A 164,627-nucleotide genomic window follows, 5' to 3' on the forward strand; every position below is an offset into this window, starting at 1 on the left:
GCAAGCCCTTCCCCACCCTGCCGCTGGCGCTGGCCTCGGTCGTTCTGCCGCCGGTGGCGGTGTTCGTCGGCAGCGGTGCGCCCTTTGCCTTTGATGTGCCGGTGCTGACCGGGTTCAATTTCGAAGGCGGCGCGGCGGTGTCGCCGGAATTCACCGCGCTGCTGATCGGTCTGTCAGTCTACACCGCCGGGTTCATCGCCGAAATCGTCCGCTCCGGCATCCTCGCCGTGCCGCACGGCCAGACGGAGGCCGGGTTGGCGCTGGGCCTCAGCCCCGCCCACATCCTGCGCCTGATCATCCTGCCGCAGGCGCTGCGGGTGATCGTGCCGCCGCTGACCAGCCAATATCTGAACCTGACCAAGAACAGCTCGCTGGCGGTGGCCATCGGCTATCCCGATCTGGTCAGCGTCACCAACACCTCGGCCAACCAGACCGGTCAGGTGGTGGAAGCGGTGGCGATGATGATGGCCGTCTATCTCATCATCAGCCTGTGCATCGCTGGCTTCATGAACTGGTACAACCGCAAAGTGGCACTGGTGACGCGATGAGCAAGGACAGCATCCCGCAAAGCACCGCCGCCCTGGCCGCGTCTTTTGAAGAAGAACCGTCCCAGGCCTCGGTCACGAGCCTGCCCGGTGGCGTCACGGCGCTGAAACCGTTCGGCTGGGCCAGGAACAACCTGTTCAACACCAGGCTCAACACCGCGTTGACGCTGCTGTGCTGCGCCATTCTGTGGTTTTCCGTGCCGCCGATGATCAATTGGCTGGTGGTCAACGCCGTCTGGCTGGGCACCTCCGACGAATGCCGCGCGGCGGCCGGGGCCTGCTGGTCGATCATCGTCGTCAAGCACCGGCTGATCTTCTTCGGCACCTACCCGTTTGACGAGCAATGGCGGCCCTTCCTGGCCTGCGCCCTGTTCGTCGCCATGCTGGGGGTCAGCGGCGTGCGCGCCTTCTGGCGGGCCTGGCTGGCCGGGGCCTGGGCGCTGGTGCTGGTCGCCATGGGCGTTCTGATGTGGGGCGGCGTGTTCGGCCTGACCCATGTGCCGAACGACAAGTGGGGCGGCCTGCCGATCACGCTGATGCTGTCGGTCTTCGCCATCACGCTGGCCTTTCCGCTGTCGATCCTGCTGGCGCTGGGCCGTCAATCCTCGCTGCCCGCCATCCGGTCCCTGTGCGTCGGTTTCATCGAGCTGATGCGTGGCGTTCCCCTGGTCAGCGTGCTGTTCATGGCCTCGGTCATGTTCCCGCTGTTCCTGCCGGAAGGCGTGACGGTGGACAAGCTGCTGCGGGCGCTGGCCGGTCTGACCCTGTTCACCGCCGCCTATCTGGCCGAAGCCGTGCGCGGCGGGCTGCAGGCGATCCCCAAGGGCCAGTATGAGGCCGCCGACGCGCTGAGCCTGAGCTATTGGCAAAAGACCACGCTGATCATCCTGCCGCAGGCCCTGCGGATGGTGATCCCGCCCATCGTCAACCAGTTCATCTCCTGCTTCAAGGACACCTCGCTCGTCACCATCGTCGGCCTGTACGACCTGTTGACCGCCGCGACGGTGGCGACGACCGACCCGGAATGGCGTCCCTTCTTCGCCGAGGTCTATGTCTTCGCCGGGCTGATGTTCTGGATCTTCTGCTTCAGCATGTCCCGCTACAGCCAATGGCTGGAGCGCATGGCGAACCGCTACAACCGCCGCTGACCGGCCGTCTTCTGTGGAGACTTGTCACATGTCCGAGAACGCCGTCATCGAACTCCGCAAGGTCGGCAAGTGGTACAACAGCTACCACGCCCTGCGCGACGTCAGCCTGACCATCAAGAAGGGCGAGAAGGTCGTCGTCTGCGGCCCCTCCGGGTCGGGCAAATCGACCATGATCCGCTGCATCAACCGGCTTGAAGCCCACCAGACCGGCCACATCATCGTCAACGGCACCGAGCTGACCGACGATGTGAAGGCGGTCGAGAAGATCCGCCGCCAAGTCGGCATGGTGTTCCAGAACTTCAACCTGTTCCCGCACCTGACGGTGTTGCAGAACCTGACCCTGGCCCCGATCTGGGTGCGCGGCATGGCGAAGTCAGAGATCGAAGAGATCGCCATGATGTATCTGCGCCGGGTCCGCATCCCCGACCAGGCGCACAAGTTCCCCGGCCAACTCTCCGGTGGCCAGCAGCAGCGCGTGGCCATCGCCCGCGCGCTGTGCATGCGCCCGGAGATCATGCTGTTCGACGAACCGACCTCGGCGCTCGACCCCGAAATGGTCAAGGAGGTGCTGGACGTCATGATCGAACTGGCCGAGGAAGGGATGACCATGGTCTGCGTCACCCACGAAATGGGTTTCGCCCGGTCCGTCGCCGACTCTATCATCTTCATGGCGGAGGGCACGATCATCGAGAGCGGCAGCCCGGCGCAGTTCTTTGAAAACCCCAAAAGCGAGCGGACCCGCCAGTTCCTCGGCCAAATCCTGGAGCATTGAGGACGGCGGACGCGCACGGCGAAAGGAACGGAACGGCCATGGCGGCGACCATTGCCATCACCGACGACGATGCGGTGACACGCGAAACCCTGAAATCCTATCTGATGGACGAGGGGTTCTCCGTTCGGCTGGCCAAAAGTGCGGAGGAACTCAAGCAGCTTCTGGCCAGCGAAACCATCGATCTGGTGCTGCTGGACATCCGCCTGCCGCGCCAGGATGGCCTGACCCTGACCCGCGAACTGCGCGCGGTGTCGGAGATTGGCATCATCCTGGTGTCGAGCCGGGGCGAGAAGCTGGACCGGATCATCGGGCTGGAGATGGGGGCCGACGATTACATCGCCAAGCCCTTTGAACCGCGCGAGATTTTGGCCCGTGTGCGCAACCTGCTGCGGCGTCTGCAAGCGCCCGGCAGCCCGCGCGACGACCGCCGCCGCTGTTTTGCCGGATGGACGCTCTACCTCGACCGCATGCGCCTGACCGATCCGCAGGATCAGCCGGTGCGCCTGACCGGGGCGGAGTTCGAGCTGCTGTCCACCTTCGTCTGCAACGCCGGGCGGGTGATGAACCGCGACTATCTGTTGACGGCGACGACGCGGCGCAAGAGCGACGCCACCGACCGCACCATCGACAGTCTGGTTCGTCGCTTGCGCCGCCTGATCGAACCCGATCCGGCGGACCCGCGTTTCATCATCACCGTGCACGGGACCGGCTATCTCTTTGCCGGAGACGTCACCCAGGGCGCTTGAGCGCTTTTTGATTGTTTGTGTTTCGGGTACCCCGGGCCAACTCCCCCGTCGCAAGCGTTTCTCGCGGCGGCCTCGCGCTCGGCAGACTGCCACGGATGTTGCGGGTTTCTCCCCTGCCGACATCCGTGGCATTTTTTTGCGTGTTTTTTGTGCGGATGCACAATCACCGCACAGACATGAACTGCGAGTTGTCCAAGTGTTGTGGATTGTCCACTTGGAAACGACGATCAACCATTTGATGAGTGCGTCGCGAGCAGGTCTCTTCACTGGGCATGACGAATGTTTTTCTCATCTGTGGATGAAAATACACAACTCATTCACATTTCCCGCTCATGCTGTTCATAGACTGAAGCGATGATGTTCGTGTTGCAATCCAACAGCCGGTTGGCTGGCGGCCAGGGGAGCGGACATGATGGCGTTGGCGAAGGTGGATGACTCCGGGGCGCGGTACCGCTTCTGGACCTTGCGGCGGGCGATGATTTCGGTGGTCGGGGTGCTGGTGGCCGCATTGTTCGGCAGCCAGGCGTGGGTGTCCCAGCGCTACAGCGACTTCGCCGTCGCAACCTTCAACAGCAGCAGCGCCGCCACCCTCAGCGTTCTGGTCAACGACCGGGTCCGCAAGAATTACAGCGAATGGCTGCAAGGCCACGCCAACGAATGGAGCCGCGACGGCTTCCTGGTGGACAGCGTCAGCAAGCAGGAATACCCCAAGGTCGCCTTGGCGTTGAAAAGCATCTCCGCCCGTCCGGTGGTGGTGGACCGCGAGGTGAAACTGGTGGCGGTCAACGTGTTCGACGCCGAGATGAAGCGGGTGGCCGACATCGGCAACCGGGAAGAGGACTCCATCGCCACCGTTCCCAACCTGCTGGAAGGGCTGAAGGCCCGTGAACTGGCCGACAAACGCCGCCCGTCGGCCCAGCTGTGGCGCAACGACAAGGGCCAGCCGCTGTTCAGCATGATCATGCCGATCGGCGGTTTTCGCGTTCTGGGTTTTCTTGAAGTGGTGACGGACCCGTTGCCGATCCTGGGCAATCTGGGCGCGGTGCTGGGGGCCGACATCCGGTTCAAGGACAGCGCCGGGGGCGTGCTGTTTGAAACCTCCGGCAACAAGCATTCGGGCGAAACGGAGATGTCCACCACCACGGTCGCCATCGGCGGCGACGGCGGGTTGCCCTGGGCGACGGCGGAAATTTCGCGCGACAACAGCGACTTCATCGCCAACACCGAACGCCTGCGCAACGAGGCGATCCAGATGGTGGCGCTGTTTGCCGTGGCGGTGTCGCTGGCCGCCGCCGCGCTGCTGCGGGTGGCGGTGATCGCCAATCTGCGCAAATTCGCCCGCGCCATGGAACAGATCGCGGCGGGCGACCTGTCCATCGAAATTCCCCGCACCGGGCGCGACGAATTGGCGGTGATGGCGGCGGCGCTGCGCCGTCTGCGCGGCAGCGTCGAAGAGGTGCTGCTGATGAAGCGGATGGTCGATTCCAGCCCGGTCCCCACCGCCCTGCTGCGCACCGACGGGACGGTTGGATTCGTAAACCCGGCGGCGCGCGCCTTCTGCGCCGATCACGGCATCGACACCACATCGCCGGACCTGCTGGCGCAAGGCCCGACCTTCACCCAGCAATGCACCGACCCGTCGGCCCCGCCCAGCCTGCGCCGGTCCCTGCGGGTGGGCGACACCTCGGTCGAGGCGCATGTCGACACGGTGTGCGACGATCAAGGCAACGTGATCGGCAAAACCTTGTCCTGGACCGACGTGACCGAACAGGTCCGCTCCGCCGCGCTGTCCCGCCAGTTGATCGAGGACGTCCATCAGGTCGCTTCGGAGGTTGCCACCCAATCCAGCCAACTGCGCACCGTGGCCGACGCCCTGCGCCAGCAATCGGCCAGCACCATCGACCGCACGGTCAGCGCGGGCAGCTTCGTGTCGGAAAGCAACCGCAACGCCGCCACCTGCAACAACAGCGCGGTGGCCCTGATGGACACCATCAGCACCGTGTCGGGTCTGGCCCACGAGGCGGCGGACGTGGTCGGCACCACCATCAACGAATTGACCGCCGCGCGCGGCGTGGTGGAGCAGTTGGGCGAAAACACCGACCAGATCCGCAAGATCGTCGACGTCATCACCACCATCGCCCATCAGACCAAGCTGCTGGCCCTGAACGCCACCATCGAGGCGGCGGCGGCGGGCAGCGCCGGGCGCGGCTTCGCCGTGGTGGCGGCGGAGGTGAAGAAACTGGCGGAGGAAACCGCCAACGCCACGGTGCAGATCGCCAGCTCCGTCGGGGCCATCAACGGCAGCATCCAGGACACCGTCGGCACTTTTGCCCGCATCTCCGGTTCGGTCGAACGGATCAGCACGGTGCAGGATTTGATCGGCGACGCCGTGGCCCGGCAGAACGAGTCGTCCACCGACATTCTTCATCGGGTCGGCGAAATCGCCAGCAGCTCGGGCGAGGTGGCGGCGATCATCCAGGGAGTCAACGATCAGGCGGTGCGCACCGGCGACATCGCCGGAACCCTGACGCAGACCGCGAACACGCTGGCTGAAGAGGCGGGTTCGCTGCATAGTCTGCTCAGCACGCTGCGCGCCCAGCAGGCGGCCTGATACCGCCAGCCCCGGCGGCGCGCCGTGCCGGATCCCGGTTGGTGATGGGCGCTGGAAACGCAATGGCGGTGAACAGGTGGAGCATGAGGGGGATCGCCGGTGTGGCGCTCGCCCTCCTTGCGTGGGGATTGGGATCGGCGACGGCGACGGCGGCGGCGGGTGATGGTGAAACCCTGGAGCGCATCCGCAGCCGGGGGGTGGTGTCCTGTGGGGTGCGCAGCGGAGTCGGTGGCATCTCCTTCACCGATTCCCAAGGCCATCTGGACGGGTTCCTGGTCGATGTCTGCCGGGCCTATGCGGCGGCCACGCTGGGCAACGCCCAGGCGATCCGGGTGGTGCGCCTGCCCGACAAACCACAGGAGTTCGAACCGGTCGAAAAGCACGACGTCGACGTGGCGTTGACGACCACCACCTGGACCTTCAGCCGGGAGGTGTCTTTCGACGTCGAATTCCTGCTGCCACTGCTCTACGACGGCCAGGGCTTTGCCATGCTGACGGACGGGACGCCGCCGCCGCTGGATCGGCTGGGGCCGCAAACCGTGTGCGTGAAATCCTTCACCACCACGGTGCGAAATCTGGAAGACCACATCCGGCAAGCCGACCGCCCGTGGACCGTCCGCACCTTCAAGACCTTTGACGAGGCGCTGCAAGCCTTTCTGGCCCATGAATGCGGCCTCATCACCACCGACCGCATCGTGCTGCTGACCTCGTTGAGCGGATACCGAACGGCCGGACTGGGGGTTTACATCTACCCCGAGGTGATCTCGCGCGAGCCGCTGACCCCCTATGTCGCGCGGGGCGACCGGCAATGGTACGACATCGCCCGCTGGGTTCTGCACGCGATGATATTGGCCGAAGCCAAGGGCGTCACCGCCGCCGACATGCAGAGCGGACGCCTGCCCGACGACCCCGAACTGGACCAGATGCTGGGCCATGGCGGCGGTGTCAGCAAGGCGCTGGGCCTGCCGGAGGATTGGGCCGTGCAGGTGCTGGCCCAGGTTGGCAATTACGGGGAACTGTTCGAACGCAACCTTGCCAAACCCTATGGCATGGAGCGCGGCTTCAATCGGCCCTGGTCACAGGGGGGGCTGCTCTACGCCCCACCCTTCCGCTGACGCAAGGCCAACCCGGCCCGCCATTGGCGGGCCGGCGGGGAGCGTCGCCCTGATCACATCGCCTATTCACATCGCCCTGATCACGCGGCCAGGAAGGCTTTCAGCGTGTCGACCACGGTGCGCATTTCGGCTTCGGTGCCGATGGTGACGCGCAGGCAGCTCGGCAGACCATAGGCGGGCATCTGGCGGACGAGGATGCCGTGGGCCTTCAGGAACTGGCGGGCGGCTTCGGCGTCGTCCTTGCCGGGCTTCTGGCCCTTGAAGTCGATCAGCATGAAGTTGGTGACGCTGGGGTGCACGGTCAGGCCCAGGGCCTGGACCTGCGCGGCGAACCACTCCCGCCAAGTGGCGTTGTGGCTGCGCGAACGTTCGAGGAAATCGACATCCTCCAGCGCGGCGACACCGGCGACGTGGGCGGCGGTGGACACGTTGAAGGGACCGCGCACCCGGTTCAGCACGTCGGCGATGCCCGCCGGAGCGAAGGCCCAGCCGATGCGCAGCGAACCCAGCGCGAAAATCTTCGAGAAGGTGCGGGTCATCACCACGTTGGGGAATTGTTCCACCAGCTCCTCACCGGCGGTGTAATCCTCGTGGTTCATGTATTCGGCATAGGCCGCGTCGATCACCAGGATGGTGTTTGCGGGCAGTCCGGCGTGCAGGCGGGCCACCTCCGACGCGGGCAGATAGGTGCCGGTCGGGTTGTTCGGGTTGGCCAGGAAGACCAGACGGGTGCGCGGCGTGACGTGGGCCAGCAGCGAATCGACGCTGGCGGTCAGCCCGTCTTCGGGTGCCACCACCGGGGTGGCCCCAACCGACTTCGCCCCGATCGGGTACATCAGGAAGCCGTGTTGCGAATAGAGAACCTCATCCCCCGGCCCGGCGTAGGAGCGGATCAGCAGGCTGATGAGTTCGTCCGACCCGGCCCCGCAGACGATGCGGTCGGCGTCCAGGTTGAACCGCTTGGCGATCGCGCCGCGCAGGGCCGCCGATCCGCCATCGGGGTAGCGGTGCAGCGTGCCCGCCGCCGCTTGATAGGCCTCCATCGCGCGCGGGCTGGGGCCGAGCGCCCCCTCGTTCGACGCAAGCCGGATGTGCCCCTGATGCTCGCCGCCGACATAGGGGGCGATGTCCAGGATACCGGGGCGCGGAGTCGGGCCGTTCGGCTGGGTCATGGCGTGCGAACCTTGTTGCCAGATGAGGGTTGCCAGATGGGGTGATGGGGGGAAATCAGGGAAGGTTGAGCGGAACGGCGTAGCCGCCCACGACGCTGACCCGTACCGGAATCTCGCCGGACCGTTCGACCAGCGTGGTCAGGCGGGGGTCGGCGTGATCGACGAAATCGGCGATCTCCACCAGATGGATCGACGGGCCGGACATGCTGCCCACCCCCGGCGCGTACCAGGTGCAGAAGCTGACGGGCGGCAGGCCGCAGGCGTCGAGCATGTCCTTCAACCGCCCACGGCTGAGGTCGCCGCCGATTTCGATGCTGAGAAGGGTGCGGTCGTCGCCGGTCGGCTCGTGGCTGGCGATGGCGATGGCCAGAGCGTCGCGATTCTCGCCGCGCGCGTTGCCGCGCCCGCCAAAGGGCAGCCGGGCGACCACGCGCGGGCGGTTGGCGTCGGCGGACACCAGGAAACGCCACCACGGATCGCTGTCATCCTCCGCCGGATAGGGCACGACGCCGACGGTGGCGGTCCCGTCCGACACGGCGCGCAGGGCCGCCGCCGGGGTGTTGACGGCGGTCATCGGCACGACGGAGCCGTAATGGTCACGGGCAACGTCCCAGAAGCCGCGCTTGTCCTCCGGCGCGTAGACGGCGACGGCGAACGGCCCCTGAAGGCGGGTCAGCGCCGTGATCATCTCCCGCCAGATGCGGACGACGACCTTGGCCGGAAAGCTGCCGCTGTGCCGCGCCATCAGGCGGCGCAGAATCATCGCCTCCCGCCCCGGACGCAGGTAGACGGCCTGTCCGGGCGTGCCCTTGGCGGCACCGATGCGCTCCACCACCGCCGCGCGGCGCATCAGCAGGTCGTGAATCGCGTCGTCGATCTGGTCGATGTCGCGGCGCAAATCGTCAAGCGGGGTCCGGGCGGGCAGCATGAGTCCAAAAACCATTGAAGGCAAAGCCGGTTAGTAGTAGTCCGCATGCGCGGTGAAATCAAAGAAAACGTTGACACCCCGAAGCCCGGCTTCGTAGCTATACCGTCAACAATCCGCCCTCCGTTCCAAGGCTGCCCGCCATTACGCCCCCCGTGACTCCGCCCATGCCCGCGACTCCACCCTCCGTCGTCGCGCCCGCCGACGCGGGTTCCCTGCCCGGAAAACGCGTGACTCTGGGGGCCGATGTCCCGATGCGCCTGGACAGCGGGGCTGAATTGGGGCCGTTCGTGGTCGCCTATCAGACCTACGGCACGCTGAACGCCGACAAATCCAACGCGATCTACATCTGCCACGCGCTCACCGGCGATCATTTCGTCGCCGACCGTCACCCGATCACCGGCAAGCCCGGCTGGTGGGAGATGCTGGTGGGGCCGGGCCGGCCGGTGGACACCGACCGCTATTTCGTCATCTGCTCCAACGTGATCGGCGGCTGTCTGGGCAGCTCCGGCCCGACGGACATCGACCCGGCGACCGGCCAGCCCTATGGCCTCAACTTCCCCATCCTGACCATCGGCGACATGGTGCGGGCGCAAAAGCTGCTGGTCGAGCATTTGGGGATCGACAAGCTGTTCTGCGTCATCGGCGGCTCGATGGGCGGGATGCAAACGCTGCAATGGGCGGTTGCCTACCCCGAATCGGTGTTCGCGGCGATCCCCATCGCCACGGCGGCCCGCCATTCGGCGCAGAACATCGCCTTTCATGAGGTCGGGCGTCAGGCGATCATGGCCGATCCCGATTGGCGCAACGGGCAGTATCTGGTGGAAGGCACCCGGCCGGAACGCGGTTTGGCGGTGGCGCGCATGGCCGCGCACATCACCTATCTGTCGGAACCGGCGCTGCACCGGAAGTTCGGCCGCAATCTGCAGGACCGCAAGGCCGTGACCTACGGCTTTGACGCCGATTTCCAGGTGGAAAGCTATCTGCGCTACCAGGGGGCGGCGTTTGTCGAGCGGTTTGACGCCAACAGCTACCTCTACATCACCCGCGCGATGGATTATTTCGATCTGGCGGCGGACGCGGGCGGCTCGCTGGCCAACGCCTTCCGCCCCGGCGGCAAGACGACGCCCGTGCGCTTCTGTCTGGTCAGCTTTTCCAGTGACTGGCTGTTCCCGACCTCCGAATCGCGGGCCATCGTCCACGCGCTGAACTCGGTGGCGGGGAATGTCAGCTTCGTGGAAATCAACACCGACAAGGGGCATGACGCCTTCCTGCTGGACGAGCCGGAGTTCCATCAGGTCATCCACGGCTTTCTCGAAGGCTGCGCCGAGCATCGCGGCCTGACCGTGCGCCGTCGCGGCCGCTGACCGGCAAAGGCAATCCCCATGGACATTCGCGACGACCTGAAGCTGATCGCCGAAATGGTGGAGCCGAACAGCCGCGTGCTGGACGTCGGCTGCGGCGATGGCGCGCTGCTCGATTATCTGGCCCACACCCGCAACGTGGACGCGCGCGGCATCGAACTGAGCATGGACGGGGTGCGCCAATGCGTGGCGCATGGCCTGTCGGTGATCCAGGGCGACGCCGAAACCGACCTGAAGGATTACCCGGCGGACGCGTTCGATTACGTGATCCTCGGCCAGACGCTCCAGGCGATGCGCGACCCGCGCGGGATTTTGGATCTGATGTGCCGGATCGGGCGGCGGGCCATCGTGTCGGTGCCGAATTTCGGCTATTGGCGCATCCGCCTGCAATTGCTGACGACCGGGCGGATGCCGGTCACGGAAAAGCTGGGCTATCAGTGGTGGGAAACCCCCAACATCCATTTCTGCACGCTGCGCGACTTCGTCGTGCTGTGCGGCGAGATGAACATCCACATCGAGCAGACCCGCATCCTGAACAGCGCCGGGGCCGTCACCAGCCGTTCCCACAGCGGCCTTGCCAATCTGCTGGGCGAACAGGGCGTGTTCCTGCTGCGGCGGGCGTGACGGCTTCCGGGGACGGAGTGGCCTAGTTAGCGGCGGATGCGGCGGCGCAGGCTGCCGGTGACGCTGCCCAGCGCGCACAGCCCGGCGGCGATGGTCAGGGCGGTCTGCGCGCCCAGCGCCTTGCCGAACAGGGTGAACATCACGCCGACCAGCGCCGCTCCCAGCGTTTGCCCCAGCAAACGGGCGGTGGCCTGGATGCCGCTGGCCCCGCCGCTGCGCTCCTTGGGCGCGCTGCTGACCAACACCTTGTTGTTCGGGGTCTGGAACAGGCCGAAGCCGAAGCCCGCCAGCCCCATCCGCCACGCGATGTCAAAGCCGGTCGGGTCCGGCGGCAGAAAGGCCAGCGCGGCCAGACCGGCGGAAAACAGCGCCATGCCCAGGCCGCTCAACAGGCTGGGTTCGTAACGGTCGGCCAGCCAGCCGGAAATCGGCGCGATCACGGCGACGGCCAGCGGCCAGGGCGTCATCAGCAGGCCGGACTCGGTCAGGCTCCACCCCAGCACGTCTTCAAAGAAAAAGGGCATGGTGACAAAGGCGATGTTCTGCGAGGCGAAGGAGCAGAGCGACGTGACCACGCTGAGCGCGAAGATCGGGCGGCGCAGCAGATCGACCGGAAACAGCGGCGTTTCCTGCGCCAACTCGCGCCGGACCAGCACCACCCCGGCCAGAACCGCGCCCAGCAGTTCGGCGGCGGTGATCCATGTCGCTTCCGTCCCGCCCAACCCCTTCACTCCCAGGATCAGCAGGCCGAGCATGACCGCGTTCAACCCGGCGCTGAGGATGTCGAAGCGGTGGCCGGAAGCGGGGGACGCGGGCAGCGCGCGGGCGGCGACCACCAGCGCCATCAGCCCCAACGGCACGTTGATGGCGAACAGCCAGGGCCAGGAGGCGACCGACAGCACCGCCGCCGCCAAACTCGGCCCCGCCACCGTCGTCACCGCCACGATCATGGCGTTGTAGCCGACGCCGCGCCCCAGGCTGGCGCTGGGATAGATGTAGCGGACCAGCGCCATGTTCACGCTCATGATCCCGGCCCCGCCCAGCCCCTGGGCGACGCGGGCGGCGGTCAGCAGCGGCAGCGTGTCGGACAAGGCGCAAACCAGCGAGGCCAGGGTGAACAGCGCCAACCCGCCCCAATAGACCCGGCGGTAGCCGATGATGTCGCCCAGCGAGGCCAGCGGAAAGAGCGAGAGCGTCACCGCCATCTGATAGGCGTTGACCACCCAGATGGCTTGCGCGGCGTCCACCGAGAACTCGCGCTGGATCGTCGGCAGGGCGACGTTGGCCACCGTGCCGTCCAGCACCGCCATGATGAGGGCGACCGTCATCGTCGCCACCGCCCAATAGCGTTGCGGAACCGGCAACCCGTCAGCGGGGGGCTTGGTGCCGGTCTGGGGAGCGGTCTGGGCGGCGGTGGGGGGAACGGGGGCGTGCGGCATGGCGAGCAGCATAAAAGCCACGCCCCGCCCGGCGGGTGGTGATTCTGCGCATGGAAGCCCTGCGCCCGGCAAACCTCCTGTCCGCCATCAGCCGCCGGGCATCAGCCGCCGCGCGTCAGGCCCGCAGCCGCTCCGGGGAGGAGGAGGCCGCCGCCGCGATGGGGGCGGCGAACAGCTCCAGCGCCGGGGGGATCGCCGACGGGCGCAGCCCGGCCAGCGTTTCGCCCACCGTGCCGACGGCGTCGATCAGGGTCGCGGGCATCACCGGCTTGCGCAGCAGCCCGACGGCGAGGTCGCGCACCTCGTCGGCGTGGTGGTCGAAGCCGGTCATCAGCAGGGTGGGGATACGGTGTTCGGTCCACAGACGGCGGGCCAGGGTCAGGCCATCCACCCCGCCGGGCAGATGAACATCGACCAGGGCCAGATCGGGTTGCTCGCGTCCGGCGACCCGCGCGGCCTTCACCGCGTCGCGCAGGGGGCCGAAGATGGTGTAACCCGCCTGTTCCAGCACGGCTTTCGCCGCCGGGCCAACCAAGGGATCATCTTCCACCAACAACAGCTTCACAACGGGCGCTCCTCTTCCGCGTGCGCCGGCCTATCGTCCGGGTTGCACTGCACCGCCCATGTTTGTCGCGTGGAGGCTGCAGTCAAGGGGCAGGTGGGCGATTTTCGCCCAAACGCCCTGTGACATCCGAGTGTCAGGTGACATCCAAGGGTCAGGGGGCAAGGGATGGTCGGGTGACAGCGGACAGCCGGTTCAGCGCCTGCGCGGCCTCCGCCTCCAGCCGGGCGGCGATGGCGGCCAGCGGTTCGACCCGGTCGGCCAGCGCCACCGATTGCCCGACCGACAGCGCCCCGCGCGCCGTGTCCCCGGTTTCGTACGCCACCCGGCCCAGCTTGCCGGAGACGTGCGGCATCAGCGTGTCAAGGCTGCCCTGCCCCGCCGCCTCGATCGCCGCCACCGTGTCGCTGGTTTCGTTGCGCAGAACCCGCATGGTGTTGCGCAGGGAGGACAGGATCAGCGCCGTGTCGGTTTCGTCCGCCGCCAGCAGCCGGTCCTTGAATCCGGGATGCGCCCAAATCTCCTCCGCCACCAGGAAACGGGTGCCGATGGTCACGCCGTCCGCCCCCATCGCCAGCGCGGCAATGAGTTGCTCGCCGCTGCCGATGCCGCCGCCGACCGCCAGCGGGATCGACAGGCCGCGCGCCGCCAGCACGGTTTGCACCATGGTTCCGACCAGATCCAGGCCGGGATGACCGCCGCATTCGGCCCCGACCACGGTGACGGCGTCCACCCCGACCGCCTCGGCCTTGCGGGCGAAGCGGACGGCGGGGACCTTGTGCATCACCGTGATGCCCGCCGCGTGCAGGCGCGGGATGTAGGCCTCCGGGTTGCGGCCGGAGGTTTCGACGAAGCGCACCCCTTCGGCGATGATGGCGTCGAACACCGCGTCGGTGCGCTCCCCCTGCACCAGCTTGGGCAGCATCGACACGTTGACGCCGAACGGCTTGCCCGCCGCCAGATCGCGGCAGCGGCGGATTTCGTCGCGCAGGCCGTCGGTGTCGGGAAAGCTCGCCGCCGTGATGAAACCGATCATCCCGGCGCGGGCGGCGGCGGCCACATACTCGGCGTTCGCCAGCCAATGCAGCCCCCCGGCGATGATGGGCAGGCGGATGCCGAAGAGGTCGGTCAGCGGCGTGCGCCACGCCAGCGTATCAGCCGTCATCGGATCAGCCGCGCGGGTAGCTGGCCGGGCGCTTTTCAAAGAAGGCGGTGATGCCCTCGGCGGCTTCCGGGTGGTGCAGCGCCTCGACGAAGAAGGCGGCTTCGCGGTCAAGCTGCTCGTCGGGTTCGCCGAACCCGGCCTCGATCAGTTTTTTCGCCCGTCCGATGGCGACGGTCGGCCCCTCGGCCAGCCGGGCGGCCCAGGCGATGGCCTCCGTCACCGCCGAACCGGGGGCGACCACCCGGTTGACGATGGCGAGCTGCGCCAGCCGCAACGCGCCGATCCGCCCGCCTTCGAACATGATTTCGGCGGCAAGCTGCGGGGTGGCGGCGCGGGCGAGGAAGGCCGACGCCCCGCCGTCCGGGTTCAGCCCGACCTTGACGTAGGCGAGCGTGAAGCTGGCATCCTCCGCCGCGACGATCAGGTCGCAACCCAGCGCGATGGAGAAACCGGCCCCAGCGGCGGCCCCCTCGACGGCGGCGATCACCGGCTTGGGGCACCGGCGCATCGCCCGGACCCAGCCGTGGAAATGATCGAGGTTGGCGCGGGTGACGGACGGATCGGCCTTGGCGTTGCCCAGCAAGCGCCCGAGGTTGCCGCCGGAACAGAAGGTCCCGTTCGCCCCGGTCAGCACCACCGCCCCAATCGCCGGGTCGGTCGCCGCCGCGTTCAGCGCGTCGCGCGCCGCGCCCATCATCTCCGGTCCCAGGGCGTTCTTGGTCGCCGCATCGTCCAGTGTCAGCACCAGAACGCGCCCCTGGCGCTCCACCGTCACCTGACCCGTCATCGTTCCACCCCTTCCGGGTTTTCGCAGCCCGGTCTGTATTTGAACATGCCTTCGGAGGTGGCGAGCAGCGCACCCGTTCCGGCGTGGCGGATCTCCGCCGCGACGCCGACGATCTTGCGCCCGCCGCCGCGAAGCCGCCCGGTGGCGATCAACGTACCGTCGCGCGCCTGCCCGAGGAAGCTTGTGGACAGCGACAGCGTCACAACCCGTCTCACCCGCCCCTCATGGGGACAGTATGTTGCCGAAAATCCGGAAACCGTGTCCAAAAGCGACGTCAGCACCCCGCCATGCACCACCCCGGCCCGGTTCAGGTGGCGGGCGTCCACCAGCAGGGTGAGGTCAGCGCTCCCCTCCTCCCACCGACTCAGGCGGTAGCCCAACAGCTCCTGATAGCCGGAGGGCGGTTCGCCGTTCAAAAGCTCGTTCATCGGATTGTCCTGTTCAGGCCGCATCGTCATGCGCGAAGTAAAGCGCGTGCAGCCGCTCCAGGTCCACCGCCTCGCCCGGTTCGGACAGAACGACCCGGCCCGAGCGCATCAGATGCACATGGTCGGCGATCTTCAGGGCGCGGCTGGTGTTCTGCTCCACCAGCACGATGGTCAAGCCCTCCGCCCGCAGCTTGGCGAGGATGCGGAAAATCTCGTCCACCACCACCGGGGCCAACCCCAGCGACGGTTCGTCGATCAGGCAGACGCGCGGCTGTTCCATCAGGCCGCGCCCGATGGCCAGCATCTGCGCCTCCCCGCCCGACAGGGTTCCGGCGATCTGGTCGCGCCGTTCGGCCAAACGGGGGAACAGGTCGAACACCATCGCCTTGTTGCGTTTCCACCCGGCGCGGCAGGCGCGCGGGAAGGCCCCCATCATCAGATTGTCGTCGACGCTCATGTCGGGGAAGATCATCCGGCCTTCCGGGATCATCACCAGCCCGTCGGCCACGCTGTCCCAGGTCCTGGCCCCGGTCAGGCTGCGGCCGTTGACGCGGACATCGCCGCCGGTGATCGGGATCAGGCCCATGATGGCGCGCAGCAGCGTGGTCTTGCCCGCCCCGTTCGGCCCGACGATGACGGTGGTCTTGCCGGTCGGCGCGGTCAAGGACACGTCCCACAGCACGTTGATCGCGCCATACCCGGCGCGCAGCGATTGGACATCCAGCGCGGTGGTCATGCGGCATGGTCCTTCAAAGCGTGGTTTCGCCGGTGTAGCTGCGGATGACTTCCGGGTTGCGGAACACGGCGTCGGGCGCGCCATCGGCGATGATCTGGCCGAAATTCAGCACCAGCACGCGCGGGCACAGCGCCGCGATGGTCGGCAGATCATGTTCGATGATGACCAGGGCCAGCCGGTAGCGGTCGCGCACCGCCCCCAGCCGTTCCATGAAGGCGCGCTTGCTGTTGGTTTCCAGCCCGGCCAGCACCTCGTCCAACAGCAGAAGGCTGGGGTTGGTCGCCAACGCCTTGCCGACCTCCAACGCCTTGTGCTCGGTCAGGGCGAGCGCGCCGGTGGCGTCGGCGTCGGCCTTGTCGCGCAGGCCCAGCAGATCCAGGATCTCGTCGATCCGCTTGGGGTCGTTGATCCCGGCCCCGAAACGCTGGGCGACGATCAGGTTCTCCCGCACCGTGCAATGGCCCAGCGGGCGGGGAATCTGGAAGCTGCGGCCAATCCCCAGCCGCGCGCGTTTCCAATCCGGCAGCCCCAGCAGCGATTGGCCCCGGAAGGTCAGCCGCCCGCCGGTCGGCCGGATCACGCCGGAGATCACGTTGAACAGCGTGGTCTTGCCCGCCCCGTTGGGACCGACCAGACCGACGCTCTCCCCCTCCGCCACGGCGAAGCTGGCGTTTTTCAACGCCTGCACCCCGCCGAAATTCACCTGCACCCCGTCAAGCGTGAGCATGGCGTTCTCCCGTTGAGCGGCGGCGCAGGGCGGGCAGCAGCCCGCCGGGGCTGAGCAGGATCATGGCGCACAGCAGCACGCCCAACACCATCTGGTGCCCGTGTGGCAGGATCGGTTTGAACAGAAGCTGGTCGAGCAGATAGATCGCCAACGCCCCCAGAACCGGCCCCCAGACGGTGCGGTAGCCGCCGAAGATCGCCGCCGCGATGGGCAGGACGGTCCAGGTGCTGGAAAAGGCGTAATCCGGCTCCAGAAAGCTGATGAAATGGGCGTTGAAGGCCCCGACCACCCCGGTGATGAAGGCCGACAGCGCCAGCATCGCCGCCTTCAGATGGGTGCTGGGCACGCCGACCACACGGGTGGCGACCTCCGTGTCGTGCATCGCCTTCAGCGCCAGCCCCCAGGCGCTGCGCCGCACGGCATCATAGGCCAGCGCCGACAGCAGCACGATGGTCAGGATGATGACGTAACCGCCGGTTTTGCCGCCCAGATCCAGCCCGAACAGCACCGGGAAGCGCGGGATCGACAGCAGACCGCCCGCCCCGCCGGTGATCGGCGTCATCTCCGTCGCCAAAATCTGGAAGATGTGGGCGTAGGCGAGGATGGCGAGCGCGAAATAGGGGCCGCGCAGCCGCAACGCGGGCAGCATGGCGACCGAGGCCAGCGCCGCCGCCAGCCCGCCCAGCAGCACCGCCGGAAAAACCGGAACCCCCAGCTTCATCGACAGCACCGCCGACCCATAGGACCCCACCCCGAAAAAGGCGGCGTGCCCGAAGCTGACCATGCCGCCCAGATTGCCCAGCAGCGCCCAGGCCACGGCGATCCCGGCGATGGTCAGGGCGGCGACGATCAGGCCCAGGATGTAGGGCGTGCCGCCGAACAGCAGCGGAACCCCGGCATAGGCGACGACCAACGCCGCCAGGAGCAATATATGTCTCATCGCGCCAAGGCCCTCCGCCCGCCGAACAGGCCCGAGGGCGAAACGAACAGCACCACCAGGAACAGCAGCATCCCGGCCAACTCCTGCAAGGACGCCGACAGATAGGTGACGGTCAGGGATTCGATGATCCCGATCATCACCGCGCCGATCAGCACGCCATGGATCGACCCCATCCCCGCCAGCACCGTGATGATGAAGGCCTTGACCGTCAGCACATGGCCCAGCGCCGGAAACACCGTCTTGCCGGTGTAGATCGCCACCCCGGCGAAGGTCGCCAGCAGGGCGGCGATCAGGAAGGACAGGATTTCGGTCTGGCGCGGATTCACCCCCATCAGCGTGGCGGCGTTGCGGTTGGACGACAGCGCCCGCACCGCCCGCCCCTGCCAGGAGTGGTTCAGCCACCAATAGACCGCCGCCATCAAGGCCAGCCCGCCGACGAAGGCGACGATTTCGGCGTTCATCGCGAACAGCGTGTCGGCGATCACCAGCGAATCCTGGAACCACGGGTTGGTGGTGGAATGGATGTCGGCGGCCCAGATCGTCAGGATGCCGTTGGTCATGATGATGCCGATGCCGAAGGTCAGGATCAGCGAGTTGATCTCGCGGTCCTGCCGGATGCGGCTCAACAGGGCGTAGACGATCATCGACACCGTGCCGACCACCAGCAGCGCCAGCGGGATCGCCATCACCGGGTTGAGGCCGTAGCGGGATTCGGCGGCGTAGGCGATGTAGGCCGACAGCAACACCAGCTCGCCATGGGCCAGATTGATGATGCGCATGGTTCCGAAGACCAGCGCCAACCCCACCGCCACCGTGGCGTAATAGCCCCCGGCGAGCAGGCCGGAGAACAGGGCTTGCAACGTCAGTTCGATCATGGATGCGCCTTATCGGTGACACGGACGGGCGGAGGGCGGTGGAGGGCGTGGCCCCCCGGTTTCACCAGGGCGTGGCCGGGAAGCGCATCGCGCCGTTGGCGGCCTCCTTCGGCCAGACCAGAACCACCTTGCCGCCCTGGTGCTGGCCCATGCGGTGGGTGAAATGGGGGTTGTCGCCCTTGGCGTCGAAGGTGACGCGGCCGATCAGGGTTTGCGCGTCGGTCTTGCGCAATTCATCGGGCAGGCCGCCGCTGGCCAGCGTTCCGGCGGCGTCGGCGCGCAGGATGGCGTCGATCAGCAGGCGGGTTTGCACATAGCCGAACTGGCCCAGGTAATCGGGTTCCTTGTTGAACAGCTTCTTGTAGGTGGCGGCGAACTCCAGCGCCTCGGGCTGGGTGAACTCCACCGGGAAGGGCAGCATCGAGGTGCCGTGGACGTTCTCCATCAGGTCGGGGAATTCCTTGGCCATCTGCGCGGTGGCGAGCGACCAGACGCCGACCATCGCCTTGACGTCGGGCTTCAGCACCTTGGCGGCGCGCAGGATGCCGACATAGTCGTTCTCGTAACCGACCATGGCGATCACGTCGGGCCGGTCCTGAAGCTTCACCTTGTTGACCAGCGGCTTGAAATCGCTGGTCGAGCCGTCGAACTCGTGCATCGTCACGGCGACGCCCTTGGCCCCCAGCGTCTCCTTGACCTGCTTGGCGAGGTTGCTGGTCGCCTCCTTGTTCAGATAGACGACGGACACCTTCTTGGCCGCCATCTGCTGCACCAGCCCGATCATCGCCAGGGCGTAGCCGTCGGTGTTGTTGATGCGGAAAAAGGTCTTGTAGCCGCGTCCGGTCAGGTCGGGCGTGACCCCGCCGGAGGTGATGTAGACCACCCCCGCCTTTTGCGCGGCCTCCGACGCCGGGCCGATGATGTTGGAGCCATAGCCGCCGGTCAGCGCCACCACCCCCTCGCCGATCAGCTTTTCCACCGCCGCCACCGCCTTGGCGGGGGAGGTTTCATCGTCGATGGTGCTGACCTTGAAGCTGTGCGTTCCGGCGTGGGCCTTGTTGGCCATGTCGATGGCGACCGCGATCCCCTCATGCATCCCCTGGCCGACGCGGGCGAGGTTGCCGGTCAAGGGCAGCTCCGACCCCAGAAGGAAATCCTTCGCCTGCGCCACGGATCCGGCCAGCCCGACCATCAGGGCGGCGGCGGCGACGGTGGCGGCGAGTGTGGCAAGCGTCCGCGTCATTGGGTCGTGTCCTCCGGTGTGTGGCCTGTGCCGGTTCCGGCTTGCGGCCTTGATTTTGGGGGTGTGGGGCGGGATGCGGTCAGGCGGTGGTGATGGCGCCCATGATCTCGGCGGCCAGCGGGCGCAGGCCGTTTTTCAGCAATTTCCCGGTCGGGCTGGCGGGCAGCGCGTCGAGCGCCACGATGCGGGCCGGGCGTTTGTAGGGGGCCAGACGCGCGGCGGCGTACGCCTTCAACGCGTCCTCCGCCACCGTTTGGCCGGGGATGAACTGGACGAAGGCGACGACCTCCTCGTTGCCCGTCAGCGCCACGCCGACCACGGCGGCCAGCGTCACCGCCGGGTGGCTGGTCAGCACCGCTTCCACCTCTTCGGGGTAGACGTTGAAGCCGGAGCGGATGACGATCTCGCGGATGCGGCCGACCACGGACAGGCTGCCGTCCGCCTCGCGCCGGGCGACGTCGCCGGTCTTCAGCCACCCGTCATCGGTGATGACCTGGGCGGTCAGCGCCGGGTCGCGGTAATAGCCCAACATGACGTTCGGCGCGCGCACCCACAATTCCCCGGCCTCGCCGTCCGCCACGTCGCGCCCGCTGACGTGATCGACGAAGCGGGTGTCGACCAGCGGCAGCGGCGGACCGATGCTGACATCGGCGCGCGGCGCGTCCAGCCGGGTTTGCGTGATGGTGGGGGAGCATTCGGTCAGGCCATAGCCGTTGTGCAGCGGCAGGCCGAACGCGGCCTCGACCGACTGTTTCAGCTCCTGATCCAGCACCGACCCGCCGGAGGAGAGGTAGCGCAGCGCGGGCGACGCGGCGACGCTTCCGGTCAGGCTGCGGTGTTCGATGAGCTTGGCGTACATCGCCGGAACGCCCTGGAACACGGTGACGCCATCCTCGGCCAGCGCCCGCCACACCGCCGCCGGGGCAAAGCGCGGGACCGTGTGCAGGCAGCCCCCGGCGTAGAGCGTGCCCAGACAGGTGGAGGCCAGACCGAACACATGGCTGACCGGCAGCACGCCATAGGTGTGATCGGCGTTGGACAGCCCGCGCATCCAGCCCGAGACCGAGGCGACGAACAGCAGCCCGCGATGGGACAGCATCACCCCCTTGGGCTTGCCGGTGGTCCCGGAGGTGTAGATCAGCGCACCGACCTGCCGGTCGTTGCCGCGATGGACCGGCTCCGGCTCCGCCGCCAGCAGCGGCCCGACCGCCAGGGGGGGAAGGGCCGGGTCGGCCAGCGGGGTGGCCCCGTGGCGGGCGGCGTGGGCCGCCGCGTCGGGTGACACCGCGTCGGTGTAGAGCAGGCGGCGCGGCTGGCAATGGTCGCGGATGGCGTCGATTTCCCGGTCCGACAGGCGGGCGTTGACGATCACCGGCCAGGCATCGCGCTCGCTCGCCGCCAGGATCAGGATCACGGCAGCGGGGCTGTTTTCGCAGACGATCATCAGCCGGTCGCCGCCACGCACCCCCAGCCGGTCGAGCCGGGCGGCGGCGGCCTGAACCGCGTCGGACAGCCGCCGGTAACTCCAGCGTTCCACCCCGTCGAACAGGGCGGGTGCATCCGGGGTGGCCTGCCCCCAGGACAAGGCGGCGTGGCTGATCCGGGCGGGCAGATCGGCGACCATCTTTGCGAAGTCAGGGGCAGGCGCCGCCATGGTCAGGCGGCCTCGCGGATCATGTTGCGGGCGATGACCAGTTGCTGAATCTGCGTGGTTCCTTCGTAGATGCGGAACAGGCGAACGTCGCGGTAGAAGCGCTCCACCCCGTAATCGGCGATGTAACCCGCCCCGCCATGGATCTGCACGGCGCGGTCGGCCACCCGGCCCACCATTTCGGTGGCGAACAGCTTGCAACAGGCGGCGTCGGTGTTGACGTTCTGCCCGGCGTCGCGGCGGCGGGCGGTTTCCGTCACCATGCAGCGGGCGGCGTAGGCTTCGGCCCGGCTGTCAGCCAACATGGCCTGGATCAACTGGAATTCGGCGATGGGTTGGCCGAACTGCTTGCGCTGCATCGCGTAGGCCAGCGCGTCGCGGATCAGCCGTTCGGCCAGACCGACGCAGACCGCGCCGATGTGCAGACGGCCCCGGTCCAGCACCTTCATCGCCGTCTTGAAGCCCTGCCCTTCCTTGCCGCCCAGAATGGCGCTGGCGGGAACCCGGCAATCCTCGAAAATCACGTCGCAGGTGTGCGCGCCCTTCTGGCCCATCTTCTTGTCGATGGGGCCGAGCGACAGGCCCGGTGTCCCCGCGTCGACCAGGAAGGCCGAGACGCCGCGCGCGTCGCGGCTCTCCAGATCGGTGCGGGCGAAGACGGTGAACAGACCCGCTTGCGGGGCGTTGGTGATGAAACGCTTGGTCCCGTTCAGGATGAAATGGTCGCCGTCGCGCCTTGCGGTGGTGCGCAGGCTGCCCGCGTCCGACCCCGATTCCGGTTCGGTCAGGGCAAAGGCCCCGACGATCTCGCCCGCCGCCAGACGCGGCAGATAGGCGCGCTTCTGCTCCTCCGTCCCGTCGATGACGATGCCCTGGGAGCCGATGCCGTTGTTGGTGCCGATCAGCGAGCGGAAGGCCGGGGAGGTCTGGCCAAGCTGGAAGGCGACCTGCACCTCGTCGGCCATCGACAGGCCAAGACCGCCATACTCCTCCGGGATAGACAGGCCGAACAGGCCCATCTCGCGCATCGCGGCGATGACCTCCGCCGGGATGGCGTCGTCCTCCGCCACCTTGTGTTCCAGCGGAACCAGCCGTTCGCGGACAAAGCGCGCCAGCGTGTCCAGCAATTGGGTCAACACATCCGAATCCAAGGCCATGCGCGTGTGCTCCGTCCGGGGAGGGGGGCGTCGCGGGTCGTGCGCCGCGCCACCGCTGCTGTTTCGTTGGCGATGCTGACAGTTGGCGCACCCCCTGTCAACAAAATGAAATTCAATTTCGTATATCGGAATTAAAGGGGCGAAGGCGCGCGGCAGCCCCGCGCGGCGTCGCCCTTGTCAGGCCAATGGACGCGTCACAGATTGTGCGGACATCAACGGAGGAGCGGTGATGATCGACCTGTATTTCTGGCCGACGCCCAACGGCCACAAGATCACGATGTTTCTGGAAGAAGTCGGGCTGGATTACAGCTTCAAGCCGGTGAACATCGGGGCGGGCGACCAGTTCAAGCCGGAATTCCTGGCCTTTTCGCCCAACAACCGCATGCCCGCGATCATCGACCACGCCCCGGCGGACGGTGGCGAGCCGATCACCGTGTTCGAATCCGGGGCCATTCTGCTGTATCTGGCGGAAAAGACCGGCCGGTTCCTGCCCGCCGACGTCCGTGGCCGCAAGACGGTGACGGAGTGGCTGTTCTGGCAGATCGGTGGCCTTGGCCCGATGGCCGGACAGAACCACCATTTCGTCCAATACGCGCCCGAACGCATCCCCTACGCCATGGACCGCTACGTCAAGGAGACCAACCGGCTCTACGGCGTGATGGACAAGCGTCTGGCGGCGAACGAATTTCTGGGTGGAGCCGATTACTCCATCGCCGACATGGCGGCTTACCCGTGGGTGGTCCCGCACGAGCGCCAGCAACAGAATCTGGACGACTTCCCCAACCTGAAGCGCTGGTTCCACGCGATCAAGGCGCGTCCGGCGGTGATTTGCGCTTATGAAAAGGGATCAGCGGTCAACCCGTCCAATCAGGCGACCGTCAATGACGAAAGCAAGAAGATCCTCTTCGGCCAATCGGCCGAAACGCTCAAACGCTGAACCATTTCCCACAGCCCCTGTCGGGTAATTTGATCATGTCTTTCCCGAAAGGGCGCGCGCTCTGGCCCGCCTTTTCGGGTTTTTTGTTTGTATGACAATCCCGTAACGCGGCTTTGCTTCTCCCCAAGGGCGCAAACGCGCATAATCGGCCCGTCGCATCATTCGGGACTGCGGACAGGACTGCGGGCAGGGACGGGAACAGCATGAGGTCTGGCACAGCCGCGTTTTGGCTTTTGCGCCATGTCGTTGCTTTGGCCGTTGCGGTCCCCCTCGCCGTGGCATCGCGTGGCGTCCTCGCGGATCCCCACCGCTTCACCATACTGTACACCCAAGGCACCACGGAATTGGGGGAAACCCAGGGGCGTGGCGGCATGGCCCGGCTGGCGGCGATGATCCGCGCGGAGCGGGCGAAGCAAACCCCCGTTCTCGTTCTGCATGGCGGGCAGACGCTCGCGCCGTCGGTTTTGGCCTTCTACGACCAGGGCGCGCACATCATCGATCTGCTGAACGGCATCGGCGTTGACGCGATGGCCGCGCTGAACCGTGAATTCCACCATGGCGACGACCGCCTGATGGCCCGCGCGTTTGAGGCCGGCTTTCCGATCATCACCACCAACGCGGTGGATCGGGCAACCGGCAAGCCGCTGGATGGGTTGGAGGATTCGGCGGTCCTGAAGGCCGGTCCCTTTCGTGTCGGCGTGCTGGCGGCCACGCCGACCCTGACCCGGGAAACCGCCAGCGCCCCGCGCACGGACTTCCGCGAACCGGTGGCTGCCCTGACCGCCAAGGCCAAGGCGTTGCGGGCCAGCGGGGTGGATCTGATCGTGGCGATGACGGGCAGCGCCGGCAACACCCACAAGGTTCTGATGGCGGCGCGGGCCAGCGCTGGCAGCCCCAATTTCGCCGACATTCTGCTCTATCAGGACCGGGGCATCCAATCCGCCTATGTGCAGAACACGCCCGTTCTGGCGGGCACCGTCGCCCCGCAGGGCACCTGGGTGCTGGCGATCGACGTCACGATGGAGCGCAAGGCGGAGGAACTGGTGTGGTCGGCGCAAACGCGGACGCTGGACTCAATCGCGGTCGCGCCGGACCCGACGATCGACGTGCGGTCCCGTGCCTACGCCGCACGGCTCGACACCATGCTGAGCATCGAAGTGGGGCGGCTGGATGGCACGATCGACACGCGGCGCGAAGCCGTCCGCACAGGGGAAAACGCCTTCGCCAACGCTGTCACCGACACGCTGCGCGCCTCGCTGGACGCCGATGTCGCCCTCATCAACGGCGGCGGCATCCGGGGGGATCGCGAATACGCCGATGGCGTGCGTCTGACGCGCCGCGACATCTACACCGAATTGCCCTATCACGACGTCGGCGTGGTGTTGAACGTGACCGGGCAACAGCTCTGGGACGCGGTGGAAAGCGGCCTGTCGGCGGTGGAGCACACACAGGGGCGTTTTCCCCACCTGTCCAACGCGCGCGTCACCGCCGACCTGACCCGCCCGCCCGGTCAACGGGTTCAGGACATCCGCATCGGCGACCGTCCGCTCGACCGCAAGGCGCATTACCGGCTGGCGACGAGCAACTTCCTGGCCAACGGCGGCGACGGTTACAGCAGCCTGAGCGTGGCCCCCCGCCTGATGGAGGACCGAACCGCCGATTTCGTCTCCACCCAGCTCATCGCCCACATCGCGCGGTCCGGGGTCTTTGCGCCCCGTCTGGACGGGCGGATGGCCCTGAAGCGGTGATGAGGAACGGGTGGACCCGCACATGACCCTCGTCACGCCCACGTCTGCGCCAGCGCCCAACGCTTCCGCCGCGCCGCGCCCACCGCAACCTCGGCGACGGGTGGGCATCGCCCTGCGCATTTCGCTGGGCCTGTCGGTGATGGCCGCCCTTGTGCTCATCATTGGCGGTGTGTCGCTGTCCTCCTTCCGGCTCTTCCGGTCGGAGGTGACGACGCTGTCCTCCATCACCCTGCCGGAGGTCATCACCAGCGCGGAGCTGCACGCCTCGTTGCAGAGGCTGGTGGCACAGTTGCCCTTGTTGTCGGGAGCCAACTCCACCCCGCAACGCCGGTCCATCTATGACGGGCTGGTGGCCGAACTCGAATCAATGCAGCTTCTCGTGGCGCGGATGCGCGGTCTGCTGGCCGAGGAGCCGGACGGGCATGGCGAGGTCAGCAGCAACGTCCGGCTGCTGGAGCAGACGCGCTCGACGCTGCTCATCCTGGCGGCCACGGTCGCCGACCTGAACGCAGAGGTGGCCCGCCAACTCGCCCACGGCGAACGGCAGGCCGAGGCGGCGGTCGGGCTGGGCCGCCTGTCGAACGCGCTGGAAGGCATGTCCGGTCCGGACGTCGGGCCATGGGCGGTGCGGGTGGGGGCCTTGCTGGCGCGCGCCGCCGGATCGATCCAGCTTGAGCATCTGAACCGGCTGAAGGGGGAACAGCGCGCCGTCGAACGCACGCTGCTGGAGTTGGGACAGATCGCCAGCGTCGCCAACGGGGCGTCCGGCCCGGCGATGATGGCGATGCAGGAAGAGCTGTTCACCCTGCTGGTGGCCCCCGGCGGTCTGTTTGAAAGCGCGGCGGAACGGCTGCAGGCGCGCAACCGCGCCCAGGCGCTGACCAGTCAGGCCCGCGTGCTGGTGGAAACGGTGGACCGTTCGTCGCGCGCGCTGTTCGATTCCATCCGCGATCAGTCGGCGGACCGCACGGGTGATCTGGCGGCGCTGATGTCCGAACGCAGCCAAGTGGTGATGGTCCTGGCGGCCGCGTCGATCCTGCTGGTGGTGGCGGTCCACTTCATCTTCCGGCGCTTCCTGTCCTCGCGCCTTGTCGCCCTCAACCGGGCGGTTCTGGCCCGGCTGTCGGGAGCGGGGACACAGGTGGCGATCCCGGTGGACGGCGACGACGAGATCACCGACATCGGCGGTTCCATCCGCTATTTCATCGACGAGATCGATCACCGCCAGCGCGATCTGGCCGACAACGAGCGGCGCTTCCGCAGCCTGGTGGAAGGTTCGATCCAGGGAACCATCATCCACCGCGATTTTCGGGCGCTCTACGCCAACGAGGCGTTTGCCGCGATGTTCGGCGTCACCGTGGCCCAGGTGATGGCCCTGCCCTCCCTGCTGGCGCTGGTCGGGCCGGGCGAACAGGCCAAGATGCACGAAAACTACAACCACCTGCTGAACGGCGGCGCGCCCACCGGCCGCCGCCGCATCCGCGCCCGCCGCCCTGACGGCGGCGATCTGTGGGTGGAGTTGACCGGGCGGCGGGTGGATTGGACCGACGGCCCGGCGGTTCAGGCCGTGGTGGTCGATGTCACCCGTGAGGCGGAGGCCGAGGAGGCGCTGCGCCAGTCGCGCGACGCCGCCGAACGCGCGCTGAACGAGCTGAAGGCAACGCAAACCAGCCTGATCCAGTCGGAAAAGATGGCCTCGCTGGGTCAACTGGTCGCCGGGGTGGCGCACGAGGTCAACACCCCAATCGGCATCACCATCACCGGCGCGTCGCAGTTGCAGGCGCTGATCGAGGAGTTGGCCCACAGCCACAGCACCAACACGCTGAAGAAATCCGATTTCCAACGGTTTCTGAGCGACGGGCTGGAGATGGCCAACCTGATCCTGGCCAACAGCACCCGTGCCGCCAATCTGGTGCAAAGCTTCAAGCTGGTGGCCGTCGATCAATCCAGCGACGAACGCCGCGTCTTCCTGCTGAAGGATTACATCGAGGAACTGCTGCGCAGCCTGCACCCGACCTACAAGGCGCGGACCGGGTTGACCATCGCCGTCGATTGCCCGCCCGACATCGAACTGGACGGCTATCCGGGTGCTCTGTCGCAGATCTTGACCAACCTGATCATGAACGCCCTGATTCACGCCTTCGACCCCGGTCAGGCCGGGCGGATCGGGATCGACGCGCATCGGATTGACGACGAAACGGTGGAGCTGTCGGTGTCGGACACCGGCAAAGGCATTCCGGCGGATGTGCTGCCGAAAATCTTCGACCCCTTCTTCACCACACGGCGCGGCAGCGGCGGCAGTGGGCTGGGCCTGCACATCGTGTTCAACCTTGTCACCGGGCGGCTGCACGGCTCCATCGCCGTGTCCAGCCCGCCGGGCGAGGGGACCCGATTCACCCTGCGCTTTCCCAGCGTCATCCACAAACCATGAGGGATCAGCGGATGGTTCCCTCGAACCAGTGGCGACCCTGGCGGTCTTCGACCTCCAGCACCCAGACGTCCGGGTCATAACGGGTCTGGCGGGCGATGTAGGCGTCGGCGTCGGTCTCCGGCACCGGATCGGGACCGGTGCCGCGCGTCCAGAACAGCCGATCACCGTCGTTGGTCTGCACCAGCACGGAAAAGGTCCGATCCAGCCGGTTCAGCTTCAGGATCACCGTGCCCCGGCTGGGATCGCCCTTGCGCACCACCATCATCGACACGCCTTGCGCGTCGGCGGCCCGGATGTGGGCCATCACCCAAAGATGCGTTGGCAAACGGTCGTCCATGGTCATCCACACGGTCGGGGTCAAAGGGTGCTCGCCTAACCGGGGCGGGCCGGTGTACACAAGGGGTATGGCGACACTCCTGGACGCTCTCGACGCTGCCGTCAACCATCACATGGCCGGACGCACCGACGCGGCGGAGCGGAATTACCGGCTGATCTTGGGCGTCGATCCGGCCCAGCCCGACGCGCTGCATCTGCTTGGCGTTTTGCGGGCGCAGACAGGACAGCCCGACCCGGCGGTCGCGCTCCTCACCCGATCGGTGCGCGTGCGCCCTGGTGCCCCGCAACCCTGGGCGCATCTGGCCGGTGCCCTGCGCACCGCCGAACGGCCGGACGAAGCCGAACGGGTGGTGCGCCGCGCCCTGGCGCTCGATCCGGCCTCGGCGGACGCGCTCGACATCCTGGGGGCAACGCTGCACGCCCTGGCGCGCTACCCGCAGGCCGCTGACTGGCTGCACCGGGCCAACGCCCTGCGGCCCGGCCATCCCGAAACGCTGCTCAATCTGGGAACCGTGCTGCGCGACCAGCGGCGCTTCGACGAGGCGGACCGCGTGTTCGATGTGGCCCTGGCGCGCCACCCGTCCAACGCGGCCATCCATTTGGCCCGCGCGGTCGGGCGGCTGGTGCGCGGCGACCTGATCGGTGGGTGGGAGGGGTTCGAACACCGCTGGCGGCGGCTGCCTGCCCCCCCATGGGCGGGAGAGCCGTTGAACGGGGCCACCATCCTGCTGCACATGGAGCAGGGCTTTGGCGACGCCATGCAGTTCGTCCGCTACGCCCCGCTGGTGGCGCGGGCGGGCGGGCGGGTGGTGGTGGAGGCCAGCCCGGCGCTGTTCCGGCTGTTCCAGGCCAGCCTGGATCCGTCGATTGCCGTGCTGGTGCGCGGGCCGGAACCACCGCCGCACGATCATCATTGCCCGCTGATGAGCCTGCCGCGCGCCTTCGGGACCGATCTGGGCAGCGTTCCCGCCCCGATCCCCTACCTGATGCCCGAACGCGGCGACCGCAATCTGTGGCGTGACCGTCTGGCCGAGGGGCCGGAGGGCCTGCGCGTCGGGTTGGTCTGGGCGGGCAACCCGCGCCACCGCAACGACCGCAACCGCTCCCTGCCGGTGGCCGCGCTGCGCCCGTTGGTGAACGTGCCTGGCGTCCGCTTCATCAGTCTTCAGGTCGGGGAGGCGCGCAGCGCGCTGGCGACGCTGGCCCCGGACGCTGCGGTGGAAGACCCGATGGACCGCGTGCGGGATTTCGCCGACACGGCGGCGATCCTCGCCAACATCGACCTGCTCATCAGCGTCGACACCGCCGTCGTGCATCTGGCCGGCGCGATGGGGGTGCCGGTGTGGCTGCTGCTGCCCCACGCGCCCGATTGGCGGTGGCTGCTCAACCGCGATGACAGCCCGTGGTACCCAAGCCTGCGGCTGTTCCGGCAACCTCGGCCCGGTGATTGGGAGACCACGCTGGGACGTGTCGCCGCCACGCTGCGCGCCCACGCCCACCAACCGGCGGACCCGGCATGACCGACAGCGCGGAGTGGCTTCGGCAGGGGCTGGCCGCCCACCAGTCCGGCAATCTGCCGGGTGCCCTGGCGCTGTACCGGCAGGTGTTGGCGGTTGACCGCAGCAACGCCGACGCCACCCACCTGATCGGTGTGATCGCCTATCAGACCGGCGACCCGATGACCGCCATCAACGTCATCCGCCGCGCCATCGCACTGGACGACAGCAATCCGGCTTATCACAGCAATCTGGGCGAGGCGCTGCGCGTCACCGGTGCGCTCGACCAAGCCGCCGACGCCCACCGGGAGGCGTTGAAACGGGATTCGGGGTTTGTGGAGGCCCATCGCAATCTGGGCGTCGTCGATCTCGCGCGCGGGCGGGCGCAGGAGGCGGCGGACAGCTTCCGCCGGGCGCTGGCCCGCGATCCGGCCTCCGCCCCTTCCTGGCATGGCTTGGGTTTGGCGCTGGAGGCGCTGAACCGCAAGGTCGAGGCCGCGCACGCCTTCGACCAATGCCTGGCCCACGACCCGACCCACGCGGAGGCCCGGCAGCGGCGCGATGCCCTCACCCCGCATCTGCCGCTGCCCGTCGACGGCGCGGTCCCCAGCGCCCCGTCGGCGGTGGAGGCCTGGGCCGACGTTGCCTTGCAGGAGTTGCGGGCCTTGTGCAACGACCGCAGCAGTGGGGTGGAGCGGTTGGCCGCCATCGAACGGCTGTGCACCACCCTGGTGAGCGACAAGGCCAGCGCCCCGCGTGCGGTGCTGGAGGCGTTGGAGGAGGAACCGCTGTGCGGGGATCCGATCCTCGACGCGTCGGTGCAATTCCGTCTCAGCGGAGATCTGTACCATTACGAACGTCTGATCCACACGGTGATCGGCAACGGGGCCGATTGGCCGCTGGACGTCGCCCACGCCGTGTACTGGTCGATCAGCCGTCAGGTTTTCTTGGGCCGCCCGCTCAAGACCCGGCTGTCCGCTTTCACGGCGGGAGACCTGCCCCGTTTCTACCGCTGGATCCTGCGCGAGGTGCGCCGCCGCTGCGCGGTGTCCGTCGCGGCACCTCCGGTGCGGGCGGGCGGGCCGAAGAGGGTGGCGATCGTCACCAACCAGTTCACCCAACCGATGCACCAACCGTCGCGCGATGCCTTCGATTACGCGCGGCGGATGCAGGATGATTTTGGCTGTGCGGTTCTGCTGGTGAACGGCAACCTGCTGCCCAGCCAGATCATCACCGCCTTTGTTCCGGCCTTCCAGGCGATGGTCACGCCCAGCCTGCACGGGGCGATGCCGGTGACGGACGGAACGGCGACGGTCCCGAGCTGGTCCTCGATGGACCCCAGCCTGTCCGACGGGAAGATCCGCGATCTCGTCGCCACCATTGAGGAGTTCGATCCCGATCTGGTGGTGTCGTTCGGCGGTTCGGTGCTGGCCGCCGATCTGTTCGCCGGGAAGCGCCCGACGCTCTGCATCCCGACCACCAGCGGCCTGACCTGTTCGATGGCCGACATCCTGTTGAGCTTTGACGGCGGCGACCCGACGCGCGGCCTGCCCGAGGAGTACCGCACCCCGTTCGCCGAACGGTTCCGCCCCTTTGTCTTCGGCTATTCCGCCCCACCCCCGGCGCAGAACGCCAGCCGGGCCGCGTTTGGGCTGAAGGATGGCCCGTTCCTGTTCACCGTGGTCGGTGGACGGCTGGACGACGAGGTGACGCCCGTTTTTGTCGAGCGGCTGGAGCATCTGCTCGACCTGTGCCCGAACGCGCTGGTGGCCTTTGCCGGTCCGGTGGCGTCCCTGCCCGCCCGTCTCGCCCGATCCCGCCACGCCAACCGTCTGACCTGCCTGGGTTTCGTCAATGAAATCCGCGCGCTGTACCGCGTGGCCGACGCGTACCTCAACCCACCGCGCCAAGGCGGCGGCGGCAGCGCGGCCTACGCCCTGGCCGATGGGCTGCCGGTGGTGACGCTGAATCAGGGCGATGTCGCGGCGGTGGTCGGTGCCGCCCGCGCGCTGGACGATTGGGACGCCTACACCGAACGCGCAAAGCGGCTGTGCCAGGACCCCGCCTTTCGTCGGGACGAGGCGGACGAGGCGCGCCACCGCTTTGCCACCGTGGACGCGCGCCATGACGCGGTCGCCCGGCTCCTGGCCTATGGCCGCAGCCTGATGGATGGATGGGCCACGCGCTGACCGGGTGGTTCCGGCCCTTTCGGCCCCTTCAGGACCGGCGTTTTCTTCCCCGTCATCGCCCACCCTCACTAGGCGAAACTTTCCCACCTCCCGGCAAAAAGGTGCCTCTGGAGGGAGGGTAGAGGGAAAAATCAGGAAAAACAGACCATTAACAGCAGATCCCAGAGTTGGCATCCGTTTTGCTTAGAGACTGGCAACAACGTTCGCCTTCTTTTGGAGACCCCCGGCCATGAGCATCTTCGGTTCGATGACAACCGCCGTCCTCGGCTTGAGTGCACAGTCGAAGGCGCTTGGCCACATCTCGGACAACATCGCGAACTCGTCGACCATCGGTTACAAGCGGGTGGACTCGGCGTTTGAAACGATGGTCCTGCAATCGAGCCAGCGGCTGCATGCGCCGGGCGGCGTGACCGCCCAACCGGTCTTCATGAACAACATCCAGGGCAGCCTGACCCAGGTGCAAAGCCCGACCAACATCGCCATCCAGGGCCAGGGCTTCTTCAGCGTGTCGAAGCTGAGCACGCAAAGCACCACCTCCGGCACGGTGCAGACGCAGACCGGGACGCTCAGCGCCTCGGCCTCCTACTACACCCGTGCGGGTGACTTCGAACTGGACAAGAACCGCTATCTGGTCAACAGCGCGGGCTACGCGCTGAACGGCTGGGTGACGGACCCGGTGACGGGGCAGTTGAAGAAGGATCAGGTGGCCCCCATCCAGGTCAGCTCGCTGATCGACAAGCCGACCTCGACGTCGCAGATCGAACTGTCGGCCAACCTGCCCGCCACCCCGACCGCCGGGCAGAAAATTCCTGACTCCAGCATCCAGATCTTCGACACCCAGGGCAATCCCCGCACCGTCAATTTCAAATGGCGGCAGCAGGCGGGCAACGATTGGCGCATGGTGATCGACGCGCCCGGCTCCAACACGAAGCCGGTGGATGGGACCTTTGCCGGCTACCCGGCCACGGCAACGTTCGGCCAGAACATCGCCGGTGTGACGGCGATTTCCCAGGTCAACGCGGTGGTGATTTCCGGCCAGAACACCAACGGTCAGGACAATCTGCGCATCGGTGAAACCTACACGGTCACGGTGGACGGCACGAACTACAGCCTGAAGATCACATCGGACAACATCTCGTCGATCCGCACCTATTCGGGTCTGGCGGGTGCCCTGGCCAATCAGATCAACTCGGCCTCCCCGGCGGCCCCGGTGATGGCGACGGTCACGAACAACGTGATCCACGTCACCGCGCGCAACGCCGGCACGCCGTTCAAGATCAGCCAGAGCGTGAGCGGGGCCTCGCCGACCACCAACACCATCACCGGTCCGACCACCACGGCGGCGACCTCCACCGCCGGTCAGATCGACCGCTACTCCTTCCCGCAATCGCAGATCGACGTCGGCGACGTCTACCGGATCCGCGTGCAGGTTGGTGGTGCGGCCACCAGCACGACCCTGGCCGTCACCGTCACCGCGCAAACCTACTCCAACTACGCCAACATCACCGGCGTGGTGCAGGAGTTGGCCAACCGCATCAACGCGGCCGGGCTGGGCGTGACCGCGTCGGCCACCGGCGGTGTGTTGAGCGTCCAGAACAGCACGGCGGCGGGAACCATCACCGCGACGTCGAGCGGCGTCACCAACTCCAGCTCCGCCGCGAACACCATGACGGGCGTCTTTTCGACCGCCAACGTCGCCGGTGTGCGCCAGAGCCGCACGGTGACGCTGACCGGCACGCCGGGCGACGTCGGCACGCTGTATTCCCTGAGCGTCAACGGCACGCCCGTGACCTACAGCACCACCGGCGACGAGCTGTCGATGGAGGACATCACCGCCGCGCTGGCCAACAAGATCAACTCCAACACCTCGTTGCCGGTCACGGCCTCGGCGCAGGGTGGTGTCATCACCATCACCGCCAAAACCGCGACCGATCCGGCCTACACCCAAACGATGACCGGCACCGGGACCATCACCCTGGCGGGCGCGTCGGTGGTGGACATCGGCGACACCTACACCGTGACGGCGGGCGGCACCACCTATTCGCTGGCGATCACCGCCGCCAACCACGGGACCTATGGCACGCCGAACGCGGTCATGAACTACTTCGCCACGCAGATCAACGCGGCGGGCGGCACCGCCTCGGTGGCCGGCGGCGTGCTGACCGTGACCAGCGACGCGACCGCGACCGGCACGGTGACGAACACCACCGCGCAGCAATTCACCCTGGACCAGACCTGCGTGGCCGGGCAAACCCCCGCCCACATCGGCCTGACCTTCGGCAAGACCCCCGAGACGGTCGGCACGCTGACCAACATCTCCACGGCTCTGGTCGGCACCGGCACGGCGGTGAGCGCCGCCACCCAATCCGCCGGATCGGCCGCGAACGTCACCTTCACCGTGGATTACGGCTTTGGCGCGCAACAGGTCACGCTCAACATGGGCAAATACCAGAAGCCCGGCGGCCTGACCCAATACGCGGGTTCGGAAATCAACGTCACCCAACTGGTCCAGAACGGCGCGCCGCGTGGACAGTTCAAGGATGTGGTGTTCGGCGACAACGGCAACGTGCTGGTCAATTACGACAACGGCCGGTCGAAGGTGATCGCCAAGGTTCCGATCATCACCTTCAACAACCCGAACGCCTTGCAGCGTGAATCGGGCGGTGTGTTCCTGGAAAGCGAAGACGCGGGCAAGCCGAACTTCAACGATCCGGAAACCAACGGCGCCGGTGCGGTGATCGCCAACAGCACCGAAGGGTCTAACGTCGACATCGCCGATGAATTCACCAAGCTGATCGTGACCCAACGCTCCTACTCCGCGAACACCAAGATCGTGACGACGTCCGATGAAATGCTCCAGGAAGTCCTCAGCCTGAAGCGGTGATCGCGGTTTTTTGAACGCCTGAGGGGTGCAACTCAAAGAGTGCGTTTGATGGGAACGGCGGCCTTGCGCCGCCGAATCCCTCCCCCTGCCTGACGAAAGGTCAACGGCCATGTCCCTCTTCGGTGCCCTCAACAGCGCAACCGCCGGTCTGCGCACCGTCCAGACCAACGTCAAGCTGGTTTCGGACAACATCGCCCGGGCCGACGACGCCAACCGCACGCGCCACACCGCCCAACAGATGGTGGATGGCACCGGCCAGGTCGTCACCACCCAATACCGGCGCGAGGTGGACACCGCACTGCGTGGACAGGTCCAGGATCTGACGTCGCGCAACGGCGGGTCGGCGGTGCAATCGACCTACATGCAGCAGTTGGGCGACCTGCTGCGCACCACCAACGGCACCCCGCTCATCAACAGCTACGCCGACAAATTCCAAACGGCGTGGAGCACGCTGGCCGCCTCCCCCGAAAACGAAACGGCCCAATACCAGCTCGTCCAATCCGCCAACAACTTCGCGCGCGAAATCCAACGCGTGTCCGAAGGGGTGGAGCAGATGGACCGGGACATGAAAAAGGACATGGACAACTCCCTGTCCACGGTCAACGGCCTGCTGAAGCAGATCAACCAGATCAACAACGACATCGTGTCGCTGAAAAGCCAGGGGGCCGCCGGAAACGAGGTCGCCGACAAGCGCGACGGGTTGATCCGGGAGCTGAGCGCGTACATGAGCATCCGCACGGTGGACCGTCCGGATGGCCGCGTCGCCCTGTTCTCCCCGACCGGCCTGGCCCTGGTTGACGCCGAACCGGCAAGTCTTTCCTTCGATGGCGGCAATATCAACCTACAGGTCGGCAACAATGTCACCTCGATCAACGGCCACCTGAACGACGGCAAGCTGGGTGCCCTGCTGAAGATGCGGCAGGATGGGTCGCAATCCGATCCGCCCAAGCCCGCCAGCAGCGACCCGACCGCCGAGGTCATCCGCAAGCTGCGGTCCCAGCTGGATCAGTTCGCGTCCGCCTTCACCAGCGCGACCAAGGACGGGGAGCCGACCAGCTTCCGCGACGCCTACGACAACGCCACCGCCGCGTCGGGCGAACAGGCCAACCAGTTCTTCACCGGCACGGACCGCTTCACCATCGCGGTGAACGCTAAGCTGTTGGACGGAACGGCAAAAGTGAAGAAGCTGGCCATCGACGACGTGAACGACGCGATGAAGGCGACCGGGCGCAGCCTGACCGCCGACGGGCTGGCCCTGACCGACACGACCTATGCCGGGATGGCCAGCGCCATCACCGGCAACTGGATGGGCGCGGCCAAGGCGGTCAACGACAAGCAGGAGGGGGACAAATCGTCCCTCCAGCTTCTGACGGAGCGCTACCACTCCAACACCGGCGTGAACATCGACGAGGAAATCGCCAATCTCCAGCAGCTTCAAACATCGTATCAGGCTTCGGCACGAGTCATGCAAGTGGCCAATGCAATGTTTGATGCGCTGGAGGCTGTGGTCAGATGAGCTCGATAACGCAAGTAAGCAGCTACTCGCAGTATCTGAGTCTGGTCCGGAATCTGTCCAACGGCCAGAACAACGTGGATACGCTGTCGCAACAACTCACCACGGGCAAGAAGTCAACCGACCTCAACGCCTATGGCACCGACACGCAAAAGCTTCTGGACCTGCGCTCCGAAATGGCGCGGCGGGACAATTACATCCAGAACATCAACACCGCTGCCCCGCGTGTGCAGGCCACCGACAAGGTGCTGACCGCGCTGGAGAAGATGGCGTCGGACTGGCAGTCCAGCAACCTGATGCCCTTCCAGCCGGGTCCGGCCAGCATCACCTCGGCCTACAACGCCAACGCCGACGCCATGAAGGTCAGCGTCGACACCGCCAACTCGAAGTTGACCATTGGCGCGCGCTACACCGTGACGGCGATCCCCTCGCAGACCGGCAACAACGGCAGCTTCGACGTCACCGTCACCGACGGGTTGGGCGGCAAGACCACCCGCACGCTGAATCTGAAGACCACCCCGCCCAGCGACGGCAAGGGGTACAACTTCACCATGTCCGGCGGGCCGGGCGACGGCACGGTGCTGAATCTGAATTTCGACAAGCTGTCGGCGGCGTCCAACAGCAGCTTCACCGTGTCCTTTCCGCAGGCCGACCAGATGAAGGACCGGGCCGAGGGGGCCATGCGCGATATTCAGGAATACATGAACCAGCGCTTTGGCGACCGGTTCCTGTTTTCCGGCTCGCGCTATTCCCAGGAACCCGTCACCAACCTGATGGCGACCAAGCAGACCAGCAAGGTGACGTTCAACGGGGCCGTGACCAACACCGGCGACTATTACGAGGTGACGGTCAACGGCAAAACCTTCGGCTACCAGATCCAGTCGACCGATGCGAAAACCCTGACCTTCATCGCCCAGACGCTGAACACCCAGATCAACGCCGCCAGCCCGGCCCTGCCGATGACGGTGTCGACGGCCAACGGCATCATCACGCTGGTGGGCAACGATCCGGGGCAGACCTTCACCGTCTCGACCCGCGTGCAAAACGCGGCCACGGTCGAGAACTCGTCCGACACGGTGCAAACGACGCAGACCCCCACCGCCACCCTGCCGCAGATCCAGCGCTTCACCCTGAACGGGGCGAATGTGGACATCGGCGACACGTTCGAAATGGAAATCGCGGTCGGTGATCCCGACGATCCGTACAATCAGAAATACTACGCCCAATACCCGAACGAACCGAAGGATTTGCCCGCCTACCAGAGCTACAAGATCAGCTACACGGTGACGGACACGGATTTCGCGGCGGGAACCACGACGGTCAGCGCCGTGGCCGACAAGCTGCGCCAGCAGTTCGCCGCCGCGAAGCCCCAGCCACCCGTGACCATCGACGCCGTGGGCAGCGGTGCGGGCATCGGGCTGACCAGTACGGCCAATCTCGACCCCAACCACCCCAACCGGACGCAGCTGTTCTCCACCTCGGTCAAGGTGACGAACGGGTCGCTGGACAACACGGTCAGTGTTGCCACACTGCCGCCGGAAGCCGACGCCATCACCGATGTGCCGTACGTCGATCCACCGGACTTGCCCTTCTACGACTCCGAATATCTGACCAAGGGCAAGAACGCCGACGCCTACCGCAAATCCCAGGTCAGCATCGACGATGGTCTGAACCTCAGCTATGGCGTCAGCGCTGACGAAAAGGGGTTCCAGACCCTGGTCCAGGCGTTCCGCATGGCGCGTGTTGCGGCCACCCATCCCGGCAAATACGACGAGTACATCTCCAAGTCCCGTGAGCTGATGTCGCAGGCGAACGATCAGTTGCGCTCGATTCATTCAAAGGTCGCGTCGGACATGGCGACGTTGGAGGGCACCAAAACCACCCACACCGACGCCAACGCCACCCTGACCGAACGTGTGGCCAAGATCGAAGGCATCGACCAGACCGAAGTCGCCGCCCGGCTCAGCACATCAATGAACACGCTGCAAGCGGCCTACACCGTGGCAGGACAAACCAAACGTCTGTCGCTGCTGAACTATCTCTCCTGATGGGGTCTCCCCGTCAGGGTTGTTGGGCAAACCGCGCGACGACGACGGTGATGTTGTCGTGCCCACCGGCGGCGTTGGCCGCATCGACCAGGGCGGCGCAGGTCTCCGCCGGGTCTGTGGGTTGTTGCAGGATCCGGGCGATCATGCCATCCGGGACCATGCCATTCAGGCCATCGGAGCAAAGCAGAAGCACGTCATCGGGCAGCAGGGGGTGAACGACGACGTCCGGCTCCAAATCCTCCCCCGTGCCCAGCGCGCGCAGGATGATGTTGCGCTGCGGTGCCGTTCCGCGACCACCATTGTCGAGCCACGCCTGATAGAGGCTGTGATCCCGGGTCAACGCCTTCAACTCGCCATCCCGCAAGCGGTAGAGGCGGCTGTCGCCCGCGTGAAACACGACCATCTGCGGCAGGCCGGGAATCCGCCACACACCGACGGCGGTGGTTCCCATGCCCCGGCCATCGGCAAAACCGCGTTGACGGTTCAAGCCATGAATCCGTTGGTTGGCCAATTGGACGGCCGACCGCGCCACCACCACAGCGCTGCGCAAGGCCGGGTTGTGATCGGCGGGATTGGGCAAAGTCCTTTCGGAATCGGGCGGCGGCGGCGGCACCGCGTCGGGGGGAGGGGTAAAATCCTCCAAAAAGCGACCGATCACCTCGACCGCCGTCCGGCTGGCGATGTCGCCGCCCGCATGCCCCCCCATTCCGTCGCACACAACGGCAAAATCACCGGACGCGCCGATGCAAAAACTGTCTTCGTTCCGGGCGCGGGCGCGTCCGACATCGGTTTTTCCGGCGGCGATCAGGGAATAAGCGTCGCTGGGCATCGGCAAAAAAGAAGCTCCGGTACATCGCGCGAAGACGACCGCAGCCGTGCACACCGCCCGTTCACTGGCAACGTGTGGCCGCTTTGCCGATCATGGCGCATGGGTTGAAAAAGATACAGAGGCCTTTTTCGGCCACTCAGACGCTGATGTTGAGGTTTTGCCCACGCGTCGGCGTCACAGACCCACCGCCGGATGATCCGGCTTGCAACAGGGTCGTTGCAGCGGCGGCTTGCTGCTGGTTGTCTTGATTGAGGGTCTTCAGCCCAAAATCAAACTGGCTTTGCGCCTGACGAAGACTGATCGCCGCTCCTGCGGTGGAAGACGTCACATCGAACGCCATGATGGCCGCCATCCCCTTTTGGCATGATCTTCGTTCAGATCACCACATTGACCCGCGCCACGTTCGACCCAGCGGATGCGGGGTGTGTGGACACCGTGGTGAAGTGTGCCACATGGGCACCACCAGTGGAAGAGCCTGAAGCGCCTCCACCACCGGACGACCGGGGCGAAGCCCCCGGCTGCTCTTCGGTTCTGCCGACGGCGGCACCGCGCCCGCCCTGTTCGGTTCTGTTCGCATCCAAACCGATCGCTGTCGCGCGCTCCGCATCCTTTTCCTGCTGGCGCGCCTCTTTGTACTGCTTCAGCGCGGATTCCGTCGGGATTTGGGAGACGGTTTTGCCGTTTGCCGGATCGCGGTACTGCATGACCAGACGGGACGCGTCGGCGTCGTATGCGAAAGCAACCGTCGGGAAGCGGTTCACAAGCGGATCGGCCTGATCCTGTTGGGACAAAACCGGGGCCTCGGCCCCTTTCTCAGCGGCGTCACCGCTGCGGGCCGTCATGAAGGAAAACGACCGTGGGGCCGTTGATGTGGCGGATGCCACGTTCATGACGCGTTGATCCATCCCAGAAAAACCTAAGGGTCAATATACATAGAATGCAATGCAAAGTAAAGGCTTTGTTCACACTTATTCAGGATTGCACCCGAAACCCAACCACCCGCAATGGGTGGAGACGGTTGTTTTTCCATTGAAACAACAGGGATTCTTTCGGAAAGGCTTGCGTGGGCGAGGTGTCCCGCTTAACGCTATCCATCATGGCGACCATCACCGAAGCTTTGACCATCGCGCTTGATCTGCACCTTGCCGGGAAACTGGGGGAAGCGCAGGATCTCTACAGCCGCATCCTGGATGTGGACCCGGAACAGCCGGACGCGCTTCATTTTTTGGGCGTTCTGGCCGGTCAGATCGGCCAGCCGGAGGTTGGTCAACCGCTCATCGCGCGCGCCTTGGGGGTGCGTCCGGACGCGGCGGACATCCACGCCAACCATGCGAATCTGTTGCGGATGCTGAAGCGTCCGCAAGCGGCCATGACCGCCTACCGCCACGCCATTGCCCTGCGTCCCGATTTTGCCGAGGCCTGGGTGGATTTCGCCACCGTGTGCCGCGAAAACGGAAACGCCGATGGCGCGATCACGGCCTTGAACCGGGCGACTCGGTCCAACACCGGGTTGGCCGTGGCGCAGGAACGGTTGCTGTTGCAGCTGCACGAACGCGGCCGCCTTCGGCTTGAATCCGGAAACGCGTTGGCGGCGCTGCCGGACCTGTTTCGGGCGTCGGAACTGGCCCCCTTCAACGCCGATCTTGCCTTTCTGCTGGGCAACGCGCTGTACGCCACCGGTCTGCGCCGCGATTCGGTGAGCGCCTATCGTTTGGCCATCGCCCTGGTTCCGGATTTTCACTCTGCCGCGTTCAATCTTGGCATCGCGCTGGGAAAGATTGATCTTCTGGAACGCGCCGCGTCGGCCTTGCGAATGGCTGCCCGCATTGACCCGACGCATTTGGACGCGTTGGACAAGCTCACCATCACACTTTGTGCTCTGAACCAGGAGGATGAGGCCAACGTCTGGGCCGAAGCGCTGTTGGACCTGAAGAATCGGCTGGCTCTGGCCGACGCCCCCAAGAAGATCGCCCTGCCCGCGCAGCCGCAGGATCCGGAACGCCGCAACCGACAGGTGATTGCCTTCAGCCTGTGGGGAACCGATGAGCTTTACACCAAAGGCGCGGTTGCCAACGCCCATCTGACCCGCAGTCTGTTTCCTGGCTGGGAGTGCCGGATTTATCATGACAATTCGGTGCCGGTGCCGGTGCTGGATGAGTTGACCGCCGCCGGGGCTGATCTGGTGACCATGCCCCCGGACAGCGGCCCGACCATGGGACCCTATTGGCGATTTTTTGCCGCCAACGATCCGACCGTGACCCTCTTCCTGTGCCGGGATTGCGATTCGCGGTTGTCGGCAAAGGAGGTTCTGGCGGTGGAGGCCTGGATCCGATCCGGGTACCCGTTTCACATCATGCGGGATCATGTTCTGCACACGGAACTGATCATGGCGGGGATGTGGGGTGGCCGTGCCGGGCTGTTGCCCGACCTGTCGGCCTTGGCGGAGCGCTTTGCCCGCAGCACAGCGGACCGCTGGCAGGATCAACGTTTCTTGCGGCGCTGGGTCTGGCCGCTGATTCGCAATCACGCGCTGATCCACGACCGCACGCATCACCGCCACGGGATCGCCTTTCCCGATGGACCAAACGGCCCCCTGCCGGACCGGATCGGTTCCCGCATCGCCCCACCCTGATCGGTCAGGGCCTGGACGCGACCGCAATCACCCCCATCACCGGTTGACCGCTTTCCAACCGCAAACCGTCAACACGAAGGTCAAGCAGGGCAAATCCAACCTCGACCAACGCAGCGCGCAGATAGGACTCGCGATGGGCGTAGCGTCCATGGGTTCCAACGCGGTACGTCATGGCCGCGTCGTCGTCCTCCAGCCGCTCGACGGACAGAACCAACCGTCCCGATGGGCGAAGGGCCGCGAAGGCCGCCGCGAAGGCAGTGGCCAGATCCCCGAAGTAACAGAACACGTCCGCCGCGACGATCAGGTCATAGCGGTTGGGATTGGCCGCGAGGTGGGCCACCAACTCGCCCTCCTCCAAATGGTCATACAGCCCCCGCGCCCGGGCGCGCTCCAGCATGCCGCCTGACAGATCCACACCGGCAAGGCCGCGCGCGAAGGGTCGCAAGGCCGCCGCGCACAGGCCGGTTCCGCAACCGGCGTCCAGGATCTCCAACCCGGCAACCGGGGGTGGGCCGCTGGCGGCCACCGCTTCGGCCAGCAGGGCGGGCGCACGGTAGCCAAGCTCGTCCAGGCGGTTGTCGAACTCGGCGGCGAACAGATCGAAGGTCTGGCGGACATAGGCGTCCGGCGCGCGCGCTTCCATCGAATCGCCGACGATGGCCGATCCGATGTGGCGCGCCATCGGATTGTCGGGATGGTCAGACCGCCAATCGCGGGCCAGCCGGGCCGCCACCGGCGCGTCGCCCCGCTCGTGCAGCAGATACAGGGCGCTGGCGAAATTGTCGTGTCCATCGGCCCAATCGGGACGAATCGCCACCGCCCGGCGGTAGCCGAACGCGGCGTCGCGCAACCGGTCCTGATCCCGCCATAGATTGGCCTGGTTGTTCCAGGCTTCCGCATAGCCGGGATCGAGCGCCAGAGCCACGCGATAGCCGACCGCCGCCTCGGTCAATCCCCCCATCTGCCGCCAAACCGCCGCCAGATTGTAAAAGATCAGCGCCGCCTCCAACCCGGACCGCAGGGCCGCCCTGTACGCCGCCGCCGCCGCCGCCAAACCGCTGCGCGCGCGCAGAAGGTTGCCGAGGTTGTTGTGCGCGCTCGCCAGCGCCGGATCGACGGCCAGGGATGTTCGATACAGCGCCTCCGCCTCCGCCAGCCGTCCGGCCGAGGCCAAACGGTCGGCCTGGCGACACAGGCGCACGGCAACCGGTTCGATGGCGTTTCGGCGCATGGCCAGACGGGATGCGGCCATGGTGGTGTCTCCTGCAAACGGCAAAACAAATTCAATGGCATATTTACCGTGAACACCCGATGATGGCACTCCCTTTGGCGTCATGGGGCCGGAACGGGCAGAGCGGGGCATGAACACCAATTTTCTGACACAGGCCCTGACCCATCATCAGGCGGGTCGCTTTGGCGAGGCCGAGGATGGGTATCGCACGGTTCTGGCCACCGATCCGAAACAGCCCGACGCCCTGCATCTTCTGGGCGTGCTGTGCCTGCAGACCGCCCGGACCGAAGAGGCGACCGATCTGATCGAACGCGCCATCACCGAAAACCGCGACGTGGCGGATTATTGGGACAATTACGGCTCGGCGTTGGCCATGATGAAGCGCCCGGCCGACGCCGCGCGCGCGCACCACAACGCGGTGCTGCTGAACCCGATGGGGCCGCAGTTCCGGCACAATCTGGGCAACGCCGCCGCCGCCCTGGGCCGTCACGACGTGGCGCAACGGTCGTTCGCAACGGCGGTGGCCCTGCGACCGGACTACGCCAAGGCCTGGTACAATCTGGGGAACACCGAACGCGCGCTTGGCCGACTCGAGGCGTCGATCACCGCCCTGTCCAACGCCGTCCATCTGACACCCGGCATGGTGGAGGCGCACAACAATCTGGGCGACGCGCTGGCCTTGACCGGTCGACTGCGCGAAGCCGTCCACCAGCACCGGATCGTGGTGGCCCAACGCCCCAACGACGCCACCGCGCATTACAATCTCGGGGCCGCGCTCCAGCAGATGGGAGCCAACGAGGGGGCGGAGATCGCCTATCGGGAGGCGCTGAAGCGCCAACCGCGCCATGCCCCGGCCCTGAACAATCTGGGCACGGTGTTGCGGCGACTGGGGCGCGCCGACCAGGCCGAGATTTGCCACCGGCAGGCGTTGGAGTTGCACCCGGATTTTGTCGAGGCCCGTTACAACCTCGGCAACGCCTTGCAGGCTCTGGGGCGGTTCAAGGAAGCCGAAGCCTGCTTCGAGGACGCGCTGGCCCAGGAACCCGATCTGGCCACCGCCGCCTACAATCTGTCGCTTCTGGCCTTGCGCCATGGCGATCTGGCACGCGGATGGTCGGGCTACGGCCGACGCTTCGCGGCGGGCGAGGTGCGGCCAAACCGCAGCATCGCCGCGCCGCTGTGGACCGGGCAAGGGTTGCAGGGGCAGCGGCTGTTGGTGTGGCGGGAACAGGGGATCGGCGACGAGATCCTGTTTGCCTCCTGCTACCCCGATCTGCTGGCCTGGAGCGGTGGCAAGGTCACGATCGAGTGTGATCCACGGCTGGTCACGCTGTTTCAACGCTCATTCCCGCAAGCCACGGTGCGGGCGGAAAGCTGCACGCCGGACGCGCGGGAAACCATCGTTCCGCCCGATTGTGACCTTCAGGTTCCGGCGGGCAATCTGCCGGTGTTCCTGCGCCGCGATCTGTCATCCTTCGACTCCCCATCGCCATGGCTGAAGCCCGATCCGCAGCGTGTGGACCATTGGCGCGCCAGAGTGGACGCGCTGGGACCGGGCCTGAAGGTCGGCATCGGCTGGCGCAGCCAGTTGATGACAGCGGAGCGACGAAGCGCTTACACCCGCCTGGACCAATGGGGGCCATTGTTCGCGGTCCCCGGTCTTGTCTTCGTCAATCTGCAATATGATGAGTGCGCTGAGGAAATCCGCGACGCCGAACAACGGTTCGGCGTGCGGATCCATCAATGGTCCGATTTGGATTTGAAGGATGATTTCGAATCCGCAGCGGCGCTGACCGCCAATCTGGATTTGGTGATTTCCCCGGCGATGTCGGCGGGCGAATTGGCCGGCGCGCTGGGGGTGCCGGTCTGGCGCTTCGGCGGACGGGACTGGACCCAGTTGGGCACCGCTGTGCGGCCATGGTTCCCATCCATGACCCTGTTCCAACCCAAAGCGGGCGAAGGGTTGGATCATGTCCTGTCGGACATGGCGCGCACGCTGCGCCGCATGGTGGACCCTGCGCCCAATCCACCGTTCAATCCGGTGTCCATCGACGGCCTGTTGAACAGCGCGATCGGTTGGCACCGCCAAGGCCATGGCGACGAGGCCCAATCCGCCTACCGCCGGATTCTGGCGCTGGATCCGTCCCATGCAGACGCCTTGCATTTGTTGGGACTGATCGCGCATCAGACCAACGAGGTGGCGCAAGCCCGCCGCCTGATTGGAACCGCGTTGCGGGTCAGCGCGCATTTTCCGACCGCCTGGAATCATCTGGGTCTGGTGTTTGAAGCCGAAGCCAACCGGCACGCCGCCACACGCGCGTTCCAGACCGCCCTGGCGCTGTCCCCCAATTTTCCGGAAGCCTTGACCCATCTGGGGTTGGCCCGCCAGAACGCCCAACGCTTCGACGAGGCGCACCGTCTGCACGCGCGATCCATCCGGCTGTTGCCGGACAATCACGCCGCACACACCAACATCGGCCATTTGTGCGAGTTGAAGGGGCGCTTTGCCGAAGCGAACGCCCATTACCGACGCTCGGCGGCCCTGCGCCCCAACAGCCCGGATTCACAGAACAACCTCGCCACCATGGCGATGTTGGCCGGAACACCGGCACAAACCCGCCAATTCCTGGAACGCGCGCTGCGCCTTGCCCCTGGTTTTCCCCTGGCCTCCTGGAACCATGGGCTGCTGGCGCTGGCCGATGGCGACCTGTCCACCGGGTGGGCGGGCTACAAACAGCGCTTTTCCGCCCGCCAATTGCAACGCGCGCGCCGCATCCCGCGCCCGCAATGGACGGGCGAGGCGCTGGGCGGGCGTCGCCTGCTGGTGTGGAGCGAACAGGGCGTTGGCGACGAGATCCTGTTTTCCTCCTGCTTCAACCGCTTGGAGGGTCTCGACGGACCCGTCACCATCGAATGCGACCGACGTCTGGTTCCTCTGTTCACGCGCTCATTCCCATGGGCGACCGTCCGCGAGGAAAGCATCGATTCGACAGGGCAGGAAAGGATTGACCCGCCCGACTGCGATCTTCAGGCCCCCGCCGGGGATCTGCCCGCGCTGTGCCGCGCAGGTCTGGCGGATTTTCCGGATCGGATGGCGTGCCTCGTCGCCGACCCGGCGCTGATCGAGCGTTGGCGGGACCGGGTGGCTGCCCTGGGCGATGGGCTGAAGATCGGCCTGGGATGGCGCAGCCAGGTGATGACCGCGCAGCGGCAGGGGGCCTACACGGCCTTGGCCGATTGGTCCGCGCTGTTCGATGTGCCGGGGGTCCAGGTCATCAATCTTCAATATGGGGATTGCGCCGCCGAAGTGGATGCCCTGGAACGGCAAGGCCGTCGGTTGCACCAGTGGGCGGATTTGAATTTGAAGGATGATTTTGACGGTGTGGCGGCCCTGATGCGGAATCTGGATTTGGTGATCTCGCCCGCCATGGCGGTGGGGGAGTTGGCGGGGGCGCTGGGCGTGCCCGTGTGGCGGGTGGGCAACCGGGATTGGACGTGGTTGGGGACAGCGGTGCGCCCGTGGTTCCCGTCCATGCGGCTGTTTGCGGCGCGCAGCGGTGAAACGCTGGCCGACGTGGCAAACACGACCGTCCGCCATCTGGCCAAACTTGGCGCGGCGCAGGGCCGGATCTGATGGCGACCGTCGCCGAAGCCCTGTCCTACGCCCTTGATCTTCATCAGAGCGGGCGTTTCGACGAAGCCGAAGAGCTGTACGGCCGGATTTTGGCGGCCGACGGGGACAACGCCCAGGCCCTTCATCTCTTTGGCCTGCTCGTGGCCCAGCTTGGCCGGTTGGACGAGGCCGACGGTCTGTTGCGCCGCGCCACCGTCGCCGCGCCGCTGTCCGCCGAGCCGTTTGTCAACCACGGCAAGGTGTTGCGGGCGTTGGGGCGGCCGGATGACGCCTTGGCGCGCTTTCACCGCGCGATCGCCCTGACCCCGGCCCTGACGGACGCGTTGGAGGGGGCGGGACACGCGCAGCGCGAGCGGGGCGACCATGCCAAAGCGGCGGTTGGCTACGGTCGCGCCGCGCTGAGCGGCGGGTCCGCGTCCCTGTATTATCATTGGGGGGTGGCGCTGGATTGCGATGGGCAGCCCGAACGCGCGGCCCATCCCCTGCGCGAGGCGGCGGCGCGCGACCCGCTGTCCGGGATGGTGGCGGCGCGGTTGGCCTCACTTCTGCACCGTCTGAACGACAACGCCGGGGCGGCGCACTGGTATCGTTGGGCGGTGGCCCTGCGGCCCGACCACGCTGACGCGCTGCACAATCTTGCGGTTCTGGCGCGGGTAGCCGGGGCTTTGCCGGTGGCCGTCCGCCGTTTCGGCTGGGTCGCCCGTTTGATGACCGATCCAACAGAAGCGCTGCGGAGCGAAGCCGCCACCTGGCTGGAGCTGGGCTTGGCCCACCGCGCGGAAAAGCGCCTGGCCGAAGCGGTGGATGCGTTGAGCCGGGCGGTGGTCCTGGCTCCGCTCGATGTCGACGCACAGGACGCGTTGGCCCTGACGCTGTTCGAAATGGGGCGCTTTGCCGACGCCTGCGTGGCCTATCGGCGCGTGGTGATGCTGGATCCGGCTGCGCTGGGTGGTCATTACAACGCCGCCCTGGCCGCCAAGAATCTGGGACAGATCGCCGAGGCCATGGTCGGCATGCGCATCGCCAGCCGCATCAGCGATGCCCCGTGGATTCACAGCGCCCGGCTGGTGACGTCCCTGTTGCTGCCCGACCTGACGAACGGTCTGCTCGACGACGAGGTCGAATCCTGGCGCGAGCGGTTTGGCCGCAACGTCGGATCGGGCGACGATGCCCCGTCGCTGCCACGCCCGGCCATTCATGGCCGTCCGCTGCTGGTCGGCTATGTCTCCAACTATCTGCATCCGGGGAACCGGCTGCTCGATCAGGTGGCCCCGCTGCTGCACGCCCACGACCGCAACGCCGTGGTTCCCGTGATTTACGGCGACGTCCCGTTCGATTCGCCGGTGCTGGCCGACATGCGCAGCATGGCCGATGGTTGGCGCGACACGCGGGGGATGGACGACGACGCTCTGGCCGACCAGATCCGGGCCGACGGCATCGACGTGCTGGTCTGCCTGATCGGTCACACCAGCGGCCAGCGCATGGGGCTGTTCACCCGCCGCCCCGCCCCGCTTCAGGTCAGCTTTCACGGCATGACCGCCACCGGGGTGGATGGCATGGATGTCTGGTTGACCGATTCGGTCCTGCACCCGGACGACACCACCGAGCGTTTCCGGGAAAAGCTGGTCCGTCTGCCTCATTTCTTCCTGTTCCGCCCGCCGGGCCGGAAATTCCCGCTGATGCCGCCGCCGCGCGGCTGGAACGGGGTTGTCACCTTCGGCTCCTTCAATCTGGACGCCAAGATCAACCGCCGGGTCATCGCCCTGTGGTCGCGCGTGCTGCACGCGGTTCCCGACTCCCGCCTGATGCTGAAGTCGCGCGGCAGCGGGTTGGCCGATCATCTGGGACGGTCGCGCATCGCCGAGGCGTTTGCCGAGCATGGCATCACGGGCGAGCGGCTGATCCTGCTCGCCCCCGCCGTCAGCCACGAGGAGCATTTGCGCCAGCATGAAGGGGTGGACATCGCGCTGGATCCCTTCCCCTATGGTGGCTGTCTGACCAGCTACGACGCCTTGAGCATGGGGTTGCCGGTGGTGACGCTGGCCGGGGAGCGCTTCATCGGGCGGATGACCGCGTCGCTGCTGCACAGCCTGGGACGGCCCGAATGGGTGGCGCACAGCGAAGACGACTATGTCGAATTGGCGAAGTCACTGGCCGAGGATCATAAGACCTTGTCGAGCATTCGCATGAGCCTGCGTGACGAAATTGCGGCCTCGCCTTTGTGCGACGCAGCGTCGCACGCGCGCGCCATTGAAGACGTTTTTCGCATGGTTTGAGGGGGGCACACGAAAGATTGGGGTTGTTTGCCGCCCGCGATGGGTGAACACTGGTGTCATCGGCCTGCCACATTCGGGCACGCGCCGACTGGACCAGAGGGAGAGCAATTCCATGCACACCGATGCTCGTCTTACGTCCCTGCAAGAAAAACACATGCGCCTTGATCGCGCGATCCTTGACGAAGAAAAGCGCTCCAGGCCGGACGAGACCCAGGTGAAGCGCCTTAAGCTTGAAAAGTTGCACGTCAAAGAAGAAATGGACCGCCTGTCCAAGGTCCGCAACTTGAACTGATTCCCCCCAAACGCACAATCCCATCAACAATGAACGCCGGGTGGGCCATCGGTCCACCCGGTTTTTCATGTCTGAAAGGTCAGCAAAAGCGCCGGGGCGCGGTCACACCGGCGGGATGTAGTTCGGCATCAGCTTGGCCTGATCGCCGACATAGACCATGCAACGGGCGTCCTGGTTCAGGAAGAAATAGACCTTGCCCGGTTCCCGCTTTTTCTGCGGATCCTCCAGATTGGCCCCGCCGGAAAAGGCGACGCCAAAGCGCCGGTCGGGCGTGACCGCCCAATAATAGCCATCGCTGATCTGCCGGAAGGTGCCCGCCATGCAGGCCTGCGTCAGCGCCTTGTCGTAGGTCGCCAGCCCATCCAGGCCCTTGGGCAATTTGTAGACCGCCCGCGCCGGGGCGTATTGGATGCGCGGCGACAGCGTGCGCGGCGGCAGGGAGCGGTAGAGCATGTGGCGGTTGGTCGGCGGCCAATCGGTTTTGGGAATGTCATCGGCCAGCGCCCCGGCCAGGGGAATCCCCAAAGCCAGCAGCCCCACCATCGCCCCAACCAACGCCCGCCCCATGATGCCAACCCCGCATGATGATCGCCACAGAGCATAAAACTGTGACGGCCATCACACATTACCAGATCGACATACGCGACGCACCGGCCTCAACGCACTCCCTCAACGAACCGATGGGTTGTTGGCGACGAAGGCGAAATAGGGCAGACGGCGCACCGCGTCGGCCACCATCAGATAGGCGACGACGAAGGCCACCAGCGAGCTGAGGAAATAGCCGTAGCCGTACCAGGCAAAGCCCATGTCGCTGAACAGCAGGGTGAAGCCGCCGTTGCCCAGCAGATAGAGCGTCTGCACCGCCAGATTCCGCCGCCGCAGGTCGAAATAGGCCAGGATCACCGTGCAGAACAGGAACATCGCCTGGAAAAACGCGCCCAGCACGCCGAAGCGGAACATGCCGATCTGCTGGTAATGCAGCCCCAGCGCGCCGACGATGGCCGGGGCGGAGAAGATGGTCACGGCGCACATCGCCCCTTGCAGAATCACCAGATTGCGGCAGCTGTCCAGCAGCGCGCCGATGATGGAGCGGTGGTTGCGGGCGATCTGGTCGTAGGTCGCGTGTTGTTGGATGTCGCGGTAAAAGCCCTGGTAATGCTCGAAAAACCGGGTTTCGATGTTGACGGTGAACAGGGTCAGCGCGGGCAGGATGGTCAGATAGGCCACGAACATGGCGCTGTCGTAATCGGTGTAGATCACCATCGCGCCGGACACGATTTCCCGCTCCGGCACGAACCACATCACCCATTTGTCGGACCACACCGCCAGATTGGCGACCAACCCGATCAGGGCCAAATCCCAATAGCGGCGGAAATAGGCCAGAAAGGCGAACAGCCGCGCCACCTTGTAAGGGTATTCGGCGAAGACCCGCGCGATCAGGCCGAATTGGATGCTGGCCAACCCCAGGGAAAAGCCCCAGACCATCCCCGCCCCGCCAAAAAAGGCCCCGAGCAGCGCCGTCGTCACCACGCCGATGACCATGCCAACGCCAAAGGCGACGGTGACGGACAAATAATCTTTCAAGGCGGACAGGAAGATCGACACCACCCAGATGCCGCAGACCAGAAAGAAATTCACCAACCCGCCGACCATCACCGCCGTCGGCAACCCGCTGAACCAAATGTAAAAGGGACCGGCGGTCAGCGCGGCGATGGCGTATCCCAGACCCAGCGTCGCCAGCAGCATGCCGGGGGCGGCGTCCACCTCCTTGGAATAGATGGCATCGGCCAGATAGCGGGTGGCGACCAGCACCAGCGGCCCGGTGAACACCACCGAAAAGCAGAAATTGTAGATGACGACGACGCGGAAGAGCGCCAACTCCTCCGCCGCCACCAGATCACGGCCCAGCAGGTTGATCCCGGCCAGCGCCAGAATGGTGAACATCCAGGGGCCGGAGGTGATGAAGGCCGAATGGGCGTAGCCCTGCAACACCCCCAGCAGATCGTCGCGCCGCGCCAGTTTGCGCAGGGCAAAACCAATGCCCGCCATCAGGCCCCCTCCCCCAACCCGGCCGCGAACCCGGCAAAGCCCGCCTCGAACAGGGTTGGCCGGTCGGCCTTGGCGATGTGCTCGTCGTAGATGGCGCGGTAAATGCGGTCGATCTCCACCTTGTCGTAATAGCGGGCGACGCGCTTGGCGATGGCCTCGCCGCACTTCTCCCGCCAGGGGCGATCCAGCAGCAGGGCGCGCAGCTCCCGCGCGGTGTCGAGCGGGCTGGCCAATGGCGTGATCGCCCCGCCCGCCCCCAGCGGCGGATCCTCGTCCGGGCGGCCCAACAGCAGTTCCGAGCAGGATCCGACGTCGGTCGCCACGCTGGGCACGCCGGAGGCTCCGGCCTCCAGAATCACCAGCGGTTGGGCTTCGCTGACGCTGGTCAGGGCGATGGCGTCCACCCGCCCCAGCCAGTCGGTCAGCTTGACCCGCCCGGCAAAGATCACCGTGTCCTCCAACCCCAGATGCTTGACGATGGTCCGGCACTCCTCGACATAGCCGGGGTCCTCCTCCAGCGGGCCGAGGATCATCGCCTTCACGTCGGGGATGTCCTCGCGCAGGATGCCGGCGGCGCGGATGTAGGTCTTGACGTCCTTGATCGGCACGACGCGCCCGATCAGCGCGATGGTCGGCGGGCGCGCTGCGGTGTCGCGCGCGACCTTCGAATAGCCGTCGTAATCGATGCCGTTGGGAACGACCTTCAGCTTGGCCGGGTCGGCCCCCTGGCGCCGCTGGAACTCCTGGTTGCCGCCATACAGGGTGAAGATCTTGTCGCAGGCGTCGTAGCAGGCCTTGGAGTAGCTGGCGAAGGTGTCGAGCCACAAATCGCGCAAATCGCGCTTCTTCTTGTCGAGCGCCAGCGAGGTGTCGGCCCCCTCGAACAGCCATTCGGCCATCAGGATTTCGATGCGGCGTTCGTTGGTGTAGATCCCGTGTTCGGTCAGCACCGCCGGGCGGCCGGTTTCCAGCACCGCGCGCGCGGCGAACAACCCGGCGTAGCCGGTGGAAATGGCGTGGTAGACCTTGCAGCGCGGCATCGGGGCCAGCATGGTGGCGAACAGGCCGCTCATCAGCGCCCGCGATCCCCAGAAATACTCCAGAAAGGACGCGTCGGGCAGCGTGGCCCGGCACATCCGCACCGCCATGTGAAACGCCTCTTCGGAATTCAGCAGGACACGCCGCCCGGCCCGACCGCCCGCGCTGTTCAGCAGCCGCAGCACCTCGGCCACCTCGGGCAGGCCGCCGCCCTGCTGCAACTGGCGCAAGGGCTGCTCCAGCGTTGCCAGAAAGCGTTTGGTTCCCGGCATCCAGCGCCAGCCGGGGGCGGGGTCCTGCAAATAGACGTGGGTCAAACCGGTGACGTTCGACGGCAGGTCATAGGCCAGCTTGCGGGCGTTGCGGTCGGCCACCAACGCCACGACGTGAAAGGTCAGGTCGGCGTGCGATTTGATGAGGTCGTGCGTCCAGGTCGACACCCCGCCCGCGACGTAGGGGTAGGAGCCTTCCATCAGCAGGCAGACATCGGCGACCGGGGCCGCGCGCCCCTCCGGCAGCGGCGGCTTGACCGGCGTCTTGGCGTCGGCCTTTTTGGCGTGTGCCGCCATCAGGCCGCCTCCCGCACCGACAGATCGTCGGGCTGGTCGGCGCTGTCGCGCCACAGGGTGAAGACGTCGCGCAGGGTGTCGGGCATGGCCACCCCCTCCCCCAGCAGATCGGCGCGGCGCTGCGGCAGGGCGCGCAGATCGGCGTAGCGCTTCAGCCGGAACAGGCTTTCGGCGTACCAGAACAGGATGCGGCGGTCGGTGGCGCGGTCGATCAGGGGTTCCAGCCGCAGCGCCGCTTCCTCCGCCAAGCCGCAACGCAGCAGCAGACGGCCCAGATCGTGGCGGATCTCGTCGTCGTCGGGGGCAAGGTCCAGGCAGCGGCGGTAGCCGTCCAACGCCTTGTCCCGGATTTCCGCCTCGCGGTTGCTGTCGAGCAAGCCGCAGAAGGCGTAATTGTCCAGATGCCGGGCCAGCTCCGCCCGCGTCGCCACCGCGTCGGGGTTGGTGCGGACGGCGTTGTCCAGCGTCTGCCAACGCCCGTTGAACTCATGCTCCACCCGCGCGGTGGCGGTGGCGGCCTGGACGCGCACCGACGGGTCGGCGTCGCCCAATCCGGCTTTCAGCGCCGGGGTGAAGGCCGGGCGGAAATGGCGGGCGACGAGCGCGATCACCGCCTGTTTCTGCTGGGGCGTGCCGACCGACATCACGTCGGTGAAGGATTCCCCGGCGGCGAGGTGGGCGGTTTCGCGGCCCGAGACGATCAGCTCATACAATTCCTGCGCCGGTTCGATCTCGCTTTCCGGGAACAGCGACAGATACCAATCCTGGAAGCCGGTGGCGTAGCGGCGGAACAGCGCGTGCAGCCCGGTGGTCAGCAGGGTGAAGAGCGGCCCGAGCGGCCCCAGGACCGGCGTCGTCACCAGCATCAACCCGGCCAGCCGCAGATCCCGGCCCTTGCGGGCACGGGCGCGCACCCACAGGATCAGGGCGGCGCACAGCAGCGCATGGCCCAGCAACCCGCCCAACCGCGCCAGCGTTTCCGGGGCCAACTCCGCCCCGCCCAACGACAAGCCCAACGACAAGCCCATCAACAAGCCCATCGATGGATCCAGCGGCAACGCTTCGGGGGCCAGCACCAGGGCCGTCGTTGCCAATTCGCCGATCAGGGCCAAAATCCCGACCGCCACCAGCCCGCCGGTGCCGGGATCGGGCGCTTGGGCCAGCACATTGTCGCTCACGGGGCCGCCTCCCCGGTGTTGCGCTGCGCCGGTGCGGGGTGGTGGCGCGGCGTCATTCCCGCGCCTCCACCTTCTGCGTTGTGTAGGAGATCGGAATCCGGCGCAGCGCCAGCGGCAACGCCTCCCGCACCGCCTTTTCCAGCTTGGCCTCAACCAGCTTGGCCCCCTCCAGCGGCGTGCCGGTCAGCACCACGCCAAAGGAGGACCCCTGATGACCAAAGTCACAGGCCAGATCGGTGTCGCGCAAACTGTCGCGCACCGCGCTGCCGATGGCGCTGGCCAGTTCGGCGCGCTGGGCGGCGGACAGGCGCGACAGGCCGGACGGGCGGATGGTGATGGAGGTGGTTTCAAACCCCATGCGGCGGCCCAGCAGAGCCAGAAACTCCGCCTGACGCCCGATGAAGTGGGAGGAGTAGAGCGAATCGTCGGTCATGATCCGCTGTTCGTTGGCCAGGCTGTATTGGCGGGCCTTGGCCAGCGCCGTGCCAATCCATTCGCACAGGATGCGGAAATTCTCCACCGTGTTGACGCTGAGATCGGTGAAGCCCATGCTTTCGATCTTGATCATGCCAACCACCTCGCCGGTGTCGCTGCTGATGAGCGGCCCGGCCAGCACGCCTTCACCGTTCAGGATGCGCTCGTCCTCCGCCCGGTTGACGCAGAGCTGGCGTTGCCGCCCGACCACCCGCTCGAACAGCGCCGATCCGTGATCGAACCAGCGGGCGTAGCCGTCCTGCTCGTCGTCCCAGCCCTCGTTCGTCACCGATTCCAACACGTCGTTGTTCAGCAGGAACAGCGAGAATTTGTCCGGCTTCATGACGGTGCGGACCAGATCGGCCACGCCCAGCATCACCTCGCCCTCGTCCAGCTTGTCGATGGCCTTGGCCGCCTGATAGAGCGTGAAGACGGTGCGCAACTGCCCGGCCACGCGGGTTTCCAGATTCTCCTTGACCGATTTCAGGGCGCGGTAGGATCGGGTGATCGCCTCCGATTCCCTGCGGGCCATCGCCAGATGCAGGCGCAACTCGTCGCGTTCGCGGATTTGCCGCATCCGCAACTCGCCGATCAGCACCCCCGACACCAGCCACAGGATGGGATCCCGCGTCAGGACGTAGAGATGCTGGTACAGATCCTGGTTGAGCGTGGGGTCGGGCACATTGCCAAGGCGCAACGCCGCCGCCGCCGCCAGAGCCGCCAGCACGCCCTCGTTCGTCCCATACTGGACCGCCAGCAACAGCACCGGAATCCAGAAGGGATGCGGCTGGATTCCCTCATAGCGCAGACCGCTGCCAAAGGCCCAATCCCCGACCAGCATCACGGCAAAGAACAGGCCCAGTTCCAGCAGGGCGATCCGCCGGAAGCCCAACAAACGGCGCGGCGCGACCGACGGCGCGCTCTCCGGCATTGAGTCAGCGGCTGGTTGGTCGGCCGGTGCTGTGGTGGTGGCGTCGGTCATCGCCGCATCGGCCCCTTTCTCTCACTCACCCTTGGGCGCAAAATCGGGTTCCTCCCGACCGCCAAGGCTTGAGAGCGGAACAACCGGCTCGGACGGTGTGGGGAATGTGGCGGTCGGTTGCATCGGTACCGCCATGGGCACCACCGGTTCCGCTGCACCCGAACGACGCGCCTCCGCGTCGCTTTCCACCGCGTCGCGCAGCCCGTTCACCATGCGGGCGACCACCTGTTGGGCCACGTTGTTCACGCTGTCGCGGGTGAAATAGCCCCGACCCGCCGCCGATTGGCTGGAGGCCCACAGCACAACACCGTCGGCGGTGCGGACCAGACGGGCGTTCAGCCCGACCACCGGCTCCTCCCGCAGCCCGTGCTGATAGCCGTATTCCGACACGCTGCCGATGACCACGGCGTCGGCCCCCAAGGTCCGCCCCAGCGCCTGGGCGTGGGTGGCGTCGGTCAGCTTCTCGCTGTCGATCCTGGCGGCGGCCATCTGGTTGCGCACGCGGCTGGATTCCGCCACCCGGTACAGGTTCAGGCCATAGAGTTCGGTGGACAGCAGATCGGCGGCGATCTGCCCGGCGTTGGGGTGGTTGGTCAGATTTTCAAAGGGCAGCACCGCCACGCTGGCCCCGGGGGCCAAGCTGTCGCCCGCCCGCGCGAAATCCCGGCTGGTGGTGCGGCCAACGCTGCACCCCGCCAACCCAGCCGCCAGCAGCAGCGCCAGCCAAGGCCGCGCCCGCTTCATGGTCCATCGCTGCGTCATGGCGCTTTCCCCCCGCATCCGTTCCACATCCATGCTCATGTCCGCCCTCAATAGCGCCACATCAGATAACCGCCCGCCGCGTTGACCGCGCTGGCGGTCCCGCGCGCGGTGGATCGGGCGTGGCTGGCGCGCAGCCCGATTTCCAACGCGTCGAGCGGTTCCCACACCAGCGACACCGCCCCCTGCGGTCCGCTTTTTCCCCGCCGATCATAGGCGTACCCGATTTGCGCGCTGTAGCGCACATAATCGGCCAGCCAATCCTCCACCGAAAGCAGGACGGCGTGAACCTCGCGCGTCGCCACCGGCACCGGCGCGAAAAAACTCAAGGTCGGCAAGGGCGGAGGCACCGCGTCATCGGCCAACGCCTGCGGCGCGGGCAACGCCCGTGCCCGCTGCACCCGCCGCCCCACATATTCGGCGTCCAGGGCGTAGACCAGGCTGGTCAACGGCCCCTCGCGATTCAGAACATAGCGCAAGGATGCCTCCACACTGCCCGACCGCGCCAGATCGGCGTCACCGGCCAACCCATACCGGTTGTAACCGGCCCCCAACGTCAGATTCCAGCGGTCGGACAGCCGCGCCTCGTGCTGGACGAACAGGCGGTCGCGCCGCCCGGCGCTGACGATGCCCTCCAGAAAGGCGAAGGTCGGCTCGTTCCACGCCGCGCCGATGCGGGTTTCGGACTCGTCGCCCTTCCAACCGTGGGTCACGCCAACACCCAGCACGCGGCGGGCGGCGTAAAAGGTCAGATCGGTGCGCTCCAACTCCGGCCAATCGTGCGACAGGGTGAACTCCATGCGCTGACGCAGACCATGAAAGGGGGCCGGAGTTCCGTCGCGGCGTTGCACCGCGTCAACATCGACCAGACGGTTTTCCAGCGCGTAGCGGATGGTGCTGCGACCGGGCAAGGTCATCACCCCGGTCAGGCGCTGGATCCGCTGCACATCGGCTGCGCGAACATGCTGCCAATCGGTGTCCAGCCGTGCCCGGTCGCCGTTGTCGTACAGCAAACGCGCCTTGCCCAGCACCAGGGAGGGTTCGTTCGGCGTCAGATCAAGGGCGGCGTCGTACGCCGCCACCGCCTCGCGCCAGCGGCCCAGCCGCTCTTCGGCCTGGGCCAGCAGGGCGGTGGATTGAGCGTCGCGCGGGCCGCTTTGGGCCTTGTCGCGCAGCAGGGCGCGCGCCTGGCGCGTTTGCCCGCCTTCGAGCAGGGTCAGGGCCTTGAAGTAATCAAGACGTCGCTGCGCCACCCGGTCGGCCAACGCGGCCCCGGCGGCGCGCGTGGCGGTCATCTCCCGGGTGAAGGCGACGGTCACGCCGGACCGGTCGGCCACCACATCCGCGCTCACATCCGCCGACAGCAACAGCAGCACGCTGTCATACCCGTATTGGACGTTGTCAACCCAACCCTGCAAGCGCCCCGGCACCGCGTCGAGCGCCACCCCACCCAGCGGACGGCTGAAGCGCAAGGTCAGTTCCCGCCCGTGCCGCTCCACCTCCTCCGTCCTCACCGATCCCGGCCAGCGCAGAACGAAGCGGGCGCGGGATCCCTCCGCCACCGCCTCCACCTGCGCCATCGGCGGCGGGGTCTGCGACCGGCCCGGCAGGATCGGGGTGGCCGCGATCAACAGCAGCAACCCGATGACCACACGCTTACGGAAGGCCGAGAACACGGCGCGCCTCCGGCAAACGGCCATTTTCGACGAGCAGCGAGACGAAATCGGCGCGCAACTGCTTGTCGTCGGGCCGCTGACGGCGCAACCCCTCGAACAGCGCCACCGCATCGTCCACCTTGCCCAACCGGTTCAGCAGATTGGCCTCCGTTTGCGTCACCGCGTCGCTGCGGATCCGAGCCGCGCGCAATTGGGCGAGCGCGGTCTGGTAAAAGGGCGTGGCGGCGGCGGGCCGTTTCAACGCGGTCAGGGCCTCCCCCAGAAAATAATAGGCCTCGTAATCGTCGGGCGCACGCGCGACGAAGCGGCGCAACAGCCGTTCGGCGTCGAGCAGCCGGTTGTTGTCATAGGCGGCCATGCCCATCTGGCGCAACGCCTCGCCATCCTCGGGCCGCTGGGTCAGCAGAGCGCGCCACGCCTCGGCGGCCGCAAGACGCTCCCGCCCCTGGTCGGCCAGCCGGGCGAAACGGCGCAGGCGCTCGGGATTGCCATCGGTCGCGGCGGCGGCGCGCACCGCCTCTCCCAGTTCACGCGCCTTGCCCAGCGCGGCCAGCGCCTCGATGTGGGGGACGCGCAGATCAGGGTCGGTGGGGCCGCCCGCGCCGCCCAAACGGGCCAAGACCCGGTCGGCTCCCCCCGACTCGACCAACGCGCCGTACCACGCCGCCTGATCGGCGGGGGTGGTGGCGCGGCGGGCGCGCTCCTCCAGCCAATCGAGCGCGGCGGGCTTCGGGCGCGGTCCCCACAGAAAGGCCAGTTGGCGGGCGTCCTCGCTTTTCGGCCCCTGCCCGGCGGCGAGCGGGCGCAACACCTGCTCGGCCCCGGCCTTGTCCTGAAGGTCGAGCAGGGCGAACACCACGCCCCGGCGCTCGGCGATGGGCAGGCGGGCGTCGGTCCCGCGCGCCACCAGATAGCGCCGCAACTCCGCCTTGCGCCCCAGCTTGGTCAGCGCCTCGCGGTAGAGCGAATCCCAGGGGGCGGTCAGGCTGGTGTTGGCCAGTTGGCGCAGCACCGGCAGGGCGCGGTCCGGTCCGGCGGCCTCCAGCAGCAGAAAGGCGCGCTGTTCCCGCCCGGCGGGGTCGAGCGCGGCGTCGGCCAGTTGCCGTTCCAGCAGATCGGCGAGATCGCTGAGCGCCCCCGCCTGCCGCGCGGCGTCGGCGTAGGCGAACAGCCACTCGCCCCCCAACCGCTCCGCCCGCCGACGCAGCACCGGCAGGGCGGCCCGGTACGCCTTGCGGTCGAGCAGCGCGTAGACCAGCGCCTGCTCCTCGGCGTCGGACAACCCGCCCCGGTCGAGCTTGGCGGTCAGGAAGCGGGTCAATTCCTCCACCCGCCCGGTGGCGTCAAGCGCGCTGAGATAGGCGCTTTCCACCTCTGCACCCAGACCCGCCCCAAGGTCGGCCTGAAGCGGCAGAAGCGCCGTCAGATGCGGCAGCGCGTCGCCCGCCCGCCCGGCGGCCAGCAGGGCGGACGCCAGCGCCAGACGGGCGCGCGGCGACGGGGCCATGGCGTACAGCCGTTCCGCCGCCGTCAAGGCCAAGGCCGGTGCGCCGCGCTCCACCGCGCTGGCGGCGATGTCCTGCAACAGCGCGGCGTCGAGTTTCGGATGGGCGTCGAGCCACGCCGCCACCGCCCGAAGGTCGCCCACCTTCGCCGCCAGCCGGACCCAGGCCAAATCCGCCGCAGCGGATGGAACGGCGGCACGCCGGGCGGAAAACCACGCCACACCGGCGGCGGCGCGGTCGAGGTCGAGGAACAGCGCCCCCAGCTCGTCCAGCAGATCGTCGGCGACGCCGTCGGCCAGCGGCAGCCGATCAAAGGCCGCCGCTGCCGCGTCGCGCCGTCCGGCGCGGTCCAGGATGCGGATCGCCGCCAGCCGGTCGGGCACGGGTTGGTTGACGTCCTCCGCCCCGCGTTCGGCCCAGCGGATGGCGGCGGCGGAATCGCCGCGCCCCAGCGCGATGTTGGCGGCCAGGATCGGGCGGTCGTTGAGAAATCCGTCGCCCAGTTCCCGCACCATCCGGTCGAGAAAGGCGCGGTCCTTGTCGCGGTAGGCCAGTTCGGCCAACCCCGCCAGCACCCAATCGGGAACCAACCGCAGATCCCGCCCCTGGGCGGTGGCCGAGGCGGCGCGCTCCATCCCCGCGTTCATCTGCAAGGCAAGGAGGCGGCCCAACGACGCGTCGTCCACCGGGCCGCTCAGCGCCTTCAGCCGGGTCTGCGCGTCGCCGATCCGCTGGGCGGCGATCAACAAATCGATGGCGGTCAGCTCCAGCGCCAGCGGGCGGTCGGGACGGGCTGTCTGCGGTTCGACCAGGCGCAACCCCAGATCGGGGCGGGCGGCGGCGGCGAGTTGGCTCGCCAGACCGATCAGGTCGGGCACGCTGGGGTTTTCACCCAACCAGCGCTGCGCGCGCTGGAACGCGTCCTGTTCGCGGTCCAGGTCGATCAGCAGGCTCATCAGCAATTCGCGGCTGTCGGCCTCGATGGCCCCGTTGGCGCGGTCGTCGGCCTTGCTCAACCACGCGATCGCCCCGGCGTGATCGCCTTGCGAAGCCAGCAGGGCCGCCAACTCCTGCTGGGTCTGGGTGTCGTCGGGGCGCAGCTCGCAATAGCGGGTCAGCGCCTCGATCTGCACGTCAAGCCGCCCCTGGAAGCCCGCCAGATAGGCCAACTCACGGTGCGCGTCGTCCGTTCCGCGCAAGCGGGCCAGCGCGCGCAGATTGTCCAGATAGTCGCCCTGCCGCTGGGCGTCCTGATACAGGCGGCCCAGCAACTCCCGCCCCTCGATGGAATTCGGGTCCTTCTCGACCAGGCGCTCCATCAGGGCGATGGCCTGATCGATGGTCCCGTCGGCCAGATGCAGCCGGGTCAACGGCATCACCGTTCCCGCGCTGTGGTCGCCGCCGGCAAAGCGTTCCTCATAGACCGCGCGCGCGCTTTCGAAGTCGCTGTCGCGGAATTTCTGCAAGGCCAGTTCCGCTCCACGCGGAATCAGAAGCAGGCTGGCCCCGATCCCGACCAGCAACACCAGCACCGCCACCAGGAGGTTGATTGGCATGGCGGCCCCCCTCAGCGCGGCAATGGCCGGACGCGCAGCGTCACCGGCTCCACCGCCGCCACCGTCACGGACAGGCTGAGACGGTTCTCCGCATCGGTTTCCGCCTCCCCGGTCCACAGGATCCGGCCCGCGCGCTCCGCCGACAGGGTGTAACGGCCCGGTTGCGGCAGCCGCCACGTCATCGCCCCGTCGCCATAGCCCGACGCCGCCACGGCAAACCCCTCCCCCTCCACCGACAGGCCCCAGAAGGCCCACCGCCCCTCGATCAGATAGGGGCGCGGGGCAGCGGGCGGGACATCGCCGCGCTCCACCTCCATCAAGGCCAGGACCGGTTGAGCCACGGCGGGATCGAGCGCCACATACAGGCTGCCCTGATGGTGCCGTTGGCCCAGAACGCCGGTGGAGCGGGTGAAATCCACCGCCGTGACGCTGGCCCGGTCAAACCGCAGGGTGTTGAGCGCGCCACGGTCCCATACCCGCCAGCGCCGGTCCCCCAACGGTTCGAACCGGGTGGAGTAGAAACCCTCGGCGATCCGGGTGTAGGTGGAGGCGGCGACCGGGGCCACCTCCGCCGCGCGGGCGGCCTCCAGATTGCGGCGCAGGGCGTTGACGCTGGCCGTCTTCTGGCCGGAATACATGTGGTAGTAGATGTTGAACGGCTTCAGCCGGATCGGGCTGTCGGTGTTGCGCACCGTGTGGATCAGGTTCTGGAAGCCGTAAAAGCGGTTGGTCCACAGGTCGGTGTAGGTGTTTTCGTTGCTGCCCGCCGAATAGATCTGCCGCTCCGCCCCGACCGGCAGGCCGATGGCCGGAACCGTGGTGATGGATGGGTAATCGGCGTCCAAGCGGGCGTCGCCGCCGTTCATGTTGCGCCCACCCGCCCGCCGCACCGTCGCCAGCGCCGTTTCAAAGGGGGAGGTGTCGCCCGACCATTGCACCAGCGTCGCCACCTTGCCCGGCGGGGCCAGACGGGTGAGGTAGGTCAGCGCCCCGCCGATCTCCTGGTCCAGATCGAAAGGGCGCTGCAGATAGGCGCGGGGCACGGCGTAGCGGCCCAGATCGGCCCCCTCACCCCCGTCGGACGCCGCGTCGTACAGGCCGCGCCCGGTCATGCGCTCCAGCAGGCTGCGCTTCGGCCCTCCGCCCCCTTTCAGAAAGACCGCCTCCTTCTGCGGGGTGTAATCCTTGAAAAAGGCCCATTGAAAGGGATGGGTCCAGGTGTGGCTGGCCGGTTCGACCTGCGGCAGGGCGAACAGCCGCTCGGCAGCCGCCAGCGAGTCCGCCGTTCCTTTCCAATCGGCGTCCAGATCGGCGACGATGGGGGCAACCGACACCGGCAGATCGGGGAACGGCTCCACCGCCACCTTGCGCACCACATCCACCGACGACAGCTTGTCCTTGGCGAAGGGGGTGGCCTCCGTCACGTTGCGCCAGCCGTCGCCGTCGATGTGGCTGAAATACAGCCGCCGCCCCGACAGGGTGGTGACGTCGGGTTTGGGCAGGTCATCGGTGGCGAAGACGGCGCGGAAGAAGGCGAACGGGTCGATGATCCACAGGCGCCGATTGAGTTCGGCATCGTAGTGACGGCCATAGCCGTCCGTCACCAGGCCGCCGGTCGGGCCGGTCACGATCAGATGGCTGTCGCTCACCGGCTCGCCCCCCCGGCGCATCACCAGATGCGAGGTGAACCGGGCGTCGATCTTGCGGAACAGCGGGTAGCCGGGCAACACCCCGATCAAGGGACGTTCATAGCCAACCATCGGCCCCACCACCACCGGGCGGGATTTGTAGGTGAGATCGGAATAGCCATCGTCGTCGCGCAGGCCCAAGCGCGCGAAAAAGCGGTTGGTCAGGGCCAGCGGCACCGGCTTGCCAGCGGACTGGCGAACCCCAGGCTGGCCGAGCACGGCACAGCGCACGCCCTGGTCGATCACCCGGCCCATCCAGGCGATGTAGGCCCCCGCGTCGTCGAACGGCTCCCCGGCAAACCAGGTGATGACACCGCGCAGGCCGGGGTAGCGCGCCGGATCAGGCAGCCCATCGGCGATGTTCCAATAGACCACCGACAGCCCCAGATGGTTCAGCGGCATCTCGGCCATGCTGTGGATCCGGGTGAGGCGGATGGATTTTTCCTCGCGCAGGTCAACCAGGGCCAAAATGGTGCGGGACAGCGTCGGCCCGGGGCTGGCCGTGGTCTCGGCGGCGCGCACGGCTCCGGCGCTCAGCGCAATCAGCAGGCACAGCCAGCGGAGGGCAAACCTCACGGCGGCGGCTCCGCCACCAGCCGGTCCAGTTCGACCACGGAGACATAGGGAGAAAAGCCGTTCGCGCGCTGGCGGGCGTAGATGGCGCGCAGCCCGACAAGGTCCGTCGGATCCCAGTAATCCAACGTCATCACACCCAGGGCCGGGTTGAGCGCGCGGGCGGCGGTCAGCGCCTCCACCTGGAAACGGTAATCCTCCTCGCTTTGCAGATGGGGTTTCTTGGCGGCGAAATCCCACCCGGCGAAGACGCTTTCCCCCAGGGCATAGTCGATCATCCGCGCGGTCTGCGGCAGGATCTCATAGGCGCGGTTCTGCATGATCGGCACGCGCGGCCAGTTGGTGCGCAGCGTGGCGACCAACCGCGCCGCCGCCTCGGTCATGCCGGCCCAGCGCTTTGGGTCGGTGCGCTCCAGATGCGGCGGGTTGTCGAGCGTGTCGAGGAACACGCCGTCGAACCCGGCGTGCAGCAGGGCGGGAACCAACTCCTCCACCACCAGCTTGACCCAACGGCGGTCGCGCAGATCGACGTAGAAGCTGCCCGGCCAATTCGGGTTTTCCTGGTCCAGCAGGCCCCAACCCTTGACGCGGTCGTGCCACGGGCGGTGTGTTTCCACCTCCCCCACGCTGATGTAGCCGAGCAGGGTCTTGCCCCGGTCCTTCAGCGGTCGCAGCGGCGGGTGGTGGCGGCTGTCCAGCACCAGCAGGTCATAGGGATCAAAGGCGCGGGTCGGTTCCCGGTCGGCGTAATAGACCGCCCAACGCTTCGCCGATCCGCCGACGCGCGGCGCAGCACCGCCAGCGCTGGGCAAGGCCATGGCAACCCCCCCGGCCAACGCGCCGCCGACAACCGCGCGCCGCCCGATCACCCCAGCCACTCCAGCGTGTCGCGCAGACCGTCTTCCAGGCTGGTGCCGCAGGACAGTCCGAAGGCGGCGCGCAGGGCCGTGGGGTCGCCGATCGACACCCGGATGTCACCGGGGCGCGCCGGGCCATGGCTGCGGTCCAGCGCCCGCCCTGACAGGCTGGCCAGCACCTCCGCCAGCCGGTTGACCGTGGTCGGAACCCCGGTGCAGATGTTGTAGACAGGGGCACCGGCGCGCGGCGCGTCCATCGCGGCGGTGAGGCAACGCACCAGATCCTTCACATAAATGAAGTCCCGCACCTGCTCGCCGTCACCGTTGATGGTGATCGGCTGGCCGCGCGCAATCCGCCCGGCGAAGATGGAGATCACCCCGGAATAGGGCGATTTCGGATCCTGGCGCGGGCCGTACACGTTGAAGAAGCGGAAACCGGTGGTCGGGACCCCATGGACGCCGTCGGCGACGCGGGCGTGCAGCTCGCACCCCAGCTTGTCCGCGCCATAGGCCGACAGCGGTCGGGTGGCGGCGTCCTCGCGCAGCGGCATCGCCGGGTTGTCGCCATACACGGCGGCGGAGGAGGCGTAGACCACCGGAACCGGCCCGTTCGGGTTGGCGCGGCGGGCGGCGTCGAACACGGCGATGGTTCCCGAGAGGTTGGTGTGGTGCGTCTCCAGCCACGCTTCGCGCGAGCGGTCAACCGAGGCAACCGCCGCCAAATGAAAGCAACCATCCATCCCGGCCATCGCCGCGTCCACCACCGCCGGATCGGCGATGGTCCCGACCGTCACCGGTACGGAGTCGGGCAGATTCTCACGCTTGCCGGTGGACAGGTCGTCGAGCACCGTCACCGCGTGACCGGCGGCCAACAGCCGTTCGACCAGATGGGAACCGATGAAGCCACACCCGCCGGTCACAAGGTATCGAGCCATGATCGCGCTGTTCCTATCGCAAAAGAGACGCCTCGCCCACACCGTTCGGCCCAGGTCTTCCGGTCCCGGATGTTCCCTGTACGCGGCTCAGGCGGCGTTGGATTTCAGGAATTCGGCCACCACGGCCTGGAAGTCCTTCGGCTTGATCGGTTTGGACACATGCCCGTCAAACCCGGCATCGGCCAGACGCCGTTTGTCGGCGGGCGAGGCGAGGTTGGTGACGGCCACCACCGGCGTTGCCTTCAGTGCCGGTTCGGCGCGGATCTGCTTGATGAGCTCCACCCCGGACAGGTTGGGCATGACGATGTCCATCACCACCAGATCGGGGCGCAGATCCCGCATCATGTCCAGAACGGCGCGCGCGTCGGTCGCCTCGACCACGGTGTAGCCGCCCTCCTCCAGGCAGCGGACAAACAGCTTGCGCATCAGAATGTTGTCTTCGACCACCAGAATGGTCGGCGTTGTCTCGACCGTATCCATCATCCCGCCGTTCGGTGACTCTGGCCGAACACCCAAGCGAGTCTGGCCAAGGGATATACACAATCCGACCTAATTTGTACTCAATGCACCGCGCAGGGTCAAGAAGTGGAAGGCAACCAGGGCGCGCAACAATACTCAGAAACGATGATGCGAGGTCGTGAGACATTATTTCGCATCACGATTGCTTGATTGCGGTTTTTCCTGTGGCGGCGGTGGTGGTTTTCCCGCCATGATCCCGATCATTGCGACGCACAAGCGCAACTTTCCAAGGGAGAACCGAGACCGTGACCGCCCCCTTTGTTTTGCACGGGAATCTGAATTCGCAACCGGCCACCCGCATCGCGCTGTATTTCCGGCTGGCGGGCATTCCCTTTTCCTACCGCCACGTTGACCTGCGCAATGGCCAGCAGAAGACGCCGGAATACCTCGCCATCAACCGCTTCGGGCGTGTCCCGACCCTGGTGCATGGCGCGCAATCCCTGTCGGAATCCAGCGTCATCCTGACCTATCTGTCCGAACAGACCGGCAAATTCGGTGGGCACAGCGCGGTGGAAAAGCTGCGTCTGGCCGAATGGTTGAGCTGGCTGGCCGATGTGTTGCTGCCGGTGCAGCGCGCCCGCGCGGTGCGCAAGTTCAACGGCGACGCCAACGCGCTGCCCTGGATCGACGCCTCGGCGGCCACCGGTCTGGCGCTGTTCGACCAGCATCTTGCCGGACGGACCTTCATCGAGGGCGAACGGCTGACGATCGCCGACATCTTCGCCTTCCCCTGGATCGATTTGTTGACCGAATCGGCGGTGGATCCGAACAAGTACCCGAACATCCAGCTTTGGGCCGACCGCATCCGCGCCCAACCGGGTTACGTCCCGCAGTATGAGCTGTTGCCCGCCCACGACGCGGAGCTGTAAGGCGCGGCCTTGCCGTGGTCGGAGGGGAGACGCGCGCGTCTCCCCCTCCCCTTTGGTCTCTACCCGACCAGCGGCAAGGCAACCGTCATGCGGAAGCCGCCCCCGGCCCGGTTTTCAGCGCGCACCCGCCCACCGAACGCCTCCACATTGCGGCGGACGATCCACAGCCCGATGCCGAAATGCCCGGCTTCGGGTGCACCCTGTTCCGCCTGATCGGGCGTCGGCAGGCCGTGGCCGGGGTGGCGTTGGGAGAAATAGCGCTCGAAAATACGGTCGAGATGCTCCGGTGGCACGCCCGGCCCCTCATCCTCCACCACCAACTCCACCAACGCGCCATCGCCCGACAGCCGCAACGCCACGATTCCATCGGTGGGGGAGAAGCTGACAGCGTTCTCCACCAGATTTTCCACGATGGTTTCCAGCGTTTCGTCGCTGGCGCGCACGAACAGACCGGGATCGACGTGCGCCTGCCAGCGCAGGCGGCGCTCCGCCAACACCCTGGCGTAGTCGTCGGCCATCCGCCCGACCAGACCGGACAGATCGACGCGGCGGCGGGCGGGGGCCAGCAGGTCGGCGGCGGCCTCATCCATCCGGCGGGCGAAGGAGACCAGGGAATCCAGCTTGTCCAACGAGGTTTCGATCATCGCCAGCGCCCGCTGGCTGCGGGCGTTGTCGGGCGGCAGGGCGCGACGCAGCGGCTCCACCGACTGGCGGATCACCGCGATGGGGGTCTTGAAAGCGTGGGCGTTGTCCTCCGCCGCCCGGCGCAGGGATCGGGAGCTGTCGCGCAGGGTGTCCACCAGCCGGTCGAAATCCTCCGCCACCCCGGACAGCTCCGGCACACGGTTGCGCGCGGCGAAGGACGCACCTCGACGGGATCCGGAGGCGGAGTCGGTCGCTCCTTCCCCGCTGCCTCCCTCCCCTCCCACAATGTCGCGGGCGAGATCGCCAAAACGGCGCAGGCTGCGCCACACCCCGGCCAACACCGCCAGAACCAGCACGGCCATCACCAGATAGACCACTGCCGCCGCCTGCACCGCCGGGGTGCGCCAATAGGGCCGCCCCAGGGAGGAGGCGACATACCCCTCCGTCGCGTGGCTCGTCACCAGCGCCCAACAGCCGAACGGCGTGGTGATCGGGGTGATGGAAGACAGCACCTCCACCCCGCCGCTGGCGTTGGGCACACGCATGGCCAAGGTGGCGTTGTCGGCGCAACTCGCCCCCAACCGTTCCAGCACCCCCAGCGCCGCCAATTGCCGCCGTTCGGCGTCGAGGTCGGCGGTGGGCAGGCTGGGCGCGGTGGCGACATAATAGAAGCCATCCGCCGCGCCGCCACGCGGGCGCACCAGCAGGCGCAGCCGCGTGCGGTCGTCGGTGAAACGGGCCAAGGCCCCACTGAGCGTCGGCAGGGCGCTGCGATCAGCGACGGCCAGTTCCGGCTCCAGCGCGCGGGCCACCAACTCGCCCTGGCGCTGGGCGCTGGTCAGCAGCAGGCGTTGCGTCGCCTCGTCGGCCCGGCGGAACTGGTCGTAGAGCAGGACCGGAACGGTCAGGAACACCAGCACCAGCAGCAAAAGGCGGCTGGCCAGCGAATGCCACAGCCAGCGCCACAGGGCGGACCGGGCGGTCCGCCTGCCGCGGTTCCCGGTGGCCCGGCCCTCCCCCACCCGGACCTCAGTCGTCACAATCGTCGTGATCCGGCCCCGCCACCCCATCGGTTGACGCGGAGTCGATGCCCCAGCGATAGCCGAAACCGGGGTAGTTCTTGATGCGGTCAAATCCCGGATCGGCGGCGCGGAATTTCTGACGGATGCGCTTGATGAAGGCGCGGACGTTGGCGCGGTAGCCCGATGGCCCGAACCCGGCAACGAAATCCTTGCCGTGCACCAGATCGTAAATCTGGCGGTAGGACACATCCTGTTCCGGTTTGGTCGCCATCAGGCTGACGATGTTGAATTCAGTCAGGGTCAGGTCGATGCGGGTGTCGTTCCAGAAGGCGCGGCTGTGCTCCTGCCGCAACTCCAGGCTGCCCAGCCGCAAGGTGGCGGCACCGCCCGCCTCCTCCGCCCCACCCTTGGCACCACCCAAAATCAGGCTGATGCGTTTGAGCAGGATGGACAGGCTGCGCGACTTCTCAACGAAATCGAGCGCGCCACCCGCCAACGCGGCCTCCTCGTAAATCTGATCCGACAGCACGGTCAGGAAGATCACCGGCACGTCGATGCCGCGTTCGCGCATCTGGCGCAGCACGTCGATGCCGTCCATACCGGGCATGCGCCAATCCAGCAGGACGATGTCGGCGGTGCCGCCCGCCGCAAAATGGTCGAGCAGCGGGGCACCCCGGTTGAAACAATCCACCGCATAGCCTTCGTCGGCCAGATTGAGGCCGAGGGATTCGCGGAACAGGTCGTCGTCGTCCACCAAGGCGATGCGGATCGCCGTCGGCTCAGTCATGACGGACAGCCCGCGCGGGGCCGAGGCCGACGGCGGTGGATTGGGCGAGGAGCTGGGCAAAGCACTGACGATCGGAGTCGGGGCCATTGGGGTTGCTCTTCATGTCATAGGAAAGGGCGCGGAAGTCTTGGGACTGGGTCATGTCCATGAAGAAAAAGACGTCCAGGCGACAGCCGCCCTTGGCATACCGCCAAACGCGGCCCGGTGAGGCCTCCTCCCGCGAAACGGGGGTGCCGAGCAGTTTCGCCATCTCCCCCTCGCTCAACCCGACGAGCGCCTCCGGTGTGGTCGAAGGGGATGGATGCGGAACGGTGGGGGAAGCGGCCAAGGGAGAGGCTGGAGATGTCAGGGGGGCCGCGACCGCCCCCTCGGGCAAGGGGCCGGGTGTCGGCACACCCATGTCCGGCAGCGCTGCGGTTTGCACCGGGGCAGCCGCAACGTTGGGCGGCAGAGGCTTCACCTTCGGCACCGGGGTCACGCCACGGCTGGCCGCCGCTGTCAGACGGGCTTCCGGTAAGGCGGCGTTGGTCGGTGCGGTGGTGCTGGGGCACCCCGCCAGCAGCGGGACCGCAGCCAGAACCAGCACCAGCGACCGGAAACGCCCATGGGGTCCGGTTCTGGCCACCTTGCGGAGGGCGCCCGTTGCGGTCATGCGGTCGAACCTTTCGGAACACAGAGGATCGGACGGATAGATTGGTGCGATGCAAGGTCATTGCAACCGCCCCGGCCAAATCAAGGTCACGAAAATGACCGATTTTTTCCACGACTCTGCGCTCGACGATGGATGATCGTTGGTTAATTGTCAATTAACTTGGCAAAGTAAGGCAAAAATTTGGCAGTCCCCAAAACATGTCATAAATTTAATGTTTAATGTCGATTGTCCCTCATCAGACCCGGTTCTTGTCGGCCATCCGTCGAATTTGGATTGCCCGTCATTCGAACAGGCTATGGCGAAAGACCAGGGCAACCGGCGGGGAGGGATCGGGCGTTGCGGTGGGGACTCTAAAAAACAATCGGCGGCAGGCCCAACACCGAGGGCCTGCCGCCGGTCAGCCGGACGGGCAACGTGTCGCTGCGCCTGGCGCGTGTGGAACGGCCTACAGACGTTGCCGCTCGAACTCCAGCCGTCGTTCCGGCCCGTCGGTCCGGCGGGTCGGTGGCGCGGAGGTGATGACTGGGCCGACATCATCCCCCGCGTGGAACAGAGAGTGCGCCTGTCTGTTTCGTCCGTCAAGTTCGCATGGCTGACAATCCGCATCCTTGATGGACTTGCGGTGGCCATCCGGTCTTTGCTGTTGGCGTTCGCACCACAGAAACGGACATCGGACCCGGTGACAGACCACATCCCCACCTCATCGCTTCCCCTCCATACCATCACCCCGCTGCGACGGATTCTGGTTGTCTTTCTGCCCTTTGCCCTGGGTTACTTCCTGTCTTTCCTCTACCGCACCGTCAACGCGGTGATCGCCGACGAGCTGACGACCGCACTGGGGGTGACGGCGGCGGGGTTGGGCTTCCTGACCAGCGCCTATTTCATCGCCTTTGGTCTGTTCCAACCCCCCTTGGGCCTTCTTCTCGACCGGTACGGACCACGGCGGGTGGAATCGGCGTTGCTGCTGGTGGCCGCCGCCGGAGCGGCGCTGTTCGCTCTGGGCGAAGATCTGCCGACCCTGGCCCTGGCGCGTGCCCTGATCGGGCTGGGCGTGTCGGCCTGCCTGATGGCGGCGCTGACCGCGACGGCGGCCTGGTGGCCGCGCGACCGGCTTCCGATGGTCAACGGCTTGTTCCTGGCCTGCGGCGGCCTGGGCGCGGTGTTCGCCACCACACCGGTGCGCGCGCTGCTGGGCGTCACCGATTGGCGCGGCCTGTTTTTGGGCCTTGCGGTGGCGACCGTGGTGGTGGCGGTTCTGCTGTTTCTGATCGTGCCTGAACGCCGCAACGCGGGCGGCGGACGCCTGACCGTTGGCGCGCTGCTGAGCGGAACGGTTGCGGTGTTCCGCAGCCGTCGCTTCTGGGTGCTCGCCCCGTGCTGCGCAGGGGTTCAAGGGGCCTTTCTGAGCTACATCAGCCTGTGGGCCGGGCCATGGTTGCGCGACGTTGACGGGTTGGATCGGTTGGCCGTGGCCAGCCATCTGCAACACGCGGCGGTGGCGATGGTGGCAGGCTTTGCCTTGTTCGGCATGATCGCCGACGTCGCCCGGCGCGTCGGCCTGACTCCGCCCGCCGTGCAGACCATCGGCGTGTCCATCGCCCTGGTGACACAAACGGCGATGGCGCTGGATGTGGGGGTGCCGCCGTGGCTGGGTTGGCCAGCCTACGCCTTTTTTGCCAGCGCGTCGGTGATGGGCTATTCGCTGCTGACCCAACGCTTTCCGCCGGAATTGGCGGGACGGGTCAACACGGCGGTCAATCTGCTGATGTTCGTCGTCGCCTTCACCCTGCAACCGGCCATGGGCTGGGCGCTGGGTCCTTTTGCCACCGGCAATGGCGGCTACGGGGCCGACGGCCATCGGCTGGTGATGCTGGCGGTGGTGGTGTTCCAGGTGGTGTGCGTCTTTGCGCCGCTGGCGCTGAGGCGGAACGCCGATCCGGAAACCGCCTGATCCATCCTCAACGCATGGCTTTGCGACGGTCCATGCGGTTTGGCATCTTGTGCAACGGGTGGGAAAGGCACATATCTGTCAATCATGCAGATCAACGCTCAAAACCCGTCGTTTCCGGCGATCAAACCGCAAGTGCCGCTGACATCGGCCACGCAGTTGGCGTTGTCACCGGCGGTTCAAGCGGCGCAGCAGACCACGCCGGTTGTCCGCACCCAAACGGTGGCGGCCCCACAGGCCACCGGCAAATCCGAACAACCCCGGGACACCCAGAACAGCACCAAAAACGGCCAGTCGATCGATACGAACGCGGCGGCTCTGGCGGCACAGGTGAACGGACAAGGCTACCGCAGTGCCCCGCGCGGTTCCTTGCTGAACGTCACGGTGTAAGCCGTCGGTTGCAGACAAACCGGCTTTTTGCTTTAAGAAAATCCATAAAAAACCCCGCTCCTGTGGAGCGGGGTTTTTTGTTGGTATGGATCGGCGGCGCGATTACTTCAGCTCGTCCATGCCGTTGATGATGTGGCTGACGATGCCGTATTCCTTGGCCTCGTCCGACAGCATCCAGTAATTGCGGTCCGTGTCCTTGGCAACCTTGTCATAGGACTGGCCGGTTTCACGCGCGATGATGCGGTTCAGCCGCTCGCGCATGCGGATGATTTCCTTGGCCTCGATGGCGATGTCGGTGGCGCGGCCACCGGTTCCGCCCAAGGGCTGGTGGATCAGGAAACGGGTGTTCGGCAGGCAGAAACGGTTGTCCTTCTCCGCCGCCAGGAAAATATGGCAACCCGCGCTGGCGACCCAGCCGGTGCCGAGCATTTTGACGCGCGGCTTCACGAAACGGATCATGTCGTGGATGGTGTCGCCCGCCTCGACATGGCCGCCGGGGGAGTTCACCACAACGGTGATGTCGTCGTCGCTTTCATGCGCCAGCGCCAGAAGCTGCGCGGTCACGCCCTGGGCCAGCTTCATGTCGATCTGGCCGAAAATCAGCACGGTGCGCGCCTTGAACAGCGATTGCTGAATGGCGGCGAACGGCGGCGGGGCGGTGTCCTTGGACTTCTCGTCCGGCTCGTTCTCGGGTTCGTCGTCGAACCGGGTGTATCCGACCTGCGCCATTGATGTACTTCTCCCTGGTGTCGCACTCCCAAGCTTACCGAGAAGCCGGGATTTCGGAAACCTGACTGTTCTGACCATGGTGCCGCATGGCGCCTCGCATGGTTCACCACATAGCCCGTATCGGGTTCCGGTTCAACGCCCGGTGACGGCAAAATCGACAGGCGCGTTGACGCCAGCCGCCGCCAGTCCCCACAGTGGGGTCGAGGACACAGTCGAAAGCAGCAGGGGCATGACGCGCATGAACGGATCACCTGCGGACTCGGTCGGCGCGATGGGGGTGTCGGTCATCATCGCCGCCCACCGGGCGCACGACACCATCGCCCGCGCGGTGAACAGCCTGCTGGCGCAAAGCTGGCCCCACTGGCAGGCGGTGATCGTCAGCGACGACGGAACCGATTACCGGCCAACCCTGACGGCGGCGGGCATCGACGACCCCCGCCTGACCTTCACCGGAACCGGGCGGATCGGGGCCGGGGCACCGGCGGCGCGCAACGCCGGGTTGGCGGCGGCCACCCTGCCCCTGATCGCGCCGCTCGACGCCGACGACCGCTTTCAGCCCGCGCGGCTGGCCACGCTCGCCCCGCTGGCCTGGGCGCGCGGGGCCGCGTTCGACAACGTCGCCGTGGTCCGCGACGAGGATGATTCGCCCCTGTCGATCCTGTTTCCCGAGACGGACGGCGTGGTGGAGTTCGACGCCGCCGCCTTCCTTGCCACCTCGGTCCCGATGTTTCCGCTGGTGCGCCGCGCGCTGTGCCCGGGGTGGGAGGAGGATGTCAATTTTTGCGACGATGTGGTGTTCAACGTCCAAACGCTGGACCGCAGCGGTCCGGTCCCCTTGGTGCGCACCCCGCTCTATGAATACCGCCAACGCGCCGGGTCCATCACCTTTTCCGCCGACAGCGGCGCGCGGGCCGATGGGTGTTACCGCCATGTGCTGGACCGGCTGGCGGGCGACGGTCTGCGCATCGCCGACCCGGATCTGCGCGCCCGATTCGCGGCGGCGGTGGAGGCCAAACGCGCCCGCAACGCCGCCTACACCGCCGCGTTCCAGGCCGGGCGCTGCGCCAATTTCCAGGAATTCCTGACCCTGAACGAGTCGTGAACGGCAAGCCCCATGGCGACAACCCCGCCCTGATGCGGTTGCGGTTGGAACCATCTCGACATCGGAACTGAACTGAACGATATAGTTTAGTTTGCCGGGGTGCCGCCTGATTGCGCGCCGGTTGAAACGAAACGTCGTTCGGATCCCGTCCATGCGTCATTCGCTCCGCATCCTCGCCCTTCTCGTTCTCGCCGCGTTGGGCGGTGGCGCTTACTGGCATTTCGTCAAGCAGGGCGGAACCGTGCCCGAACTGGTGGCGCTGCTGAAAAGCCATGGCGTGCCGATTCCGGGAGAGATCGGCGCGGCCAAGCCCGCCGCCCCGGCCGGGCCGCCCCCCGGCGGTGCCCCGCCGATGCCGGTGGAGGCCACGCCGGTCCGCATCGGCGCGGTTGCCCGCTCGGTCACGGCGGTCGGCTCGCTGCTGTCCAACGAATCGGTGGTCGTCCGGCCCGAAATCGCCGGTCGCGTCGCTGAGATCACCTTCCAGGAGGGCCAGCGCGTCACCAAGGGCGCGATCCTGGTCCGGCTCGACGACTCCATCGCGCGGGCCACGCTCGCCCAGGCCCAGGCCAGCATCGCCTTTTCCCGCGCGGAACTGTCGCGCGCCGATCAGTTGGTGCGCCAGAACACCGGCCCGATCCGCACCCGCGAGCAGGCGGCGGCCAAGCTGCTGGCGGACGAGGCGGCGGTGCAGCTCGCCAAGGCCCAGTTGGACAAGCTGGTGCTGACCGCCCCGTTCGACGGCGTGCTGGGGCTGCGCAAGGTGTCGATCGGCGATTTCGTCCAGTCCGGCAAGGACATCGTCAATCTGGAAGCCATCGACACGCTGAAACTGGATTTCCGCGTCCCGGAAATGTTCCTGCCCACCGTGAAGATCGGCCAGACGGTGAAGGTCTCGGTCGACGCCTTTGCCGGGCGCAGCTTTGACGGCGAGGTCTACGCCATCGATCCGCTGGTCGATGTGAACGGCCGCGCCGTGGTCATCCGCGCCCGCATCGCCAACCCCGACGGCGCGCTGCGCCCCGGCCTGTTCGCCCGTGTCGCCCTGACGCTGACCGTCGTGCCCGACGCCGTGCTGATCCCCGAACAGGCCATCGTCGCCTTCGGCAAGGAGCAGTTCGTGTTCAAGGTGGTGGACGGCAAGGCGACGCAAACCAAGGTCACGCTGGGCGAACGCCGCAACGCCGAGGTGGAGATCGCCCAGGGCCTGAAGGCCGGGGATGTCGTCGTCACGGCAGGCCAACTGAAGATTCGCGACGGCGCGCCGGTGGCGGTCGTCAACGCCAAACCGTCGGGGAGCTGACGCCATGGTTCTGTCCGACATTTCGGTCCGCCGCCCGGTTTTGGCCACGGTGATGAGTCTGGCGCTGATGCTGATCGGCATCGTGTCCTACCAACGCCTGTCGGTGCGCGAATACCCCAAGATCGACGAGCCGGTCGTCACCGTCGAGACGACCTACAAGGGTGCCTCGGCCCAGATCATCGAAAGCCAGGTCACGCAAACGCTGGAAGACAGTTTGGCGGGGATCGAGGGCATCGACGTCATGTCCTCCATCAGCCGGGCGGAGAAATCGCAGATCACCCTGCGGTTCCGGCTGGACCGCAACGTGGACGTCGCCGCCAGCGACGTGCGCGACCGGGTGGGCCGCGTGCGCGCCGCCCTGCCGTCGGAAATCGACGAACCGGTGATCGCCAAGGTCGAGGCCGACGCCCAACCCATCCTCTACCTCGCCTTTTCGTCCGACCGGCACACGCCGTTGGACGTCACCGACTTCGCCGACCGTTACGTCAAGGACCGCTTGCAGAACCTGCCGGGCGTGGCCCAGGTCCGCATCTTTGGCGAACGGCGCTTCGCCATGCGGCTGTGGCTCGACCCGCAGCGGATGGCGGCCTATCGGGTGACCCCGCAGGATGTGGAAAACGCGCTGCGCAAGCAGAACGTCGAAATCCCGGCGGGGCGCGTCGAAAGCGTGGCGCGCGAGTTCACCGTGGTGTCGGAAACCGACCTGCGCACGCCCGAGGAGTTCGAACGCATCATCCTGCGCGACGACAGCGGTTATCTGGTGCGTCTGCGCGACGTCGGCCGGGCGGAAATCGGCCCGCTCGACGAACGGGTCAGCGCCCGCTTCAACGGGCGCGGGGCCGTCGCCATCGGTGTCGTCAAGCAATCCACCGCCAACCCGCTGGACGTGTCGAAGGCGGTCAACAGTGCCCTGGGAGCCATCCGCGCCGCCCTGCCCGACGGCATGGGGGTGGAGGTGGCCTATGACAGCTCCGTCTTCATCTCCAAATCCATCGACGCGGTGTTCAGCACGATCTTTGAAGCCATCGCGCTGGTCGTGCTGGTGATTTTCTTCTTCCTGCGCTCCCTGCGGGCCACGCTGGTCCCGCTGGTGACGATCCCGGTGTCGCTGATCGGCGGCTTCGCCCTGATGTACGCCTTCGGCTTTTCGATCAACACCCTGACCCTGCTGTCGATGGTGCTGGCGATCGGCCTGGTGGTCGATGACGCCATCGTCATGCTGGAAAACATCTTCCGTTACGTGGAAGAGGGCATGCACCCCTTCCAGGCGGCGTTGAAGGGGTCGAAGGAAATCGGCTTCGCCGTCATCGCCATGACCATCACGCTGGCGGCGGTGTACGCCCCCATCGGCTTCATGACCGGGCGCACCGGGCGGCTCTTCACCGAATTTGCCCTGACGCTGGCCGGGGCGGTGATCGTGTCGGGCTTTGTCGCGCTGACGCTGTCGCCGATGATGTGCTCCAAGCTGTTGAAGCACGAGACCAAGCATAATTTTCTGTATCGGTTGATCGAAGGTTTCCTGGTCGGCATGACCAACGCCTATCGGGGCCTGCTGCGCCTGTCGCTGCGGGCGCGGCCGCTGGTGCTGCTGATCGGGGCGGGGGTGGCGGCGGCCAGCTACACCCTGTTCACCGGCCTGAAATCGGAACTGTCGCCGGTGGAGGATCGCGGGACCATCGTCGGCATCGCCATCGCGCCGGAAGGCTCGACGCTGGATTACACCATGAGCTACGCCCAGCGGATGGAGGGGCTGTTCCGCGCCATCCCGGTGGTGGAGAAGTTTTTCGTCGTCGTCGGCTTTCCGGTGGTCAACCAGGGCATCGCCTTCGTCCGCCTGATCGATTGGGATCAGCGCGAGGTGAAGCAGCAGGCGATCACCGCCCAGCTTTTTCCCAAGATGTTCGGGATTCCCGGCATCCTCGGCTTCGTCACCAACCCGCCGTCACTGGGGCAAAGCCCGATCGACAAACCGGTCAACTTCGTCATCCAAACCTCTCTGCCTTTTGACGAGTTGCAGAAGATGGTCAACGCGATGATGGCGGAGGCGCGGAACTTCCCCGGCCTGACCAACCTCGACACCGACCTGAAGCTGAACAAGCCGGAGCTGCGCATCTCGCTGGACCGCGACAAGGCCGCCGACCTTGGCGTGGATGTGGACACGGTCGGGCGGACGCTGGAAACCCTGCTGGGCGGGCGTCAGGTCACGCGCTTCAAGAAGGACGGCAAGCAGTATGACGTGATCGTCCAGGTCGCCAATGTGGACCGCCGCAACCCGGACGACATCGCCTCGATCTATGTGCGCGGCGGGACCACGACGGCGGGCGGGGCCGCGCCGATGATTTCGCTGGCCAATCTGGTGCATGTGGACGAACGGGTGGCCCCGAAGGAGCTGAACCACTTCAACAAGCTGCGGTCGGCCAGCATCACCGCCACGCTTGCCCCCGGCACCTCGCTGGGTGAAGCGCTGGCGGTGATGCAGGCGGCGGCGCAAAAGGTTCTGCCGCCGACCGCGCAGACCGACTATGCCGGGCAAAGCCGCGAGTTCCGGGAATCGGCGACCGGCCTCTATTTCGTCTTCATCCTGGCCTTGGCCTTCATCTATCTGGTGCTGGCCGCCCAGTTCGAAAGCTTCATCGACCCGTTCGTCATCATGCTGACGGTCCCGCTGTCGATGACCGGCGCGCTCGCCGCCCTGCAGATGAGCGGCGGGACGATGAACGTCTACAGCCAGATCGGCTTGGTGACGCTGGTCGGTCTCATCACCAAGCACGGCATCCTGATCGTGGAGTTCGCCAACCAGCTCCAGCGCAGCGGCGTGGACATCCGCAAGGCGGTGGAGGAAGCCGCCGTGCTGCGCCTGCGCCCGATCCTGATGACCACCGGGGCCATGGTGCTGGGCGCGGTCCCGCTCGCCAACGCCCACGGGGCCGGTGCGGAAAGCCGTCAGGCCATTGGTGCGGTGATCGTCGGCGGCATGACGTTGGGCACGCTGCTGACCCTGTTCGTGGTCCCCACCGTCTACAGCTACATCGCCAAGAAGAAGCCCTTCCCAGCCGACGAGGCGATGGACGACCACACCCCGCCCGCGCCCAGCCACGCCGCCACCCACCCGGCGGAGTGAGCGACAAGCAGGCTGTTCGGGCTGCCATCGGGCGGGAGCGCACCAGCGCCCCGCCCCTTTCTTTTTTGCCGCGCTCTCAGGCCGCCACGGCGCCGCCGCGCGCCGGTTGGTGTTGACGGGGAACATTGCCTGCGCATGCTGAACCCTGTCTTGTCAGGAGTGTCCGCCGATGCGCCGTCTTCTCACCGCTTTGTCGCTGTGCCTGCTCGCCGCCGCCCCGGCGTTGGCGGCCACCAGCCGCCCCGGCTGGGTCGAATCCGAGCTGTACGGCTTCAATCACCCGCTCGCCCAGGCGCAACCGGCCGAGGTGGCGACGAAGATGGACAAGATGGCGGTGTCGCCCTTTGCCTTTTACCGGGGAACGGCGCATCTGTTTTACCGCGACATGGCCAACCTGCCGCCGTCGGCCTACCTCAACACCGCCACCGCGCGGGTGTGGATCGACGGCGACCTGCATCTGCAAAATTACGGCGGCGTCCGTGATTCGGCGGGCAACGACGTGTTCGACATCTCCGATTTCGATGAATCCTACATCGGGCCGTATGTCTGGGATGTCCGCCGCATGGCGGTCAGCCTGGTGCTGGCGGCGCGCGAGCTGGGTTTCTCCCAGACCGATCAAAACAGCCTGATCGACCAGTTCGTTGACAGCTATCTGAACAAGCTGGGCGACTTCAAGGGAACCGACGACGAAAAATCCTATCGGCTGAAGGCCGGGGACCTGTCGAACGTCGCCAAGGACGTCGTGCAGAAGGTGGGCAAGAAGAACCGGAGTGATTTCCTGGCCAAATACAGCGCCGTCAGCGGGGGTGTGCGTCGGTTCAACACCGATGCGTCGTTGGTGATGCCGCCGTCCGCCACCGCCATCGGCGCGGCGATGCCCGCCTACATCGCCTCCATCGCGTCCGGCAAACGGCAGCCCGCAGCCTTCTACACCGTCAAGGACGCCCGGCAACGGATGGGATCGGGCGTCGGCAGCCTGGGCCGCGCCCGTTATTGGGTGCTGATCGAAGGGGCGACCACCAGCGCCGACGATGACGTCATTCTGGAGATGAAGGAGATGGGAAGCAGTGCGGTGGCGCTGGCCAATCCCGGCGGCCTGCCCGCCACCGCCTATGGCAACCATGAGGGCGCGCGGGTGGCGATGAGCAACAAGGCTGGCCTGACCAACACCGATCCGTTGATCGGCTCCACGACGATCAATGGGAAGGATTTCTTCGTGAAAGAAAAGTCCCCGTTTCAACAAGACTTCGATTACACCGCCCTGAAAGGCAATCTGGGGAATTTCAAGGACACCGTCGCGGCGATGGGCAAAATCCTGGCCAAGACCCACGCTCTGGCCGATCAGGATTACGACTCCGCCCTCATCCCCTTCAGCCAGGACAAGCAGATCACCGACGTGGTCGTGTCGACCTCGGGCTTCAAGGCGGAAACGCGGGCGTTCGCCACCGACTACGCCGATCAGGTGCAGTTGGACCACGCCGCCCTGCTGGCCGCCCGCGCGGCGGGCCGTCCACTGTATTGAGGTCCGGTCCGCTGGCCCGATGCCGTGGCACCCGGTGATGATCCTTCATAAGCGGAGAAAACACGGATAGACTTTCGCCCATCGGCGTCGATGGGATGCGGCATGCAACGGATGGTTCCGGACGAACCGGTGGACATGGACGACGCAGCAGAGGTAGGGGTGGTGCGCCATTCCTGGCGCTACCCGGTCGACGCTGTGGAGTCAGGGCCGATGCTGCGCCGCGTGCACCCCGGTGACCGCGCGCGGTTTGTGTCGGACATCGCCCTCGCTTTGGCGGACGGACCCTGCGCGGTTTGCCACACCGACCACCGGGCGCTTGTACCGGATGGCCGCACCGTGTGGTGGCACAGCGTGACCCAGCTGCGCCCCGGCACCAACGGCGGCATCCGCTGCGAGACCCATTCCTTCGCCATCGCCGAGGGGCAACCCGCCCCGAAATCCTCCCCTCCTTCCCCCGGCCCGGACGATCGGACGCTGCTTCAAGCCCTGATCGATTCGATCCCCGATCTGATTTTCTTCAAGGACCCGAACAGCGTGTATCTGGGGTGCAACCGCGCCTTCGCCGACTTCCTAGGACGTGGGGTCAGCGAGATTGTCGGGCGCACGGATCTGGATTTGGTACCGGAAGATCGGGCGCGCTACTTCCAGGACCGCGACGCCGAGGTGCTGCGCCAGCAAACCCCGCACCGGATGGAGGAATGGGTGACGTTCCCCGATGGCCGGTCGGTGCTGCTGGAAACCATCAAGACCCCCTATTATGGGCCGGAAGGTGCCGTGCTGGGGCTGGTGGCGGTCGCCCGCAACATCACGGAAAAGGCGCGGGCCGAACAGGAGCGTCGGGAGAGTGACCGGCGGCTCGCCACCCTGATGGGCAATTTGCCGGGCATGGCCTATCGGGCGCGTCCCGGCACCGAACGGTCGCTGCTGTTCGCCAGCGAGGGGGGGCACCGCCTGACCGGATGGCCGCCAACGGATTTGGTCAGCAGGACCATGCCGTTCGAGACCTTGATTCACCCGACCGACCGCGATCATGTCCGCCAATCCATTGCCATCGCGCTCGACCAGGGCCGCCCCTTCACCCTCAGCTACCGCCTGATCGACCGCGCCGGTATCACGCGCCATGTCTGGGAACAGGGCGTCGGCGTGACCGATGGATTGGGGCGGGTCGTTGCGGTCGAGGGGTTCGTCACCGACATCAGCCCGCTGAAAACAGCGGAGGATTCGCTGCGCACCCTGTCGCTGGCGGTGGCGCAAAGCCCGGTGGGGGTGCTGATCGCCGACGCGTTCGGGCGCACCATCTACCTCAACCCACGTTTCCGCACGATGACCGGGCGCAGCATGGACACCGTGCCGGACATCGACGCCTTCATCGCCGGGGTGGCCGCCGCCGGTCCGATGGCGGTGGCCGATCATCACGCCGCGCTTTGGCGGGCGCTGGCGGCGAACCAAACCTGGCAGACCGAATTGCCGGGGTGCAAGCCGAACGGCGCGCCGTTCTGGGCGGCGATCCGCGTGGCCCCTTTGCTGGACGACGATGGCCGCCTGAGCAACCTGATCGCCACGGTGGACGACGTCACCGCCCGGCGGCAGGGGGAGGAGCAGCTGCGCCGCGCCCAGAAGATGCAGGCGGTGGGGGTGCTGGCCGGTGGCGTGGCTCACGACTTCAACAACATCCTGACCGCCATTCTCGGCTACAGCCACCTCGCCCTCGACGCCCTGCCCGATGACAGCGCCATCCGCGACGATCTGCATCAGGTGACGACCGCCGCCGAACGCGCCAGGGGGCTGGTGCAGCAGCTTCTGGCCTTTGCCCGCAAGGAAAAGCTGGAACGTGAGGCGGTCGATCTGCGCGACATCGTCCACGACGCGATCAAGCTGCTTGGCCCCACCCTGTTTTCCGGCGTGGAGTGGAGCCTGCAATGCGGGGGCGACCCTGTGCCGGTGCTGGTCGCCCCGGCGCAGATCCATCAGGTGATCGTCAATCTGTGCAAGAACGCCGCCGACGCCATTCTGGATGCCACGCCACTGGGGCAGACCAGGACATCGGGGGGTGTGACGGTGACGGTCAACGGTCTGACGGTGGGCGCGCCGCGCGATCTGGCGCGCTCCGACCCCGCGCGTGACGACGTGAATCGGGCGCGGCTCGACACCGGACGCTATGCCTGTGTCACCGTCACGGACACCGGTTGCGGGATGGACGCGGCGGTGCAGGACCGGATGTTCGAGCCGTTCTTTACCACCAAGCCGGTGGACAAGGGCACCGGGCTGGGGCTGGCGGTGGTTCACGGCATCGTCAGTGACCATGGCGGCGTGATCGACGTGACCAGCGCTCCCGGCCACGGCACCGCCATCACCGTGTTTCTGCCCCTCAACGACAGCGGTCTGCCGCGCCGCCGGTCCGACGACGCGCGCCGGGTGTTGCTGTTGAGCGGGGAAGCGGCCATGGTCGGCATGGCCGGGCGGTTGTTGCGCTCCCAGGGATTCCGCGCGGTGGGAACCACCGACAGCCGCCGAGGGTTGGCGCTGTTCAGCGTCGCGCCCGATCGGTTCCATCTGATCGTGCTGGTTCAGAACCCGGCGGAACCCGTGTGGCGGCTGTTGACCTTGGCGCGCGCCTTCGCCGCTGCGAACCCGGATGTGCCGATCCTGCTGTGCGCGGCACAGATGAACGACGGCGAGACCGCCGCCTTCCAGGCCGCCGGTGTGACCTGCACGATGCCCACCCCGCTGGCCCCCGATTCCTTCATCACCCAGGTGCGCGCCCTGTCTCGGGCCGGTTCGCAGGCTGGTTCGCTCCCCGCCATTCAACACAACGACATGTGAGAGGAAACAAAGCCATGGCCAGCGTGCTCATCATCGACGACGACGACATGGTTCGCACCATGCTGCTGCGCACGGTGACGCGCGGTGGTCACGAGGCGTTTGGCGCGCGCGACGGGGTGGAGGGGATGACGCGCTTCCGCGACCATCCGGCCGATCTGGTCATCACCGACATCTTCATGCCCAACCAGGAGGGGCTGGCCACCATCATGGAGTTGCGGCGGGTCAAACCCGACCTGAAGATCATCGCCATTTCCGGCGGTGGTGCCCGTGCCTCGCTCGACGTCCTGCCCGTGGCCGAGGCGCTGGGCGCGCAGCGGACGCTGCGCAAACCCTTCACCCCCACCGAAGTGATCGAGGCGATCAACGACGTGCTCGGGTTGTGACCATGCGCGCACCAGAACGAAAAAGGCACCGCGCCAAATTGGTGCGGTGCCTTTTTTTCCTGGCGCATCATGCCCGGTGCTTGCTCAGAATAATCCCGGTCGGACGGAAAAGGAGCGGTCAGGCCGCCATCCGCTCATCCCGAAGGCGGCGATTCCGGGACACCCGTTCAAACAACTGACGCACATTGTCCTGGCTGACGCCATCGCGGGCCATGACGGCAAGGATGATCGGGTCTTCAAGGAGTTCCGAAAGGGTTGGCGTCGTGCTGCGGTCCATGGATCCCTCCTTTCAAACGGATCAATCATTGCGGATGGTGTGTACCTGCGCGCTGTTGGGGTTGGAATAGACGGGTTGTTAACCCATGGCTTCGGATTGTACGTGAAAAACACAAATCCGCAAGCGGATACGATTGCCCGAACGGCGGTTTTGCCCGAATTTTGGTCAGGGTAAACCCTATGACGTCCCGCCAGGACGCTTTGCCAAGCGTTGCGCCCGACGGTCCTACCGGTTGTCGTCCTGATCGCGGGTGACGCTGGCCCCGATCCCAGCCCCGTCGCATTGGGCGGACGGCAATTCGACCTCCACGCTCGCGCGCTGCACCTTGGTGTGAGCCAGACAAAGGGCGGCGGCGCGTTCGGCCAGATAATCGGGGCCGGAAATGCCGTCTTCCGCGCACAGGCTCCGCAACGCCTCGACAATGTCCTCGTAGGACATCACCGCCGCGATGTCGTCGGGAAAACCACGCCCCGGATGGGCTACGGTCAGGGTCAGGTCAAACCTTGCGGTTGCGGCCCCTGACCGTCCGGCCAAGCGGACCGGGGCGGTGAACCCACGCACGAGGATCGTGTAGGTGAGCGTCGGGCCGCCCGGTTGATGAGTGGCGCGACGGTCCGCGCTGCTGTCTGACAAACCGCATCTCCTGGCCCTTCCGCTTGGAACGGCCTGTCACAAAAGAAACAGGGCGACGAACCGCCCCCGGATGAGGGGCACTATAGGCGCAAAACGCCCTGCCCCGCCACCCGGCAGCGTTCCGGTTTGGCCTGGGTTGTCACCAATCCAGCAACGTTTCGGCCACGCGCACCACCGTGTCGCGGCCCGGAACCTCCGCCGCCAGCGCGCCAACGCTGCGCCCCAGCACGGGATGCAGGGTGTCGGCGGCGATGTCGGCCAGCGGGCACAGCACAAACGCGCGCTCCACCATGCGCGGGTGGGGAATGCCAAGGACCGGATCGGTCAGGATCACGCCCTCATACAGCAGAATATCGAGATCGATGGGACGCGGGCCAAAGCGCAAACCCGCCAGATCGCGGCCAAGGCTGGATTCAATGTCCTTGAGAAAGGCCAGCAAATCCATCGGAGAGAGGGTGGTCAGGCCGCTGACCGCCATGTTGAGGAAGGCGGGCTGGTCGGTCACATACATCGGCGCGGTTTCATACACCGCCGACTGCCGGTCCACCGCGACCCCGTCCGCCAAGCGCGCCAGGGCGGCGGTCAGGTTGGCCTTGCGATCACCGATGTTGCCACCCAGCGCCAGATGCACACGAACCGGCGGGATGGCGGAAGACGGGAGACTGGAGGACGAACGAGTGGGCGGCGCGGTCATGTCGGGCGTTTCCCAGCGGTGCAAACGGATCAAGGCCCCGGTCATAGCAAAAGACCCGTCGAATGGCACGCCGCCCGTTGGGACGCTCTCAGCCGTCGGTGGAAATAACCCCAAAGACACCGTATCCTGCGCATCGTCGTGTCTTTGGGATGTCCGTCCGCCGTGCCCACGCTTCCAACCCTGCCAACGATCGAGGATGGCACCTCCCTGCCGTCCGCCGAGATGCTTGCCGCCGTGGTGGAGGCCACCGGAGTCGGGATCGTGATCGCCGATCCGACTCTGCCCGACACGCCGCTGATCTATTGCAACCGCGCTTTTCTGGAGATGACCGGCTACACCGCCAACGAGGTGATGGGCCGTAATTGCCGATTCCTGCAAGGACCCGACACCGACCCGGCGACCGTGGCCGAAATCCGCGCCGCCCTGGCGGAGATTCGCCCGACGGCGGTGGAGGTTCTCAATTACCGCAAGGACAAAACCGCTTTTTGGAGCGCGCTGTCGCTTCGCCCGATCTACGCCCCCGACGGGCGGCTGCGCTGGTTCGCCGGGTCCTGCACCGACATCACCCGCAGCCACCGGTCGGAGCTTGAGCTGCGCAACGCCCAGAACCAGTTGACCAAGCTCGCCGCCGAAACCTTCGCGCTGGCCGAGGATCTCGACCGCGCGCGGGAGGAGGCGGAGGACGCCCGCATCGCCGCCGAAAACGCCAGCCGGGCCAAGTCGCGCTTTCTGGCGATGATGAGCCACGAGCTGCGCACGCCGATGACCGCCGTCATCGGCATGGGCGACCTGCTGATGAGCACGCCGCTCAGCGACCAGCAGCGCGGTTTCGTCAAAACCCTGCGGTCGTCGGCGGAAACGCTGTTGAGCATCCTGAACGACGTCCTTGATTTTTCAAAGATCGAGGCCGGACAACTGGCGCTGGAGGAGATCGATTTCTCCCTGCACCGGCTGGTCGATGACGTGGTTCAATTGTTTTTGGTGCGTGCCGCCGCCAAGGGTCTGAGCCTGTCGGCCTCGATTGCGGAGGACACGCCCCGCCATGTGCGCGGCGACCCCACCCGGATGCGGCAAATCCTGTTCAACCTCGTGTCCAACGCCATCAAATTTACCGAGCGCGGTGGGGTTGAGATCGCGGTCTGGTCGCCCGACGCCCCGATTCCCGATCCGGTGTGCGGCACGCCCGCCCCGCCCTTCACCCTGCGGTTCGAGGTGGACGACACCGGCATCGGCATGACCCAGACGCAACAGGACCGCCTGTTCGGGGCCTTTGTCCAGGCCGACGCCTCCACCAGCCGGAAATATGGCGGCACCGGCTTGGGGCTGGCGATCTGCAAACGGCTGGTGGAGGCGATGGGCGGCGATATTGCGGTGTCGAGCGCGCCGGGGCGCGGAACCACCTTCCGCTTTTCGGTGCAGGCCCGTCCGGCCCTGGCCCCACCCCCGCCGGAACTGGCGACCAAATCGCAGCCTCAGGCATCCATGGGCGATGGGACGGTTGTCCCCTCGGTCTCCCTGCGCCTGCTGTTGGCGGAGGACAACGACATCAACCGGACGCTCATCACCGCCATGCTGGCGCGGCTGGGCCATCAGGTCGATGCTGTGGTCAACGGACAAGCGGCGGTCGAGGCGGCCAAGGCCAACCCGTATGATGTGATCCTGATGGACATGGAAATGCCGGTGATGGACGGGCGCACCGCCGCAAGGACCATCCGCCGCATGGATGGCCCGGTGGCGCGGATCCCCATCGTCGGCCTGTCCGCCGACGCGCTGCCCGAACACCGCGACGGGCACATGTCCGCCGGTCTGGACGCCTATCTGACCAAGCCGATCGACTGGGACCATCTGAACGCGGTCATCACCGATCTGGCCTGTCATCCCCAGGATGGGCGGGTGGTCCCGGTTCCCAGCCGCCCGCCGCCGGAAACCGCCACCCTGGCCCGGTTGCCGCTGGTGGACCGGGTCAAGCAGGCGGAACTGCGCCTTGCGCTGGGCAGCCAAAGCCTGGACGGCATGCTGGCGCTGCTGCCCGACACCGCCCTGCGCGAGCTGTCGGCGATCCGCTCGGCCCATCAGGGCAACCGCCCGCGCGATCTGAAGCAGGCCGCCCACACGCTGGCCGGTCTGGCGGCCAATTTCGGGACACCGCGTTTGGCCACCATCGCCAAGCTGATGAACGACCAGCACGCCGACCCGGAGCGGGTGGCCGCCCTGCTGCCGCTGCTGGAGGCCACCATCGAGGCGACCAACCGCCATCTGCTCGATCCCGAGGGGAGCGCCGATTGAGCGGGATGCGGGTTACTCCCCCTGCTGCATGAGGATCGCGTCGGACGCCCGGCCGCGATAATGGATGTTGCCCTCGGCGTCCAGGAACGCCCAGTCGCCGGTCAGGTAATAGCGGCGGCCATGGCGGAAGCGCCGGGCGGTGCGGTCGGGGTCGTTGGCGTAGGATTCGAACCAGAAGAGCGGTGATTTCTCCACGTCGATGGCGATTTCCCCAGCCCCACCGACCGGGGCCTCCCGCCCGTCGGGATCGAGCACCACCACGCGGAAGCCCGGCATCGGGCGGCCGAGCGAGCCGTCGCCGGTCTGGTTGACCCCATCGGGGTCGTAGCGGTTGACGATGAAGATGCCGGTTTCGCGCTGGCCATACTGGTCGAGCAGTGGGACCCGCACCGTGCGGTTGGCCCAGGCGATCAGGTCGGGCGGCAGCGGTTCGCCCACCACCGACAGGATGCGCAGGGCGAATTGATGGCTGCCCGCCGGATCGGCCCCGTGCCACGCCCGGATCTGCGACGGCGCGGCGGTGAGGTTGGTGACGCCGAATTTGGTCAGCATGCGGTAGCCCTGGCGCACGTCGTAGGGGCCATCGCAGAATATCGTCGTCCGTCCCAGCAGCAGCGGCCCGACCAGCCCGTAATAGGCCCCATAGGCCCAACCGGGATCGGCCATGTTCCAATAAATGTCGTCGTCGCGCAGATCCAGGCCGATGCGCATGTATTGTTCGATCCCCGACAGCGCCTTGACCGGCAGCGACACGCCCAGCGGCGTCGGTTCGGATTCAGAGGTGTAGATCAGCGCCAGCGGGTCGCTTTCGTGGTAACAGGCCACGCTGTCCAGCGGGGCGGCCTCGTGCAGGGCCGACCAGAACAACGTCGCGTCGGGGCCGATGGCCTCGTCCCCCTCCACCATCACCACCGGGCGGGCGTTGTCGCGCGGCAGCTTGCGGCGCAGAAAGCCGTTGGTGACGATGGCCCGCGCCTCGCTCTCGGCCAGACGATAGGCCACCGCCGACGCGGTGTAGGTGGTGAAGAGCGGCATGTAGACCCCACCCAAGCGCCAGATCGCCATCGCCGCGATCAGCAACTCCGGCCCCTTGGGCAGCAGCACCGCCACCCGGTCGCCCTTGGTCACGCCCAACCCGGCGAGCACGGAGGCAAAGCGCGCCGAATCGCTGGCCAGACGGGCGAAGCTGAGTTCGGTGGTCTGCCCGGCGACGCTTTCGTGCAGCAGCGCCGCCCGCGCCCCCCCGGCGTTGTGAACATGGCGGTCGCACAGCAGCGTCGCCAGCGCGATCGACTCCCCCCGGTATTCCGGTCGCAGGAAGGCCGACGGGCGCACCGCCGCCTCGGGCGGCTGCGGCAACGGCGGGGCGGGCGGCGGGCGATGGCGCGCGGCGGCCAACTGGCCCAGCGCGTCGAGATCGGGGCCGAGATGGTAACGGCGGCTGCGGTTGTCCTGCTCGATCAGCCCTTCGCGGCTCAGCGCCATCAGCAGGCGGTGGGCGGTGGCCTTGGACAGGCCGACCTCGCTCATCAGGTCGGCCAGCCGCGCGCCGTCCTCCCCCGCCGCCGCCACGGCGCGCAACAGGGCGATGGCGCGCTCCAGGCTCTGGGTCCCGCCGGACAGGGGGCTGGCGGACAGAGTGGTGGTGGGCGGGGTGTTGAGGGTGGGGTCGGTCTTGGTCGTCGTCATGGGTCCACATTATGGACTATGTGACGTCCTGTCGCGACCAAAAAACGCGCTGCGGCGGAATGTCAGTGTTGATAACAGAACCAAACCTCGTGTACAGTGCCTGTGTTGCACCAAACAAGGTCCACAATATGGACCAACCGGCCGACAAGAGCCGAACACCCGAGAAAAGCCGAACCAACAGCAACGGAGGAGGAAATGTCCGGCGCGTCCGTCGCATCGCACCGTGGCCCTGCCCAGTCGGCCCCCGCCCAACGATCTGAGTCCTCCCAGGCGGAGACCATTTTTGAGGCGCGTGGCGTCAATCTGCGCTTTGGCGGCGTGCAGGCACTGACCGATGTCAGCTTCGGCATCCGCAAAGGGGAGTTGTTTTCCATCATCGGCCCGAACGGGGCCGGCAAGACCTCGATGGTCAATTGCATTTCGGGCCGGTACAAGCCGACCGACGGCAAGGTTTTCTTCAAGGGCCGCGACGTGACGGCGATGACGCCGAATCACCGCGCCGCGCTCGGCATCGGCCGCACCTTTCAAAATCTGGCGCTGTTCGGGCATATGACCGTGCTCGACAACATCATGGTCGGCCGGCACCATCTTTTGAAAAACAACTTCCTGACCGGCTCGCTCTATTGGCTGACCGGTGCCCGCAAGGAAGAGCTGGCCCACCGCCGCGAGGTCGAGGAAATCATCGATTTCCTGGAAATCCAGCATGTCCGCAAGGCGACCGCCGGAACCCTGTCCTATGGCCTGCGCAAGCGGGTGGAACTGGCCCGCGCCATCGCCCTGAAACCCGACCTGATCCTGCTGGACGAGCCGATGGCCGGCATGAATCTGGAAGAGAAGGAGGACATGGCCCGCTACATCGTCGATCTGAACGAAGAGTTCGGCATGACGGTGGTGATGATCGAACACGACATGGGCGTGGTGATGGACATCTCCCACCGCGTGATGGTGCTCGAATTCGGCAAGAAGATCGCCGAGGGCATGCCCGAAGAGGTGCTGGCCAACCCGCGCGTGCGCCGCGCCTATCTGGGCGAGGATGACGAGGACGGCGAGGCCCCGAACGCCCACACCGCCCAGCAATCCCCCGAACAGAAGGAGGTTGCGTGATGGCCGGGTCCAACACCGCCGTCGGGTCCAGCATGAACCTGCCCGACCTGACCGTGAACGACACGCTGGTCAAGCTGGTCGCCCTGCACGCCCGCGAGCATGGCGACGAGATCGCGCTGCGCGAGAAGGATTTCGGCATCTGGAAAACCTTCACCTGGAGCGAGGTGAACCACCGCGTGCGCGCCTTCGCGCTGGGCCTGACCAAGCTGGGTGTGGTTCCGGGGGAGGTCGTGGCCCTGCTGGGCGACAACCGACCGGATTGGCTGATGGGCGAGGTCGCCACCCACGCGCTGCGCGGCCTGAGCCTGGGCATCTACCGCGACGCGCTGGACGAGGAGGTCGCCTACCTCATCACCTACGCCGACGTGAAGGTCGTCTTCGCCGAGGATGAGGAGCAGGTGGACAAGCTGCTGAACCTCGCCGAACGCCTGCCGACCTTGCAGCACATCATCTATTCCGACCCGCGCGGCATGCGCAAATACAGCGACCCGCGCCTGTTGCCCGCCGCCGATCTGGTGGCGATGGGCGAGGAGCTGCACCGCCAGCAGCCCAAACTGTACGACCAGATGGTCGCGGCGACCAAGGGAACCGACGTCGCCATCCTCTGCACCACCTCGGGAACCACGTCCAACCCGAAGATGGCGATGCTGCAAGCGGGCAGCCTGATCCGCCACGTCGCCAGCTATCTGTCGGTCGATCCCAAGGGGCCGGAGGACGAGTATGTCTCCGTCCTGCCGATGTCCTGGATCATGGAGCAGGTCTACGCCGTCGGCATGGGCATCGTGTCGCGGATGCGCGTGAATTTCGTCGAGGAAGCCGAGACGATGATGCACGACTTCCGCGAAATCGGGCCGAGCTTCGTGCTGTTCGCCCCGCGCCTGTGGGAGGCCATCGCCGCCGACGTGCGCGCCCGCATGATGGACAGCTCGCCGTTCAAACAGAAGATGTTCGAACTGGGCATGAAGCTGGGGTTGGAGGCGCTGGCGCAGGGCAAGCGGTCCGCCGTGGCCGACTGGATCCTGTTCCGCGCCCTGCGCGACCGGTTGGGCTTCACCAATCTGAAATCGGCGGCCACCGGCGGTGCGGCGCTGGGGCCGGACACCTTCAAATTCTTCCAGGCGCTGGGTGTGCCGCTGCGCCAGATCTATGGACAGACCGAAACGATGGGGGCCTACACCGTCCATCGCGCCGGGGATGTGGATTTCGACACCGTGGGCGTGCCGTTCGACGACGGCATCCAGGTCAAGGTCATCGACCCCGACCAGAACGGCGTCGGCGAGATCGTCACCAGCCATCCCAACATGTTCGCGGGCTATTACCGCAACGAAAAGGCGACGATGGGCGACGTGCGCGACGGCTGGATGCACACCGGTGACGCCGGGTTCTTCGACAAGAAGGGCCATCTGGTCATCATCGACCGCATCAAGGACATCGCCACCACCGCCAAGGGCGACCGTTTCAGCCCGCAATACATCGAAAACAAGCTGAAATTCAGCCCCTACGTCGCCGAAGCGGTGATTTTGGGCGACAAGCGCGAATACCTGTCGGCGATGATCTGCATCCGCTTCTCCATCCTGTCGAAATGGGCGGAAAAGAACCGGATCGCCTTCACCACCTACGCCGACCTGTCGTCGCGCCCGGAGGTCTACGAACTGCTCCGCACCGAGGTGGAGCGGGTCAACCAGACCCTGCCGGAACACCAGCGCATCGCCAAGTTCCTGTTGCTCTACAAGGAGCTGGACGCCGACGACGGCGAGCTGACCCGCACCCGCAAGGTGCGCCGCAGCGTCATCGCCGACAAATACGGCACGATCATCGAATCCATCTACGCCGGTCAGCCCAAGATCGACGTCGACACGATGATCACCTTCCAGGACGGCACCAAGCAACGCATCCGCACCACCCTGACCGTCATCGACCTTGTGCCGACGACGGCCACGCGTCAGCCGGTCGCGGCGTAAGGGGACACCAGCCATGACCCTTCTGTTCCAACTTCTCGTCAACGGCCTGATCGTCGGTGCGCTGTACGGCGTGGTCGCGATGTCCTTCGTGCTGATCTACAAGGCCAGCCGCATCGTCAACTTCGCGCAGGGCGAATTCCTGCTGATCGGGGCCTGGACCTGCTGGTGGCTGTTGACCTCCTGGCAGTTGCCCTTCTGGATCGGCTTCCCGATCACGCTGGTGTTCATGCTGATCTTCGGCGTGGTGCTTCAGGTGGTCGTTCTGCGGCCGATGATCGGCGAGCCGATCATCTCCGTCATCATGGTGACGATCGGCCTGTCCATCGTCTTCCAGGCGGCGATGAAATGGATGTTCGGCGTGTTCGCCAAGCCCTTCCCGCAAATCTTCGCCAGCCCGACCATGGACATCTTCGGGCTTCAGGTGCAGACGGTCTATGTCGTCTCGCTGGCCATCTCCATCCTGATCATGGCGGGATTCGGCTGGTTCTTCAAATACTCGCGGTTGGGGCTGGCGATGCGCGCCACCGCCTTTGACCAGCAGGTGGCGCAGTCGCTGGGCATCTCGGTCCGCCAGATGTTTGCGATGAGCTGGGCGATTTCCGCGATGGTGTCGGCGGTGGCCGGTGTCACCGTGGGTGTGGTCAACGGCGTGTCGTCGGCCCTGTCCTTCTTCGGCATCAAGGTGTTTCCGGCGGTCATCCTGGGCGGTCTGGACAGCGTCATCGGCGCGGTGCTGGGCGGCCTGATCGTCGGGGTGCTGGAAAATCTGGCCCACTATCTGGACAGCCAATGGCTGAACTGGGGCAACATGTACGAAATCGCCCCCTTCTACGTCCTGATCGCCATCCTGATGGTGAAGCCGTACGGCCTGTTCGGCACCAAAGACATCGAGCGCGTGTGAGGCCCCCATGGCGAACGTCAGCATCATTCCCAGTGGTGATTTCAAGACGTCCTACGGGACCGACACCACGATTTTCCCGACCGTCACCAGCCGCAACTTTGCGATCCTGGGCGTGGTTCTTCTGCTGGCCTGCCCGGCCTTTCTGGATCGCTATTGGCTGAGCCTGCTGATCCAGATCGGCTATCTCGGCATCGCCGCGCTGGGCCTGAACATCCTGGTCGGCTTCACCGGCCAGATCTCCATCGGCCATTCCGCCTTCTTCGGCTTCGGGGCCTTCGCCTCGGCCTGGTTGAGCAACCGTTGGGGCATTCCGGTGGTGCTGGCCATCCCGCTGGCCGGGGTGATGACCACCGCCATCGGCCTGGTGTTCGGCATGCCCGCCGCCCGGCTGAAGGGGCTGTATCTGGCGATCGCCACGCTGGCCGCCCAATACATCCTCCAGGACTTCTTCGCGCGCGCCGATTGGTTCACCGGCGGGACCAACGGCATGATCGCCGAACCGCTGACCCTGTTCGGCTTCGCCTTCGACACCGACGAGCGGTATTTCTACGTCGTGCTGGTCGCCATGGTGATCATGTATCTGCTGGGCACCAACCTGATGCGGACGCGCGACGGCCGCGCCCTGGTGGCGGTGCGCGACCATTATCTCTCCGCCGAGATCATGGGCATCAACCTCACCAAGTACCGGACGATGTCCTTCGGCATCTCCGCCTTCTACGCCGGGATCGGCGGCGCGCTCTACGCCCACTACCTGCAATTCGTGTCGGTCGAGGGCTTCACCATCGTCTTTTCGATCCAGTTCCTGGGCATGATCATCATCGGTGGCCTGGGGTCGATCATGGGCACGCTGATGGGGACCGCCTTCATGGTGCTGTTGCCGGAGGTGATGCAGATGGCCAGCAAGCTGGTCAGCGGCACCGCCATCGACGCCGCCCTGAACCTGAAGGACAACATCGCCTTCCTGCGCGAAATGTCGGTCGGCCTCGTCATCATCCTGTTCCTGGTGTTCGAACCCGATGGGCTGGCCCATCGCTGGAAGCAGATCAAGGCCTACTGGAAGCTCTACCCCTTCTCGCATTGACACCCACGAACAAACAAAACGGATAGGGAGTAAACGCAAGATGAGCATCAAGACCGCGCTCTACGCCTCCGCCGCTGTGCTGCTGGCGACCACCGTCACCGCCAGCGCCGACATCCCGGTCGGCCACCTCGCCGACCAGTCGGGCGGCACCTCGGACGTGGGCGTGCCCTACGCCCAGGGCGTGGCCGACGCGCTGGCCTATCTCAACGGCAAGGGCGGGGTGAACGGCGTCAAGCTGGCGGTGGACACCGTCGATTACGGCTATCAGGCCCCGCGCGCCATCAGCCAATACAAGAAATGGTCGTCGGGCAGCGACAAGATCGCCGCCCTCCAGGGCTGGGGGACCGCCGACACCGAAGCGCTGACCGCCTTCGTCGGCAAGGATGAGATCCCGGCCTATTCCGGCTCCTACTCCGGCCACCTGACCGACCCGACCGGCAAGGGGCCGCACGGCTCCAAGCCCGCCCCCTACAATTTCTTCTACGGCCCATCCTATTCCGACAGCCTGCGCGGCATGCTGATGTGGGCGGCGGAGGATTGGAAGAAGAAGGGCGGCAGCGGCAAGCCGAAATACGCCCACATGGGGGCCAACCACCCCTACCCCAACGCCCCGAAGGACGCGGGCGAGCAACTCGCCAAGGAACTCGGCTTTGAGGTTCTGCCGCCGATCCAATTCGCGCTGACGCCGGGCGATTACACCGCCCAGTGCCTGACCCTGAAGGAATCCGGCGTCAACTACGCCTATCTCGGCAACACCGCCGGGTCGAACATCTCGGTGCTGAAGGCCTGCCAGACCGTCGGGGCCAAGGTCCAGTTCATGGGCAACGTCTGGGGCATGGACGAAAACGCCGCCAAGGCCGCCGGTGCGGCCGCCGACGGCGTGGTGTTCCCGATGCGCACCGCCGTCACCTGGGCGGGCAGCGCGCCGGGCATGGCGACGATGAAGGAGATTTCCAAGCTCTCCGACGCCGCCGGAACCGCGTACCGCCCGGTGCATTATCTGGCGGGCGTGTGCACCGCCTTCTACATGAAGGAAGCGATGGATTGGGCCGCCAAGAACGGCGGCGTCACCGGCCCGAGCATCCGCAAGGCGATGTACCAGAAGAAGGATTGGGTTCCGGCCGGTCTGGAAGGCGTGTGCATGCCCTCCACCTGGACCGAAACCGACCATCGCGGCATGACCTCCGTCAACATCTACCGCGCGTCGGTCGCGGCGGACACCGGGGCCAGCGTGGCCGATCTGGTGAAGGCGGGGTCGATCAAACTCGACAAGATCGCCACCGTCGAGGTGCCGCGCAAGCCGGAATGGCTGGGCTGGTAAGCCCCGTTTGAACACCCCCCTTCCGCGCCGCACGCCGGTGCGGAAGGGGGCGTTCCCCGCCTTTTTCCTGTCAGGTGCCGCATGCTGAACACCGCCACGGCCGATGGCCGCGCCCAGCCCGTCGCGGGCCATCCCGTCGCCGCCGCCAAGCGGCTGATGCTGTCCGTCAACAACATCGAAGTCGTCTACAACGACGTCATCCTCGTCCTGCGCGGGTTGAGCCTGGAGGTGCCGGAGGGGGAGATCGTCGCGCTGCTGGGGGCCAACGGGGCCGGGAAATCCACCACGTTGAAAGCCATCTCCGGCCTGCTGAAGACCGAGGATGGCGAGGTGACGCGCGGCGACATCACCTTCGCCGGCGAACGGATCAACGGCATCGACCCCGACCAGATCGTGCGCAAGGGCATCTTCCAGGTGATGGAAGGCCGCCGCATCATCGCCGACATGACCTGTCTGGAAAACCTCCGCCTGGGGGCCTTCACCCGCCGCGACAATGGCGTGAAGGACGATCTGGACATGGTGTTCCAGTATTTCCCCCGCCTGAAGGAACGCACCGGACTGGCCGGGTATTTGTCGGGCGGTGAGCAGCAGATGCTGGCCATCGGCCGCGCCATGATGGCCCGGCCCAAGCTGATCCTGATGGACGAGCCGAGCATGGGCCTGTCGCCGCTGATGGTGAAGGAGGTGTTCAGCATCATCCAGCAGATCAACAAGGATTTGGGCGTCACCATCCTGCTGGTGGAGCAGAACGCCCGCATGGCGCTGCAAGCCGCCACGCGCGGCTACATCATGGAAAACGGCAAGGTGGTGCTGGACGGGACCGCCGACGAGCTGCGCAACAACGAGGATGTGAAGGAATTCTACCTCGGCGGCGGCAATGAAGAGCGCAAGAGCTTCAAGAATTTGAAGAGCTTCAAGCGGCGCAAGCGCTGGATCTGAGCGGGTGCGGGTGCTTTTCAGGCCCCTCCCCCTCCCCCACGCCGCGTTTTGACACAACCAGACTCCGATCCCCCTTCCCTCCGGTGGGGAAGGGCCGGGGAGGGGCTGCGCGGGCGACCCCTGAACGGACGAACGACCATGACCGATTTCTACGACGACCTCGAAACCCGTTCCTCCGACCAGCGCGAGGCCGCGCTGTTCGCGGCCCTGCCCGCCCATCTTGCCCACGCCAAGGCGTCCGCGCCGCATTTCACCCGGATCCTGGACGGGGTCGATCCCACCAGCATCCGCGACCGCGCCGCCCTGGCCACCCTGCCGGTCACGCGCAAGGCCGACCTGATCGCCTTGCAGCAGGCCGAACCGCCCTTTGGCGGTCTGGCGGCGGTCGAGATCGGGCGGCTGGCCCGGGTCTTCGCCTCCCCCGGTCCGATCCACGACCCGGAGCCGCACGGCAAGGACCCGTGGCGCAGCGCCCGCGCGCTCTACGCCTCCGGCTTCCGCGCGGGCGATCTGGCGCACAATTGCTTTGCCTATCACCTGACCCCCGCCGGGTCGATGTTCGAAACCGGCGCGCACGCCATCGGCTGCGCCGTCATCCCCGCCGGGACCGGCAACACCGAAACCCAGGCGCAGGTCATCGCCCATCTCAAGCCGCGCGGTTACATCGGCACTCCCGATTTCCTGAAGATCGTCCTGGAAAAGGCCGACGCGCTGGGGCTGGATGGCTCGTCCATCCGCATCGGCAACGTGTCGGGCGGGCCGTATCTGCCGGACGCGCGCGCCTTCTACGAATCGCGCGGCATCGCCGTCTATCAAAGCTATGGGACCGCCGATCTGGGCATCGTCGCCTATGAAACCCAGGCCCGCGCCGGGCTGGTGGTGGATGAGGGCGCCATCATCGAAATCGTCCGCCCCGGCACCGGCAACCCGGTTCCCGAGGGCGAGGTCGGCGAGGTCGTCGTCACAATCTTCAACCCGGCCTACCCGTTGATCCGTTTCGCCACCGGCGATCTGTCGGCGGTGCTGCCGGGAACCAGCCCTTGCGGGCGCACCAACATGCGGCTGAAGGGCTGGATGGGCCGCGCCGATCAGACCACCAAGGTCAAGGGCATGTTCGTCCACCCGGCCCAGATCGCCGAGGTGCTGCGCCGTCACCCGGCGGTGGCCAAGGCCCGGCTGGTGGTGGGGCGGCAGGACGCCAGCGACACCATGACCCTGCGCTGCGAAGCCACCGAATCAGGCGAAACGCTGGCCGCCGCCATCCGCGACAGCCTGACCGCCGTGACCAAGCTGAAGGGCGCGGTCGAGTTCGTCGCCCCCGGCGCGCTGCCCAACGACGGCAAGGTGATCGACGACACGCGCGGCTGAGCGCGGGGTGGGTTCGGGCGGCGGTCCGCAAGGTCGCCGCCCCGGTTGCACGATCAGCAGATATGCGGCGGTGACACACCGTCGGGACTTGCCACACGCATCGCCATACGGTAACGTATGGTCAAGCCGCTGATGATAGACCATCGGATGATTGAACATCTGATGATTGTTGAGGGGAGCGATACGACCATGCCGTCCAACCAGTACCCCAGCCTGAATTTCGATCTTGGCGAAACCGCCGACATGCTGCGCGAATCGGTGCGCAATTTTGCCGACGCCGAAATCGCCCCGTTGGCCGCCGAGGTGGACCGCTCCAACGAATTCCCGAACCATCTGTGGCGCAAGATGGGCGACCTCGGCATCCTCGGCGTGACGGTGGAGGAGGAATATGGCGGGGCCGCCATGGGCTATCTGGAGCATGTCGTCGCGATGGAGGAGGTGTCCCGCGCGTCGGCGTCGGTGGGCCTCAGCTACGGCGCGCACTCCAACCTCTGCGTCAACCAGATCCGCAAAAACGGCACGGCGGAGCAGAAGCGCCGCTACCTGCCCAAGCTGATTTCCGGCGAGCACATCGGCGCGCTGGCGATGTCCGAACCCAACGCCGGGTCGGACGTGGTGTCGATGAAGCTGCGCGCCGACAAGAAGGGCGACCGCTACGTCCTGAACGGGACCAAGATGTGGATCACCAACGGCCCCGACGCCGACACGCTGGTGATCTACGCCAAGACCGATCTGGCCGCCGGGCCGCGCGGCATCACCGCCTTCCTGGTGGAAAAGACCTTCAAGGGCTTCTCGGTGGCGCAGAAGCTCGACAAGCTCGGCATGCGCGGCTCCAACACCGGCGAACTGGTGTTCGAGGATTGCGAAGTGCCGGAAGAGAATGTTCTGGGCGGTGTCGGGCGCGGCGTGAACGTGCTGATGTCCGGCCTGGATTACGAACGCGCCGTGCTGGCGGGCGGGCCGCTGGGCATCATGCAGGCCTGCATGGACATCGTCATTCCCTACCTGCACGACCGCAAGCAGTTCGGCCAGTCGATCGGCGAATTCCAGCTGATGCAAGGCAAGCTGGCCGACATGTACACGATCATGAACGCCGCCAAATCCTACGTCTACACCGTGGCCAAGGCCTGCGACCGGGGCGAGACCACCCGCAAGGACGCCGCCGCCGCCATCCTCTATTCGGCGGAAAAGGCCACCTGGATGGCGCTGGAGGCGATCCAGACCCTGGGCGGCAACGGCTACATCAACGAATACCCGACGGGCCGCCTGCTGCGCGACGCCAAGCTGTACGAGATCGGTGCCGGAACCAGCGAAATCCGCCGTATGCTGATCGGGCGCGAGCTGTTCAAGGAAACCGCGTAAGCGCGTTCAACCACGACGCCAAAGCAACGCATCGAGGGAAAAGGGACCACCAGCATGACCACCGACAGCATCGTCATCGCCGCCGCCGCTCGCACGCCGATGGGCGGTTTCCAGGGTGATTTGCAGGGGCTGACCGGCCCGCAATTGGGGGCCGCCGCGATCAAGGCGGCGCTGGAACGCTCCGGCCTGCCCGCCGAGGCGGTGGACGAGGTGTTCATGGGCTGCGTGCTGTCGGCGGGCGTCGGCCAGGCCCCGGCGCGTCAGGCCGCACTCGGGGCGGGCCTGCCCAAGGCGGCTGGCTGCACCACCATTTCCAAGGTCTGCGGGTCGGGCATGCGGGCGGTGATGTTCGCCCACGACGTCATCAAGGCCGGATCGGCCAAGGTGGTGGTGGCGGGCGGCATGGAAAGCATGTCCAACGCCCCCTATCTGCTCGACCGGGCGCGCGGCGGCTACCGCATGGGCCATGGCAAGGTGCTGGACCACATGTTCTTTGATGGTCTGGAGGACGCCTATGACAAGGGCCGTCTGATGGGGACCTTCGCCGAGGAATGCGCGGGCAGCTACAATTTCACCCGCGAGGCGCAGGACGCCTACGCCATCGAAAGCCTGAACCGCGCCCGCAAGGCGGTGGAGGGCGGTTTCTTCGCCGGTGAAATCACCCCGGTGACGGTCAAGGGCCGCAAGGGCGACACCGTGATCAGCCAGGACGAGCAGCCGCTGAAGGCCGATCCGGCCAAGATCCCGACGCTGAAGCCCGCCTTCGCCAAGGATGGCACGGTGACGGCGGCCAACGCCTCCTCCATCTCCGACGGCGGTGCCGCGCTGATCGTCACCACCCGCCGCGAGGCCGACGCGCGCGGCCTGCGCGTGCTGGCCGAAATCAAGGGCCACGCCAACCACGCCCAGGCCCCGGCCCTGTTCACCACCGCCCCGGTCGGCGCGATGCGCAGCCTGTTCGACAAGGTGGGCTGGTCCGCCGGGTCGGTCGATCTGTTCGAAATCAACGAGGCGTTCGCCGTCGTCACCATGGCGGCGATGCGCGACCTGGACCTGCCGCACGACAAGGTCAACGTCCATGGCGGGGCCTGCGCGCTGGGCCACCCCATCGGCGCGTCGGGTGCCCGCATCCTCGTGACGCTGCTGGCGGCGCTGGAGAAATACGACCTCAAGCGCGGCGTGGCCAGCTTGTGCATCGGCGGCGGCGAAGCCACCGCCATCGCCGTCGAACGGGTGGCTTGATCGCCCTTTCCCACCTGATCCCCCCTCTCCCCCCGGGGAGAGGGTTGGGGTGAGGGGGAAACGGGAGGGGATAAAAAACATTCAGGGAGGACACACCCGATGCGCCTGACCGAAGAACAGACCATGGTCCGCGACATGGCCCGCGCCTTCGCGCAGGAGCGGCTGGCCCCCACCGCCGCCGACCGCGACCGCAGCGGCGCGTTCCCCAAGGCCGAACTGGCCGAGATGGGCGCGCTTGGCCTGCTTGGCATGCTGGTCCCGGAGGAGTTCGACGGGGCCGCGTCCGACCATGTCGCCTACGCGCTGGCGATTGAGGAGATCGCCGCCGGGGACGGCGCGATTTCCACGATCATGAGCGTGCACAATTCGGTCGGCTGCATGCCCATCTTCAAATTCGGCACGGCGGAGCAGAAAGAGCGTTTCCTGAAGCCGATGGCGCGCGGGGAAATGCTGGGGGCCTTCTGCCTGACCGAACCGCAGGCCGGGTCCGACGCCTCGGCGATCAAGACCCGCGCCCGGCGCGACGGCGATCATTGGGTGCTGAACGGGACCAAGCAGTTCATCACCTCCGGGGCCAACGCCGACGTCGCCATCGTCTTCGCCGTCACCGATCCGGCCGCCGGGAAAAAGGGCCTCAGCGCCTTCATCGTGCCGACCGACACCCCCGGCTACACGGTGGCCCGCACCGAGGACAAGCTGGGCCAGCATTGCTCCGACACCTGCCAGATCCTGTTCGAGGACTGCCGCGTTCCGGCCGACCTGATGCTGGGGGCCGAGGGCGCGGGCTACAAGGTGGCCTTGGCCAATCTGGAAGGCGGGCGCATCGGCATCGCCTCCCAGGCGGTGGGGATGGCGCGGTCGGCGCTGGACCACGCCGTGCGCTACGCGCAGGAGCGGCAGAGCATGGGCGTGGCGATCATCCAGCATCAGGCCGTCGCCTTCCGGCTGGCCGACATGGCGACACGGGTCGAGGCCGCCCGCCAACTGGTGCTGCACGCGGCGTCCCTGCGCGACGCCGGGTTGCCCTGCACCAAGGAAGCGGCGATGGCCAAGCTGTTCGCCACCGAAATGGCGGAAAAGGTCTGCTCCGACGCCATCCAGGTGCACGGCGGTTATGGCTATCTCAACGATTTCCCGGTGGAGCGCATCTACCGCGACGTCCGTGTTTGCCAGATTTACGAAGGCACCAGCGACATCCAACGGCTGGTCATCAGCCGCGCGCTGGTCCAATAAGCCATTCCTCAAACCGTCATTTCTCACACGGGAGGGCGACGGCATGACCGTCCTGAAGAGCGCCATCAACGCGCGCTCCGCCGAATTCCAGACCAACGCCGACGCCATGGCGGCGCTGGTCGCCGATCTGCGCCAGAAGGTCGCCGCCATCCAGCAGGGCGGCGGGGCCAAGGCCCGCGAGAAGCATCTGGCCCGTGGCAAGTTGCTGCCGCGCGAGCGCATCCGCCAACTGCTCGATCCCGGTTCGCCCTTCCTCGAACTGTCGCAGATGGCCGCGCACGAGGTGTATGAGGACGTCATCCCGTCGGCGGGCATCATCACCGGCATCGGCAGCGTCGCCGGTCAGGAATGCATGATCGTCGCCAACGACGCGACGGTGAAGGGCGGCACCTATTACCCGTTGACGGTCAAAAAGCACCTGCGCGCCCAGGAAATCGCCCAGCAGAACAATCTGCCCTGCATCTATCTGGTGGACAGCGGCGGGGCCAACCTGCCCAACCAGGACGAGGTCTTTCCCGACCGCGACCATTTCGGCCGCATCTTCTTCAACCAGGCCACCATGTCGTCCGACGGCATCCCGCAGATCGCCGTGGTGATGGGAAGCTGCACGGCGGGCGGTGCCTATGTTCCGGCGATGTCGGACGAGGCGATCATCGTCCGCAACCAGGGAACCATCTTCCTGGGCGGCCCGCCGCTGGTCAAGGCCGCCACCGGCGAGGTGGTGAGTGCCGAGGATCTGGGCGGGGCCGACGTGCATTCCCGCACGTCGGGCGTGACCGACCATTACGCGATGAACGACGCCCACGCCCTGGCGATGGCCCGGCGGGTGGTGACGAATCTCAACCGGCCCAAGCGCATCGACCTCGACCTGCGCGAACCGGAGGAGCCGCTGTTCAGCCCGAACGAGCTGTATGGCGTGATCCCCAGCGACGCCCGCAAGCCGTTCGACGTGCGCGAGGTGATCGCCCGCGTCGTCGATGGCTCGCGCTTTGACGAGTTCAAGCCGCTCTACGGCGCGACGCTGGTGACGGGCTTCGCCCACATCCACGGCTACCCCGTCGGCATCGTCGCCAACAACGGCATCCTGTTCAGCGAATCCGCGCTGAAGGGCGCGCATTTCATCGAATTGTGCTGCCAGCGCCGCATCCCGCTGGTGTTCCTGCAAAACATCACCGGCTTCATGGTCGGGCGCAAATACGAGGCGGGCGGCATCGCCAAGGATGGCGCGAAGCTGGTGACGGCGGTCGCCTGCGCCAAGGTGCCGAAATTCACCGTGGTCATCGGCGGCAGCTATGGCGCTGGCAATTACGGCATGTGCGGCCGCGCCTACTCCCCGCGCTTCCTGTGGATGTGGCCGAACGCCCGCATTTCGGTGATGGGCGGCGAGCAGGCGGCGGGCGTGCTGGCCCAGGTCAAGCGCGACGCGATGGAGGCGCAGGGCAAGCCCTGGTCGGCGGAGGATGAGGAGGCGTTGAAGGCCCCGATCCGCCAGAAGTTCGAGCGCGAAAGCCACCCCTACTACGCCAGCGCCCGCTTGTGGGACGACGGCATCATCGATCCGGCGGACACCCGCATGGTGCTGGGGCTTGGCCTGTCGGCGTCCCTCAACGCGCCGGTGCCGAAGACGACCTTCGGCGTCTTCCGCATGTGATGGGGGTGGGCATGAGCGACATTCTGATCGACGTGGCCGCCAACGGCGTGGCCACCGTCACCATGAACCGGGGCGACGTCCACAACGCCTTCAACGAGGCGGTGATCGCCGGGCTGACCGACGCGTTCCGCACGGTGGGTGAAAACCCGGACGTCCGCGCGGTCTTGCTGCGCGGCGTCGGCAAAAGCTTTTCCGCCGGGGCCGATCTGTCTTGGATGAAGCGGATGTCGGGCTATTCCTATGAGGAGAACCTGACCGACGCGCTGGGGCTGGCCACCATGCTGCGCACGCTGGACGAATGCCCCAAGCCCACCGTGGCGGTGGTGCAGGGTCCGGCCTTTGGCGGCGGCGTCGGGCTGGTGTCGGCCTGCGACATCGCCATCGGCGTGGACACGGCCAGCTTTGCCCTGACCGAGGTGAAGCTCGGCATCATCCCGGCGGCCATCAGCCCCTACGTCATCGGGGCCATCGGCGAACGCGCCTGCCGCCGCTTCTTCCTGACCGGGGAGCGGTTTTCGGCGGCGGACGCCCACCGGCTGGGCCTGCTGCACGAAGTGACCAGCGCCGACGGGCTGGACGCGGCGGTCGAGAAGACCGTCAAGAACCTGCTCGATTGCGGTCCAACGGCGCAGGCCGCCGCCAAGGAGCTGATCCGCGCGGTGGCCCGCCGCCCGCTGACCGACGCCGTGGTGCGCGACACCGCCGAACGCATCGCCCGCCAGCGCGCCAGCGCCGAAGGCAAGGAGGGCATCGGGGCCTTCCTCGACAAACGCAACCCGTCCTGGCGGAGCTGAGAATCCCATGTCCCACCTGACCATGTTCGACACGATCCTCATCGCCAACCGGGGCGAAATCGCCTGCCGGGTCATCCGCACCGCCCGCCGCATGGGCATCCGGACCGTCGCCGTCCATTCCGACGCCGACGCCAAGGCCATGCACGTCCAGATGGCCGACGAGGCCGTGTGCATCGGCCCGGCCCCGGTCGGCGACAGCTATCTGCGCGGCGACGCGATCCTGGAGGTCGCCAAGCGCACCGGGGCGCAGGCCATCCATCCCGGTTATGGCTTCCTGTCGGAAAACGCCGGTTTCGCGGCGGCTTGCGCGGAGGCGGGCGTCGTCTTCATCGGCCCGCCGATCGAGGCGATCCGCGTCATGGGGTCCAAGGCTGAATCCAAGCGGCTGATGGCCAACGCCGACGTGCCGCTGGTTCCCGGCTATCACGGTCAGGCGCAGGATTTCGCCACCCTGTCGGCGGAAGCGGCGCGCATCGGCTTTCCGGTGCTGGTCAAGGCGTCGGCGGGCGGCGGTGGCAAGGGCATGCGCGTCGTGCGCAGCGCCGAGGAACTGGCCGACGCCGTGGCCGGTGCCCAGCGCGAGGCCAAGGCGGCCTTTGGCGACGACAGCCTGTTGCTGGAAAAATACCTGTCGCGCCCGCGCCACGTCGAAATCCAGGTCTTTTGCGACACCCACGGCAACGGCGTCTATCTGTTCGAGCGCGATTGCTCGATCCAGCGCCGTCACCAGAAGGTGATCGAGGAGGCCCCCGCCCCCAACCTGCCCGACGATCTGCGCCGCCGCATGGGCGAGGCCGCCGTCGCCGCCGCCAAGGCGGTGAATTACGTCGGGGCGGGCACGGTCGAGTTCCTTTATGAGGATGGCGGCTTCTACTTCATCGAGATGAACACCCGGCTTCAGGTGGAACATCCGGTGACGGAGAAGATCACCGGCCTGGATCTGGTCGAATGGCAATTGCGCGTCGCCGCCGGGGCCGAATTGCCCCTGCGTCAGGAGCAATTGACCCGCAAGGGACACGCCTTTGAGGCCCGGCTCTACGCCGAGGATCCGCAGCGCGAGTTCCTGCCCGCCATCGGCACCCTGACCCGGCTGCGCCCGCCCGCCGAAAGCGATCACGTCCGGGTGGACACCGGCGTGCGCGAAGGCGACGCGGTGACGATGTATTACGACCCGATGATCGCCAAGCTGATCGTCTGGGACGAGGACCGCGACGCCGCCCTGCGCCGTCTGCGCGGCGCGCTCGCCGCCTATGAGGTGGTCGGCGTCACCACCAACATCGGTTTCCTCGGGGCCATCGCTTCCCACCCGGCTTTCCGCGCGGTGGAGATCGACACCGGCTTCATCGAGCGCCACCGCGCCGACCTGTTGCCGCCGCCCGCTCCGGCCAGCAACACCGCGCTCTCCGCCGCCGCGCTGGCGGTTCTGCTGCGCCGCCGGGCGGAGGCGCAGGCCGCGCTGCGCGCCCGGTCGGACCGTCATTCGCCCTGGCTGCTCGCCAACGGGTGGCGGCTGAACGAGGAAACCCACTACGACCTCAGCCTGATCGACGGCGAAACGGCCCGCGCGGTGACGCTGCATTTCCGCAGCGACGGCTATGAGATCGCCGTGGACGGCGGCCCTGCCCAACCGGCCACCGGCGTCACCTTTGACGATGGGGCGCTGACCATCAGCCTGGGCGGGGCGCGGCTGCGCGCCACCGTGGTCCAGCAGGGGTTGGATCTGACCGTGCTGATCGACGGCGTGGCCACCCGCCTGAAGCTGGACGACCCCAGCGCGCGGGCGGCGGAGCAGGAGGGCGGCTCGGGCCGTCTGAGCGCGCCGATGCCCGGCACCGTGGTCCGCGTGCTGGTCGAGGTCGGCCAGAGCGTGGAGGCCGGAACGCCGCTGATGCTGCTGGAAGCGATGAAGATGGAGCACACCATCAAGGCCCCCGCCGCCGGGGTGGTGTCCGCCCTGAATTTCGCGGCGGGCGATCAGGTCGCCGAGGGCGTCGATCTGCTGGTTCTCGACATCGCGGAGGGTTGAGGCATGACCCGCTTGCCCCGTTTCGTCCGCATGGTCGAGGTTGGCCCGCGCGACGGCCTGCAAAACGAAAAGACCATCGTGCCGACCGCCGTCAAGATCGCCTTGGTGGACAGGCTGGCCGACGCCGGGCTGTCGGTGGTCGAAGCGGGCAGCTTCGTGTCGCCCAAATGGGTTCCCCAGATGGGCGACAGCGCCGAGGTGTTCGCCGGTCTGACCCGCAAGCCCGGTGTCCGCTACGCCGCCCTCACCCCCAACCTGAAGGGGTTGGAAGGGGCGTTGGCCGCCAAGGCCGACGAGGTGGCGGTGTTCGGCGCGGCGTCGGAAAGCTTCAGCCAGAAGAACATCAACTGCTCCATCGCCGAAAGCCTGGACCGCTTCGCCCCGGTGATGGCGCAGGCCAAGGCGGCGGGCGTGCCGGTGCGCGGCTATGTCAGTTGCGTGCTCGGCTGCCCCTACGAGGGCGACATCGCGCCCTCGGCGGTGGCCGAGGTTGCGGCCCGGCTGTACGCCATGGGCTGTTACGAAATCTCGCTGGGCGACACCATCGGCACCGGCACGCCCGCCAAGGCGCAGGCGATGATCGCGGCGGTGGCCGAACGGATCCCGGTGGACAAGATCGCCGTCCATTTCCACGACACCTACGGGCAGGCGCTGGCCAACCTCTACGCCGCCTTGCAGATGGGCGTGGCGGTGGTGGACAGCTCCGTCGCCGGGTTGGGCGGCTGCCCCTACGCCAAGGGGGCGTCGGGCAACGTGGCGAGCGAGGATGTGCTCTACATGCTGAACGGTCTGGGGATCGAGACCGGGGTGGATTTGGATCGGTTGATCGCGGCCGGGGCGTTCATCAGCGACGCCATCGGCCGACCAACGGCGTCAAAGGTGGCCCGCGCTCGTGGTTGTGCGTGAGAGGTTCACCCTCGACACCGAAGGGCCGCATCCCCGCCGGGATGCGGCCCTTTCGTTTTTTGCGTTCGCCTTCTGATTCAGCGGACCATTCGTCAACCACCGGGGCAGACGGCACCGCTGGCGTCGTGCATCGTTTCCACACCCGTGGGAAGAACGCGGAAGCGAATCAGGGTGCAAAAATTCGTGATCCCATTCTTGTACTCAGCGCCATTGATGTTCACCACATAAGCGCTGGTGCAATTGGCGGAATCCGGAAACTGGACAGCGGTTTGCATCTGTTCGCCAAATTTCATCGCGATCGGCTTTGTTTTCAGCCATTGATTTCCAAACAACACATCAACACCAATGGTTTTCTTTCCTGAACCGCTGATTTCATTGGTTATTTTGAACTGACCACAGGGGCCTGTCGCGGTTTGGGCCATCACCGGCCCCGTCAACACGGGGAACAGGGCGCAGGCAGCCAGAACATGCCGGATCCGATTCATCGAATGTTCTCCCCATGGGCAATCATTGAGCGCGCCAGACGCCGACATGCATTTTTTCTTGCGCGCAGATGGCAATCACTATAACGATTAAAAGAGAGTTTTCCAGAAATTATGCTCACATACCGAGTGGTGCAAACGGTACGGTGACGTATGGGTTGCGTTTGTATTCCAACGCAACTCGCATCGGCGCGTGCGGCTGTGCCCCGGTGTTCAGGGAGGTTCGACCGTGTCCACTCCTGCCACCTCCACAGCTTGGAGCAGCCCCTACGGCGGCATCCGCTTCACCACCTCTCCCTTTGGGGAGATGGTGGAAATCGGGGATCCGACGACGACGACGTGGCGCGACCAGCTCATCAAACTGCTGCACATCGATGCCGCCATCGAACATGGCCTGATGGTCGCCTATCTCTACGCCGCCTATTCGCTGGCCGACGTCGATCTGCCCACCAATCTGGACAGCGCCACGCGCGACCGCCGCCGCACCGCCCTGACAAGCTGGCAGGAGGAAATCCTCGCCATCGCCAAGGAGGAAATGAGCCATCTGGTGATCGTTCAGAACGTCCTGTCGCTGTTGGGCGCGCCGCTGTGCCTGTCGCGGGAGGATTTTCCGTGGGACAGCCAGTTCTACCCCTTCCCGATCAATCTGGAACCGTTGAGCCGTGGATCGCTGGCCGCCTATGTGGTGGCGGAGATGCCCAAGGGCTGGCTGGACGGCGTCACCCCGGCCCCGGCGGGTGACACCGGCGTGCCGACGGACGACACCGGATTCAAACGGCGGCTCCTGGCCGATCTGGCCGCCTATCTGGGCTACACGCCCACCCCGGACAAGCCGGTGGCGGTGAACCGGGTGGGTGCGCTGTTCAACGCCGTCCTGGCCATTCTGGAGGATCCCGACCGGCTGCCCGACCGCCATTTCAACGACAACCGCTACACACTTCAGGCGCAAGAGGCGGAGTGGGCCAAGTATTTCCCCTCTCCCCGGCAAGAGGATGACGCGGTTTATCGCGACAACCCGGAACTGAAGCAAGGCCACCGCATCGGCGACGCCCAGATGATCGTCGAACCGCTGGCCACACGCGACGAAGCGGTCGCGGCGCTGAAACGGGTGGCCCATCAGGGCGAGTCCCCCGACCAGCAGCCCCCCGGCCCGCAGCGCAGCCCGCAGCAGGCCAAATCGCATTTCGAGCGCTTTTTCGCCATCTACAAGCAGTGGCTGACACTGGGCATCGATCCCAACCCGGCGGCTCGCATCCCGATCAACCCCACGGAAATCCGGGTGGACGAGCGGCGCAGCCCGACCGGTTCCTCCACCTACATCGCCGATTCCCGCTCCAACCGCTGGGCCAAGCTGTTCAACCTGCGCTATCGGCTGCTGCTGACCGCGCTGGGCCACACGCTGCAATCACCACGGCGCGCCGACGCCACCGGCACGCCCGGCACGCGGGGAACCCTGATCCATCTGTCCTTTGGCGAGATGTACAATCTCAAGGCCATTGCCAACATTCTGGTGCGGTCCCCGCGCGACTCACGCCGGGACCCGAAGCGGGCCGGACCGCCGTTCCAGATGCCCTACGGCTCGCAGCTTCCGGCGGCGGAACTCGACCGCTGGCTGATCTACGCCGACATCCTCGACGCCTCGCAGTCCATTGTGTCCTGGCTGCTGCGCGGGGATTCGAATCAGGCGGAACGCGCCTACCTCACCCATCTGAGCGCCATGGACCGGAACACCCTGACGATGGTCAACGGCCAGATTGCGCGCTTGTCTCTGACCCAGGGGGCAGAATGACGTCGCAACCGATCCCCACCATCCTGGGCCTGCGGATCCTGCCGCCGGTTGCCTTCGGCCGTCTCGGTTCCTCCGACACGCCGATGGACAATTACTCGGTCCAGCCTGATCCGAACGACCCGTTGGGCTACCGCCATCTGCAGGGGGAGGAGACCTTTGTCGTCGATCCCGTGAACGGTGGCATCACCAAATCCCATGTGCCGACCCGCCTGCAGCTGCGCGACGACGGAAAAATCCGGCCGGTTGCCCCGTTCCTGGAGGTGTGGGCGATCACCGCGCCCGACCGGATGGAACCGCTGACTCTCACCATGCTGACCGCCGCCGGTCTGACTGCGCAAAGCGTGTCCTGGACCGTGCAGGTCAAGAACAGCAAGGTGTTCCGCCGCACCGCCGATCCCAAGGACGACATCCAGGCGTTGGCGACGCCCACCCCCTTCACCGATCACGGCCCGCACGACCTGCGCGGCACAGCGGGCAACCTCACCCCCAACAGCGTCATTCCGCTCGGATCGGTCCGCTACATCCGTCCGACGGCGGAATTTCCGCAAATCCGCTTGCGCTTCACCCCGGGCAAGGGTGGCGTCTATGGCCCGGCGGGCGTCGAAGACGAGTCCGTTCCCCCCGCCAACCGGGTTTACGCGCTGCCGAAGGGCAAGGGGTGGTACGGCTGGACCAATCGCGACGCCAACGGCAAGCAGAAAACCCCGGAAACACTGGGGCCGACGCTCTACGCCATCGAAGCGCCCGCCCCGGTCTGGATCAACCAGGGTGACATCGTCAGCCGTGGCTATCTCGATGACACCTGCGACGGCATCGTCACCGTCAGCCTGACGGTTGGCAAAGTGACGCACACAGCCACGGCGCGCATCGCCTCGGCCCCGCACAATTTCGTGCTCGACGCCGGGTTCCCGCGCACGCTGGGCGATGATCTGGAACAGGCGCTGCTCGGGCCGGTCGTCGACCCGACCGAGCCGCACGAGGTGACGATGCAGCGGACCGAGGAGATCATGCGCCGGGCCTTTGAAACGGTCCGCTTCATGAACGTGCCGGTCCTGAACAACAATCTGGTCAAGGGCCGCCCCAATCTGGCCGACAACATGCCGGTCAACGACGCCATCGACGCCCGCCGCCCGTCCGAACCGGCGATGGCGACGGAGAACACCGACACGCTGGCCGTCACCCGCCTGCACCAGCAGGTGCTGACGACGATGAAGGCGTCGATTCCAAGCTGGTTCCTGCGCCTGCTGCGCCAGCCGGAGGAGATCGGCGATCTGACCCCGCTGGGCCGCCGCAAGATGCCCGCCCTGATGAGCGGGGCGGAGGGCCGTTACATGACCCTGACCCGCCGTCAGATCAGCCTGTTCCGCAAGGCCTCGGAAAGCGCGTTGTTCCGTCCCGACGGCACGAAGGATGTGAAGTGATGAGCGATCAGAACAAACGCCCCACAGTCCTTGATCCCCGGAACTTGTCGGCGCAACTGCATTACCGCCCGGCGGGAAATCCGCCCCCGGCCACGCTCGACACGACCATTGGCAACACCTGCCCCGGGCTGGAGTTCGATTTCCGCGCGGCGTGGCGCACGTTGCTCACCGGCATCACCCTGTTGGAGCATGACAATCTGGTGATCGCCGCCGAACCGGCCTACGCCGCGTTGAAGGGACGGCGTCTGTTGCGGGTCGATGGCAAGCCGGTCATCACCAAGGTGATCGGCCCGTCCACCGACCTGACCACCACCGAATTGTTGACGTCGGAGGATTACCCGGAAGGCGTCATCACCATGGAATGGTCCAACGGCTTCACCGACGTGCTGCGCAAGGTCGGTCAACCGGTGGCCTGCGAGTTCACCGCCTGCCCCCGGCCCAACCAGCCCGAGGACGAGCGGATTTCCTACGAGCAGGCGGTGAAGGACAAGAACATCCAGACCATCCGCCTTCAGGTTCGGCCCTTCTTCACCAAGGACACGGCGGCAATCGAACCGGCGACGGTCCCCGCCGGGGTGATGACCCAAGGGCTTTGCTCGCCCTGGCAGAACGATTACCGGGAGTGTGTCTGCTATTATTGGGCGTCGAGCCGCCCCGACTTCGTGAACGTGGACGTGACGCCAACCGGCGAGGTGCGCGGCGACAACTGGATGCAGCGTGACCGCAGTGGCCAATACGTCATCGACAATTACACCGACAGCCGGATGATCACCTATGATGAGCTGTTCCAGAAATGGGAAGAGCTGCTGAAATTCCAGCTCGCCGGACGGGACGCGCCCGACTCCATCCCGCTTCCCTTCCCGAAGGATCCGGCATGACCGCCCTGTCCCGCCCCCTGATGCGTCAGGACGCGTTCCGCGATGGGCGGGCGGACACCGGCATGCCGGAACGTCCGGGGATCATCGACGCTGCTGCCCTGGTGGCGGCGTCGGCCCCCCGGTCGGACGCCCTGCATCTCCTGTCGGTCGATGGCGGCGATCATCTGTTGCTGGTCGACGGCAGCCGATTGTTCCGCATCGACGCGGACCTGCGCGGGCGGTTGGAACGCGCGACGGCCAACGGCGCGCTGAGCGATCTGCTCGACGAACTCGGTCTGGGTGGTCCGCCCCTGATCAACGATCAGCCGGTGGTGGACCCGCCGCTGCACGCGCTGTCCCTGGCGGTGTCGCAAGCCTGCAATCTGGGTTGCGGCTATTGCTACGCCGGGCAGGGCAGTTTCGGCAAACCACCTCGCAAGATGCCGCTGGACACCGCGCTGGCGGCGGTCGAACGGCTGGTCAACGGCGCGCCGGAGGGCGGGCGCGTGACCCTGGCCTTCATGGGTGGGGAACCGCTGGTCAACCGCCCGGTGATCCAGGCTGCCACCCGCTACGCCCAGGAACTGGCCAGCTTGCGGGGGGTGCGGGTCAACCATTCCATCACCACGAACGGCACGCTGGTGACGCCGGAGGACGGCGATTTCTTCGAAGAATTCGGCTTCGCCGTCACCATCAGCCTGGATGGTCCGGCCGATCAGCACGACCGCTTGCGACCGTTCAAGGACGGGCGCGGCAGCTTCGACCGCATCATGGCCAACATCGCCCCCTTGCTGAAACAGCAACGGCGGATGCAGGTGTCGGCGCGGGTGACGGTGACGCCCGACAATCTGGATCTGCCCGCCACGCTCGACCGCTTCATCGCCGACGGTTTCCATTCGGTGGGTTTCTCGCCGCTGCTGCACGGCTCCGCCGGGCGGAACGAAATGGACCGTGGCGCGCTGCTGGTGATGCTCGACCAGATGGTCGCTTGCGGCGCGGCCTTCGAGAGAGCGGTTCTGGAGGGGCGACGCTACCCCTTTGCCAATCTGGTCAACGCCCTGCGGGAAATCCATCGCGGAACCCACCGCCCCTACCCGTGCGGGGCCGGGGCGGGCTATCTCGGCGTGTCGGCGGACGGCGACCTGTCGGCCTGTCACCGCTTTGTCGAGGATGAAAGCGGGGCGATGGGCAGCCTGTCGGCGGGGATTGACGCGGTTCGGCAAAACGGATGGCTGCATGATCGCCACGTTCATCGGCAGGAGCCGTGCCGCTCCTGCTGGGCGCGTTACATGTGCGGTGGTGGATGCCACCACGAGGTGATCGGCAGCGGCCGCCTGTCCTGCGAGTATGTGCGCGGCTGGCTCCATTACTGCCTGAGCGCCTATCTGCGCCTGTCCGACGCGCGCCCCGGCTGGTTCGCCGGAGCGCCGACCGATCCCAACCCGGCCATGGTCCCATGACCCTGGCGGCGGATGTTGCGGTGATTGGGGCAGGGCCGGCGGGCTGCGTTCTCGCCATCCGGCTCGTGCAATTGGGCTGGCGGGTGCTGTTGGTCGAGCGCAGCGCCAGCCCTCGACCGCAGTCAGGCCAATCCCTGACTCCGGGCGTTCGCCTGCAGTTGGCGCAATTGGGTTTGTCGCACGTTCTGACGCTGTGCGGCGCGCGCCCGGCCCCGCTGTCGCGAATCCGCTGGCAGGGGCTGGAGGCGGAGGACCGCGTCATGGCGCAGCATCCGCCTCTGCTGGTGGATCGGGGACGGTTCGATGCGATGCTGCGCGGAGCCGCCGTCGGCGCGGGTGTGCGTTTGCTTTGCCCGGCCCGCCTGATTCACCGTGATCAGGACGCCGATGGTTGGACGCTGACCCTTGACGATGGGGCGGAGCGGCGGCGGGCACGGGTGTCGGTGCTGGTGGACGCCACCGGTCGCGCCGGTCTGCTGGCCCGTGACCGCTCCGCCGATGGCCCGGCAACGCTGGCGCTTTTCGCCGATTGGCGCGGAACCGACACGCCCGTTCACCCCTGCGTCGATCATGGGCCGGACCATTGGGTCTGGGGTCTGCCGCGCGGCGATGGCCTGTTCTCCACCCTGCTGTTTGTCGACGCCGACGCGGTTCCCAAACGGGCGGAGCTGTGCGCGTTTCTGCGGGATCGTCTGGCCGCGTCAACCCTGTTGGGAGATTTCCGCCAGGCGACCACCACCGGCCCGGTGCGCGGGGTGGACAGCACCGCCTACCGCGCCAACCGCCCCATCGGCCCCGGCTGGATCGCCGTCGGTGACGCGGCGATGGCGCTGGATCCCTTGTCGTCCAGCGGTGTGCAAAAGGCGATCCGCACCGCCCTGTCGGCGGCCATCGTCCTGAACACCCGCCTGCGGCGACCCGACCAGGCCGCGTTGGCCGAGCGGTTCTACACCGAAGACCTGCGCGACGGTGCGGACCAGCACCGCCGATGGACCGAAGGCTTTTTCGCCAGCGCCGCCCACCGCTTCAGCGCCACACCAACGCAGGGTAACTTTTGGCTGCGTCGGGCCGTGGGCACCCTCGTCGACTCCGCAGATACGACCCCCGGAATGCCCGATCCCGACCAACCGCTCACCCTCGCCCCTGCGGCGCAGTGGCGGACAACCGCCTGTCTGGTCGACAATTTCGTTGAGGAGCGGATGGCCCTGCACCACCCAGCCCTTGCCCGCCCCATCGCGTGGCTGGCTGGGGTTGAGTTGGCGCCGCTGATGTCGAGCTTCCCTCCCGTCACCAGCTTGCGCGCGCTGATCGAGAACTGGTCAACCAGGATCGGGCCAAGCCGTGCCACGACTGTGGCGACTTGGTTGACCCGGTGCGGGGTTCTTGAAACCGCACCGTAAGCCGCCGTCACAGCGTGGCCTGATCGCATCGCACCGTTCAACGCAACCGGCTCACTCCGGTTGGGATGCTGGGTCCATGCCTGGAAATTCCTGACGCTTCACCAACCGGTACAGGTGGCCCCGTCGGTTCATCAGTTCATCGAAGCCGCCGCTCTCGACAACGCGTCCACCGTCGAGGACGAGGATGCGGTTGGCGTGGCGGATCGTGCTGAGCCGGTGGGCGATCACGATGCGCGTGGCGGGAACGCGTCGCACGGCCTCCATGACGCGCGCCTGCGCGTTGTTGTCCAGCGCGCTGGTCGCCTCGTCAAGGACAAGGACCGCCGGTTTGGCGAGAAGAGCACCAGCCAGCACGAGGCGCTGCACCTGCCCGCCCGACAGCGTGCGCGAGGCGTCGGGCAGCAACGTGTGCAGGCCCATCGGCATGGCGGCGACGTCCTCCGCCATGGCGGCAGCGGCCAGCGCCTCCCACACCTGTTTGGGCGTGGCGTCGGTCAGACCACGAACAATCTCGAAGATGGTTCCCGGCGGCAAACGGCTGTCCTGCAACACGACACCGATCCGCCGTCGTAGGGCGTCCGGGTGCAGCGCGCGCGTGTCATGGCCGTCAACATACACAGCCCCGTGTGATGGGGCCTCAAGCCCGAGCAGCAGCCGCACCAGCGTGGACTTCCCGCACCCCGAAGGCCCGACAATGGCGATCATGTCCCCCGGCACGGCTCGGAACGAAACGTCGGACAGAACCGTCGGCCCATCGCCGTAGGCGAACCCCACGGAGGAGAACTCGATTGCGCCGATCAGCGGGCCGGGATCGGTCAAATCCGCCAGCGCCTCGGGCGTTTCCTGGAGGAGTGGCTTCGCGTAGGCCCAGCCAGAGCGCAGCAACCAGACGGCAAGCCCACCGCGCAGCAACTGGGAGACCCCCGCCAGCATCAGCGCAAAGGAGGTGAGGACGACCACAGCGGTGGCCACCGGCAGACTTGCTGTCCCCTCCGGCGTGGCGCTGGTGGCGTGGATCGCCGCAAACAGAACAGCGGTGGCGAAGCCGGGATAGGCCGCCTGCCACGCCTCGTAGGCGTTCGCCATCCGGCGGGAGGCGACCAGCCGGGCGCGCAGCGACGCAAAGCAATCGGTCCACCGCAGCAGGGCACGCCCCTCCGCCGCTGCACCGCGCAACGCGACGATGCCGTTGACAAACTCGGCCAACAGGCTGTCCGCACTGCCCAGCAAACGCTCGCCGTCGAGCATGGCCCGCACCTGCAGCCACCCGGCAAGAAATCCGACGGCAAGGTGCAGCGCCACCAGCGACGCCGCCAGACCGGCCAGAACCGCATCGTTCCAGGCGATGACCACCAAGCTGGACAGCACGACGCCCAGCGCCCCGACCGCCGTGAAGAGGAAGTGCCGCACACCCGCCGCAACCGACACCGCCGCCGCCGCCCGCGCCGCAAGATCAGCGCTCGGCCAGCCACGCAGGACTCCGAGCGGCAGGCCCACGATGCGGTCCCAGACACCGTCGTGCACTTGGCTGTCGGCGCGGGCGGCAAAGCGACGGCGCGCCGCCTCCCCCGCAAGCTGCGCAACGAAGCCCGCGACGCCGATCAGCAGCATCAGCGCCCCGACCTGCATCACCGCGTCCGGCAGCGCCGTCGGCACCAGCACACCGTAAACAAAGCCGCTGGCAACCGGCAACGCTTGCGCAAGGACGCTGCCGACGAGCAGCGCCGCCAGGAAAACCAACAGGTCCGCTCCGCCACCGGCGACTCCGGTGGACAGCAGGGCCAGGACATCGGGACGCAGCGGCAACGGACGGAACACGGCGTGGGCCTCGACCGTCACACCAGCGGCGTTGGCCGCCGTGACCGGGCGTTCCGTGCCGGTGTGGTCGGTCTCGCACCAGCCAGCACCGCGCCAAACCAGGGCAACCGGAGTGCGACCGTCCCGCCAGGCCAACATGGGAGCGGATTCGGTTCTCCACCAATCATCGGCGAGTCGCACCGGCTGAAGCCGGAGGTCCGACGCCCGTGCGATCTCCTCCAGCGTCGGCGGCATGTCCATCTGTGCACGCCGTCCTCTGGTTGGGCGACGGACCGGCGTGCCGAGCGCGCGGCCCAGGACGCGCATCACGTCCAACAGGCCATCGCCGCCACCCTCCGCACGCAGCGGCAGCCGGTTGCCCAGAATGTCGGCGATCCGCCCGGCAGCCTGCGCTGTGTCAAACGCCTCCTCATTGTGCCGTCGGCGGAGCCGATGGGCTTCGTCCACCTCGGCAAGGCCGCGCGCCAGTGGCAGCAGTTCGGCGACGGCGGCGTCAAAAACGGCCAGCCCGGTCGGCCAGTCGGGACGGGCCAGCCCGCTCCGCCAGTCGAGCGCCCGAACCTCGCCCGGTTCGTCGAGAACCAGCCAGGCACCGGTTGGCAGCGGCAGAAACCCGCCCACCGGTTCGATGCCAAAGAGCCGCGCGCCGCCGGGTGGCAGGTCGATCCAGATGATTCCCCCGGAACCGCCGACAACAGCCTCGGCGGCCAGGGGCACGGATACGCCGTCCGCTGCGACAAGGTCCGACAACGGCCTGGGTCCGAAAGCGGGGGCCAGCCCATCGGACAGCGCCTGGAGCCAAAGGGCAAGACCATCGGCGAAGGCATCGGATGGGTCGGTTTGCGGCCAGCCTTCGGGCGGCAGCCCGTAAAGCCGGGCGTCGGCGTTTGCCACAGCCAACATGACCTCGTTGCCCAACCGGCTGGGCGGCAGGCCAAACAGCAGGCCGCCCGCTGGAATCCGGCCGATCGGTTGGCGGGCCGCTGGCGCATCGCGTCGCACGGCAAACAGCACAACCTCCCCCGCCACGACGGCAAGGCAGGCGGTTGTGTCGTCAAGCACGAGATGCCTTCCCGTCAGAAGGGTCGGCACCGTTGCCCTGTCATCAGCCAGCGTCATCGTTCAATCCGCCAGCATCAGACGGCGAAACGGACCAGGACCGGCCAGCAGCCGGTCGGGAGCATCGCACTGGACCACGCGACCACCGTCGAGCACGAGGACGCGGTCGCAATCGCGCAACGCCGAATGACGGTGGGCGATGATGATGGTGGTGGCACCGCACAGGCGCAGGTTGGCGAGAAGTTGCGCCTCGGTCTCGGCGTCGAGCGCTGCGGTCGCCTCGTCGAGGATCAGAATGCGTGGATCACGCACCAGCGCACGGGCGATTTCCAGACGGGCACGCTGGCCGCCGGACAGGTCGCGACCGCCTTCCCGCACGCGCGCGCCGTAACCGCCCCGGCGCAACACCGTGTCGTGCAGCAGCGCGCAGCGCGCCGCCGCCACAACGCGTTCCTCGGGCAGGCTGTGGTCCCACAGGGTGATGTTGTCGCGGACGCTGCCCTCGAAGATCGCGCCGTGCTGCTCGACGGTGGCCAGGGAGCGGCGCAATTGCAGGCGCGGCACCGCCGCCAGCGGAACGCCGTCGAACAGGATGGTGCCGACCGAAGGCTCGACGATGCCGGCGATGAGCGCGGCCAGTGTCGATTTGCCCGACCCCGACGCTCCGGCGATGCCAAGCCGTTCACCCGGTGCCAGATCGAACGACACCCCATCCAGCAGCCACGGGCTGCCCACCCCGCAGCGAAAGCCGACGCCGCGCACGGACACGGCACCGGCGAGGCGCGCGGCGTTGTCTCCCTCCTCCGGACGGACGTCCGCCCGGCTGAATTCGGCGGCGGGTGGATGACGGAGCGTGTCGTCAAGCAGCCGGAGACAGGCCTGCCCGTCCTGAATCCGCGCGCCGAGTTGGACCAGTGCTGCGACCGGCGCAAGAAATCCCGCCGTCAGCGCCTGAAAGGCGACGAGCATGCCAAGCGACAGGTCGCCAGCGATGACCATGTTGCCGCCGACCGTCATCACCAGGGCACCGGAAGCCACCGTGGTCAGTCCCGGCAAGGCGACGAGACGCGCCTGCGCGGCACCGACGGCTTGGCGCAGGTTGATCACCCGCGCGTTCATCGCCGCCAGCCGGGCGCGCAGCCGGTCAGCGGCACCAGCGGCCTTGTACTCCTCGATCATCCGCAGGCCCTGGCGGGCGAAGCCCGCGTGATCGGTGGCGGCGGCAAGCAGATGGCGGTTGTCGTCGTCCAGCGCGCGCGTCGACCGGAGCAGCACAGCAAGGTTGCCCAACGCCAACAGCAGCACGATGCAGGACAGAGTGGGCACCGTAACCAGCATGGCGACCAGGAAAGCGGACGCGGTCAACAGGTTGGACAGCGCGACGCCGACCTCGCCAGCCGCCACCTGGGCAACGCGGTCGTTCAGCATCGCCCGACCAGCGACCTGGGTGGATTGGCGTTGCGCGAAATAATGGATCGGCAGGCGCAAGACATGGTTGACGAACGTCAGCGCGCCGACGACCGCCAACCGTGTTTCCAACCGCAGCAGCACCTCGCGCTGCAACCAGACCAGAAGCCCGGTCACGGTGGCGCAGCCCGCCATGCCGAGCAACAGCGGCCCCAGCCAGTGATCAAAGCGGTCGATCAGGATGCGGTCGATGAAGATCCTTGCAAAGGCCGGTACCAGCAGGCCCGGAGCAACCAGTGCCAGCGCAATCATCACGGAAAAGGCGACGGCACCGCCGTTTCCCCGCAGCCGATCGGCAAGACCGCGCCACAGCGATGGAGGGCGCCCGCAAGGTTTGAACATCGGGCCGGGGCGGAGCGACAGCACCACGCCGGTGAAGCCTCGGTCGAAGTCAGCGTCGGACACCCGGCGCGGTCCGCGCGCCGGGTCGTTCAGGTGAACGACACCACGGCCAAAGCCCTCCACCACCAGAAAATGGTCCATTTCCCAATGCACGATGACCGGCATGGGCATGCGGTGCAGATGCTCCGGCTCCATACGGGACGCGTTGACGTCCAGCCCTTCGGCGCGAGCGGCTTGGACGATGGAGCGGGCGGAGCTGCCGTCGCGGGTGACGTTGCAGGCAACCCGCAATTCCTCCAGCGTCGTCCACCGCCCGAAATGGGCCAATATGATGGCAAGCGCCGCTGCCCCGCATTCGGCCGCCTCCATTTGCAACACGGTCGGGGTGCGGACGCGCGCGGACCGGCCCATCATACCCTATGGCCTCCCGTCGAACAAAACGCCCAAGGCGGGCAGCGCCAGCGCCAGAAGCGGGGTGGAGCGCACCGTAACGCGGACATCGGCCAGTGTGCCGCTGGCAAGCGGTGATGGTGCGGTGCGTGAGGATGACCACAAGGGTTGCGTCGGTGCCGTGGGATCGGTGTCGAGCGCCACAGAGACAGCGAACGGTGTCCCCAGTTCGGCGACGAAAGTCTGCACCAGCCGGTCGTTTTGCAGCGTCCGCATCATCCCGTCGCTGCTGGCGGGCATCTCGCCGACGCTGATGACCCGACCGAGCAGGAAGCCATGCTCCTCACGCCGGGTGGTCGCAGGCGAGACCTCCACCGCCATGCCGGGGGCCAGCTTTTTGCCATCGGCCGCACGCACATAGGCGACGACTGTCGGTACCAGCGGCGCCGCGCTGTCCACCGCGCCAGTCAACTTGCGGTTGGGCGTGCGCTCCACCGTCAGGATCGATGTTCCCGGCTGCACCACTTGGCCAATGTTGGCCTTGGCCTCGACGACGTGACCATCGAACGGTGAGCGGACGGTGCCCATCCAGTCCAGCCGTTCCTCCAGCCCTGTCACCCGGCGACGCGCCTCAGCCACCCGGCGTTCGGCGTCGAAGCGGGCCTGTTCGTCCTGTGTTGCCTTGACCGCTTTTTCTGATTCGATCGCCGCCGTCTCGTCCTGCGCATCGGCGATCTGGCCATTGACCGCCAACACCGCTTCGCTCGCCGCAATCAGCCGTTCGCGCGTCATCGTTCCCCGGGCGACCAAGCGCTCAACACCGTCTCGCTGTTCGATCAGCGCGTCACGACGCTCGCGCAATGCGGCGAGGCGGCCGGACAGTGAGGCAAGCCGCGCCCCGCGCGCCGCTGCGCGGGCCTCGGCGTCCCGGCGTTGGAAGCCAAGAAGATCGGTGTGGAAGCGCAACGCGTCGTCCAACTCTCCACGGGCAATGGAAAGCTGCAATCGCAATTCCGGCTGATCGATCCGCGCGATGATCATGCCGGGCGTGACGGCGTCGCCGGGGCGGGCGTTCAATTCGTGGATCTGACCGGACGCGTCGGCGACGACGTCCACCACCCCGCGCGCTGAGAGCAGAATGCCCCGACCGTTTACGGTGACGGGAACAATGAAGAAGGCGCTCCACACCAAAATGCCGAGGATGACGGTGGTCAGAAAAAAGCCCAGCCCCCACAGGCGCGGGCGCATCACCCGGAGCGCATCCCTGTGATCACTGCCGTTGGTAAATACGGCCACCGCCTGCGGACGGAAGGGCGGCACTGCGTCTGGCATCCCTGTCAAAACCGGTGGGGTTCCTACCGCAATTTATCCGGAGGTGATGATGAAGGCTATTTCTTGAACTTCGCCAACAGGTCATTCATTTGGTCTGACGCTTGCCTCTGCTTGTCCATCAACGACTGTAGCTTGATCATATCCATTTGGGCTTCCGAAGTCACAGTGTCGATTTTGGTTTGGACTCCGGTGATGGCGGACTCAAGTTCCTTTTTGTTGAGCGCACCATCCTGGACAGCGTTCGCGGAAAGGCCCAAAACCTTGGTCAACTCGTCGACCGAACGGTTTCCCCAGTCTGTCGCCAGAGATTTCAGCGAAACCTGTGCATCCGGTCCATGCGCCTCCAACGCCTTCTCGGCGGTTTTCAACACGGACAACCCTTGATTCAACTCACCGATTGTCGACTGGTGGGCCTTGACCTCGCCCACTTGCGCCTTTACCCACTCCTCAAGGGTGTCCAGCCGTTCCTGCTGGATGGCTTTCAGCATATCTTCCGGGCTCTTCCCTTCGCCGAGTGAGAGGGGCAACCCGCTGTCGGATTGGCCTTTTCCGCCTGTGACATTGGCAAGATCGTCGTCGCTCAACGCTGTCGGTGCCTTGTGATCAGCCATGTCCGACCTGCCCGGAATGAATATGATGTTCAACCAAACTATCCGAACAACTGAGCCAGTCAACGCTCAAATGCATCAGGACACTCGTGTCAGGTTCACGAGGCAGGTGATGTGGTGGGCGGCGGGGAATTTCGTAGGGCGGGGGATTGTCCATCACGACCATGTCGCCGGTCGTCCGGGTGGGAAGCGGAATGCGCTCGACGTCGGCGAGGAGGGCCGTACCGTTCATGGCACCACTCAGCAGCGTCATTGGTGCCGTGACGCCGGACAGTCAGATGCGCGGCCAACATCGCCAAGATCAGCTCCGTCTCCGCCGTGATCCGAAGCAGAAGAAAATCCCGGTGCTGATCAATCCGGTGCGACCGCAGGTTCCCGCCACGTTTGTCCAGGGCCAGCCGCTTGATGGTACCCCTTCCTCCACACCGGTGGGAGGAGGCTTTGTTTTGATTGATTGGCGTGTTTTGTTTCGTTTTTCAGGTCAATTTGACATATCCGCGCTCGATCACCCGTTCGGCGGCCTCATAAACCGTCTTCATTTCCTCGTAGGCCGTGCGCAGACGCGCCAATTCGGTAACGCTTGCCGCGCTGGGATGACGGGATTCGGCCATTTTGATTCCAGCGCGGATGTAGTCCGCGCGCAATTCAGCAACGCGAACGGCCATCCGCAGGAGTGATTCACGGTTGAGACCGGGCAACTCGCGCCCGATCACTTCGCAATTGGCCTCCAGGATCGCCGCATCCATGTTTTCCATGAAATGCCGGATGCGATGACGGGCACCGCTTTCCGACGCCTCCGGTGTCATCAGCTTGTCAACCTTGCCTTTTGCAAATTCGCCGATGATCTTGCCGCCCGAGGTCATGGTGCGCTCCGCCGCCAACCGTTGGCCCGCTGGCATTGTGGCACCGACATGGTTCCGTTTCCAGCGGATGCGTGCGCCCGGCTTTGGGGCGTTGGTGGCTTTTCTGCATCGAGCGGGTGCACGCGGCGGGCAATCCGTGCTACGCAAGCGTCCCGATTTGTGATGACCGTTCATATGGTAGACGCGCGATGTCCGACACCGGTTCCGAATACATTCTGACCATTTCCTGCCCCGACGCCGTCGGCATCGTTTACGCGGTGTCCGGTTTTCTGGCGGATCGGAGTTGCAACATCATTGACAGCGCCCAATTCGGTGATCGGGTGTCGGGGCTGTTTTTCCTGCGCATCCACTTTTCGGCCGGCTCCGCCGGTCCCTCGCAAGCGACGCTGAAAACGGATTTCGCCACCCAGGTGGCCGAACGCTTCGCCATGACCTGGAATGTGCACGACGCCAGCCGCCGCCAGCGTGTGCTAATCATGGTGTCAAAGTTCGGGCATTGCCTGAACGACCTGCTGTATCGCTACCGCACCGGCTATCTGCCCATCGAAATCCCCGCCATTGTGTCCAACCATCGGGATTTTTACCAGTTGGCCGCATGGCACAACATCCCGTTCCATCATTTGCCGGTCGGCCCCGACAACAAGGCCCAGCAGGAGGAACGCCTGTTGGAGATCGTGGACACCGAAAAGGTCGATCTGGTCGTCCTCGCCCGCTACATGCAGGTGCTGTCGGGCAAACTGTGCGAGCGCATGGCCGGTCGTGTCATCAACATCCATCACAGCTTCCTGCCCAGCTTCAAGGGGGCCAAGCCTTACCATCAGGCCCATGCGCGCGGGGTCAAGCTGATCGGTGCAACAGCCCATTACGTCACCTCCAACCTGGATGAAGGTCCGATCATCGAGCAGGAGGCTGAACGCGTCGATCACACGATGACGCCGGATGATCTGGTGGCGATCGGTCGGGACATTGAAAACGTCGTGCTGGCACGCGCCGTGCGCTATCACGTCGAACACCGCGTGTTGCTGAACGGAAACAAGACCGTGGTGTTCCGTTGACCGTCTCGTGGTGCATCAGAACACACAGCCACAGATGTGTGTCCCACAACCCGATCACGAGCGGCAGAAAAACATCCAAGGTGGGCAAGATTTCATCGGCCCTCGCGGCGAATGTTTCAAGTTGGTCACGAGACGGAGGAAAGATCGCGCCTCCGATTGTTTGGTGTTAGGATAAACAGCAACAGAACTTTAACCATTCCGAAAGACATAGAGGACTACTCTGACATTGCCCTCCAGCTCATGGCTGTGCGAGGGCGAGGCGAGTGTTCCCGATCCTCAGACGCGCCGACACCTCCCCCGGGTCGGCGCGTTTTTTCTTTGTTTGCCCCATGCGGGTCTTGCAAGTCGCTTAATCGGAAGTTAATGACAGCGTTGCACAGTGTTGATTGATGCTTGTGTGCGGCATTATGCCGTGTTGTGTCGGCTTCATCGGGTTCGGATTGGCGCATGGAAGACCAAGAGAATGATCTGTCCGTGACCGACGGCGTTCCGCCAGACGAATTGGCCGATTACACGATGTGGCGCGCCCGCGTGCAGGGCACGAACATTTCCGAAAAGACCTTGCTGGCCACAGACTATCTCAATCACTTCAATGAAATCGTGATGTTAATCGAGATGATTCCCGACATGCCGGACATGTTGGAGGAATGTCAGATCTGGCAACCGAAAAGCTACGCCGAGCATTTCCAGGACAGTGGTTTTTCGGACAAACTGCTGGCCATCGAAGCCTACAGCCATGTCCCCTCGAAATTCCGTCTTCCGTTCGAGGACACCATAACCCAAGCCCATCAGGTCATTGCCCGGACGTTGGAGCGGGTTGCAACCGACATCCAAGGGGGCGATCCGGACAAGTTGCGGGCCGATTGCCAGACATCCGTCGCCATGATCCACCGCATCATCCAGGTGGCGAACGGCATCATCCATGGTGCCGCCCACGTCATGGAGCAGGGTGAGATCGATTTGTATCTGCGCGAGGCTTAAGCCCCCCGGTTCAACCGGCTGCCCCGTCAAAAATGGCGATTGATGGTGCGTCCACCATTCCTTTGTTGCATGGCTCTCCGACCCGGCCCGGCACTATAGTCGTAAGCCTAAAAATGACGGGGGTGCGTGCGCGCACCGACCGCAGGGGGAGTTGGAGCATATCCATGATGGCTAGCGCCTTTGCTGTGGCCCGTGTCCGGGCTGCGCAGAATGAACCCTTGTGTCACCATTGTCGGAGAGGTCCGAACACCCCTGCTCCGGCGTCGGCGGGGGGGCGGTGAGCGCATGGAACGTTCCGGCCATCTCGACAGCTTCACCCGCGACCGCCTTCCCCCTTCGTCGCAACGCCCCGATTTTCTGCTCGACCGGCCCGAGCTGGCCTATCCGCTCCGTCTGAACGCCATCGCGACCCTGTTGGACGGGTGGCGGGAACGCGGTTGGGACGACCGTCCATGCCTGATCGGTGGGGACGAGGTGTGGAGCTACGGCCGGGTGCGCGACACCGTGGACCGCGTTGCCCGCGTGTTGACGGAGGATTACGGCATCGTTCCCGGCAACCGGGTTTTGCTGCGGGGGCCGAACACGCCCATGCTGGCCGTTTGCTGGCTGGCGGTGATCAAAGCGGGTGCCGTGCTGGTTCCGACCATGCCGCTGTTGCGCGCACCGGAACTGGCCGACATTCTGAATCGGGCGTCGATCACCATGGCGTTGTGCGATCAACGCTATCTTGATGATCTGGAGGAGGCGGCTCCGCCCTCCATGCGGTTGGTCGGGTTCCAGGGTGGCGAATTGGAGCACCGGATCGCCACCAAGCCCACCGGTTTTGTCGCCGCCGACACGGCCAACGACGATGTGGCGCTGATCGCCTTCACGTCCGGGACCACCGGCACACCGAAAGCGGCGGCGCATCTGCACCGCCACCTGCTCGCCATCGCCGATCTGTCGCCGCGCTCGATCCTGCACACCACGGCGGACGACGTGTTTTGCGGATCACCGACGTTGGCCTTCGCCTATGGTCTGGGTGGCTTGCTGTTGTTTCCGCTGCGCATCGGCGCGTCGGTGGTGTTGCTGGAACGCGGAACGCACGATCGTTTGCTGGACGCGGCGATCCGCCATCGTGCCACCGTGATGTTCACGGTTCCCACCGTCTATCGGGGCATGATCGCCCATCTGCAAAGCGAACCGGACTTGGCCGACCGTTTGACCTCGCTGCGGCTGTGCGTGTCGGCGGGCGAACCGCTGCCGCTGCCCACCTTCGAGGGGTGGCGGGCCGCAACCGGGCTGGAGATTCTCGACAGCCTGGGCACCACCGAGCTGTTGAACGCTGTTCTGCACGCCGTCCCGGGCGAGGTTCGCCCCGGATCAACCGGCAAACCGGTTCCCGGCTATGAAGCCATGGTGGTGGACGAACAGTTCCAACCGGTGCCGCCGGGACAGGTCGGGCGGCTCGCCGTGCGGGGGGCAACAGGATGTCTGTATCTCGACGATCCGCGCCAGGAAGCCTATGTGCAACAGGGATGGAACCTGACCGGCGACGCGTTCCATGTCGATGAGGATGGCTTCTTCTGGTACCACGCGCGCACCGACGATCTGATCGTGTCGGCGGGTTACAAGATCTCCGGTCTTGAGGTGGAAAACATCCTGCTGGGGCATGAAGCGGTGCAGGAATGCGCGGTGGTTGCCGTTCCGGATCCGGTGCGCGGCACGATTCCGAAGGCTTTCGTCGTCATCCGTGATGGCATGCACCCTGACGACCGGTTGATCGAACATCTGCAAAGCTATGTGAAGGAACACATCGCGCCGTACAAATACCCGCGCGCGGTGGAATTTCTCGACGCTCTACCCCGCACCGAAACCGGCAAGGTTCAACGCTTCAAGCTGCGCAAACGCGCGAACGACCCGGAGGTCTGACGCAGGCCCTGGTTGCAGCGCTACGAGATTGACGGAAGATCCTGGAAGCGGACAGGGCGGATGCCCTGCCGTTCCAACAACGCGGCGAAATCCGCCCCTTTGAGATACTCATACTCCGCGCGGCGCGGCTCCACGAGGCTGTCGACCCGGCGCAGCGCCTCGTCGGGCAAGCCAGGATGAACCATCATCAGGTTGCGCCCGGCTTTGCCATGGCGAAAACCCGCCAGAAAGCGCGGCATCAACGCGGCAAAGGGTTCCGCTGTGGCAAAATCATAGACTCCGGCAAACCGGTCATTGGCTGGGATCGAACGGGCGTCGAGCCGGCGCGACAAGCCGAACCCAAGCCCGCCAATCAGCAGTGTTTTGGGGACAGCCACCCGTCGGGCCAGAACCGCTGCGATGGGTTCGCCGCATCGACGGACATAGGTCCCCGGCCATGCCGCCGCCGCATCGACCACCGCGTCGCGCACCGTCGGCAACTGGTGCACGTGCTGATGCCCGTCGATATAGGCCGGAGGCCTGCCCCATACGGCGGTGAAGGCGTCGATCTGGCGGGTGAGTTCCGCCCGGATTTCGGCCGCATCCAAAGCCTGGCGATAGGCCATCGCCATCAACCGACCAAGCGACGGCAATCGCCCATCGGGAGCCAGATGCGGCATCGGTCCCAGCGGGCGTTGGTCGGTCAGGGTGAAGTGGAGGCCGACGTCGGCGTGACCGGCCACCGCGCGCAGGGCCGCCGCCTCCGCCTCCCAATGGGGGCACAGGCTCATCACCGACGTGGCCGTGATGCGGCCCAAGGCGATCAACTCACGAATGGCAAGGTTGACCCCCGGTGCCAAGCCATAGTCATCGGCACAAATCACAACGGGCACAGTCATCGCGGTCACTTTCAGGGAGGCGATACGGGTCATCGCCATCACGCCAACGGGCGGGGTGGCACGGTTGCCAAGGTGACGCCGGGCAGAACCAGAGCCGCACCGAGCAGATGAAACGATTCCAGCCCTTCGCCCAGAAGGAGCCAGGACGCCAACGCCGCCCACAAAGGTGAGACATACAGGGTTGTGGCCGCCTGCGCCGCCCCCATCCACGCAATCGCCTTTTGATAGGCCAGCAGCGCCAGGACCGACGCGAACAGCGCCACGGCCAGAATGGACAGCAGCGTGGTGAGGGTCAGCGGCATCGGTCGCACGGCAATGCCCTCCCACACGTAAAAGGGAGCCAGCACAATCACGCCCGCCAGGGCATTGGCGGCAAAGCTGGTCACAACCGGCAATGGGTTGCTCGTCTGCCGCAGGAGAATGGTGTAGAGCGACCAGGACACCGCGCCGACCAGAACCAGCAGATCCCCGGTGTTGAAGGACAGGGTGCGCAGCGCGCCCGGATCACCCCGCGTCAGGATCGCCACCACCCCGGCCATCGCCAGCCCAATGCCCGCGATCTGACGCGGGCGAATGGGGTCTCCCAACCATGCAGCGGCAATCCCCAGCACCATCGCCGGGCTGGTGGCGTAAATCAGGCTGGCGTTGGTCGCGCTGGTGTGGACCAGGCCATAATAGACAATGGCCCCGGAGATTCCCTGCCCCAACACGCCCAGCAACAAGAAGCGCCGCCAATCCCGCAACAGGCGGTGACGGTGGGTCAGCAAACCGGGCAGCGCCACCGGCAGAACGATGAGAAAGGCCAGAAGCCAACGCCAGAACGCCATGCCAACCGGTGGCACAGCGTGCGCCACGGCCCGCCCCAACACCGGGTTTGAAGCCAAAAGCGCCGAGGCGATCAGGTAGAGGCCGATCACAGCCACCGGACCACGGCTCAACAGGAAATGCATGGATGGGAAACGCCGCTGGAAGGAGGGCAACGCAGAGCCGAATCGCAAAAACCTATCACGCCATGGAACCGAAGGGAGCGTTGGCTCTGCATGGCAGATGTTCGCAGAAGGTGGACTGATTCGATTGGGAGGCAATCTGTTTCCGGGAGAAACAATTCAATTGCGTTTGCAACTGTTTCGTTTTGAAGTAAAAAAACGTGCGGATTCGCTCATTTTCAGCGCTGGTGGAATGCTCCGAAGAGTAGAGTAGCGCCGTATGCATGTTGACGTTGACAGGTGACGCAAGCGCGAGCCAAATACCCCAAGATCCCAAGGCCGAACGGCTCATCAAAGATCGTCACAACGGGAATCGGGAGACCAAAGAATGAAGCGCATCCTGCTGGGTGCCGGGCTTGGTATGGCTGCGGCGCTGGCGCTGGCCGCACCCGCTCAGGCCGCCAAAACCCTTGTGTATTGCTCCGAGGGCAGCCCCGAGAACTTCACCCCGGCGTTGAACACGACCGGAACCAGCTGGGACGCGGCTTTGCCGGTCATCAACACCCTGGTCCAGTTTGAACGCGGCGGCACCAAGGTTGTGCCCGGTTTGGCGGAATCCTGGACGATCTCCGACGACGGGTTGGTCTACACCTTCAAGCTGCGCGCCGGGGTCAAGTGGCACAGCAACAACGATTTCAAACCGACCCGCGATCTGAACGCCGACGATGTGATCTGGTCGATCGAACGACAATGGAAAAAGGAACATCCGTTCCACAAGGTGTCGGGCGGTGCTTACGATTACTTCGCCGACATGGCGATGCCTTCTCTGCTGAAGTCGGTTGAGAAGGTCGACGCCCTGACCGTCAAGATCACCTTGAACGCGATTGAGGCCCCGTTCCTGGCCAACGTCGCGATGCCCTTCATGGGCATCCATTCGGCTGAATACGCCGAAGCGATGCTGAAGAAGGGCACGCCGGAAAAGGTCGATCAGGCCCCCATCGGCACCGGCCCGTTCCAGTTCGTCGCCTATCAGAAGGACGCCGTCATCCGCTTCAAGGCGTTTGATGCGTTCTGGGGTGGCAAGCAGGCCATCGACAATCTGGTGTTCGCCATCACCCCCGACGCGGCGGTCCGTCTGGCCAAGCTGAAGGCCGGTGAATGCCACGTGATGTCCTATCCCAACCCCGCCGATCTCGACGCGATGAAGAAGGACGCGTCGATCAATGTGCAGGAGCAGGAAGGGCTGAACGTCGGCTACCTCGCCTTCAACACGCTGAAGAAGCCGTTTGACGACGTAAAGGTCCGCCGCGCGGTCAGCATGGCGATCGACAAGAAGGCCATCGTCGACGCGGTCTATCAGGGTGCCGGCTCCCCCGCCAAGAACCCGATCCCGCCGACCATGTGGTCCTACAACAAGGCGATCGAGGATTACCCGTACGACCAGGAGCGCGCCAAGAAGCTGCTGGCCGAGGCGGGCTATCCGAACGGCTTTGAAACCGACCTGTGGGCCATGCCGGTGTCCCGCCCCTACAACCCGAACGCCAAGCGCGTGGCCGAGATGATGCAGGCCGATCTGGCCAAGGTCGGCATCAAGTCCAAGGTCGTCCAGTACGAGTGGGGCGAATACCGCAAGCGCATGCAGCAGGGCGAGCAGCAGATGGGCATGCTGGGGTGGACCGGCGACAACGGCGACCCTGACAACTTCCTCTACACGCTGCTCGGATGCGAAGCCGCCCGCCCCGGCGGGAACAACCTGTCCAAGTGGTGCAACAAGGAGTTCGACAGCCTGGTCGTTCAGGCCAAGCGCACGAACGACATCGCCGCCCGCACCAAGCTGTATGAGCAGGCCCAGGTCATCTTCAAGGAAGAAGCCCCCTGGTACACCATTGCCCATTCGGTCGTGTACATGGGTCTGAACAAGGCGGTTCAGGGTTACAAGATGGATCCGTTCGGCATCCATTACTTTGACGGCCTTGATCTGAAGCAGTGACCGTTTGAACGGACGATCCTCCCCTCTCGCCCCCGGATGTGATGTCACGCCGCCGGGCGGGAGGGGAGAGTCGCATCCGGGGACGGTGAACCGCACCACCCCAGCTTGCCCGTGCTTAAGCCTGTTCCACTCTACGCCGTGCCCGCTTTGCGTTTGAAGGGTGTGTGTGTTTGATGGGGCGGTGGTTTTGATCTGATAACGCGCTTTCTGTCCGTGGTTTTAAAAAGCACGGTGACGCGCGGTGTATGACCGATTTCTTTCAAAAGAGTGACAACGCGATGCTGCGCTTCATCCTGACGCGGGTGAGCTTGGTGATTCCAACCTTTCTCGGCATCACCTTTCTGACCTTTATTCTCATCCGGCTCGTGCCCGGCGATCCCATTGAGGTTCGCGTCGGCGAGCGCGGCATTTCGCCCGAGCGGTTGGCCCAGTTCCGGCACGAGTTGGGGCTGGATTTGCCCCTGTGGCGGCAGTTCCTGGATTATGTGTGGAACGTTCTGCACGGTGATTTCGGGGTCTCGCTGATCACCCACAACCCGGTGCTGACCGAATTCGTCACCCTGTTCCCGGCCACGCTGGAACTGGCGTTGTCCGCCATGCTGTTCGCCACCCTGATCGGCCTGCCCGCCGGGATCCTGGCGGCGGTCAAGCGCGGCTCGCTGTTCGACCATGGGGTGATGGGCATCAGCCTGACCGGCTATTCCATGCCGATCTTCTGGTGGGGCCTGCTGCTGATCCTGTTCTTCTCGGTCGCGCTGGGCTGGACGCCGGTGTCGGGGCGCCTCGACCTGCTCTACTACATCGAACCGCAGACCGGTTTCATGCTGATCGACACGCTGATGGCGGGTGAATACGACGCCTTCCGGTCGGCCTTGCGCCATCTGATCCTGCCGACCATCGTGCTGGGCACGGTTCCGCTGGCGGTGGTGGCCCGCATGACCCGGTCGGCGATGCTGGAGGTGTTGGGCGAGGATTACATCCGCACCGCCCACGCCAAGGGGCTGTCGGACAGCCGGGTGATCGGGATGCACGCGCTGCGCAACGCCTTGATCCCCGTGGTCACGGTCATCGGGCTTCAGGTCGGCACGCTGCTGGGCGGGGCCATTCTGACCGAAACCATCTTCTCCTGGCCCGGCATCGGCAAATGGCTGATCGAATCCATCGGTCGCCGCGATTACCCGGCGCTGCAAGGCGGCGTGCTGCTGATCGCCACCTCGGTGATCGCCGTCAACCTGTTGGTTGACGTGCTGTACGGCGTCCTCAACCCCCGAATCCGTCACGCGCGGTGAGTGTTCCCATGTCCGCTTCCCAATCCCCCGCCGCCGCGCCGGTGTCGCGTCCGCCGCATCCGCTGCTGGAATTCTGGTATCACTTCAAACAGAACAAGGGGTCGCTGCTGGGGCTGGCGGTGATCCTGGCCATCACCGTGATCGCCCTGTTCGCCGAATGGCTGGCCCCGCACGACCCCAACATCCAGTTCCGCGAGGCCATCCTGACCCCGCCGGTCTGGGCCGATGGCGGAAGCTGGCGCTTCATTCTGGGCACCGACGACATCGGGCGCGACATGCTGTCCCGGTTGATGTACGGCGCGCGGCTGTCGATGATGATCGGCGTGATCGTCGTTACGCTGTCGCTGGCGGTCGGGCTGGCCTTCGGCATGGTCGCCGGCTTCTTCGGCGGCATGGTCGATGTGCTGATCATGCGCGTCATGGACATCCTGCTGGCGCTGCCCAGCATGCTGCTGGCCGTGGTGGTGGCCGCCATCCTCGGGCCGGGGCTGGTCAACGCCATGCTCGCGGTGTCGGTCGTGGTCATCCCGCACTACGCCCGCCTGACCCGCGCGGCGGTGCTGGCGGAGGTGAACCGCGACTATGTGATCGCCTCGCGCGTTGCCGGGGCCGGGCCGCTGCGCCTGATGCTGATCGTGGTGCTGCCCAACTGCGTGGCCCCGCTGATCGTCCAGGCAACCTTGGGCTTTTCCACCGCCATTCTCGACGCCGCCGCGTTGGGCTTCCTGGGTCTGGGGGCGCAGCCGCCCACGCCCGAATGGGGCACGATGCTGGCCTCCTCCCTCCAGTTCCTCCAGCGCGCGCCGTGGGTCGTCACCTGGCCCGGCGTGTCGATCCTGGTGACGGTTCTGGCCTTCAATCTGTTGGGCGACGGTCTTCGCGACGCGCTCGACCCCAAGCTGAAGCGTTGACGCCATGCCTCTTCTCGACATCAAGAACCTGTCGGTCGAGTTCACCACCCGCGCCGGGACCTTCCGCGCGGTGGATGGGATCGACCTGACCGTGGACGAGGGCGAGGTCGTCGGCATCGTCGGTGAATCCGGCTCCGGCAAATCGGTCACGTCGCTGGCGGTCATGGGGCTGCTGGGCAGCAACGGGCGCATCGTCGCCGACCGCATGATGTTCGGCGGCACCGACCTGCTGACGCTGGCCCCGTCCAAGCGGCGCAAGATCACCGGCAAGGACATCGCCATGGTGTTCCAGGAGCCGATGACCAGCCTGAACCCCTGCTTCACCGTTGGTTTCCAGATCATGGAAACCCTGCGGGTGCATGAAGGGCTGTCGGGCAAGGCGCTGCGTCACCGCGCCATCGCCCTGTTGGAGCAGGTGGGCATTCCCGCCCCGGAAACCCGGCTGTCGGCCTTCCCGCACCAGCTTTCCGGCGGCATGAGCCAGCGCGTGATGATCGCCATCGCCATCGCCTGCAACCCGCGCCTGCTGGTGGCGGACGAGCCGACGACGGCGCTGGACGTCACCATCCAAAAGCAGATCCTGGATTTGCTGGTCCGCCTGCAAAAGGAACGGGGCATGGCCCTGATCCTCATCACCCACGACATGGGCGTGGTGGCGGAAACCGCCCAGCGGGTCGCGGTGATGTACGCCGGGCAGGTGGCGGAAACCCGGCCGGTGGCCGATCTGTTCGCCCGCCCGCGCCACCCCTACACCGGGGCGCTGCTCGACGCGCTGCCGGAACGGGCCTTGGGCAAGCGCCGCCTGCCGACGATTCCGGGCATGGTTCCCGGCATCGCCGACCGCCCGGCGGGCTGCCTGTTCGGGCCGCGCTGCCGCTTTGCGACCGACCGTTGCCGGGCCGAACGCCCAGCCTTGACCGACGTGGACAACGGCCTTGCCCGCTGTTTTTTCCCCTTGCCTGACGGGCACCTGGGTGCCGAAGGGGCGATCCAATGACCAGCACCACGCAGACCACCACCGACAGCCCCGTCGTTCTGGAAGCCCACAACCTGCGCAAACACTACGCCGTCAAACGCGGCGTGTTCAAACCGATGGCGACGGTCAAGGCGCTGGACGGCGTGTCGTTCCAGCTTCAGGCCGGGCGGACGCTGGCCGTGGTCGGGGAATCCGGCTGCGGCAAATCCACCCTGGCCCGCTCCGTCACCATGATCGAGCCGCCCAGCTCGGGCGAGCTTCATTACGACGGGCGCACCGTGCTGGGCCGCAGCGCGGCGGAGCTGAAGGAGCTGCGCCGCACCGTCCAGATGGTGTTCCAGAACCCCTACGGGTCGCTGAACCCGCGCAAGACCGTCGGCTCCATCCTGACCGAACCGCTGGTCATCAACACCGACATGCCCAAGGACGAACGGCGCGCGCGCGCCGTCGCCATGATGGGCAAGGTCGGGCTGCGCCCCGATCAGGTCGACCGCTACCCGCACATGTTCTCCGGCGGCCAGCGCCAGCGCATCGCCATCGCCCGCGCCCTGATGCTCAACCCGCGCGTGGTCGTGGCCGATGAACCGGTGTCGGCGCTCGACGTGTCGATCCAGGCGCAGGTTCTCAACCTGATGATGGATTTGCAGGAGGAGCTGAACCTCGCCTATCTGTTCATCTCGCACGATCTCAGCGTCGTCCGTCACATCGCCGACGCCATCATGGTGATGTATCTGGGCAAGCCGGTGGAGCATGGGGCCAAGGACGTGGTGTTCAACCGCCCGCGCCACCCCTACACCCGCATTTTGCTGGCGGCGACCCCGCGCGTGAATCCGGCCCTGCGGGTTGAGCGGGTCATCCCGAAGGGCGAGTTGCCCTCGCCGTTGAACCCGCCGCCGGGCTGTTCCTTCCACAAGCGCTGCCCGTTCGCCACCGACCGCTGCGCGGCGGAGGTTCCGGCCCTGCGCCCGGTGGACGACCGTCTGGTCGCCTGCCACCACGCCGAACAGATGACCTGATCGGCAGCACTGAAGGCGGCTGTTGAGTGCAACGGCCGTCTTCTTTAGGGTGCGGCCAAATTCCGGTATTGCCCAAGGGAGAAAGCCGCCATGCCGTCGTTCGACATCGTGTCCAAGACGGACATCCACGAAATCGACAACGCCATCGCCGGTGTCCGTCGCGAAATTGAAACCCGTTTCGACTTCAAAGGGTCGAAATGCACGGTGGAGCGCACGGACAACACCATCGTTCTGCTGGCCGACGACGAACCGAAACTCTTGCAGATGCAGGAACTGCTGCGGGTCTATGTAACGCGGCGCAAGCTCGACGCCTCGGCCCTGGATTTCTCCACCAAACCGGAGCGGGCGGCGAACGACGCCTTGCGTCATTCCGTCACGGTCAAACAGGGAATCGCGCAGGAGTTGGCCAAACGGATCGTCAAATCGATCAAGGACAGCAAAATGAAGGTGCAGGTTTCCATCCAGGGCGATGAACTGCGCGTTTCCGGCAAGAAGCGCGACGATCTGCAAGAGGCGATTGCCCATGTCAAGCGCATGGGCATCGAACAGCCGTTGCAGTACGACAATTTCCGCGATTGATCGCCATCTCCCATCCCGGCAAGAGCTGCCGGGATGGGAGGAAATTTTTGCCGGTCTCCGGGATGTTTTTGCCCAGTGGATCGGCCTGCGGGCGTGTCTGGCCTTGTGATTGTGGCCCTTCCTCTTGGCGCGAAATTTGCTTGAGCCTGTGGGTTCGCCAAACACCACAGGGGTGGTCCCATGTCGATGATGGCCAACAGCGAGGCCATGCAAGCGATGCGCATCCGGGCGGAAGACGTCCTGGAGCGCAAAGGCACGGGTGCGACCCGTGATGCGGGCGCGCTGGCGGGTCAATTCGCGGCCATGCTCCAGACGCTGAACGGTGTCGATCAGGGATCCGATCTGTCGGCATCCGGTGCGGGCGTCGTCGCCAACAGCCAACCGTCGGTCCGGTTGGGCGTGGGGGCTGTTTCCCTTTTCGCGCAAGAGGTTGGTGGCGCGGCGGACGACCAGGGAGGGCAGACGCCGGATTTGGCCTTTCCCGATGCCAACGGCGCGTCTCAGGTGGTGGAAAGCGCGATCACCAGTGGCAACGGTGCCAATTTCCGCTGGTTGACCACCCTCCTCACCCAGAACACGGCGGCATAAGCTGCGCCACCAACGTCAAGCGGTGCACAGAAAGCGGCGTTCGGTTCCCTCCAGCACCAACGCGGTCAGCCGGTTGGTGGCATAGGCACCGGTGTCAATGCCGATGCGGTTTGGATAGGATTCCGGCTCTGCAGCCACGGTGTGGCCATGGACGATGACCTTGCCGAGATCCGCGCGCGAATTCAAAAACTCCTGACGGATCCACAGACGATCCGTATCCCGTTGGCGGTCCAGCGGCACGCCGGGCCGCACGCCGGCGTGCACGAAGTAATAATCGCCAAAGCTGACGTGACAGCGCAGACCGCTGAGAAAGGCACGGTGATGATCGGGCAATGCCTGATTGAGATCACGTTGTGCCATCATCAGGCGGGTTTGCGAGGCGTCGGGCGGTGGAGCATCAACTCCATAGCTGACCAACGTCGCGCGTCCACCGTAGGTGAGCCATCCGGGGGCCGCGCGCACATCCTCCAAAAAGCGCAGCATCACATCCTCGTGGTTTCCACGCAGGCAGACGGCGCTGAACATGGGGGGCAAACCGTGGATCAACCGCTCGATCACACGGGCGGATTCCGGACCACGGTCGATGTAATCGCCCAAAAAAACCAAAGACTTGAGCAGACTGGGGGCGTCTTCGGCGTCGTACTGGATTCGGTCCAGCAACGCATCAAGCAGATCGAGTCGTCCGTGAATGTCGCCAACCGCATAGATTCGCGTTCCACGCGGCACAGACGGTGCCAACGGCGTGTCCGATGATGCGAATTGGCCGGGCGATCCAAGCACTCCCGTTCCCCTCTGTTGCAGTTCTGTAAAGTCTAGACAGCTCCTTTTGTCGTCGCAAGACGCAACCTGTGAGCGCTGTCATGCGGATTTCGATTTGATAATGGGTCTCAAATCCCGTTGCGCTGCTTCATTGTTAGGCATATGAGAGTCCAATCTTTCGAATGACAGGGTTGGATCTTGCGGTGAAGCGGATGGCGTTGGGGCTGCGGACGAAAATTGTGATCGGCATGATTGCGGTGCTGGCGGCTGGCGCAGCGGCGATCACCGGTGTGTCGATGATGGTGTCACGGGAATCGGCGGAAGAGACGGCGATCGCGCTGGCCGCCGAACTGGCCGAACGTCAAGCCACCCGCGTAGCCGCCGACATCGGTGCGGCGGTGGAAGACGCGCGCGGCATCGCCGCGTTGGCCGTGGTCGAGCGTGGACATCCCGATCCGCGCCGCAGCGTGGTCAACCGCTACCTCAAGGAGCTTGCCAACGCCACCCCGCTCTACGCCGGGGTCTGGATCGACATGGCCGACAACGGCTTTGATGGGAAAGACACGGATTTTGCCGACCGCAAGGCGGGTGCCGAGATTTTGGGGCTGCCCAAAACCGGGCGGATGAGCCTGCTGTGGCTCCCCTCCTCCAGCGGCCCAAAGGCCGACGACAGCGATGGTGTGACCTACGCCGAGGTGCAGGGGAAAGAGTATTACAAGGCGGCGGCGACGGCGAAGAAAGAGGTCGTGACCGAACCCTATCTCGACGATCAGACCAAACTGCTGATGACCAGCGCCGCCGCACCGGTGCTCGACCAAGGTCGGGTGGTCGGCGTGGCCGGGATTGATCTGTCCCTGTCTGGCCTGACCGACATCGTCCGTTCGGTGAAGCCCTATGGAACCGGCTATGTCGCCGTTCTGTCCGCCTCCGGACGCTATGTCGCTCATCCCGACGCCGCGCGCCTGTCCAAACCCGCCGATGATCTGCCCGCCGCCGCCCAGCGCGCCATCGCGTCGGGCGGTCCGTATGAGGGGTACGCCGCGTTGTCTGGTCGCGATCACTATGTCCGGGTGTCGCCGATCCGCCTGGGTCGGACCGGCGCTGTCTGGTCGTTCGTGGTCGCTGTGCCGAAGGCCAGCATCATGGAGGATGCCAACCGCCTCGCTTGGCTGTCCGCCACCATTGGATTGGGTTGCGTGGCCATCGGCACACTGGTCGCCTTGGCCATCGGCGGGAGTCTGGCGCGTCCCCTGACCGGCATGGCGGCGGCGATGGCGCACTTGGCTGACGGCGCGCTCGACACTCCGGTTCCAGCGCTCGACCGTCGGGACGAGGCCGGAACCATGGCTCACGCGGTGGAGGTGTTCAAACAGGGGTTGATCCGCGCCCGTGACCTTGATCTGGCGCAGAAGGCCGAATGGGCCGCGCAGCAGGAACAAGCCGCCGCGCTCGCCACGCTGCAACGCAATTTCGAAACGAAGGCCGGTGGCTTGGCTGGCGAACTGTCCACAGCCGCCGTCCAGCTGAAGGCGACGGCTGAGGCCTTGACCACCATCGCCAGCCGCACCAACGGTCAGGCCGTGTCCGTTGCCGCCACCGCCGAACAATCCTCCGGCAACGTCCAGACCGTGGCGGCGACCACCGAACAGCTCTCGGCGTCGATCCGCGACATCGGGCGGCAGGTCGATGAATCGGCGCGCATCGCCAGCGCGGCGGTGGCCGATGTCGAACGCACCAACGCCACGGTCGAAGCGCTGGCGCAGGGCGCCCAGCAGATCGGCGACGTGGTGACGCTGATCCAATCCATCGCCGCCCAAACCAACCTGTTGGCGCTGAACGCCACCATCGAGGCGGCGCGCGCCGGGGAAGCGGGCAAGGGCTTCGCCGTCGTGGCGCAGGAGGTCAAGAACCTCGCCAACCAGACCGCCAAGGCCACCGAGGACATCGTCGCCCAGGTGGAGGAGATCCGCAGCGTGACCGAACAGACGGTCGGTTCGATGCAGAGCATCGGCGACACCATCGCCCAGGTCAGCCGCATCGCCTCGACCATCGCCGCCGCCGTCGAGCAGCAGGGGGCGGCGACCGAGGAGATCGCCCGCAACATCCAGCAGGCCGCGCACGGATCGCAAGAGGTCAGCACAACCGTTGGCGGCATCCGGGGGGCTGCGGCGGAAACCGGCAGCGCGGCCAGTCAGGTGCTCTCCGCCGCCGCCAGCGTCGCCGACCGCTCCCGCGTGCTCACCGCCGAGGTCGAGGGCTTCTTCGCCGCCGTTCATCGGGTGCGCGCGAAGAACGGCTGACGCCCGTTCTGAAGAACCGCGCCCTCATGGAAACCAACGCCCCTCGCCCAGCCCTTACAGGGGCGCAGCGGGGGGCGGTTTCGTTTCGGGCAGGTCGCGGCGGGTCAGCAGGGGCCGCCGCAGCCCGCCTTGGGCGATGTCGGCGCGCAGGGCGTCGGGATCGATCCGGCGGATGCGCTCCAGCTCGGCGCGGTTGGCGTCGATGAAAGGGTTCTGGTCGGTCGAGTTTTCCGGCCGCTCATGCTCCAGGTGATAGAGCGGGCCGGGGGTGCGCTCCACGCTCAACCCCAAACGGCGGAAACGCTCGACGATCTCGTCGTCCTCGTAGCCCCAGGACAGAAAGCGCTCGTTGTAGCCGCCCGCCGCGAACAGCCGCTCCCGGTCGAAAAAGGCGCTGCCGCCCGGCGAGTTGCGGTGCATCAGCGGAAAGCGCGGGCACACCGCGTTCAGCGGCGCGGCGGACAGGGTGTAGCCGAACCGGTGCACCTCCCGCCCGGTGATCCAGAAAAACCAGCCATTGTAGGGGAAGACCAGCCCGCCGCCGCGCCGCACCGCGTCGCGCGCCAATACATATTGGACGGGATCGACGACGATGTCGGTGTCGTGCAGGGCGACGATGGGCGTGTCCGCCGCTTCGGCCATCCGGTTGATGAGAAACGCCTTGTGGGTGTAGGGCGTGTCGTTGCCGGTCAGGCGCAGGTGGCGGCAGCGCCCGGCCAGCTCAGGCCCCAGCGCGGCGGCGGCCTCGCCGCTTTCCGCTCCGGTGCTGTTGCAATCCTCCCCAATCAGAATCGCGCTGTCGGTCGTCTTCAACAGGTGGGACACGATCCAGCGCAGGTTGCGCTTGCGGTCCTCGCTGTCGGCGCGGAAGGGGATGAGGAAGGTGACGTCGCGCAGATCATGCCGCCCGTCGGGGCCGCGCGCGTCCAGCAGGGCGCGTCGGGTGTGAAAGGCGGCGGTCTGTTCGGCGATGCTCCCGGCCAGCGTGGCGTTCGTCGGATCCAGCGCCTGGGCCATCTCGTAAAAGCCGACCGCCGCGCCCGGACGGCCCAGCATCGCTTCGATGTTGCCGCGCTGCCGCCAGCCGTCGGGGTGGTGCGGATGGCGGGTCAGCAGGGTGTCGAGCGCGGCCAGCGCCTCGTCGATGCGGCCGATCCCCTGCAACGCCTCGCTCATGTGGTATTCGGCGTCGGGAAAATCCGGGCGCAGCGCGATGGCGCGGCGGTAGCAGGCGATCGCCTCCTCCGTCTCCAGCGCCACATGATGAACAGTTCCCAGCGTGTAGAGCGCCTCCGGGTCCGGTGTTCCGGCGGCGTCGGCCAGGGCCACCGCGCGCAGCAGGAACCCACGCGCGCTCTCCGGCTCCCCGCACAGGCCATGCGACAGGCCCATGCGGAACAGCGCCTCCACATGGTCGGGAACGGCGTCGAGGATGCGGCGGTAGAGCGTGCGCGCCTGCGGGTGGCGTCCGGCGGTCAGGTGATCGAGGGCGGCGGCCAGCGCCTCGCCGATGGTGGCCATGGGGAAATCCGGTCAAGCGGTTGAGATTCCACTTTGACACAACGGGGCGCGCGGGTGGACTCTCGCTTGACCAGGATCGTTCCGTTCCCTCAAAGGCATAGCCCGAACCATGACCAACGATCATAAGAACCGTTCCACCGGAGGACTCGCCCTCACCCGCCGCCAGCTCGGCCAGGCCGCGTTGGCCGGTGGCGCGCTCGTCGGCTTTGGCCGCGCCCCGGCCTTCGCCCAGAACACGACGCTGAAGGTCGGCGTTCTGCTGCCGCGCTCCGGCCTGCTGGCCCAGGCGGGGCAGGCCTGCCAGCGCGGGGCCGACATCGCCCCCGCCGTGCTCGCCGATCTCGGTTACAAGGTGGAGGTGATGTCCGCCGACACCGAATCGAACGTCGACGTCGCCCGGTCGCGCACGGAAAAGCTCATCAACGATGGCGCGCACGTCATCGTCGGCGCGTTCGACAGCGGCCAGACCGCCGCCGCCGCCCAGGTGTGCGAACAGCGCGGCGTGCCGCTGGTGATGAACATCGCCGCCGCCGACCGGCTGACCGAGCAGGGTTACAAGACCGTGTTCCGCAACTTCCCGACTTCCACCATGCTGGTGTCGAACGGGTTGTCGCTGATGAAGGACCTGTTCACCGCCACCGGGACCACGCCGAAATCGGCGGTGTTCCTGCACGCCAACGACACCTTCGGCATGGCCAACCGCCAGGCGCTCGACGCGCTGTTCCCCAAGCTGGACATGCCTTTCACCCTGGTCGAGTCGATCTCCTACGACCCGAAGGCGCAGGATCTGGCGGTGGAGGTGGCCAAGGCCAAGGCGACCGGGGCCGAACTCGCCATCGTCACCACGCGGGCCAACGACGCCATCATGCTGGTGCGCGAAATGGTCAAGCAGCGCTGGGAACCCAAAGGCATCGTGTCCCCCGGTTCGCCCGGCCTGTACGACGAGCAGTTCTACAAGGTGCTTGGCAAATACGCCGATTACGCCATCACCAACCTGCCCTGGTACGATCCCAAGGCCCCCTTGACCAAGACGGTCGAGGCGGCGTTCAAGAAGCAGTTCCCCAGCGACCGTTTCGAAGGCTACGCCTTCAACGTCGCCTTCACCCTGGAAGCGATCCTGATCGCCGCCGACGCGTTCAAGCGCGCCGGGTCCGCCGATTCGGCCAGCCTGCTGGCCGCGCTGCGCACCACCAACTTGACCAACAAGATGATGGTCGGCCCGGCCATCACCTTTGACGAGAAGGGCCAGAACACGCAGTTGATTTCGGCCTGCGTCCAAAACCACAACCAGCGCCCGACCGTGGTCCTGCCAAAGGCCTCGGCGGAAACCGCCCCGGTCTTCCCGGCTCCGGGCTGGGGCAAGCGCTGAGACACACGGTTCCCTGCGTGCGTCCACACAGGAGGGGCGCAGGGAACCAACCTCCTTGGCCGGTTCAGCTTCCCGGCGCGCGTGGCGCGCTCCAGCCACGCAGGACGCTGACCACCCGCAGGACGAACACCGCCGTTGCCCCAGCCACGGCGACCGGCACCGGCGGCCAACCCAGATGCTGCCCGACGATGACGATGAACGCGCCCAACAGCGCGGCCATGGCGTAAATCTCCTCGCACAGCACGCGCGGCACTTCGGCCACCAGCAGGTCACGCACCACACCGCCGCCGCAGGCGGTCAGCACCCCCAGCAACGCAGCGGGCAACGGGGCCAACCCAAAGGCGAGCGCCTTGCCGCACCCCGCCACGGTGAACAGGCCCAACCCAACCGCGTCCAGCACCATCACCGGCTTGCCCAGCCGCTTGATCGGGCGGTGGAAGAAAAAAGCGACCAGACCGGCGGCCAAGGCGGTCAACAGATAACGCTCGTTCTGAAGATTCGCAGGCGGCACCGCGCCGATCAGCAGATCGCGACACACCCCACCCGCCAGCGCGGCGGCCAAAGACAGCACCAGCACGCCAAACAGATCGAGCCGCTTGCGCACCGCCAGCGTGCCGCCGCTCAGACCGAAAACGAACACGCCGATCAAATCCATCACCATCAACAGGGTGGACAGATCCTCCGGCATCGGCAGAGGGGGCATGGAGAGCGGCATACTTGCTGCGCCTTATTCTGGTTGGCGGAGGGAAGACAGCCCAGACAAGGCCGACACCACGGAGGGAATCACGTCAGCCACACGCTGACCTTGCGCCGTGAGGAACAGACGCATCGATGGAAACCAAGGCCGCACCGCCGTTCCGAGAGCCGTCCAATCGCCGGACCGCCCCACCCGCCAGACCGGAACACCCAGGGCCGCCGCCAGTTCCCCGGTGGATGTTGCCGGGGTGATGACCAGATCAAGCGCTGTCATCAGCGCCGCCGATCCATCCAGATCGTTTTTCAGATCCAGATCCGGGAACACGTGGGGGGCGTGACCGATCAGCCGCCTTGCGGTGGCCATGTCCTCCTCGCAATCCCCATATTGGAGATTGATGATGGTCACACCGGGGACGGAAAACAGCGGCCCCCACTCGTCCAGACGGGTGTAGTCGGGCGCGCGTTCCGCATCCAATTGACCGCTGCGCCAAGCCAAACCAACTTTCAACCCACACCCCAGCGCGTCCAGCCGCTGCCGCCACGCAGACACCGCCGCACCATCCGCTTTCAAAAGAGAGGGCGTCGCCGGAAACGCCGACAATGTGGTCCGCGCATGACGAGGCAGAGACCCGAGCGGAGCATGCGCATCCGCATCCTCCACCCGATGCGCCAGATGTGTCGGCGCTGGACGCACAACGGCGTTGGGAAAGGACCGGCTGAAGAGCAAAACAAAGCGGGGATCGCATTCCACAATCACCCGTTTCGCTTGGGCCATCACGCTGGGCAGGCAGGTGGCAAACATCAGCTCATCGCCAATCCCCTGCTCCCGCCACACCAGAAGGGTCCGGTTGGTCAGAGCCTCGCCGCCCCAAACGGGCACACCGGGCGCGCGTGCCCCAGCCCCCAGGGCATCCGGATCAAATCGGCAATCGTAGCCAGACCAACCAAGGGCCAATTCCCCCTTGGCCAACCGCACCAGTCCGCCGTTGAAGGCAGCGGCGGCGGAGTGCGGATTCAGCGCCAATGCGCGGTCGCACAGACGCAACGCTTGATCCGGTTTTCCCACCTCACGCAACAACCGCGCCCGGTTGGTCAAGCCATCGCAAAAGGCTGGATTCAAGGCCAAGGCCGCCTGCCCCGCCCTGTCGGCCTCGTGATGAAGCGCCATGCGACGCGCAACGATGGACAGGTTGCTCCATGCCGTCGCGCAGGTCGCATCCAACGACAGGGCCAGGTAGTGTCCCAGACGCGCCTCGGCCAACCGATCCATCCGCGCGAGGATCACCCCCCGATTGTCGTGCAAGTCTGGACGATCCGGCGCAACCGCCACGGCGTGGCAATGACAGCGTTCGGCTTCAGAAAAGCACCGGACTGCGGCGAGAGCGTTCCCCAGATTGCTCCAGGCGGCCTCGTCCTCCGGTCGCAATGCCAACGCGTTGCGAAAACACAGGATCGCCGATTGATGACGGGCAAGCGCCAAACGAATCGTCCCCAAACTGACCTGGGCAGCAACATAGTCCGGCGATGCTGCCACGGACGCCGCAACGCGCCTTTCGCCCAAGTCCGACTGCCCCTGTTGATGCAACAGCAGGCCGGACAAATGAAGCGCGGTGATGTTCCCGGCATCCTGGTTGAGAACCTGCCCATACAGGGACAATGCCCGTTCAGCATCACCGGCGCGATGCGCCTCCACCGCGCGGACCAGATCGTCATCGACCGTCGGCGGTGGCGCGTTTTGGCCGGATCCTTCACAAAGGCGCTGCAACTCCTGAGCGATTCGGTTCAGCGCCCCATCCAGCCCCCCGCCCGGAGCCGGTTGGAACAGCCGCATTGTTGGGAACCATGGCCGGACCGCGCTGCCCAACTGGGTCCAATCCGGGCCACAGAACCGCCAGACCGGCACACCCAACGCACCAGCCAGTTCACCCGCCGACATCGCAGGTGACAGGACCAGATCCAGGTTTGCCATCAGAGCGGCGAGACCATCGATGTCGTCTTTCAGATCCAAATCGGCCCAGCGGTGAATCGTCACACCAAAGCGCCGTTCCGCCGCCGCTGTTTCTTCCTCACAGGGGCCATACTGCACGCTGACAAAGGTGATTCCGGGAACCGAGAAGATCGCTCCCCACTGATCAAGCGTCGTGTAGGCTCCCTGGCGCTGCGCGTTGATGAGTTGACTGCGCCAACCGATGCCCACCCTCAAGCCTGGCCCCAACGCGTCCAACCGCTGCCGCCAGCCTTCCACGCGATCCGGGTCCGGTTTCAACCAACCGGTCGTGATGGGAAAGCGCTTCAAGTCCGTCCGCAGAAGGCGCGGAACACTGCCCGCCGCAATGTGAAGATCGACATCGCGCGGATCGGTGGTTTCCGGACGGACAAGCGCACCCGGAAAGGAACGCCCAAACAAGGCGACAAGCCGCCGATCGCATTCAATCACCAAACGCCCCGCACGCCTCATCAGGTCGGCATAGCAGGAGGACAGCAGCAGTTCGTCACCAATGCCCTGTTCCCGCCACACCAAAAGACGGGATTGCGCGATGTTTTCGCCGCGCCACGCCCGTGCAGAGATCCGACGGCGCTGCCCACTGAATTGTGGTGTCGCAAAACGCCACTCATGCTCAGCCCAGCCGTGACGCCCTTCCCCGCGCTCCAGGAGAAGAAGCCCTCGGTTGTACCGAGCCTGGCCATGCCGTGGATCAAGTGCAATGGCGCGGCGGTAAAGCCTGAGCGCCGGAACGGAACGCCCCTGTCTTTGCAGGAGATGCGCCCAATTGGCATAGGCGTCAGGAAAGTCCGGCCGCAACAGGATAGCGGTTTTGTGGCTCGCAATCGCGTCATCCGTGCGCCCGGACGCCGCAAGAGCGTTGCCCACCCCTGTCCAAGCCTCCGGCAACGCCGATTGCGCGCGCAGCGCCCAACGATACAGACGGACACTGTCTGAAAACCGATCCGCGCTGTGCAACGCGCCGGCCAGGTTGCTCAACACATCACCATGATCCGGAGCCAGCACCACAGCGTTTCGATGCAGACTCAACGCCTCAGCGGCGGTGGAGGTCAGTGCCGCCAGGTGAACGTGAGCAAGGCGCAGATCCGGGTGGAGCCGCAAAGCACGCCGCACAACACGCCGGGCCGCATCCAGACGGTCCATGCGTCGCAACAGCGCTGTCAGGTTCACCAGATGCTCGGCGCTGGACGGTTGAACGGCAATCACACTGCAAAGCGCGGCAACCGCGTCCTCGAACCGCTCGCCCCGTTGCAAAGCGTCCGCGTATCCGGCACGGGCGGCGGCGTTCATCGGGTTTTGCCGCACCGACACCGCAAAATGATCACGCGCCGACACTGGATCCCCGGCACGGAGAGCCAAAACCCCCGCCAGATGGTGGGCGATCTCATGATCTGGAACGTGTTTCAGGACCAACCCGATCCGCTCTTTTGCTCCACCCGGATCACCTTGCCGGTGATGGTCAATCGCCTCCGCAATCCAGGGTTCGACATCAATGGGCAGTGCCGCAATCTCTGGCCGTTTCTCCGGTTCAGTGGGAGAGGACCTCATGGCAAGAAGCGCGCTGGCCATTCGATCCAGCGAGTCTTTCAAGACGCCACCTGGATGCGGCTGAAACAAGCGCATCGAGGGAAACCACGGACGGATCGTCGAGCCGAATTGCGTCCAATCCCGGTGACAAAAGCGCCAAACAGGCGTTCCAATCGCACCGGCAAGCTCACCAACCGACATGGCCGGAGACAAAACCAAATCAAGGTTGGCGATCAGAGCCGCAACACCATCAAAATCATCCTTCAGATCCAAGTCGTCCCATCGATGAATGCGCACACCGAAACGCCGTTCAGCCGCCTCCAACTCCTCGGCACACTCGCCATACTGGACATTCACGAAAACAAGACCTGGAACTGAAAATATCGCCTTCCAATCATCCAGGTGCGTGTAGGCCCCCAACCGATCGGTCGTCATCTTCTGGCTTCGCCAAGCCACACCGATTTTGATTCCCGCACCAAGGTGCTGGACCCGGTCGCGCCAAAATTCGACACGCGCCGGATCCGGCTTCAACCATGGGGATGCAGAACAAAATGACCTGATGGTGGGACGCAAATAGCGCGGCACATCGCCCGCAGGAACATGGGCGTCAACACCAGACGGCACAATCCGTTCATTGCCATTCTGGTCGATGGACCGAGGGCGCACTGTGGCCTGAGGAAAAGAGCGCGCAAACAAAGGAACCAGACGGGGATCGCATTCAATCACCACATGGCCCACACAGGCAATCAGATCAGGCCAGCAGGCCGAAAACAGGATCTCATCCCCAACCCCCTGCTCAGGCCAGACCAGCAACCGCTTCCCGGTCAGAGCCTCACCACTCCAACGGGGCGCATCGATGCAGCGATCCATGTACCCTTTGGCACGCAGACGCCAGTGATAGTCTTCCCAACCTTCCGCCATTCGCCCCAAGGTCAAGCGAATGATCCCGCGATTCAACCTTGCCGGCGCAAGTCCCGGTTCTCTTTGAATGGCCTCTGACAGCAGTGTTTCCGCAGGTTCGGCAATCGCATCTCTTTGCCACAACAGCATTCCAAGATTGGCCAGCGCCTTTGCGTTGTGCCCGTCAATCGACAGTGCCTTGCGATGTGCGGCTTCGGCCTCCGCCATCTTGCCACGGATCTGCAAAATCAGGCCGTACCCCGTCAACGCGGCGGCGTTTCGCGGCTCCAAACGCAGCCCACGACGGAACAGGTGTTCCGCCATGGACATATCATCCCGCTCTTGATAAGCGGATGCGAGATTTGTGTAAGCTTCTGCGTGATCCGGTTGGGCTGCGATGGCGACACGTCGCAAGGTTTCGGCAAGATCAAAACGCTTCCACGCTGTGTAGACGCTGCCCAAATTGTTCAAGGCCTTGCCATAATCGGGGCGCAGCCGCAACGCGCGTCGATAAATGGCGATGGCCGCTTCAAACTGTTCGGCTTCCTCCAGCACAGTCCCCAGATTGTTGAGCGTCATGGCGTCGTCGGGCTGCCATGCCGTCGCCACACGCAACACCGGGAACGCTTCAGCCCTCCGCCCAAGATCGAGAAGGGCAACGCCAAGATTGTTCCAGGCTCCGCTCAGCCCACCATCACACGCAACCGCCTGTCGATAGAACGGGACGGCATCCGCCAAACGATTCAGCCCTTGATAGGCAAGGGCAAGCAAAAACAACAGCATCGCATGGTTGGGATGCACGGACACCGCAGGTTCGAGCAACTCAACCGCGTTCCCCAAACGTCCCTGTTCGATGCAACGGCTGGCGAAGGGAATCAACAGATCAAGGTCGGTTGGATAGTCCCGCAAGGCGCGCGCCAGACACGCGTCTGCATCAGGATGCCCCAACGCGCACAGGGCAAACGCCAAATGCCGCCATCCTTCGGCAAAATCAGGATGGGAAGACACCACGTCATAAAAGCGCTGAGCCGCCAACCCGACCCGACCCGTGTCCCGATACAGAACACCGAGATTCAAGGTCGCGCTTCTGTGTTGTGGGGACAGTGTCAACGCGTGACTGTAGGCCGCTTCCGCTGCCTGATGTTGCCCCAGTGCCTGCAGCACGGTTCCAAGATTGTTGTGCGCTTCAACATAGTCCGTGCGCTGAGCGATGGCCCTGAGGAGGGCACATCTTGCCTCGTCCGGTTGCCCCAGATCCGCCAAAGCGCTGCCCAGACTGTTCAGCGCCTCGGGAAAAAACGGCTGGACGGCAATCGCGCGGCGGATCTCCCTCACACCGACGTCAGAGTGACCACCGTGGTGCTGCGCAAGACCGGACAGGTGCAAAGCGTCGGCATGGCATGGATCGAGCGCCAGGACGCGCGCGTATCCTGACAACGCCGACGCCATGCGACCGGCGCGATGGTGTTCCAACGCGTTGTGCAGCAAAGCGGATGCAGCAGACATGGGCGACGCTCATCCCTCACGAAGCCGATGTCAGAGGTCCCCGGCACCGGCGGAAGAGCCATCGCTCGCCTCATCGATGAGGTCAGGGCCGCTCCGAAACATTTTCCGGCACAGCTTCAAGGCACGATAATAATTTCGAGCCTCGACCAGCTTCTCGATATCGTCGAGTATTTTGGTGCTGTCCGGTCGCGCTATGCGTGTTTCTTCCATAATGGAATTGAAGCGCTGCACGTTGAGCGCTGCATCTTCCGGGAAGATGTAGATCAACTGAATGACAAAATAGAGCTTTTTCTCAATGCAGTCGATCTGTTCTTCTTTAAGAACTTCACGGCCACGTAAGAAATTGGCGGTGTTGTAAAGAAAAAAGGAACCAGGTCGATCACCGGCTCCAATCACAGCGCCGTTGATAATAACCTTTTCATTCGGACGAAGAACAAATTTAAGAGGCATGAGTGTGAACCCGGTTCGTTCTGATCCGGCGATCCGGACGTGCGTTCGCCAAGCGTGACCGAAAAGAAACGGGCGGCGGCTTGTGAAGCCGCCGCCCGCCGGGTGTCATCCTACCCGAACTCCACGCCTTAGAACAGACGCAGGATCGACTGTTGCGACTGATTGGCCAGCGAGAGCGAGATGGTGCCGAGCTGTTGCCGGGTTTGCAGCATCAGCAGGTTTGCCCCTTCTTCGTTCTGATCGGCCAGAGTCAGCTTGCTGGCACCCTCGTTCAACACATTGCTGAACTCCTTGGTGAAGTTCTCGCGGGTCGTGATGATGTTCAGGTTGGTCGACAACGCCTGCGACGCAGACCGGATGGTCGCCTTCGCCGCGTCGATGCCAGCGACCGCCTTGTCGATGTCCGCGCGGTCGGTCCAATCATTCTGCGCTTCGTCGAGCTTCAGACCTTGCCCACTGGTCGACAGATTGACCGCCGAGACCTTGATGGCGTTGGTGTTGTTCTCGTTCAACTGCACCGTCAGATCGTTCGACGTGTTGGCGTCCGTGACCTGCTTGGTGACGATGTTGGCCGCGCAGTTGGCCGAAGCCGCCTTCTGAATGGTCGTTTGATCGACCTTCAACCGAACGGTGCCACTGTCGAACGCAAAGGCCTGTTCACCGTCAGCGAGCTTTCCTTCGCCCCGGTTGCTCGAGCCATCGCGCGTGATCTGCGCACCGTTCAGGTTCGTGACCGACACCTGCAAGTCCACCTTCTTTTCGATGGTGGACACACCGTTGCCGGAGTTGTTGGCAGCCTCCAACAGGGTGCGGTCGACGGTGAAGGAGACCACGGTGCCCGACGCGAAGCTTTCCGAGATGTGCTTGGTCAGCGCGTTGGTGGTCGTCGCCGCCAGCGTGACCTCGCGGGCCACACCGGCGGTGGTGGCACCGGTCAGCGTGATGGTCCCTTGCGAGCCGACCGCGGTGGACGCGACGTCCTTACCGTTCAGGCGACCGCCAGCCGCCAGCGCGCTGTTGATCGAGGCCCGAAGCTGCGACGCGATGTTCGCCTTGCTGGTCTGGCCAACGGCCACGTCGGAGGAGGTCGCGGTGTAGCTGAAGGTCTGGCCTTCCACCGTCACCGAGAAGATGTCGCCCGCTTCGATCGTCCCGCCAATCGTCACCTGCGAAGACTGCGCCACACCGGAGGTGGCCGCCGTCGACAGCTTGGTGTCGATGGTCTGGTTGTTGTCGAAGTAGGAGATCGTCCGGCTTTCGTTGCCATCCGACACAACGAAGGAACGCTCGCGACCTGTGGCGCCGCGCACCTCGATCTGCACGTCGGAGAAGCTGCCCGAGCTGGTGGACAGTTTGCCAGACAGCTTCAGGCCGGTCAGACCGTGCGCGCTTTCCGCGCTGCCGATGTCGCCGGTGGCACCGGAAATGTTGCCCGTGCCCTTGACGCGGATGGAATAGGTGTCCGCAGACACCACATTGGTGACGCGTGCGTTTTCAAGGCCCTGAATGGTGTTCACGGCCGCACGCGACGTGCTGGTGCTGTCCAGCCGCAGGCCGTTGCCGCCGATCAGGTTCTTGCCCTGATAGCCGCTGTCCGCCGCCAGCTTATCGATCTGACCGCGCAGCGTGTTGAACTGGGACGCCAACGCCTTGCGGGTGGCAACCGACGCGGCGTCGGTGCCCAGGGCGGCGTAGGCGGCGGTGGTCAGACCCTTGGCCTGGTCGATCATGGTGTCGATCGAGGTCAAGCCCTTGTCGGCGGCCTGAATGGTGCTGATCGACTGGCCCATCGCGTCCTTCAGCGACGACAGGTCGCCCGCGCGCTGGGTCAAGCCTTTGGCCGCGAAGAACGCGGTCGGGCCATCAAGGGCCGTGTTGACCTTGTTGCCGGTGGACAGAATGTTCTGCTTTTTGGCCACCTGATCCTGCACGCTCTGCAATTGCAGCAGATTCGTGCGCATCGATGCGGTCAAGGAGACTTCGTTCGCCATGGTGCTCACTCCTTTGGAGGATCATCGTCCACCCGTCCCCGGACAGGGGCGCATGGGCAGAGGGGGACTAATTCCCCCAACCACACGCTAGGCAAAAAGCGGGCCAGTTCAAATTTGCCGGTTTTGCTGGGCATCCGCTGCCTGGCGGCAAAAACAGATCGGCAATTTTTGCCGATGGGCAGGCAGAAACTGCCTAGCGCTCGGCATCCGTTGCCGACGGGGCAGTTTCTGCCGGGCAGTTTCTGCCGGTGGCAAGCATCATCTCACAGACCACCAGAGGCTCGCAGACCATCGCCACACTGGCCCATGACCATCCAACCCCAAACCCGGACATGACCAGACGGCGGGGCTGCGTCGTCAGCGCTCCCGCCAACGCGTCACACAGCGCCAGGGGAATGGACGCTGAACTGGTGTTGCCGCGTTCGGTCAACGTGATGGGGGTTTGGTCGGGGGTGGCACTCAGTTTTTGCGCCAAATGGCGGATCATCTGGGCATTGGCCTGATGCAATACGAGATGGTGAACGTCCGCCATCGTCCACCCGGCACAGGACAGCACGGCGTTGACGCTGCCAGGCACTTCCCGCAGCGTAAAGGCGAACACCTGGGTTCCATCCATGAACAGGCGCGGGGCCATTCCCGGTTGACGCATCCCGCCACCGCTGACGCTGAGATAGGGAGCACCGGCACCATCGCTGCCGAGATCGAACCACATCGGTGCCGCAGCCGAAGACACGTCCAGCGCTACCGCCGCTGCGCCATCCCCGAAGAGCGGTGCCACGCTGCGGTCGTCAGGGTCGATCAACCGCGATGTGGTGTCGCCCACCAGCAGCAACGCACGCCCCCCCATCTGCTTCACCAGGGAGGAAGCCATCCACAGCCCATGCACGAAGCCGGCGCAACCTTGGGTCACATCGATGATGACCATCCCCTTGCGCAACCCCAGGCGATGCTGAAGCAGAGCGCCATTGCCCGGCAAAGGTTGGTCGGGGGTTTGAGTGACGCACACCAGCAGATCGATCGATGCCGCCTCCCACCCAAGTCCGACCAGCAGGCGACGCGCGGCCTGCTCCATCAGATCGCTGGTGCACAGATCCGGACCGGCAAGATGGCGGGTGATGATCCCCGTTGCTTTGGCGATGCGGGTGGCGGCCTCGTCGCCAAAACGCCGCGCGAGATCGGTGACACTCTCCCGTTGATCGGGCAGGCATCCCACCACCCCACGCAGGGCAACGCCATCCACGACGCTGGAAACCATACCCGCCTCCCCCTCTCGCCGTCGGTGGCCGCGCAAACCGCGTCATGCGGTCAGCAGGTGATGCCGCCATCCACGGTGATGGTCTGCCCCGTGATGAACGCACCCCCATCACCCAGCAGAAAGCGCACCACCGGCACAACATCCGCCACCTCTCCCAAACGACCCAACGGCGTGCGCCGGATGATCTGGTCCCGCTGCCCAACGGACAAGGTGCCCGACATCTCGGTGGTCAGATAGCCAGGGGCCACGGAATTGACCGTCACTGCCCGCCGCCCGACTTCCCGCGCCAACGCCCGGGTCAAACCATCCAGCCCCGCCTTCGACGCCGAATACGCCGCCAACCCGACATAGCCGCGCTGGCCGATGATCGATGAGATGTTGATGATGCGCCCCGCGTTCCGACCAGTTCCACGCTGCGTCAGCTTGGCGCGCAGAAACGCCCGGGCCACCTGGATGGCTCCGGTCAGATTGGTCTGGATCACCTCAGCGCTGTCCACGTCGGGGAAGGTGGCCAGAACACCTTCCCGCGCCAGCCCGGCGTTGTTGACCAGCCCCCACAACGGCGCATCCCCCGCCCACGCCACCGCCGCCTTGACGAAGGCGTTGACCGCGTCCGCATCGCCGATGCGGCAGCTTTCCCAAAACAGATTGGGGCCTGCCAACCGTCGCAAGTCATCCGTTTGGGACCGGCTGCAGGTGGACACCCGATACCCATCCGCCAGCAGGGCCTCCACCAACCCCAGCCCCAACCCACGGCTGCCCCCGGTGACGATGACATGGCGATCGGGAGAAGCGGGCTGTGTCATGGCTGTGCCTTGCGGCCTTTCTTGCCGGTGATGGCCAACGGGATGCGGTCCGTCAGGGTTATCACACGTGGCCGGGCGGCAGGAACCAGTTCTGCAAGCGCATCGCGCATCCGGGCGCGCAAAACCGTTTCTTCCACATCGGAAGCGGGCACGATCTGGGCGGTCAGGAGAAAGCCGGTGATCGGGTTGGGTTTGGCCTGAACCAACACCTCCGCAACACCGGGAACGGCAAGCAGCCGTTGCTCCACCGCCTCCGGCGACACCTTGACCCCGCCGACATTGACGACCCCATCGACCCGACCGGCAAACAGAACGCGATCGCCCACCCGCGTCACCAGATCGCCCGTGGACAACCATCCATCGCCCGCCGCCGTCATGGCGCGGGGGCTGCGCAGTTCAAGCACCCCGTCGCACACCCGCAACGACACGTCGTCCACCCCCTCGTCCAGCCATCGGGCGGGAAACCCCGCCCGTCCGTCGGACACGCCAAACACCGCCCCCGCCTCGGTCGAGGCGTAGATGTGGCGCAGCCGGGCCAAAGGGAATGCCGCCGCCAAACGATCCAACACGGCCTGATCCGCCGCTTCACCACCCAGGGTGATGGATCGCAGGGGTGGTGTGCCGCCTCCGGCCAGCGCCATCAAAAAGGCACGCCAGAAACTGGGGGTTCCGCTGATGTGCGTGACGGCGTGAAGACGCGCGGCCTCCGCCAGTTCCTGCACCCCAGCGCCCGGAACCGACACCAACGTCGCACCGGTCATCGCCGCAGTCAAAAGAACCTGAAGCCCGGCAAAGGCTCCGGCGTCATAGGTCATCAACCAACGCACAGAAGGATCAACGCGCCCACGCACACGCCCCTGAAGGCGGTTGAACGTGTGTCGCACACGCTTGGGCAATCCGGTTGTCCCGGAGCTTTCCAGTGTCACCGCAAATCCCGGTTCCCCCAACCACCCCGCCGCGTCTCCACCATGGCGCAACAGCAGGATGGCCCGGTTGTCGCGTTCCGCCGCCACCACCCCGCGAAGGACGGCGGACGCAGACGCCGCAACAACCACTCCATCCGATGGCAGGCCGTGATCCGCCAAGTCCGGCCAACGCCACGCGGTCCACCCTGCATCCCCATCCCGTTCCAAAAGGCAAAAAGCGGGGTGAATCCAGGACGGTCGGTTGCCCATCACACCCGCACCGGATACAGCGCAGCCAATTCACCCACGGTGGTGAACTGGCGCAGACCGTCGCGGAACGGGTCCTGTCCGGTGCGTTGCTCCAAGACCACCAGAAGCGTGGCCAGATCCAGCGAATCGATGGGCAATTCTCCGCCGAGAAACACAGTGTCCAGGCTGAGCGACGGCAACCGTTCCCCTTTGTCGGCAACAATCCGCGCCAACTCTTCGGAAATGACATCAAACATGGTGGTGGTTTCGCTCATGATTGGTTCACACCGGAAAGGTCAATGACAAGGTCAGCGGATTGAAGCATCGCGCCCGCATCGCCGTGACGAGAGTCGCACGCCGCCAGGAAGCGCCGGATCTCCTGTGTCACCGGTCCTGCGGCTTCAGCGTGCGGCATATGGCCAATCCCTGGAAAGACATGAAGGGAACAGTCCGACGGCAGACAATCCGGTGGAGGCAAGGGAATCACCCGATCCGCGTCTCCCCACAGCGCCTGCACAGGCGCCCGGATCGACGACCAATCCACCGCAGGCCCGCCATCGGCATGCGGTGCAAAGGACGCCTCAAGAATGGATTGCAGCGCCTGTTGGCGCGGTGGATCGCCGCATTGGGCGTGCAACACCTCGGCGATGCGCAGAATGAGCGGCGACGGCCCACCAAACAGGCGTTGCGCGCACTCCACCCCCTCCTCCACCGTCCGAAGAGCCACCACCCGCCGCAAGAATCCCAGATCGAACGGGGTGCCCAACCCGGCGCTGGCGATCAAACTCACACTGGCCACCCGCCCCGGAGCCAGGCGGGCCAACTCAAGCCCGACATAGCCGCCCATGGAATGACCGACGACATGAGCGACCGGAATCGCCAGCGCATCGAGCACCGACAGCAGCCAGGGGGCAAACTCCCCGACCCGACCCGACCCGACATCCAGATGGGACAGGCCGTGACCGGGGAAATCCACAGCGATGGTGCGGCGATCCAGGGAAAGCGTCGCCAGATTGAACTGCCAGCTCAATCGATCGCCTGCAAAGCCATGAAGCAGCACAACCGGCACACCGCCGACGCCAATTGACAAGTAACTTGCGGGACCGGTCGGCAGGGGCACAACCCCACCGCGCAACCGCCCCCCCATCGCCGCCGGACGAGGCACCGGATCAGGCCGGAACGCTCACACCGGCCAACGCCAGCAGATCCGCAACCGTCTTGGCCTGAGCCAGCTTTTCGCCCTCCACAACCACCCCCATGGTTTCATCCACCAGGGCGATGAAGCTGATGACCGCCAGCGAATCCCAGCTTTCCAGGGATTCAAGCGTCTCATCCCCCGTCAGGGTCCCCGGGTCCAACTCCAGGGTTTCGTCCAGCGCCAAAAGGAACTCTCTGCGATCCATGGTTGATCTCCTGTGTCTTTCGGTGCCGCTCAATGCGGCGTCTTTTGCCGGATCGAGCTGTTGATGTCCATCCAATCCGGATGCTCGTTCACAGCGCGCCAGCAGTCGCGCCAGCCAAAGGCCGGATTGTCTGACACGCCGATTTCAAGCAAACGGCGGACCAGTTCATAATCCGCCGCTTCATCCACACACCATCGCTGTTGGATGGCCGACCCATCGTGCCTCAGCGGCGTGCCCAAACGGAATCGTTGGGGCCGTGTGTACATGTAATAGGTGACGTGCTCCCGCTCGGCCGGAAGCACTGCGTTGGCAGCGGCCTCGTCCAACACGGCGCGGGGAAAGATTTCAGCGTCCAACCCCCGTGGATACCAGGACACATCGATTGACAGATAATCCAGCGGTGGAGAAAGGCTTTGCCCCGCCTGGAACGCGGCAATCAGCTCGCCCACCAGCGCCGGATCGATCAAGGGACAATCCGCCGTCACCCGCACAATCACATCGGCGTCAGCCATGGCGGCGGCTCCGGCAAAACGCTGGAGCACATCCTCCTCATCACCGCGAAAGACGGGAATTCCCATGGCCGATGCGGTCGCCGCCACAGGGTCGTCCACCGCCCCCACCGTCGTGGCCAACACCACCCCGTCCAGCCCCCGGCTGCGGGCAAGCCGTTCGAGATGATGCACCAACAGGGGCTTTCCCGCCGCTGGCAGCAGGACCTTGCCCGGCAATCGGGTGGAGTTCATCCGCGCCTGTGAAATGGCAACAACGCGCGGGCGGCGTGGGCTGGTCATTCTCCATCCTCCGCCGGTGCCAGCAGGTCCCACCTCAGCGGCATGCCACGCCTCAAGGCCCGCGCCGCTCGCCGCCCCACTATCTCCGGCAAATGTTTGGGTGAAAGGCCGAAACCGGGGCGAATGGAGCGCACATGGTGCGCAGTCAACACCTCTCCGGCGGCAACGTCCGCCACCACATACAAGGACCGTCGGTAGTCACGGCCACCCACCTCGCTGGGCTTCACGCCATACTCGACCCGCCCCATCGCAGCCCAGGCGGTGCGCACAGCGTCCGCCATTGCTTTGAATTCATGGGGTTCCAACGAGAATGCGCTGTCCACCCCACCATCCGCCCGGGCCAAGGTGAAGTGCTTTTCAATGATGGTTGCCCCCATCGCCATGGCCGCGACGGGAATGGCGATGCCTTCGCTGTGGTCCGACAACCCGGTCGTGACACCGGGAAAGGCCGCTGCAAGATGAGGAATCGTGCGCAGGTTGCAGTCTTCCGGCGGGGTTGGATATCCGCTGACACAATGAAGCAGCGCCAAAGGGGCCGCACCGCCCACCGCCTCCACCGCCTCCGCAATTTCGCCCAGGGTCGCCAGACCGGTGGACACGATCAGAGGTTTGCCTGACCGCGCCGCGCGGCGAATCAGGGGCAGATCGATCATCTCGTACGATGCGATCTTGAAAGCAGGCGCGTTCAACCCTTCCAGCAGTTCAATCGCGGTCGTATCGAATGGCGAACTGAAAATGGTCAGCTCCAGGGACCGCGCACGCGCAAACAACGGCTCGTGCCATTCCCATGGGGTGTGGGCCTCCCGATAGAGATCATGCAGCGTCCGCCCACCCCACAGACCACCCTCCAGCCGAAAACCGGGGCCATCATGATCAATGGTGATGGTGTCGGCGGTGTAGGTTTGCAGCTTCACCGCATCCGCACCGGCTGCCTTGGCGGCGTCGATCAACGCCAGGGCGCGATTCAAATCACCGTTGTGATTGCCGGACATCTCCGCGATCAGATAGGGCGGATGATCCGGTCCAATCGGACGGCCATCAATGGCGAACTCGTTCGGCGATTGAATCATGGCGGCCATGGTTGTTGTCTGTTCACAAGGCGGTTGGGGATCCCACCCATTGGCGATGGCATCGAACAAGGGCGAACAACCGCCTGAACGACGCCTTGCCCCAAGGGTTGCACGGAAGTGATGAAGGAAGATTAATTGTCATCCCCTGCAAAGACCGGGCGACGCCGCAACGCCTCCCCATAGGCCAGCAAACGCTCCACGCTGCGATGACGATCCCCGACTTCGGCAAATCGGGCGCGGGCAGCGGTCGCGCACCGCGCCCTTTCCTCGGAATCGGCGAACAGGGCAGTCGCCCGCGCCACATACGCCGCAGAATCGGCAACATGGAACGCAGGACCGACCACGCTGGCCGCATCACCCCAGCCATAGGTGACGACCGGCACACCTTCGGCCAAGGCAAACGCCGCACCACCGCCGCCGCCTTGGCGGGCAGGATTCAAAAACACGTGGCAGCGGCGGTACAGCGCCCGAATGTCGTTCACATGCCCCAGACAATGAAGCCGACCCTGGTTGCGCAGGGCGGCCAACCGCCGTGGCAGCCCTGTGACGCCTCCGGCAAAAACCGCGACGGCCGTCGGACAGCGATCCAGGATCTCATCCAACAGGCTTAGAAACTCCGACGTGACCTCGTGATCCAACCGGGTCCCGACCACCGCAAAGACAAAGGCCGCACCATCCAAAACCGGATCGTCAAACACCCCGTTGGTCGGCGGCAACGTGTACCCGAACGTAAAGGGACGGAAACGGCGGGCAAAGGGCGCACGGTACAAATCGGAAATGCCTGCGGTGTAATCGTGCTCGTCAAATCCCAACAGGATATGGGACAGGGAAATCGTCAGTCCCGATGTGGTGGGAATGCACAGCACCGGACGGGCGTTCGCCTCGGCAAACAGGTCCGCCGCAATATTGGAACCGCCAAACGACACGATCAGATCGGGGTCATACCCGTCGATCGCCTCGACGATCGCCGTCATTTTCGCTTGGGAAAAGCGCCGCTCGGTGAAGGAGGCGACCTTCACCTGCCGCCCCAGCATGCGCATCGCAAAAACGCCCTCATAATCCTCCACCAACTCGGCCAACATGGGAGGAATGAACAGATTCTCCACCCAGCTTGGCATCATGTTGGTGTTGATGATGGCCACGTCCAAACCAAAATCATCCTGAAGGCGACACGCAAAGTCGAAGCAATCGCGGGTTGGCTGATGGCGATCATTGGTGAACTGGTTCGTCACCAACGCCACCCGACGGATCGGTCCGGGTTTCACCACCGCCCGGCCGGGACGCAACGCCCAACGACGCGCGATCAAGCGGACCATTGACTCGTAAAAACGGTACAGGTCACACGACACGAAATCCGCTGTCTTCCCACCCGTGGCAGACCCAAGGAACAATTGGCGCGACATGCACCAATAGCTGTAATGCAACAGCGCAGGATCAATGCTGTGGCCACCCAGAAGCAAATAATGAAGAATCCGCTCATAATGATACAGATCCCCCGTCAACTGAAACAAAACCGAATGAAGACGCACCGTGTCAGAGGTGCTCCCATCACGCCGCAAACCATCAGCCAGCTCAAGACGAGTCGGGAAATCAACCTCTCGCCGAATGGTCTCGCACAGCGCCGACAGCCGATTGATCTTGTCCGAATCAAAATCCGTGTCCGCCAGATAACTCAGCAACGCCACACGCTGCGTTTCGAGAAGACTGGACATCGTGGGCACCTTCAGCCATCGGGACCACTGTGTGTAACGCCTTGCGGCACAAAGAAACAAGCGAAGAGGGACAAGGAGCGATCGGTCACAGCTTCAGCCCGACCACCCCTTCGATGATCACCCCTTCGGTCAAAGCCCGCCGCTCCAGTTTTGCCCCGAACAATTTGGCGGAGCTGAGATCCGCGCCAGCCAACTCGCACCCCATCAAATTGGCAAAGGACAGATCCGCTCCAGACAAATTCACCCCGCGCAAGCTCCCTTCGCCCAGATCGGCGTAGCGCAGCTTTGCGCCCGACAGATCGGCAATCTTGGTGCGGCTGTGATCGAACACCAACGGGCGCAGATTGACCCGGCGCAGATTCGCGTTGTTCAGTTTGGCGTTGCGCAGGGTGATGCCACGCAGGTCGCCCTCGGCCAGAGAGCAGCCCCGCAAATCGGCCCCCTCCAAAACCGCCGCCTGCATCTGAACACCGGTCAGATCCATGCCGTAAAACGTCGTGCCAACCGCCCGCAGCATGGTGAGGCACGCATGGGCAAACCCGCCACCGGCCTGACGAAGATCAACACCGGACAGATCCAGAGGCGCTCCTTGTGCGCCGCCGGAGCCGACCCAGATCCGATGATCCGTCATCAGATCGTCCAGGCCACGCCCCAAATCCGTCACCGGGCGACCGACCGGCTGATCCGTCAGCGCATCGTCCAGAACCGCATCGGTCAATTCGGTCATCGTCATTGTTGCGCCGATCAGGACCGCGCCGCGCAGGCAGGCACCGCGCATGTCGGCACCCGACAAATCAGCCCCTTCCAGGTTCGAACCGCTGAAATTGGCCCCGCGCACGGTGGCGCGCACCAGTTTGCACCCCCGCATGACCGCGTCGGAAAAGTCGGTGTGAATCGCCATCGCCCCAGACAGGCGGGCGTTGGTGAGGTTTGCGCCGGACAGATCGGCCCCCGACGCCTCTGCCGGCATGGCTTCGATCTGGAGAATCCGCAGATGCCCGGAACGGTCCTTTTCCGCCAGCGAACCATCCCGCAGATCCGCTTCGAACAGATTGGCACCGATGAGCACAGCGCCCCGCAGGCAGGCCCCACGCAGATCCGCCTTGATCAGGCTGGCCCGCTCAAGATTGGCTTGCCGCAGATCGGTTGCGAAAAAGGCCGCACAATCCAGCTTGGTTTCCGTAAGATTGGACCCGCGCAGGCTTGCCCCGACAAAATCCGCATGCGCCATGTCCCGACCGGACAGATCCAGACCGGACAGATCACAGAAGGACAGATTTGCCCGCGCCCCACCAATCTTGGCGTTGCGGAACATCTCATGCCGACGCATGACCAGATCAAGTTGGGCTTGATCCAAACGGTTCAGAGTACGGCTTTGCACCATGGTTGACACGCTCCCTCAGACAGGAAGAATCGTGCCAGCATGCTTCACAAAGGGTTAACTGCGATGGCTGGAACCTTTGGGGGCTGGAACCTTTGGACGGTCGCACCCAATCACCGCATTGGCCCGGAGGTCATCGTTTCGCTGCGTATGATCAGCGAAACACCCTCTTCATCCGCGTCCAACTCTTTGGATGCGTCGCGGGGAATGGGAATTTTCTGCCGACGGCAAAACAGCAAAAGCAGCCCGAGCGTCTTGCTCGACAGGAAAACAACATCGCGGGTCTTGGTCGCACCACTCTGCTGTATCTGGATGACCAAGCCGCCCCCCGGCTTGGGCGTCACGGCAGTGACGACACCAAGCGGCAGGTCTGTTTGATGAGGCACCTTCTGATACCAGGCAATTGCCTTCAGCAGGGCTGAATTGCTGAAAAACAGCTCACGGGTTTCAACGATCATTCAGACCCTGGCAATCCTTCAAGCGCGGCCGCCCTCCAGTCCCGGATTCAACCGAAACGTGATCGCACGTCCCAATTTGGATTCCCGCAGAAGAATCTGCTTGGTTTCCAGCAGCTTGATGGCCCGGTTCACATTTGGCCTCTGCATGCCCAACGCATCAGCCAGTTCAGACTGAAGCACCGGAATGGAACGGTCGAAATGAAGCCTCCGACTCAGATAAGTGAACACACGCAGCGCCTCCAGGGTGATCTCACGGTCGGTGGAGACGGTTCTGGAGAGGAAGTCATGATGATGCAGCATCGCGGCCTCTGAACGCAAGGTTGTGTGGTTTCGAACATGGGGGAGACATCAATCATGAAACCCGCGCGGCATCAGGGAAACCGTCACAATCGCTCGCGAGATCGTCAAACCGGTGTCCGTCTGGCGCATGCGCCTGTATTGATTGCTGTTTCCTATGTGTGAAAGCCTAACGCCCAAATGTTGTGCGCGTGTGTCGCCGGTGTTTCGTGCCTGACATAATGAATGTCTCGGGGCATAATATTGGAAACCGAATGTCCCCCGAAGACCGTCTTTTTCCATTCCGACACACTCCCCCACCACACCACGGCGATGACCGGCCACGCCAGACCGGTTTCCAGCCCACCAACAACACCTTGGCCATCCGATTCGGGTCGCACCGCAAGGGCCTGCTGTGAGAAAAGGAGCGTGCAGGTCATCGAATCGGCATGACCACCACGGCGTTGTTTCATGCGCGCCCCATCAGGAAGGGATGGATTTTGCTTTCAACCGCTCTGATCGCGCTGTCTCGTCGCGTTGAAACGCATCGGTTCATTCCATGGGCAGCGTTGTTCGGGCTTGTGCTCGTCGTTCTCGGCTATGGCCTCTCGATCCGTCCCATTCAGCCAACCGCCGATTCGATCAGCTATCTGTCCGGTGCCTATCATCTGCACGCGCACGGAGTGTATTCAGGCGCACCAACCGATGATGTCGCCCCCCCCTCCATCGGGCGGGAACCAGGCTATCCCCTGGTGTTGGCCATGCTGATGCGGATTGATCCAGCCTTTGGCGGCTTTCGTCCATCCTGCCTGATGCAGGCCAACCTGTGTGACTCTGCCATATACCGGATTCCACAATGGGTGAACGCGGTCCTGATTGGGGTTTCCGGCTTGGCCCTGTTTGCGACTCTTCACCGTCTGACCCGACGGCGGATCCCATCGCTGCTCGGTGCCCTTTATCTGGTCGCCAACCTGCAGATGCACAAAGGCTTTTATGACATCATCTCTGATCCGCTGGCCGTCTCTCTCGTCGCCATTCTTCTCTGGCTGTTGGTGCGGGCTTGGCAATCACCGGATTCCAGCCTTCTGCGATGGGCGTGGGTCGGACTGGGCGCGGCGGCCTTGACCTTCACCAAGGCGATCTTTCTCTATTTTGCGCTGGTCGGATTGGCGTGCGCCGCGCTGGTTGGGCTGTTTCATCCCATTGCTCGTCGACGCCTGTTCCCTGCTCTTTTGGTGGCCGCGCTGACCTTTGCCGCCCCTATCGGTGGATGGGTGATGCGCAACACGTCCATCATCGGCGTGCCGGTGTTCACCGACTTGCGCTCCGGCATCGCTCTCAGCACCCGCGAAGTGTTCAATCACATGAGCGCGGAACAATATGCCGCCGCTTTCGTGTATTGGACGCGCGGCTTCGGAGACGGCTTGGCCAAACGGCTGTTTGCGCCAGAGGTCATCGCCCCCTTTGATCTTGGACAGCCCGGTGGTTTCTATGATGAGGGGCAGAATGGCTATGGAAGGCGGTTGGCCACACTTGAGCAAGCCGAAGGGTTGAGCGAGCTTGCCGCCGTCAAACAGTTGGATCGCCAGTTGATCAACGCGATCCTGGACCGTCCTCTGATCCATCTGGCGACAACGCTGCCCGTTTTGTATCGGGGCATTTGGATCGACGAGTTCATCGTGGTCGGTTTGCCGGTGTTCATGATTGTCCTGATCGGTGCCGTTCGGCGACGCGACGCATTGACCATCACACTGCTTGGGCTGGGCGCGTTCAATCTGCTCTTCTACGCCCTCATCAGCCTGAACATCACCCGCTATCAAATGACAGCGGTTCCCTGCATCGCCCTGGCTTGCGGACTCGCGGCCCATCGTTGGCTGAACCGACACGGCTTCGGTCAACGGGCTGGTGAATGATGCCGTTTACGGCGTTGCTCCGCGTCGGCGCTTGACCGCCCCAGCCTTTCCCGGACCACGCCCTTTCCCTGGATTCGGCGCGTGATGAAAGGGCGGGTGGGCCGGGGTTGGTCCGCTGGCGGGTGCTGATTCCGCCCGACGGCCGCGACGGCCCTGCGGGCGTGTTTCGTCGCCCTTCCGCTCTTGCAGGCGCGCGCCATAACAGGCATCGCACACGCGGAAACGATGATTGGCCTTCAAACGGGTGCCGCACACCGGGCAGGCGCGCGCCAAGGACCGTTCCGCCAAGGTTCGTTCGATGAAGGCGTTGAGATGGGCGCGACGCTCCTGGCACACATCCATGTCGGGATAAGCGTCTGGGAAGCGGTAGGCCAACCACGCGTAAGCGGTCAGCTCCTTCACCGCCCGCTCTGCCTTTTCGAGTTCGACATCGGTGCCAACGTGATGTTGAAAACGCTCCGCCGCGTCCGGCGCGCTGTTGCGCAACCCCTTCCCTTGATTCATCGCCCAACCGCCGAGCAAGCGCAGATTGCCGGGATCACGGGTGTCAATCGGGCAGCGGGCCAGCATGTCGCGTTCAGCCAAGGACAAGGCCGCCTTGTCCACCGCTGCCGCCGCCTGGATGCGCTGTTCCAGGTCGGTCATGCGGAAGGTCTGATTGGCCCGCAGCAACTCCTGATCGGCGGTGCGCAGCACTTTTGCCAAGCTGTTGGTGTCCAACTCGGTGGCGATCGCCTCAACATGGCTCAAGTTTGGTGAAATCCAGGAGCGCGGATCGGTCGGTGGCACCGGCGGGGTGGTCAAGGCACGGCGCACCGGATTGATGCTCTCGCCTTCCAGAACCGCCACGCGGCCATCCTCCTGCAAACCGAACCGACCGGCCCGACCGCCAATCTGGCGGATCTCGGACGGGGTCAACTCGCGCTCTTCCCGGCCATCATATTTGCGCGTGGTGGACAGAACAACCCGCGCAACCGGCAAATTCAACCCCATGCCGATGGCGTCGGTGGCCACCAGAACATCCGCCGAACCATCGCGGAAACGGCGTGCCTCAGCCCGTCGCACTTCCGGTGACAAGGCACCATAGATGACCGCCACCGTGTGACCGCGCGCCAACAGATCATGACGCAGCCCCATGACGTCACGGCGGGAAAAGGCAATCACCGCATCGCCCCGACGGACATCGGTCAGGGGCACCTTTTCCTCCTGCACCCGCAGCGGCGATTTCCGGGTGAACTCGATGACCTCCAGTTCTTCGCCCATCGCATCGGCCAAACGCTTGACGTAGGGAATCGCGTCCGCCGACCCCGTCATCAAAATTTCCGGCGCAGCCACCCCGGCCACCGCCTGCGTCCAGGCCCACCCGCGATCAGGATCACCGATCATTTGGATTTCATCAATGACGCAGGCCCCCCACACCCGCAGGGTGTTGACCATTTCAATGGTGGAGGAAGTGAACTGAGCGCCGGGACGGACATCGCGCTCTTCGCCGGTGACAAGGCTGCACGGACGTCCGCGTGTTTCCAACGCCTCCTGTCCCTCCAGCGCCAACAGACGCAGCGGCGCTAGGTAGCAGCCGGACTCCGACTCCGCCAAACGGTCCATCGCGGCGTGCGTCTTGCCGGAGTTGGTCGGGCCGACAAACAGGCGCAGTTTGCGCACCATGGAACGGGCGGTGGTGAAGCTGTCCAGATACACCCCCATGCCGGACGCGCTTTCCAGGCGTTGGCGCCGAACCTTCAAACCAGCGCGCGCCGTGGCGCTGGCAAAGCTCTCCTCCAACGCATCCAGCAGGGTTTGCAGGCGGGGAATGCGGCCACCAAAGCCGATCACCCGCCCCAACTCCTCAGCAAAGGCTTTTGGACGCCAGGCCTCGCCAAAGTCCGCCGCGCGCTGGCCCATCGACGCAAACCACGCGTCCACCCGCCCTTTGGCCTTGTCGATGGCGTTCGATGACAGACAGGCGGCCTTGACCCGCTTGCCCAAGGTCTTCGCCTGCGTGCGGCCAAATCCCTCTTCCGAGGTCATCAGCCCCCACAATTCCGCCTCGATCTCCGGCAAGGGGCCAAGCGCGATGCGGAACCGCAGCTTCAACGTCCGGTCGGTGCCGGGGATCGTCACGCTGTGGCTCAGGGCCAGCGACCAACGGGCCGGAACACTGTCGGCGTCCACCTCAATACCGTCCCCGCGCACCACGGCGGCCACAGCGCGCAAAGCGTCACGGCGGTCAAATTCATCGGCGGTTCCGCGCATCGGCTTGGAGGAAGACGTGTCGTCAGTCATGGATTTGGTGTGTTTCACGGTTTGGGTGTTTGAGGAGCGGGTCTGCGGTCTGGCGCGGACCATCCCAACCCGCGCGGACACCGCGCTGACGGCTGGTTTTCCCATGCTGTATGGTCTGAATGGGCGTGCCCGGCAAGACAAATCCCAAACAACGAATGCGGAACGGGCGCTCTCAGCGTTAAGCGAGAGCGCCCGTTCCGTTTGGATCGTGATAAAGTCGAGTGTGTATTCGTGACAAATGGGATGCGTCTCACAAGCACCGCACAGGCGGCTTACCGCTGTGCATGGCGTTCGGAAGAGATCAAGCCGATCGAGCGATTAGTAAGGTTTAGCTTCGGGCATTGCGGCCCTTCCACACACCTCCTATCGACGTGATGGTCTAT

The 164,627-nt window shown here is 65.7% G+C and carries 130 protein-coding genes (1 of these 130 only partly in view); 63 read left to right on the plus strand and 67 right to left on the minus strand.

Going from position 1 to position 164,627, the window contains the following annotated elements; genetic code table 11:
* The 6 genes from EJ903_RS06395 to EJ903_RS06420 form a co-directional block, all read left to right on the plus strand.
* Window positions 1-548, plus strand: partial view of an amino acid ABC transporter permease gene (locus EJ903_RS06395; RefSeq protein ID WP_126613249.1) — the final stretch only. It extends 610 nt beyond the left edge of the window; the window shows 548 of its 1,158 coding nt (coding positions 611-1,158); its start codon lies off the left edge, out of view; it ends in the stop codon at window positions 546-548.
* Window positions 545-1,693: an amino acid ABC transporter permease gene (locus EJ903_RS06400; protein ID WP_126613251.1), complete on the plus strand. Its 1,149-nt coding sequence runs from the start codon at window positions 545-547 to the stop codon at window positions 1,691-1,693. Before EJ903_RS06395 ends, EJ903_RS06400 begins: the two co-directional genes overlap by 4 nt.
* A 28-nt stretch (window positions 1,694-1,721) precedes the next feature.
* The gene (locus tag EJ903_RS06405) at window positions 1,722-2,465 is read left to right on the plus strand and encodes an amino acid ABC transporter ATP-binding protein (protein WP_126613253.1); all 744 of its coding nucleotides are present in this window, start codon (window positions 1,722-1,724) and stop codon (window positions 2,463-2,465) included.
* 38 nt (window positions 2,466-2,503) lie between these two features.
* The gene (locus EJ903_RS06410) at window positions 2,504-3,211 is read left to right on the plus strand and encodes a response regulator (protein ID WP_126613254.1); all 708 of its coding nucleotides are present in this window, start codon (window positions 2,504-2,506) and stop codon (window positions 3,209-3,211) included.
* A gap of 409 nt (window positions 3,212-3,620) precedes the next feature.
* Window positions 3,621-5,822, plus strand: a complete 2,202-nt coding sequence (locus EJ903_RS06415) for a methyl-accepting chemotaxis protein (protein ID WP_126613256.1) — start codon at window positions 3,621-3,623, stop codon at window positions 5,820-5,822.
* A gap of 83 nt (window positions 5,823-5,905) precedes the next feature.
* Window positions 5,906-6,937 carry an amino acid ABC transporter substrate-binding protein gene (locus EJ903_RS06420; protein WP_126613258.1) on the plus strand — a complete coding sequence of 344 codons (1,032 nt, stop codon included), beginning with the start codon at window positions 5,906-5,908 and terminating at the stop codon, window positions 6,935-6,937.
* An 80-nt stretch (window positions 6,938-7,017) separates the two neighbouring features.
* Here EJ903_RS06420 and hisC read toward each other — a convergent pair whose 3' ends face one another.
* The gene (gene hisC, locus EJ903_RS06425; protein ID WP_126613260.1) at window positions 7,018-8,109 is read right to left on the minus strand and encodes a histidinol-phosphate transaminase; all 1,092 of its coding nucleotides are present in this window, start codon (window positions 8,107-8,109) and stop codon (window positions 7,018-7,020) included.
* Between the two features lie 55 nt (window positions 8,110-8,164).
* Window positions 8,165-9,037 (minus strand): chorismate mutase, encoded by an 873-nt coding sequence (gene pheA, locus EJ903_RS06430; RefSeq protein ID WP_126613262.1) that lies wholly within the window; start codon window positions 9,035-9,037, stop codon window positions 8,165-8,167.
* 164 nt (window positions 9,038-9,201) lie between these two features.
* On the opposite strand from pheA, the gene metX reads away from it, so the two are divergent.
* Window positions 9,202-10,401 carry a homoserine O-acetyltransferase MetX gene (gene metX, locus EJ903_RS06435; RefSeq protein WP_126613264.1) on the plus strand — a complete coding sequence of 400 codons (1,200 nt, stop codon included), beginning with the start codon at window positions 9,202-9,204 and terminating at the stop codon, window positions 10,399-10,401.
* Between the two features lie 18 nt (window positions 10,402-10,419).
* A complete protein-coding gene (gene metW, locus EJ903_RS06440; protein WP_126613265.1) occupies window positions 10,420-11,022 on the plus strand; it encodes a methionine biosynthesis protein MetW in 603 nt (200 codons plus the stop codon).
* 26 nt (window positions 11,023-11,048) lie between these two features.
* On the opposite strand, the gene EJ903_RS06445 is transcribed toward metW, so the two are convergent.
* The 12 genes from EJ903_RS06445 to EJ903_RS06500 all read right to left on the minus strand — a co-directional run bounded on the left by EJ903_RS06445 (window position 11,049) and on the right by EJ903_RS06500 (window position 22,732).
* Complete coding sequence (locus EJ903_RS06445; RefSeq protein ID WP_126613267.1) at window positions 11,049-12,473, minus strand: MFS transporter; 1,425 nt, start codon at window positions 12,471-12,473, stop codon at window positions 11,049-11,051.
* 103 nt (window positions 12,474-12,576) lie between these two features.
* The gene (locus tag EJ903_RS06450; RefSeq protein ID WP_126613269.1) at window positions 12,577-13,026 is read right to left on the minus strand and encodes a response regulator; all 450 of its coding nucleotides are present in this window, start codon (window positions 13,024-13,026) and stop codon (window positions 12,577-12,579) included.
* Window positions 13,027-13,177: 151 nt separating this feature from the next.
* Window positions 13,178-14,188: an NAD(P)H-dependent flavin oxidoreductase gene (locus EJ903_RS06455; RefSeq protein ID WP_126613271.1), complete on the minus strand. Its 1,011-nt coding sequence runs from the start codon at window positions 14,186-14,188 to the stop codon at window positions 13,178-13,180.
* Between the two features lie 4 nt (window positions 14,189-14,192).
* Window positions 14,193-14,975: an oxepin-CoA hydrolase, alternative type gene (locus EJ903_RS06460; protein WP_126613273.1), complete on the minus strand. Its 783-nt coding sequence runs from the start codon at window positions 14,973-14,975 to the stop codon at window positions 14,193-14,195.
* Window positions 14,972-15,403 carry a PaaI family thioesterase gene (locus EJ903_RS06465; RefSeq protein ID WP_126613274.1) on the minus strand — a complete coding sequence of 144 codons (432 nt, stop codon included), beginning with the start codon at window positions 15,401-15,403 and terminating at the stop codon, window positions 14,972-14,974. The genes EJ903_RS06460 and EJ903_RS06465 overlap by 4 nt, the downstream gene beginning before the upstream one ends.
* Window positions 15,404-15,416: 13 nt before the next feature.
* On the minus strand, window positions 15,417-16,139 hold the full coding sequence (locus EJ903_RS06470; RefSeq protein WP_126613276.1) for an ABC transporter ATP-binding protein: 723 nt from the start codon (window positions 16,137-16,139) through the stop codon (window positions 15,417-15,419).
* 13 nt (window positions 16,140-16,152) lie between these two features.
* Entirely contained in the window at window positions 16,153-16,866 is a 714-nt protein-coding gene (locus EJ903_RS06475) for an ABC transporter ATP-binding protein (protein WP_126613278.1), read from the minus strand.
* Window positions 16,853-17,806 carry a branched-chain amino acid ABC transporter permease gene (locus tag EJ903_RS06480; protein WP_126613280.1) on the minus strand — a complete coding sequence of 318 codons (954 nt, stop codon included), beginning with the start codon at window positions 17,804-17,806 and terminating at the stop codon, window positions 16,853-16,855. The genes EJ903_RS06475 and EJ903_RS06480 overlap by 14 nt, the downstream gene beginning before the upstream one ends.
* Complete coding sequence (locus tag EJ903_RS06485; RefSeq protein WP_126613282.1) at window positions 17,803-18,681, minus strand: branched-chain amino acid ABC transporter permease; 879 nt, start codon at window positions 18,679-18,681, stop codon at window positions 17,803-17,805. The genes EJ903_RS06480 and EJ903_RS06485 overlap by 4 nt, the downstream gene beginning before the upstream one ends.
* A 61-nt stretch (window positions 18,682-18,742) precedes the next feature.
* Window positions 18,743-19,924 carry an ABC transporter substrate-binding protein gene (locus EJ903_RS06490; RefSeq protein WP_126613284.1) on the minus strand — a complete coding sequence of 394 codons (1,182 nt, stop codon included), beginning with the start codon at window positions 19,922-19,924 and terminating at the stop codon, window positions 18,743-18,745.
* A gap of 79 nt (window positions 19,925-20,003) precedes the next feature.
* Window positions 20,004-21,578: a class I adenylate-forming enzyme family protein gene (locus EJ903_RS06495; RefSeq protein ID WP_126613286.1), complete on the minus strand. Its 1,575-nt coding sequence runs from the start codon at window positions 21,576-21,578 to the stop codon at window positions 20,004-20,006.
* A 2-nt stretch (window positions 21,579-21,580) separates the two neighbouring features.
* Window positions 21,581-22,732 (minus strand): acyl-CoA dehydrogenase family protein, encoded by a 1,152-nt coding sequence (locus EJ903_RS06500; RefSeq protein WP_126613288.1) that lies wholly within the window; start codon window positions 22,730-22,732, stop codon window positions 21,581-21,583.
* Between the two features lie 229 nt (window positions 22,733-22,961).
* Here EJ903_RS06500 and EJ903_RS06505 point away from each other — a divergent pair, with 229 nt between their 5' ends.
* The 3 genes from EJ903_RS06505 to EJ903_RS06515 all read left to right on the plus strand — a co-directional run bounded on the left by EJ903_RS06505 (window position 22,962) and on the right by EJ903_RS06515 (window position 27,848).
* Complete coding sequence (locus EJ903_RS06505; RefSeq protein ID WP_126613290.1) at window positions 22,962-23,669, plus strand: glutathione binding-like protein; 708 nt, start codon at window positions 22,962-22,964, stop codon at window positions 23,667-23,669.
* Window positions 23,670-23,944: 275 nt separating this feature from the next.
* Window positions 23,945-25,417: a bifunctional metallophosphatase/5'-nucleotidase gene (locus tag EJ903_RS06510; RefSeq protein ID WP_246015248.1), complete on the plus strand. Its 1,473-nt coding sequence runs from the start codon at window positions 23,945-23,947 to the stop codon at window positions 25,415-25,417.
* Between the two features lie 22 nt (window positions 25,418-25,439).
* Entirely contained in the window at window positions 25,440-27,848 is a 2,409-nt protein-coding gene (locus tag EJ903_RS06515) for a sensor histidine kinase (protein WP_126613294.1), read from the plus strand.
* A gap of 4 nt (window positions 27,849-27,852) precedes the next feature.
* On the opposite strand, the gene EJ903_RS06520 is transcribed toward EJ903_RS06515, so the two are convergent.
* Window positions 27,853-28,191, minus strand: a complete 339-nt coding sequence (locus tag EJ903_RS06520) for a DUF1491 family protein (RefSeq protein WP_246015250.1) — start codon at window positions 28,189-28,191, stop codon at window positions 27,853-27,855.
* Window positions 28,192-28,252: 61 nt separating this feature from the next.
* Between EJ903_RS06520 and EJ903_RS06525 the strand changes: the two genes are divergently transcribed.
* From EJ903_RS06525 to EJ903_RS06545, 5 genes are all read left to right on the plus strand, one after another.
* Window positions 28,253-29,704, plus strand: a complete 1,452-nt coding sequence (locus EJ903_RS06525; protein ID WP_126613298.1) for a tetratricopeptide repeat protein — start codon at window positions 28,253-28,255, stop codon at window positions 29,702-29,704.
* Complete coding sequence (locus EJ903_RS06530) at window positions 29,701-31,869, plus strand: tetratricopeptide repeat protein (protein ID WP_126613300.1); 2,169 nt, start codon at window positions 29,701-29,703, stop codon at window positions 31,867-31,869. Before EJ903_RS06525 ends, EJ903_RS06530 begins: the two co-directional genes overlap by 4 nt.
* A 229-nt stretch (window positions 31,870-32,098) precedes the next feature.
* A complete protein-coding gene (locus tag EJ903_RS06535) occupies window positions 32,099-34,753 on the plus strand; it encodes a flagellar hook-basal body complex protein (protein WP_126613302.1) in 2,655 nt (884 codons plus the stop codon).
* Window positions 34,754-34,862: 109 nt separating this feature from the next.
* On the plus strand, window positions 34,863-36,269 hold the full coding sequence (flgK, locus tag EJ903_RS06540; RefSeq protein WP_126613304.1) for a flagellar hook-associated protein FlgK: 1,407 nt from the start codon (window positions 34,863-34,865) through the stop codon (window positions 36,267-36,269).
* A complete protein-coding gene (locus tag EJ903_RS06545; RefSeq protein WP_126613306.1) occupies window positions 36,266-38,314 on the plus strand; it encodes a flagellin in 2,049 nt (682 codons plus the stop codon). The genes flgK and EJ903_RS06545 overlap by 4 nt, the downstream gene beginning before the upstream one ends.
* A gap of 13 nt (window positions 38,315-38,327) precedes the next feature.
* Here EJ903_RS06545 and EJ903_RS06550 read toward each other — a convergent pair whose 3' ends face one another.
* From EJ903_RS06550 to EJ903_RS06560, 3 genes are all read right to left on the minus strand, one after another.
* Entirely contained in the window at window positions 38,328-39,143 is an 816-nt protein-coding gene (locus EJ903_RS06550; protein ID WP_126613308.1) for a PP2C family protein-serine/threonine phosphatase, read from the minus strand.
* A 136-nt stretch (window positions 39,144-39,279) separates the two neighbouring features.
* The gene (locus EJ903_RS06555; protein ID WP_126613310.1) at window positions 39,280-39,483 is read right to left on the minus strand and encodes a hypothetical protein; all 204 of its coding nucleotides are present in this window, start codon (window positions 39,481-39,483) and stop codon (window positions 39,280-39,282) included.
* A 34-nt stretch (window positions 39,484-39,517) separates the two neighbouring features.
* Window positions 39,518-40,033, minus strand: coding sequence for a hypothetical protein (locus tag EJ903_RS06560; RefSeq protein WP_126613312.1), 516 nt, complete (start codon window positions 40,031-40,033; stop codon window positions 39,518-39,520).
* 206 nt (window positions 40,034-40,239) lie between these two features.
* On the opposite strand from EJ903_RS06560, the gene EJ903_RS06565 reads away from it, so the two are divergent.
* Entirely contained in the window at window positions 40,240-41,775 is a 1,536-nt protein-coding gene (locus tag EJ903_RS06565; protein ID WP_126613314.1) for a tetratricopeptide repeat protein, read from the plus strand.
* Between the two features lie 4 nt (window positions 41,776-41,779).
* On the opposite strand, the gene EJ903_RS27980 is transcribed toward EJ903_RS06565, so the two are convergent.
* Window positions 41,780-43,027: a methyltransferase domain-containing protein gene (locus EJ903_RS27980; protein ID WP_126613316.1), complete on the minus strand. Its 1,248-nt coding sequence runs from the start codon at window positions 43,025-43,027 to the stop codon at window positions 41,780-41,782.
* 109 nt (window positions 43,028-43,136) lie between these two features.
* On the opposite strand from EJ903_RS27980, the gene EJ903_RS06575 reads away from it, so the two are divergent.
* The 3 genes from EJ903_RS06575 (at window position 43,137) to EJ903_RS06585 (ending at window position 49,208) form a co-directional block, all read left to right on the plus strand.
* Window positions 43,137-46,640, plus strand: coding sequence for a tetratricopeptide repeat protein (locus tag EJ903_RS06575; protein WP_126613318.1), 3,504 nt, complete (start codon window positions 43,137-43,139; stop codon window positions 46,638-46,640).
* Entirely contained in the window at window positions 46,640-48,916 is a 2,277-nt protein-coding gene (locus EJ903_RS06580; protein WP_126613319.1) for a tetratricopeptide repeat protein, read from the plus strand. Before EJ903_RS06575 ends, EJ903_RS06580 begins: the two co-directional genes overlap by 1 nt.
* Window positions 48,917-49,028: 112 nt before the next feature.
* The gene (locus EJ903_RS06585; protein WP_126613320.1) at window positions 49,029-49,208 is read left to right on the plus strand and encodes a YdcH family protein; all 180 of its coding nucleotides are present in this window, start codon (window positions 49,029-49,031) and stop codon (window positions 49,206-49,208) included.
* 102 nt (window positions 49,209-49,310) lie between these two features.
* Here the strand turns inward: EJ903_RS06585 and EJ903_RS06590 are convergent, their stop codons facing one another.
* From EJ903_RS06590 to EJ903_RS06645, 12 genes are all read right to left on the minus strand, one after another.
* Window positions 49,311-49,775 (minus strand): hypothetical protein, encoded by a 465-nt coding sequence (locus EJ903_RS06590; protein WP_126613321.1) that lies wholly within the window; start codon window positions 49,773-49,775, stop codon window positions 49,311-49,313.
* 102 nt (window positions 49,776-49,877) lie between these two features.
* Window positions 49,878-51,257, minus strand: a complete 1,380-nt coding sequence (gene pelG / locus EJ903_RS06595; protein WP_126613322.1) for an exopolysaccharide Pel transporter PelG — start codon at window positions 51,255-51,257, stop codon at window positions 49,878-49,880.
* Window positions 51,257-52,864 carry a GT4 family glycosyltransferase PelF gene (gene pelF, locus EJ903_RS06600; RefSeq protein ID WP_126613323.1) on the minus strand — a complete coding sequence of 536 codons (1,608 nt, stop codon included), beginning with the start codon at window positions 52,862-52,864 and terminating at the stop codon, window positions 51,257-51,259. The genes pelG and pelF overlap by 1 nt, the downstream gene beginning before the upstream one ends.
* Entirely contained in the window at window positions 52,864-54,042 is a 1,179-nt protein-coding gene (locus tag EJ903_RS06605; RefSeq protein WP_246015252.1) for a hypothetical protein, read from the minus strand. The genes pelF and EJ903_RS06605 overlap by 1 nt, the downstream gene beginning before the upstream one ends.
* Window positions 54,043-54,094: 52 nt before the next feature.
* The gene (locus tag EJ903_RS06610; protein ID WP_246015254.1) at window positions 54,095-55,498 is read right to left on the minus strand and encodes a GAF domain-containing protein; all 1,404 of its coding nucleotides are present in this window, start codon (window positions 55,496-55,498) and stop codon (window positions 54,095-54,097) included.
* A 21-nt stretch (window positions 55,499-55,519) separates the two neighbouring features.
* Window positions 55,520-56,299: a GNA1162 family protein gene (locus EJ903_RS06615; protein ID WP_246015255.1), complete on the minus strand. Its 780-nt coding sequence runs from the start codon at window positions 56,297-56,299 to the stop codon at window positions 55,520-55,522.
* Between the two features lie 8 nt (window positions 56,300-56,307).
* The gene (locus tag EJ903_RS06620; protein WP_246015257.1) at window positions 56,308-57,933 is read right to left on the minus strand and encodes a tetratricopeptide repeat protein; all 1,626 of its coding nucleotides are present in this window, start codon (window positions 57,931-57,933) and stop codon (window positions 56,308-56,310) included.
* The gene (locus EJ903_RS06625; RefSeq protein WP_126613325.1) at window positions 57,914-60,994 is read right to left on the minus strand and encodes a tetratricopeptide repeat protein; all 3,081 of its coding nucleotides are present in this window, start codon (window positions 60,992-60,994) and stop codon (window positions 57,914-57,916) included. Before EJ903_RS06625 ends, EJ903_RS06620 begins: the two co-directional genes overlap by 20 nt.
* 11 nt (window positions 60,995-61,005) lie before the next feature.
* Complete coding sequence (locus tag EJ903_RS06630) at window positions 61,006-63,258, minus strand: polysaccharide deacetylase family protein (RefSeq protein WP_210211389.1); 2,253 nt, start codon at window positions 63,256-63,258, stop codon at window positions 61,006-61,008.
* Window positions 63,255-64,124 (minus strand): glycoside hydrolase family 191 protein, encoded by an 870-nt coding sequence (locus EJ903_RS06635; protein WP_246015259.1) that lies wholly within the window; start codon window positions 64,122-64,124, stop codon window positions 63,255-63,257. Before EJ903_RS06635 ends, EJ903_RS06630 begins: the two co-directional genes overlap by 4 nt.
* Window positions 64,121-65,047 carry an NAD-dependent epimerase/dehydratase family protein gene (locus tag EJ903_RS06640; protein ID WP_126613327.1) on the minus strand — a complete coding sequence of 309 codons (927 nt, stop codon included), beginning with the start codon at window positions 65,045-65,047 and terminating at the stop codon, window positions 64,121-64,123. Before EJ903_RS06640 ends, EJ903_RS06635 begins: the two co-directional genes overlap by 4 nt.
* Before the next feature lie 87 nt (window positions 65,048-65,134).
* Window positions 65,135-65,530, minus strand: coding sequence for a response regulator (locus tag EJ903_RS06645; protein WP_126613329.1), 396 nt, complete (start codon window positions 65,528-65,530; stop codon window positions 65,135-65,137).
* Between the two features lie 281 nt (window positions 65,531-65,811).
* On the opposite strand from EJ903_RS06645, the gene EJ903_RS06650 reads away from it, so the two are divergent.
* Window positions 65,812-66,435, plus strand: coding sequence for a glutathione S-transferase family protein (locus EJ903_RS06650; RefSeq protein ID WP_126613331.1), 624 nt, complete (start codon window positions 65,812-65,814; stop codon window positions 66,433-66,435).
* Between the two features lie 59 nt (window positions 66,436-66,494).
* Here the strand turns inward: EJ903_RS06650 and EJ903_RS06655 are convergent, their stop codons facing one another.
* Genes EJ903_RS06655 through EJ903_RS06665 form a run of 3 tightly spaced genes read right to left on the minus strand, consistent with a single transcriptional unit; the run spans window position 66,495 to window position 69,541 of the window.
* Complete coding sequence (locus EJ903_RS06655) at window positions 66,495-68,120, minus strand: sensor histidine kinase (protein ID WP_246015261.1); 1,626 nt, start codon at window positions 68,118-68,120, stop codon at window positions 66,495-66,497.
* Entirely contained in the window at window positions 68,110-68,889 is a 780-nt protein-coding gene (locus EJ903_RS06660; RefSeq protein ID WP_126613334.1) for a response regulator transcription factor, read from the minus strand. Before EJ903_RS06660 ends, EJ903_RS06655 begins: the two co-directional genes overlap by 11 nt.
* Window positions 68,882-69,541 (minus strand): hypothetical protein, encoded by a 660-nt coding sequence (locus EJ903_RS06665; RefSeq protein WP_246015263.1) that lies wholly within the window; start codon window positions 69,539-69,541, stop codon window positions 68,882-68,884. Before EJ903_RS06665 ends, EJ903_RS06660 begins: the two co-directional genes overlap by 8 nt.
* 679 nt (window positions 69,542-70,220) lie before the next feature.
* Between EJ903_RS06665 and EJ903_RS06670 the strand changes: the two genes are divergently transcribed.
* Together EJ903_RS06670 and EJ903_RS06675 are read left to right on the plus strand one after the other, a co-directional pair.
* Window positions 70,221-71,492: an MFS transporter gene (locus tag EJ903_RS06670; RefSeq protein WP_158627885.1), complete on the plus strand. Its 1,272-nt coding sequence runs from the start codon at window positions 70,221-70,223 to the stop codon at window positions 71,490-71,492.
* An 84-nt stretch (window positions 71,493-71,576) separates the two neighbouring features.
* Window positions 71,577-71,879: a hypothetical protein gene (locus EJ903_RS06675; protein WP_126613338.1), complete on the plus strand. Its 303-nt coding sequence runs from the start codon at window positions 71,577-71,579 to the stop codon at window positions 71,877-71,879.
* Between the two features lie 102 nt (window positions 71,880-71,981).
* On the opposite strand, the gene EJ903_RS06680 is transcribed toward EJ903_RS06675, so the two are convergent.
* Window positions 71,982-72,608 (minus strand): ATP-dependent Clp protease proteolytic subunit, encoded by a 627-nt coding sequence (locus EJ903_RS06680; protein ID WP_126613340.1) that lies wholly within the window; start codon window positions 72,606-72,608, stop codon window positions 71,982-71,984.
* A gap of 238 nt (window positions 72,609-72,846) precedes the next feature.
* Here EJ903_RS06680 and EJ903_RS06685 point away from each other — a divergent pair, with 238 nt between their 5' ends.
* The 6 genes from EJ903_RS06685 to EJ903_RS06710 all read left to right on the plus strand — a co-directional run bounded on the left by EJ903_RS06685 (window position 72,847) and on the right by EJ903_RS06710 (window position 82,862).
* A complete protein-coding gene (locus EJ903_RS06685) occupies window positions 72,847-73,710 on the plus strand; it encodes a glycosyltransferase family 2 protein (RefSeq protein ID WP_126613342.1) in 864 nt (287 codons plus the stop codon).
* Between the two features lie 151 nt (window positions 73,711-73,861).
* Window positions 73,862-75,013: an efflux RND transporter periplasmic adaptor subunit gene (locus EJ903_RS06690; protein ID WP_126613344.1), complete on the plus strand. Its 1,152-nt coding sequence runs from the start codon at window positions 73,862-73,864 to the stop codon at window positions 75,011-75,013.
* Between the two features lie 4 nt (window positions 75,014-75,017).
* Window positions 75,018-78,134, plus strand: a complete 3,117-nt coding sequence (locus tag EJ903_RS06695) for an efflux RND transporter permease subunit (protein ID WP_126613346.1) — start codon at window positions 75,018-75,020, stop codon at window positions 78,132-78,134.
* 169 nt (window positions 78,135-78,303) lie between these two features.
* Entirely contained in the window at window positions 78,304-79,656 is a 1,353-nt protein-coding gene (locus EJ903_RS06700; protein ID WP_126613348.1) for a DUF2252 domain-containing protein, read from the plus strand.
* A 102-nt stretch (window positions 79,657-79,758) separates the two neighbouring features.
* A complete protein-coding gene (locus tag EJ903_RS06705; RefSeq protein ID WP_158627886.1) occupies window positions 79,759-82,479 on the plus strand; it encodes a PAS domain S-box protein in 2,721 nt (906 codons plus the stop codon).
* Window positions 82,480-82,493: 14 nt separating this feature from the next.
* Complete coding sequence (locus EJ903_RS06710) at window positions 82,494-82,862, plus strand: response regulator (protein WP_126613352.1); 369 nt, start codon at window positions 82,494-82,496, stop codon at window positions 82,860-82,862.
* A 118-nt stretch (window positions 82,863-82,980) separates the two neighbouring features.
* On the opposite strand, the gene EJ903_RS27245 is transcribed toward EJ903_RS06710, so the two are convergent.
* From EJ903_RS27245 to folK, 3 genes are all read right to left on the minus strand, one after another.
* Entirely contained in the window at window positions 82,981-83,139 is a 159-nt protein-coding gene (locus tag EJ903_RS27245; protein WP_174237257.1) for a hypothetical protein, read from the minus strand.
* A gap of 225 nt (window positions 83,140-83,364) precedes the next feature.
* Window positions 83,365-83,772, minus strand: a complete 408-nt coding sequence (locus EJ903_RS06715; protein ID WP_126613353.1) for a dihydroneopterin aldolase — start codon at window positions 83,770-83,772, stop codon at window positions 83,365-83,367.
* A 139-nt stretch (window positions 83,773-83,911) separates the two neighbouring features.
* Window positions 83,912-84,511, minus strand: coding sequence for a 2-amino-4-hydroxy-6-hydroxymethyldihydropteridine diphosphokinase (gene folK / locus EJ903_RS06720; protein WP_246015265.1), 600 nt, complete (start codon window positions 84,509-84,511; stop codon window positions 83,912-83,914).
* 117 nt (window positions 84,512-84,628) lie between these two features.
* Between folK and EJ903_RS06725 the strand changes: the two genes are divergently transcribed.
* Window positions 84,629-86,752 carry an ATP-binding protein gene (locus tag EJ903_RS06725; protein ID WP_246015267.1) on the plus strand — a complete coding sequence of 708 codons (2,124 nt, stop codon included), beginning with the start codon at window positions 84,629-84,631 and terminating at the stop codon, window positions 86,750-86,752.
* 12 nt (window positions 86,753-86,764) lie between these two features.
* Here EJ903_RS06725 and EJ903_RS06730 read toward each other — a convergent pair whose 3' ends face one another.
* Entirely contained in the window at window positions 86,765-88,441 is a 1,677-nt protein-coding gene (locus EJ903_RS06730; RefSeq protein ID WP_126613355.1) for an AMP-binding protein, read from the minus strand.
* Between the two features lie 195 nt (window positions 88,442-88,636).
* Here EJ903_RS06730 and EJ903_RS06735 point away from each other — a divergent pair, with 195 nt between their 5' ends.
* From EJ903_RS06735 to EJ903_RS06800, 14 genes are all read left to right on the plus strand, one after another.
* Complete coding sequence (locus tag EJ903_RS06735; protein ID WP_210211390.1) at window positions 88,637-89,545, plus strand: ABC transporter ATP-binding protein; 909 nt, start codon at window positions 88,637-88,639, stop codon at window positions 89,543-89,545.
* Entirely contained in the window at window positions 89,545-91,506 is a 1,962-nt protein-coding gene (locus EJ903_RS06740; protein WP_246015269.1) for a long-chain fatty acid--CoA ligase, read from the plus strand. The genes EJ903_RS06735 and EJ903_RS06740 overlap by 1 nt, the downstream gene beginning before the upstream one ends.
* A 13-nt stretch (window positions 91,507-91,519) precedes the next feature.
* Window positions 91,520-92,407 (plus strand): branched-chain amino acid ABC transporter permease, encoded by an 888-nt coding sequence (locus EJ903_RS06745; protein ID WP_126613357.1) that lies wholly within the window; start codon window positions 91,520-91,522, stop codon window positions 92,405-92,407.
* A gap of 7 nt (window positions 92,408-92,414) precedes the next feature.
* Complete coding sequence (locus EJ903_RS06750) at window positions 92,415-93,488, plus strand: branched-chain amino acid ABC transporter permease (protein WP_126613359.1); 1,074 nt, start codon at window positions 92,415-92,417, stop codon at window positions 93,486-93,488.
* A gap of 40 nt (window positions 93,489-93,528) precedes the next feature.
* Window positions 93,529-94,809 (plus strand): ABC transporter substrate-binding protein, encoded by a 1,281-nt coding sequence (locus EJ903_RS06755; protein ID WP_126613395.1) that lies wholly within the window; start codon window positions 93,529-93,531, stop codon window positions 94,807-94,809.
* Between the two features lie 81 nt (window positions 94,810-94,890).
* The gene (locus tag EJ903_RS06760; protein ID WP_377007257.1) at window positions 94,891-95,748 is read left to right on the plus strand and encodes an ABC transporter ATP-binding protein; all 858 of its coding nucleotides are present in this window, start codon (window positions 94,891-94,893) and stop codon (window positions 95,746-95,748) included.
* A 138-nt stretch (window positions 95,749-95,886) separates the two neighbouring features.
* A complete protein-coding gene (locus EJ903_RS06765) occupies window positions 95,887-97,116 on the plus strand; it encodes a phenylacetate--CoA ligase family protein (protein ID WP_126613397.1) in 1,230 nt (409 codons plus the stop codon).
* Window positions 97,117-97,305: 189 nt separating this feature from the next.
* Complete coding sequence (locus tag EJ903_RS06770) at window positions 97,306-98,478, plus strand: isovaleryl-CoA dehydrogenase (RefSeq protein WP_126613399.1); 1,173 nt, start codon at window positions 97,306-97,308, stop codon at window positions 98,476-98,478.
* A 54-nt stretch (window positions 98,479-98,532) separates the two neighbouring features.
* Complete coding sequence (locus EJ903_RS06775; protein WP_126613401.1) at window positions 98,533-99,720, plus strand: acetyl-CoA C-acyltransferase; 1,188 nt, start codon at window positions 98,533-98,535, stop codon at window positions 99,718-99,720.
* 99 nt (window positions 99,721-99,819) lie between these two features.
* Window positions 99,820-100,953: an acyl-CoA dehydrogenase family protein gene (locus EJ903_RS06780; RefSeq protein ID WP_126613403.1), complete on the plus strand. Its 1,134-nt coding sequence runs from the start codon at window positions 99,820-99,822 to the stop codon at window positions 100,951-100,953.
* A 43-nt stretch (window positions 100,954-100,996) separates the two neighbouring features.
* On the plus strand, window positions 100,997-102,604 hold the full coding sequence (locus tag EJ903_RS06785) for a carboxyl transferase domain-containing protein (RefSeq protein ID WP_126613405.1): 1,608 nt from the start codon (window positions 100,997-100,999) through the stop codon (window positions 102,602-102,604).
* A gap of 11 nt (window positions 102,605-102,615) precedes the next feature.
* Window positions 102,616-103,398, plus strand: coding sequence for an enoyl-CoA hydratase/isomerase family protein (locus EJ903_RS06790; protein WP_126613407.1), 783 nt, complete (start codon window positions 102,616-102,618; stop codon window positions 103,396-103,398).
* A gap of 22 nt (window positions 103,399-103,420) precedes the next feature.
* Complete coding sequence (locus EJ903_RS06795; protein WP_126613536.1) at window positions 103,421-105,424, plus strand: acetyl-CoA carboxylase biotin carboxylase subunit; 2,004 nt, start codon at window positions 103,421-103,423, stop codon at window positions 105,422-105,424.
* A 3-nt stretch (window positions 105,425-105,427) separates the two neighbouring features.
* Complete coding sequence (locus EJ903_RS06800) at window positions 105,428-106,330, plus strand: hydroxymethylglutaryl-CoA lyase (protein WP_126613409.1); 903 nt, start codon at window positions 105,428-105,430, stop codon at window positions 106,328-106,330.
* A 92-nt stretch (window positions 106,331-106,422) separates the two neighbouring features.
* On the opposite strand, the gene EJ903_RS06805 is transcribed toward EJ903_RS06800, so the two are convergent.
* Window positions 106,423-106,815, minus strand: a complete 393-nt coding sequence (locus EJ903_RS06805; RefSeq protein ID WP_126613411.1) for a hypothetical protein — start codon at window positions 106,813-106,815, stop codon at window positions 106,423-106,425.
* A 226-nt stretch (window positions 106,816-107,041) separates the two neighbouring features.
* Between EJ903_RS06805 and EJ903_RS06810 the strand changes: the two genes are divergently transcribed.
* The 5 genes from EJ903_RS06810 to qhpG are packed head-to-tail and all read left to right on the plus strand — an operon-like array spanning window position 107,042 to window position 113,739.
* A complete protein-coding gene (locus tag EJ903_RS06810) occupies window positions 107,042-108,601 on the plus strand; it encodes a ferritin-like domain-containing protein (RefSeq protein WP_126613413.1) in 1,560 nt (519 codons plus the stop codon).
* Window positions 108,598-110,022 (plus strand): hypothetical protein, encoded by a 1,425-nt coding sequence (locus tag EJ903_RS06815; protein ID WP_126613415.1) that lies wholly within the window; start codon window positions 108,598-108,600, stop codon window positions 110,020-110,022. Before EJ903_RS06810 ends, EJ903_RS06815 begins: the two co-directional genes overlap by 4 nt.
* A complete protein-coding gene (locus EJ903_RS06820; protein WP_126613417.1) occupies window positions 110,022-110,900 on the plus strand; it encodes a hypothetical protein in 879 nt (292 codons plus the stop codon). Before EJ903_RS06815 ends, EJ903_RS06820 begins: the two co-directional genes overlap by 1 nt.
* A complete protein-coding gene (locus EJ903_RS06825; protein ID WP_246015271.1) occupies window positions 110,897-112,339 on the plus strand; it encodes a radical SAM/SPASM domain-containing protein in 1,443 nt (480 codons plus the stop codon). Before EJ903_RS06820 ends, EJ903_RS06825 begins: the two co-directional genes overlap by 4 nt.
* A 20-nt stretch (window positions 112,340-112,359) precedes the next feature.
* Window positions 112,360-113,739, plus strand: coding sequence for a flavin-dependent monooxygenase QhpG (gene qhpG, locus EJ903_RS06830; RefSeq protein ID WP_246015272.1), 1,380 nt, complete (start codon window positions 112,360-112,362; stop codon window positions 113,737-113,739).
* Window positions 113,740-113,790: 51 nt separating this feature from the next.
* Here the strand turns inward: qhpG and EJ903_RS06835 are convergent, their stop codons facing one another.
* The 6 genes from EJ903_RS06835 to EJ903_RS06860 all read right to left on the minus strand — a co-directional run bounded on the left by EJ903_RS06835 (window position 113,791) and on the right by EJ903_RS06860 (window position 121,618).
* Complete coding sequence (locus EJ903_RS06835) at window positions 113,791-116,619, minus strand: ATP-binding cassette domain-containing protein (RefSeq protein ID WP_158627887.1); 2,829 nt, start codon at window positions 116,617-116,619, stop codon at window positions 113,791-113,793.
* 60 nt (window positions 116,620-116,679) lie between these two features.
* The gene (locus EJ903_RS06840; RefSeq protein ID WP_126613424.1) at window positions 116,680-118,839 is read right to left on the minus strand and encodes a cysteine peptidase family C39 domain-containing protein; all 2,160 of its coding nucleotides are present in this window, start codon (window positions 118,837-118,839) and stop codon (window positions 116,680-116,682) included.
* 3 nt (window positions 118,840-118,842) lie between these two features.
* The gene (locus EJ903_RS06845; RefSeq protein ID WP_246015297.1) at window positions 118,843-120,063 is read right to left on the minus strand and encodes an NHLP bacteriocin system secretion protein; all 1,221 of its coding nucleotides are present in this window, start codon (window positions 120,061-120,063) and stop codon (window positions 118,843-118,845) included.
* 140 nt (window positions 120,064-120,203) lie between these two features.
* The gene (locus EJ903_RS06850; protein ID WP_126613428.1) at window positions 120,204-120,758 is read right to left on the minus strand and encodes a hypothetical protein; all 555 of its coding nucleotides are present in this window, start codon (window positions 120,756-120,758) and stop codon (window positions 120,204-120,206) included.
* Complete coding sequence (locus EJ903_RS06855; RefSeq protein ID WP_126613430.1) at window positions 120,751-120,987, minus strand: hypothetical protein; 237 nt, start codon at window positions 120,985-120,987, stop codon at window positions 120,751-120,753. The genes EJ903_RS06850 and EJ903_RS06855 overlap by 8 nt, the downstream gene beginning before the upstream one ends.
* 244 nt (window positions 120,988-121,231) lie before the next feature.
* Window positions 121,232-121,618, minus strand: coding sequence for a hypothetical protein (locus EJ903_RS06860; RefSeq protein WP_126613432.1), 387 nt, complete (start codon window positions 121,616-121,618; stop codon window positions 121,232-121,234).
* A 188-nt stretch (window positions 121,619-121,806) separates the two neighbouring features.
* Between EJ903_RS06860 and purU the strand changes: the two genes are divergently transcribed.
* The 3 genes from purU to EJ903_RS06875 all read left to right on the plus strand — a co-directional run bounded on the left by purU (window position 121,807) and on the right by EJ903_RS06875 (window position 125,565).
* Window positions 121,807-122,673: a formyltetrahydrofolate deformylase gene (gene purU, locus EJ903_RS06865; RefSeq protein WP_126613434.1), complete on the plus strand. Its 867-nt coding sequence runs from the start codon at window positions 121,807-121,809 to the stop codon at window positions 122,671-122,673.
* Window positions 122,674-123,120: 447 nt separating this feature from the next.
* The gene (locus EJ903_RS06870) at window positions 123,121-123,654 is read left to right on the plus strand and encodes a hypothetical protein (protein WP_126613436.1); all 534 of its coding nucleotides are present in this window, start codon (window positions 123,121-123,123) and stop codon (window positions 123,652-123,654) included.
* 285 nt (window positions 123,655-123,939) lie between these two features.
* Complete coding sequence (locus EJ903_RS06875; RefSeq protein WP_126613438.1) at window positions 123,940-125,565, plus strand: AMP-binding protein; 1,626 nt, start codon at window positions 123,940-123,942, stop codon at window positions 125,563-125,565.
* Between the two features lie 20 nt (window positions 125,566-125,585).
* Here EJ903_RS06875 and EJ903_RS06880 read toward each other — a convergent pair whose 3' ends face one another.
* Together EJ903_RS06880 and EJ903_RS06885 are read right to left on the minus strand one after the other, a co-directional pair.
* Window positions 125,586-126,443: a ChbG/HpnK family deacetylase gene (locus EJ903_RS06880; RefSeq protein WP_126613440.1), complete on the minus strand. Its 858-nt coding sequence runs from the start codon at window positions 126,441-126,443 to the stop codon at window positions 125,586-125,588.
* Window positions 126,444-126,481: 38 nt separating this feature from the next.
* Window positions 126,482-127,393 carry a DMT family transporter gene (locus EJ903_RS06885; RefSeq protein ID WP_126613442.1) on the minus strand — a complete coding sequence of 304 codons (912 nt, stop codon included), beginning with the start codon at window positions 127,391-127,393 and terminating at the stop codon, window positions 126,482-126,484.
* On the opposite strand from EJ903_RS06885, the gene EJ903_RS06890 reads away from it, so the two are divergent.
* From EJ903_RS06890 to EJ903_RS06925, 8 genes are all read left to right on the plus strand, one after another.
* On the plus strand, window positions 127,392-127,643 hold the full coding sequence (locus tag EJ903_RS06890) for a hypothetical protein (RefSeq protein WP_126613444.1): 252 nt from the start codon (window positions 127,392-127,394) through the stop codon (window positions 127,641-127,643). The two genes, EJ903_RS06885 and EJ903_RS06890, sit on opposite strands and share 2 nt — an antisense overlap.
* Window positions 127,644-127,757: 114 nt before the next feature.
* On the plus strand, window positions 127,758-129,359 hold the full coding sequence (locus EJ903_RS06895) for an ABC transporter substrate-binding protein (protein ID WP_126613446.1): 1,602 nt from the start codon (window positions 127,758-127,760) through the stop codon (window positions 129,357-129,359).
* 278 nt (window positions 129,360-129,637) lie between these two features.
* The gene (locus EJ903_RS06900) at window positions 129,638-130,648 is read left to right on the plus strand and encodes an ABC transporter permease subunit (RefSeq protein ID WP_126613540.1); all 1,011 of its coding nucleotides are present in this window, start codon (window positions 129,638-129,640) and stop codon (window positions 130,646-130,648) included.
* Between the two features lie 8 nt (window positions 130,649-130,656).
* The gene (locus EJ903_RS06905) at window positions 130,657-131,559 is read left to right on the plus strand and encodes an ABC transporter permease subunit (RefSeq protein WP_126613448.1); all 903 of its coding nucleotides are present in this window, start codon (window positions 130,657-130,659) and stop codon (window positions 131,557-131,559) included.
* A 4-nt stretch (window positions 131,560-131,563) separates the two neighbouring features.
* Window positions 131,564-132,556, plus strand: coding sequence for an ABC transporter ATP-binding protein (locus EJ903_RS06910; protein ID WP_126613450.1), 993 nt, complete (start codon window positions 131,564-131,566; stop codon window positions 132,554-132,556).
* Window positions 132,553-133,551: a peptide ABC transporter ATP-binding protein gene (locus EJ903_RS06915; RefSeq protein WP_126613452.1), complete on the plus strand. Its 999-nt coding sequence runs from the start codon at window positions 132,553-132,555 to the stop codon at window positions 133,549-133,551. The genes EJ903_RS06910 and EJ903_RS06915 overlap by 4 nt, the downstream gene beginning before the upstream one ends.
* A gap of 90 nt (window positions 133,552-133,641) precedes the next feature.
* A complete protein-coding gene (locus tag EJ903_RS06920) occupies window positions 133,642-134,130 on the plus strand; it encodes a YajQ family cyclic di-GMP-binding protein (protein ID WP_126613454.1) in 489 nt (162 codons plus the stop codon).
* Between the two features lie 180 nt (window positions 134,131-134,310).
* On the plus strand, window positions 134,311-134,718 hold the full coding sequence (locus tag EJ903_RS06925; protein WP_126613456.1) for a hypothetical protein: 408 nt from the start codon (window positions 134,311-134,313) through the stop codon (window positions 134,716-134,718).
* Between the two features lie 15 nt (window positions 134,719-134,733).
* Here EJ903_RS06925 and EJ903_RS06930 read toward each other — a convergent pair whose 3' ends face one another.
* Window positions 134,734-135,456, minus strand: coding sequence for a metallophosphoesterase family protein (locus tag EJ903_RS06930; protein ID WP_246015273.1), 723 nt, complete (start codon window positions 135,454-135,456; stop codon window positions 134,734-134,736).
* Between the two features lie 269 nt (window positions 135,457-135,725).
* Here EJ903_RS06930 and EJ903_RS06935 point away from each other — a divergent pair, with 269 nt between their 5' ends.
* The gene (locus EJ903_RS06935; protein ID WP_246015298.1) at window positions 135,726-137,777 is read left to right on the plus strand and encodes a methyl-accepting chemotaxis protein; all 2,052 of its coding nucleotides are present in this window, start codon (window positions 135,726-135,728) and stop codon (window positions 137,775-137,777) included.
* A 54-nt stretch (window positions 137,778-137,831) separates the two neighbouring features.
* Here the strand turns inward: EJ903_RS06935 and EJ903_RS06940 are convergent, their stop codons facing one another.
* Entirely contained in the window at window positions 137,832-139,298 is a 1,467-nt protein-coding gene (locus EJ903_RS06940; protein WP_126613460.1) for a tetratricopeptide repeat protein, read from the minus strand.
* Between the two features lie 109 nt (window positions 139,299-139,407).
* Here EJ903_RS06940 and EJ903_RS06945 point away from each other — a divergent pair, with 109 nt between their 5' ends.
* Complete coding sequence (locus EJ903_RS06945) at window positions 139,408-140,667, plus strand: ABC transporter substrate-binding protein (RefSeq protein ID WP_126613462.1); 1,260 nt, start codon at window positions 139,408-139,410, stop codon at window positions 140,665-140,667.
* A 64-nt stretch (window positions 140,668-140,731) separates the two neighbouring features.
* Here EJ903_RS06945 and EJ903_RS06950 read toward each other — a convergent pair whose 3' ends face one another.
* From EJ903_RS06950 to EJ903_RS07025, 16 genes are all read right to left on the minus strand, one after another.
* Window positions 140,732-141,382, minus strand: a complete 651-nt coding sequence (locus EJ903_RS06950; RefSeq protein WP_246015275.1) for a trimeric intracellular cation channel family protein — start codon at window positions 141,380-141,382, stop codon at window positions 140,732-140,734.
* A 12-nt stretch (window positions 141,383-141,394) separates the two neighbouring features.
* A complete protein-coding gene (locus EJ903_RS06955; protein ID WP_126613464.1) occupies window positions 141,395-147,301 on the minus strand; it encodes a tetratricopeptide repeat protein in 5,907 nt (1,968 codons plus the stop codon).
* Window positions 147,302-147,331: 30 nt separating this feature from the next.
* On the minus strand, window positions 147,332-147,751 hold the full coding sequence (locus EJ903_RS06960; protein ID WP_126613466.1) for a flagellar biosynthesis repressor FlbT: 420 nt from the start codon (window positions 147,749-147,751) through the stop codon (window positions 147,332-147,334).
* Between the two features lie 128 nt (window positions 147,752-147,879).
* Window positions 147,880-149,742 carry a flagellin N-terminal helical domain-containing protein gene (locus tag EJ903_RS06965; protein ID WP_126613468.1) on the minus strand — a complete coding sequence of 621 codons (1,863 nt, stop codon included), beginning with the start codon at window positions 149,740-149,742 and terminating at the stop codon, window positions 147,880-147,882.
* Between the two features lie 193 nt (window positions 149,743-149,935).
* On the minus strand, window positions 149,936-150,997 hold the full coding sequence (locus EJ903_RS06970; RefSeq protein ID WP_126613470.1) for a ketoacyl-ACP synthase III: 1,062 nt from the start codon (window positions 150,995-150,997) through the stop codon (window positions 149,936-149,938).
* A 50-nt stretch (window positions 150,998-151,047) separates the two neighbouring features.
* Window positions 151,048-151,803, minus strand: a complete 756-nt coding sequence (locus EJ903_RS06975) for an SDR family NAD(P)-dependent oxidoreductase (protein ID WP_126613472.1) — start codon at window positions 151,801-151,803, stop codon at window positions 151,048-151,050.
* Window positions 151,800-152,978, minus strand: coding sequence for an AMP-binding protein (locus EJ903_RS06980; protein WP_246015277.1), 1,179 nt, complete (start codon window positions 152,976-152,978; stop codon window positions 151,800-151,802). The genes EJ903_RS06975 and EJ903_RS06980 overlap by 4 nt, the downstream gene beginning before the upstream one ends.
* On the minus strand, window positions 152,978-153,232 hold the full coding sequence (locus EJ903_RS06985) for a phosphopantetheine-binding protein (RefSeq protein ID WP_126613476.1): 255 nt from the start codon (window positions 153,230-153,232) through the stop codon (window positions 152,978-152,980). Before EJ903_RS06985 ends, EJ903_RS06980 begins: the two co-directional genes overlap by 1 nt.
* Window positions 153,229-154,104, minus strand: coding sequence for an alpha/beta fold hydrolase (locus EJ903_RS06990; protein WP_126613546.1), 876 nt, complete (start codon window positions 154,102-154,104; stop codon window positions 153,229-153,231). The genes EJ903_RS06985 and EJ903_RS06990 overlap by 4 nt, the downstream gene beginning before the upstream one ends.
* Before the next feature lie 22 nt (window positions 154,105-154,126).
* Window positions 154,127-154,360, minus strand: a complete 234-nt coding sequence (locus EJ903_RS06995) for an acyl carrier protein (RefSeq protein ID WP_126613478.1) — start codon at window positions 154,358-154,360, stop codon at window positions 154,127-154,129.
* 29 nt (window positions 154,361-154,389) lie between these two features.
* Complete coding sequence (locus EJ903_RS07000; protein ID WP_126613480.1) at window positions 154,390-155,151, minus strand: cytidylyltransferase domain-containing protein; 762 nt, start codon at window positions 155,149-155,151, stop codon at window positions 154,390-154,392.
* Window positions 155,148-156,221, minus strand: a complete 1,074-nt coding sequence (pseI, locus tag EJ903_RS07005; RefSeq protein ID WP_126613548.1) for a pseudaminic acid synthase — start codon at window positions 156,219-156,221, stop codon at window positions 155,148-155,150. The genes EJ903_RS07000 and pseI overlap by 4 nt, the downstream gene beginning before the upstream one ends.
* Before the next feature lie 131 nt (window positions 156,222-156,352).
* Window positions 156,353-157,933 carry a glycosyltransferase gene (locus tag EJ903_RS07010; RefSeq protein WP_126613482.1) on the minus strand — a complete coding sequence of 527 codons (1,581 nt, stop codon included), beginning with the start codon at window positions 157,931-157,933 and terminating at the stop codon, window positions 156,353-156,355.
* 85 nt (window positions 157,934-158,018) lie between these two features.
* A complete protein-coding gene (locus EJ903_RS07015) occupies window positions 158,019-159,317 on the minus strand; it encodes a pentapeptide repeat-containing protein (protein ID WP_126613484.1) in 1,299 nt (432 codons plus the stop codon).
* A gap of 110 nt (window positions 159,318-159,427) precedes the next feature.
* A complete protein-coding gene (locus tag EJ903_RS07020; protein WP_126613486.1) occupies window positions 159,428-159,772 on the minus strand; it encodes a hypothetical protein in 345 nt (114 codons plus the stop codon).
* A gap of 18 nt (window positions 159,773-159,790) precedes the next feature.
* Window positions 159,791-160,072: a MarR family transcriptional regulator gene (locus EJ903_RS07025; RefSeq protein WP_246015289.1), complete on the minus strand. Its 282-nt coding sequence runs from the start codon at window positions 160,070-160,072 to the stop codon at window positions 159,791-159,793.
* A gap of 425 nt (window positions 160,073-160,497) precedes the next feature.
* On the opposite strand from EJ903_RS07025, the gene EJ903_RS07030 reads away from it, so the two are divergent.
* Entirely contained in the window at window positions 160,498-161,961 is a 1,464-nt protein-coding gene (locus tag EJ903_RS07030; RefSeq protein WP_126613490.1) for an ArnT family glycosyltransferase, read from the plus strand.
* Between the two features lie 6 nt (window positions 161,962-161,967).
* Here EJ903_RS07030 and EJ903_RS07035 read toward each other — a convergent pair whose 3' ends face one another.
* Window positions 161,968-164,244, minus strand: coding sequence for a helicase-related protein (locus tag EJ903_RS07035; RefSeq protein WP_126613492.1), 2,277 nt, complete (start codon window positions 164,242-164,244; stop codon window positions 161,968-161,970).
* Window positions 164,245-164,627 lie beyond the last annotated feature (383 nt).

This window comes from Azospirillum griseum (genome assembly GCF_003966125.1).
Lineage (GTDB): Bacteria > Pseudomonadota > Alphaproteobacteria > Azospirillales > Azospirillaceae > Azospirillum > Azospirillum griseum.

Coding starts and splice junctions, on each gene's coding strand:
- EJ903_RS06765 (WP_126613397.1), top strand. CDS start 95,887: ATGACCGATTTCTACGACGACCTCGAAACCCGTTCCTCCGACCAGCGC.
- EJ903_RS06710 (WP_126613352.1), top strand. CDS start 82,494: ATGGCCAGCGTGCTCATCATCGACGACGACGACATGGTTCGCACCATG.
- EJ903_RS06775 (WP_126613401.1), top strand. CDS start 98,533: ATGACCACCGACAGCATCGTCATCGCCGCCGCCGCTCGCACGCCGATG.
- flgK (WP_126613304.1), top strand. CDS start 34,863: ATGTCCCTCTTCGGTGCCCTCAACAGCGCAACCGCCGGTCTGCGCACC.
- EJ903_RS06755 (WP_126613395.1), top strand. CDS start 93,529: ATGAGCATCAAGACCGCGCTCTACGCCTCCGCCGCTGTGCTGCTGGCG.
- pseI (WP_126613548.1), bottom strand. CDS start 156,221: ATGATTCAATCGCCGAACGAGTTCGCCATTGATGGCCGTCCGATTGGA.
- EJ903_RS06790 (WP_126613407.1), top strand. CDS start 102,616: ATGAGCGACATTCTGATCGACGTGGCCGCCAACGGCGTGGCCACCGTC.
- EJ903_RS06490 (WP_126613284.1), bottom strand. CDS start 19,924: ATGACGCGGACGCTTGCCACACTCGCCGCCACCGTCGCCGCCGCCGCC.
- EJ903_RS06415 (WP_126613256.1), top strand. CDS start 3,621: ATGATGGCGTTGGCGAAGGTGGATGACTCCGGGGCGCGGTACCGCTTC.
- EJ903_RS06770 (WP_126613399.1), top strand. CDS start 97,306: ATGCCGTCCAACCAGTACCCCAGCCTGAATTTCGATCTTGGCGAAACC.
- EJ903_RS06465 (WP_126613274.1), bottom strand. CDS start 15,403: ATGAACGAGCTTTTGAACGGCGAACCGCCCTCCGGCTATCAGGAGCTG.
- EJ903_RS06800 (WP_126613409.1), top strand. CDS start 105,428: ATGACCCGCTTGCCCCGTTTCGTCCGCATGGTCGAGGTTGGCCCGCGC.
- EJ903_RS06820 (WP_126613417.1), top strand. CDS start 110,022: ATGAGCGATCAGAACAAACGCCCCACAGTCCTTGATCCCCGGAACTTG.
- EJ903_RS06815 (WP_126613415.1), top strand. CDS start 108,598: ATGACGTCGCAACCGATCCCCACCATCCTGGGCCTGCGGATCCTGCCG.
- EJ903_RS06920 (WP_126613454.1), top strand. CDS start 133,642: ATGCCGTCGTTCGACATCGTGTCCAAGACGGACATCCACGAAATCGAC.
- EJ903_RS06895 (WP_126613446.1), top strand. CDS start 127,758: ATGAAGCGCATCCTGCTGGGTGCCGGGCTTGGTATGGCTGCGGCGCTG.
- hisC (WP_126613260.1), bottom strand. CDS start 8,109: ATGACCCAGCCGAACGGCCCGACTCCGCGCCCCGGTATCCTGGACATC.
- EJ903_RS06955 (WP_126613464.1), bottom strand. CDS start 147,301: ATGTCTGCTGCATCCGCTTTGCTGCACAACGCGTTGGAACACCATCGC.
- EJ903_RS06915 (WP_126613452.1), top strand. CDS start 132,553: ATGACCAGCACCACGCAGACCACCACCGACAGCCCCGTCGTTCTGGAA.
- EJ903_RS06460 (WP_126613273.1), bottom strand. CDS start 14,975: ATGACGGGTCAGGTGACGGTGGAGCGCCAGGGGCGCGTTCTGGTGCTG.
- EJ903_RS06625 (WP_126613325.1), bottom strand. CDS start 60,994: ATGCCAATCAACCTCCTGGTGGCGGTGCTGGTGTTGCTGGTCGGGATC.
- EJ903_RS06640 (WP_126613327.1), bottom strand. CDS start 65,047: ATGGCTCGATACCTTGTGACCGGCGGGTGTGGCTTCATCGGTTCCCAT.
- EJ903_RS06970 (WP_126613470.1), bottom strand. CDS start 150,997: ATGGTTTCCAGCGTCGTGGATGGCGTTGCCCTGCGTGGGGTGGTGGGA.
- EJ903_RS06845 (WP_246015297.1), bottom strand. CDS start 120,063: ATGCGCCCGCGCCTGTGGGGGCTGGGCTTTTTTCTGACCACCGTCATC.
- EJ903_RS06885 (WP_126613442.1), bottom strand. CDS start 127,393: ATGCATTTCCTGTTGAGCCGTGGTCCGGTGGCTGTGATCGGCCTCTAC.
- EJ903_RS06695 (WP_126613346.1), top strand. CDS start 75,018: ATGGTTCTGTCCGACATTTCGGTCCGCCGCCCGGTTTTGGCCACGGTG.
- EJ903_RS06500 (WP_126613288.1), bottom strand. CDS start 22,732: ATGGCCTTGGATTCGGATGTGTTGACCCAATTGCTGGACACGCTGGCG.
- EJ903_RS06560 (WP_126613312.1), bottom strand. CDS start 40,033: ATGAACGTGGCATCCGCCACATCAACGGCCCCACGGTCGTTTTCCTTC.
- folK (WP_246015265.1), bottom strand. CDS start 84,511: ATGACCGGGGCCTTGATCCGTTTGCACCGCTGGGAAACGCCCGACATG.
- EJ903_RS06890 (WP_126613444.1), top strand. CDS start 127,392: ATGGATGGGAAACGCCGCTGGAAGGAGGGCAACGCAGAGCCGAATCGC.
- EJ903_RS06495 (WP_126613286.1), bottom strand. CDS start 21,578: ATGGCGGCGCCTGCCCCTGACTTCGCAAAGATGGTCGCCGATCTGCCC.
- EJ903_RS06730 (WP_126613355.1), bottom strand. CDS start 88,441: ATGACGACGACCAAGACCGACCCCACCCTCAACACCCCGCCCACCACC.
- EJ903_RS06985 (WP_126613476.1), bottom strand. CDS start 153,232: ATGAGCGAAACCACCACCATGTTTGATGTCATTTCCGAAGAGTTGGCG.
- EJ903_RS06735 (WP_210211390.1), top strand. CDS start 88,637: ATGTCCGGCGCGTCCGTCGCATCGCACCGTGGCCCTGCCCAGTCGGCC.
- EJ903_RS06485 (WP_126613282.1), bottom strand. CDS start 18,681: ATGATCGAACTGACGTTGCAAGCCCTGTTCTCCGGCCTGCTCGCCGGG.
- EJ903_RS06880 (WP_126613440.1), bottom strand. CDS start 126,443: ATGACTGTGCCCGTTGTGATTTGTGCCGATGACTATGGCTTGGCACCG.
- EJ903_RS06760 (WP_377007257.1), top strand. CDS start 94,891: ATGCTGAACACCGCCACGGCCGATGGCCGCGCCCAGCCCGTCGCGGGC.
- metX (WP_126613264.1), top strand. CDS start 9,202: ATGCCCGCGACTCCACCCTCCGTCGTCGCGCCCGCCGACGCGGGTTCC.
- EJ903_RS06825 (WP_246015271.1), top strand. CDS start 110,897: ATGACCGCCCTGTCCCGCCCCCTGATGCGTCAGGACGCGTTCCGCGAT.
- EJ903_RS06750 (WP_126613359.1), top strand. CDS start 92,415: ATGGCGAACGTCAGCATCATTCCCAGTGGTGATTTCAAGACGTCCTAC.
- EJ903_RS06950 (WP_246015275.1), bottom strand. CDS start 141,382: ATGCCGCTCTCCATGCCCCCTCTGCCGATGCCGGAGGATCTGTCCACC.
- EJ903_RS06420 (WP_126613258.1), top strand. CDS start 5,906: ATGAGGGGGATCGCCGGTGTGGCGCTCGCCCTCCTTGCGTGGGGATTG.
- EJ903_RS06685 (WP_126613342.1), top strand. CDS start 72,847: ATGAACGGATCACCTGCGGACTCGGTCGGCGCGATGGGGGTGTCGGTC.
- pelG (WP_126613322.1), bottom strand. CDS start 51,257: ATGGCGGGCATTGGTTTTGCCCTGCGCAAACTGGCGCGGCGCGACGAT.
- EJ903_RS07030 (WP_126613490.1), top strand. CDS start 160,498: ATGACCACCACGGCGTTGTTTCATGCGCGCCCCATCAGGAAGGGATGG.
- EJ903_RS06795 (WP_126613536.1), top strand. CDS start 103,421: ATGTTCGACACGATCCTCATCGCCAACCGGGGCGAAATCGCCTGCCGG.
- EJ903_RS06860 (WP_126613432.1), bottom strand. CDS start 121,618: ATGACCTCGGGCGGCAAGATCATCGGCGAATTTGCAAAAGGCAAGGTT.
- EJ903_RS06590 (WP_126613321.1), bottom strand. CDS start 49,775: ATGGGGCGGGCGTTGGTTGGGGCGATGGTGGGGCTGCTGGCTTTGGGG.
- EJ903_RS06410 (WP_126613254.1), top strand. CDS start 2,504: ATGGCGGCGACCATTGCCATCACCGACGACGATGCGGTGACACGCGAA.
- EJ903_RS06980 (WP_246015277.1), bottom strand. CDS start 152,978: ATGGGCAACCGACCGTCCTGGATTCACCCCGCTTTTTGCCTTTTGGAA.
- EJ903_RS06480 (WP_126613280.1), bottom strand. CDS start 17,806: ATGAGACATATATTGCTCCTGGCGGCGTTGGTCGTCGCCTATGCCGGG.
- EJ903_RS06675 (WP_126613338.1), top strand. CDS start 71,577: ATGCAGATCAACGCTCAAAACCCGTCGTTTCCGGCGATCAAACCGCAA.
- EJ903_RS06910 (WP_126613450.1), top strand. CDS start 131,564: ATGCCTCTTCTCGACATCAAGAACCTGTCGGTCGAGTTCACCACCCGC.
- EJ903_RS07035 (WP_126613492.1), bottom strand. CDS start 164,244: ATGACTGACGACACGTCTTCCTCCAAGCCGATGCGCGGAACCGCCGAT.
- EJ903_RS06690 (WP_126613344.1), top strand. CDS start 73,862: ATGCGTCATTCGCTCCGCATCCTCGCCCTTCTCGTTCTCGCCGCGTTG.
- EJ903_RS06700 (WP_126613348.1), top strand. CDS start 78,304: ATGCGCCGTCTTCTCACCGCTTTGTCGCTGTGCCTGCTCGCCGCCGCC.
- pheA (WP_126613262.1), bottom strand. CDS start 9,037: ATGCTGCCCGCCCGGACCCCGCTTGACGATTTGCGCCGCGACATCGAC.
- EJ903_RS06550 (WP_126613308.1), bottom strand. CDS start 39,143: ATGCCCAGCGACGCTTATTCCCTGATCGCCGCCGGAAAAACCGATGTC.
- EJ903_RS06925 (WP_126613456.1), top strand. CDS start 134,311: ATGTCGATGATGGCCAACAGCGAGGCCATGCAAGCGATGCGCATCCGG.
- EJ903_RS07000 (WP_126613480.1), bottom strand. CDS start 155,151: ATGACCAGCCCACGCCGCCCGCGCGTTGTTGCCATTTCACAGGCGCGG.
- EJ903_RS06680 (WP_126613340.1), bottom strand. CDS start 72,608: ATGGCGCAGGTCGGATACACCCGGTTCGACGACGAACCCGAGAACGAG.
- EJ903_RS06470 (WP_126613276.1), bottom strand. CDS start 16,139: ATGACCACCGCGCTGGATGTCCAATCGCTGCGCGCCGGGTATGGCGCG.
- metW (WP_126613265.1), top strand. CDS start 10,420: ATGGACATTCGCGACGACCTGAAGCTGATCGCCGAAATGGTGGAGCCG.
- EJ903_RS06400 (WP_126613251.1), top strand. CDS start 545: ATGAGCAAGGACAGCATCCCGCAAAGCACCGCCGCCCTGGCCGCGTCT.
- EJ903_RS06875 (WP_126613438.1), top strand. CDS start 123,940: ATGGAACGTTCCGGCCATCTCGACAGCTTCACCCGCGACCGCCTTCCC.
- EJ903_RS06740 (WP_246015269.1), top strand. CDS start 89,545: ATGGCCGGGTCCAACACCGCCGTCGGGTCCAGCATGAACCTGCCCGAC.
- EJ903_RS06580 (WP_126613319.1), top strand. CDS start 46,640: ATGGCGACCGTCGCCGAAGCCCTGTCCTACGCCCTTGATCTTCATCAG.
- EJ903_RS27980 (WP_126613316.1), bottom strand. CDS start 43,027: ATGGCCGCATCCCGTCTGGCCATGCGCCGAAACGCCATCGAACCGGTT.
- EJ903_RS06555 (WP_126613310.1), bottom strand. CDS start 39,483: ATGGCGTTCGATGTGACGTCTTCCACCGCAGGAGCGGCGATCAGTCTT.
- EJ903_RS06665 (WP_246015263.1), bottom strand. CDS start 69,541: ATGACCGCAACGGGCGCCCTCCGCAAGGTGGCCAGAACCGGACCCCAT.
- EJ903_RS06455 (WP_126613271.1), bottom strand. CDS start 14,188: ATGACGGCTGATACGCTGGCGTGGCGCACGCCGCTGACCGACCTCTTC.
- EJ903_RS06535 (WP_126613302.1), top strand. CDS start 32,099: ATGAGCATCTTCGGTTCGATGACAACCGCCGTCCTCGGCTTGAGTGCA.
- EJ903_RS06520 (WP_246015250.1), bottom strand. CDS start 28,191: ATGACCATGGACGACCGTTTGCCAACGCATCTTTGGGTGATGGCCCAC.
- EJ903_RS06530 (WP_126613300.1), top strand. CDS start 29,701: ATGACCGACAGCGCGGAGTGGCTTCGGCAGGGGCTGGCCGCCCACCAG.
- EJ903_RS06905 (WP_126613448.1), top strand. CDS start 130,657: ATGTCCGCTTCCCAATCCCCCGCCGCCGCGCCGGTGTCGCGTCCGCCG.
- EJ903_RS06840 (WP_126613424.1), bottom strand. CDS start 118,839: ATGATGGGCCGGTCCGCGCGCGTCCGCACCCCGACCGTGTTGCAAATG.
- EJ903_RS06745 (WP_126613357.1), top strand. CDS start 91,520: ATGACCCTTCTGTTCCAACTTCTCGTCAACGGCCTGATCGTCGGTGCG.
- EJ903_RS06960 (WP_126613466.1), bottom strand. CDS start 147,751: ATGCCTCTTAAATTTGTTCTTCGTCCGAATGAAAAGGTTATTATCAAC.
- EJ903_RS06705 (WP_158627886.1), top strand. CDS start 79,759: ATGCAACGGATGGTTCCGGACGAACCGGTGGACATGGACGACGCAGCA.
- EJ903_RS06565 (WP_126613314.1), top strand. CDS start 40,240: ATGGCGACCATCACCGAAGCTTTGACCATCGCGCTTGATCTGCACCTT.
- EJ903_RS06850 (WP_126613428.1), bottom strand. CDS start 120,758: ATGGCTGATCACAAGGCACCGACAGCGTTGAGCGACGACGATCTTGCC.
- EJ903_RS06805 (WP_126613411.1), bottom strand. CDS start 106,815: ATGAATCGGATCCGGCATGTTCTGGCTGCCTGCGCCCTGTTCCCCGTG.
- EJ903_RS06990 (WP_126613546.1), bottom strand. CDS start 154,104: ATGGGGGGGCGGTTGCGCGGTGGGGTTGTGCCCCTGCCGACCGGTCCC.
- EJ903_RS06615 (WP_246015255.1), bottom strand. CDS start 56,299: ATGAGCATGGATGTGGAACGGATGCGGGGGGAAAGCGCCATGACGCAG.
- EJ903_RS06610 (WP_246015254.1), bottom strand. CDS start 55,498: ATGACCGACGCCACCACCACAGCACCGGCCGACCAACCAGCCGCTGAC.
- EJ903_RS06975 (WP_126613472.1), bottom strand. CDS start 151,803: ATGACACAGCCCGCTTCTCCCGATCGCCATGTCATCGTCACCGGGGGC.
- EJ903_RS06405 (WP_126613253.1), top strand. CDS start 1,722: ATGTCCGAGAACGCCGTCATCGAACTCCGCAAGGTCGGCAAGTGGTAC.
- EJ903_RS07020 (WP_126613486.1), bottom strand. CDS start 159,772: ATGATCGTTGAAACCCGTGAGCTGTTTTTCAGCAATTCAGCCCTGCTG.
- EJ903_RS06935 (WP_246015298.1), top strand. CDS start 135,726: ATGATTGCGGTGCTGGCGGCTGGCGCAGCGGCGATCACCGGTGTGTCG.
- EJ903_RS06575 (WP_126613318.1), top strand. CDS start 43,137: ATGAACACCAATTTTCTGACACAGGCCCTGACCCATCATCAGGCGGGT.
- EJ903_RS06645 (WP_126613329.1), bottom strand. CDS start 65,530: ATGATGGATACGGTCGAGACAACGCCGACCATTCTGGTGGTCGAAGAC.
- purU (WP_126613434.1), top strand. CDS start 121,807: ATGTCCGACACCGGTTCCGAATACATTCTGACCATTTCCTGCCCCGAC.
- EJ903_RS06660 (WP_126613334.1), bottom strand. CDS start 68,889: ATGACTGAGCCGACGGCGATCCGCATCGCCTTGGTGGACGACGACGAC.
- EJ903_RS06870 (WP_126613436.1), top strand. CDS start 123,121: ATGGAAGACCAAGAGAATGATCTGTCCGTGACCGACGGCGTTCCGCCA.
- EJ903_RS06945 (WP_126613462.1), top strand. CDS start 139,408: ATGACCAACGATCATAAGAACCGTTCCACCGGAGGACTCGCCCTCACC.
- EJ903_RS06585 (WP_126613320.1), top strand. CDS start 49,029: ATGCACACCGATGCTCGTCTTACGTCCCTGCAAGAAAAACACATGCGC.
- EJ903_RS06940 (WP_126613460.1), bottom strand. CDS start 139,298: ATGGCCACCATCGGCGAGGCGCTGGCCGCCGCCCTCGATCACCTGACC.
- EJ903_RS07010 (WP_126613482.1), bottom strand. CDS start 157,933: ATGTCCAGTCTTCTCGAAACGCAGCGTGTGGCGTTGCTGAGTTATCTG.
- EJ903_RS06995 (WP_126613478.1), bottom strand. CDS start 154,360: ATGGATCGCAGAGAGTTCCTTTTGGCGCTGGACGAAACCCTGGAGTTG.
- EJ903_RS06855 (WP_126613430.1), bottom strand. CDS start 120,987: ATGAACGGTACGGCCCTCCTCGCCGACGTCGAGCGCATTCCGCTTCCC.
- EJ903_RS06445 (WP_126613267.1), bottom strand. CDS start 12,473: ATGCTGCTCGCCATGCCGCACGCCCCCGTTCCCCCCACCGCCGCCCAG.
- EJ903_RS07015 (WP_126613484.1), bottom strand. CDS start 159,317: ATGGTGCAAAGCCGTACTCTGAACCGTTTGGATCAAGCCCAACTTGAT.
- EJ903_RS06505 (WP_126613290.1), top strand. CDS start 22,962: ATGATCGACCTGTATTTCTGGCCGACGCCCAACGGCCACAAGATCACG.
- EJ903_RS06545 (WP_126613306.1), top strand. CDS start 36,266: ATGAGCTCGATAACGCAAGTAAGCAGCTACTCGCAGTATCTGAGTCTG.
- EJ903_RS07025 (WP_246015289.1), bottom strand. CDS start 160,072: ATGCTGCATCATCATGACTTCCTCTCCAGAACCGTCTCCACCGACCGT.
- EJ903_RS06900 (WP_126613540.1), top strand. CDS start 129,638: ATGCTGCGCTTCATCCTGACGCGGGTGAGCTTGGTGATTCCAACCTTT.
- EJ903_RS06525 (WP_126613298.1), top strand. CDS start 28,253: ATGGCGACACTCCTGGACGCTCTCGACGCTGCCGTCAACCATCACATG.
- EJ903_RS06515 (WP_126613294.1), top strand. CDS start 25,440: ATGACCCTCGTCACGCCCACGTCTGCGCCAGCGCCCAACGCTTCCGCC.
- EJ903_RS06780 (WP_126613403.1), top strand. CDS start 99,820: ATGCGCCTGACCGAAGAACAGACCATGGTCCGCGACATGGCCCGCGCC.
- EJ903_RS06475 (WP_126613278.1), bottom strand. CDS start 16,866: ATGCTCACGCTTGACGGGGTGCAGGTGAATTTCGGCGGGGTGCAGGCG.
- EJ903_RS06785 (WP_126613405.1), top strand. CDS start 100,997: ATGACCGTCCTGAAGAGCGCCATCAACGCGCGCTCCGCCGAATTCCAG.
- EJ903_RS06965 (WP_126613468.1), bottom strand. CDS start 149,742: ATGGCGAACGAAGTCTCCTTGACCGCATCGATGCGCACGAATCTGCTG.
- pelF (WP_126613323.1), bottom strand. CDS start 52,864: ATGGCGGCACACGCCAAAAAGGCCGACGCCAAGACGCCGGTCAAGCCG.
- EJ903_RS27245 (WP_174237257.1), bottom strand. CDS start 83,139: ATGGACCGCAGCACGACGCCAACCCTTTCGGAACTCCTTGAAGACCCG.